Source organism: Clostridioides sp. ZZV14-6150, assembly GCF_020657875.1.
Lineage (GTDB): Bacteria > Bacillota > Clostridia > Peptostreptococcales > Peptostreptococcaceae > Clostridioides.
Genome location: NZ_JAGWDA010000001.1, coordinates 1 through 230,686 on the forward strand (window position 1 = coordinate 1; position 230,686 = coordinate 230,686).

Sequence of the window (230,686 nt, forward strand, 5' to 3'; positions counted from 1 at the left end):
CTGTAAACTGCCATATTTCTTCAACATCATCATGCATATCAGGTATTTGTTTTATATTACTAATATTACTTGCCATAGTTGGAAATGTATCACTACTATTAGTTGGAACTTTTTTGTCAGTAATAGCAGTAGCGATTAATTTCTTCCCATCACTGACAAATTGAAAAAGTTCTCCCAAAGCACCTTCCACAGTACTACTTTCAAAATTATTAGCTATATCATCTACAGTTATTTTATTAGCTGTTACAACGTTTATAGCAGAGTTTCCATTTACAACTACACATTCACAGTTAACATTAGATTCATTAAAAAGTTCTATTTTATTATCATCAATTATTTTATATGATGCTAATATAGATTCATTTGTAGCAGTATCTATTATATTTACAAGTATCTTTCTTGTTATAAGATTGTGCTCGACTAAAGTTTTATAATTATCTTCTTCCAAAGTCCAATCATCTTGAACTATAAGCTTAGATGTTGCTATATTAGTACCACCTTGAATTAGTTTATCTAAATCTTCCTTATTCACTTTATTACTAAGTTCTAAGTTAATGTTATCCTGCTCATTATTTAATTTATTAATATTTTTTACTACATCTTCATTTAACAATTAATCACCTTCTTTTTATTTAGATTCAAAAGTTATTATTAAAGTTTTCTCCAAAATGCCTGTAAGATAATATTACTCTTATCAATCATTATTCTATCTCCAAAATTTAGCATAGTTGACTCATCATCTTTTACAGTTGACCATCCCAGAAGTTCATAAGAACCTATATCTAAATTACCTGGATTGGATGGTACAATTACACTTGCACCTGTTAAATATGAATGCGGGTCATATGGTGCATGACCAGTTATACTAGAACCAGGTTTTCCATTTGAACCATATGCAATCCTATATTTTCCCCACATACCATATAATGTTATATCTTCTTTACCTATAACAATATTTTCTTCTACATCAGATTTTATTACAGGAATTTGAGCTTTTTCTATATTAGAAGCCCAACCTAAAAATTTGTCTTTATCTTCCTCTCCACCTAGTGGATTATTTTCACTATTTTTTAATACAGTAACTGTATCACCTTCAACATATCTATTTGTATCAACAGGCACTTCACCTGTTCTATTTAAAGGATATTCTTCTGGTGGAAAATTAGCATTATAAGTAACATATCTATATTTTTTCCAAACTGCATATAAATGTAAGCCATCTGATTGTACATGCTCGTTTTCTATAGTAGCGTTTTCAATTACATCTCCACTTTCAGTTAATGACCAGCCACAAAACTTATAATTATATTCTTTATTATTTTCATCATAATTACTTAATTGCAAAAGAGTAACTATATCTCCTAAAATATATTTATTTTCATCAGCAGGTAAATCTGGAATAGGAGTACCTTGAAAATCATTAGGAAGATTCAACTCATATGTAACATTAATACATTTATACCAGATAGCATACAAAGTGATGTCATCTGTAGCTATGCATCTTTCAATTACATCTCCACTTTCAGTTAATGACCAACCTTTAAATCGATATTCAATTAAATCTGTAATATTTGGAGAACATAGTTTGACTTCTATATTACCTAATACTGTTATGGGATTTGGCAATACAACATTTTCGTTTAAATATCCTTCTGGTAAATTAATATTATAAGTTACTGTATATTTTTTACTATTTTCTAATAGTTGTAATATCATATCCAAACTTTCTTTACTTGCTTTTTTGTTAAGTTCTAAATAAATATTGTTTTTACTATCATCAATTTTTGCATCAATTTTAACACTAGAGTAAGTACTATCTAGTGTTGTTATATTATCATTTATTGTAGCGTTTATAACTTCTTTATTTGTATTACCATTTACAACAGTTACTTTTACATCTATAGCTAATTCATTAAAAATATCTATCGTATTATTATCTACTACAGTATAAGAATTAGTCATACTTTTTTTAGTTGATTCATCGAGTATCGCAACGAATATATTTTCTGTAACAAGATTATGATTAACTGTAAGTTTAAAATATTCTCCATCAGCAATCCAATCAGATTCAACATAAGATTTACTGAAAGCTATATTAGTTGCGGCAGAAGTCATCTCGGCTATTTTTTCATTAACCTTTTCAAAATCATAAGTTAATCTATCCTTTAAAGTGTCCTTTACAGTTCCATCAATAGTTTCTCTAGCTTGCATTAACTCGCCTCTAGCATCAAGGCTTTCAAGTTCTTCAAATCTATTTTCAAATTCAGTAATCTTATTACTTACAGTAGTTGTCATATCTGTCTTAGCAGTATTTACTTCAACTATTTTATTATCAACCTCAACTACCTTATCATCTACTTTCTTCTGCATATTAGTTATAGATGTCTGTCTAGTTGACTCATTTAGTTCTCTAGTTTCCTCATTGCTTTCTCTAAGCTCTTCATTCTCTTCTCTTTTAATCTCTGAATTTTGTCTTATTATTTCAGTTGCTTTTCTTGTTTCTTCATTAGTTTCCCTCGTTATTTCACTAGCTTTTCTTGTTTCTTCATTGGTATTTCTAGTTATTTCACTGGTTTTTCTTATTTCTTCACTTGCTTTTCTAGCTTCCTCATTAGTATTTCTAGTTTCTTCACTAGTCTTTCTTACTTCTTCACTTGCTTTTCTAGTATTTTCATTACTTTTTCTTAATTCTTCATTTTCTTCCCTTGTTTCTTCATTAGTTTTTCTAAAGTCTTCACTTTCTTCTCTTTTAGTTTCTGATTCTTGCCTAGCTACTTCATTAGTGACTCTTGTTTCTTCACTGCCATTTCTAATTTCTTCACTTGCTTTTCTAGTATTTTCATTGCCTTCTCTTGTTTCTTCACTAGTTTTTCTTAGTTCCTCATTTGCTTTTCTAACAGTCTCATTGCCTTCTCTAGTTTCCTCATTAGTATTTCTAGTTTCTTCACTTGACTCTCTTACTATTTCATTTGCTTTTCTTATTTCTTCATTAGCTTCTCTTGTTATTTCACTTGTCTTTCTTATTTCTTCATTGGCTTCTCTTGTCGTTTCACTTGTCTTTCTTGTTTCTTCATTAGCTTCTCTAGTAAGTTCCTGTGTTTTTCTTACTTCCTCACTCTCACATCTTTCAACTTCACTATCTTTTCTCTGATTCTCACTTTCAATCCTTACATTCTCATTTCCAATTCTAACATTTTCAGAACTTATTCTAATTTCTTCATTAGATTTTCTTACATTTTCATTTTCTTGTCTTTCTTCTTCATAACTTAATACATTTAATATGTCTTTTATTATATCCCAGCTAGGCTCATCCTCTATAGCATTTCTATTTATACTTTTTTCAACTTTTATTATTGTAGAAAATGTAGTAACTACCTTATCATCTTTATATAAAGTTATCTCAGAAGTAACCTCTCCTTCTTCTGAAAGCTCTATATGACTTAATTCAGTATAAACAGTTGAACCTTCTATAGTACAATTTTTTTGAGTAATTCTTCCACTTGGTAAACTAAAAAATGCTAATGCTGTATATCCAGTTAGATCAACATCTATAGAATCTTGTACTATTCTCATGTTATAAGATACATTATTATCGTTTTGCTTATATCTTGCTATTTGATACATCTTTGTGTTGATGTCTACAATATAAACTCTATCTCTCAAGATTTATCACATCCTCTCTATGCATCTATTCCTTCCTTAAACTCTTCAACACTTTCTTTTAACCAATTGTAACAAGCTTGAACTTGATTTACTCCACTTATATCTAGTGTATTTGTATCTAAATATAAGGCAAAATCATCTTCCTTCATCATATAATTTTTAACAATTATTGGTTGCTTATTATCTAATCTTCTTTGTTCGTCTTTATATCCAGCAATAAATACATTACATTTTTTTGCACCATAACTACTATTTATTGTTGTTATCCTCCAATAGTTAGCAGTTTGCCCCATTGCATTTGTTATATCCTTAGAAATTGCCATGTTGTTCTTCTCCTCCCATTATTGAAAAATATTCATGTTCTTTATCAATTCTATTTCCCTTTACACTAAAATCTACTTTCCCAGTATATCCAGATACTTTAAAATATCCATCCTGCTTTTCTACAACTTCAACTTTTCCATTAGAAGGGAATACAGCATATCTTGAAATAGCTTTAGCATAAGTACTGTCTAATTTAACTATAGTTCCTGTTTCTTCCACTTCTACATCAAATAAAATATCTTCTATTAATGTTTGAGGACTGTCAACTGGTGACATACCAAAAATAGTTCCATCAATTTCAATAGAACCTCCTTTTTTAGTTCCATCATCATAAAAAGCATGTCTTTCTCTTCCATCACAATAAATGGCAGCAGTTCCATCATTCCATGCTACAAAACCAGTTTCTTCACTTTTAGTATACAACCTTAAAGCTCCAGACATATCAAAAACTGCATCATCCCACCTAATTTCATCCTGATAAAAATAAACACTTGAGCTAGCAAATCTATTATAAATAGTTGTACTACCTATATAAAAATTTATCGAAGAACCATCTACAGCTACATAATGACTTCTATCATACTGGAATCTAATTGATTTACCTATACCAACTCCATTTAATGCAGTAGCATCTATTGCACATTCAGCTCCATTACCTGAAAAAAGTAATATTCTTGGGTTTGATGAACTAGCACCTATTCTGTCACATAAAATAGTACCTGTATCTATATAATCAGCATTTATATATAATCTACTTCCACTCAAATATATTCCACAATTTCGATTCCCTGTTAATGCATCAAATACTGCTTGTTGGTCACTAGTTAAAACACTTTCATAGTTATTTTTATCACCTATAGATAACTCATTAGCTCTTATATTAACTTTTCCATTACTATCCACTTGTAAAGTTGTATATCCATCATTATCTCTTACAGTTAAATTTCTACCATTTATAAATTGACCTTCTAAAGTACCAGTTTTTATATAACTAGCATTTAGATATAACTCATTCCCAACCATATATAATCCCTTTGCAAGACCATTATTAGTTAACTTATTAAATATCTCAAGTTGAGTTATATTATCTATTTCTCCACCAATAATGGATTCCAATGACTTACCTTTTAATGTAAATGTAGTTGCTCCTACATGAACATTTCCAAAACTATCTATATTTAGAGTTGTTTGGCTATTTCCATCAACTACAACTAAATTCTTTGCCTCAATATACTGCCCTTTTACTTTTCCTACATTTATCTTATCTGCATCTAAATCTCTTATAACTGCATGACCTATAGCTGCTTCTTCAAAATATTCAGCTGCATCACTTAATTTTCTAGTTGTTGCACTAACTTCATTTGAAAATTCATTATAGTTATCATGTGTATTTCCTGCCCTTACTCTATAATACCAAGTCTGCATAGGCTTAACTTCATGGAGTAATGAACTTGCTTGACCCACATATATCCTATTTGTATATCCTATAGTATCTGGTTCAAATCCTTTTATTTGAGATGCATATACTTCATAGTTATAATATAGTTTATTATCAAAAGTCCAATCTAACTGAATCATACTCCATAACCCTAATGCTGTGACATTTGAAGGCTCTGGAAGTGTATCTGGAAAATTATCACTTTCAATTACAATATTATCTACATTGTTTTGAACCTTATCTATTTTTTCTTCTAAATCATCTATCCTTTCGTCTTTAAAATGATTTACTAAGTCACCAATTTCAACCGAATTGTATTTCTTTAATACTGGATTATATTCAGTTTTTACTACCCTTGCAGTAGCATTTATACCTAAGCTATAATCTCTAACTATTATTTCATCATCCATACTGACAGTCTCAAGCATCTTATAGTTTTTATAATCTTCTGTAGTTGATAAATCTACAAATTCAACTTTGTAAGTAACTTTAGGCAAATCAACATTATTTTCAGTAAAATAGTCTTTACATTTATTCCTTAAGCTTTCTTCATTCTTCACATCATCATCTGAAAAATCAACTGCAACAATTCTTTGAGTTGGATAATTATTTATATACTTGCTTTCTATATATTTTTCTGGTAGTGTAATTTTTTTATTTTTACCACTTTTTTTAGTTGCATATGGATATATCTTAGTTATAACTTCTTGTGTATCATAAGTAGCTGTTAGACCTATTATATTCTTTCTATATGCTAGTAATACATTGTTACTTTCTCCAATATTATTTAATAAACTTATATTGAAATTATCTCTTTTTAGTTTAGACTTATTATTAAATAATTCTTGTATGTCAGATATAGCATTATGTGGGCTTACACAAGATATTGAAAAGTCTTTATTTCCTGTTATATCTGAATATCCTACAAATCTATTTTCTTCAGTACATGACCTAAATATTTGATTAAGAGCTTCTTCACAAGTAACGTTTTTAAGTTCTAAGTTTTCTATAAAATTATTTAATAAGTCATAACTAATGTGTTCTGCTTTAACTAATATTTTTCCATCAAGTTCCTTAGAAATATAGTAAATCCTAAATAATTGATTTTTAAGTCTTGGAGAAGCATCAGCCATAACTATTTTATTATAATCAATTTCATCAAATAAAAAAGAGCCCACATAATATGTAAACTCTAACTCAAATAGTCCATTTAATTCTTCTGTAACTTTTGTTTCAACTGCATCTTTTAGAATCCCCAAACCATTATTTTTAAAATTTGTTTCATTTGCTGTATATAATCTAAGCAATCTATAACACCACCCATCTAGGTTCTATCTCTATTTTTTCTACATCTCCAGAGTATGTTATTATATTTTCACCATGTTTAAATGTTGGAAAATCTCCAAACATCCTACTATTTTCATTGACTACATCATTTGTATGAATATCTATTTTATATGCATTCATAAGTTCACAATCAATATATATATGCCCTTGAACTTCTGTAAGTTCTATCACCTCATTATTTATTTCTAATGTTATATCTCCATTTCCAAATACTTTTATAAGAGGATACGAAGCCATTCCAGTGTTTATTAGCTTAGAATTTGATTCATTTATTGTAATTAAATTATTAAATAATTGTTTCTTAAGTGGTTTACATTCAAATGTAATCTTAAAATATCCTAAATCTTTTATAACTTCCTCTAAATCTAGTTTATTAATACAAATCGCTTCTCTATAATAGTTTGGGTCTCTACTTATAATAAGATTTTTATATGAAAAGTCAGTTTGTAACCACATCTTTATTTCAGATGCTAGTATATTAATATCTTTACCATCTACATCTATATAGCATTCTATTTCAAGATTAAAATTGCTATAACAACCTTCATCTAAAATGAGACTGCCATTCCTTCCTGGTATCTCTATTCTTTCAAATCTACGTTCTGGCGATGCAAGTTCATTAATATCTGTAATTACAATACCAAAATCTCTACTATTTATTTCGCCATATTGAAAAGAAACTAGTTCATTTTCACTGACACAGTATTGTAAAGCCAAATTATCACCTCCTATATATAAAAAAAGAGATGATTCAAATTTTTATTTTGATACATCCCCTTCTATTTACTTTGCATATTTTTGCTAAGATGTGATATAATAAAAGCAAGAAGAACTACAATCTATTGTCAGTAGAGCGGAGTTCATAATTAAAAGCTAATTATTTTTTATGGAATTTGATTTTTAAATCAAACTCCCAGCCACTCTTTCGCACAGAGTGGCTTTTTACTTTTGCAAATATCTTACTTATTAAGCAAAATATTAAGCTAGCAATAACACCAGCTATTACATTAAGTAAAAAGTTGTTCATACTTACCACCTCCTTTCATTAGAAAGTAGGTTTTATCTCAGTATGAACTCCACTCTTAGATTATAGGTTACATCTTCTTGCTAAAAGTATTATACCACAATTTGGATATTGAAAAGATATTATCACATTAAAACTTTAGTTTTCTATTTGTAATAAATGCTATTTCAGAACCTATTTGCTCTATATCTTGTTTAGTATTATTTATAAACTTTTCTATATGTAAAGTCAACTCAACTTTCTTATCACTACTTTTTTCACTGTCAACTTTACTATTATTATTTATATTAACAGTTGCATCCTTCAGTAAATTATTTGATGCTATCCCTCTTGCCAGAGTATCTGAATATGCTATACTTTGTAAGTTTTCTATTTCATTTCTAAACCTTGCTGCTTCTTTTCTTCCTCCTGTAGGTATATTTACATCTTTAAATCCTATATTAGAAAGTTGTTTATTTATAGAATTAACTATGTCACTTAAAACCTTACCCAATGCTCCTTGCATAGATTTAATACCATCTATCATGCCTTGCATAGAATCTTTGCCGGTTTCCATAAACATAGCTGGTACTACTCCAAATTTATCCTTAAAACTTTCAATTTGTTCTTCTATACTTCTTTGCATTTCTTGACCTAGTTTTCTATATTCTGCATCATAAGTTTTTTTCAATTCTTCAATTTCTTTTTCTATTCTATATTTTTCATCTTCTGTATCTTCTTTGGCTCTTCTTTCAGCTATTTTCTTCTTTTCTTGATATAATCTTTCGTATTCTTCTAGTTGCTCTTTTGACATCTTGTTGATGGCTTCTATCTCATTATGAGCTTGTGGTCCTTTAGCTAATAATTCCTCATATAAATCTTTACCTACTTTTGTAGATAAATCTGCCATATCAGTGTCCCATTTTCTAAGTACATCGACTTGCTCTTCTAAGTTTTCCATTAACTCATCATTGTCAATTTCTTCAAATGTTACAGAAGAAAATAAGTCTGTATAATCCATTAAAGATTTTACTCTTGAGTCATATATCTTTTGATACTCTTCATTGAGTTTCTTTTGGTCCTCAATATATTTCTTATCTAAGTTTGCTACTTTTTCAGCATAATCTTCTTTAATATTATTATATTTTTTATTGAAATCTCTTTCAGCTTTTATTTTTTCTTCTCTAAGTTTTTGTAGTTCTTCTTGATGCTTTTCAGTATCCTCTTTTTCTTTTTTATTATACTTTTTATTAATTTTTTCCAACTTTTCTCTGTATTCTTCTTGGTCTTTTACAGATTCCTTATTATATTTATCTTTAATCTTCTTTAGTGCTGCTAGTTTTTCTTTTTTATTCTTATATTTTTTTGCTTCTGCTTCTTTTATTTCTTCATTTTCTTTTTCATTTCTTTCTTTTTGTTTCTTCTTATGTTCTTTATCTAGTTCTGCTATTTCTTCAGCTGTTTCTTCTTGTAGTTTTTGAACTTCCTTATTAAACTTTTTAATTTCTTGAGCTTCTTTTATGTTTCCATTACCTATTATTGCTTGGACTGTTCTAAGTGTATTTGTTAATCCTTGTTCTATGTTTGACAATCCATCTAAATAAGCTTTTGCTGACTTTTCTCCTGCTTTACCAAATTGCGAAATTATTCCTGATGGACTACCCATTCCTTTCATCATAGTATTAGAAAGTTTACCAATAGAATCTAATATACTTCCTCTACTTGATGTAAAACCTGCAGTTGATGTTTTAAACATCATTGGTGTTGGCAACATATCTTTTTGAATAAAACCATTACTATTTTGAGGAATCATAGGACCGTTTTTAAAGAAACCACTGACTACACTCTTTACTTTACTAGCAGCAGAAGAAATACCTCCAAGAATTCTATCTATCGCTGACTTTGCATCTGAAAATGGCTTAGTCATGAAATCTTTCATTTTATTAAATCCAGTTTGTATTGCAGATTTTATTAGTGTTATCTTTCTATCTATATCAGTCTTTATATTGACCCAAGCCGTTTGTATAAGACCTTTAATAACATCCCAAATGCTTGTTTTTCCTCTAATAACATCCCATGCTTTTGATATAAGACTACTTATTGTGTTAAAAATAGGCGATTTTGATTTAAGTTCATTCCACTTACCAGCCACAAAAGAAGTTATAGAACTCCAAATAGATTTTTTCCCACTTATAAAATCCCATGCTTTTGATATAATATCAGATATTGTTTTAAATATAGGAGATTTGTCTCTCAATTCATCCCATTTTTCTGATATGTAATTTTTTATATTATCCCATATTTCTCTTGCCTTATCTTTAATGAAATTCCATGATTCTTCAATTGAAGAAGTAATAAACCCCCAAACAGACGAAGTATCTATTCCTAGTTCTTCCATACTTGATAGCCAGTTATCTTTTAAATCTTGCCACCACGAATTAAAGTTATCACCTAAGTTCTGCCATCCAGTTGTCCAACCCTCACATATACTATCCCACCAATCGGATATACCTTGTTTGATATCTTCCCACCAAGTAGATGCATCATCTTTTAGTTTTTGCCAACCATTACTCCAATCCTCACATATACCATTCCACCAATCTAAAAAGCCTGTTTTTATGCTTTCCCACCATGTACTTAAGTTGTTAGATATGACTTCCATATCTCTATTCCAATCTTCGACAAATTTAGGTAAAAATGTAGAAAGTTCCTCTACTAAATCGTTCCACCAAGTCGAAAATTTAGAATCTATATCCTTGCACCATTTGTCTAGGTTTTTTTGAGCATTGTTAATATCTTCTTTTGTACCTTCTTGAAATAATGTCCAGTTACTCTTGACTGTTCCATCACCATTGTAGGCTTTTATGCCATCTCCAACCATTTTTTCTATTTCAGTTACAGTTTCTTTATGTTGACCTTCTAGCTCTTTTAATGAACCCTCTCTTTGATTTTTTGCTGAGGCTATAATATCATCTGCCATTTGGTTTGCTTCTTTTGTACCTTTTTTCCTTTGCATTGCTGCTAAAAGCAATTGCTCATTATAAGCTTTTTCAATATCATCCTTTTGAGCTTTATAGTTTTTATTTTCCTCTGCTCTTAGCTCTGCACCCTGCTTAACTGTCATTTTTTTATTGTTAGCATGTACTCTTTCTTTTATTATAAGTGCATCTGATGCGCTTTTAGATAAGACTGTGATAGCCATATCATCATTTTCTTTTTGAAGCTTTAAAATTTCTTTTTTTTCTTCGTTTGTGGCTTCTCTTCTTTCTTCTCTTGCTTTTTCTCCTATTGCTTTTATTCTTTCACAGTTTTCTTCATATTGTTTTCTTTGTTCATCTAAAGATTTGATAACTTCTCCAGTTATCTCCAACTCTCGTTTTGCACTAAGCTCACTTGATTGGTTCCATAATCCTCTAAGAGTTTCTAATGCACTTGCTTTATATTCTTCAAATTTTGGAAGCACCTTATCTTTTAATCCATCTAAATTTTTACTCATATCATCAACCATTTCTTTTGTAACAGTTCCTAACTGCATTTGCATGGCTGACTTAGTTATTTCTTCACTCATTTCAAGATATGAACCCACTATTTTCTTAGTACTTTTATCAACATCTTTTCCAAAATTATCTATCTCTACAGCTGGTTTACTCATTTCTTTTACTAAATTAGCTCCAATCGCTACTGCTAATGCTCCAAGTGCTAAAGTTAATGCTCCTACAGGTGTAGTCAAAAATGCTATCCCTTTAGCTAGTGTTGCCATACCAGCAGATGTAGGCATTGTTGCACCTCTTACCACAGCTAATGTTCTTGATAGAAATGTAAATGCGCCACCCAAATTTTTGATTGCATCTATTCCTCTTGGTATTGTAATTGCCATAGTTCCTAATATTACAAGAAGTGGTCCTATTGCTGTGACTATTGCTCCTATCGATACAATTACTCTAGCGAAACTAGGATTACTCTTTGCCATTTCACTGACACTTTTCATAAAAGCAGTTGTCATTTCAGCCACTTTCGCAACTACAGGCATCATAACTTCTCCCAAATCAGACAGCATATTCTTTGTTGAATTCAATGCATCTTCAAGTTTAGTCTTTGTAGTATTATCCAGTTGCTCAAACGCTTTATCACAAAGTCCAGTAGAATTTTTCATATCATTAAGCATTTGATTAAATGAATCAGCACTCTTTGTACCTTCAATTATTTCTCCTGTAGTTTCATTAACTGCATCACCTAGTAAAACATTAGCTGCCTTTGCTCCATTTGCTGAGCCAAATAAGTCGGCTAAAGATAAACTATTTTTCTTAGCATAATTATTTAATAATAATAAAACATCTGCTGTTGTTTTACCTTCTTTTTGTAAGTCAGCAAACCCTTTATTTGTCAATTTTTTAAGAATTTTATCAACTTTAGTTCCGCTTTTACCAAGTTCATTATACATTTCTCCCATATATGTTGTAGCCTCTGCTGCTCCAATTCCTCGTGCAGTTAATATAGCATATCCAGCTCCTAATTGTTCAACTGATACATTTAGAGATTTTGCTGTTGGAATTATTTTACCCATAGAACTTGCAAGTTCATCTACTGTCAATTTGCCTTTATTTTGAGTCTGTATAAGAACATCACTTACATGAGCCATATCCTTTTGTGACATACCATAGGCATTTTGAATTGTTGTCAACACATCTGTAGCTTTTGCTAAATCAGTTAATCCTGCTGTTGCTAATTTATCTGCTTGTGCTAAGAATTCAGTTACATCTGCTTGCTTTACACTTGCAGATATAGCATTATATGCAGAATTGGCATATTCATCATAAGCCATTCCTATTTCATTAGCACCTTCTTTTAGAGAGTTTGCATAATCATCCCACTCACTTTTTCCACTTTTAACTTTTTCTGTATTAAGTTGTAGTATAGAATTAACAACTGCCATAGCCTGTTCAGTACTTGTTGCTGCTGCGACTGCTGCTGTTCCCATTGCAACTAGTCCTGTTGTGACTGTAGAAGTTAGTATTTGACCAATATCTCTCATTTTGCCACCAATAGCATCAAATGGTATGTTTCTTAATGAATCACTAAGTCTATTAGCTTCAGCCTCTGCATTATTCATAGCTGTTCTCATATCAGTTAAAGAATCTTCTCCATTTTCGATTTCATTACCTAATTGAGTTTGAGAATTTTTAAGTCTTTCAATAGCTTCTCTATATCTTTGTGACTGCTCTGAACTTTCTCCATACATACTATTACAACGTTCTAATTGTTGCTCATATCTTTCTATTTTACTTCCTATTTCTGTATACTTTTGCTTCGACTTATCTATTTCACTTGTAAGTTTAGATATACCTTGAGCATATGCATCTATTGTGTTTCTAGCTGTTTTTAGTTCATTCTCAGTCTGTTTTATAGAGTTTTTTAGTGATGAAAATGGTCCACTTGAAGTTGATGCTATTTTATTTAATTCTGATGCTGCTAATGCTGATTGTCTACCTATTTGTGTCAAGGAATTTGCTGTATCAGAAATTTGTTTTCCCATTGCTGTCATAGCACTACCAGTGGACTTAGTGTATGAACTGAATTGACTAAGCTGTTTAGCCGCATCTGCAAGAGCTTTAAAAAACTTCCCTCCATCTAAGTCTAAATAACCAACTGCTGTTCCTAATTCTAAGGACATATTTTTCCCTCCCTTCACTTATTTTTTTGTATAAAAAAAACACTTACTCATGTTAAAGTAAGTGCTTCATTTATACTATTACTTTGGATTACATAGATTATCATATCTTTCAAGTGCTTCATTTAAAAGGTCCTTACTATTCTTTAGTTCTTCACTATCACCTAACATTCCTTTACAATACAAATGCGCTGAAAATGTTGCTGTTTTTAATTCCTCAAAAACTTTTGATTGGATATCAGTCAAATCATGACTTTCTTTATATTTTTGAGTTTCTTTGTATAAAGTCCCAAAACGTTTTTCGTATAAATCAGCCCCCGTTTTTAAGTTATCACTAGTTATTTCTCCTTCTTTTGCACTTTTCTCTATTCCCTGTAGCGTCTTCCAACTCTTTTTAAATTCATTCATCTGATAATCCAAAAATTCATCTGGATTTAATTTATCTTTATCTATGCTTTCTTCTGGTATCTCTTCCTCTTCTTTTGGTATTTCTTGACCAACTTCCTCCATTTTAGATGCTGGTGAACTAGTACATCCTGTCACAAACATCATTACAGAAAAACATGCTATTATGCTCAAAACTAATACTTTTTTTGTTAATTTCATAATATAATCTCCCTCATTAAATTATTTATTCAAATATAATTCTATCTAAAATTAATAATTTAGTCTATTGATTTAGTAAATTTATCCAATTACTTAAAAATATTTTAAACGAACTAAAAACACCTATATGTTTAAGTAGGTGTTTTGTGCGTTTATTCAATTTTTAGACCACATAGTTAATATAATATAATTGTTGTAAGCGTTGGAGCGGTAGTCGCAGCAATCTTTACATACCACTTAGTTAATATAATACAAGTGGTATACTTGGAGGAATTACAAGTAAAATAAACTTTACATACCACTTAGTTAATATAATACTGTTTAACACTTGTTACATTTTCCTTACCACTTACACCTTTACATACCACTTAGTTAATATAATACCCCAAAATAAATTGAGCATTTCCAATCCTTACACATGTAAAAGCATATTAAAATTACAATGAGTAACCAGTAGTGTTTTTGATATATCACAAAATATGCTTATATCATAGTAATTTCAATGATTACATCCAATGTATACAAGAAATTGAACACTGCAAAATATCCATATTATCATTATATCATAAATTAACATTAATTCACTCTATTCATTTAGAATATTTTACCTATTAACTTTTTTCTTTTTCTCTAATGCTATTTGGACAAAAGTTTTTCTCTCATTTTTATCTATAGTTTTCTTTTCATCATTTTCAAATTTAAGCTTTTTATCATTTTTTATAGCATCTACTAAAAACATACAGGCTTCATCAAAACAAAAAGAAGTATATTCATCTTTAATTCTTAATATCTCACTAGGCATCTTGTTGTACATTATCACTTGATTTAGAATCCTCAATATCTGTGGGCTCTTGATGAAAGTTTTCTAATGACTTTGTACCTCCTTGAATACGATTAAATAATGTTAATCTTTGTTCAATAGAAAGTTCTAATCCTATTTTTTTAATCTGAGCATAAGTAGGATTAACTAACACTTCTCTAGCAACTATATCCATCATCTCAAACATTTCTTTTGAGAAATTAGACTCTTCATTCATTTTCTTTAAGACTTTTTCTCCTGTGTCATTTGAATTTCCCTTATCCTCAACTAAACTCATAGATGTTGACATTAGCGAGTTTGGTATCTTCCCAGCCATTGCAAGAGCCATCAAGTCAGGTTGCTTAACTTCTGCAACTAGCATAGTTCCATCTGAAAACTTTCCAACTTCGATTATTTCAGTTAATTTTATATTTTTTAGTTCCTCTAAACTTGTTACTTTTAATTCTTCCATTTCCCTGTCTCCTTTTCAAATAAAAGCTCTAGCTAATTCACTAGAGCTTTTAACCTATCTATATACTTGACTCAACTTTTTCAACTTTATATGTCGTTCCATTTGTTAATCCTGTTATCTTTGTTCCTGTAAGCGCTGCCTTATCTGCTTCAACAGTAGTTAGTGTCCCATCTGCTAGAGTATATTTAATAGTTGCTGTTACACTTGGATCAACAGTTACTTTGTATATATCTCCTATAGTAAGCCCTGTTATTTCTTCATTCCCAGCTATAGCACCAGCTACAGAGCCACTGCTTAGTAATACCTTTGTAGCTTCATATCCACTTGGTAATTCATTTACTATTTCAACTTCATAAGGAGATTGTCCTGTATTAGGTCTACTATTTATAACATATTCATTTGAATAATATTCTCCATCTTTAAAGTTAAGTGGAACAGATTTTCCTTTGCAATTTGGGAAAATAGTTTTAGCAAATTGACCAGTATCTCCCCCTGGTCCAACAACTGCACTATATATAATAGTTCTAAAGGATTTCTTAGAAAAAGTTTTTCCAACTTCAGGAGCTAAGTATCTTTTAAAGCTACCATCATCCTCATTCTCTATTGTTCCACCTTGCATAATTTGAAGTATTTCTGGACAAAACACATTATCTTTTAGTGTTAAATCATATCCTAAGCTTGTATCTTCTGCTGCTCTATTTGCAATTATTTTTTTCTTTATTTTTAGGGTTAATTCTTCACCCTCACTTAATATTTCTTCTGTTCCTATCTCATCTGATGTATCAAATGTATATGTAACTGGATTTTGCTCAACTGTTTCAATCTGAACTAACACAACATCTGTCAGTGGGTATTGATTTAATATTTGTACTGCCATATTTAAAACCTCCTAATTTGTTTATTCTCAAAATAGCTTAATCTTGTAAAATAAGCTTGTTTATCATCATCTATAAGAATAGGCAAGGCTTCATATGCTTGCTTTATTCCTATTATTTCATTCATTGCACTTTCCACACTTGTCTTATACTCATTTACTTTAGAATATTGACCTATAGGATAAAATACATATATCTCAACTAAATCTTTTATTATGTTCTTTTCTGTTGTTTGTAATGGACCTTTTTCAAATATAACTAAAAAAGGTTCTATGCATAATCCTTGATGTTGACCAATAGAATACACATTAAAACCTTTTATTTTTAAGTATTTATATATTTTTTTAAACATATTTCACCTACTTTAAAATCACATCAAGACCCCTCATAATGGTTGGCCCACTCTTTTCTATAGTTGGCATTATAATTGGATATGGTCTACTTCCTGGATGATTAACTTTTTTAACAGGATGTGGTGCTCCATCCCAAAATAAATAACTACCAGGTCTTGCTTCTATGACATGTGGACCTGTGCCTTTTTCTAAGTACAATCCATAGTCAACTCCATGACTAAGTGCTATTCTTATAGTATCTCCTTGCCATTCCCAACTACCATGTAATCTATTTTTAGCCTCATGAGTATGGTCTTTCCATGGTCTATCATTTTTAGCATTACTTTCTAATAGTTGAGATGAAGTATCTGCATAAGCTCCTAGTGCAGCTTTAGTTTTCATTTCTCTACTTGCTAAAGCATCAAGTAATTTATTAGCATCAAATTTAAATCCACTGCTCATACTATCTCACCTTTCCTAACTTTAAATCAAAATAAATATTCATTCTGTTTTGATTTCCAAGGTCCTGTATAACAAATTTACTGCTATCTAAATATATAGAATCACCTTGTTTTATTTTATTTGTATCTTCATCATAAACAACCATCAAATATTGCTCTTTGTCTTTTATTACAGTACCTTTATCTTTTGTTATTTGGCTTATAGAGCTGTTTCCTTCATGATATAACCCTATTACTTCACAAACTACATCTTCTTCATTTGATGGCTCTCCAAATTCATTTATTCCAACTCTCTTAACTATACCCTTTGTTGGCATCTTATTTATGGCTTTAATTATCTTTGGTTTTACTTTTTGAGCTATCATAGACATCTACTTCCATTTTTCTTATACTTCTTAGCTAGGGTTAACCAGTATAGCTTATTTTCTGGCATGCTTAATCCTCCAGGCAAACTAATGCTATCATTTTCAGCCTTTAAAATACATAACTCATACATGGTATTGTTAAAATCCTCATTATTCTTAATGTAATAATGAGTAATCTCTTCATCAGAGAAAAATGGTGATTGTTCTTCTCTTAGTTCTATTTTTATATTTTTTAAAACTTCTAAGTCCATATTCTCACCTACTAAAAGCTATTTATTCTATAATTTATGTTTAAATTCAACTATTCTTATTTGTTTAGGTTCATAAACTCTTGTCCAGTTTTCTGCTTTTCCTAACTCTAATCTTGATGGCCCTTCTGTCTTAGCTACACTTGCATTAGTGAATTTTATTCCTCTAGGATGTAGTACATAAGTTTTTCTATTGATTAAATAGTCTATTCCAGAGCCTTTTTTCTTATCTCTATCTATCTCAGTTGCCACAAATCCTACTGGATTACCATTTCCTAATGCTATTGCCCCACTACCAAATAAATAAGAAGTATAAACTCCTTCCTTAGTTACTGGACAACCATCATCAACTATAACTAATTTATCTTGATAAACTTCAAAATCTGGACCTGCATCTGGTCTAATTGTTTCTATTAGATTTTGTTTTTTAAGTGCTGATTTTGTAGCTGAGTGCATTGCTATAGCCTTTAATTGTTCTTGCGCATCTCCTAATAATTGTTGTGCATCTATAAAAGCTGATGGTGACCATTTTGCTGCATTTCCTGTTCCTGCTGATATATCTAACTTATTTGTTGTCATGTTTGTAGCTAAAAATACGCCATTTAGAACTGCTATTAGTTCTTTTTGCATATCTCTTGCCCAGAAGCTTCCAACTAAGCTTGCTATTGCTGCCATTGGGTCTTTTCCTGCCATAGCTGCTGATAAATCAGTCGCTGCCCACATTTTTGCTCTTCTTAATATAGCTGCTGCATCTTGATTTGAAGTAATCTTATTAGGTGTTAAGTCAGCATCTTCTATTATTTGTTCTGATTCTCCACTTAAATCTTCAAAGAAAGGCATATTTACGACTGGTGCAGCTTGAGAAGCTAAAGCATTTAAGCTCGCATCATTCGTAATTATTCCACTTTGGTATAAAGCTGATAACTCCATGCTCTTGTTTATTACATATGGATTAAATAATTCTGGTACTATTACATCACTTAATTTTGTTACTGCCATTAAAATCACTCTCTTCCTTATAAATTTATTCCTGCTTGAGCTGCAAATTCTTTAGCTTTATCAGGGTTTTCTTTTAATAATTTTCCTTGCTCTGTTAAATTGAATGTTTCTTTTATAAAAGGATTATTGACTACATTTGATTTCCTTGGGAAATTACCTGGTGAACCTGTATTACTTGGAGTAGAACTTTCAAACCACTCTTTATATGTTTCTGATATGTTTTTAAATTGTTCATCTAAGCCTATAATTTCTCCAGTATCTTTTACTTCCAGTTTCTCAGTATCAAATTCTTTACATAAGAGCTTTCTATATTTTTCATTTACTCCAGATAATTTAGACTTTATAGCATAGTCTATAGTCATATTTTTTATTTTGACTTTACTTGTATTATCAAGCTCATTATATTTAGTTTCCCATTCTTTCACTTTTACTTCTATATCTTCACTATTTTTACTATTTTTCTTTAAATCTGATATAGTATCATTTGCACCTTTTATTTGCTCTTCTAAGGCTGATTTTTGTTCTTTCAACTTATTGTATCTCTCATCTATATTTTCTTCCTTAGAAGTGTAAATTTTCTCTTTTTTCATACCTTCAACTATGTTTTTTATATCTGTATCTTGATATCCTAAACTTTTTAATAATTCTTCCATTGTTCCCTCCTACACTACGCTTTTATACGAGTTTTGCTTCTCTAGTATAGTTTGCTATTTATTTCTTTTACGCCTACATATAGCTAAAAAAGGCAATAAAAAAACACCTACTCATTTTTAATTTAAGTAAGTGCTCTTAATATATTGATATATAATCTTCTTCTGGATAAACATTTTCTTCAGCATATTTTAGTAATCTATATTTTGTTCTCCCTCTAAAAGTTAAAGACTTTCCATTTTGAGCTTTTCTTTCAAATATAACTTCCTTTGTTTTCTTATTTAATGCTATTATACCAGATTCTTCCTTTATCCCATCATTTACATATTCGTATCTAACAAAATTTTCATCATTAAATATTCTAAATAATTCTACCATAATAATCCCCTTCCATATAATCTTCATTCTAATTATAATAAGTACATTTTATATTATAATCATAAACATTTCAACCTATAAGTATTTAATCCTCTATTACACCTATTTTCTTGAGATGTTCTCTAAACCTCTTTTTATTCTTAATCCTATCCTCTTCTGAGATTTCTTCATGCCCTATCACTTCAAATCCAATTGGCGAATATTGTGTTCTCCATAAAAACATATCATGAGGAGATAATTCTTTATAAGCATCTCCTTTTTCTTCATCAGGTAGCTTTATAAATTCTTCTATTGTTAGCATTTAATTCACTTCCTCTAATAAAATATGAATTGTTCCCTTAATTCTTTCAATTTCAATAACTTTAAACCTTGAACCTCGTTTATACAATACTTCTTGTTCTTTAGGGTTATATTTACTTACATCTTTTCCTTTTTGTGAATTTAATATATACATCTGCACTTGACCATCAGGATTATAAGTATTTCCTTTTGTTGTTGAAGTATAGTCATAATTAGTTACTATACCCCCCAATTTGTATATACTTATGAATTCATCTAAACTTTCTTTATTATAAAAATATAATGACCTTGTAACATCACCTTCATAATTTGGCATTTTATCTAAAACTCTATCTAAGTTATTTATAAACCATTCATCATCTTCTGTCAATTTAATATTTCTTCTTAATTTCTCATTAATTTTATAGGCATCTCCACCCATATATTTATATAAAGCTAACATCTCATCTTCAGTTGGTTCTTTACTCTTATTAACTTTTCCTTCTATTCCTGCAAACTCTAATCCATATTCATTAAACCATTCATCAAGTTTAGAATTTTCTTCTCCATCTATCCAACTTCTTAACTCTTTGCCTATATCCTCCATACTCAGTGGAATATCATATTCAAAGGTACACTTTCCTAAAGGATGCTCTAATGGTAACTCTTCTGGAATATATGTTTTTCCATTTCTATCTGCACAAACTTTACACATTCTAGGATGATGTGATGACATCCACTTAATCCCTTTAACAAATGGATTCTTCTTACAACTTTCTTTAGCTGTCTTTTGATATGCATGAGTTATATATGTAGATGCTAGTCTATAGGCATTAAAATCTATTTTTTTATTACTTTTCGGATACACCTTTGACCAATCATAATCTTTCTTCACCTTTGGATTAACATATTTTTCTAAATCTTTGGCTATATCATAACTGCCTTTTTTTTCTGCTAATCCTCTGCTTACAATATAATCTAAATCATTCTTAGTTTTATCTATATTACCCCAAATTCTATCACTTAATTTAAGCTTATCTTTATACATACTACCAGATATAACTTGTCTTAGTACATCTTCATGAACTTTACTAAACATATCAGTAAACTGTGGCTTTAAATTAACTGAATAGTTATCACATATATTATTAAAAAAGCTTAATTGTTCATCTGTGGTAGTTTTTATTACTTTTGATATTTCACTTTCAATATCTTTTTTTAGCTTCTTTCCTAACCTGTCATATTCTTTATTTAGGTAAACTATACTTTCTCTTAAGTATTGTTCAGATAATGTATTAGAGTTAACTTTATTTAATTTTTTTGCATATTCATTAGCTATATCTTTGTATAATTGTCTTATCTTTTTAGTAGTTTTATTTGATGATATATCTCTAGCTCTTTCAGCGTTCTTCATAGCCTCATTGAACTTATTAGTCATTATTCATCAACTACTTCTTTTGATTCTTTTTCATTGATTGTTTCATCTGATTCTTCTGTAGCTATAGCTTCTGATTTTTCTTCCAAATTAAAACTTTCTTCTAATATTTGTCTTTCGATTGACATTTGTTGTAATTCTTCATCTGCTATATCATCATTACTATTACTCCACTTCTTAATGAAAGTTTTCCTAGACATTGCTTGAGCATTTACTTGTTGAATATCAAGTAATTTCTCTGAGTCTTCATCTTCTTGCAATGGATATTGATTTTCAACTATTACTTCATAAGAATCCTTGTCCAATGTAGGTATTTTTACTATATTATAAACTTCTATCATTTCTATCATAGCTCGTATTAGCCATTCAAGAGCTGGACCCCATGATTTCATTTTTTCTTCACATCTAGTTATTAATTGCCAGTACAATGCTTTCATTGATTTACCTGATGTCATCATACCTTTAAGATCCTGATTATTTATAAGTGGTATATTTAATACATCATGCATATCTGATTTAATTCTATTAAGTGAGTTTTCTATCCTAGTATCATATCCAAAGTCAGTAGGAATTGTATTGATTTGTGCTTGTTTTTGGTCAGCAGTTTGAGAAGTTTCTACATCCCAATAAGCACCTGGTTTTATTTTAAAATGTTTGCTTGATTCTTCCTCAACATCAACACCGTATATAATGCGATTCATTCCTTTTTTAAGAGTATCTATATCCTCAGAAGCTAGCTTATTGTAAGCCATCTGATTATCAAATATCTCTTCTATATCGCTCTCACCTCTTAAATCACCAAGTAATCCATCATTAAGAATAACATAACAAGGTATCCCACTAAGCTTTAAATCTGTATCACTTATTATTTCTTCTATACATAATCCATAACCATTATAGATACCTTCACTTAAAATACATTTGCCATTAACCATTTCATACTTTTGTTTCCAAATTCTTTGTTTATCTTTTTCTACTTCTTGATTTGTTTGATGGAAAAATACAATTTTCTTAAGTTCATCAAATTGGTTATCAAATGGCTCATATATAAATTCTAAACTTGGTACAAACATTATCTTTAAGCTTTTACTTTCTTTATCTGCATGTAGCTTTATAGCTATTCTTTTACCAATAAAACAATCTCTAGCTGCTTTGATTAGCTTATCTGAAAACAAATTTTTCTTTAGAATCTTATTAATACATTGGTTTATTTCTTCTGCCTTATTTTTATCCAAATCATTCTCTGGTTTTATTGTAAATATTGGTGTCTTACCAAATAAAAACCTTGCTTCTTCTTTAATTAACTTTTTAATATAATTTGTTTTTTTTCTTGTTTGCTTATAATCGTGTTCCTCTTCTATCCAATGTTGTCCTGTACCTTCATACTTATCATACAGCCTTATAATTTCACCCATTTCTCTTATCACTTCTTGACCATACAAGCCTGTAAGTTCCATCTGAATCATATCTATTAAATCTAACATGTTACACCCCCTATCTACTGTTATATTTCCTTTCCCTACCATGCATTTTCATATCTAACTCTAGTGCATATCTTGTTGCATCAATTGAATGATTGTCTTTATCTTCTAATTTAGCTCTTACATTTCCATCTTTATCTGTTTGATAGTCTATGTTTTCAAACTCTCTGGCTATATTTGGAGTCCTATTTGGGTCTATTACTATTGCTTGTAAATCATCTAGCCAATTCTCTCCAAATTCAATTGAGCCAGGTCCTTTTTTAGCTTTTAATGCTCTTATTCCATACTCTCTAAGTTCTGCAATACTTCTTGGCTCTGCACTATCACAAATAATATTAAAATCATCATATCCTTTTGATTTAATCTTAGAAGCTAATTCTCTTATGGACATTTTCACTCCAAATATTTCATCTATAAAATATATAATTCTTTGCTTTTTGTCATAATGAAGTCTTACAAATGCCATAGGGTCTGTTGCATATCCAAAGTCATTACCTTGCCTTATGTTATCAAAATGAAATATTTCTTCATTTGTTATTGTTTTAAACTCTAAATTAGAAAATGGGACTACTCCAGAACCAATTGGCTCTCCTAAGTACTCCCATCTATATTTAAATTCATTTCTTATTCTAATCTCATTAGCTTCATCAACAAAAGCTTCTGATATGTGAGGATTATCTAAATAAGTACTATGATGTACATATGTATTTTTAGGAAGAGTATGAGTTTCAAATTTCTTATTAACCCATGATTGCTTCCTCTTTGGAGGATTATATGATAAGAATATTTTGTATCCTATACCCTTAGGTAGTTTACCTCTTAGAACTGAATTAATTACCATAGACAGTTCATCTTCTGTCTTTATTTCTGCAACTTCTTCAAACCATGCAAAGACAATAGGATACTTAGCTGATTTTATAGATTTAATCTTTTGTGGATCATCAAGACCTCTAAATATAAACTTATTCCCTCTAGGTATAAAAATAATCTCCATTGGTGATTTCTTAAACTGAAATAGATGTGTTAACCCAAGTATCTCTATAGTTTCTTTTAGTTGTTCATATACACTATCCATTATTGTGTTTCCAACTTTTCTAAAACATACAGTATTTACTGGATATTTAACCATAGCCATAGTTAGCCAAAAAGCTATATGAGTTGACTTAGCTGAAGCTCTTCCACCTTTTAATACATGATATAGATACTTATTACTGTTGCCTATCTTCCAAAATTCATAGAAGCTTTTATTTATTATTTCAGATATTTTTTTATTCATCTTGTAAATTTCCTACATCGTCAATTATAGTTACTCCAACATTTCCATCTAAATCAATTTTTTCAGTCCATAAAGCATATCTTTTTCCTAATAATTCAGCTGCCTTATTTCTATCTTTTATACTTACATCCTTCTTAATTGTTTCAGCACCATTTTCAGATACTACTACAACTTCTTCTTTTTCCTGATTTCTTAATATTTTTGTTAGATACTCCATAACTTCTTTTGCATCTGCAATCCTTTTTGAAGTAAGGATTTTCAATTCTTCATCAACATAATTTTTAATATTAGGTTTAGTTAAGTTTTCAGCACCTATTACTGCTGCTGTTTTTGGACTATATCCAGCCTTTATTGCTGATTGAGTAGCATTTCCAGTTTCAATATAATAGTCACAAAACCTTTTTTGTTTCTCAGTTAAATTTTCCATACCACCACCTCTTTATTTACTTTCTCTGTTTTATAATAAAAAAATAAGACTTTGAAATTAATCTAAGTCTTATTTTTAGGGGATACATATTATTTTTAAGGGAGCAAGTTCTAGGAATTGAACCTAAACACTGACACCAGTACTTGCATATTGAGTGAGGTTACCAATCCCCACTCTTTTAGACAATGAATTAAATTCTGTTTTAATCTCAATTATCTACATATAGTGTATTAATAAGTTTGAACATTGTAAGAATTGAACTTACAGCATCCTCATGCCCTGCCTAGTCTGTTCATATAAGCTAGGTGAATCCCTTAACCTAGCTCGCATATATATTTAGTTTTGAGAGGGAAATATTCATTTCCACAATACTATTATCTCATATTTTAAATCATAAAATCGGCAGAAAAACGGCAATAAAAAACCTAGAAATTAATCTAGGTCTTTCATTATATTATCTAATTTTCCATATTCTCTTTCCATTGCTTCAATAGTTACTACCCAATCACGACCAAATTTTTTACAATCAATATTTTCAACTAATTTACCTGTCGCAACTGCTTTTCTAAGTGTAGAATCTTTCAAATTCCATAATTTTGTTGCTTCTGCAAAGCTATAAATGCCTTCAAATCGATTCATAAAATCCCCCCTAATCATTGCTAGAAAATTGAGTTAATAACATAATATAACAAGATTAATGCTCCAATTAATTTAATAGTGTCATACAGTAATTTCAATAATTCAAATGTTAACTCTCTATACTTATTCATTGTATTTTTAGTGACTATGTTTTATAATTTAGTTAAGAGGGAAGGTGCAACTTCCACTCTTAACGTTTTACTAATGTAGGCTATCTATTACCATTTTGATGACTGCTAATAGTGTGCCAACTTCGAGTACGAGTTCAGTTAATTCTTTTATGAGTTTTCTGAACTCTTTTATTTTCTTAGCCACTTTCTTTTCACCTCCTTTCTATACTTTAATTATATCACGCATACGTGATATTGTCAATAATTTCCATATATCTTTTTTACAAAAAAATAGACAGCTATTAACTGTCTATAAATCCAACATTTTAAATAATGGTTCTTGTTCTATTAATGCCTTTTTACCAAATAAAGCTATTGATATTGAACTAATAGCTTGGTTAGCTCTCTCTCTTAATTGTCTTTCTTCTAAATATACCTTATCAACTATTAAACTCCATTCTAAGCCTTCAATATACCTATACATTATAATTTGTTTATGTATAGGTTTTAAATTGCTTATGGATACATCTATTGTATATTTTAATACTTCCATCTCGTATAGTTCTATCTGTTTTTCTATTATCTTTTCTTCAATATTAATTAACTCATTTTCAACTTGATTGCTCATTGAATTAGTTTTACTTATAGGAATGCTGTCATAGCTTAAGCCTTTCATAAAATCGCCTAAATGGCACTCTTTAAGATTTTTTATTTGAAGTTTTAGACTTTCAATATTGATATTTAATTGTTTATAGTTCTCAAGGTGCTTCTTAGTTGCTATAAAAAACTCCTTTCTAACTTTACTTGCCATAACATCACCCCTACTTATCTAAGCTACTTTCTTCTTATTTTCTTTTCTTTTTTTCTTAAGCTCATCATATTCTATCCAACCATCTACACCAAATTTTTTACTCTTAGCAATCCATATAAGTATTTTATCTTGATACTTATAGTCAAAAAGCTTTTTTCTAAGCTCACCTTGTTGTGTGCTATATCCTTTCACATCTATATAAACAACTTCTCCATTCCATTTATAGATAGCAAAGTCAACTGTATATGTAATAGCTCTATAGTTTTTACCATCCTTTTTAAATTTAGGTTGTAGCTCAAATTTCTGTTGCAATCCAAAGTCTTTAATTTCTCCCTTTTCCTTTTTAGACTTTAGATATAAATAATACTCAGATTCATCCTTACTATCAAATTTAATTCCATCTATCACAATTTTTTTATTGTTATACTTACTCAATCAAATACCCCTTTGTCTCTTAAAATCACTAGTTTTTATCCATATCATTTATGAATTTATAAACTTCATGTACACTATATCCAAATCTTTTAAATCCTTTTACATACCTCCTTATTGAACTTGATACACTTCTACCTACTCTACAATTTTCATATCCTTGCCATAAATTTTCTCTTTCATCTTGTTTTACCATTTTAAAAACTGCTTTTTGAAATTTATTCATTTTCTCTACCCCTAGCCTTATTAGCCTTCTTTTCACATCTCTTGCAACAGTAAAGTTTTTTAGATTCTTTTTGAGTGTAAAATAATTTACCACACCAGTTACAAATTATTCTCTTATTCATAGAATCACTTCTTTCCTAATTCATTATGATATTTGTTATTACAATTTTCACACTCTTTTAGATTTATTCTGTATTCATAAACTCTACCAACTATGAAACTACTTATTATAAGTGTAATACTAGTTAAAATATTCATTTCTCAACATCTCCTCATACTCATCTCTGGCTTTATCTATTGCAGAAAATATATTTTCTCCATTATCATAAAGCTCTTTTGCTCTTTTGATTGTGTATTCTGTTCTTGAAACTTCCATTATTCCTCCTCAATATATTCAGCTCTCCAACCACTTCTGGTTTTAGTTTGTTTCTTTATAGTTTGATAAACTGCTTGATGTTTTAATCTTAAGAAACATGCTGCACTATCTAATGATTCAAATTCTTTGATTTCTCCTGTGTCAACATTACTCAGTCTTACTGATAGTGATTTTTTTCTTTTTCTTTCTTTTTTTACACCAAATTCTGACAGCATCTTTTCTGGTCTTGGATATACCTTTTTTCCATTTCTCATAATTCCTAATAAACAGCAATATAGAGCTAAATAGTTCCTACATGTAAGGTCATCCTCTATAAGATTGTCCACTACTGAGCCACTAAAATACCTTTCTACTTTATACATCTATTTCACCTCATACTTAATTTTTTAGATTAAAATGGTAACTCATCATCATCTATAATTTCAAATCCTTGAGGGTCTAGTCCTATTGTTTCATCTTGTACACTCTCTTTATATGAATTACTTGATTTACTCTTACTTTCTAAGGATTGCACTGCTCTTGTACTTACTTTAGTAAAAGTTCTTTTTTCGCCAGATTGAGTTTGATAATTATCAACTCTTATATTCCCTTCTAATTCCACTAATTTCCCTTTAGTTATATAATTTGCACAGTATTCAGCAGATTTACCTATTACTTCAATTGGTATAAAATCAGTTTCTCTTTTTCCATCTTTATTTACATAGTTTCTATCTATAGCTATTGTAAACGATGCTATTGCCGTACCTGTTCCTGGTATATATTTAAGTTCTGGGTCTTTAGTTAATCTCCCAACTAATACAACTTGATTCATTTTATTACCTCCATTAATATTATTTAAATTTTGCTTTTTGACTCTTTTTGATAATTTCATCTAGTTCCTTATTACTATACTGAGTGAATGTTTGTTCAAAATTAGCAAACTTATTTTTACTTACTTGATTATTAACTATTACTGTCTTATTATTTTCATGTTGTAACCTATATGATTCTAGTTGATCATATGTAGCTATATTTGCATCCTTCCATTTTTTAAGTATTCCTTTTAAATATGCTAAATTCATATTCATTTTCTCAGCACATATTTCTATTGCTCTTTTAAATACTCTTATTTCTATTTCACTAGAAACTTCTATTAGCCACTGAGCTGTAATTGGATATACTACTCCTATATTTTCTTCATAGAGCTTTTTAAACTCCTTTAAAGAGTTATCCACAGGTTTCTCTATATACAAACTACTTTTAATACTGTTATTTATAATACTGTTACTTATAGTGTCCGACTTTTCCATGTCCGGCTGAGCCATGTCCGGTAAATTCGGATATGGTTCCATGTCTGCTTTTTTCGGACGTGGTTTTTTCTTATTTTTATTTTCTTTTTCACATCTAACTGATATATAGCTTTCTATATAGCTCCTATCAAATACTACTTCATATATATTATTTTGCATTTTTCCTTCTCTAGTTTTATTTTTATATACTTTTATATAGCCACTAACTTTTAATTCATTCAAATATCTGCTAAATGTATCTTTATTTATTCCAAGTTCATGAGTCATAATATCTCTTGATGGATAACACGTTCCACTTGCTCCTGCAAAGCTAGTTAGATAAAAATATAAGGCTCTTGCTCCTGTTGTTAACCATGAATCTCTAGCCACTAATTGTGGAGAAAGCCCATACCCATCACTTAGTATATTTCCTTTTTCAATAGTTGTTCTGTCCCTATCACTCAAGAGATTCACCTACTTAATTATCCCTTTTTCTCTTTGTAATTTCTCATATCCAACACATATCTGGTCATATTCTTGTTTACTTAAATCCTTAACTTCCTTATTAAATTTATAATATACCTCACTTTTTACTCTGTCTGAATCTTTACCTACAGTATTTCCTATTGAAAATAACCTTTTTATTTGATTCTGATTTATCTTATTTTGATTACTTTCATTACATTTGTTATTTGAATTAATTAAATCACTTTTCTTATAATCTTCTTTTCCACTAGTTGCATCAAAAGTATCATTTTCTGTTATATTTAGTAATTGTATGTACAGATACCTAGTCTGATAAGTTTCAATTCCTCCTAGAGCTTGTAATTCATTAGAACCTTTTAGTTGTAAATCTCTCATTGGAGAAGTGAATATTATCTCCTCTGTTGGATTTTCTCCATTAATCAATGTTAGTGTCGCATAATCATTTGTAAAGGTCACTATGGGGCATAATTTGGCTTTTTCTAATAAGTCAGTTGCTTGTGGTAGAAAGTCTGCTAACTCAAAATACTTAAAGTTAGCAAACTTGTTTTGACCACTCTTTTTAATATCTAATTTATTAAACTTAATTCTTACATCCATCAACTTAATGTAAATATTATTCACTTCCAACAGTCTCACTCTCCATTTCTCTTATGTTACGTTCTAATACTGACATAAAGCCATCTATGTAGTCACCATATAGCCCTTCTGATTTATGTTTTTCCAAATGCTGTTTAAACTGTTCTACAGTCCAACCTTTTTTATGTTTTTCTATACAAGATTCTAATGCTGCTATACATCCTAAGCTCTCCTCTAACTCTGGGCCTTCAAATCTAGTAAATTTTAATAAAAGTAATCTATCTTCTAAAGTTTTTATTTGCATAATACCCCCACTTTACTATATACTTAAAGTAACTTTGGATTACTTTAAAGTAGTTATTTTTGAATTGAGCCTCTGCAAAGGCTCTTTTCTATATCTGAATATCTATTGGTCTATCCCTCTCAAGCTCTTCTTGATACATCATAGCTTCTCTAAACTCTGTTGAAGCTTCTAATTTGATATCATGCTCTAATCCTTCTAATATATTTTTACTAGCAAACTTTACTGCTTCCCACCAGTTTAAATTACTGATTTCAAATTCTCCTATATCTTTCAATTTATTTATTTCTTTTTCTGCTTGTTTAATTTGACCTATTGCAATTAATCTAGCTGTTTCCATACTGTTTGCCCCCTTTTTAATTTAGAAATTTAATTTCATAATCACTATGTTTTACATCTTCTATTGTTAGAGCTTGATACTCCATACTTCCCCTTTCTTTGTCATAGTATGCTAGATTTAATTCATGCGTAGATGCTTGTACAATTAAGCAACTTCCCTCAAAGCTAAGTTTTTTGGAACTTATTTTTACTACATTACCTACCTTGAATTTATCTAAATCAAATTTTATTACTAGTCCTTCCATTTGACTTTCCTCCTTAAAATATTTTTTAAATTATTTCCTCTTCTGCTTCCTTCAAAAGCTCGTCTAAGTTTCGTCCTTGGTTTCTATCAATAAAATCATCTAATTCATATCTTGATATTTTTCTACCATTTCCCCAACTCAATGTTTTTATTAGCCCCTTTTTTACTAATTGGCGAGTTAGTTTGGAATCCATTTTTAGTACTTTTCTAGCTTCATCTATTGATATTAAGTAGTTTGGATAACCTCTTTTAATTAATACAACTACGTCTTTTGGCTCTAATACTTGAAGATTTTTTTCCTTAGCTTTGACTTTTTCATTTTCTAAGTTATGTTTACTTAACTCCACTTCTATTAAGCTTTTTAAACTATCACTAAATTGCTTTGTTATATTTTCAGAAACACTCATATAAAGCTTTTCTCCCCTCTTTTAAATTATTTATCTTCCAACCAATTCATCTAATGTAATATCTAAATAATTAGCTAATTTTATTAGAGTATCTATAGTTGGGTTAGTTCTTTTATTTTTCAACAGTTTATATAGACCACTTACATCTACATTCAATTCTTTTGCTAATTTATAAGGTTTTATACCTCTTTTTCTTAGTATTTGACTTATATTGTCGCCTATTAATATTAGAATCCCCTCCATTCTACATGGTATAATATAAATATGGAATATATTCCAAATCACTCAGAAAGGATACAAAATAATGAGTAAAAATGGATTTAAAGATTTAGAAAAATCCTTGAAAAACTTAGAAAAAAACATTAAAGAATCAACTGGACAAGTTCCTATTGATAAAGTCTGTAATTCTAAATTCATGACCAAATATACAAACTTCACATCTTTTGATGAACTATTGAAATCTGGAAATTACAATGTTAATTCTTCAAGAGACTTTGAAGCTATTCCAAAAGATGAATTTGATATTTACATTTCTAAAAATACTAAGTTTTCTACATGGAATAAAATGCTTAGCACTGCTACAGAAGAATATTTAAAATCTACTCTAAAGTTTTAAATGTGATTTAAATTCAGATGGTATTGTACTAATCTCTTCGTTTAATTCATCTATCAAAGATTTAATCTTATTTATTTTGATATTTAAACTATCTTCGTTTTTAGGTACAATCATCACAGTTAAATTTGATGGCTCCTTAGGTACTGCCTTTGGAGTTTTTCTATTTTTCATTTTTATCTAATCACCTCTTTTTGAATATTCTATATTTTACCAAATTACTAACCTAACATTGATGTTTGATAACTATATTCCTTTTCTACATCAGGTAATATGTTATTTGTTTTCAATAAATCATATAAAAACAATCTTCCCTTTTGAGTCCACTTTGTTGTCATTTTTACATCAGACATTCCATCACTTCTCGTTATGTCTATTGTTTCTGAATGAGTGTATCCCTTCCCTTGATATTGTTTATATAAAAGCCATTGTCCACTTTGTTTGTATTGCACTCCTCGTTCATGTAACTTTTTATTCATTTCTTTTCCACTCATTCCATAGTCTTTTGCTATTTGAGTTATAGTAACAAGACCTTTGTTTTTAAGTATCATATCTGTATAATCTGCTTTTGGTTTAAGTTCATTTATAACTTGGTCTTTCATTTTACCTTCTAATTGTAACTGCTCTTTCTCCTTTTGTTCCTCTATCCAACGTTTAGCACGCTCTATAGGATTATCTATCATATAACTATCTTTTGATTGTTGATTTACCATATTATATGTGCCAGTTTTACGAATGCTTGGTAAAACTTCATCTGTAACCCAATCTTGAAATCTTTCAGCTTCTTCTTTTCTTGATTTGAAAATTAGTTTGTACACACCACTTTCAGTAAGAAAAATCTCTCCTGTATTATGTAATTTTCTAAACTGCATATTATGCATTTTAGAATTATTCAACTTAACTACCTGATTATCATTAAATTTTCTAATACTGCTGTTAACATCTGAAATCTCTAAACATTCTGCTACATGCTTAGGATTAAATAAAACTTTACCTTCAAATTCAAATACTTCAACTTCTTTTCCTTCAAATATCATTAGGTTGTTCATATTTATTCCTCACTTTCTATAAAGAAATCTTGACTCTTCAAATTTGATGAGTCCTCTATAATCCTCTTATATCTCTTAATAAGTTATCATGTTTCTTTTCTATTAATTCTGCTATCTCTCTACTCTCAACCAATAGCTTATTCCCCTGTTCAATTATTGTTAGACCACTCATGCTAACACCTCCATTTATATTTTATAACCATTTTGGTTTCTATTTAGTTAAAAAAAATTTCACTTGGTTTTTTATTTAATACTATAGCTATCTCACTAGCTTCTTTTATTGTAAACTGTGTATACCCCTGTTCCTTTTTTTGATATGTAGAAAAAGGCATCTTTATTAATTCAGCTAATTGTCTTTGTGTTAAACCAATTTCAACTCTTGCTGCTTTTAATTTTCTATTCACATTAATCATTCCTTTCTGTAACCACTTTGGATACTTATATCTTATTACCTTTTCGGTTACTTGTCAATAGTTTTTTAATAAAAAAAGTTTATTTTTGGTTACTTTTATATCTTTTTTGGTTACTTAGTATTATAATCTACTTATCAAGTAACCAAATGGATATTTCAAAATATCGATTAGGAGGATTTTAAATGAGTAATTTAAGTAAAAGATTAAAGGAGTTAAGACTAAAAAGAGGTTTAACTCAGGAGCAAGTCGCAAATGATTTGGGTACAACAAAAGTCTCTATTGGAAGATATGAAAATGGAACTAGAGAACCTAAAAGTGAAATGTTAGAATCAATGTCAAATTATTATGATGTTTCAATTGATTACCTTTTTGGTAAAACTGATATAGAAAATTATAATGAGATAAAACAACCCAATAATTCTTTGATTGGCAAAAGAATAAAACTTCTAAGAACTGAAAAAAACATATTACAAAAAGAACTTGCTGATAAACTGCAAATAAACATAGACACTTTATCAAAATATGAAAATAATCTTGCTTCACCTAAAAGTGATGATATTGTAAAACTTGCTAATTATTTTGATGTCACAACAGATTACCTTCTAGGCACAACACTTGTTAGAAATCATATAGACACTATAGCCGCACACAAAGCAAATCCACATGAGGATCTACCTGAGGAAGCAAAAGAGCAACTTAATGACTATATAGAATTTTTAATAAATAAATACAAGAAGTAAGATTTAAAACTAATTAATACTTAATAGATAAATTCAGATTATTATTAAATTAACCAAACAATAGAAGATAAATTAATAATAATCTAGTTTCAAGGGGTGAGTACATGAGTATTTTATCAGATAGATTGAAGTTTCTTAGAAAAGAAAAAGGTGTAATGCAAAAAGAAATTGCCAACTATCTTAACATAACAACTAGTGCATATGGATTTTATGAGCAGGGTAAAAGAACTCCTGCTCCAGAAATACTATCTAGTTTAGCTGAATATTTTGGTACTACTGTTGATTATTTAATAGGCAGATATGATAATAAAACAAAAAATTCTTCTAATAAAAATTCTTGCAATAATATATTATTTCAAAAAAGATTAAAAGAGCTTAGAGCTGAGAAAAACATGACTCAAGAAGATGTTGCAAACAAATTAACCTTAAGTAAAAGTGCTTATGGTTATTATGAACAAGGAAAAACAGTTCCTGATGCTTATATGTTATCTAGTATTGCTAAAATATTTAATGTGTCTACTGATTACTTATTAGGTATATCCTCTGTTAAAAATCAAATAAATACATTTGTAACACACAAATCAAGACCTTATGGAAGTTTATCTAAAGATGAATTGCTTATGTCAAATTTTGGAGAACGCTTCAAACAATTACGAGAAGAAAAAAAGCTTACTCAAGATGAACTAGTTTCAAAATTTAATAAAGTTTACTTTACAAATTTTAATAAATCAACAATATCGCAATATGAAAATCATAAAAGAAGACCTGAAACAAGCATGTTAGAAAATTGGGCAGATTTCTTTAATGTTTCTACAGATTATCTTCTTGCCAGAATGCCAGTTGAAAACCATACAACTACTAGTGAAACACAAAAAATAATTAACTCTTATGAAAGCCTACCCAGAGAGGCTCAAGAGCATATTAATAGCTATATAGAATTTTTGATGAGTAAATATAAAAAATAAACATTTAGAGCAGTTTTTTATCTGCTCTTTATATAATCAAAAAACAAACATACATTCTTTTTATAGGGGGATTTCAATGAAAAAACTAGATATACTTTTAGACTTAGCAAATAAAGAAGAAATAGAAATTTACTTTACTGACACCATAGTAAACGACATAAAAGGATTGTACATAAACAGACAAGGGCTAAGAATTATATCATTACTTAATTCATTAAAACAAAATCATACTAAACTAATAGAAGTATTAGCAGAAGAACTAGGACATCATTTTACTAGTGTTGGAAATCACATATCTTCAAACAATAACTATAGAAGCAAACTTATGATAGATAAATGTGAAAATAAAGCACTAAAATGGGCATGTGAATTTCTTATAACAGAAAAAGAACTTATACATATTATTAATTCTAATATAACATGTGTATATGAAATAGCTGATAATTTACATGTCAGTGTTGAATTTTTATTAAAAAGACTAGAGTTTCTATCACGAAAGAAAAATATGCTGGACTTAGGAAATAATAAATTTTTAGTATTAACTAATTTACCAAATTTCTATATATATGAAGATATTTTTTAGGTTCAATTATTCTACTTTCATAGACTCATTATTCTACATACAGACATTAAAATTAATTATTTCAAATATATATTGTAATATAATTTATTTTTTTAATTATACCAAAAAAAATAGTATAACATGTATATAAAGAGCAGTAATTCTGCTCTTTTATATAAACAAAAAACAAACATACATTCTTAAAAGAAAGGAGTTATTAATATGAAAGGTGGGGTAAGAAAAAGAAGCAACAAATGGTATTACTACTTTGACTTAGGTATAGTAGCAGGAAAAAGAAAAAAAGTAGAAAGAATTGGTGGTAATACAAAAAAAGAAGCTGAAAAAGCCTTAAGAGAAGCACTAAATGAATATGAGAACTCTGGTATAGTATTTGATGAAAGCAATATCAGCTTATCAGATTATCTCGACTTTTGGTTCAAAGAATATGTTTTACTTAACTGTAAATACAACACTCAAGAAAGCTACCGAATAAACATAGAAAAACATATAAAACCAAAATTAGGTGCTTACAAAGTAAAAGCTCTAACACCAGCAATACTACAAAATTTCATAAACAAAAAGTACAAAGAGGACTATTCTCAAAGTACATTGCAAGTGTTAAAAGCTATCTTACATAGGTCATTAAAATCAGCAGTATACCCTTACAAACACATACGAGAAAATCCCATGCAATATGTAAGCATCCCAAAGTCAAAATCTAAACCAGAAACTAAAAAAGTTAAAACTATTACACTAGATGAATTTAATCAAATACTAAATATATTTCCTCAAAATTCATTTCAACATATAGTTTTACTCATAAGCTTCCATACTGGTATGCGAAGGGGCGAAGTTTCTGCACTAACATGGGATGATATAGACCTTGATAATAAAACTATCACAGTAAAACATACTCTGATTAAAAGGAAGAATGGAATGTTTGAATTAAGCCAACCAAAAACAGAAAGCTCTTGCAGAACTATATTTACAGGCGATACTTTAATAAAAGAATTAAAAGACTATAAACTATACCAAAAGAAGATGAAACTAAAATATGGTGAATTTTATTTTGATAGTGATTGGGTTTGTACTAAAGAAAATGGTCAGCATGTAACTATCCATACTATGGATACCATTGTAAGACAAATTAGAGAAGCCTTAAACAACGACTTCCATTTCCATTGTCTAAGACATACACATGCTACCCTACTATTAGAAAATGGGGCTAACATTAAAGATATTCAAAACCGTTTAGGTCATAGCCAATTATCAACTACAATGGATACATATTCACACGTAACTGATAAGATGAAAAATGAAACTGTAGATATATTTGAAAGAATTACAAATTAGTTTGCCACCAAAAAATATAGTACGGTGGCAAATGGGTGGCAAACTCTCATTTATCTATTTTAAAAACTAAATTCATGAATTTCATATAGTCGTCTATAACGTTGCAATTTCAACGCTTTAAGTTTTATACTAATCTCAATTTACATACATTACTAGTCAGAGATTCATCCAATAAAACTTAATTATACCTTAATTGGATATATTTATCTATTTTGTTTGTCTTATATTAGTATTTCATTATAATTGTCTAATATTCAAAAATAAATAACTTACTCATCTTAATTATAATAAGATACTAATACAAAACTTTATTTAATATTAACTAATAAATATCACCTATTATAAATTTAGATTGTTACATATATCATATTTTGCTATAATTAAATTGTAAACAAAGTATTCCGAGTATCTAAGAAAAGAAAAGGAATACTTATTTTTATGTTTTATTTTTAATGGAGGCTTATATGAACTTAGAAAAATTCAAAAAATTCTTTGGATTCCCTCTAGATAAAAAACACAAAGAAAATGTTGAACGAGAACTTTGCAATTATCTTTATCATACAGGCAAAATTATTTGTATCATAATAATAATATCTCAACTAATTATGATGATATCAATATCAGCTAGAGATGGTGGCCCTTTTGCCACCCCAAGACGTCAATGGTATTTTTGTATGTATATAATACTACTTTGTATCTCTTTAATTTTTATGTTTGTTTTTTCTTATCTTTGGAATAAAAAAAAGGAACATTGCACTTGTTATATAAACTTATGGGTGATTTATGTAACTTTTTTCTGCTTATGGGGTTGTGTAATTACTTTGCTTGACCAGTTAGGTGGAAATGATTTGAGTGTATTCAGTTATATAATGTTAACAGCTGCTGCTTTTTCAGTATTAAAATTAGGTCAATCAATAGTAGTTTTTGGAGGATGTTTTTTATTTCTTAATCTACTCTTACCAGGAATTCAAACTGTATCAGGTAATGAGTTCAGTAATATTGTAAACACATTTTTTATAACATCACTTGCTATTTTTGTTTCTACAATGTTATATAGAAGTCGTGTATTTACTTATTATGATAAAATGATAATCCATCAACAATACGAAGAAATCTATCATATGAATAATTTATTAAATCTTAAGGTTATGACTGATGACCTAACTAAAATGAATAATCGTAGATATCTAGAAGATGTTCTTCAAAAAAAATTAAGTACCCATTCAAATCAAGAGCCTATAACAGGGATGATGATAGATATAGATTATTTTAAACAATTTAATGACACTTACGGACATCAAAAAGGTGACTACTGTTTACAAAATATTGCTAAAGTAATTTTAGATTTTACAAATTCTGAAAATGAACATGCTATCCGTTATGGTGGTGAAGAATTTTTTATATGTATTTTCAATTGTGATGAGGAGAATGCTAAACTTAAATCCGAATGTTTACGTAAGATTATAGAGTATTGTAATTTTGAACGTGATGATGTTCCTTCAAAATGTGTGACTGTTAGCATCGGAGTTCATACAAAGAAAGTCGAAGAATTAATAACTTTAAATGAATTTATAAGTTATTGTGATAAAGCTTTATATATTGCAAAGGAACAAGGTCGTAATTGTGTTGCATTTTATTAAAAGTATAGAAATGAAAGTATCAATCCTTATATTTATATTTTCTTAATAAGAAATTTATTTTGTTCAAAACATTTAGATAATATTATGCAAATCTATAAATTAGCTTTTTAGATTCATACATGAATTATTAAATCTATAAGTTATGCTTAAGTCTAACTTATAGATTTAATAATTTTATATATGATTAATTTATGTTTAAAATTAATTCACATTTCAATTTTAATGTTTATAGACTATCTTATACTACATTTAGACATGTATTTTAAAATTTCTTATTACTTAGTTTTCCATTTCCTTAATCAATGATACATTTTGTTTCTCTACAGAATTTAAAATATCTGTATCCGCTCCTATACTATAATCTGGCTGATACCATGACTTATTACTAAAATAACTCTTATATGGTTCTTCTTTAAATACATATCCATATCTTGCAAATATTTCATTTCTTATATAGGCTAACTCCTCTTTACTATAAAGCCCAAGTTCATCTTTAGTTAATACTCTAGAATCACTATCATATATAATATAATCATCATCATAACTTACTTCCTTATTTTTCGTATTAGAACTTGAACCTGAATCACTTTTATTGCTCTTTTTATCAGTATTTTCACTATTTTCCTTGTTATTTATACTCTTAATAAATTTTTCAGCTTCTTCTTTGGAAATCTTATTAAGTGTGCCACTCACGTTATTAGCTTGCAATGAAATTTCATTACTATTAAATTTAGTTATAGTAAATTTTTCCTTTGATAAAGTATCTTTTCCTTTTAATACTATGCTGTTACTATCTGAACTTTCTTCTTCATATTTAACTGTATAATTACTTTCTTCTTCACTTTTACTATAAAGTTTTATCTTATTTGGCTCTTCAAATTCAAATATATTATATTCATCAGCTTTCCAAAAACCATTTAAATCTTTTGGCTCCAAATTTTTAGAGTAAATCAACTTATTCCCTAAATAAACTTCTGAATATTTACCTACATTGTTTATTTCTATATTGTCTTTCTTAGTTTTTAAATTATAAAAATGTATTTCCTTATTTTTAGTAGAATATGCTATATTCTCTGAATTAAATGAATAGCCAATAACATCACTTGCTATCTTGTCTTTATCTAAAAATAACTCCCCACTTGATTTAATATAAAGTAATTCCTCATCATTAATAATAGATACATTAGAATTTTCTTTCATATCATTGCCTATTTTTTCGTCTTCTTTATTATTTTTCTTAATATATATATCTCCATCAGAATTTGTAAATACAATTCCATCTTTAATAAAACTTACATAATTAATGTCTGATTTTATTTTATTAGACTCCTCTTTACCTATTTCTTTCTCATACAATTCATCATCACTATTTATAAAATAAAATTTATTATCTCTATATTTATAAGACCTAATATCTGATGCTATTTTTTCACTAACATTATTTTTGTACAAATATAACTCACCTTTCAAATCCTTATAATTATACTCACTTATATACATAATTTCTTCATCATTAGATTTTACCCCCCATAAATTTGATACATCTGAACTAATTTTGACCTTATCATTTTTATCTGTGCTTTTTAAATATAAATTGTCATCATTATTTATAAATATTACATCCCCTTTATTATTTACAATATCAAAGCTCTGTATATCAGTAGATATTTTTTCTTTATTTCCATCTTCTTTATATAGATATAACTCTTCATCTGTATTCATATAATATATGAATTTTCCATCTGTAGACATCCTATACAATACAACATCATTAGCTATTTTTTCTTTATCTTTTCCATCGTATTTTACATACAAAGATTTTTCTGATGATATATATGCTATAGTGTTTGAAGAAGGCATAAATTCATATGAATTAATTTCATCAGAAGATAAATCTGATGCTATTTTTTCCTTTTCTTTTTTTAGGTTATACTTATATAAATTATTTTCTTTATCTTGAATTAATATTGATTGTTCCCCATTTATATAATCTTTTTTAGTATATGTAGGTACATCTGATGCTATTTTTTCTTCATCCTTACCTTCTGTCTTTATGTATACATCTGTCATATCGTCTGAATTATTCTCATCATTTTTTAATAGTATAAGAGAATTATCTCTGTCTGCTTGCTTACCTTTAGAACCATTTTTTGAACTGCAACCTGTACATATAAGTGCCAAACTTAAAACTATAAACAACCCTTTCTTAAACATTATTACTTCCCCCTCATGATAATGATAAAACTTTTTGTGTAATAAATATACTATTCAATAATTTTTTAGATTTAAATCACCTTATATATTTTTATACTATTTACATAAAGATAATGCTTAAATATAATTTATATTTAAACTTCCAAAAAATTACTCTACTAGTTATAGTATATCATAATAAACGTTATCCAATCACACTCACTATTGTCACTCCAAAAGCTTTTAGTGCCTCTTGAAGAACTTTGTTTCCACCATAAGGATACCCAATAGGATTAAAATAAAGTTTAGCAGTTTGTTCACCAATTATTTCACAATCTTCTATTGTATAATCGCCAAGTCCAATTATTTATCCTCCTAGTATAAGTAACTTATAATTACATTGTATAATAAAATATGAATAAGCAAACTACATATATTTGTAAACACAATAAAAATAACTTGTATGTATCTAAATCAGATAGCACACAAGCTATTTATTATATCGAAAAATTATATAATTATATTATAGGTTATAATTATTAGAATTCAGCATTTTTAGGAGTTCTTGGGAAAGGTATAACGTCTCTTATGTTAGACATACCTGTCATATACATAATTATTCTTTCAAATCCAAGACCAAATCCAGAGTGAGTAGCAGTACCAAATTTTCTAAGTTCTAAATACCACCAGTAATCTTCTTCATTTAATCCCATTTCATGAATTCTATCTAATAGTACGTCTTCTCTTTCTTCTCTTTGAGAACCTCCAACTATCTCTCCAACACCAGGAACTAATAAATCCATTGCTCTAACAGTTTTACCATCTTCATTCATTCTCATATAGAACGCTTTTATATCTTTTGGATAATCCGTAACAAATACTGGAGAATTGTATATTTGTTCTGTTATATATCTTTCATGTTCAGTTTGAAGATCACATCCCCATTCTACTGGATACTCAAACTCATGTCCTGATTCAAGTAATAACTCTACTGCTTTAGTGTATGTTATTCTAACAAATTCAGAATTTACTATTTTATTTAGTCTTTCTAGCAATCCTTTATCTATAAAACTATTAAAGAATTCCATTTCTTCTGGAGCGTTTTCTAAAACATAGTTTATAACGTATTTTATCATATCTTCTGCAAGTTCCATATTATCTTCAAGGTCTGCAAAAACTATTTCTGGCTCTATCATCCAAAATTCTGAAGCATGTCTTCCTGTATAAGAGTTTTCAGCTCTAAATGTAGGTCCAAAAGTATAAACATTTCTAAAAGAAAGTGCCATTATTTCAGCATTTAATTGCCCACTAACTGTCAAATTAGCTTCTTTCCCAAAGAAATCTTGTGTATAGTCTATTTTTCCATCTTCTGTTTTTGGAATATCATTTAAATCCATAGTTGTTATTCTAAACATTTCTCCTGCACCTTCACAGTCACTACCTGTTATGATTGGAGAATGTGCATATACAAAGTTTCTTTCTTGAAAGAATTTGTGTATTGCATATGCAGCTATTGATCTTACTCTAAATACAGCTGAAAAAGTATTACTTCTTGGTCTTAAATGTGCTATTGTTCTTAAATACTCAAGTGTATGTCTTTTCTTTTGTAGTGGGTATGAACTATCTGATTCACCTTCTACAACTATATTTTTTGCATGTATTTCTACTGGTTGTTTAGCTCCTTCTGTAGATACCAACTCACCTTCTACAAGTATAGATGAGCTTATTGCCAATTTACCTATCTCTTTAAAATTTTCAACTTTTTCATCAAATACTATTTGCATATTTTTAAAGAAACTTCCATCATTTAATTCTATAAAGCCAAAGTTTTTAGATACTCTAGATGTTCTTATCCACCCAGCTACTTTGACAGTTTTTCCTATGTACTGTTCTTTATCTCTGTACAATTCTTTTACTGTTATAAATTCCTTTTGCATTTTAAAGCCTCCTAGTTTAATTTTTAGTAATTTCTTCTAAATATAATTCCATAAAAAAAGCCCTTCATCCCTGTATAAAGGGACGAAAGACTATTACTTTCGCGGTACCACCCTAGTTGTCATAAATGACCTCTTAGTTAAGCAATGCTTAAAGCCTATAACGGTGCCTTCCGTCTAAGTCTACTTGCTAAATAAGCTTTCGATTAGAAACTCCAAGATGTTCTTCAATATAAAACTTGTATTGAGCTTTCACCATCCTCAACTCGCTAAAACTACATTTTATATCTACTCTTCTCTTCACAGTATTTATCTTCTATTATTTCCGCTAATTAACAAAATTATACCAATTTATAAATTTTTAGTCAATAAGTTTATACAATTGATATTTACTAGTCTTATATAATCTATAATATAAACATTTATATTCAAAAATTTATATTTCCCTTTCAAATGTTTATAAATTACATTTTGCCTTCTGACATTTATAAAAAAAGTAAAGTAGTATACTGTTTATTAGCCTAAGTTTAACTTTAAGCTTTTTAAACTAATACTACTTTACTTAAATACAATAAATTATTTATTTTTGTTATCAAGTATAGAAGTCTTTACAGTTTACTTCCATTGTCAACCCAATCTTTTGCTTCTTCAACACTATTAAGTGAAGGTATTGAAACTTTACTATGAGGTTTTAATTTTTCAACATCTGCCCAAGCTGCTGTTGATTCATTTCCAACTAGAAGTGGACTTCTAAGTCTTTTGTTATCTTTACCTTTTAATGCTCTTGCTTTTTTACTTTCCAAAACTATCACCTCTATATATTTATTTTGTAATAGTTTTAGCAATTTTTCAAATTAAATTCATAAGTAAAATTTATAACAGATAAAATGCCATTATTTACATATTTTTTATTTATAAAGTATTTGCTATCTGTTGAATTGTATTTTTTAAATTTAAAATCCCATATCCCTGTGAAACATTTGGATATGTATATATATCGAGCTTCGTAGCTCCCAATATTAAATATGTTTTTAAAACTTGTGTAAACAATGATAACCTTGGGATATTATCTTGTTTTTCCAAGTATTCCATTAATAAGGCCAAGACTCCAGAAACTATAGAACTACTAACGCCTGTACCTGTTGCTGTATTGTATGTTCCATTTTTATATGTAGATATTATATCTACTCCTGGGGCTACTATATCTGGCTTAATTCCTCTTCCTCTAATTGGCCCTTTTGATGAACCAATCCACATACTATCAGTCTTATTATTAAATGTACCAACTGTAATTACATCATCACCAGCAGCATACATAGTTATTGTAGCCACTGAGTCTGGGTCTAAAAATCTTGTATCTGGTGCTATCAAGTTTTTATTTGGTAAATATATGTCATACTCTCCTCCTATTAGGAGTTCTGGAGTTAGCCTCAACGTCCACACACCAGGTTTTATATCTCTCAGTCTTATCTCTAGACTTTCATTTCCAGAAGTGATATATGGATAGATGAATCTCATTGAATAAGTAGTATTTTCCAGATTAAACTTTCCTCTATATACATAAAAGTCTGGGGAATATCTTATATCATGACTAACTTCACCTGAAGGAGATATTATTTGTGCCCCTATCTTATCTGGGCCATTTGTATTGAGTGTTATATCAAGTGCGTAATCGTCACCATCTTGTATTATTACATCTTGGACTTCATTTAAACTACTAAATCTTCCAGCATAATGAATATCTGTATTACCTTGATTACCTGCGCCACTTACTAATACAACACCAGCACTACTTAATATATTAAATGTGTCTAATATGGAAGTAGTTGCTACAGCACCTGACTTAACTCCGATAGTAAGATTTATTATTATAGGCTTATTTTCTGTTTTTGCTATATTAGTAACATATGTTATAGCTGCTAAAAAATCTGAAACACTATAATTTATCCTTCCAGCATAATAGGTATCTGTATATGATTTTAATTTAACCACTATCAAATCTGACTCTGTAGTTATACCTCTATATTGTGAATTTACTCTTCCATTTCCTACTAATATACCAGAAGCCAAAGTTCCAGTACCTATATTATCTTGACTTAAACTTCCATCATTTCTACTTATAGCTAAACTTAATTCACTTCTTGTAAATTCACTCCCAAAAATAAATCCTTCTGGTGGTGGATTTGTATTTTCTTCCTGATCCCATAATCGTAAAACCTTACTTGTTCCATCTGCGTTCACAAAATCAGGATGTAAATAATCTATACCAGAATCTATAACTGCTAATAAAATTCCTCTTCCTGTTATATCATTATATGGATTCTCATAAATATACTCTGATTCAGTAGCTGTTGTAATAGTTTCTCCATTATTCATATTATTAGTTATTTCAATTAAACTACTCATTGGAGCAGATTCTTCCCACCAAGCAACTTGTAGTATATTATTTAAAATAGTTTCATCAAAGTCCATAGGTACATATATTACTGCAAGCTGACTATTTAAAACCATATATCTATTTATTCCATTTTGTTGAAGTGCAGTTTCTATATCACCCTGATAAATTATACAATAAGATTTTTCCATAAATCCCTCCTATCTTAACACATCAAACATACCTCTAACGTCCAAAGTTCCATATCCAACACTTGTATTTGGATACTCTGTAGTTTGATTTTTTCTAGCTCCAGCCTGCATAAAAGTTTTTATTTTTTGGACGTATGCTTGATTTGGATATCTTCTATCAACAAAAGTATATTGAAAATACATCGCAGCAGCTCCTGCAGCATGTGCACTAGCTGCTGCTGTACCAGTTATAGTCGCGTATGTATTTCCAGGATATGCAGCTATTATATTAACTCCTGGTGCTACTAAGTCTGGCTTTAATCTATCTTCAATAGTTGGCCCTCTTGATGAACTTTGCCACAAACTATTATTAATAGTATTGTAAGCTCCTATAGTTATTAAATCGTCCTGAACAGCAGGATAATTTATAGTATAAAAAGGGTCAACCTCTCTAAATCTAGTTCCACTTTTTAAAAGAGCTCTATTTGGAAGATACAAGTTATATATTCCATTTACAATGTAAACCCCTACTAATCTAATCTTCCACACTCCTCTTTTAGCATTTCTCAGGGTAACATTGGTAAACTGCTGACCTGAAAAAGTAGTTGGATATACATATGTTATAGAATACTCGGTTCCTTCTAAATCAAATAAACCTGTTACCCTATTATAACTTGATATTCCAACACTTTTACTTTCTTCACCAGTGGGAGACACTATTATTACATCTGCTTTATCTGGTTTATTCAACCAAAGCTCAACTGATAATTCTTCTTCTTCTTCATTTAATTCCAACTCGACTTCAACAGCACTTCCTACATTTGGTATTCTTCCAGATGTGTGTGTCTGAGTGTTCCCTTCATTTCCAGCTCCTGCTGTTATACACAATCCTCTAGTAAAAAATGCTTTTTCACTATTACTTCTATTGGTCAATCCAACTAAACTATTGCTACCCAAAGATATATTTATTACTAATGGTCTCCCAAGTTCAAAAGATTTTTTATATGCATACTGAGACGCAGCAAATAACATTGCACTATTATAAAATCCTTCTATCTTAGCAGTTTTTATTATTATTAATTCAGCATCCTCAGCTATTCCTGCATATTCCTTATTTACATTACCAAGACCTGCACATATACCACTTATCATAGTACCTTGCCCAACTTCATCTTGAGATAGACTAGCATCATTTTCTGCAATTGCTCTATTAATATCTTCTCGTGTATATTCTGTACCAATATAAAAACCTTCAGGTGGAGTTCCATCCTTTGTTTGGTCCCATAAAAAAGCTATTTTTGAAGTTCCATCTGCATATATAAAGTCTTTATGTAGATAGTCTATTCCTGTATCAGCAATTGCTATAAGAGTACCTCTTCCTGTTATTGTTATATTTGGATTATTTTTAAAAAAATTTACACCTATTTCTTCGGTTGCAACTACACCACCAAAAGTACCTTGATTAATCTCTCCAAGCAGTGTCATCTTTATAGTTGATTCTGTCCTTATAACTGATGGAAGTTCCAAAACTCGTTGTATACTATTATAGTCTGTAGTGTTTATAGATAATACACCAAATGAGTCACTTAACTTAAGAAATTCTTGACTCATACCCAATGATGCTAACTCGTCTTCAAATTCAGGAGTATGAATTACATTTATTCCTGCCAATGTTCCTGATTGTCTATCCATATTTTCACTTAGAAAATCCTCCAAATTTAAGTCATTATTTCTTTGAGCATTATAACTTTCTATAATTTTATAATTATTTTCTTCATCTTTAAATGACTTATTAATGCTTCTATATCCAATGTTTTCTGTTTCTAAATCTTGATTTATACTAGATAAAGTATACAAATCTATGTCTGATAAATTTAAAAATCCAAATCCTGATGAATTATTCGGATATTGCTGATTACTTAGTCTTCTTGCTCCCCTAAGAAGTAATGCTCTTAACTTTTGTGAATATAAAAATAAATCATTTCCATTTACAATTCCCCACTCCATAAACAACGAACAAACTCCTGTGACATGAGGAGTAGCCATGCTAGTTCCAGTTAATGCTCCACTTGTACCTCCTGGTAAAAAAGATATTATATCTTCGCCTGGAGCTAATAAGTCTGGTTTAAACACTCCTAATTGTGTATCTCCTTCGCCAGAAAATATGGATACTATATCTGTTCTTGAATTGAAACTACCTACAGTTATAACTCTACTTGCTGTTCCAGGAACTGTAACAGTAAGTTCTTGAGTTGGAATCAAAAATCTCGTGTTTCTATTTAATCCCTCAGAAGTTGGTAGATATATATTTATATTACCAGTTACAATATCTATAGGCTCAAATACAATTCTCCATAAACCAGGATTTATCTGTGTATTTGAACTTAACTGCAAAGTAACTCTTCTAGTAAGAGAATATGGTGCTATAGGATAAAAATAACCAGTAATTCTTGTCTCTCCTAAAGTATTTCTTATTTCACCTGAAGTTAGAGAAATTGATTGTGTCTGACTATTTGATGGACTTACTAAATGTACACTAAAATCATCAATAAAATCTGGCCATATGTTTATATTTAATATACGTTCTCCTTCTCCAATTACAAACTCAACTTCTTCTGTAGTATTATTTTGAAGTCTAATCCTTTTATGACCACCCTTATCTGCATTATTACCAGCCGCTACCACTATATTATTTTTCCAAAATAAACACATATCATCTATATACTGCTCAAATAAAGAAGTTCCTCTATGCGAACCTTCATTACTTCCATAACTTATATTTAATGTAACAGGCATTCTTAATTCTAATGCCCTATCTAAAATAAATTTAATCGCCCTCATAAACTCTGTACTTCTTGAAAAAACATCTGTCTGTATATTTCCAACTCTTACTACTATTATCCTAGCATCACTTGCAATAGTTGAACAAATACCTGCAACATGTGTACCATGTAGACTAGTCGTTGAAATAGGTATATATGTATTACCAGCTATTGCATTATTTATATCTTCATTAGTATATAATGTTCCTTCTTTAAAACCTGCTGGAGGATTTCCTTGTATAGACTGGTCCCAATAGTATAATATTTTAGACCTTCCATCACTATCTCTAAATACAGGCAAAGTATAATCTATACCCGAATCAATTATACCAATTATAGTCCCTTTTCCAGTTAATCCTGTTCTATTTTTAAAACCTGTTATCCCTGTGCTTGAAAAACTTTGGATGTCTTGGGTTTGTAATATAAAAGGTTTTTCTATAAACTCTATTTCTGGATAAGTCAGTAATCTATTTATATCTTCTTCATTACTTGATGTTATTATTGCATATGAAGAATTAAGTATTTCTACTGAAACACCTAATTCTTGCTCTAATCTTAATATATCTCCATTGTATTTTACGATTAATTCATAATTTATTATAATCACCTCAATTTCTAAAATTATTATTAATGTATATGTTTTTTGTAAGTCTAAAATGTATTAGGCTACATAATTTTTAAATTTCAATTATACAATTTATAATATAAAAAATGATGGTACATCTTTTAGATAATTTGTACCATCATTTTTTATATTATTTCGCAACCATTAAATTTTTCAATGATTTTTCCAATCCTTTTACAGTTAATGGATACATATTAAACTCACTTTGTATTAACCTTTGAGTCTGATACCAATAACTGATTGAATCCCATCCATCTCTCAGTTCTGGATTTAGCCACACAATTTTACTATACTTTCTTTTGAATCTTTTAAGCCACTCTATCCCAGGTGTATCATTATATGGACCTCTATAATTACCACCAATATGAAGTAACTCAGAAGGTGCCATAGAGGCATCACCAACGATTATAACTTTATAGTTTTTATCTATGTTTTGTAATATCCATTCAGTATCAATAGACTTACTTAGCCAGCATTCTGGTGTCGTAAATAATCTATCATAAAAACAGTTATGAAAATAGTATACTTTTACATCTTTAAAGTGATTTGATTTACTTACAGACTGAAATAATGTATTACATAAAGTACTATATCCTCTCATTGAACCCCCTGAATCTATAAGTAGCAAAAGCTTCACTGTATTTTTTCTTGGTTTTTCAAAGAATAATTTTAAATACCCTGCATTATTACAAGTCTCTTCAATAGTTTTATCTAAGTCAAGTTCTGTCTTTGGAGCATCTATTCTAGTAGAAAATTGACGAAGTCTTTTTAATGCAACTTGAAATTGACGCATATTTAAAACTTCATCATCTCTAAAATCTCTATACTTTCTTTCTCCTGCAACTTCAAGAACAGCCCTTCCATAGGTTGAAGTTCCACCTATACGTATACCAGTTTGACCTTTGCCTGAATGACCTAATTCAGAAGTACCTCCTGTTCCTATCCAGTAATTTCCTCCATTATGTGGAGAGTCTTGTTCTTTTATACGTTCCTCTAATTTAGCTCTCAATTCATCAAGGTTTATATTTGGATTTTGTTCTAATCTTTCAAATCCTTCTAAATCAACATTTGGCTTTTTAAGCCAGTTCATAATCTCTTCTGGAATTTCTTCTTTGTGTTCTATACCTTTAAAATACTCCAAAAATACTGCATCAAATTTGTCAAAATTACTTTCACTTTTTATTAAAATCATCCTACAAAGATAGTAAAAATTAGAAAAATTTGAATAACAAAGCCCTTTGTCCAGTGCTTCAATTAAAGTCATCCATTCATTTAAAGATATATCTAGACCTCTTGCTCTCAATAAATAAAAAAATTTAATAAACATAATTATTCAGCTCCTATTGACTACAAACGTTTTTGCATAGATTCAATATCCTCATTATTTTTAAGCAGTATCCCTGCAAAAGGAACCTCTTTTTCTATTTTTTCAATTGGAATTCCACTTAAAGTCAATGCTTGTATCCAGTCTATTAATTCTGATGTGCTAGGTTTCTTTTGTATCTCTCTTAAACTTCTAATCCAATAAAAAGTAGTCATTACTTGTTCCAATAAATGTTCTTCAACTTTATCAAAATGTACTTTGACTATCTCCTCCATCATATCTCTATCAGGAAATTCTATATAGTGAAATATACATCTTCTTAAAAAAGCATCTGGAAGCTCTTTTTCTGCATTCGAAGTTATAATCACTATAGGTCTTTGTTTTGCTGTTACAGTTTCTTTTGTTTCATTTATATAAAACTCCATTTTATCTAATTCCCAAAGTAGGTCGTTTGGAAACTCTAAGTCGGCCTTGTCTATTTCATCTATCAAAAGAATTACTTGTTGCTGTGAACTAAATGCTTCTCCTAATTTACCATATTTTATGTACTTACCAATATCATCTACTCCTTCACCTCCAAATTGACTATCATAAAGTCTTTGAACAGTATCATATACATAGAGTCCATCCTGTGCTTTTGTAGTTGATTTTATGTTCCAAATTACTAAATCTTTTTGTAGTTGATTTGAAATTGCTTGTGCAAGCATAGTTTTTCCTGTTCCAGGTTCTCCTTTAATTAAAAGTGGTTTTTCAAGTGCTATAGCAACATTAACTGATGCCATTAGTTCTGGTGATACTACATAATCACTACTTCCTTTAAAATTACCCATTTCTTTTTTTATCATAAGTTCTACTCCTTTTAAACAATAAATTTTCTAAATGTATATGACTATTATATTACTATTTTTGATATAAAATAGTAATATAATACATTTGTATATCATTACTCTAAAATTCTATATATAAATAAAATTACCTCTAAAATATTTAAATTTTATCTTTATTTGTCATAATTAAATGAAATATATATTTTTTAATAAGTACAAGATACATTATCTTATAAAAATATCAGTCATAAAAAGCGATGATTTAATTAAAACCATCGCTTTTCATAAATTTGAGTTATAGCTAAATATAAAGCAATTAACTTTTAGATTTGGGTTATCAATATAAAATTCTGTATATATTTACTATTTCTTCTTTATTAAGTTTAACATAACTTTGATTTAATAACCTTTGTTGACTATCCAAGACACTGTCTGCAAAACTATTTATCTCATAATCTTTCATTCCATATTCTCTTAAACTTTTTCTTGTAATAATTTTATTAAGTAGCTCTTCCATTTTTTCATATACCTCTGATACTTTACAATTCATTATTTCACTCAAAAGCATATTTATTTTTGCTAATTTACCATCTGGTGATAATCTATTATATGTTTTAAACACTTCTATAAAAAACTGATAATTAGCTTCCCCATGAGTAACATGATAAACTCCACTTAATGGGTATGAAAGTGCATGTACTGCTCCTGTCCCAGCATTTCCAAAAGCAATACCAGCTAAATCACTTGCAACCAAAAAATCTTCTATAATATCAAATCTATAATCTTTTCCATTTAACACAATTTGCTGAAATCCATTTAAAATCATCTCTATAGCTTTGGTACTAAAAATTTCTGTATAAATACTTGCCTTTGGAGATACAAAAGATTCTATAGCATGTATTAAAGCATCAATTGCACTTGTAGCAAAAAATGAATATGGAAGCTCTAGTAATAACTCTGGAATTAAAACTGCATAATCTGGAAATAATTCATCTACAGCTAATCCAAATTTCGTATTCATCTCTGTTATTTCTGCAATTGAAATATTTGACACCTCTGAACCTGCTCCACAAGTTGTAGGAACAGCTATTAATTCTCTTATTTTTTCTAAAGGAACCTTTTTTTGAAATAAATCACTTGATTTCTTTCCATCTTTCAGTACTAACAACTTTGCCATATCAATAACTGCTCCCCCACCAATAGCAATAATTCTTGTACAATTAGTTTTTGAAAAATCATCCAATAATTTATCCATCATTATATCATCAGGTTCACCAGTTCCATACTTACTTTTATATTCTACATGTGCATCCAAACCAAAGCTTTTAAAATATGTATCATATGCATTTTTACTTGTTAATATAAAATCTGATTTACAAATCTTGAATTCTTCTATAAATTCTTTTGAATTTTCAAATTTATGAACTTGTGTTTTTTGCTGAAATAACTTCATGACATCCTCTTTTCTTCAACTTATAACTTGATGTTTTATTTTAAATAATCTGTAATATAATTATAAAATTTTTATTTTTTATATGCAAGTTTTACCATAGGTAATTTATATTTTAAAATATCTTAATATAGGTCCAATATTCTATAAAATAAAATTAATTCACTATAAAAGTAATCTAACTTTAAAATAATTGAACAAAATTAAAATCTAAAGTATAATAAAATAAAAATTTCACTAATCTTACTGAAAAATACTGTACATTTAACCTGTATTTCCTCAATAAGAAAAATGTTTGGAGGTAATTTTATTAATTATATAATTATGTCAAATAATCATATTTCTTCGTTTACAAATTCTATTCAATCAAAGAAGCATAAACATTGGATGTTACAATTGTTTATAGGAATTGAAGATAATTTAAATATAACTATAGATGGCAATGATATAGAAGGTAAATGCATTATTGTAGATAGTAATATAGAACATTGTTTTTCAACAGGAGAAAAAGTATGTTTTACTATGTTAATTGAACCAACATCATCACTTGCATTAAGTCTTAAATCAAAATATATTGACAAAATTAAGGGTTATGGAATTATAGATATTCATAATACTAAACATATACAAGAAAAATATTTTAAATTTTTAAAAAATCATGATAAAGAAGGTTATTTAAATTTTACAAATTCTGTGTTCAAATATCTTAATGTTGCTCAAGACAATTACACAATAGTTGATAAAAGAATTCATAAAATAATGCAAAGACTTAATGAGTGTGACTGTCATAATCATTCTATAAAAAATATTTCTGATATGGTCTTTCTTTCGCCAAGCAGACTGTCCCATATATTCAAAGAACAAACAGGAATGCCATTAAAAAGTTACATTCTCCTACATAAAATTCAAAAAGCATATTTTTTACTTTTATCTGGTAAATACTCTATAACTGATGCTGCTATGATGGCAGGTTTTGACAGTGCTTCACATCTAGCATACACCAACAAATGTATGACTGGTATGAATATTTCTGGCATATTAAAAAACAGCAAGTTTTTGAAAGTTTCAAATTACTCTAAGGTATAAAATATAGTTACACTAGATAAAGGAGAATTCTATTTTATGAAAAGATATTTATCAGAAAGTACATTATTAGACTTTAGAGCAAGAAATATTCAAGAACTTATTAGCAAACATAATTGGAATCAATTAGATAATTTTAATAAAATCAAACAAATTTATAACTTTATTAGAGATGACATCAACTTTGGTTTCAATGCAAGTGACAATATATCTGCAAGTAAAATACTAAAAGATGGATATGGACAATGTAATACAAAAACTATACTTGCTATGGCACTTTTAAGAGGAGTTGGCATTCCATGTAGGATTCATGGTTTTACTCTAGACAAAAGAGTTCAATTAGAACTCTTAGGAATTATTTACAAAATTGCACCTACAGAAATCATTCACACATGGACAGAAGTATACTATGAAAAGCAATGGTATAAATTAGAAGGTCTTATTTTAGACAAAAATTATCTTACAAGTATTCAGCAGAAATACAATAACTGTCAAGGCTCATTTTATGGATGGGGTATTGCCACTAAAGATTTTCAAAATCCTCAAATATCTTGGAATGTAAATCATACATTTATTCAAAAAGAAGGAATAATTGATGATTTGGGAATCTTTGATACTCCAGATAATTTTTTTAATAAATATAGTCAAAAGATAGGATGGTATAAAAATTTTTTATATAAACATGTTGGAAGGCACTATATAAATAGAAATGTACAGAGAATTAGAAACGAATTGTAATTATTTATATTTGTAATATGTAAATTTAAGAAAATAAAAATAATATTTAGATAAAACTTTCAATATATTGTACACTTATCAAATTTCATATTAATCATACTATATTAATACTACTTTTTATTGTATAATAAGCTATAAATATTAACTTGATTTTAAATTTAAGTAAATCTAAACTTAATAAATATAAGAAAGGTTGTGTTGTTTTGCAGGATAAAAAAATTTATTTAAATATTGTACTTACTGTAGTTATTTCATATATTTTGATTAAAGTTGTTGATAATTACAAATATTTTTTTGGAGTAATAAGTTTACTGATGTCATTACTAACTCCATTTATAATAGCATTTGTATTAGCATATGTATTTAATCCACTAGTAAAATTTTTGGAAAATAAGCTTAATTTTAAAAGGATATATTCTTTACTTCTTACTTATGGTGTGCTAATAGTTATACTAGTATCTTTTATACTATTTACAGTTCCATCAATAGTAAACAGTTTAGCTGACTTAGTAACTCAAGTTCCTATATATATAGATAAAACGGAACAATTCTTATTTGATTTAGGTAAAAGTTTGCAATCAGTAGACCCTAATACATTAAAAGAATATGGTGACAAAATTATGAGTGTAATGCCTAAGTTTAGTAACTTACTTATTGGTTCACTTGGAGGAATATTTAGTACTACCTTCTCTGTTGGAAAATTTATAGTACAATTCCTTTTAGGCTTTATAATTTGTTTCTATCTATTATTAGAAAAAGAAAAGTTCTTATCATTTACAAAAAAAGTTATTTATATTTCTTTAGGTAAAAAATATGGAGACTTTATAATAGAATTGTGTCAAAGTTTGAACTTAAATATTGGTAAATACTTTACAGGTAAGATTTTAGATTCTTTTATAGTTGGACTGCTTTCTGGAATTGGTCTATACTTTTTAAAGTCTGAATATGCACTATTGTTTGGTACACTAATGGGTATTATGAATATGGTTCCATACTTTGGTCCAGTAATAGGTATGACACCAGTTGTAGTAATTAACTTATTCTACAATCCTACAACTGCGTTAACTTGCTTGATTTACTTAATAATAATTCAACAAGTTGAAGTTACATTTATAGAACCAAAAATCGTAGGTGGACAACTAGGTCTTAGTCCATTTTTTACAATACTAGCAGTTACTGTTGGTGGAGGATTTTTTGGAATACCTGGTATGATTTTATCAGCTCCTGTTATGGGCGTTATAAAAATATATTTTTGTGAATTTGTTAATCGTAGACATGATAAAATACAAATGGAATAAAAATACAATTTAATTACGATTTTGTAATCAAAGGTTACAGCTGTGTAACTGTAATATTATCCTCTTTAATGGTAATATTTAATTATAGAAAGCATATAATATTATTAAGTAATAAATATCTTATATAATTAATTACGAAAGAGGGTTTTAGTATGAAAAAAGCACTTATATCTTTATTAGTTTTATCTTGTTTGTTATTAACTGCACCAGTAAATGAATCTTCTTATGCTGATTCTCAAAAGAATATTCCTGTAAGTCAAGATACTAAATTGACTCAAGAACAAGCTAAAGAACTTTTAGTAAAATACAACAATAAAGTTGATTACATATATCAAGGAAATGCTAGCGATTTTGAAGCATTAAAAGCTAAAAATCTTAATGGATATGTATTTTTACCAGATGCAGATGGTGACATTGGTTACTTTGTAAATGAAAATACTTCTGAGATATATTACTTCCATCCAAGTGGATACCTTGAATTGGTTAATCAACAACAAAATAATAAATAAAATAAATAACTAATATAAAAATGGATGCAAATTGATATAAATTTAGCATCCATTTTATTTTTATTTTAAAGTTGTTTCTTTTTGTATATTTAAATATTTTATTAATCCTGCGCTTGCTCTTTTATAAGTTTCTTTATATCTACAGCTGGTTCATCTTCCATTTTTATAACTTTTCCTTCCCATGTTCTAAGCATCACATAATCTGTTCCTTTTGATACAAGATATTGTGGAAGTAATGGAGTCTTACCACCTCCTTTTGGAGCATTAACTATATATGTTGGTATTGCCATTCCAGATGTATATCCTCTTAGATATTCCATTATTTCAAGACCATCATCTACTGATGTATTGAAATGTTTTGTTCCTTTTACATGTTTGCTTTGGAATATATAGTAAGGTTTCACTCTTATTTTAAGCAATTCTTGATTTAAACATCTCATTACAAATTTATCATTATTTATACCATTTAATAACACTGCTTGATTTCCTAATGGTACACCTGCATTTGCTAATTTTTCACATGCCTCTTTAGATTCTTTAGTTATTTCCATTGGATGATTAAAATGTGTATTTATATATATAGGATGATATTTTTTTAGCATATTACAAAAATCATCTGTAACTCTTTGTGGCATTGTAACAAGAGTTCTAGTTCCTAATCTAACATAATCAACATGTGGTATTTCTTTAAGTTGGCTAAGAATCCATTCTAAATAATCATCTTTTAATGTAAGAGTATCTCCACCAGTTACTAATACATCTCTTATTTCTTCATTTTCTCTAATATAATCTATAGATTCTTGTATAACAGCTTTTGACTTATGAGAATCTTGTTGACCAATATTTCTTCTTCTTTGGCAATGTCTACAATACATAGCACATTCATTTGTTACATTTATTATTAATCTATCTGGATATCTTCTAGTTATACATCCTGCTGGATTTGTATACTCTTCTCCCATTGGGTCTAAATCATCTTGTTCATCTTCCAATTCTATATGTGTTGGTATAGAAAGTAATTTTATAGGGTCACATATATCATCTGGGTCTATCAAACTCAGATAATATGGAGATATTGCCCATCTAAATTGAGTACCAACTTCTTCTATATATTCTTTTTCTTTTTTAGTTAGATTAATAATCTTTGATAAAGTATCTACATCTGTGATTCTATTTGATAATTGCCATTTGTAATTATTCCAGTCTTCTTCTGTTCCATTTAATATGCTTAATATCTTTTGTTTTCGTTTATTTATCTCTTCTTCTTTTTCAAGACCTCTGTTAATTGTTTTCCTAGCCTGAATATAATCATCAATTTTTGATTTTAGTTCAGCAGCTCTCTCTAAGGATATTCTAGTTTGTTCATTCATAATTTTTAGCTACCAAAATTAATTAATTTCCATTATTGATAGCATCCTCCTTTCTGGTGTGTTTATATCATTCTGATAGGCAAATTTAATTTTGCCATATAGATTTTATAACATATGAAATTGATTTTATTTTTGCATTTTTTCTGTTATTTTATACATTTATGAATATTTTCCCACTATCGTCAATAAATTACAATTTATTATGCATTTTTTTTAACAAATGATTAATTATTTCTATTTTTAAGAATTATTTTACCATAAAATGATTATATTTTCAAGATGATTAAAGTTAAAATTTTAATAGAAAGTAAAGTATTTCATCAAATAATAAAAGCGGAGGTTTATTATAATAAATTTCTCCGCATTTTTATTTATTTAATTAAATTATAGGAAAATCTCTCTGATTTTTAAGAAGTGACTTTATTGTATTCAACCCTTTCTCTAATTCTTCTACATCTTTTGGAGCTGTTACACAAATACGAACAGCTTTTGGCACAATAGAATTACCAACTGAAAAACGTTCAGCACAATATACCTGAACACCTAAATTTTTTGCATATATCTCAAATGATTTTCCATCCCATTCATCTGGAAGAATCAACCAACGAAAACTACAATTTTTATCACCAATTAAATTATAATCAGATAAAATCTTATTAGTAGCTTCATTTCTTTTTATAATTTCATCTTTTCTTTCTTCAATAATCTTATTTATAATAGGAGAATGCAGTAAACGATGTACTATTTCTGCATTAAATGGGGAAACCATCAAATTCATATTATATAATGCATTTTCTAGACTTCCTATATAACGTTTTGGAGCAACTACAAACGCTACTCTAAGCCCAGCACAGATAAATTTAGATGTACTAAGAATATATATAGTATTATTACTAGCTAAAGAAAATACTGGATCTTGTAAATCCGGTTTAAAAATACTATTTATAGCATCTTCAATAATTATGATATTATACTTTTTTGCTATCTCTGCTATTTTCTTACGTGATAAGTTAGACATAGAATGTGTTGTTGGATTATGATAATCTGGAATGATATATATACCTTTTATGTTTTCATTTTTACAATAATTTTCAAGAGACTCGATTGACATTTCATTATTCTCTTGGGGAATTGGAACTAATTGAATGCCTATCATTTTAGCTATTGACTTGATTCCAGAAAAACTCAATGAATCTGTTGCAATTCTATCTCCAGCCTTAAATAATCCTAATAAAGTAGCGCATATAGCATTTTGTCCACCTGTAGATAAAAGTACATTTTCTTCTTTAGTATATATATTATTTCTTTCTAACCATTTTGCAATTGATTTTTTTTGCATGTGTGTACCTGATGGAGACATATATTGAAGAAATTTTTCCATTTCTGGTTGTTTTAATACATTTTTAATAAAATTGATAATATATGTATTTTGTTCATAAGGAGGATGTACTGTACCAAGTTCAATTATACCTTTTGATTCTGTTTGATAAAGCAATGTATTGCTTACATTTACATCAGAAGAAATAAAGGTCCCTTTTCCTACTTTTGCACATATTAATCCTTTTTCTTCACAAAGTTTAAATGCCCGTGTTATTGTACTTAAATTTAAATCGAGAAAATCTGCTAATTCTCGTTGTGGAGGTAATTTATCTCCAGGATTTAAATTTCCTTTTTCAATGTCTTCTTCTAACAACATTGCTAAAGTTTTATATATTGGTGGTTTTCGATTGTTTAATTGTGGTTTCCATGTCATTGGATAATTTTCAAATGAATTTATTGGCATATAATTACTCCTTTTAAAGATAATTGTCCTCCATACAATTTTATCATTGTATGCTTATATTTTAGATGCTATACTTGTATTTGTAAATAGCTATTACAAAATAAATAGAATGAAAAGGTGATGAATATGAAGACTATAGGCTTAATCGGGGGAATGAGTTGGGAGAGCACCATTACATATTATCAAGTTATAAATACAGTAATCAAGGAAAAATTAGGAGGATTACATTCTTCTAAATGTATACTTTATAGTGTAGATTTTCAAGAAATTGAAGAATGTCAATCTAGCGGAAATTGGGAAAAAAGTGCCAAAATCTTATCTGATGCTGCAATTAATTTACAAGACGCAGGAGCAAACTTTATTGTTATATGTACTAATACTATGCATAAAGTTGCACATAAAATTCAACAAAATATATCTATTCCACTTTTACACATCGCAAATGTGACTGCTGATGAGTTAAAAGAAAAGAAAATCAAAAAGGTAGCTTTATTGGGTACTAAGTATACAATGGAGCAAGATTTTTATAAAAATATAATTATAAATAGTGGAATTGAGGTTTTAATACCAAATGAAGAAGAACGTTCAATAGTAAATAACATTATATTCAATGAGCTTTGCTTAGGAATTGTATCTAAATCCTCTAAAAAATCTTTTTTATCTATTATAGATAAATTTGTTAACCAAGGAGCAGAAGGCGTTATCTTAGGATGTACAGAAATAGGTCTTCTAATTCAGCAAAATGATACTTCTGTTCCACTATTTGATACAACTCTAATACATGCAACACAGGCAGCATTAGATTCAATTGTAGATGATATTAACTAGCAATAAATATTTTTACACTAAAAATTTAATACCAGTATATTTCAATAAAATAAAAAGGATAGTATGATTACCCCCATACTATCCTCTTCTTATAATGATTTAATTTCTCAATAAATCATAAATTTATCTTACATTTATAACATCACTATTTTTAGAATTTTGTCCATTGTAATTTGCAACTACATAGATATCTAAATTTAAATCTCCTTCAGGAATACTTATAGTATGTTCATTCCCTTGTATGTCACTTTGATACAAAGTAAACTCACCATCTCCATTAGTATTATTTTTTACATATATACTATAGGTACATTCTTTATGAGATACACTACTCCAGTTAACTCTAATAACATTGTTATCTCTGTCAACATTAGCTGATATATTTTCAACCTTCATGTTTTGTATGCTATCATTATTATCTGAGTTGCCATTACCATTCACATTAGTAATGTTTATTACATTACTTGGCTTAGTTGTATCTGAGTCTTTCTTACCTAGAACATAAATATCATAATCTATACTCTGACTATCTTTTACATCAATTTCTATAGTAGCATATATCTTTTGGGATTTACCTAAATCACGCTCATTTATAGTTATAGATTTAATTTTCTTAAATGATTCTCCTGATAATTTGTCTTTAAGATATATATCATAGTCAAAAACATCTTTCATATAATCCCATTCAAGTTTAATAATAACTTTGTTATTTACTATTTTATGTGAACCTACTAAATTTTGTATATAGTCATTAGTTATAGTTTCTTTGACTACTGTTACAGTTATTATCTTAGACTTATCTCCACAAGTTATCCTTACTCTTTCTTTACCTTCTCTAAGACCTACTACACTTCCATCACTACTTAGACTTATAGCTCTTTCTACAGGTAATTTTGAATCAGCCAACTCATAGTGTATTTTTGGTGGTTCTAAGCCTGGTGGAGAAGTTATTATATCTGGTTTTAGTTTCTCATTTTGGTCAACTTCTATTTTTATATTATTCATATTTATCTCAGCAACTTTAGCTTGGATTCTAAAAGTTCTCTCAACTTCTTTGTTTCCACACTTAGCATATATTACAGCTTTTCCAACTCCAACTGCACTTACTTTGTTTCCTTTAATTTTTAAAACATCTTCGTTGCTACTTTTGTAAATTGGTTTATATGATTTTTTAAACTTCTCATAGTCAACCTCTATTGTACTCTCTATAGTGGCACTATCACCAACATGTTTTAACTCTCCATTAATTTCCATATCTAAAGATTCTACTTCTGGGTCTACTACTTTTATAGTAGCTTTTTTTAGTACTCTCGAATTTTTCATAATACCAACAGAAGAATACCCAACCTTTAATGCTGTCATCTTATTTCCTTCTATTTTTAGAGTCCCTGAATTATCTAAAACATTAAACCAAATATTTGGATCTTTAGCATATGAAGGAACTTTAATATATTCACCAGTAGACAAGGTAACTGTTTCGTTTAATTTTACTACATATTTATCTATATCTTTAACATATTCCCCATCTACAATTTCAATTTCTACTCCTTTTACCATTGGTCTAAATATTCCAAATTTAAAAAGGTAGTACTGCGCAACAAGCAATATAGGAATAGATATAATTATGGCAATTTTTCTGTATTTCTTATTTTCTACAAATCTCATCTATCCACTTCCTTTTAGCCTAGTATATGATCATTTGTTTTATAAGCAATCTACCTAAGTTAAATATTGGGATAAACTGGAAAATTATTATATTTCAGAATATCCCTATACTAATTATAAACCATAAATTTAAAATTTAAAACTAAATTTACTGTTATTTTATTGCTATTAAAATACTTTTAAATTAGTGAAATAACATTTGTCTTGTCAGCTGAAAAGTTATATAATTAATTAAAAAGAAATTATATTTGTATTATATGAGGAGGATTTTAAATTGGAAATCAATTGCAAAAAAAGAAATTTTAAATCATTTGCTAAAAGTAAAAATATTGAAATTTCTGTTCAAAGGTATCTTATTGACGCATTAAGTTATATGGCACTCGGCCTTTTTTCTTCCCTTTTAATTGGAACAATTTTTAACACATTAGGAGATAACTTTAACATATCTCTTTTTACTGAAGTTATAAGCCCACTTGCTAAGCAAGTTACAGGTCCAGCTATTGCAGTAGCTATTGCATATGGACTTCAAGCTCCTCCCCTTGTACTATTTTCTTGTGCACTTGTTGGTGCTTGTGGTAATGAATTAGGAGGACCTGTTGGTGCATTTGTCGCTACACTTTTTGCAGTAGAAATTGGAAAATTAGTTTCAAAAGAAACAAAGGTAGACATATTAGTTACACCTGCTGTAACAATACTAATAGGAGTACTTGTGGCAGAACTTATTGGACCAGCAGTTTCTGCATTTATGACTTCATTTGGAAACATAATAATGCAAGCAACAACTATGCAACCTATAATAATGGGAGCTATTGTCTCTGCACTTGTCGGAATAGCTCTTACACTACCCATAAGTAGTGCAGCTATTTGTATGATGTTAAGTTTGGGAGGGCTTGCTGGTGGAGCAGCAACTGTCGGTTGTTGTTGCCAAATGATAGGTTTTGCTGTTATGAGTTTTAGAGAAAATGGAGTAGGAGGTCTTGTAGCTCAAGGACTTGGTACATCCATGCTCCAAGTACCCAATATAATAAAAAACTGGAAAATTTGGATACCACCTACAATAGCTTCAATAATACTTGGCCCATTATCTACAACAATATTTAAAATGGAAAATATACCTATTGGCTCTGGTATGGGAACTTGTGGATTAGTTGGACAATTTGGAACAGTAACTGCCATGCAAAGTGCTGGAAAAGGTGGCATAACGATGTGGGTTGGTATACTTTTACTTAACTTTGTACTTCCTGCTATTATAACTCTAATAATATCAGAATTTATGAGAAAAAAAGGTATGATAAAACCAGGCGATTTAAAATTAGATGTATAAATAAAAAAACTACTCCTTATTTTTTTATCAGTAATAAGGAGTAGTTCTTTTTATGAAAATTCCAACATTTTTTTCAATAACCAATCCATAGAACCTTTAACTTCATTCCACAGTACTATATTTTCATCATAGTAATAGACAGCTTCTCCCTTTTCTTCTGCTGTAACAAACTCTCTACCAAAGGCATTTCGCCAATCTATTAAATATAATCCAATATATTTGTTTTTATTTTTAGCACTTTTAATAGCATCACTTGCTAAAAACATATTTTTATTTTTAAAATAATAAAGAGCTTTGCTATACATCCATGTAGCAGACTTTTCTTCTTTATACATTTCAAATAAATTATTTATTGCTGTTCTATCATTTAACCTAATTAATACATTGAACAATTTATACCTTATTCCTTGTTCATCATCAGGATTGATTTCTATTAAATACTCTAATACCTTTCTAGCTTCTTTTAAATTATCAATACTCTCTAACTTCCTAGCAAGAGACTCAAGTGCTACCATATAAGCTCTAGTAGATATACCTTTCCAAAATCCAAGTTGTCTATCTTCTTTAGTAATCATGCTTTTCCCAATATTTACAGCTTCTTCCATATACCTAATTGACTCAATATGGTTTTTAGCTTCTTGTGATAGTTTAATATATCTTTTATAAAGTATTTTTTTCTTTTCTAACTCTAAATCTATGGCTTTGGATTTAGAATTACTCTCTCTTACCCAAAACTCAATATTAGAGATAGCAATAGTATCTTGATTTAAAAAGTCAATATTACAGACTTCCTTTATCAATGATGATTTATTGTTTATAGTGTTTAAAGAAACACCTATTTGTTTTGAAAATTCCTTTTTGGTTATATGTAATGGATGCTTCTTATTATATAAGAGATTTTGCTCCAAAACTATGTTTAATATAGCTGAAGACCATATATCAGCTCTAGAAGAATGAATTATCTCTTTATTATTATCTAAAAGGTCTTGCAAGATTTTAAAACTTATATCTTTATATTCTTGATTTAAATTGGAGTTGCAAAATCTATTTATCTTGTCTTTAATTTCTTCTATCTTGCTTGTCATAACTCCTCCTCCATATTTTACACATATAAAACTACTGCTACAAATTCAAGTTCTTCTTCCCCTATATTCTCTATAGAATGTTCTTCACCATCAGCAGTATATATTACATCACCTTCATTTACTTCTACAAATTCCCCATTATCAAAAACTTTACCTTTCCCCTTTAATATATAATATACCTCAAAATCAGTTGTATGGTCATGCACACCAATCGAACTTCCTACTGGTAAAGTTATCCTTTTAAATAATCTTCCTTTTCCTTTAAGCTCATCAATTTGTAATATGTTTTCAAGCTTAACTTTTCCAACACCACCAGTTAAATTTTCTTTTACTTCTACTTGTAATTCAGATTTCTTTCTTATCATAGCTCATCCCACCTGCCAAACAATCAATCTAACTACTAAATTGGCATATCCTTTCCATAATATGTTGTATTTTAATATAATAATAACATATATTCTTATAAAAAAATATTACTGAATCTATAAAATAATGCTATTTTTACATATTATTAAGGCTTTATTTTTTTATGCCATAAGTTGACGTCTTTATAAAAAAAACATATACTCATATAGTATGGAAAAATTTTGTTAAATTATTGGTCTGGAGGTTCTCGACATATGTCAGTTTTAAAAACTCAAGAAAAACTTAAACAGCCTAAGGATTTATATTTTTGTTGTTCAATATTTACATTTGTAGGACTTGCATACTATGGTATGAAATTAGTACTCTTATTATTTTTGGCTGAACAAGTATCTAAAGGTGGTTTAGGGTTAACACCAGCAGAATCTGCATCAATGCTTGCATCTTTCTTAGCATGGACTTATTTTTCTCCTGTTATTGGTGGATGGGTTAGTGATAGATTTTTAGGTCCAAAAAATTGTATTATGCTTGGAATGATAATGGTTTCAATTGGCTACTTTTTAGGATATCTGGCAAATAGCAAAATGGATGTAAACGTCATGATATTCTTGTCTGGATTAGGAATAGGTTTTTATAAGGGAAACTTACATACCTTAGTTGGAAACTTATATACTAATGATGACCCAAGAAAAGATGGGGCTTTTTCTATTACATATATGTCTACTAATCTGGGAACATTATTTGGCCCTTTAATCTGTGGTTTGGTCGCTAATGAATGGTTTGCTATGAAAAATGGTACTTCTATAAATATGTATGGTTACAGATATGTATTTTTATTTGCTTCAATTACTGTTTTAATAGGTTTGTTATTCTTTATATTTGGTCACAAAAAATTTTATAAATCTTCAAGTAATGAATTTAGTAGTCGAAAAGAAACTATAAAGAAATCATTAGAATATAAGAAATTACTTGCTTCAAAACCATTAACTTCAGTTGAGAAAAAAAGAATAATAGTAATATTAATATTAGCTTTTTTTACAGTATTCTTTTGGATAGCATATAACCAGGCTTCTATGTCTATAGCTTTGTATACAAAAGAACACATAAATCTGACTGTTGGTAATTTTCAAATACCAACCTCATGGATAGATTCATATAATGGTCTTCTATGCGTCATCCTTGGTCCTATATCTGCTTTAATCTGGGTAAAATTATCTCAGACTAAAAAAGGTGATTTAAGTGTACCTTCAAAAATGAGTCTAGGATTTATACTATTAGCTGTGGCATTTTTATTTATGATAGTCGCAGTTATACAAACAGGAACTGACCCTAATTCACTTCAGAAAGCAAGTGTATTTTGGGTAATTGGATTTTTAACATTCCAAAGTATAGGAGAGATTTGTTTTTCTCCAGTTGGATATGGCATGGTAAATAAACTTTCACCAGAAAAATATATTTCATTCCTAATGGGTGTTTGGTTCTTAGGTAAATTTGCAGCAAATAAATTGTCTGGTTATACACAGACTATTATAGACCACCTTGGTATGTTACAAGTATTTATAGTAATCCCTTCATTCTTATTGCTATTTGGAATTATATTACTTATAATGAATAAAAAACTTGTAGAATTATCAAAGTAAAAACTATGTTTAAGTTTAATAGATAAGATATCAAAAATCGAGGCATTAAAATGCCTCGATTTATTTATAGTATTCAATTACAAAACTATATAGCTCTAGTATAAACTTTTAACCATTCTCTTTCTTCACCAGTTAGGAAAGGAGATATTTTATCATAAACTAATTTATGATACCAGTTTAAATAATCTTTTTCATCTTGATTCATTAATTCTGGAACTATACCATCTAAATCAATAGGAGCTAATGTAACAACTTCAAACTCCATAAATTGACCATAAAAATTCTTTTCAGCTTTTCTAACTACTATTTCATTTTCTGTTCTTATACCATGAGAACCTTCTATATATATACCTGGTTCATTAGTAGTTACCATACCTTCTTCAAGAACTGCGCTATCAAATCTTTCAGGAACTACTCTCCATCTAAATCCATTTGGAGCTTCATGAACATTTAATACAAATCCTATACCATGTCCAGTTCCACATTGATAATCTATTCCCATATTCCACATACAGCTTCTAGATAATATATCTAGGTTGTACCCTCTACAACCATGTAAGAATTTAACCTTAGAAAGATTTATCATACCTCTTGCTACAGAAGTGAAATGTAATTTTAATTCATCACTTATAGGTCCTAATACTGTAGTTCTAGTTATATCAGTAGTTCCATCATAATATTGTCCACCTGAATCTACTAAGAATAGTCCTTCAGCTTCTAACTTATAGTTTGATTCTGGAGTTGCACTATAGTGCATCATAGCAGCATGCTCTTTATATGCAGCAATTGTATTGAAACTTGGTTCAAAGAATCCTTCTTGTTCTCTTCTTAGTCCCTCTAATTTTTCAGTAGCACTTATTTCAGTTATTTCCATCTTACCTACATTATTCTTTAACCAGTACATAAATTTAGTGAAAGCTACACCATCTTTAACATGTGAATTTCTTATATTCTCTAATTCTACCTCATTTTTTTGAGCCTTAAAGAACATTACTGGATTAAACTCATCAACTTTTTCAACTCCACAAGGTATATTATTGTAAATTGCATAGTTAATCTTAGTTCCATCAACTAAAACTTTTTCATCTTTATCTATATGTTTTACAAAATCATATACATCATTATATGGTCTTATTTGTACATTTTCTTTAGCCAATTCATTTAATATCTCTTCATTTAATTTACTTTCATCAACAAATAAATAAACTTCTTTTAAAGTTATCACTGCATAAGAAAGTACGACTGGATTGTATTTAACATCTCCACCTCTTATGTTAAATAACCATGCTATATCATCAAGAGTAGTTATTACATGAGTAGAAGTACCTTTTTCACTCATTTTTTCTCTCAATCTAGCTAACTTTGAACTAAAACTTTCTCCACAGTATTTAACATCTAATAAAAATGCTTTACTATCTGATAAAGCTGGTCTATCTGGCCATATGCTATCTATTAAATCATATTGGTATTCTACTTTTATACCTTTTTTAGATAATTTTTCAGCTAATGTAGCTCCTTCTTTAGCACATATAACTTTACCATCAAAACCTAAAGTTCCACCTTCTGGAATATTTGTATATAAATATTCATCAGTAGTTGGGCAACCTTCTTGTCCCATTTTAAATAATTTTATTGTACTTCCTTCTAATTGAGATTCTGCTTGTATAAAGTATCTTCCATCTGTCCATAATCCAGCTTCATCTTTAGTCACAATAACTGTTCCAGCTGAACCATTAAATCCTGATATAAACTCTCTTGATTTGAAGTAATCTCCTACATATTCACTTTGATGATTGTCAGAAGACGGAATCATATAAGCATCAATATTTTTTTCTTCCATAAGTCTTCTTAATTCATTTACTCTGTCTTTTATATTCACAACAAGACCTCCTCAAAATAATAGTTTGAATAACTAAATATATAAGTATGTAAAGTTCATTACATAAATTTTCCTTTTATATAATCTATATAAATCTTATACACTCTAATTATCACAATTATAATTTTAATTACAATATCTATCTGTGTAAAGCTTTTTTTTCATAATTAAAGAGGAAATTACGTTTGATTTTATATTCAAATGTAATTTCCTTTATTTTCACTAATTAAGTATGGATTATTTTGTTTCTGTTAACAAATCCATTGCCATTAATTTTGTCAACATATTTCTTAATCCAAGTAATATTAAACCAAAGATTATTAAGACTCCTGCTATTCCTCCAAAGATTTGTAAAAAACCTAATGTAGCTGTAAATCCAGCAATTTTTCCTGATAACAAACTAGCAAAAAAACTTGTCAGATACCATGCACCCATAGACAATGTAGCATATTTAGCTGGAGCTAACTTATTAAACATTGCAAGACCTATAGGAGACAAAAATAACTCCCCTACAGTTGTAAATATATAGGTTACTACTATAAAAAGTATGCTAGCCTTTATTGTTCCATCTGAACCATTGGCTAATGTGGCAAATACCATAACTATAAAACCAAGACCCATTATTATCATTCCTAATCCCATTTTAACTGGAATAGAAAAATCGCCTCTTTTAGTATTAGATAATTTAACCCACAAAGTAGCTAATACAGGGCATAACGCTACACATAATATAGCATTTAATGATGTAAGCCATGCCACTGGCATTTCAAATCCAAATAGAGTTCTATTTACATTATCTCTTACATAAATCATAAATGAACTTTGTGTTTGATAGTATGCTGTCCAAAATAAAACTACAAATAAGAATAACACAACCATTGCTACTATTCTATTTTTCTCTAATTTAGTAAGTGGCCCATACTCAATTTTTTCACCTTTATTTCCCTTAGTAACTGGATGTTTTCCAACTTCTTTTAGTAGCTTTGGCGCAAGAAGTGTAAATATAATCATACCAAGCATCATACCTATACCACAAACTAAGAATGCCATCTTATATCCATAAGACACTATATCTCCGTTTACTCCTCTTACTGCAAATACATTATCAGAAAGCAATCCACATATGATTGGAGCTATGAATGCACCTACATTTACTGCCATATAGAATAAACTATATGCTGCGTCTTTTCTTGATACCTCGGTTTTAGGATATATATCACCAACTATATTGGAACAACTTGATTTAAAAAAACCATTTCCTAAAATGATTATTGATAGGCCTACCCAAACCATACTAATAGATGTAGACGATGCAAACAAAACAAAGTCACCTATTGCTATTAAAAGTGCACCTATAGATATACATTTTTGTTGACCTAAAACTTTATCTGCCAACCAACCACCAATTAATGGTGTAAGATATATAAGACCTGTAAACAAACCAAACATTGAAGTTGCTTCTTGAGTAGAAAGTCCTAGACCACCTTGAGCTACACTCGCTGTAAAAAATAATACCAACAAAGCTGTTAATCCATAATAACTAAATCTTTCCCATAAAATTGTCATACAAACAAGCCAAAAACTCTTCGGATGACTAGCTTTTTTAGATACGCTTTCAGTATTTGACATAAAAAAACGCCCCCTTATTATTTTTATAGTTAAATTCAGTACATAAGATTAGCTTAATCATTTTAACACATACTTATAATAGCATCTTTTTTTATATTACTCAATAGATTATTGTTAATATTTTCATTTTTTTATTATTATTTTTAAAATTATGAAAAATATTATTTTTTAAGTATTTTTAAAGAATAACTTTAGTATATATATTTGAATAGTATTTTTTTAGCTTTTAAATTTTTTTATTTATTTTTTTTATATTTTATATAGATTTTCAATCAAATAATTTAAATTCAAAATACGTTTTCATCGTTAATTTATGCATGTTATTTTTTTATAATTTCATTTTTGAGCGATTTAATTTTATGGAAAAATAATAAAAGCTGTTTAAGTTCTCTATTTAAGAACAAAAACAGCTTTTAGATATATATATTAATATTTTCTTCTTTTTAATAAATTGACTTATTCTATTGCTTTGCTTTCATTTGATATTTATCTGTAAGTTTTACGTTGTATTTTTCCTTTAAATCATTTATAAGTAAGTTTTGCTTTTCTGATGTTAAAGTACTTACTAAATCTGATTTTACTTCTTCAAATGGTTGATATTTTTCATCTATTTTCTTAATTATATGGTATCCATAATCACTTTCTACAAGCTTACTAGATATTTCTCCTTTTTTCAAAGCAAATGCAGCTTTTTCAAAAGATTCTACCATTTGACCTTTCCCAAAGAATCCTAAATCTCCACCTGATTCTGCACTACTATCTTCAGAATACTTTTTAGCTAGAGTAGCAAAATCTTCTCCAGCTTCTGCTTTTTTAAGTATTTCTTCTGCTTGTTTTTTAAGTTCAGCTTTTTTACTATCACTGACCTGTTTACCTTTATCATCAACAGTTTTTATTAAAATATGTGAAGCTCTAACTTGTAAATAATTGCTCTTGTTTTTATCATAATAACTTTGTGCATCTTTATCTGTTACCTTTGATGCTTCATTTAAGTATTTGGATGCTATTAGTTCTTTTTTCATATCGTCTTTTATATATTTCTCAGTCAAGTCAAATTGCTTTAGAAATTCTTCTTTTGTCATTCCCATTGCAGATTCTATACTAGACATTAGATTATCATATTGAGCATTTAATTCGTCATCAGTTATGCTTATCTTTTCTTTTGCTGCTTCTGAGGATAATATATCTGATGTAATCATAGTCTCAATCATATTTGATTCATACGAACGTATTTCATCATCACTCATAGTATTTTTTGCATTTAAATAAAATAATGGCTCCATTCTTTTTCTTAACATTTCCCCTGTAATTTTTTTATCCCCAATAGTAGCTACTACTTCATTACTATTATAACGCTTTGAAGTAGCTGGTAATTTTCTTCCAGCTTCTTTTCCAGAGACATAGCCTCCACCCAAGCAAATTGCCCCTACTGCAACAATTGCTATAACTGCTTTAAGTTTTTTACTACTTAATTTTATTTCTCTTTTCTTGACTTTGTTGTCAGTATTTGTTTCACCTGACACATCATCTTGTTTAGAACTTACATTTTCTGAATTTTTAATTTCATTCAATGTATTCTCTTTTGAATTTTTTTCTTCAGACATTAATATCCTCCTTAATTTTAATTGTACAATACTTCACTTTTATTATTTTACATTAAAATAATATTAAATGTGTGAATCAGAAATGAAACTCTCATGAATTTAAAATGAAATTAAATATTTCTTAAACTATATCTTATGAAATTTCTTCCTATTTTTGTATCTCCATACTTTAACATTTGTATAACTTCATTTTTTTCTTTTTGCAAATAAATAGAACATTCTTCTAAAGACTTAAATATCTCTAATACTTCGCCTTTTTTATTTACTAATTCAATCTTTTTCTTTCCACCTCTTTTGATTATAGACTTATATTTTTTAAAGTATTCATCGTATTCTTCATCAATACATTCAAACTTATAATTCATTTTTATTGTTTCAATCTTATCATTAGTTAAAATTTCATTTCTCTTTTTATCAGAAAGTCTTGTACTAAATATTTTGTCATTAAGAATATTAAATATCTCAGATGGAGATTTACTATTTTCTAGATAGCTCCATTCATTTTTACAGTATTCTTCTACCTTTAACACTTTACTTAAATAATTTATAGCTTCTCCAAAGTAATCCATATATCCATATTTTAAATTTTCTCTTATGTAGCCAAGTGGTACCTTAAGATTTTTACTACATTGAATGTGAGTATCAAAAATCTTCTCTTCTTTAGTATATAGGTTTATTGCTTTTATACTTCTTCCTCGTCTTATTTTTATTTCTTTTATGTAATTTAAATCTTCTTTTGTCAAGTATTCATTTGTATCACTTACTTGTTTTTCTTCAACTTCAATAGTGTCTGTTACTAGAATATTATTTTCACTTTGGTCAATTTCTTCAAGTTCTTTAGAATCTGTTTTTTTACTTTCAAGCAGTATTTCTTTTTTATTTAATTTGATAAATTCCTCAGTAATAAACACTTCTTTTTTATCTAATTCTGTGGTATTTTTATTAATTAGTATTTCTTCGCTATTTATACTTTTCTCTGCTATTTCCGTATCATCAGTTTCTATTTCTACTTTATTTAAAGTTATATCATCATCATTAACTATTAATTCTTCTTTGTCATTATTTATTATTAATTCTTCTTTAGATAAGACTTTGTTTTTATTATCATATACTACTTCTTTGCTTAACACTTCATCTTCTTTATCAGACAAATGTTCTTCTTGGTTTAAAGACTCATTTTCTTTACTTATAACTTCCTCTTTACAGTATAATACTTTTTTTTCGTTATCAATTAAATTTTCTTCATATAAAATTTTTTCATTTTTTAATATTATTTCACCTTCTTCTTTTGCTTCCTCAACTTTTTGTCTCTTTTTCATAATACCAAACCACTTTTTTAACACTCAATGTTCCTCCTAATACTTTATCTACTCTTTATATTATCACATAAAATATTACTATTTTTAACAATTCCTTAATTTTTAATTACTTACAAATATAAAAATTATATTTATATAATTTATTTTTAATTACTTGTCAAAAATTCATCAACATCTGTAACCATAAAACTTTTATAAAACCCTTTTATCAGCCAAAAATATAGCCTTTATTTCATAGTAATTATATCATGTTTTTATAATATATTATCTTTTTTAAATTTTTTACTTCTTAATACTATTAAAGATACAATTTATAATATATTTTATCAAATAACAACAGTATACTAACACAAGTGTGACAATACTAGATGTTGTAAATTATGGATAGTAAAATAGGATAAAATACTTTCTATTTATGGAGTAAAATTTATAAAAAATGCGAAACGTAAACTTTACATACAATAAAGAATGGATTTAATTAGTCATATAATTTCTTAAACTTCATATGACTAATTAAATCCATTGTAATTAATTTTAAACTATGCATTTGATTTTTTTATTATAAAAGGAATAGTTATAATTGTACCTATTAAAGCATCTACCATATCAATCATAGTATCTTCTAGTCCCCCAGCTTGTGTAGTAGTCCCAATAAAAGTATCCATTAGAAATTCACCTATTTCCCACAAACTAGCCACTCCCATACTAAACATAAATACAAATATAACTAAAAATATTTTACTCATCTTACTTACATCTTTCTGTATATAAAAATATTTAATTGTAGAAAATGCTACAATACATGATATTATACCCGACCATAGATGTAAAAAATCATCATAATAATTTATGTCATAAAAATTAAAACAAGTCCCTAATAATGATGCAAACATTATAAATAATGCAAGTACAATATATAATTCATTGCTCAAAAGTCTTTTATTTTGCCTATTTAAAATACTCAGTATAAAAGTACCAATTAAGCTGATTGCTACTAAACCTACACTTCCAAAAGCTCTATTTGTAGCAAAAAATATGGCACATAAAACATATACTATATAAAGTAAAATGGTTATTGGCTTTAAAAGTTTATTCATAAATAATTTACCTTTCCAAAACATTCTATATTCTATAATAACTTAGGATTAACATCATTATCGCCATGACCATAAAGTTTTAATGGCTTAAGTGCTGGACCTTCAAGTATATTTCCCTTATAGTCAAATCTTGAACCATGACATGGACAATCCCATGTTTTTTCTTCACTATTAAAATTAAGTTCACATCCTAAATGAGTACATGTGGTATCTACAATATAAAAATCTCCTCTATCATCTTTGTAAACACCATATCTTTTTCCATCAATGTTAACAATCTTTCCTTCACCACTACTTTTAGGCATATCTCCACTACCTATTTTTAACTTTCCAGTGACATAATTCATTGCTACATTTGCATTTTCCTTTATAAAGTCCTTTGAAAAATAACTACCTAATCTTGAAGGATTGAAAGTATCTTTATAGTCAGAAGTTTTATTTATTATTAAATCCTTTATTATTATTCCTGCAGCAGTTCCATTAGTCATTCCCCATTTAGAAAATCCTGTAGCTACATAAATATTATTCTCTCTTTTATTGATATAACCTATATAAGGAACATTATCAAAACTCATATTGTCTTGAGCAGACCATTTATATTTAAAATCTTCCACCTTAAATACTTCTTTACCATAACGTTCTAAATCATCAAATATTTCTTCTTCAGTTCCACCTTGACCAACTTTGTGGTCTCCTCCTCCAAAGATTAATAAGCTGTTACTTTCATCATTACATTGTCTAAAAGTTATTGCTGGGTCATCTATACTTATAAATATACCCTCTGGCAATTCATTTTGTAGGACTGCAACCATTAAATAAGCACGTTCTGCATATTCCTTTGCAAAATAAAAATTCAATCCATCATACCATGGACTATGAGATGAAATTATAACATTTTCAGCTTCTATTATATTATTATCTCTAGTCTTAACTCTACATATAGCTCCTTTTTCTAGGTCTACTATTGGCGTATTTTCATATATTTTTAGACCTAAATTTACTGCTACTTCTGCCAGACCATCAACATATTGCTTTGGATTAAATTGACCTTGATTAGAAAAACGAATAGCTCCTTTTACATCTAATGGAATATCATTTATAGTTTCATGATATTCGCAATCTATATCTATTTTTTTACATGTACGATATTCATCTTTAATATCCTTTATAGCTTCTTCCTTCTCTGTAAAAACAAAAGATGGAATCCTTTGGAAATCACATTTTATATTATTTTCACTGATTATTTTCTCAATCAATTTTAAAGCTTCATTATTTGCATTATAATATGATTTAGCTTTATCTAATCCATATTTTTTCTCTATTTTAGAATATACTATATCATGTTGACAAGTTACTTTACCAGTATTTCTTCCTGAAGTTCCATATCCTATTTTATCAGCTTCAACAAGCGCTACTTTTTTACCTTCTTTTGCTAATAGATATGCAGTTGTTAATCCAGTTATTCCTCCTCCTACTACTAGACATTCTACTTTTATATTCTCACCTAATTTTTTATATTCTTTGGGACTTGAATTTAAAACCCAATACGATTCATTCATTTTAAATACTCCTTTACATGTTAAATAATAATAGTTTTTCCATCATAGAGTTTATTTATTATAAATAATATAAAAAAATAAACACAAGACTATAGATTATTTGTTTATCATGTTCTCAAAGATGCTATAGTTAACCAATCTTATTATATAATTTAAAATTCTTTTGAGATTACTTTTAATTGATTTTTCTTTAAGGAGGTTTATTTTTCTCTCTATCAATTTATATGTCTATGAAATATATAGTTGATTTTTATATAGTAATATATTACCATTGATATTGTAGGAGGATTATGTAGTTAATGACACTAAAACAAATATTCAAAAAAATAAAATGGAGGTTTTATGAAAAACAAAATAATTATAGGCATTACTTGTTTATTTATATTGCTAATGTCTGGGTGTACTTCAAAACATACAACAGAAATAAATGTATTAGCCACTACCGATTTACATGGTAACATCCCTTATGAATTAACTTCTTATGTAAGGAAACAAAGAGAAAAAGATAAAAATATAACTTTAGTAGATGCTGGAGACTTCTTTGACCGTGGAGTAGCTTTAGGTAGTAGTATGGATGATTATTCTAATGCTATGCTTAAAGATAACAACAACAAAACTGAAAGCTATATTGAAACTCCTATTTCAAAGGACATGAAAGAAGTCGGTTATGATGCTGTAGTTCTTGGTAATCATGAATTTATCTCCCTTAATAAATATCATTTAGATAATATGATATCTGATTTTGAAAAACAAAAAATAGATGTATTATCAGCTAATACTTATAAGAAAAATGGGGATAGCTATACAAAACCATACATAATAAAAAATATTGATACACCAGAAGGAAATGTAAAGCTAGGAATTCTTGGACTTACTATAAAAGAAGTTGGTGAAGGAAAACAGCTAAATGAAAATGGAGAACTTGTGGATTCTAAATCTTTAGAGCTAAAAGACCAAGAAGGTTATGATGGTGAACTATATATGAATGATTTAGTAGAAGATGCCAAAAAGTGGGTAAAAATCATGGAAAAAGAAAATCCAGATATAATAGTAGCTGTTGCACACACAGGTGAAAAGCCTAAAAAACCTAAAAATCCAGGTAATAGAATACAGGATTTAGCTCAACAAATTGATGGTATTGATGCGATAGTTGCAGGACATAATCATGTTCAAATTGAACAACACGATTATAAAAACACATCGGGAGAAAAGGTTATAGTTACTGAACCAGGAAAACATGGAGAATGTATTTCTAAAATTAACTTTAAGTTAGAAAAAAATAAAGATAAATGGAGTGTAGTTGACAAATCTAGTGAGTTAGTTAAATTTGAGAAAAATGAAGAAGATGAGAAATTCGGACAATTCGCTTCTTCACTTATGAAAGCTAGTGAAAACAACAATGAAATAAGACTAGCAAAGGTAATGCCTCCTGAATGGGATAAAATATTTATCTTTAAGTCTGGAACATCAGCAAACGATATATATAAAGCTGTAGGATATAAATGGAGAAATATATCTTCTCCAAAAGATAGAGATATGGTACAAATTGTTGTTATGAACAATAATAAGCCTGTTACTTATCTATATGGAGAATCAGAGCTTATGCCACTTAGTATAAAATGTGATGAATCAGAGTATAAAGACAATGTTGTGACTATTTATCCTAATAAAAATGATAAATTCAAAGTTATAAAAGGTGAAAGAAAATATGGTATTGATTTAGAGCATATAGAGTAGAACTAAATTAGCAAGACTCTAGTGACTAAGACTACTAAAATATATTATAAGTTATGTCAGCTAGCTGACATAACTTATAATATATTGTGAAAAATTAAAATGAGTGATTTGAAACAAATAAATGTAATTAAAAAATATAAATACACCAAATTATTTAAATTTACATATGAATAAAATTAAACAAAATATGTAATGTGTAGATAATTTAATAATAAAATTGAAACCATCAGAAAAATTTTAATCTTTGTTAATTATAATATTCTAAGTAATATATTTATTATAAAAAAAGTGAGTAAACTCTGTATATCAGACTTAACTCACTTTTTTATATAAACCCTTATCTTATGATAATTCAATAATATATTAAATTTTATAAAACATCATATTTTTATTTATTAAACAGATTTTAGTTATTATGCTCTTTGATTCAATGGTTTTTTAAGCAGTGCTAAAAGCATCATTCCAACTATAGCACCTACAATTATAGCTACTATATATCCAAGAGGATGAGTAACTACTGGTATAACAAATACTCCTCCATGAGGCGCACGAAGAGCTGCATTAAATAACATACTAAGTGCTCCTGCTACTGCTGAACCTCCAACACAAGCTGGTATAACATGAAGTGGGTCTCCAGCTGCAAAAGGTATTGCTCCCTCTGTTACAAATGATAACCCCATTACATAGTTAACTTTACCAGACTCTCTTTCTTCTTTTGTAAATCTATTTTTGAAAAATGTAGTTGCAAGAGCTATCGCAAGTGGTGGAACCATACCACCAGCCATTACTGCTGCCATTATTTCAAATTGCCCTGATTCAAGCGATGCTACACCAAATACATAAGCTGCTTTATTTACAGGTCCACCCATATCTACAGCCATCATTCCGCCTAACACTAATCCTAAAACTATTTTTGAAGTTCCACCTAAACTATTTAGGAATCCAACCATAGCATTATTAATTGCTGTAACTGGAGGTATTACTAGAAATGTCATTATAACACCCATCAAAAGAGTTCCAAATAAAGGATATAATAATACTGGTTTTATTCCTTCTAATGAAGTTGGTAATACGTTAAATATTTTCTTAAGTCCTTCTACTAAATATCCTGCTATAAAACCTGCAAGTAGTGCCCCTAGAAAACCTGAACCACCATCTCCTGCAAGAGCTCCTCCTACAAAACCTACAACAAATGCAGGTCTATCAGATATAGAATATGCTATATAACCTGCAAGTACAGGTAACATAAATCCAAATGCTTTATCCCCAATTCCCTTAAAAAATGCTGCTATTGGTGTATTTGAACCAAAATGTGAAGGGTCAATAGAGTAATCATCAAGTAAGAATGCTAAAGCTATAAGTATACCTCCACCAATAACAAATGGCAACATATTAGATACACCATTCATTAAATGTTTGTATACTTTTCTAAATCCACTTTCACTTTCTTCATCTGATTCGTTGTGACTTCCTTCTCCTCCTCCATGATAAATTGGAGCATCTCCATTTACAGCTTTATCTATAAGTTCTTCCGCTTTGTGTATACCATCAGCAACCTTAGTTTTTATAACTTTTTTGCCATCAAATCTAGCCATTTCAACATTTTTATCTGCTGCTACTATTATACATGTAGCATTTTCTATCTCTTCTTTTGTAAGTCTATTCTTAACTCCTGCTGAGCCATTAGTTTCTACTTTTATAAAGATACCTTTACTTTCAGCCATTTTATTTAAACTTTCAGCTGCCATAAATGTATGTGCTATTCCTGTTGGACACGCTGTTACTGCTAAAACTTGAGGATATTTACTAATATTTTTATCTTTCTTATTTACAGTATCTTCTTTACTAATTTCTTCATCCTGATATTCTTCACTGAATTTTTCTCTTTCTTTTTTATCTATTATTTCTTTGAATTCTCTTGCTGAATTTGAATTTATAAGTTTATTTCTAAAATCTTCATCCATAAGTATTGTAGATAATCTTGATAATACTTCAAGATGTGTATTATTAGCTCCATCTGGTGCAGCTATCATAAAAAATAAATTTGACAAGCTTCCATCAAAAGATTCATAATCTATACCTTCCTTTGATACCGCAGCTGCTATACAAGCTTTGTCAACTGATGTAGTCTTAGCATGAGGAATAGCTACACCTTCTCCAATGCCTGTTGTACTCATCTCTTCACGGGCTAAAATTGCTTTCTTATAGTTTTCTTTATCATTTAAATTACCACTATTTGCAACTAAATCAACTAGTTCTTCTATTACTTCTGGTTTGTTTTTTGACTTTAAATTTAATTTAATTGATTTTTCATCTAATAAATCTATAATTTTCATAAGTTCTCATTTCCTCTCTATATATTTTTTATGTTATTTTTAAAATCTTTTAACAGATATTTCGTTTACTAATTTATCAATACATTTTCTTTCAGCTAAATCATATGAAAAAGCAGTTGCACTCCCTGAGGCTGCACCTAATTTAAGAGCATAATCATATTCACCAGTACTTAGATATCCAGATATAAATCCTGCTACCATAGAGTCTCCTGCTCCTGCAGAATTTTTTACAGCTCCTTTAGGTACATCACTTATAAATACTTCATTATCTTCTGTAATCAGTAATGCTCCATCTTTACCCATGGATACTAAGACATTTTCAGCTCCCATTTCTTTTAACTTTTTAGCATACTTTACTATATCTTCATTTGAATTTAATTTGACATCAAACATTTCCTCTAGTTCATCATTATTAGGTTTAATTAGGAAAGGCTTATATTTTAAGACATTAAGAAGAAGATTTTTTGTTGCATCTACAACAATTTTTATATTCTTTTCTTCTAGCCTAGACATTATATTTTCATATAATTTTTCATCCAAAGTAGACGGTATACTACCTGCCAATATTAAAATATCATCTTGATTTAATTTATCAAGTTTTTTATATAATAGATTGATATATTCATCACTTATATTGGGTCCTTGTCCATTAATTTCGGTTTCCTCTGACACTTTTATTTTTACATTTATTCTTGAAAAACCGTTTTTCAATTTTATAAAGTCTGTCTTTAATTTTTTTTCCTCCAACGTCTTTACTATATATTCACCAGTAAAACCACTTATAAAACCTAATGATGTATTGTCATGTCCAAGTTCTTTAAGTATACAAGATACATTTATACCTTTTCCTCCTGGATAAACGTATTCTTCATTTACACGATTTGTGCTTCCTCTATTTAATTCATCTAATTTAACTATATAATCTATTGATGGATTTAATGTTACTGTATAAATCATTTTGCCACCTCTTTTTATTTATTTATCTTATGTTTAATATCTTAACTCCATATTAATATTCCTGAAAGTCAAAAAATTTCTCTTAATTAAAAGAGAAATTTATCGTTTTCATCTTATTTAGTTTTATATTATCCAAATTTACATGTGTATATACAGCACCATGCTGTATATATCTCTATTTAAACATGTTTACAAATTTTTCGAAATTGCTATTTTCACATATGCTTATAACTTTTGCTATAGAATCCACTCTTTTGTATATGTTTGAAAATATAACTTCATAATCTAATATTTTATCTTTATCAAGTGCCAACATTATTATTAAGCGCACATCTGATATTTCCCAAGCAATTGGTTTTTTTAGTATTCCAATTGCTATTTTATTATCAAAAACCTTTCCAATAGCTCCATGTGGTATAGATACCATGTTGCCTATTTCTGTTGTTGCTATTTTTTCTCTCTCAAAGTAAGAGTTTTTCATATCATCATCTATATAACCTTTTTGTACAAGTTCACTTGCCATAAAATCTATAACTTCTTCTTTATATTTAAAATCTAAATCAGTAAAAAACAACTCACTATCAAATAAGTTTTTTATATCTAAATCCAAATATATATTGCCTGTTTCTATATATTTTTCAATTAATTTAATTTCCTTTTCACTCAACATTGGAGATATGTTTATTACTGGTATATCACCTATTTCAATAGGTACAGTAGATATTACAAAATCAACATCTATAACCTTTACATATTCAACTAGATATGAAGGAATAATTTTTAATATTTCTAGCTTTTCTCTAAATATATTATCTAATTTAGCTTTTATTAACATTGAGGTGCCTATACCTGATGTACAAACTATTATCGCTTTGAAAACCTTATCTTTATTATTATAGGATGCTCTCTCAATAGCACCTCCTATATGTAGAGCTATATTTGCAACTTCATCTTCGTTGATTTCTATTTTTAAATCTTGTTCTATTGTTTTTTTAGCTATATTAGCTAATTCAAACGCAAATGGATACTTTATTTTAATATCTTGTGCTATTATAGGTGATTGATTCATGCCTAACTTTATTTTCTTACACAAGCTACTGATATGCTTATATAGATATTCTTCAAATATATCATCATGACTTATATCTATTGATGTAGCTAGCTTTAAATTTTTACAAAACGTTCTTATTGAATTTATTATGATTTCTTTGTTCTGTTCATTTTCTAATATTAAACTTCTCTTGTAGCTATAGGTTTCTACATATTCCTTTATAAATTCTTTTTCATCATACTTATGCCTGCTCAAAATAACTAATATATTATTTAATACATTCTTAAATTCTATATCAGTTAGTACTAATCCATTTTCATTTAATACATCTAATAGTATTTTTTTTATTATTAACTTTTTTTCTTTTATATCATCATTTAAAAAATCATTTAGACTGAGTTGATTGTCTCTCTTATTACTTAAATCAATTATACAATTTAATATCTTATCTTCATTTTCAGAAATACATATACCTTGTTTATGCTTAGATTTAACGGAAATTGAATACTTATCCAATATCCTCTTTACTTCTTTTAAATCATTTTTTACTGTTGAAACACTTACATACATAGAATCTGCTAAATCTTCAAGCCTTATAGTATTTTTTTCTTCATTGCTTAAAGTTAGTATTTTTCTGATTATATATTCTACCCTATCTACATCATCATAAAGGTTACTATTTAAATTCACTTCATCAAAGCTTCCCTCTAACTTATAACCAACACCTCTGATTGATAAAATTTTACCATTTTTAAGCTGTTTGTTAATATCCTTTATTTCATTTTGTATAGTCTTTGAAGAGCACCCTATTTCTTGGCTTAAGGCAAGTCCACTCATTGTATCTTTTGAATTTAACAGTATCTTTATTATATTTATCTGTCTAGCGGTTATATTTAAACTCATAAAATCACCTTTTACTCTAGATATTGATTTCTCAAATTTTTTATCTCTTCTTTATTTAAATTAAATTCTCCATACAGATACTCTTCTACACTATTGTATTCCTCATCAATTCTTCTAAAAGCTGTCTTCATATATTCTTCATTTACACCAAATATATAATTTAATCTTACTTTTGGAATATCTTTAAATTTAGGTTTATATTCTATAAACCTTTCTATTTCCTTGTCTGCAAACTCATTGCTTTTTAGATAATCTTTCATTATATTTTCTCTTGATACACCCAAAATCATAAGAATTATAGCACTTCCTACACCAGTTCTATCCTTACCAGCTGTACAATGATTTAGTATTGGCAAATTAGAGTAATCTTTTATAAGTTCTACTAGTTTTTTATATGAAGGATTATTTACAGGTAGATTATAATAGCTATTATTTAGCATATTAAACGCACCATCTTTTTCAAATAACCCATCAATCATATCTTCTATAGAACCAAAACGACCTCCTGATTCTTCTAATTCTCTCATTGCGGGAATTCTTATATTTTTTATATTTGATATTATTGTTGATGGATGTTTACGAGCCTCTTCATCACTTCTATAATCAAATACGTATTTGATATTTAATTCTTTTAAAACCTTTATATCGTTCTTACTCAAATTTGATAATTTTGCAGACCTATAAAATAAACCATACTTTACAGTTCTACCATCCTCTGTTTTATTTCCACCTAAATCTCTAAAGTTTTTCATCTTACCACCTCTTAAAAATTATCTATCATATGATAAGTTATCTACTATATTTAGCTCAAACATTATAAATTAATTTTATCACAATTTTATGCTATTTATTTAAAATATTTTTTCCTATCTGCTTATTAATTGTAAAATACAAAAGTATATCTTTATACAAAATTAACCTAAATTTTACATAATTTATTTACTACATAGAAGCTTTATAGTTTATAATCAATATACAGTAGTATTTTATATAAATAAGACATATTTTAGAGTACTATTAAATACATTGGAGGTTTTATATTATGGACATTCAAAAACAAAAGAGCTTTATAATTAAATTTACATATGTAGTTTTAATAGCAAGTATTATATATGTTGTGTTAAAATTCTTATTTCCATTATTGATGCCTTTTGTGATTAGTTTTATCATTGCCTTTATTTTAAGACCTATTATAAAACTTATTACAGATAATACAAACTTAAATCGTACATTTATTTCTGCGGTAGTACTTTTAGCCTTTTACGGATTAGGAATCTTTTTATTAATTAGTTTTGGTGCAAAAATATTTGCAAGTATAAGCGACATATTTTTTAGACTTCCTGACATATATAAATCAGGTATACAGCCAACACTAAATACTTTATTTTCTAAGATAGATGCTAGTACACCTAATGTTAATCTAGCATTGATACTTGGTTGGGATAATATCAGTCAATCTATGATGTCTTTAGTTGCCTCTATTTCAACAAATGCACTTAATGCTATTGCAAGTGTTGCAAGTAAAACCCCTGCATTTATGTTGAAACTTATTATAACTTTAATTGCTTCTTTTTTCTTTACATTTGACTATCAAAAAATAGTAAACTTTATTTTAAGACAGTTTCCAGAAAAGAGTCAGTCGATGATAATCAATATAAAAAATAGTAGTATCAATGCTATTTTAAAATTGCTAAAAGCATATGCCATACTACTATCAGTAACATTTGTAGAACTTCTTATTGGTCTTAATATCCTACAAGTTGAAAATGCATTTACTATATCTGTCATCGTTGCGCTTGTTGATATTTTACCAGTATTAGGTACAGGAAGTATCTTAACTCCTTGGATGATTATTTCATTAATCAATGGTAATATACATTTGGCAATAGGACTTTTAATACTATACATAATCATAACTGTTGTTAGACAAATATTGGAGCCAAAAGTAGTAGGACAACAAATTGGTCTGTATCCTTTAATAACCCTAATGTGTATGTTTGTTGGTGCTCAACTATTCGGAATAGCTGGATTATTTGGATTTCCTATCGCAGCTACAATCATTAAAAACCTACATGATAATGAGATTATTACTGCATTTAAATAACTTAAAATCAATATTTTTATTTAAACTTAAAATAGTGAGATATGTATTACACATCTCACTATTTTTCTACTTTGCACATATAGTATCAATCATTTCTTTATATTCATTTTCATTATTTAAAAAATCAATATTTTTAAATTTTTTTCGCATCTTCTCTTTAATTTCCAATGAATAAGATATCGTATATGGAAGAAATCTCTCTATTTTTTTTATATATTCTATAGAAAAAAATTCAGCATTATAAGCTATAGAAAACAAAATCAACATTAAACAATCATTTTTTATCATATCTGTTATAGCTTCATTTCTACTGTTAATTTTAAAGTTATCTATTAATTCAATAGTAAAGTTTATTAACTTATTTGCAATTTCATCCAATAACCCCTCTTTTGACATCTCTGTCATAATAGTTTTATGATTATACTTTAAGTCTTCTTTTATATCCTGTAAATCATCAGATATTTGTAATAAAAATCCATAACCAATACAAAACTTTATCTCTTCCTTTGTCATAAGCCCATTTATTAAATATCCATCTACTAAAACAGATGAACCTCCCTTTTCAGCAGAAATGGATAATATTTCATCTTTATGCAAATAAGTCTCTTTATCCTGCTGTTTTAAACTCTTTACTTGGCTTCTAAATATTAATAACAGTGACTCATATATTTCTTTGAAATCCTCTCTAGGATAAACCTCTTCAATATAATCTATCATCTGAGATACTTTACTTTCATGACAGTTATTAGGTTTAATTTGTTCTCCTAAGAGTCTTTTTTCTAACCAACTATTGAATAAAGTTTTATCTATTTCATTTGTCTTTGTATTATCTAAATAATTGTCTGTATATGGATATAACATACTATATGCAAAACTTGCTTTTGAATAATAAACATCTTTTCCAAATAATAATTGTAGCGCATTTGAAATCCATACATTCCTCATGGCCTGCATAATATCCTCTATAGGTAAATCATCATCAAATCCTCTAGCATCTCTGATAAATTGTTTTGTTATTTCTAAGAATTTTTTTCTATCTTCTACATTCATTTTCTCTAATTTAAAAATATTCTCTTTTTCTAGTGTTTTTTGCAAAAAAGCTTCACCTTTTTTTATCCACATTTTTCTTAAAACAACATCACTTGGATACTTTTCTAAATGAACTGATACTTTATCTATCAATTTATCTAATTCGTTTTCACACTTTTTTTGTGACTCTTCACTATATGTTTCTATTTCTTTACATAATTCAATACTTGAATTATTCCATATATCTTTACATTCGTCACAATAGTATTTAAACATATAATTTAATCTCATTTGACATCCCTACTTTCATGTCTAAACTATACCCTATATTATATCAGTACATATAACTAATATATAGTTAAAGTTGTGATTGTGTATAATATTACCATGAAAACTATTTATTTTTTCAACTTAGCTAAGGCTTCTGCAAATGGATTATTAAATACTTCTTGATTTTTATTTTGATTTTTTATATATTGATTAACATCTTTCTTTGATGCTTTCTTTTTTTCTTCTTGTTTTCTTTTATTAAAAGAGGATAATTTTTCTCTATACCCACAGCTACAAGTAAAAATTCTTCCTTCACCTTCACCACGAAGCTCTAATTTTTTATGGCAATTAGGACATCTTGAATTAGTTGTTTGTGATATAGTTTTTCTAGTATTACACTCTCTATCTTCACAAATTAACATTTTACCTTTCTTACCATTTACCTCTAGCATAAATTTTCCACATTCTGGACATCTATTTTTAGTTAAATTATCATGTTTAAATTTGCTATCACTGCTTTTTACTTCTAATACAATAGCTTTTGAATAATCTTTCATATCATTTATAAATGTATTTTTATTAAGCTTACCTTTTGAAATATCTAATAATTTCTTTTCCCATGATGATGTAAGTTCTGGTGTCTTTAAGTCCACAGGAACTAAATCTAACAGTTGTTTTCCTTTTGATGTTATATATATATCTTTATTTTTCTTTTCCATCAAAAATGAATTGAATAATTTTTCTATTATATCTGCTCTAGTAGCAACTGTACCAAGTCCACTTTTCTCCATAGATGTTAAAAGTGTGGCCTCATTTAAGTATGGTGGTGGATTTGTCTTTCCTGAAGTCATCTTTAAACTTTTAACTTTAAGAATATCTTTTTCCAACACATTTGGAATGCTTTCATACTCATCTTCATCATCCATATCTTTATAGCTTTCTTTCCAGCCTAGATTTATTACTTTATTGCCCTTAGTTTTAAATGTCTCACCCTCTATAGTTGCATTTATAGTTGTCTGTTCATATTCAAAAGGAGGACCTAATACTGCCAAAAACCTTTTTACAACAAGATTATATATTTTTCTTTCTTTATCTGTAAAATCACTCATAAACACTTTTTGCTCTGTTGGTATTATAGCATGATGGTCTGTTACTTTTGAATTATCAACAAAAGACTTATTAGCTATAATATTACTTTTCAATAATTTATTACAAACCTTTGAGTAATCACTAACATTTACAGCTTTTATTCTATCTTTTAATGTTCCAACAATATCCGAAGTTAGATACCTAGAATCAGTTCTAGGATAAGTAAGTACCTTATGATGTTCATATAGTTTTTGCATTATAGATAATGTTTCTTTTGCTGAAAATCCAAACATTTTATTTGCATCTCTTTGTAATTCTGTTAAATCATAAAGTGCAGGTGAATATTTTTTCTTATATGATTTATTTACTTCAGATATTTTAATATCTAAATCTTTTACTTTTTTTGAGACACTTTCTATCTTTTCTTTACTAAAAGTTGAGGAACTATTGTTTTTATCATTCCAAATAAACTTTATATCTGAATTGCCCTTTGTTGCAATTATCTCCAATCCATAATACTCTTTAGGCTTAAAATTTCTTATTTCTTCTTCTCTTTTAAGTATCATAGCAAGAGTAGGAGTCTGCACTCTTCCACAAGAAAGTTGTGCGTTATACTTTGTTGTTAAAGCTCTAGTTGCATTTATTCCAATAATCCAATCGGCTTCTGCTCGTGCTATTGCTGAATAGTACAAATTTTCATATTCTTTGCCACTTTTTAATTTTGCAAAACCTTCTTTTATTGCTTTATCTGTACTTGAAGAAATCCAAAGACGTTTTAAAGGTTTTTTTACTTGAGACTTCTCTATTATCCATCTTGCTACAAGTTCTCCTTCTCTCCCTGCATCTGTTGCTATAACTATTTCATCTATATCATTTCTGTTCATTTGAGCCTTCACTGTATTAAACTGCTTTCCACTTTTTTTTATTACAACAGTCTTTAGATACTTAGGAAGTATTGGTAAGTCTTCTAAACTCCATGATTTGTATCTTTCTCCATAACTTTCAGGGTCAGCAAGTGTAACCAAATGACCTAGTGCCCAAGTAACAACATACTTTGGCCCCTCTATATATCCATTTTTTTCATTTTTCGAACCCAAAACTTTTGCTATATCTCTTCCCACAGAAGGTTTCTCTGCTAGTACTAATATTTTTCCCATTTTAAAATACTTCCTTTCTCTTCATTCAATCTTACATTATACTTAAAAGTTAAATAAATGGCTTTCTTAATATTGTAACTATAATATTACCATAATTAAAACACTTCTAATTAATTATTTAATATTTTCTTGTTTTTTTATTCTAAACTTATATTTCACTTAATTTATACAGCTTCTATTTTGTTTGTTTTCACGTATATTCTTTTCATTTATAAGTTTATAATTCGTAATTAGACTTATATTTTTATATTTTTTCCTTGTTTTTAAATTTTTTAGTTGACAAAACACAAAAACTTATATTACTATTATTAATACAATAAGCTATGACAAATCAATATCCGGTTAAGATTTTATAGAAGAGTTGCCATATGGCACACCGAAGGAGTAACACTCTCAGGTACTTTTTAAAGTAGGACTGTAAAATTTACGGAACTCTGGAGAGACCCATTATGGGCGCCGAAGGGGCAAGGCATTTGTGCTCAATCTCTCAGGCAAAAGGACAGGGATTATCTACCAAAACTAGTATTATTAATACTTTTATTTTGGTTGCTAATTAGTGTATATCCAGAGCTGAATCTATTTTAGATTTAGCTTTTTTTATTACACTAGAAATTATTAATAAATTATACTAATTTCCTGTCAATTACTTCATTAAAAATTCTATTGATTGTGTAAAGCAAAAAAATGAGGGAGTGTTTTTATGAATCTAATTGATATTTTAAACAAAGTTGATGCTTTTATTTGGGGACCGCCCCTATTGGTACTACTAGTTGGTACTGGTATATTACTTACTGTTAAACTTGGAGTTGTACAAATAACAAAACTTCCACGTGCCCTTAAGTTAATATTCGCTGCTGAAAATAAAGGTAGTGGTGATGTTTCAAGTTTTGCAGCTTTATGTACTGCATTGGCTGCTACAGTTGGTACTGGTAATATTGTTGGTGTTGCCACAGCTATTAAAGCTGGTGGACCTGGTGCACTTTTTTGGATGTGGATAGCTGCATTCTTTGGGATGGCTACTAAATACTCAGAAGGTGTCCTTGCAATAAAATACAGAACTAAAGATAAAAATGGTCAAGTATCTGGTGGACCTATGTACTACATAGTAAATGGTATGGGTGAAAAATGGAGACCTCTTGCAATATTCTTTGCTATAAGTGGTATATTAGTTGCACTTTTAGGTATAGGTACTTTTACTCAAGTAAATTCAATAACAGACGCTATCAATAGTAGCTTTGGAGTAGACCCTAGAATTACAGGTGTTGTACTAGCAGTATTTGTAGCTTTAGTTGTATTTGGAGGTCTTAAAAGTATATCTAATGTCGCTACTAAGATAGTACCTTTTATGGCAGTTATCTACATTGTAATCTGTGGAATCATTTTAATATCTTATTGGAATAAAATACCTGAAACTTTTGTATTAATAATTAAAAGTGCATTTACACCTACTGCTGCAACTGGTGGTTTTCTAGGTGCAACTATGTCACTAGCAATTAGAAATGGTATCGCTCGTGGTGTATTTTCAAATGAATCTGGTTTAGGTAGTGCTCCAATAGCAGCGGCTGCAGCTAAAACTGAGTGGCCAGCAGAGCAAGGGCTTATATCTATGACAGGAACTTTTATAGATACTATTATAATCTGTACACTTACTGGATTCTCTCTTGTAATATCAGGTGTTTGGTGTTCAGACTTAAATGGTGCTGTTATGACTCAAGCAGCTTTTGATGGCGCTATTCCTACATTTGGACCAATATTACTTACAGTTAGCTTAACATTATTTGCGTTCACTACAATTTTGGGCTGGAGTTATTATGGAGAAAGATGTTTTGAATTCCTATTTGGTGTAAAAGGTATGAATGGATATAGAACTGTATTTGTAGCTATGGTATTATTAGGTGCATTCTTAAAATTAGAAGTAGTTTGGGTAATTGCTGATATTGTAAATGGACTTATGGCGATACCTAACTTGATAGCTTTACTTGCACTATCACCTATAATAGTATCTGAGACTAAAAAATACTTTGAACATATAAATTCACCAGAAAATCAAATAAAAAGAAATGCATAAATAGAAATGTGTAAATAGAAAATATAGAGCCCCAAACCAATACAAGAATTGATTTAGGGTTCTATATTCTTTTTGTTTTAAATGAATATATCAAATTAAATATATTTCTTAAGAAATACTACACTATATAAAGAAGCCAATATCTATTTTAATTCATCTCTTTAATTCAAATCATCCTAATTAAAATTTTATTTCCTCTGGATATTTCCATTCTGCAAATTCATCAATATCTACTGCCTTAGGTTCTTTAAATTGATTTAATACTAAAGACCTATAGTATATTTCTGCTACTTCTTCTACATATCTCGATTTTAACAAAGCATCTTCAAGGTCATTACTTACAGTTGTCAATCCATGTCTTTCTAATAAACATGCATCCGTATCTAATAATAACTTTGAAACACTTTTGGCTAGTTCTAAAGTCCCTGGTCTTTCATATGGAGCAATGTCTACATAACCACCATAATTAACTGACTCATATACAATTGGTATAATTGGTTTATTTGCCACTGAAAATGCTGTTGCATATAGAGAATGTGTATGTGATACGGCATTTACATTTGCTCTCACTTTGTATATTTCAATATGCATTAGCACCTCACTACTGGGTTTAATACCTTTCTCAGCTTCTATTACATTCCCATCCAGGTCTAATACACAAATGTGTTCTGTTTTCAATTCTTCTCTTCCTATACCTGAAGGTGTTATAAGTATATATCCAGTATCCTTATCTCTAATGCTAAAATTACCAGCTTTTTCTTTACACAAACCATAATTCTCTGCTTTAATTGCTACTTCCACAATTTTAACTTTTAAAGATTCTAGCATAATTTACCTCCAGACAGTTATTTTTGGCCATAGTATGCATCTTTACCATGTTTTCTTGAAAAATGCTTGTTCATAAGTACTCTATCCATAGTATTCTCTGGACTCATTAATTCTGTATAATATGCCATCTTTGCAACTTCTTCTAAAACCACTGCATTATGAACAGCCTCTTTTGCATTTTTACCCCAAGTAAAAGGGCCATGGTCATTTACAATTACTCCTGGGCAGTGTATTGGATTTTTTCCCATAAATTCTTCAACAATTACATTACCAGTTTCTCTTTCATATTCACTGCTTATTTCTTCTCGAGTCATTTTTCTAGTACATGGTATACTTCCATAAAAATAGTCTGCATGAGTAGTCCCACATGCTGGTATAGATTTACCTATTTGAGCCCAAGTTGTAGCCCAACTTGAATGTGTATGTACTATCCCTCCTAATTCCTCAAACTCTTTATATAAAACTAGATGAGTTGGAGTATCAGAAGAAGGTCTTAATTTACCATCTACTATATTCCCATCTAAATCAACTACTACCATATCTTCTACAGTCATCTTATCATACTCAACACCACTTGGTTTTATTACTACTAGACCCTTTTCTCTATCTATTCCACTTACATTTCCCCATGTATAAGTAATTAATCCTCTTTCAGGTAATTCCAAATTTGCTTTTAATACTTCTTCTTTTAGAGTCTCTAACATTCTGATTCCTCCCATATTTTATTGATAAAATTTATGTTTAGTTTACTTTTATTATTGATTATATTTACTTAAAATGATTTTACAGTATTAACTATGTTTTCTACAGTCAATCCATAATAATTTAATAGAGATTCTGGATTTCCTGATTGACCAAATTCATCATTTACACCTATTCTCTTTACTACAACAGGATATTTTTCACTTAACACTTCTGTAACTGCAGAACCCAATCCACCTATTACACTATGTTCCTCTACAGTTACTACCTTTCCAGTATTTTTAGCTACTTCTACTATCAGTTCACTATCAATTGGTTTTATAGTTGATATATTAACTACTATAGCTTCAATTCCCTCTTCACTTAATAATTCAGCAGATTTAATAGCTTTTGAAACCATTATTCCAGTTGCAATTATAGCTACATCTGAACCTTGTCTAAGAATCTCACCCTTTCCAATTTTGAAATTATAATCATCATTATGTATATCTTCAGTAGTTGCTCTTCCAAGTCTTATATATACAGGTCCATTGTAATTTACAGCAGAAAATATTGCTTTTTTTGCTTCTATTCCATCAGCAGGATTTAGGATAACCATATTTGGTATACCTCTCATTAAAGATATATCTTCTATAGCTTGATGACTTCCTCCATCTTCTCCTACTGTTACTCCTGCATGAGTCGCTGCTATTTTAACATTTAAGTTTGGATATGCTACAGAGTTTCTTATTTGCTCATAGCCTCTTCCTGCTGCAAATATTGCAAAAGTACTTGCAAAAGGTATCTTTCCACAAGTAGCAAGACCTGCTGCTGTACCAATCATGTCACCTTCTGCTATCCCCATATCAAAAAATCTATCTGGGGCAACTTCTTTAAATGATATACTTTTTGTAGCTTTTCCTAAGTCTGCATCCAATACTACTATATCTTTATTTTCTGCAAGTTCTTTTAACACTTGTCCGTAAGCTTCTCTAGTTGCTATTCCCATTCCTATAGACCTCCTTCTAAATCTTTCAGTGCTTGTTCTGCTTGTTCTGCATTTGGAGCTGTTCCATGCCATGCAGCATTGTTTTCCATAAATGAAACACCTTTACCTTTTACAGTCTTAGCTATTATTACTGTTGGTTTTCCTGTAACTTTTTTAGCTTCATCTATTGCATTTCCTATTTCATCAAAACAATGTCCATTTATTACTATTACATTCCATCCAAAAGATTTAAATTTGTCATCTACTGGACTAACATTCATTACTTCTTCATTAGAGCCATCTATTTGCAATCCATTTAAGTCAACAAATGCAATTAAGTTATCTAATTTATAATGTGATGCTGTCATTGTAGCTTCCCATATTTGTCCTTCTTGAATCTCGCCATCTCCTAAAATAGTGTATACCGTATAGTCTTTATTATCTAATTTACCAGCTAGTGCCATACCATTTGCAGCAGATAAACCTTGTCCAAGAGAACCAGTAGACATATCTACTCCTGCTACTTTTTTCATGTCTGGATGCCCTTGCAACTTAGAACCAAATTTTCTTAAACTCATTAAATCATTTTTTTCAAAATAACCTCTTTCTGCCAAAGTTGCATATAATGCTGGTGCAGAATGACCTTTTGATAATACAAATCTATCTCTATTTTCATCATTAAATTTTATAGGGTCTATATTCAATTTTTCAAAATACAATACAGTTAAGATATCTACTATTGACAGTGAACCTCCTGGGTGTCCAGACTTCGCTTCTGCTATACTTTTTATAATACTTATTCTTATGTTTTTAGCTATTTGTTTTAATTTTTCATTCATCTTTTATACCTCTTAAATTTTTATATTTCTACTAGGATTTTATTGAAATTTATTTCTCTGTTTGCCATTTTACGCAAAAATTCTCCTACTTCATTAAGACCTATTTTATGTGAAATCATTGGTGTAAAAATAATATCTCCTTTTCCCATAAAATCTAATGTTGCTGTCCATGCTCTTCCAGGATAAGGGCTTGTATATGAATTCCAAGAACCTTTCAAAGTAAGCTCTCCACGTAATATACTCTCAGCAGCTTTTGCACTAAGTGGTAATTCTGTGTGCGAAATTCCTACAAATACTATAGTTCCTCTTTTTTTTGCTATAAGTAGAGATTGCTCTTGAGTAAACCTACTGCCAGCAGTCTCTATGACAACATCAGCGCCACCATTAGTTATTTTTTTTATTTCTTCAATTGCATTTACTTCTTTTGAATTTACTATATAGTTTGCTCCTAAACCTTTAGAAAGTTCTAGCTTTTCATTAAAAATATCAACAGCTATAATTTTAGATGCTCCAAAAACCTTTGCCCATTGTAAAGCAAACTGACCTATTGGACCACACCCTAGTACAACTACACTATCTCCTACCTTAATATCTGCTTTTGCAATCCCGTGATATGCTATAGTTGCTGGTTCAATCCCAGCAGCAGTTTCATAATCTAAGGTATTTGGTAATTTTAAAATATGCTCTTCAGGAACTTTCACATACTCCGCTAAAGCTCCATTTACTCTTGTCCCAATTATATTGTAGTCATTACATAATCCAAAATTCCCTTCTTTACAATAACCACATTCTCCACAAGGAACTAATGGAGCAACAGCTACTCTATCACCTACTTTAATGTTCTTTACTTTTGACCCTATTTTAGCAACTTCGCCAGAAAACTCATGACCTAAAATTAATGGATATGCTGTACCTCCACTCAATCCACTAACCATAGACCTAGGTAAATCCGAGCCACATATTCCAACATATTTAACATTTACAAGTACTTCTCCATCTGTTATTTCTGGTATATCAACCATTTCATATCTAACATCACCTATATCGTATAGTACTGATGCTCTCATCTTATTTGCCATATAAACCTCTCCCTTCATGCTATACACTTATATATAGCAATATTTATGCCATACAAAAAACAAATAATTCATCTCTGCAAATACCTTATATACAAAGCATTTTGACAATATATAATACATTTTATAAAATCAAATTACATTATTGTATAAATGTAAAAAAGTATGTTTTAAATAACAAAATAAAATCCATAAAATTGATAGTTGAGTGCAATAAAACAGAATCCTAATATTTATCAAAATAAAAAGAAATCTACATTTCATTTATAGCTTTTCAGATAATCTCTGACACTTCTATAAAATCAACTATAGATTTCTTAATTTATTGTATTATTATATTTTAATAAACTTAAACTATGCTACTACAGGTTCTTCTGCTACATTTTTAAGTGCTTGTTTTTCTAAATATTCAAGTATACTTGTTTTATTCTTTCTAAATAATGCCCATAGGATAAAGTAAATTACAACTGCTAATCCTATATAAAGTGGATTTGCACTTAAGAATGCAAAGAACACTAACCCCATTAAAGGTTTTCCTAGTATATTGAAACTTGTTATAAGCATAGCTCCAGCTGGTATAGCAACACCTACACTTGTAGCCATATCTGTAAATAATGGAGCTGTAGATGTACATATATATAATCCTAATCCAAACCATATTATACCTGAAACTATTACTTTTGGTATATTACCATTATGTACTGCAACTAAACCTTGTACCATATATGGAATTGCAAGTAAGTCTACAACTGGTAATACTTGATTACCTGGAAGTATCATAGCTACTACAAGCATTATTGGAATTAAGATAAGACCTGATATTAAAGTTGCAGGTTCACCATATCCCACAGCATCATTTACTGCTATATACCACTCGCGATTTCCAGCTTTTTGCATAATCTTTCTAGCTGCTTCTGTTATAGGTGCAAATGCTTGAGCAAACATACTTGCTACTTTTGGGAATATTGCCATAACAGCACTTGTAGATATACCAACTTTCATTATTTCTCCCCAAGCTTCCATAGTAGTTATTCTAGTCATATTACCTAGTATACCAATAAACATACCCAAGAAAAGACCTAGAGTAATCGGCTCACCTAAAAATCCTAGTTTCTTTTCTAATTCTTTAGGGTTTAACTTTATTTTATTTAGTCCAAGTTTGTTATATATAGGGTCTGCAAATACTGCAAAGACAGAAGCTTCAACATTGTGCATAGCTATTATTGTACAATTAGGATATCTATAATAACTAGACCATCTCTTTGCAACTAATTCTGATATTAATAAACTGTATAAGTTTAACAAGACCATACATCCTATACCTAAAGGGAAATTGCCTGTCACTCCTATTACCATTGCTCCCCAGACCATATAAGAATAATTATTCCATAAATCTGATGGTTGGAATACATCTGTCCACTTTACTAAAAATAAAATAGTTTGCAATAATATTCCAAGACCTAAGTATATCATACCTGCACTTGTTGAAAATGCAACTAATGATGTAGCTTGCCAACCAACATCAAACACAGGTAAATTTACTCCTGTACTATCTACCATTCTATTAATTACTGGTGTTATTATTGGTGTAAATGAATTTAATATTAATGTAAAACCTTGCAAAGCAACACCTGCATATACAGCTGAAAGAAACGATTTCTTAGTAGTTACTTTAAATATTTTTGCTATTATGAATATTATAATTGGAACTATAATTGCAGAACCAAATGTATCGATTATAGATTTCATAAATGTTAACATCTTTTATCCTCCTATTTCTAAACATTTATCAAATTAATTAAATACGTCTAAATAAATATCTTTTTGTTGTCATTTTTTATTCTAATAAATTCTTAAATGATGTCACTTTAATTAAATTTATTTTGATAGTAGTTATTTGAATAGTAGTCTATTATAGTATCTAAATTATTGATTTAAATACTATAATTTATACTCTAAACACTATTTATTTAAACTATCAATAACCTTTAAAACTTCTTCAAAGAATGCATCTTCTCCTATACCAGTAAGACAAGCAAATGCATTTATAGTTGGTATTCCATAATCACCTGATTGAAGTGGGCTTGTAAATGTTATAAAATCAAATCTTCCTGATTGTGCCAAATTTAATGCTTCTGTTGGTCTAGCCTCTGTAGTTGTAATAGATATTCCTTTATCTCCTAAGACTTCTTTTAATTTACCTGCCACCATTGATGATGTAACTGTTCCTGAACCACATACTGATAATACATTAAATTGTTTCATAATAATTTCCTCCTAATATTATATTTAAGTTTTTATTTTATATAAATTAAATTGCTCAGAAGTTAATACTGGTTTTAAGTTTTTAATGTTCTATTATTTACTTCTAAAACATCTTGTCATTATATTTCTATAAAATTTAACAATTCAGCTACTTCTTCTTTTGTTGATGCATTTTTTATGTCTCTTAATAGCTTTATATTCTGAAAAACTGACATTAAATCTTTTAATAATTTTACTTGAGAGTCTGGATTCTTTACTGCTAGTAAAAATACAAGCTCTACATCTAAATTATCTGTTGGGTCTATCATTGAATTAAATTTTACTGGATTTTTCAATATTCCTACAGCTACATTAGATTCATTTACGTGTTGTGAGTCTGTATGTGGAATCGCAACACACATTTCTCCAATATTAAGACCTGTAGGTAATGTTTTTTCTCTTTCCAAAACTGCATTTATATATGTATTTTTTACATATTTTTTTTGATACATTTTATTTCCTAATTCTCTGATAATACTTTCATAATCATTAGCTTCTAAGCCTAATGATATTAAATCTACATTCATTACTCTAACTCCTCTCAAATTGTTGCTATATCTATATATTTTTAAATTTATCAAATATAATCTTCTTAAAACCTTCTTTATCAAAACACTGTTTAGCACTATTCATAAACTTTTCATCTTTTAAAATTTCAAGAACATTCTTAACAATATCTTTATCATTAGTCTTAAAAACTGGCATAAATACAAAATTCACATTACCAACACCCCAGTCAATAGGGTTTTTTAATTTAATAAAAACAAATCTTGTACTATTTACCGTAGAAGAATCTCCATGAGGTACACCTGTAGCCCCTTTAGAATATGTTGGAAGCATTTCTTCTCTATGAAGAACTGAATCCAAATAATCTTTTTCCACATATCCCTTATTGATAAGAATTGAACATACATATTCTAGTAAATCCTTTTTAAAATATATATCAGGCTCAAATATTACTAAATCATCATCAAGCATTCTTCCATATCCTTTAATTTGACTATCATCTTGTTTTTTTGAAAGATATATATCTAGGTTTTTAAAAACATCTTTATTGTATGGAATAAAATTTATACCCGGTATTTTGGGATTTATTGTTCCAACAATGGCTAATATATTGTTTTTTTCTCTTAATTTTTCAATTTTATAGGAAATATTCTCATCCAAAGCACTCATTTGATAACATTTAGTATTGTTGTACTTTTCTTCTAATGTTTTACTTATGTACTTAGCGGTTCCCTCTCCAGTAAGACATAAAGTCACAATTGCATTGGATTTATCTATGTGTTTTTCCAGTTCATAGTTATATCCCATCCTATCTTTTACAAGAGAAAAAAACATTTCATCGAGTTCTTCATCTCCCATAGAAACTTTTCTAGTTGCTTCTAATGCCATTAAAAGATCTACTCTATCAATAGTTTTAGTATTTATGTTAGTTCTCTTATTTACTATTTGTCCTATATTTGTAAGTGACCCAATATCAACTAGAAATAATATTCCTTTTCCTTGGTCTATTATTTTTGACAACTCCACTGCCTTGTTATATATATTCATTGGTTTTTCATCTAAAGGCATATCTATAGCCACAGGAAATTTTACTCCCAAAAGCTCTTTAACAACATTTACAGTTTCTGTAGCTATACGACCATGAGAGATTATTATTAATCCAACTTTATCTTTTTTTACCTCATTCTTTAGGGCTGATTTTATATAAAGTGTTATAAATCCAATTTCATCTTCTGGAATCTTAATTTCATTTATATCTTCAATTTTAATTGCAAAATTTTTTGCTATTTCATATTCTTTTGAAAAATCTATTTTTATTTTTTCTAAGTTTACATTTATTATCTTTTGATTTAGTTTAATCCTTTTTATTGCTTCTTCTAAATGTATTGCTAGATATTTAAATGCATTTTTATTTACTTCTAAATTAGTATTTTTTTCAATTATATTATTCATTAGCTCTTTTACCAGTTTTACTAGACTATCACTTACAAAGCTATTTAAATCACTCATTGAGAAGATTTCTTCATCATTTTCTAGATTAAACTTTATGTCAGCAAATCTATTTAAAACAAAAGTCCATAAAATATTTTCTATGTCAATATCTTCAATATCTAAAGACTTTAAATCATAATATTTCTTTTCAATTGTTTTATATATATCCTCTGGTAATATGTACTCATCACTCACAGCATTTTCTTTTATTGAAGATTCCTCTAAATTAAATGGTATAAATATAGCATTTTTTAAATACTTTCTTATTTCTGTGTATTCAACCTCTTGAAAAGCAGCATCTTTGAAAGAATCCTTAAGTTTTAAAACTTCATTTATATCTACTACTACTATTGATTCACAATCTTCATCTTTAGAATTTATAAACTTCATAAAAGCTCTTGCACAAAGAACTTGAATCATATTTTGTAATTGTCCTATATTTCCACTAAACTTTTTTAATGCAAGTATTTCAATCACATTTTTATCTACAAATATTTTTGCATTTATTCTGTTACACTCTTGTTGAAAGATATTGTATATAAGGTCTATTTTTTCTTTTAACAGTCTATCATGTAATGATGGTAATGTTATTAGCATTGGTATTCTTCTTCTAAATGTCAATAATAAATTAGTCTCTACGTTTTCAGTAGTTGCTCCAATCAGTATCATGCTTACTTTTCTTTCAGCATTAGTTTCACCTAATCTTCTAAATTTGCCTCTATCTAAAATAGAAAATAGTATTTCTTGACCTTTTGGAGGTAATCTATGAATTTCATCTAAAAATAAAACTCCTCCATCAGCTTCTTCTACAAGACCTGGTGTATCATATTCAGCCCCTGTAAATGCGCCTTTTTTATATCCAAATAATAAAGATAACAATAATTGTGGATTATCACTGTAATCAGCACAGTTAAATACAACAAAATTAGAATTTTCTTTTATTACCTTCTTTTTCTTTGCAAACTCATACATATGTTTAGAAAATAAACTCTTACCAACTCCACTTTCTCCTACAATTAAAGTGGGAAGACCTTTTGGAGGATACAATATAGCAGACTTTGCTTGTTCTACAGCATTTCTAAGACTTCCCTTATTTCCAATCAAAGTTTCAAACGGGTCGCTTGATTTTTCTTCAATTACCTCTACTATTTCCATTTCTATACTTTCCTTAGGTAATATTTCCTCTACAACTCTTCTTGATATATTGAATCCTTCTGTCATCAACTCTCTGGTAATTTCTGAAATAGAAATATCCTTACTGTTTTGCAATATTGCTGAAATCGCTGACTTTAAATAGGGATATCTTCTTTGTCTCGAATTACTTATATTGAGTTCTTTCCTTAGATTAGTTATATTTTCTCTAGTTGTATTTAAAAACTTTGCTATTTGAACATCTGTTAGTGGGTCTTTTTTATTTTCTGTATTTATGATGTTTACAAGTTTATCTCTCAACTCCATGCTTGATAACTCCTTTCTTGATAAATATATAAGCAACTATCGTGCCATACTTATTTTAATACTTTTTTTCTTTGCAACACTTGTACATGACTACGTTTTCATAAACATTCATACATTTTGATAAACATTTACTTTTTGTACATTTAGTAATTTACTAAATGTATTAACTGTTTTTGATTGATAATATTATAATTCATAATATAGATTATCATATAAATTAGTTATAAAATTAGGATTGAAAAGTTTATTTAATTAGATATAATATTATATATCTACTCAACAAAAAAATTTATAATCCTTTATGCTTTTAACACTTTCTGTTTTTAAATTTTAATTCGATATAGTAGTATTTTATTAAACGCTCATATACACAGTAATTTAATCATATCTCTAACTTAGATATGACTTTATATGACATATTATACTATTTTATTTATAAAAATAATTTACAAGTATTAAAATTACACACAGAGAGGAAAATAATATGAAAACATTTAAATCTGAAGCTTTATTGAAATACTCTGCAAAAGATATATTTAATATATTTATAAAATCTGCAAGACTAAATTTCCCTAATTTTAATGAGAAAAGGGCAGTAGGTACATTTGTACAACAAAAAAATAATAAAAGATTTAAGGTTGAAATAACTAATTTTGAGAAGAATAGAATATATGAGATAAAAACAAGCAATAACAGAGAAAGTTTTGTTACTCGATATGAACTTATACACATTGATTTAGAAAATACAAAACTTATTTTCACTGAAAGTGAAAGTGATAGAAATATATTTGGAAAAATTAATTCAGTTATTGTAAGAATCTTATTTGGAAAAAGACAACCAGATGAGTTTAATAATTTTATAAAAAACTTAGAGCTAGAACTAGCAAATAAAAAGATTAATTCATAAATGTAAATTAGATACTAATATACTTAAAAACAATTAAATATATTTATTATAGAAATTAAATAATTTAATATTTTATACTATAAAATAAATAAGGAATGCTTTTAATTAATAAAAAAGAGGTTCTTACTTATCTTCATTCGATGTATTACCAAATAATAAAAGCTGTAGATTTTACCTACAGCTTTTAATCGATGCTACTTATTTATATAATTATTAAGACATTTTTGACCTTATTAAAATACTTTCTTCACCTTAATACTCATAGTGAATTACATCTTTATATTCATCAAAAATCTTCTTATTTAACTCATCTCCACCATCTATATTTGCACTATAAAAAATTGGTGGATTCTTTAACCCTATATTAACTAACTCTTGAGTAACTTGAGCTATAATAGAATTCATCACAGTAGTTGCAATTACAGTAGAAGTTGGACTAACTCTTTGATTTAGACCATCTATTTCTACACAGGCATCTCCTTTTTGACCATGATTATCTATTACTAAATCACACACCTCATAAAGATTTTTTCCTGAAGAATGTCTTGAAGATACACTCTTTGAGTAGCTTAAATTAGTTATACATATTAATGTTGCCATCTTTTCTTTAGCTTCCATAGCAAATTCTATACTTACTGGATTTCTACCAGATACTGAGTGAATTATAACTATATCTCCTTCTTTAATTGGAGTCTTATCAGCTAGAGCCACACCATATCCTTCTAGTCTTTCCATCTTGCTAGTGTGAGTTATAGGAGCTGTGTCTAACATTAGAGACTTTGCAAACACTGGATTTATAAGAACACAGCCACCTGCTCTATAAAATAATTCTTCTGTTAGTATTCCTGCATGTGAAGCCCCAAACGAAAATATAGCACTTTTATTTTTTATTGCCTCAACAAGTATTTGTACTGCTTTTTCCATATTGGATTTTTCTTCAGTTTCTATTATATTAATTAATCTTTTTATCTCATTTATGTATTTAAATTCCATGTTTATAATACTCCTCCAAATAATGAACCTATAAACTTACTGATTATACCAAATAGCGAAAGGTCGTTACCACCAAATATTAGTATCCAGTTTTGAATAGTTCCTGAGTAAATTACAGCAGATATTCCTACTAAAGCTACCATAAATATTGCAGCTACAGCTGTACCTATTATAGCTCCACGTATACCACCTTGTGATTCGCCTATTACTGATGCTGTTCCACACTCAAAGAAAGAAGTTATAACAAGCGGTATAAGTAACATGTTAAATACTTTAAAGTAGTTACATATTAAAATCATAGCTGTAGATGTTAACATGGCAACTAAGAATCCTATTAATACAGCATTTGGCTTATAGTTAAATAGTATTGGACAGTCAAAAGCTGGTAGTGCGTTTGGTACAACTTTTTCTGATATACCTTGGAATGCAGGCATTATTTGATTTATTAACATTCTTACCCCATGAAGCATTATTATAAGACCTGCTCCAAAAGAAAGACCTTGCTTTATTGCATATGTTCCAATAAACTCATTAGTATCTTTAAATGCATCTGGTATTACTATTCCAACCACTATAAACATTAAAAATACTGCCATTCCACCACTTATAGATATTTCTCTAAAGAATGACAGACTTTGAGGTATGTTTATATCTTCTGTAGATTTTTCTTTATTTCCTACTAACTTAGCAACAAATCCTGATATAAGTGCTAAACAACCTGATGGATGTCCTAGTGTAAATGAGTCATCTCCAATAACGTCAAATACATATTTTCTTAATAACCATGGCATTATTGACCAGTAAAGTGCTGATAATACTGCTGCAAAAGCTATTAATACTCCACCATCTAATCCAGTTTCAACTCCTGATGCTACAAATATAAATGGGAACCAGTAGAGCATGTGACCTGTTAAGAAGATTGTCTTAATAGGTGTAAATCTGGCTATCATTAAGTGAAGGCCTAGACCTATAAACATTGATAAACCTATAATTCCTCCATAACTTGCAGTAAAAGTAACATCACTCAAACCTTTTGTTACTGCACCACCACTTATACTTTGGAAAGCTCCATTAATCGGTGCTATTGAACTAACTAACATCCCTGTTCCAGTTTCCATAATTATTATGCCAAAAGCTGCAAGCAATGACCCCTTTATAACATCTGATGCTTTCTTTTTCTGTAGTATAAGGCCAAACGCTGCTATTAATCCAATTAGCATGGACGGATTACGTAAAATATTATTTGAAATAAAATCAAGCATTATTTTTTTAGTGATAGGTTAACTATTTAAGTTTTCTATCACTAAATTCCCCCTCTCTTTCTTACTATTTTTAATTTTAGTAAGTTTTTAGTTTATGTCGGTTAACTTAAATTTACTTTTTAAAATTTATACTATTTCTTATCATTTAAGAAAGTTTGAACAACTTCTGTAACTTCTGTTAAATCCATATACTTCTTAACTGGATATACTGGTACATTACAAGTTCCTTTTAATTCATTTAATAATTCTTGGCTTGTAAATATACAGTCACAATCAGCCCCTCTAGCTGAGTTTATATCTGTATTTTCTACTTCCCCTTCTATACTTAACTGCTTTAGAACCTTTTGTATCGTCATTTTTAATACCATTGATGAACCTACACCAAATCCACAGACTGCCAATATTTTCATTTTAAATTCCTCCTAATTTTGTTTATTTATAAGTTCTAGTATTGAGCTTTTGTCTCCATTAATTATTACTTTTATATTTTCTTCTTCATACATCATCTCCGACAGCGATGCTAATGCTCTGATGTGAGTAGTATTGTCTATAGCAGCTAGTACCATAAATATGTTCACTGGCTTTCCTAATAAATCAACCTCATCTTTTACTATAAGTAAGGACATGGCAAGTTTGTTTACCCCTTCTTTAGAGCTTGCATGTGGTAGAGCAAATCTATCAGCTAAAACAATATACGGTCCATACTTTTCAACTGACTTTATCATATTTTCTATATACAACTCTTCAATAGAGTTGTCTTCTAACAATGGTTTTGAGGCTATTTTTATTGCTTCTTTCCAGTCTTTAACACTTCTTATTATGTTGACCCTCTCTTCATTAATTAATTCCTTTAACATTGGTTGATACATCTCTCCTTCATCTATCTTATGTATTATGTTTAATAAGTCAGCTTTTAGTGATTCTTCGTTATTAATAACTCCATTTTTTCTTATAGCCTGTATTATCAGTTCAAGATTGAAATACTTCTCATTTTCTTTTACACTTATGAGTTTGTTCATAAGTAGTTGAATGTCTGATGTTGTTAAAAGAGGATTTACAACTATTACATTACTTACATTTTGTATGTCTATGGTTGTAATTATGTAATCATAGTATATATTTACTTCTTTTAGTTGCTTAATAGATACTATACCTACTATTTCTATAGTTGGTATGTATTTGTATAGCTGTATTTCCAAACTCTTTGATACCATAAGACCATTAGGACAAACTAGTAAGACTTTATTTTTTCTTAGACCATTATCTCTAGAACCTCTTAAGTATCCTCCAAAATATGCTGCTATAAATCCTATTTCTTCTTCTCTTATACCTTCAAATACAGGAAACTCTTCTTCATTTTCTATAATTGACTTTATAATCTTATAAAGTGACTTATGTTTATACTTAGTTTCGTCTAGCATAGGGTTGCTAATAGGAAACTTAAATCTTATTCTATTGTAAGAAGAATGCAGGTGCCTTAAAATATTTTTTTTAAACTCATGCTTACTTTCTAATTTTATTGCTGTATTTACTTCAAACTTGTCTATAAGTTTATCTACATATGCTTCGACAACATCTTCCTTAACTTCACTATTTAAACTAGGAAGTGAACTTACATAAGCACACACATAGGCTTGTTCATTTTCATTAGCTTCTTCACATAAAAGGTCTTTACAATTATTAAAGTAACTAATTTTTTTAGCTTCATTTAGATATTTATAAGAGTACAAGGTTTTCCCAACTCTTATTCTTTTATTTAGAAACTCTGTAAACTTAGTTAAATTTAATAAAGAGTAATCTGTAAGATTTATGCATCCCTTTGTATCAAAGTTAGTTACTTCATTACTTATAGAATTAATTTCTAATACATTTTCTTGTGTAAGTAGCAAGAAAAGTTCTCTAATAACATATTCATCACCTATTACTTTGTACTTTCCCTTGTATTCTAATTTTAGTCCCATTGTTTGAAGATACTTTTTTATATCGGTTATTGTTTGTACTACTGTGTTTTTTGAAAGTAACATTTCATTTGTTAGTTTTTCTATTGATATTTTTTCATCATGTAATATTTTGTTCAATATAAAAGTTTTTCTATATTCACTATCTAAAAATTTATCTTCTTCAGCCGAAATTATTTTTCTTACATTACCTAAGTTACCTTCAAATATAAATTTGTGTTTTATATTTTTTATATTACCTCTTTTCCCTAATTCTTCGTTTATAGCTAAGATATCATAGTAAACAGTTCTCTTTGATACATTGAACTTTTCTTGTAGTTCTTGTGATGTTACATTGTTATTTTTAATAATAAAATCTAATATTTTTTTAGCCCTTTCCTTCATACTGCCTCCTTAATTTTATTATCTATATTTTACATACATAGTGCCATACCAAATAATTGCACACGATTTTACCTTATTTTATAATTTTGCACAGTTTCACTCTAATCTAAAAGATATACGATACTAAAAAGTATTTTTAAAAAAATATGGCAGTGACACATATTATTTTTTCAAAAAACAAGCTAGACCGAATAAAAAATCCCCAAATTATGTCTACTTAAATAAATAGTACTGTACTGATTTTATACAATCAAATACAATTATTACCATACAAGTTGAAAGACTAGTAAAATACTTCCAGAATCTATTGTGTTGATTATCAAAAAAATTTTAAAAAGATGAGGAGAATTTACATGAAATTATTTAGCGAAAATAAAAAAGAAACAAAAGTCGAAAAATCAGAAATAAAACAGTATATTACTGGTGCAGGTGGCTGTATTGTCAGCAAATCGATTCTCAATGGAACATCAAAACTAAAGTGGCTTTTTAGAGAACATAGTGAATTTGGAAATGGATGGATTGCTTTTGGTGATAAGGATACACAGGAGTATGTAAATAATCCTGAGAACATGGAAGTTGTAGATTTCAATACACTTATTAATATTGAACCAACTGCTTTGAATATTTTTTATATGCCAATAGGAACTGATTTAGAGTTTCACTCTGATAAAAGCGGAAAATATTTTATTGATACAAATACAGGAAAAGAAATTAGAGAACAAGTTAAACATCCTGCACAAATAGCATTTGAAAAGAACCTAAAATTTTTAAATCAGGAAAACTATTCAATAGAATTCTTTCAAGGATTGTTTCAAAAAAGTGAGAAACTGGAACCATTCATAATAGGAAAAGCAGATTTCCCAAGTGGAGAAATTGTCCTTGCAGACCCTCTTGCGTATTTAGGTAGTGAATATATGACTTATTTAGAAAGAAAAATACCTGTTGGAAGTTATTCAGTAGAAATTTCTATCTGCCATTCTAAAATTGCAGGACTTAGAATTGTAGCAGCAAGATTAATTATCAATGACAAAAAACCTATCAAATATGAAATTGCCATGCCAAAGGGAAAGAAAACCGAAGATTTTGGAAAAGCAGGAGCATGGACTTTCTTTGGTGTAGATACAGGATTAGCCTGTTTTTCAGACGCAAAAGTTGCAAAAGAGTATAGTAATTTTATCACAAAATGGCAAAGTGAAAACCCAGACAAAAACAAATATAATGATTATTTTGCAACACTTTTTCAAAAAAGCTATGAAATGCACCCCAATGTACAGAATGAAGGTGGCAATTTCTTACTTTGGCAATTACCACAAACATTCTACAAATTAATTATGTTCACAAGCGGTATGGGCGATGGTATTTACAGCGGATATTGGGGTCTTGATGCAGATGGAGAGGTCACAGAACTTGTAATACCATTTATGAATCCAATATATTTTTAAGATATTAGATTGATTATCAGTTATTACATACAATATATGTTTGCCTCTATAAGAAAACATGTTGAAAAATACAATTTTCTTATAGAGTTTTTTTATAACTACTTTTTAATTACACTTTTTTCATTAGAAAGATATCATCCTGCCATTTTCTTACTTACATATTACCCTTTTTCATTTGTTTCTTTTATTGATTGCTCATTTTGAGAATTTCCCTCTTCTGAAATGATGAATATCCTTAAAAATTCCAACAAAAAGACTTCTAAAGACCAACAATATAAAAAAGAAAAAAGTTGCTACCATCAGCCACAAAACACTTCCTCCTAATACCCTTAGACTTTAATATTAGAATAACTTTCTTGCTTTTTATTTTTTGTTCTTGAAGCATGCCTAATAATCCATTTACATTCTTTTGTTATATTTTCTGTTTGCCAACTAGAAATAATTAATTCAAATTTGTCTTTATCTTCTTTGTATAAATCATTTAGATTATTTGCTACACTCTTTTGAATTGTTTTATCTGTATCATCTTTTAGATTAGACAATAATTCAAAATAAGTATCAAAATAGTCTAAGGCAACATACATTTTTTTTGCCCATGGCAATCGTATTCTGAGACATTCACTAGCTAATCGACGAACTCTTTTATTACTATCTTTACTCCATTCCAAAAGCAAAGCCATAGACTGTTCTGGAAAATTATTTATTATGGTACGCATACAATATTCACTAGTAAATCTTTTTGTTAACTCCTTACTGAAAGTTGTGCTTACTTCAAAATTTTCTCCACCAAACTTCTCTACATACTTTCCAATAGGCCATAACCAATAACCTTCTGTAAACATGCCTAAACTACCTTCTAACTCTGGACCTAGTATTTTCTCAAAAACATTAATAGTCTCCGAATAATTTAAATTGATAGACTCTTTTAAAGCATTTGCCAATAACTCTTGCCTTTCATTGAATTCTAATAATTCAATAGTTGGTTTTATCAGTGAAAAGAACTTATTAATAATAAATTCTGGATATACTGATTTTATTTTTTCAGCTAAGAAGTTTACATATTCAATGTCATAGTAGTCTTTCACTTTCTTAGCCATCTTTTCTAAACCCTTTCAGTAAATGAGAAATCGCTTTATAAACTTGATTTTTATCTAAAGTATTGGCTTCTGCAAGAAAAATAGATAAATCATTTAATGCACCAGAAATCATATGTGAAATCACATGAATATCAAACTCTATTAATTTTCCGTTTTTTTGTGCAATTAAGAGTTGTTCTTCCAAAAGTAAAACAGAATTGTCATTATCCATTTTTTTCCACTCTGTCCACTCTATAATATTAGGTGCTTCGATTAATAATATTCTTTTGTTAGAGTCTAAAGTAGCTGATTGTACAAATCCAACACAACCTAAAATTAACTGTTCCCATATATCTTCAGATGCCATAGCTTCTTTTTCTACATTTAGTCCAACTTCATACTGAACAAGACTTAAAACTGCTTTAAATAGGTTTTTTTTATTTTTGAAATGGTGATATACTGCACCTCTAGTCATATTAGCTTCTTCTGCGATAGCTTCTAATGAGGTCTTTTCATAGCCATACGTAGAAAAATGATTACGTGCAATAGCAATCAAATTTTTTGTAGTGTTTATAGATGCTAATTCTTTTTTATTTTTAGTCATTTTCTTTACCTGATTTCTTATAATTTTCGAGATAATCATTTGATGGCGGAATTATTTGAATAATATCAACCAAAATTTTACTTGGAGTTTCAATAATAAAATGTCTTTGACCAAATTCTTCATTTTTTATATCTAACAAAAGCGATGATTTTTTTCTACTAATTACTTCTGAATATACAGTATTCACATCGTTAACTTCAATATTAAGAATAAGGCCTTCACACTGTTTTCTATACAGTTTAGGTATTGTATCATGTGTACTATCAATCAATGCCAACTCAAAGTCATCATTGTCTTTTAGGCTAATATACCAATCACTATTAAATACTTCCCTGAAGTCAAATAATTCTATAAAAAAATCTGCTTCTTTTCTTATATCATTGCACATTAGTACAGGGTAAAAACTATTTTTCATAAAAATAATCTCCTTTATATTTGGTAACATCAACATAACATACGTACTGTATGTATGTCAAATAACTTTGAATAAAGGCGATTGAGAATTTGTTTTAAAAGAAAGATATAAATTATTTTATAAGCTTGCAGTTATTATCATTTTGGAACAACAAGAGCAGGTAGGAAACGTACCATTTCTGGGAATGCTTCTTATTGCCAGCCTTAGTTAAAATTAAAAAGATTTGATTGTGTGAGATGTTGAATAAATGTATAATATCTTTGTAAGGCAGAATTAATGTAGATTATTTATAAAACAGAAAGGATAATATAACATGAATGAAAAAATCCGATGTGCTTGGTCAGGAAATACCCAAATATATACAGATTATCATGACAACGAATGGGGACGCCCTGTACATGATGATGATAAGCTATTTGAAATGCTAATTTTAGAAAGCATGCAGGCAGGGCTTTCGTGGATAACCATACTTAAAAAAAGGGAGTCCTACAGGGAAGCATTTGATGGATTTAATCCAAATAAGATAGCCCTTTATGATGATAAAAAGATTGACGAACTCATGGCAAACGAGGGCATTATAAGAAATCGTTTGAAAATTAATTCAGCTATAAACAACGCTAAGGTATTTCTTGAAATTAAGGATAAACATGGCAGCTTTGATAAGATGATTTGGAGATATGTAAATAATACTTCTATTGTGGGACATTGGGAAAAAGTTGAAGATTTACCTGCAACAACTCCACTTTCTGATAAGATAAGCAAAGATTTGAAAAAGATGGGTTTTAAATTTCTCGGCTCAACCACAGTTTATGCATTCATGCAGGCTACAGGCATGGTCAACGACCATATTACAGAGTGTTTTGCTTATACAGAAATATTAAAAGAGTATTCTTATGATTAGAAAACTGAAAACGCACAATTATTTTAAAATACAATGGAAAATAGTTGATTTAAAGACTTATCTGAAATTTTTTCAACTTTCCTATCTCCTATAGCTAATTGTACAATACATTTCAACTAGTTTAATTTTTGTTTCAAAATCTATTTTAGATTTTCGTAACATAAAAATATACTCTCTTCATAGCATCAGTTGTTATTATTTCAACTGTCTACTATAAAGGGAGCATATCAAAATTTCCAGTAATATTGAATAAGAAAAAATATATTTACACAAATCTATCTACATTCTCATAAAATTAATTAAAAGTATTCCTTTCTTTAAAAGTATCTACATAATTGTTTTATAGGAAACCTTTCAATATCTTAATTTTTCTGTAAAAATTATATTATATCTTGAAATTTTATTTTAATCTATCTTTATTTCTTCTTCACATTTTTGAAATTCTAAATTTGCTTTAAACAAATCGCCATCTATTTCTATATAGAATTTTCCACCTTGTAAATTTACTAAATCCCTTGCAATAGCAAGCCCTAATCCACTACCTTCAGTATTTCTTGACTCATCAGCTCTTTTAAATCTTTCCATAATCTCACTTGGGTCAAAATTTAACTCATATGAAGATATGTTTTTCATAACCACCTTTACATTGTCACCATTTTCATAAACATCGATATAAACTCTAGTACTTTCTAAAGAATATTTAGCTATATTTGACAGTAGATTTTCAAAAACTCTATACATTCTTCTTCCATCTGCCCATATATACACTTTTTCATTTGGAACATTCAGTCTTATATTTAGATTATTTTTAGACAATTTTTCTTCAAGCTCACCTATACTTTGTCTTAATAGTTGTACCAAATCAATTTTACTAACTTGTAACTCTATATTACCACTACTTACTCTACTCGCTTCAAATAAATCTTCTATCAATAATTTTAACCTCTTTGACTTTGATTCTAGTACATTTATATAATCGTTTATATAGTCTGGTTGTATAGAATCTTCTTTTTTAATTAAATCTACATAATTTATTATAGAGGTAAGTGGAGTTTTTAAATCATGAGATACATTAGTTATAAGGTCAGATTTCATTCTTTCACTTTTTACCTGTTCTTCTATTGCTTTGTCTAGACCTTCTCCAATATTATTTATATTTTCTGCTAAAGATGTAAAATTATCATTTCCACTAATTTTTATCTTATAGTCTAATTCACCATCTTTTATTTTTTCGGTACCCTCTATAACATAACTCAAATAAGAAAGCCTTTTGGTTATATAAAGTGCAAAACCTAAAAATATACATATAGAAAATAACAATCCTAGGCTCACACTTTGAGCGCTGATTATAATTATTAAAACCAAAGATATTATTACTATACCAATAACTTTTCTTGCTAAAGATACTTTTTTTATAGCGTTAATGACCTCCCTTACAGTTTTTATTAACCATAAAATCATTCTAACTATAACACTTGATTTAAATATACACATTTTATTTTCCAAATAGCTTAACTGAACAGTTATAAAAAATATATTATTTGAAATTAGTAATGATGCTATAGAAATTAGTAATATAACATAAGTATCATAGGATGTATTAATAACATACATAAATAGAAGTATTATTGAGATAACTATTATTATTGCATTAAATTCCATAGGTATTTTATTGTATATTAATAAAAATACATTGTCTTTCTTTAATGCCTTACATTTAATTCGTTTACATAATATCATAGACAATAAACATATAATAGCTAAAACTAAACTAGCTACAAAAAATAATTTCACTTTTTCTGTAGCTTGCTTAAATGTTTCAAAGTTATTGTATACAACTCCATCATCTATACTTAGTTCTTTAGGAAAGGATACATAAGCTTTAAATGCCTCATCTATACTATTCAGTTTTAAATCGATATTATTTAATTTTAATTTTTTCCCATTTAGTTTTTTAGTATAAGAATCGTTTTCTACTCCTACTACTATTTCTACATCACAATAACCCTTTACTTTTTGCTTAAATTCATCTAAATCATCATATATTGTGTTAGTATAAAACTCTCCTGTATATGTATTTCTAATATACATTTTTATATTTTTCAAAGAGTTTAAATATTCTATAGATGATAGCTTATTATTTACAAGTTCATCATAATTATTAAAGTAACCATAATCGTTGTCTAAAGCAATATTTTTGCCCTTTCGTCCTGCGTTAAAATAAATATCATTTAATTTCAGTTTTTCTTCTTTGTTATTTTCACTACTTACAGATAGTTTCAAATTGTATAATATCTCTTGTATTGTACTTTCATCAAATATATTGCTGTCATAAAAATCATCAGATATTCGAACAATTCCACTACTTGTAGAAGTTTTTTGTATATTGTGTTTAGGCTCAGCAAATCCTATTGATGCAAATAGTATAGCTAATGGAAACGAAATAGATACTATTATTAATGCTACTAACTTTAATGCTCTATATTTTTCCAAGTTGTTCACCTCATCTACATCGTCAATATCTTATATAAAATAAAATTCAATACAAGCATAATTCCCATAGAGTACATTAAGCTACTTGAGAAGAAGTTAAAACATATAAGAATTCCTAATATTTGTGTAAAAGTAAAAACGACTAAAATCAAAATGCAATTGAATATTAAACTCTTTTCTTTCATAAGTTTTCCGCTAAAATTTTTCAATCTTATAACCAACTCCCCACACCACCTTTAAAAATCTTGGTTCTTTTGGATTTATTTCAATCTTTTCTCTTATTCGTCTAATGTGTACTGCTACTGTATTTTCTGAATTAAAACTTTCTTCATTCCATACTTTTTCGTATATCTCATCTATTGAGAAGACTCGTCCTTTATTTTCTAAAAGAAGTTCAATTATCTTATATTCAATTGGTGTCATTTTTATATTTTCGCCATCAATCTTAACTTCTTTTGTCAATGTATTTAGCTCTAGAGCTCCACTTTTTAAAATTTCTTTACATGTATCTTCATAATTACCTAAAGTTACATATCGCCTTAAGTTTGATTTTACTCTAGCTACAAGTTCTAATAAATTAAATGGTTTTGTTATATAATCGTCAGCTCCAATGTTTAATCCCATTATTTTATCTGTATCTTCACTTTTTGCTGAAATTAAAATTATTGGTATATTTCTTTCTTCACGTATTTTTACAGTTGCTTTGATTCCATCTAATTTAGGCATCATTATATCCATTAAGATTAGATGAATATCATTTTCTGTTATTACTTCTAATGCTTTCATTCCATCATATGCTTTATGTATTTTAAATCCTTCTGATTTAAGATATATCTCTATTGAATCAACAATTTCTTTATCGTCATCTACTACTAGTATATTGTACATATTTTCACTTCCTCTATTGTATAATAATCCTTATATTTATTATACAATATCTTTCACTCCCTTTCTCAATAATGACTAAATTGTTATATTGTATTATCTTACATTTTTATAATTTTTCTTTATATCTATATAATAGAATATAAATCTTAAGAAAATATTATCCTAAATCTTAAATATTTCTTAAGATTTAAGATAAATTGAGGCTTATTTGAATTAATTGATTTGAATTATGTTGTTTTCAGATTACTTTTATTTAAGTGTTTTGATTAGATTAAGCTGAATTGATGTATATTAATTCTTATTGAGTAGTTTTTTTCATAGGTGGAAGAATGGTGGAAGAAATATAGTTTCAAGTATTTATTTTACTATGATACTAGGCACTTATCCAAGTTTTGTTTTTCTCCCTATCAATCTATATTATATAAATATTCTACTAAAATTTATATAAATCAAAAGTGAGCCTATTCAATAATTTAAAATATGTTCAGAATAATAAATAAAATAAAGGTACAAAAAGTTATACTTTCATACCTTCATTGTTTTTATTATGTAATTACCTATAATTTTCATCTTTTAAACTATTAATTTATATATAGATAAAGTCTATATCAACACAATTTTTAAAACAAGAAAATTTGTATAAATAACATTTCCAATTTATACTAAATTATTCTTCTAAATTCCTATAATACTCTTCTAAATAATCTAGTTTTTCTTTACTCATGGGCTTATGTATCGTCGTAAGAGAATGTATAATTTTTCTGTTCTTAGTAGATTTTAATACTTTTTTCTTAAAAGTATCATACTCTTCACTAGTTATTATTATTTTATAATACAATTGAAATCTTATAATATCTCTAGCTAAAAAACCCTTAAAAATTAATCCTTTTAATACTATTTTTAGAGTACTCTTATGCTATCCATACATCTGCTTTATGTCTCTTATTATTTCTTTTTTAGATGTCAAGGAACCTTTTTCCCATAAATAGTTCATTACCATAAATTCTACTCTTACTAACCCTTCTATTAATATTTCTTCTTCCACGCTTTGTCACTCCCTCAAATTCTGTCTAGCTCAAATTAATAATAGAAGCTTCTAATCACAATTGATACAGGTAATTTTTACCATATAATTTATACGTTTAGTTTATTTTTTTTGAAGTAAAATAACGTTCATATTTATAAATTTATCCAATTTTCAAATAGTCATGTTGAATAATAACTAATTCTGTTATATTATTGTAGTTGTAGAATAAAACTAAATCGGCAAAACTAGAGAAATTTAGTGACGCAAAGCTATAGGGACTAAGACTTGTAAAATATCTTATAAGTTATGTCAGCCAGTTGCCAAAAAGATATTTTTCTTTTTGTTTTTATGAAAGTTTTTTAGGGGGATAATAATATATGTTTAGATATAAAATGGATAGATGTACACATATGTTAACTGCTTATATTGGCAGTTCATATGATTATTGTGATTTTATAGATACACAGTTAGATGATTTTATACTAGAGTACAGAAAAAATGTAGTAGAATCTTGTTTGCATCAAGTTATGATATTAGTAAGCAAGTATAATTAAATGAACCTTATTTTCTAGAACACCCTTTTTAGTTTTATCTACTTTTAAATAGCATTATGTTAAAAAATTAATTAAAATATATTTCTAGCATTCACAGTTTTATTTTTGTTAAAATACGATATAATGAAGATGTAAATCTGTGTTAAAAACAAAAAAGAAACTACAATCTATTAGTCTAGGGTGAAGTTTCAAATTCAAAATAATTTAAGTAATGATTTATTCATTAAAATCGTCTTGATTGCTATCAGGACGATTTTTTAGTTTATGTAAAGATTCTTTTAATCTACTTATAGAATTCAATACTCTTATTGTACCTTTATTAGGAAAAAGTTCTTTCATATGTTCATTCATATATTTACACAAAATATAAAAAAATTATATAATCCAAGTAAAAATAGTATTTATATATATATTAATGTAAAATTTTGTTTTTATTTGTATCATAAATGTACCCAAGTCATATATATATATTAGGATATTGAATTTATCCTAATAAATATATAGGAGTGGTAAAGAGTGGATAATACAAAGAGTTTAGAATATTATAAGAATAATTTAGAATCATATTCTAGCGATTTAATGAAATTAGTAATTGGATTGACAAAAGAAGAATATTTAAATACAAATACAAGAGCTTATTTAACACCTTGTCAAATATGGAGAATAATAAAATATTTTTTAGTTGGCGAAAGTTATGATTTATCTGATGCAAAAATTAAATTAGATTTTCAGAAAGATTTAAATTTCAATTTAGACAATGGCATATTAAATGAACTTTCCGAAGAATTAGAATCTCTAATAGATTCTAACTATGTAAAAAATTGCAAACTTAGAGAAGAATTAAAAAGAGCTTTTAGATTATCTGAGTGTTTAGCTGAAGCTATAAGACAAATAAACTGTAATGATAAATGTGAATTTTTAGTAGGAAAATTATTTTGCTTATTAGTACAAATTATACTTTTAATAATATCTATTATAGCTAAAATAATTATACTATTAATATTCTGTAGTGATTGTATTTCATGCAATGATGAAAAAGATGTAAAATCTTCTTTCTGTGATTGTCTAATTTGTGATTTAGAAAAAGAATTAGATCAAATAGAGGAGTTAATTGATGAACTAATTAAATTAGCCATTGCATTTATAAAATGTGGTTCAAAAAAATGTAATCATAATGAACATCATGGATGTGACTATTATAATGTTTATTATGAAAACTCACCTTATATAAACAACTATGAAGATAATATACAAGAATGTTTTGATAAGTACAAAAAACAATGCTATACAAAAAAATGTAATAGAAACTACTAAAAATCTTATTTTTATAAAAAACAAAAGCTTTCAAAAACTATGTTAAGTATAATAGAGTATATTATTTTAATCTAATATATTTTGATAGCTAAATATATTAAATAATACAAATAATATAATTTTTTGGCTATTTGAAATATTTTATAATAAGATGCAAACTATAATACAAACGAAGTTATCTCAATGGATTTAAAATCTAAAATAGATAACTTCTTTTGTATAAGTAAAAATCTATAATATTTTTACTTTTTTTGAAACCCATAAAAAGACCTTATTTTTACATGTAATTGAGGTCTTTTTTTATTATCTTAAATTTACTGATATATAATTTTTTCCAACATTTTAACTCAAATAGTAACAATTATAAAGTTTAATAATACGATATTATATTAATTTATTATATATCTATTTATAATGATTATTAAATTTTCTCTTATAGAAACTTACTTTCATTGAATAAAAAGACAATAAATATATGTAAATATACTTATTGTCTCTTATTTAAATATTTATTTGTATCTCATTTTGCTATTATATTTATCCCCAAGACTATATTTACATGGTGTAACATTATTACAACTATCTGAACAGGTATCATTATCGTAATAGCATAAATTTGGATTATGCATACAATAACTTCTACAGCATTTACAATTATTACAATTATGAAGTTGTGGACAAATTATAAATAATAGTGATAAATCAATCATTCTACAATCAAAGTGTTTTACACAAATATTCTCTATTCCAATAAAAATAGTTTCTATAATATTATCACACTTATCATATCTCAAATCTTTTAACAAAATAAATTGACAAAATGGTATACTCCAATGTGCAGAATGAAGAGACTGCTGACAATTATCTCCAGTATATATAATCTTAATATTTTTTAATCCTTTTATAACTAATTTTGGCCCTAGTATCGTGTTAATAATCTCCTTATCTTCTATGCATATCTTTACACTTACTTCATTAATACATTCTATATCTGGTTTTTGTGTTGGAACACATAGTATATCATCTTCTATAAATTCTTTATAGTATTTCATACATTTGTTATCTGGATAATCTTCTAAGGGGGTAATTCCAGTTTTTAAAATACTTTCATTCATATAAACATCTCCTTAATTTTATAATTATATAGAGATTAAAGTTTCTATATACATTTTATATATGATATAAAATCATATATTGTTATAAAAAGACTAAAAAAATAAAAATATTCGAAAACTTGTAACAAAAAGTCGAAATTTAAATAGATTATATTGAGAGCTAAAAACTTTCAATAAATTATATAAGGAGAGATAAATATGAATAGTAATGCATGTGCTTGTAATATGGATTTAATTGATATAAGTGGTTTATGTGACACAGACGATGTTACACAGGTTATAAGTCAATATCCTTATTGGTTTCAGATGTATATACCAGAAACCTTAAATATCCCAATACAAAAACCAGATATTGAACAAATAAACTCAGTTAATGTATCAGTAAATATATTGAGAACAAAAGTAGTGAAGACACCTGTATCACCTTTAGATGCTAATTGTGATTTTATACCAAACTTAGAAGGAAAAATCTCTACAGGAAGAAAAATTATTGTTGAGGGTGAATTGTGTCAAAAAATATCTTATACAGCTGATGAAAAATCTCAACCAGTTCATTCTGCACATTTTTATGTACCATTTTCAAGCTATATAGTTATACCACAGAAAATTACTTTTAATAATGCCACACAATTAATGAAATTAGACTCACTTGATGTAGATTATCAAGTAAATGCGTGTATAGAAGATTTGTCTGTAAGCCTATTAGATGCAAGAACTATATCGAAATATACAACACTATTATTATATGCAATACCAAGAAATACATTATAAAATTATAAAAATAAGGAGTAGAGGAAATGTTAAATTCTAATTATACAAATGGCACATCTTATCAATTCCATGATAAATGCGGTTGCGATGATAAGATATTAAATATTGTTGGTGTCTATCCAGAATCAAAAATAGAAAAAGTTTTACAATGCCCTTGTCCTGAAGATAAAAACAAATGGACAGAGTTTTTTGTATCAGAAACAGTAGATATACCATCACAAAAGCCAAATATAGAAGATATAGTAGAGGTACATTCTTGTGTAGATATAATATCTCAAAGAGTAATAAAAACACCTTTGGTAAACGGATACATCTCATGTAATGGAAACTCTATACCAGGAGAAACTATACCAAATGGAGAATGTACAAATTTGACAGGAAGAAAATTAATAATAGAAGGACTACTAAGACAAAAAATAATCTATACAGCAGCGCTAGATGAACAATCAGTTCATTCTGCACATTTTAATATACCATTTTCAGTATTTATAATAATAGACAAAAATACACCACTATACCAACAATTTAAGATAACAGCATATATAGAGGATATATATGCATGTGTATTATCAGAAAGAAGTGTCTTTAAAAATACAACTATTTTTATAAAGGCATCAAAAATATGTTAAGTAATTTAAATAAAATGAGGAGGAATAAAAATGGGATGTAATAAAAAAACTTGTGAATGTGACTTTAATATCAAAACTTTAGGTATATGTGATGTATCAAAATTAAATATGAATGGATGTAAAAAGGAAAACTTAAATTGGACAGAGATTTCAATTCCTGAGATACTTCCCATCCCAAGATTAAAACCTGATATAGAAAATATAGATCAAGTTTATGCAAGCGCAACAATTACTTCAGTAAAACTTATAGAAACTCCATTTGCATATAAATCATATAATTTATATATTAGCTTAGATATATTGAATAGAATAGAAATTATATTAGATGAGTTTCTAGAAACAAATATACAGACAACAATTAATACATTGATTGGTGGAATAAATGATTTAATATCAACAATTAAGGATGCAATATCTTTAATACCTGGATTAGGCGAGATTATAAATCCTTTATTAGCTAAACTGCAAAGATTACTAGATTTAGTTCAACCATCTGTAAATTCTCTTTTATTTGATATTGATGATTTGTTAAATACAATTCAAACTGATATAGCAAGAATAGTATGCGAATCTCTTAATTCTATAATATGTAGAGCAGACGATTTAATAAGATTACTAAAATCTATACAAATTGTTATCAATGATATATTTGAAACAGTTAGTACACTTGAAGGACCATTAATAGAAATATTAATAACAACTTTACAAACAATAATTAATAATATCATTACACCTTCATTTGATATATTAATTGGAGAAAATGGTGTATTAATTGTACTTGTTGAAAGTTTAAGTAGAATACCAATTGATTGTGAAAATACTAGTGCATTTACAATACTACAAAATGCTGAAGGAACATGCTTAAATGGAAGAAAACTAATAGTGAATGGCTTATTAAAACAGAAAATAGTATATACTGCTCTAGTAGATGAACAATCAGTTCATTCTGCACATTATGAAGTACCATTTTTAGCATATATAATTCCATATGCCAAATTTGAATGCTTGACATATGAAGAAGGAATAGTTATTTCACCACCTGGAAAACCAATAGTTACAATAAATGGTTACAGATATAATCCTAAATTAGACATAGAAGTGGATTTATGTGAGGAATTTATTGTAGATTCATGCATTGAAGATATATATGTAAATGACCTTGATAAAAGAACTATATTTAAAAATATAACATTATTCTTAAAAGCACAATTAAAATCGTTGTGTAATTAATGTTAATACTATTTTACTAGTATACTATATAAACGAGTATAAACAAACAAAATTATAACAGTATCTAAATTTTCAAAGGCGTTAATAATACTAAATCTACGCCTTTGAATTTAGTTTAAATACTTAACACCGCACTAAATTAAAGCAATGAAAAAAGGGTTAATCACTTGTCTAAAATGATGCAGATAGAAGATATAAAAAAAGATATACTAAAGATAGAAGCATTTTTATAGCGTCATTAAATGCTGTTATAAAATATCTCAATATGATAGATAAAACTATTCACTGTAAAAATAATTAACCAGAAATATGTGAAAAGAATTTTCCTAAGTTTATAAAAAATAAATTTGATAATCCAAAGGTGGCAATCATAGGATATCAACCATCTAAACCATCCCTTCTTTTTTCTTACTTATATATAAAATTTTTTTAATTTTACTTTAGCACAAAAAAAATTTATTCCATTAATCTACTCTATAATTTTTAGTTTTTAAGAAATAATTTTTAATACTTTGATTGATAATATAACTAAGACAGCTTTTCAGGAGATGATTAAATGACTCTTAAAAACAAGAAGTTTACTATAAATAAGTATGGAATTTTATCTATCATTTTAGTTTTATGCTTGATTTTAACAGGTTTTAATAGCTATATTAATTATAGTCATAGAAAATTTAAAGATTATGTTGTTTTCTATGTTCAACATCAAGATGATGAAGTATTGTGGGCTGGCAGTGCTATTGTAAACGCTGTAAAAGAAAGAGGAAAAAATCATGTATTTGTGGTTTTAGTATCTACTGGATGTGGTATATCTGTTTTCGATAGATATAAAAAATATGAAACTCTTACAGATAGCCAAAAATCAGAATATAGAAATAGAGAATTCTTAGCTTCTCTTAATAATCTAGGAGTAAAAAGAGAAAATATAATAATATTGCCAGAAAAAAATGTAAATGGTACTACTAATTTTAACTCTATGGAAGAAATTGCAATTACTTTTGAAAAAAAATTTAAAAGTGTAACCCATATAGCACATACTTATAAGTTAGATGACCATTTACAACATATAAAAAATGGCTCTGTCATTCAAGGTCTGTATAACTCTGGTCAAATCAAAGATGCCAAATACTTTGTAAAACCTAAGTTTGCTCATGAAATAAGTTTTAACAACAAAATAGTTTATAAAGCTCATTCTATTGAGGATTATGAAAAAGTAAAAAATGCGTGTGAACAATACAAACTTATTGATGAATCAGAATGCAGAGAAGGTATTGGTTATAAATCTGACCACAAGTCTTTTGATAAATTATTAAATGATAAAAATGTTCCTTCTATACTCCACACCCCTAATTTATAACAAATATTTATTTTAAAATAAATATTTGTTATAAATTCTTAATAATTATGAAACTCCTTTGTTATTTATATTTGTTAATATATTTTTAGAGCTAATCAGTTAATATACTTACTATTTTCTGAAACCAATTTTTAGTATAAAATAAAGATTGATTAAAAATAAAATTTCGAGGGGGAATAATAAAGTGAATCAAAATATATTGGTCGTAGATGACGATAAAGAAATAGTAGATGCTATAGAATTCTATTTAAGACCTGATAATCTTAATGTTTTAAAAGCATACGATGGCTTAGAAGCTTTGGATATATTAATTGAAAATGATATTAAATTAATAATAATGGATGTAATGATGCCTAATTTAGATGGTCTTAAAACTACACTCAAAATAAGAGAAAAAAAGAATATTCCTATAATCCTTCTATCTGCAAAATCACAAGATATGGATAAAATTATAGGTCTTAATATGGGCGCTGATGACTACATAACTAAACCATTTAATCCACTAGAACTTACTGCACGAGTAAAATCTCAACTTAGAAGATATATAAACTTAGGAGACTTTAGTAATGCAAATAACTCAAACGATACTAATTATATTTTAAAAAGTGGAGGTCTTGAGCTAAATACAGATACAAAAATAGTTTCTTTAGATGGTGAAGAAGTTAAAATGACACCTCTTGAGTATAAAATACTTGCTCTTCTCCTATCACGAAAAGGAAAAATATTCTCCTCTCATGAGATTTATGAAAAAGTTTGGAATGAAGATGCTTATAGCTGTGAAAGAACTGTTGCTGTTCATATTAGAAGAATTAGAGAAAAGATTGAAGTAAACTCAAAAGAACCAAAATATTTAAAGGTGGTGTGGGGAATTGGTTACAAAATTGAAAAACTTAATTATTAATGATTCAAGAGCAAAATTTATTTTATTATTACTATTATTTCTCTCCTTTTCTACATTATTTGAAACAATATATGATTTAAATAATAACTTTGCTAGCGTTAATGAATTTAAATATTTATACAATGAGGTAGCTATACCTTGTTTCTACTACTTTGGACCTCCTTTGTATTTAGAAAAAACAAATTTGAAATTTATTTGTGAAGGTAGTGCATTATTAAGTTGTATATTCACTATACTATTTCTTGTATTCTACAAAAAAAATAACCAAAATAAAGTTAAATTTTTAGAAAACATCATCACTTTCTTTTCTAAGGTAAAGATTGAATTTACACTTATATTAATTTTAATACTTCTAGTATTACGATTTTATATATTTACAAATACTAAAATGTTCTACAATGCCAATTTAATTATATTTAATTTTATTATTCTATCTGTAATTTATATAATATATGAAAATATAAAACATGGTGGCTATAATCCAAAAGATATGTCTATAACATATAGATTCTTTTCAGACCTTGTTAGCATATATAATAGAAAAACTATAAATAAGAAACTATCTATAACCTTTTTAATCTCTATAGTTATACAAGCAATTATTCAGTACATAGTTTTAGTATTATTTATGCGTGTATATTATGTTGAGGCAATAGTTATAGAGGTTTTATTCACACTTGTAAGTATAATTTCTTATTCTTCTATATACAACTTTTTATCTAGTAAGTTTAACTACATAAATAATATCTCGAAAAATATAAAAAATATTGAAAATGGAAATCTAAAATATAAGTTGGAAGTGATAGGAGACGATGAAATATCTGCTTTATCCAAAAGTATAAATAATATAACAGATGGTCTTGAGGCTGCTGTAGATGCTAATATAAAAAGTGAAAGAATGAAGACAGAACTTATAACAAATGTATCTCATGACTTAAAGACTCCACTTACATCTATATTAAGCTATGTTGATATGTTAAAAAATAATGACTTTGATAAAGAAACAATAAACGACTATATAAATATTTTAGATAAAAAATCACAAAGATTAAAATTATTAATAGAGGATATATTTGAAGCTTCTAAGCTTAGTAGTGGTGATATAGAATTTAATATAACAAAAACTGATATAAAAGAGCTCTTAATTCAAAGTATAGTAGAGCTTGAAGATAAAATTCAAAACAGCAATTTAGATTTTATAATAGAAACACCTGAAGAATCTGTATTTACTATGATAGATGGAAAAAAGACTTGGAGGGTATTTGAAAACCTGATTGGCAATATACTAAAATACTCTATGAAAAATACTAGAGTTTACATAGATATGTTTATAAAAGATGAAAATATAATAGTAACATTTAAAAATATTTCAAATGATAAACTAAATCTAAAACCAGAAGAATTAATAGAAAGATTTAGAAGAGGTGATATATCAAGAAATACAGATGGCTCCGGTCTGGGCTTATCAATTTCTCAAAATATAATTGAATTACAAAATGCAACTATGGAAATAATTATAGATGCTGATTTATTTAAAGTAGCCCTTTCTTTTAAAAAAATTAATTAATATTAAATACATAAGGTTGTAAATTTCAAAATAATTTTTATTTTAAATTACATGCTATAAATGATTAACTTGCAATTTACAACCTTATTAAAATCATAAAACTATTTTTAATATACTTATATACTTACTCTAATATATAGTCTTATTTTTTCCTGATTTTTTAGCTTTATATAGTTTTTTATCTGCCTCACTTAAAAATGCTTCAAAAGAATCAAAGTCTATCCATTCAGAAATTCCAATACTTACAGTTATTTTATAGTCGAGGTCTTTAAAATTATATTTAAGTAGACTATTATGAACTTTAGATTCAATATGAATTGCTTTTTCTATATTTTCTGTCAAAACAATAAATTCATCTCCACCATATCTACCAGCAAATAAATAGTAATCTCTAAATGATTGAATGATGTAGGCCATCACTCTTATAATCTCATCTCCCACTAAATGCCCATAATTATCATTTTCAGCTTCCATTAAACTTATCGGAAAATACTCACCTATTTTTTGTAAATCATTTGCAACAGAAGTATGAACACTACTTATTAATATTTCTCCCTCACATTCAACACATAAGTATGTTATTCTTATTTCTACTTGAAAATTATAACCTTTTTTAGTTTTCTTACCAACTAGATACTCTCCAAATACAGCATGTAAATTTTTTGAATATTCTTTACTATCTAGCCATAACTTTTCTAAAATAAAACTATCTGGTGATTGTTTTACATACTCTTCTAATAAATACTCTACTTTTTCAATACTATTCCCTACTTCAAACTTTCCAGTACCAATCCAACATATATTTTTGTGAAAAAAAGACATACATTTTTTCACATCTCTATCTACAAAATATGCATTTATAAACTGCTCAACACGTTCAACATATTTGTTCTTAAACATAATATTATTATCCCCTTATCGTTCTAATAAAGTTATTATATCATGACATTGTGTATTTGTTTAAAGAAAAAATTTTATATCTATACATAATTATTTTTTATGCTTTTTAGGAGTAAACAAGAAAAAAACCTCCTTGGAGGTCTCTTTCTAAATGTTGGGGTTTATATTTACATATTTATTTGATTATACCTTTTAGTGCGATATTAATACATTTTAAATTATATTTCTCTATAAATCATCATGTATTTCATCTCTCTGTATTTATAATATCACATAGAATTTCCATAATCAGTTACATATCTGTTACCTAAGATTACAATTTTGTAATATTTGTAATCTTAGGTATAAATTTACATCCATTCTTTAATATAAGTGTATGTTTTTTATTAATCCTAAAGACCTTTTAAGTCATATTTTTCTAGGAAAAGTTTTAATTCAGAGTAAATTTCTTCTGCTCCACCAACTTTATTTGATTCAATATTTAAAGCTAACAATGGCTCATGTAATGATATTCTAAGTAAAAACCAACCATCTCCATTTGCTTCATTACAATTAACTCTTATACCTTCAAAGTTATTTGGTGCAACAGACCATCCATCAACATCATTAACATGAGAATCTAATTCTTTTAATATATCTTCTGCATATGGTCTAAAATCTTCTTTATTGATGCCTATTCTAACTTCTTTTTCTTCCTTTGCTTCTTCAAGGTTTTCTATCAATTCTTCTATAGTCTTTCCTTCTAAAGAAAGTTTTGCAACTTTTATTAAAATTTTAGCTATTAAATATGCTCCATCATCTAAAAAATAATTTTCTTTTAAAGCAGCATGTCCAGATGTCTCTATAGCTAAATGGCACTCTTCACCTTCACTATTTAATCTTATAGCTTCATTTATTACATTTTTATATCCTCTTTTAAATCTATGATGTCTTCCTCCTAATTCGCTTATGAATTTAGCAAGACCTTCTGAAGTAATAGAATCAGTTACTATAGCTGTATTTGGATGTTCTTCTAATATTATTGATGATATAACAGCTATAAGAGCATTTTTATTTATTGGTTTACCATTTTTACCTACAATAGCAGCTCTATCTACATCTGTATCAAATATTATTCCTAAATCACTCTTATTATCTAATACGGCTTTACAAATGCTTTCCATTGCTTCTTTATTTTCAGGATTTGGTATATGATTTGGGAACATACCGTCTGGGTTCAAAAATTGACTACCTGTTGTATCTGCTCCCAGTATGTGTAAAACTTTTTCAGCAAAAAAACCTCCAGCTCCATTTCCTGCATCAACTAGTATTTTAAGTCCAGAAAAAGGCTTTTCATAGTTTTTACTTGAGTTTACACCTATTCTAATTTTATCTATCAATAAATTAGAATAATCTTCTACTAAATTTTTTACTACAACTGTACCTTTTTTGTCTACTCTTTCAGACTGTACACTATCATTTTTAACAGCTATATCCAACATTTCTTTTATATCTGTTTTTTCTAGACCACCATTTTCTGTAAAAAACTTTAATCCATTATAGTAATAAGGTAAATGGCTAGCTGTAATCATAATTGACCCATCAGAGTGGTATCCATCCATAATAGTTGTCATAAACATTGCTGGTGTTGTAGCAATCTCACAATCAATTACATTACAATTATCATTGATTAAAGTTTCAATAACAGTGTTTCTAAATTGACTCCCTGTTATTCTAGAATCAGTTCCTATTGCAACAGTTATTTTATCTTTTTTAGTTTTTTCTTTTAACCAAATATGAAATGCTTTAGCTATTTTTTTTACTTCTTCTACAGTTAAATTAACTTCCTTAGAATCATTTTTATATGCTATTCCTCTAATATCTGTCCCATTTTGCAGTTTGTATATGTCACCCATAAACATTCTCCTTACTCAATTAAAATTTTTATTAAATATTATAAAATTCCTAATTTATTTAAAATTTACATTATCTAAATATACAAATTTTATAATTTTATTATTAACTATTTTATACTTTCTTTTAGCTCTCTTATCTTCTCTTTATATGAAATTGGAGGCTTGTCATTAAATAAAGCTGATGTACCAACAACATATATATCGACTTTTTTGCCATTCATAAGTCTAATAGTATCTTTATTTATATTTCCATCAACTTCTATAAATGGAGGATTATCATAATCTTTTAATATCTCTGTAAGCTTATCTAACTTATCTAAAACAGAGAGATTAAACTTTTGACCTGCAAATCCTGGATTTACTGTCATTACTAAGATACCCTCAACTAAACCTATATATTCTTCTATTTTATCTACACTAGTTTGGGGACTTATTGCTAACACTGGCCCTATTCCATAATCTCTCAACTTTTGTATATCAGCTTTTACATCTGTGCTTGATTCCACATGAAAAGAAATATACTTTGGCTTTATATAAGACATCATATCAATATACTTATTTGGAGTTTCTGTAGCTAAATGAATATCTAAAGGTATAGTTGTATTTTCGCTTATTGACTTTAATAGTTCTGGTCCCATGGCTAAGTTTTTGACAAATATTCCATCCATAACATCACAGTGAAGCAATTTTACATCAGCCTCTTCAAGAGCTTCTAGTTCTTTTTTTAAGTTCATTTGGTCTGCACACATTATTGAAGCACAAATAATAGACATAACTTTCCTCCTTAGTCATAAATTTTCATTATTTATAAGTTTTCATTTTCTATATCATCAATCATTTGTAATCTTCTTGCATGTCTTTCTCCATTATAACTTGAATTTAACCATTCTTCAACAATTCTCATTGCTAATCCTTTTCCAATAACTCTTTCCCCTAAACAAAGTACATTTGTATTATTGTGTTCTCTCGTAGCTTGGGCTGAAAAACAATCTGACACAACTGCTGCTCTAATTCCTTTAAATTTATTTGCGGCAATAGACATACCTATTCCTGTACCACAACAAAGTATACCTAAATCTGATTTTTTACTTTGAACATTTTGACTTACTTTTTTTGCATATATTGGAAAATCTACACTTTCTTTTGAATTTGTTCCTACATCTTCAACTTCTATACCTTTATTAATTAAGTTTTCTTTTATAAATTCCTTTAACTCGTAACCACCATGGTCACACCCAATAGATATTTTCATTAAAAAGCACCCCTTTTTATATAATATTTTACAATTATCGTAAAAATAAAGCTGTCCCATTGTAGAAATTTCTTTCTATTTTTAAGACAGCTTTAATTGATTTATATCAAATCAATTTATTATTCAATGATATTTACATCTATAATAATTCTTTTATATTTTTTACTATATCTTCAGTAGTTAATCCGTAATGTTTTAATAAGTCTGCTGGTGTACCTGATTGACCAAATACATCCTTAACACCAATTCTTCTAACTACTACATCTTTAGTTTCTGCTAAAGCTTCACATACAGCTGAACCTAAACCACCAATTATACTGTGCTCTTCTGCTGTAACTACTTTTCCAGTTTTCTTAGCACTTTCTTTTATTAATGTTTCATCTAAAGGTTTTATTGTAGATATATTAACAACTTCTACATTTACACCTTCTTTAGCAAGTTCTTCTGCTGCTTCTAATGCTTTTGCTACCATTATTCCTGTAGCTATTACTGTTATATCAGAGCCTTCTCTTAAAACAGTTCCTTTTCCTATTTCAAATTTATAGTTTTCACTGTTTACATCTGGAGTTGCAGCTCTACCTAATCTTATATATACAGGTCCATTATAATCAATAGATGCAAATAGTGCTTGTCTTGCTTCTAAAGCATCTGCTGGATTTAATACAACCATATTTGGTATACCTCTCATTAAAGATATATCTTCTATAGCTTGATGACTTCCTCCATCTTCTCCTACTGTTACTCCTGCATGAGTAGCTGCTATTTTAACATTTAAGTTTGGATATGCTACAGAGTTTCTTATTTGCTCATAGCCTCTACCTGCTGCAAATATTGCAAAAGTACTTGCAAAAGGTATCTTTCCACAAGTAGCAAGACCTGCTGCTGTACCAATCATGTCACCTTCTGCTATCCCCATATCAAAAAATCTATCTGGGGCAACTTCTTTAAATGATATACTTTTTGTAGCTTTTCCTAAGTCTGCATCCAATACTACTATATCTTTATTTTCTGCAAGTTCTTTTAATACTTGTCCGTAAGCTTCTCTAGTTGCTATTCCCATTCCTATAGACCTCCTTCTAAATCTTTCAATGCTTGTTCTGCTTGTTCTGCATTTGGAGCTGTTCCATGCCATGCAGCATTGTTTTCCATAAATGAAACACCTTTACCTTTTACAGTCTTAGCTATTATTACTGTTGGTTTTCCTGTAACTTTTTTAGCTTCATCTATTGCATTTCCTATTTCATCAAAACAATGTCCATTTATTACTATTACATTCCATCCAAAAGATTTAAATTTGTCATCTACTGGACTAACATTCATTACTTCTTCATTAGAACCATCTATTTGTAATCCATTTAAGTCAACAAATGCAATTAAGTTATCTAATTTATAATGTGATGCTGTCATTGCAGCTTCCCATACTTGACCTTCTTGGATTTCTCCATCACCTAATATAGTATACACTGTGTAGTCTTTGTTGTCTAATTTACCAGCTAGCGCCATACCATTTGCAGCAGATAAACCTTGTCCAAGAGAACCAGTAGACATATCTATTCCTGCTACTTTTTTCATGTCTGGATGTCCTTGTAACTTAGAACCAAATTTTCTAAGTGTCAATAATTCTTCTTCTGGGAAAAATCCTTTTTCTGCTAATGTAGCATATAAAGCTGGTGCTGCATGACCTTTTGATAGAACAAATCTATCTCTATCATCCATTTTTGGATTTTCTACACATATGTTCATTTTATCAAAATATAACACTGTTAACATATCAGCTATTGATAATGAACCACCTGGATGCCCGCTTTTAGCTTCTGCAACCATTTTTATTATGTTTTTTCTAATATTATTAGAATGATCTCTAAGAGTGCTCATACTTTTTTCCTCCTGTTATTTTTTAAGACCTTACATTTTTTTATCCTACAGTAGATTTTACAATTTTTTTTAAAATAATACAAATGTTTTTTTAAGATTTTACTGCAACTTTTATTTCTTCTCCGTTCATTAAAGCTGTAATACCCTCTTTAAATTCGTCTAAACCAACAGTTCTTGTAACTAATGCTTCTGTATTTACTTTTCCACTAGCCATTAAATCTAATGCTATAATCCAAGAACTTGGTTTTTGTGATCTACTTCCAATATATTGTAACTCTCTTTGAATTATTGCTTCTTGATCCATTTCATTTAGTTTTTTAGCAAATATTCCAACTTGTACGAAAGTTCCTTTCTTTCTAAGTAATCTTAAAGCTTCATTAACTGCTGGCATAAATCCAGAACAATCAAATCCTTTATTTACTCCATTTCCATCAGTCATTTCATTTACTACATCTGCTAGACTTTCTTCCATTACGTTTACAGTTCTATCTACTCCAAGATTTTTAGCTATTTCTAATCTTTCTTTATCTTTTGTAACACCAGACATTATAACTGTAGCACCTTGAGATTTAACAACTTGAGCTAATAATAAACCTATTGGCCCTGGTCCTATTATTAATACTGTATCATCACTTTCTATAGTAGTTTTTTCAAGAGCTGCATGAACACAACAAGCTAGTGGCTCTGTAAGAGCTGCTGATAATAAAGATACATTTTCAGGAAGTACATGTATGCTTTCCTCTCTTGATAATACATACTCAGCAAAACTTCCATCTGCTTGAGTACCAATACCTTTTCTAGTTGGGCATAAATTGTAGTCTTTAGTTGCACAATATATACATTTTTCACAAGTTGCAAAAGTAGTTTCTGATGTAACTCTATCTCCTACTTTTATATTTTTAACATCTTCACCAATTTCTACGACAATTCCAGAAAATTCATGACCTAAAGTTACTGGAGCTTTTATATTTGCATATTCACCTTTAAATGAATGTATATCTGAACCACATATACCACTGTATTCTACTTTTATTTTAACTTTATCTCCTGTAGCTTTTGGCTCTTCTACCTCTAATACTTCTACATTATCATAACCTGGTTTAGTTTTAACTACTGCCTTCATTTATTTTTCAACCCCTTGTGGTAAAATTAATATCTTATTAAATTCTTCTTTTCTATCTCTTATCATTTCAAATGCTTTATAAGTATCTTCAAGTGAAAATCTATGAGATACCATTTCTTTTAATTTTATTTTTCCTTCATTAACTAAAGTGATTCCTTTAGTCCATTCTTGTCCTGGGAATGGTGCAGAATAAGAATTCCAGAAACCTTTTAACTCTAGTTCTTTTCTAAATATATTTTCAAATGCTTCCTCAGATAAAGTTATATCTGAATATGCTATTCCTAAAAATCCTATTTTACTTTTCTTTTTAGTTATAAGTAAACATTGTTCCTGAGTTATTTTAGAACCTGCACATTCAAGTGCTATATCAACACCTTTTCCACCAGTAAGTTCTTTTATTTTTTCTACTGGATTTACATCTTTAGCATTAATTATTATATCAGCACCTAATTCTTTTGATTCTCTTAATTTATTATCAGATATATCAACTGCTATAATTGTTCCAGCTCCTGCTATCTTAAGTCCTTGTATTACTAGTTGACCCATTGTTCCACTACCCATTACAGCTACAGTATCTCCAACTTGGATACCTATATTAAGTACTCCATGCATAGCAACTGCAAGTGGTTCTATCATAGCAGCATCTTCAAAATCCATGTCTCCTATTGGTAAAACATTTGTAGCTTTTATGTTTGCATATTCTGCAAAAGCTCCAAAAGTTTTAGCTCCTAACATACCATGGTCATCACATAATGAAAATAACCCTCTCTTACAATATTCACATTCATTGCAAGGTATAAAAGGAATTGCAACTACTCTATCTCCAACTTTTACATTTTTTACATCCTTACCAACTTCTGCAATTACTCCAGAAAATTCATGCCCTGGTATAGCTGGAACTGGATATTTCCAATGTTTTAATACTCTTGGAGGATCTGACCCACATATTCCTGCTGCCATAACTTTTATTTTTACCTCATCACTTTCACATGGTTTTATTTCTATATCTTCAAATCTCATATCATTTGTGCCATGTAATACTGCTGCTTTCACGATAAATCTCCTCCTTTTGTATTTTGTATTTTTTAAAAATTTATAAAAAATATTACTCTTTTCTAGTAGCTGCTAAATGTTAAATTTTCGCATACTTTACTAAAAAAGAGTAATCTCTATTAACTAAATATTAGAATATTCCAAGTGAAGAAACTAATTGAGATAATTTCAGTATTCCCCATTTTAGTAAGTTACCACCTGTATCTATACTTGTAACCATTGTTGTTCCTTCTGGCATCATATTTGCTTGTTGTAATAATTGCGTATGAACATCTGCAAAATTTGTAGCCATATAAAGTGATATAGCTATTACTATAGTTCCTGTTATAACTGATTGAACTATATTACCTTTTCTAAAACATACTATAAATGCCATATAGAATGGTATTGTTGCTAAGTCACCAAATGGTAAAACTTTATTTCCTGGTAATATAACTGCTAAGAATAAAGTTATAGGAACAAGTATAAGAGCTGTTGATATAACTGCTGGATGTCCAGTTGCTACTGCTGCATCTAGACCTATATAAAGTTCTCTATCTCCATATTTTGCTTGTAAGAAATCTCTTATTGATTCTGAAATTGGAATTAAACCTTCCATCAATATTCTAACCATTCTAGGCATAAGTAACATTACTGCACCCATTGATATACCTACATTGAATATTCCTGCTACATCGTATCCAGCAAGCGCTCCAAGTATTATCCCTAGTATAATCCCCATCATCATTGGTTCACCAAATATACCGAATTTTTTTTGTATAGAATCTGGGTCTGCTTGTATTTTATTTATTCCTGGTATTTTTTCAACAAATTTACCTACTAAATATCCAAGTGGAGCAAATGAAGCTGTTGAACCAGTTGGTAATGCTATACCTTCCAAATCATAAAACTCCTGAACATTCTTGGCTGTTTTTTCTGCAATAAATAGTACTAATAATTCCATTAATATCGCACAGAATATAGCCCAGATATAACTTCCTGTTACTATATATCCAACTGCACCTGCTACTATAAAGTGCCAATAATTCCATATATCAACGTTTAATATCTTTGTTTTATTGAAGTATAATAATAGTAAGTTTACTAATAAACAAACTGGTATTAATATTGGTGCAACTGGTGAAGCCCATGTTGCTGATGCTGTTGTTGGCCAACCAACATCTATTACTGTTAAATTAAGTCCAAATCTCTCAACCATTCCTTGAGCTGCTGGCCCTAGTGTTGAAGTTAATAGGTTTACAACTAAGTTTATACCCACAAACCCTATACCAATTGTAAGACCTGATTTTAAAGCTTTTGTAAACTTAATTCTAAATATCATTCCTAAGACTACAATTGTTATTGGTAGTATTACTGTTGGTCCCATGTTTAAAATATACTGTACTACTGCTAATAATTTATCCATTTATAAATCCTCCTTTTTCTGTTTTTTAAATATGATTTCAATTTATTTATGCTAGGATTATTTTAAAGCATCTAATATTTTCTTATCTAATGCTGCTGTATTTACTCCAGTTATATATGCTGTTGCTTTTATTGCTGGTATATTATAAGTTGTTGGTAATATAGTTGTTGATACTATTAAATCTGCTCCATCTTGCTTTGTTGCACATTCAGCTATTTTGCATTGTATAACTTCTGCTTGTATATTATTTTCTTTAACTAATCTTTCTACCTTGTCACAAACTACTGTTGATGTTGCTATTCCTGCTCCACATGCTACTAATATTTTTTTCATTTTTATTTCCTCCTAATAATTTTTATTGTCTTATTTTTATTGTTAGTACTTTTTATTATTTTATTTTTTATAAAGACTTTATTGTCTTTAAAACTTCTTCTTTGTCAGTAGAATCTATTAGCTTCTCAACTAATTCTTTATTTTGCATAATCCCCATCAATTCTGTTAATACAGATAATTGACTGTGTGGTTGATTAAGCCCCAAAACGAAAGCCAAATTTACAGATACTTTTTCATCTTGGTCTTCCATAGAACTAAATACTACTGGTTCATTAAAAGTACAGACTGCTATAAATTGTTCTTTAATATATTCTGCATCTGTATGTGGTATTGCTACTCCATAATCACCTAAGTTTAAGCCTGTTGGAAATACATTTTCTCTTCCTAGTATTTTTTCTCCAAATTCTTCTTTTACAAAGCCTAATTCAAAAACTTTATTATGTATTTCCTTAAAGAAATCTTCTTTTGTTTTACAATCCATTTTAAGGTTTATAACTTTATCACTTACAAAATTTATAAACTCCATATTTGCACCTCCTAATTGCTCTTATCTCATATCTTGTTTTTCTTGCCTTTATATAAAGCATATACCGTGCCAAAAAGTGGCTTTTTTTGTGAAATAAAAGAAAACATTTTCCTCGAAATAATGTTCAATTGTAGGATTTTAGCCGACTTTCATAGATAAATTTTTTTTAATTTTTATTTTAATTTTTACTTGTTAAGCACTTAACTATCCATATATTTTTATATTTTCGTGGTTTTTTTTGTTACAGAAATGGTTTTTTTATTTTTTATGGGTGGTTTTTTCTGTTTGTTAGTTATTTTATAAAATAATTCAATCTAAATAGCATTAATTTTCATATTTGTTGTTTAGTTATTTTAGTGTGAATAAATTTTCATGTAATTGTCTAGCAAAATTCACGTTACGCATAATTAAATTCATAGTATGTTTTTATTTATATAATAAAATCAATATGAAAATATAAAAAACTTAATATGAAAAGGGGATTAAGAATGAAAAGAAAAAATTTATTAAAGATAGTATTTTTATGTAGTATTCTATTTGTTTCTGGTATTTTCGTAAAACAAGTCTTTGCATCTCAAAGTAATTCGAAAAAAACACTTAATATAACTATAAATGGTTATGATGTAACACTATCTAAGGAAGGGATTTTTAATAGTCAAAACGTAAAACAACTTAATTCAACAAATCAAAATAGTATAACAATAAAAAATCCTAAAAATGTAAACAGTGTCAAAATAGATGATAAAGAAATTAATGTAAATAATAAATCTACTTTTAAGTTAAAAGAAATCAATAGCTCTTCTAAAATAAAAATATCTGTAATATATAATGGTGAAAACTCATATAGAAATTATTATATAAACTCTCTTTCAAAAGATTTTCCAAAGTATACTGTTACTGCAAATAGCCCTTATGATGGTGATTATTATCTTACTACACACAATGAAGAACATAATTTTGTATTTAAATTAAATAACCAAGGAAATATAATTTTTTACAAGGAAGTCGAATCAAATCCTTTTGATTTTAAAAAAATAACTACAGATGATGGTAAAATTAGATATGGATATTTACTTCAAGATAAAGACTCAACAAAGCGAATAAGTTCTGTTGGATACTCACCATCATATCTTGTAATATTAGATGAAAATTATAATGAAATAAATAAAATTACTATGGAGAAAAGTAAAAACATAGAATCTGGTACTGAGTTAGAAAACCATGACTTTATATACATAGATGATAATCACTATATTGTTTCTAGTTATCAAAAGACTAAGGCGACAAATATTCCTTCAAAATTGAGTAAAGGAAATTCTCCTTATGTAGTAAATAGTGTATTACAAGAAATAAAGGATGGGAAAGTTGTATGGCAGTGGGAAAGTATTGATTATGAAAAGCTATATGAAGAAAGTGCTGAACAAAATAATTTTAGCGAAAAAAGTGATACATCCTTAGACTATGTACATTTTAATTCTATGACTATCGACCCAAAAGACGGAAATCTAATCTGCTCATTTAGAAATTTAGATGAAGTTATTAAATTAGATAGAAAAACAGGAGAAATTATTTGGACTTTAGGAGGATTGGGTGATGAGTTTGATTTAACAGATAATCAAAAGTTCTCAAGACAACATAATGCTAGAATTACAGATGATGGATATATAACTTTATATGATAATGGTGTAAAAAATAAATCTACAAGAGTTATTAAAATAAAATTAGATGAAGAAAATAAAAAAGTTACTGAATATCACTCATATAACATAAATGACTACTACAAATATATGGGGTCAGTTCAAGAAATAGATAGTGAAAAAGATGTGTTTTTAGTTGGAACTGGTGGAAAGGCTGGAGAAGAACAAGACTTAGTGGCTATGGAAAAAGATTTTTCTAATGATAAAGTTTATTTTAAGTTTTCATTCAAAAGTGGTGAAAGCATGTATAGATGTTATAAAATCAAGTAGCACATATTTAGAAAATATAAATCTCTAAAATATACAATAAATCCTGCAATAACAATGAAAATGTCCATGTTTACCTGCAGGATTATTCATTTTTCATCAATCAGTATTTTTTATAAAACTCACACTTCCTTTAGTTTTCTTCCCTGTAGCAGTAATTTTATATGTTCCACTTTCATCAACCTTTACTTGAAATGTACTTGTCTTGAGATTCTTCCCTTAGAAAACAGGCTTTTTATCATCTTCTTGTATGAAATTATTTTCTAAATAATTATGATGACCACTCTGTAATTTTTTAACATAATAACTTATCCTTATTATATCTTCTATATTTTAGTTTTAAAATAGTTTATATATTCTATTTATCAATAAAGAAGGCTAATCCTATAAAATCATATAAATCAATTTCATAGAATTAGCCTTATATCAAGTAATTAACTACTTAGCAATTAAATAATTTTAAATTTTATACTAAAGCAAATTTTTTGTGTCTATCTTTTCTATACTTAGTTAACTTAATATCTTTTTTATTTCGTTTTTATCTTCAGTATTTAATAAAACTTCTAAAGTATGTTGGTCATTAATCTTTGAAAATAAGCTTCGTATTTCTTTCTTATTATTTTCTTTAAGTGCCAGTAGTACCACTAAATCTACCATAAATTTATTGTCCCATACTATGGGCTTATTTAATCTTGCTATAGCTATTGCTGGCTTTATAACATTTTCTGGAAGTCCATGTGGTACAGCAACTTTTGAAGCCATTACAACACTTCCCATAGCCTCTCTTTTATACACACTTAATATATATTTTGAGTCTACATACCCACCTTCTTCAAGCTTTGATACAAGAGTATCGATTATATACTCCTTTGAGATTCCTTCAAAATCATATAAAATCAAATCTTCATGTATTAAATTATTCAATTGATTATCGCTACTCAAAGATGGTTGTTTATTATTTAAATGTTCTAATACCTTGTTAATTCCATTTTTTCCAAGTACCTCATTATAAGAAATAAAAGGTACATTTTTATAATCTATATCAATTGTGCCACAAATAGCAATAATATTATATTCAGCTTCAATGTCATTTAACTCATCTTCTAAATTATTATTTAAAAAAGCAATTGGCTTTACTTCAATTGAAGCATCGTATTCCTCAATTTGCTTTTCTATATGTTCCTTTAAGTTTAAAGCTGTGCCTACCCCACTTAAACATAATGTAATAATTACATTTTTCTTTCCATATTCATTTTTTCTATAACTAAATTTATTTGTGTTTACCATAGCATAATTTTTATTTTTCTTTAAATCCGCTATTATACCATCTAAACTTTTTCCTTCAATTGTAGCCAATTTTCCTGCTTCCATTGCTAATAATGTATCCACCCTATTTACAGTCTTGCATCTAATACCAAGTCTTTTTTCAACCTCATCACCAAGGATTACTAAAGAACCCATATCAATTAGAACTAAAATTCCTTTTTGTGCTTCTATCTTTTTAAGTTCTTCTAATACATGTTCTATTCCTTCTGATGGTGAATCTGTAAGTGCTATTTCTATACCCAATGTACATTCTATACCAAGGATATGATTTACAACATTAGACATTTCAATTCCAACCTTACCATGTGTAACTATAACTACTTTTACTTTATCTTTTATACTTTCTTCATTGTAACAAAATTTATTTATATAATATGCTAAATATCCAAGTTCATCCTCTGGGAATGTAACTTGTGTTAAATCTTCCACTATTCCCATTACATATCTGGATAATTCATATTCCATTGGCATTGATGCTTTTATCTTATCCAAACTTGGATTTATTATAGTTTTTCCATCTTTTATTCTATCTATAGCATGCTCAATATGAATCGCTAAAGCTAAATACAACCCTTGATTTACATGTTTAAATTGCTCTTTAATAAATACAATTACTTTGTCCATTATCTCTAGTGTGTATTCTTTTAACTGTCCTCCCCAATCTATTCGACTTCTTCTATCAGACAAGTTTTTATTGTTTTTAATAGCATTAAATTTATTATCTAATTTTTCTATAAATGCATTTTTTAATTCTTCTTCTGAAAAACACTTACTTTCTAGAACCTTCAATTCTTTTTCTGCATAATTGTATATTTCACTTATCTCATTATCAGACAAAATTCTATTTTTTCCACTTACTAACTCACTAATATCTATATATATATCTTCAACTGAAAACTCAGAATACTTTTCATCTTCACAATTACAATCATAATATCCACTTTTTATATAATCTCTTAAGCTATCTAAATCTATAATTACCTTGTCACTAGAAAATATTGCCTTACTAAAAGCTCTAGCACAAGTTACTTGTATATCACTCTTTAACTGCCCTATATTCCCAGTACATTTATAATTCATAAGTGCACACATCACTTCTTTAGTTATTATAAAGTTTTTATTTACTCTTTTTGCTTCTCTTTCAAAGAATTTTATTATTATTTCATATCTTTCAGATTTCGGTCTTTCACTCATATTAGGTAAATTTATTACCATTGGTATACGTCTTCTAAATGTTTGAAGTAAATTAGAATCTGGATTTTCTGTTGTAGCACTTATTATGAGAACATTTGCCTTTCTATTAGAACTACTCTCTCCTAATCTCCTAAATTCACCTCTATCTATTAAAGAAAATAATATCTCTTGACCAGCAGCAGGTAATCTATGAATTTCATCCAAAAACAAAATTCCATTATTTGCTTGCTCTACAAGACCCTCTCTATTTGCATCTGCTCCTGTGTATGCACCTTTTACCACTCCAAACAGCTGAGCTATCAATAGGTTAGGATTTTCTGCATAATCTGCACAGTTAAATACTATGAATGGACTATTTTCTTCTTTGATATTATTTTTCACAGCATATTTGTACATACATGTGGCTAATTCACTCTTACCTACACCTGTTTCCCCATATATTATAGTATGAAGACCATTAGGAGGATACATGATTGCTGATTTAGCTAGGTTTACTTTCTCTTTCAAACTGCCTTTTATACCTATTAATTCTTCAAATCCATCCTCTTCTACAGCCTTACTAACTTTTACATGCTTTCCAGAGGATACTAGTTCTTTATCTTTTATTTCAGCTTTCGGTTGGCTTAAATTTTCTTCTTTTAGTAATTTTGATACTGCACTTCTTGATATATTATAGCCATTTTCGGTTAAAATTTCAGTTATTTTTCTTTCAGACATTTGTGGATTCTCATTTACAATCTTAGATATATCTTTTATTAAGATTTGTTTTCTTCTTTCTCTTGAATCTAAAATATTATTTTTTTTTCTAACTGCTATTACTTCAGACCTAGCTACATTTAATATTTCAGCAAGTTCTTGGTCAGTGTATGGATTTTTCTTGTCTTCTCTTTGTATCTCTCTTAATATTTTATCCATATTTCGCCTCCTTACTTTAAATTTTAGTTTATTTCAATATATTATACACCAAAATAAGACTAGGCAAAATAGCCTAGCCTTATTGCTTAGAATTTCCATAAGAACTTCTCTTATACTTATAATCATATTTCTATAATTATAATTTTAAAGAAGCACCTTCCCAATCCTTCATAAAGCTATCTATTCCTTTGTCTGTCAAAGGATGCTTAATCATTTGGTTTATAACTTTAAGAGGAACTGTTGCTATATCTGCTCCCATTCTAGCAGCTTGTAAAACATGTATTGGATTTCTAACACTAGCAACTATTATTTGAGCCTCAATACTATTTACACTAAATATATCAACAATTTCTTCAATTAAATCAAGACCATTTTGTGATATATCATCTAATCTTCCAACAAAAGGACTTACATATGTAGCTCCAGCTCTAGCAGCTAAAAGAGCTTGTCCAGCAGAGAATATAAGTGTAACATTAGTTTTTATACCTTTACTAGATAATACTTTTACTGCCTTTAAACCTTCTGCTGTCATAGGTATTTTTATAACTATATTTTTATGTATCTTAGATAATTTTTCTGCTTCTTCTATCATACCCTTGTGCTCTAAACTTATTACTTCTGCACTTATCGGCCCATCTACTATCTCACTAATTTCTTTAACTACTTCTATAAAATCTCTACCTTCTTTAGCTATTAGAGATGGATTTGTAGTCACTCCACATATTACACCTAAATCATTTGCTTCTTTTATTTCTTCAATATTAGCTGTGTCTATAAAAAATCTCATTTAAAAAATCCTCCATAATTAGAATATGTGCTAAACACAAGTATATAATATCATAAATTATCTAAATTTTACAGTTCCATTATCTATAGATTCAACTACTGCTAAAGATTCTAATCTTACATCATTGGCCTTTAAAAGTGCTCCTCCAGCTTGGAATCCTTTTTCAATAACAATCCCTACTCCAACTAAGTTTGCATTTGCTTGCTCAATTAAATCTTTAAGCCCAAGAGCTGCCCTTCCATTAGCTAAAAAATCATCTACTATCAATATGTTTTCACCTTCGTTTATGTACTTTTTAGAAACTTTTACTGCATATTCTTTTGCCTTAGTAAATGAATATACATTAGTTTCATACACATCTTTATCTAAATTTTTAGATTCTGATTTTTTTGCAAAAACTACAGGCGCATTATCAAAGTATTGTGAAACAATTGATGCTATAGCTATCCCCGAAGCCTCTATTGTAAATATTTTATCCACTTTTTCTCCACTAAATCTTTCTTTAAACTCTCTTCCTATTTCATTTAAAAAAGCTACATCAATTTGATGATTTAAAAAACTATCGACTTTTAGTATATCATTTCCTGAAACACTACCTTCTCTTAATATCTTTTCCTCTAAAGCCTTCATTGTACTCCCACCTAAACCTTTCTAAATTATATTAATCTTAATAAAAAAAATTATATTCTCTTTAATTTTACTATCTACATTGCTTGTATTTTATCTTAGAATACTAAAAAAGCTCCTGTCTATATCATAGACAGGAGCTTAAAATTCAAAGTAACCAACTTAATATATAATTTAAAATAAGTATAAACTATATCATCTTCACTCCTGTAGTTAAGCTATTATTGGTAGCTTAGTAGAAACATTTGAACCATATTATCAAAAGTATACAGGTAAACATATTAATTTATTCTTTTTAATTATATATTATAATTCTCTATTATTCAACAAATAATTCAAACTGTGTAGAATAAAACATTCATTAGTTACTTGACAAAATCCAACCTTTTTAAGTAAACTTATAGATTTTCCATAAAGATATAACTTTTTTCTATATTATCTAGAAGTACTTCATCATTGCTTATATTAGCTATTTTAGAAATAGCTTTTTTTACTCCATTAGACTTTATTAGTTCTTGCAATTCTACACTTTGAGCATCTTCACTATTATTATAATGAAGTGCTGCACCTATTCCAAGAATTAAATTATCAACTGTTAAACCATATGATTTTGCTGTCATTAGAGGCTTAATCAATCTGTCTTTATCGCTTAATTTTCTAAGCGGCTCTCTTCCAACTCTGACTACATCATCATTAAGATATGGATTTTTAAATCTGTTTAAAATCTTATCAATATATTTATAATGTGCTTCTGAATCAAAATTATATTTTTTGATTAATCCTTCTCCACTTTCTGTCATTGCATTTTTCACTATATTACAAATATATTCATCATTTATACTTTCTTCTATTGTTTTGTATCCTTTTAAGTACCCTATATAAGCAGTTATAGCATGGCCTGTATTTAGTGTAAACAACTTACGTTCTATATAAGCCATAAGGTTATCAGCTAAATTCATTCCAACTATATTAGGTATTTCTCCTTTAAATCCTTGCTTTTCAACATTCCACTCATAAAAATTTTCAACGGTTACATCAAGAGGATTCTCATTTTTACCAGGAGGAACTATTCTATCAACTGAACAGTTAGGGAAACCAATATATTTCTCTAAATAGTCTGCTTCTTCTTTATTTAGACACTTAAGTATTTCCTCTTTTAAAGAAGAACTTGCATATATCGCATTTTCACAAGCTATTATATTTAAATTATTTGTTAATCCTTTTTCTTTTCTAGTTTTTATACCTCTAGCAATTGTAGGTGCTATTTTAGTTAAAACTAAAGGACCAACTGCTGTGGTTATTATTTCAGCTTCTACAATCTCGTCTATTATTTCTTCTTTTATAGATGAAACTGCACTTATATTGTCAATTACTTCATCTACACATTCTACATCTCTTATGTGTATAGTATATTTTTTATCTTTATTTATTGAATTTAATATTTCTTCATTAACATCAGCAAATACAACATGATAACCTGACTTAACTAACAAACCTCCAATAAATCCTCTCCCAATATTTCCTGCTCCAAATTGGATTGCCTTTTTCATTTTAAGTTCCTCCTAAGATTAGTTGGCAAAAGCTTCCATAAAAGCTTGTTTGTCATTTGAATTTTTTAGTCTCTCTGTTAAATCATCATCTAAAACTATTGCTATATTAGATAGTATCTCTAAATGCTCATCTCCAACACCAGCTATTCCTATTAATAAATATGCCTTTTCTCCATCAAAGTCTATACCATTAGGGAATTGTAGTATCACTATTCCAGAAGATAATATTTCTTTTTTCGCTTCATTTACACCATGTGGAATAGCAACACCCATTCCCATATATGTAGTCATTACCTTTTCTCTCTCCAACATTGCTGGTATATATTCTTCTTTTACATATCCATTTTCAAATAATTTTCTTCCTGCTAAAGTTATAGCTTCTTCCTTTGAAACACTATCTAATCCTAAAAATATATTATTCTCATTTAATACTTTACTCATAATATCAACCTTCCTTTTTTAATGTAAATTTTATTTATCTATTAATGTTTTTAATTTATTTGTATAAAAATTAAAAACTATACCTTTTATTTCTAATATTATCTCTTGTATAGAAAATTTGTTTATTTTATTAGTAAAAACAAAATTATCTATTAATGAGCCACTTATTTCACTCATTATTTGTCTTTGATAACTTGGTGAATTTTTAGGAAGTAACATAAAAACCACATTTTCAATTTCTTCCTTGGAATTTAGTTTTATGTTATTTTCTAATCTTATTATTGCTAACTTCATAATATCTATTCTTTCACTCATACAATGTAATAATAAAATCCTTGATTCTTCTATATATGGAATTGATATTTTTAATCTTTCTTCTAAGGATTCTTTTATAGATATTACATCTTCACTAGATTCTACAAATATTTTTGATGAATCCATAATAAGTTCATCTAAGTTTTTACTTTTAAATTTTTTAAATTGAATTTCATCTAAAAACTTAAGAATATCTCTTCCTATGTTCATGCTTTCTGTTATCTGTTCATATACTTTATTTTTATTTTTAGTATCATCTTTTACTTTTAAATCCATTAATTTGTTTTGAGCTATAGACTTTATTTTTTCTTTGATTATCAACTCATCATCTGAACTCATAAATGGACCTACACATATATAATCTAAGTTTGTATTTAGTTCCACTGTAGATACAATTAAATCGACTTCTTTTTCTTTTAAATATTCTTCATCTATGTTTATAGCTGAAATAGTTTCAAGTATATTTAGATTGGGAAATTTATTTTCAATTTTAGTCGATAAAAACCTTGAAGTACCTATTCCAGTTGGACATGCTACAACAATATTCAGATTAGTATACATCATTAGATTTTTTTCTATGGCTGATGCAAAATGCATTGCAATATATCCTATTTCAGATTCAGGTATTAAATTTATATTTAGCTTATCTTTTATGATTTTAGAAATTTTTTCAACTCCATTATAAGCATATGAATACTTAGTTTTTATTTCATCTAAAAGAGGATTTCTTATTTCTAATCCCATATTCAATCTGTTTATAGAAGGTCCCAGGTGGTTTGCTAGGTCTTTAAATAATCTTTCATCATTTTTAAGACTTATCTTAAATTCATCTTCTGCTAAATCTATCATTTTATTTGTAATGTCCATCACTTCTATATCATCTAAGTTTAACTCTTTATGACTTGAAGATGACCTTTGCTTTGCACCTCTAATATGCATAGTTATATATCCAACTTCATCTAATGGTATATCCATACTAAAATCAACTGCTATACCTTTTACGATTTCTTGCGCTAATTTAAACTCTTCGGTTAAAGATAATTCCTTTAGAAAATTTTTCTCCATGGTTATATTCTCACCATTTTTTATCCTCTGTAAAGCTAGTGAAATATGAACTACAAGACCTATATATGCACTATCAGCTAAATTTACATCTAATTCAGAAAGCTTCTTTGTTAATGTACTTTCAACTTTTCTTATTATGCACTTGTCCATTAAATTTAAAAGTCTATTTTCACTTAAAATTTCTATTGCTTTATCAGTTTGTATATTCTCACTTATATTTCTAACCATGTCCAATATTTCTTTTTCATTAAATGAGTCATATATAAGGTTTACATATGCTTCTCTAAAGTTTTTTTCCTGACCTTTGAGATACACACCAAGCCCTGGTTTTCTAATAAGCTCAATATCAAATCTTTCTAACCATTCACTTGCTAATGTAAAATCATTGTTTAGTACCCCTTCAGATACCTTTAATATTTTTGCAAAGTAATAAGATTTTACTGGCTCATTAGAAACTAGTAGCTTTGATAATATAATTAAATTTCTTTCTTCTTTACTGTATTCTTTTTCTATTTTTTCTTCTTCTAACAACTCAATGATAAAATTTTGATTTTCTATATTTTCTTCTAAAATCAAACCTACACCTGGTTTTTTTACAAAATTAAAATCATTTTCATCAAACCATTTTTCAATTCCTGACATATCTCTAAGTACAGTTCTTGAGCTTAGCTCTAACTCTCCTGCAATCTCAGAAATGGTTATTGGAATATTCTTTTTAGAATTTTCTACTATCATGAGTATTATCTTTTTTTGTCTAGATGTAATCTTCTTTTTTTTCAAATTTATCCACTCCTAATCAGTGGTACTTTTTATTTTTTATTTAGATTCTAATCTTTTAAACAGTATATCTAAATTTGGGTCATTTAAAAAGTTATTTATTGAGACTATCTCAACATTTGAATTATTTTTGGCAACTCTTTCAACTAATGTATTGTGAGTTACTACTATTTGTGTATCATCTGGAAGATTATCAACAGATGAGTTTGTAATTTCTATATCTAAATTTAAGTTTTTTATTCTATTTTTAAATCTAGAAGCTCCCATTGCACTAGAACCCATTCCTGCATCACATGCAAATACAATCTTCTTAATTTCATTTAATTCAAGTTGCTTTTCTTCAACTTTTTTATCCGAACTTTTGCTTGCAGATTTCATATCACTCATCTTTGCTTTAGCTTCTTCTAAAGTACCATCTTCTTCACTTTGATTTGCTGAAGCTCTCTTAACAAATGGTGCTGCCACTAAGAATGATACAGCTGTCGCAACTGCAACCCCTGCTAATACTGGAAGTAATCCTCCTTTTGGTGCTAGTGCCATAAGTGCAAATATACTTCCTGGTGATGGTGCTGCTACAAGTCCAGCTCCTAATATTGAAAAAGTTAATATTCCTGCTGCTCCACCTGCCATTGTAGCTAATATTAAAACTGGATTCATTAATATATATGGGAAGTAAATTTCATGGATACCACCAAGGAAATGTATTATTACTGCTCCTGGGGCTGATTGTTTTACACTTCCTCTACTAAACATCCAATATGCTAATAGAACACCTAATCCTGGTCCAGGGTTACTTTCTAATAAGAACATTATAGATTTACCTGCTTCTTTTGCTTCAGCTATACCTATAGGACCTAATATACCATGGTTTATTGCATTGTTTAAGAACAGTACCTTTCCAGGTTCTATAAATACTGAGACTAAAGGTAATAAACTTTTACTAACTATAAATTGCACTCCTGATTCTATAAGAGCTGTACCTGCTACTATAGCTGGTCCAATTGCATAAAAACCTAATATTGCAAGAAGCATACCTATTATACCTATTGAAAAGTTATTTACTAACATTTCAAATCCTGTTGGTATTTTTCCATCTACAAGTTTATCAAACTTCTTGATTACCCATCCTGCAAATGGGCCCATTATCATTGCACCAATAAACATTGGTATATCAGCTCCAACGATTACTCCCATAGCTGCTGCTGCACCTATTACTCCCCCTCTTTGTCCTGCTATAGCTTTACCACCAGTATATGCTATCAACAGTGGTAAAAGATATTTTATCATTGGATCGCCTATAGTGCTTAATTTTTCATTTGGCATCCATCCTGTTGGTATAAATAATGCTGTTATAAGACCCCATGCTATAAAAGCTCCTATATTTGGCATTACCATACCACTTAAAAATTTACCTACTCGCTGTATAGATGTCTTTATTGTCGATTGATTAGAACTGCTCATAATTTTACCTCCATTTGAATTATATTCTATATCGATATGATTCCCTTTTGTTATACTTTTATTATAGAGTTTATATTTTATAGTAACAACTTTAAGAAATCGTTTCTATGTCACTTACGATAATGACATTTTTCATTTTAGTTTTTGTTTAATTTTATTTATGTAGTATTTTAGAATATCAATCTTTATAAATAATACTATATTTATAAAGTACTTGTGTATTTGATGAATATCATAAAACCTTATACAAAAGTGATTAAGAATTTTACGAAATAAATTTTTTAGGGATACTTTTGGACATACTAATATAGATTTAATTAATTTATACTTTCAATAAAAAATGCTCTATACCCAATATTAGTAACAGGAGTATATAAACATAATGCAAGAGATTATATACTAAGAATTAACTTCAAATTAGCTACTACATTAAATAAAACCTTATTTAATATACAGTTTGATTGTGTAAAGCAACATATATTAAACAAATTCAGTTAAAATAGTTTAAATTTTTCAAAAATCTCAATATCTGACAAAATACTTTAATAAAATTAAAGAATAAGTTATAATTAATACTATCAATTATAATAAAGTATAAAAATATTAAGGAGTGATTAAAAAATGGCGTTTTATTTTGATACACCATCGCATACTTTCAGTGAGTACCTACTTGTACCAGGTTTCTCTTCTATTGATTGTATACCTGCTAATGTAAGTTTAAAAACACCTGTTACTAAATTTAAAAAGGGCGAGGAAGCAGATATTCATATGAATATACCTTTAACTTCTGCTATTATGCAATCTGTTTCTGATGACAAGATGGCTATTGCGCTTGCTAAAGAAGGCGGTATCTCATTTATATATGGTTCTCAAACTATTGAAAGTGAAGCTGCTATGGTAGCACGTGTTAAATCTCATAAGGCTGGATTTGTTGTGAGTGATTCAAATATTAAACCTGACAATACATTAAAAGACATACTTGAACTAAAAGAAAAAACTGGACATTCTACGGTTGCTGTTACTGAAGATGGTACTTCAACTGGTAAATTATTAGGTATTGTTGCGAGTCGTGATTATCGTATAAGTCGTATGGATTTAGATACTAAAGTTAGTGAATTTATGACTCCTATGTCATCCATAGTTTATGCTAACAAAGATGTTACTTTAAAAGAAGCAAACAATATTATATGGGACCATAAGCTTAATTCTCTTCCTGTACTTGATGATAATGGTAATCTTGTATATATGGTGTTCCGTAAAGATTACTCTTCTCATAAAGAAAATCCACTTGAACTTTTAGATTCTTCTAAAAGATATGTAGTTGGAGCTGGTATCAATACTAGAGACTTTGCTGAGCGTGTTCCTGCTTTAGTTGAAGCTGGTGCTGATGTTTTATGTATAGACTCTTCAGAAGGTTTTTCTGAGTGGCAAAAGATAACTCTTGATTTTATTCGTGAAAAATACGGTGATACAGTTAAGGTTGGAGCTGGGAATGTAGTTGACCGTGAAGGATTCCTTTACCTTGCTGAAGCTGGTGCTGACTTTGTTAAAGTTGGTATTGGTGGTGGTTCTATATGTATCACTCGTGAGCAAAAAGGTATAGGACGCGGACAAGCTACTTCTATAATTGAAGTTGCTCAAGCTAGAGATGAATACTTTGAAAAAACAGGTATTTACATTCCAATTTGTTCTGATGGTGGTATTGTTTATGACCATCATATAACTTTAGCTTTAGCTATGGGTGCTGATTTTATAATGCTTGGTAGATATTTCTCTCGTTTTGATGAGAGTCCAACTAATAAGGTTAATATAAATGGTAGTTACATGAAAGAATATTGGGGAGAAGGTTCTGCACGTGCTAGAAACTGGCAAAGATATGACCTTGGTGGAGATAAGAAACTTTCTTTTGAAGAAGGTGTTGACTCTTATGTTCCTTATGCTGGTTCTTTAAAAGACAATGTGACACTTTCTCTAAGTAAAGTTCGTTCTACTATGTGCAACTGTGGTGCTCTTAGTATTCCTGAACTTCAAAAAAATGCTAAGCTAACACTTGTATCTTCTACTAGTATAGTTGAAGGTGGAGCTCATGATGTTATGCTAAAAGATAACAGAAACTTATAATATAAATAAAAGTGTAGTTAATTGTAAAACAATCAACTACACTTTTTATTTTAATATAAGTTATTATTTATAAGTTATTATTTAACTGTAAATTCAAGAAGCTTACTTTTTAGTTCACTTTCTATTTTTGATAATTCAACTTCTGCTTCTTGTCTCTTTATTCTACCATCATTTTGTATCTTAACTACTTCATCAATAGTTGATATTAAAGATTGATTAGTTTTCTTAATTGTATCTATATCTACAATGCCTCTTTCTGATTCTTTAGCTGTTTCTATTGTTCCCATTTTCAATGTTTCTGCATTCTTTAGTAGAAGTTCATTTGTCATGTTACTAACTTCACGTTGTGCTTTCATAGCTTGATTCAAATGAGATATTCCAAGAGCAAGTACTATTTGATTTTTCCATAATGGAATAGTATTTACTATAGTAGATTGAATTTTTTCTGCCATTAGATTATTGCTATTTTGAACCAATCTTATCTGTGGAGCCATTTGAAGTGACACCATTCTAGTTAATTCTAAGTCATGAATCTTCTTTTCAAATCTGTCACAAAGTGAAACCATATCATTTACAGATTGAGCATCTTCTGTTGAACCAGACAGACTTGCTTTTTCTCTTAATTTTGGCATCTCAAGTTCTTTCATATCTTTTAGCCTTTGTTTCCCTGCTATAATATACATTGTAAGCTCTTTTGAATAAGCTAAGTTTAATTCATACATTTTATCAAGCATTGCTATGTCTTTCAATATTTTAACTTGATGCTTTTGAAGTTCTTTACTTACTTTGTCTACATTTACTTCTGCACTATCATACTTAGTTTTTAAATTTGAAATTTTATTATTTGCCTTTTTAAAAATCCCTAAAAAACCACCTTGTTCTTTTTCATCAGCTGAAAATGATTTTAAATCAGTAACTAGATTTGTAAGCATATCACCAACTTCGCCTAAATCTCTAGTTTTAACACTCTTTAAAGCGGTTTCCGAAAATCCTGCTACCTTTTTTTGAGCCCCAGCTCCATATTGCAAAATCATATTTGTATTTGTAATATCTATTTTTTCTGCAAACTCTTTTACCATTTTACGTTCAGCTTCTGATAGTTTTTCTTCTTCTGGGTCTTTTTCATTCTTTTTCATTAATAGGTCAGAATTATTTATATCATTTGTTTTTGTTTCTTCACCAAATGGGTCAAGTGTCAGTGTTGGCATAACTGGTATATCATCTAAATTATTCATCCTATACTTCTCTCCTCTTCCTTCATAAAGTACTAATTATATACTTATATCTTGCACATTTTTATCCTTTATAACTAATTAACTGTTCAAAAATAACAGAATATTTTTTATATTACAGTTAAAACTTTCCACCTGTTAATCCCTCTTGAACTAACATATTTTCTAAGACAGTAATATCTGTAGATATGTCAATAGCTTCATCCTCAAATAGAGAATCCAGTTGGTTCTCAAAAGCCACTACAATTGTACTCATTGTACTTTCAATACTCTCCATAGTTGTTGTTATATTTTCTCTGTCTATGCCTTGTTCTTCCAATGTATGATATGAATTTAAAAGCTTCAAAGTAGTTGGAATATAATAATCCATAAATTTTTGTATCTGAGTAAGTTTTGATGGGTCATGTTTTACAACATCAAATATTTTACTCGTAACATCTTCTACTTGTACAATTTTGCTGCACATTGATTCTGATTTAATATTTTCATTAGCTTCTTTTATTTGTCTCAAATAGTCCATTCCCTTTTTAATAATCATATCAACTTCATTACTATTCTCAACTTCATCTTCTTCAACTTCACACACTACATCTTCATACACTGGTGGAATTCCATCTTCATTTGTCAAGACAATTTGATTGTTTCTTTTATCAATATAAGTATTTATAAAGTAATTTTTATCTATCATCTTTTGCACATCTTTTATTATAAATTTTAATGATTTAGATGTGCTTTCTGCAATAAGTTCTACTGGAATAATATTTTTATTACTTATGATTGTACAGTATTTTTTGTAACGAGAAATTTGGTCTCCTAATCTTTTACCTTTAAAAATGCAAACTCCACCTATTATTAAAAATAAAGCACATACTTGAATAGGAAGTATAACTGCCCACCCAATTATAATTGAAATAGTTGACAATACTAAAGCTGATAGTGTGAATAAACCTACTAAACCCCATCCAACTATCTTTAAAAATTTACTTAAAAACGAATTTATTAATACAGATTTTTTAGAAAAATTCTCTGGTTTATACATGATTTATATCCTTTCATTTTTACTAATATTATTATTATATTTCAGTTTGATTATACAATTACTTACTTATTACTGTCAAGGAATTTGAAATTCTACAAATTATTTCAAATAAGGTAATAGACTTAAATGTAAGTACATTTTCTAACTAAAAATGTACTTACATTTAATGCTATACAAAAATAAGAGAACTTAATTTTAAGTAAATTTAAGTCCTCTTACTTTTTATATTTATATAATTATCATTATTTATATCATCTATACTTAATATAAATAAAAAATTGTATCAATAAAGATTTGCAAATATCTCTCTTATTTCTTCTCTACTAAGTTCTACATAATTATTGGCAAGTAATCTCTGTTGATTTGCTATTGTGCTATCAGTAAATTCATCTATCTGACTTTCCACCATTCCATATTCTCTTAAAGATTTCTTAGCTATTAATTTGTTTAAGAATTTCTCTAATTCTCCATAAACATCACAATTAGGGTCACATTCAAGAGCATCTGCTAAAATTTTTGTACATTGTGTAATCTTTCCATTAGGATTTTTTCTAGAGTACATCTTAAATACTTCAGTAAAGAACTGATAATTTGCTTCACCATGTGCAACATGGAAAGCTGCACCTATCGAATAAGATAAAGCATGCACTGCTGCACAACCAGCATTTCCAAAAGCAATTCCTGCATAGTTTGATGCAAGTACAAAGTCCTTAAGATGATTGAATCTCTCTTCTTCTCCTTTAGCCACAATCTTTTTATATCCATCCATAATCATTTTTATAGCCTGTAAAGAATATATTTCTGTAAATGGACTTGCCTTTGGAGATAGATAAGACTCAATAGCATGTATAAGAGCGTCCACTGAGCTTGTTACAAAAAATTTATAAGGCAATCCTTTTACTGATTCTGGAATTAATACTGCATAATCTGCATAAGTTTCTTCTACTGCAAGACCCTTTTTAGTATGCTTAGATTTTAACTCTGCAATGGCTACATTTGTTACTTCACTTCCTGTACCACATGTTGTAGGAACTACCACCAATTCTTTTACTTTTTTAGGTGCTACTTCTCCTTCAAATAAATCAATAGACTTCTCTGGAACATCAAGTGCTAATATCTTGCATATATCAACTATTGTACCTCCTCCAAAGGCGATAATTCTATCGAAATTGTATTTCTTCATTTCTTTTGTCATAGAATCTATCATTTCATCAGATGGTTCACCTGTTCCAAATTTTTCTTGGAAAATTAGATTGGTATCTATTCCAAGAGGTTTCATATATGGTTCATATATAAATTCATTTGTAATTACTAAATCATTTTTTCCTATTTTAAATTCTTCGTTGAATTCTTTAAATGTATCAAAATAAAATATTTTTGGAACTACTCTAAGTGCTTCCATTCTTAACACCCCTCTACTATTAATATTTCTCCTTAAATCTTTTTTCAAACTCTAATGCTAGATTTTCTCTTACACTTGGATGAGCAATATTGATTAAATTTCTTGCCCTTTCTCTAAGAGATTTCCCTTTTAGTTCTGCTATACCATACTCTGTTACGACATAGTCAATATCATTTCTAGATGTTGTTATAGGAGCACCTTCATCAACAATTGAAACAATTTTTGAAATTACTGTACCATCTTTTTTTGTCGTTATTGAAGGCATGGCTATAATTGCCTTTCCATCTTCTCCCATAGATACTCCACGTATGAAGTCAACTTGACCTCCAACTCCACTAAATTGTCTAAGACCCATTGCCTCTGCAACTACCTGTCCCATCAAATCAACTTGTATAGCAGAATTTATAGAAACCATTTTATGTTGTTTCATTATAACTGCTGGATGATTTACATAATCTACAGGCTTTACTTCAACTACTGGGTTATTATTAGCAAAATCATATAATTTTTTAGTTCCCATTAAAAATGTAACTGTCATTTTTTCTTTATCAAAATTTTTATATTTACCATTTATAACACCTTTTTCATAGAGAGCTAAGGTTCCATCTGAAATCATTTCTGAATGAATTCCTAAATCTTTTTTATCTGTTAAAAATAGCATAACTGCATCTGGAATTCCACCAATTCCAAGTTGTAAAGTAGAACCATCTTCAATTAGAGAAGCACAATTTTTACCTATTGCTTCTTCTACTTCTCCTATCTTAGCAGGTTGCAGTTCATATAAAGGTTGTGACTTTTCAACTATATAATCAAACTCTGATATATGAACTACTTCACCATAAGTTCTAGGAAATTGGTCATTTACTTGAACAATTACTGTTTTAGCAGTTTTAATAGCTTCGTAGGTATAGTCAACTGATGTCCCTAGACTACAATACCCATGTTCATCTGGTGGAGTTACCTGTGCTAAAACAACATCACATTTTAATCTTTTTTCTCTAATTAATTTTGGTACTTCATGAAAGAATGCAGGAGTAAAATCTCCATCTCCATTTTCGATTGCCTTTCTTACATTTCCACTTACAAACATTGGATTTACTCTAAAGTGAGTTTCCATTCCCTCGCCAGTATATCCACCACTCCCTAGACTTACCATATGCTTAATCTCAACGTTTTTATACTGTTTTGCATTTTCAATCATAGCCTCTACTAGTACAGGAGGCTCACCTACACAATGTGCAAATACTACTGTATCCCCATCTTTAATATGCTTTACAGCGTCTGTAGCAGTACATAACTTACTTTGATACAATTCTCGCCAATTCAATGAAATCACCCCATCTAACTCTTATTTAAGCTTCACAAATTGCTGATTCTATTATATTTATAGCTCTTTCTATATGACTAAAATCCCAAATTTTAATATATGATTTTTTAACTTTATATTGTTGGTAGGATGCACATAAAGTTGTGCATCCTCCAATTATAAGTAATAAATCATATTCTACATCTTCTTCTGCTACACTAAAATCTACTCTACCATTGAAGTGCTCTTTGATTATTGCAAGAGCCTTCCCTCTTTCGTATCTAGGGTTACAGCCCCCACAAAATCTAACTCCACAGGTCATGTGTAAATTCTCCTTCTAAAAATCTCTTTTTATAACTCAAACTACTACTTCATAATTATTCTTATACGATATATTTTTTCATTAATTAGTATAAGTCGATATATCTTCCCATTTATATATCAACTTTTTATAAATTTAGAGCTTTCTCTTTTTTTATTCCTGCAATTGTCTTAGCTAACTCTTTCTTCTGATTTATATTTCCTTGTCTTGAAATCATTATTCTTTGTGCTTGTGGTGAACCTGCTCCATGCATTGACTCAGTTCTATAACCAACAGCAGCTGAACCAAGACATATATTTTCTAAGAATCTTAATATTCTCATTCTTTCTTCTGTTGAAGCTACTGAAGAAGCTTTAAAATATTTATTACATACTTCACCTATTGTCATTCCACTTGTTCCAACTTTAACATCTGATTTAAAGTCTTTTTCTGAAGGCATAGTAACCATAAGCCCACCAGCTATATCTTCTGCAAGTCTTACTATTTCATAAGGGAATCTAGTTACATTTTGTTTACATACATTTGCAAGAAGTAAATCTATTTGATAGTTTCCAGCCTCTGTCTTATGTCCTTCTGATGAACATGCTATACCACAACAATATAAGCTTTCATTAAGGTGAGTCATTTCTATTAATTTATCTTTTATATGAGAAGCTTTGTTTGCTCCATTGTAATCAGCTGCTAAAGCTGCTGCTCCTATTATTACATCACCTACTCCAACTTTACATCCACCATAACTTTGTCTATGATATCCAGCAAATCTTTCCACTAACATACCAGAGAAATCCCACTCTCCACATAAGAAAATTCTATCATTTGGAACGAATACATTATCAAATACTACTAGAGCTTCTTGTCCTCCAAACTCCTTATTTCCTAAATCAACATCTGCTCCCTCTTCTAATTTTCTAGTGTCACAAGATTGTCTTCCATAAATCATAAACACACCTTCAGCATCTGAAGGAACTGCAAATGATACAGCATAGTCTTTATCTGCTTCAGTCATACTTATAGTAGGCATTATAAGATGTTCATGTGAATTTATTGAGCCAGTTTGATGTGCTTTTGCTCCTCTTACCACTATTCCATCTTCTCTTCTTTCAACTATATGAAGAAACATATCTGGGTCAGGTTGAGCACTAGGTGATAATGCTCTATCTCCTTTAGGGTCAGTCATAGCTCCATCAACTACTAAATCGTTTTCTTGTATATAAGTTAAGTATTTTACAAAATTATCATGATAATTAGTTCCATGTGCTTTATCACACTCAAATGTTGTTGAATATACCGCATTAAAAGCATCCATACCTACACATCTTTGGAAACAAGAAGCTGTTTTTTGACCACATAGTCTTTGCATTTTAACTTTTTTTATCAAATCATCAGTACTTTGATGAAGATGACCAAATCTATTTATTTTTTCTCCTGTAATATTTGAAGTAACTGTCATTAAATCTGCATATTCTGGGTCATGTGCCAAATCATAAGTAGCTGCTACACAATTTATAGATGGTCTAATCATTGGATGGTCAACCCAATTTTTAACCTCTTCACCAAACATATAAACTTTAGTATTTAATTTTCTCAAACTTTCAATATATTGAGCTCCTGTCATTAATGCCATAATAAAACCACTCCTTCTTTTTTATAATAATTTTTATTTATGTTAATTTATAATACTTCCTTCTTTTGTTCATCTCTCAATTTTTTAAATTAAATTCATTTTTAGTTTAGATTCATTTTAGATTAAAATATATTTCTATTTTAATTTAGAATGAATACTTTTTTATACTTGAATTTTATCCCCAAAGCTCTTCATCTGTAGGTACTTCATTTTCTGGCATATAATAAGCAATTCTAGAAATATTAATTAAATGTTTGTAATCAAGATTTTCAGAAATACTATTATTTCCCCAAGAACCACAACCTAAAGTGTTTGTAGGTGCAAGACCATTAAAGAAGCTTCCTCCAGCACTTGTAGCACAACATTGATTGATTACAAATCTTGATACTTCTATATTTTCTCCTGCATATTCTATATTCTTAATTGTATTTGAATGTATAGATACACTATGTCCTTTTCCTTCTACATTTAGATTTGCTTTTGCAATAGCTACACCTTCTTCAAAGTCTTTATATTTATATGCAGATATAACTGGACACATTTTTTCTTTTGCAAGTATGTCTTCTTCACCTGGCCCATCTGCTTCTATCACTATTATTTTTGTATCTTTTGGTATTTCAACACCTGCAATGTTTGCAATTGCATGAACTGATTGCCCTACTGCATCTTTATTCATAGATTTATTGACAAACATGGCATTTCTAAAAGCTTCTTTTTGTGCCTTATCTCTAACTATAAAGCCTTTGTTACTTTCAAATTCATCCATTACTTTATCAAACATTTCTTCTGCTACTATCACTGATTGCTCACCTGAGCAAATTATACCATTATCAAATATTCTTCCAGCTATGATTTTAGGTACTGCTTCTTTAATATCTACATCTCTGTCTATGATACATTGGACATTTCCTGCTCCTACACCAAGAGCTGGCTTTCCACTTGAATATGCAGCTCTTACCATTCCCATTCCACCAGTAGCAATTACTACATCTGCTGATGAAATTAAATTTCTCGTATTTTCTCTTGATTGTTGGTCAAGTATTTGTATTAGATTTTCTGGTGCTCCGATTTTTTCTAATTCTTCATTAATCATATCAACAGTCTTAGTACTACATCCAATTGCTTTATGATGTGGTGTTATAATAATTGCATTTCTTCCCTTTAATGCAAACATAGCATTACTCATAGGTGTAACTATTGGATTTGTACAAGGAGTTATTGCTGCTACAACACCAATTGGTTTAGCAACCTTTGTTATTCCTGTTTCTCTATCTATGTCAATTATACCAACTGATTTCTTATCTTTTAAATTATTGTATATAACTTTCGCTTTGCTTTTATTTTTAGCTACTTTATCTTCATATACACCCATTCCAGTTTCTTCTACTGCAAGTTTAGCTAAATATTCAGCGTTATAGTATACTACCTTTCCAACTATCTTCACTATTTTATCCACTTGTTCTTGAGTATAGCATTCAAACTCTCTCTGAGCTTTTCTAGCTCTCTCAATGTATCCATTAATATATTCTTTGCTTAAATCTTCAAAGTTTTCTACTGCTTTTTCCATTTTTAATATTCCTCCAATTTATTAAATATTTTTATAATGCACTTTTAAAAGTTTCTGACTTCTTCATTGTACCTGTACTCATAAATTTACTATGCCATGATAAAGCTTCATCTAATATATGAGGAGTTTGTTTTGCTCCATTTTGACATGCTCTATTTAGATAATCCATAAGTTGCTCTTTATAATCTGGATGAGCACAATTTTCTATTATCTTAACAGCTCTTTCTCTAGGTGCAAGACCTCTTAAATCAGCATACCCTTGCTCTGTTACAATTACCATTACATCATGTTCAGTGTGGTCTACATGAGATACCATAGGTACTATTGACGATATATCACCGTTTTTTGCAATTGATTCAGTACTAAATATAGTTATTGCTCCATTTCTAGCAAAATCACCAGAACCACCGATTCCATTCATCATCTTCGACCCCATGATATGAGTTGAGTTTACATTTCCGTAAATATCAACCTCAATTGCAGTATTCATTGCAATTACACCAATTCTCCTAGCTATTTCTGGGTTATTACTAATTTCTTGAGGTCTCAATATAATCTTATCTTTAAAGAAATCTATATCATTCTCAAATTTTATTAATCCTTCAGGTGATGGACTTACGGATGTAGTTGATGCCATTGTGACTTTACCCATTCTTATTAAATCCAACATTGAATCCTGCACAACCTCTGTATAACAAGTTAAATTTTCAAACTCAGATTCACATAGTCCATATAAAACTGCATTTGCTACACTTCCTACACCAGATTGAAGAGGAAGTAAATTTTTTGACAATCTACCTGATTTTACTTCTTCTTTCAGAAAAGCAATAATATTATTTGATATCTTTTTTGAAGCTTCATCTACAATACCCAATGGACGTGTCTTATCCTGCATATTAGTGATTACTATACCTGCAATCTTATCTAATCCACAAGGTATATATGTTGTTCCAATTCTATCTTTAGGATGATTTATTGCTATAGGTTTCCTGTTTGGAGGATTTTCTGTGATATATATATCTGCCATTCCTTCCATTTCCATTGGTTTTGCAAGATTTATTTCAACTATCACTTTATCTGCACTTTTTATAAAAGATGGCGAATTTCCTATACCACTAGTAGGTATAATATCCCCATTTTTAGTTATTGCAAGTGCTTCTACTATAGCTACATCTATTTTAGGTATAGTCCCATAATTTAAAAATTGAGTAGAATGACTTAGATGCATATCTATATAATTGACATCACCTTTATTAATACTGTTTCTAAGTATTGAATTAGTCTGATAAGGAAGTCTTCTTTCAATTATACCTACTTCTGCCCATGCTCCGTCCACTTCTGGACCTAAAGATGCTCCTGAATACACAGTCAATTTTATCTTCTCTCCACTTTTAGCCCTTTCTGAAACCGCTAATGGTACTGCTTTTGGGTAACCTGAAGGTGTAAATCCACTAAGTCCAACAACCATCCCATCATTTATAATTTTGGCAGCCTCATCTGCATTCATAATTAAATCACATAATTTTTTATTTCTTAATCTTTCGCTTAATTCTTCAAATACTCCTTCATTATTCATAAATATCCCCCCATATAAAGTCTTATTTACATTGGAAGTTTGTGTAAAACTATAACCAATATAACTTTAGTTAACAGTGCAAATGGATATGTAGCACCATATCCTGCTGCTGGGTCATCGCTATCAAGAGCATCAACAGCAGCTCCAAGCCCTGGTGTTGATGTCATACCACCACAGACAGCTCCTGATAGTAAAATCCAATTTAGTTTGAATACATACTTACCAACTAAAAATCCAATCATCATAGCTGTAATTCCTACTACTATGGCTACTAAAGCTAGATGCATACCAGATGTCATAATTGAATCAACTACTTTACCACCATATCTTAATCCAACTATTGCTAAGAAAAATACTAGCCCTATTTGTTTTAGAATATTTAATACTTTTTCTTCCATTCTGAAATTTACTACACCTATCTTACCCACATATCCAAGTACTAGAGATACAATTAGAGAACCACCAGTTGCCCCTAATGTAAAGTATCCTAATGGCCCCATGAACACGTGTATTCCTCCAACCAAATATCCAGCAAGACATGTTAAGAAAAATGTTATTATATTAAATGGAACTTCTGGTATCGTTTTACCACCAACACTATCTCTAGCTTCTTTCATTTCTTTTTCATATTTTCTTCTTTCTTCTCTGAGGTCCATTCTAAATATTTTAGGAAGGAAATTTACTCCTAAAATTACTATTAATACTCCAAAAGGATATGCAACTGCATGCCCTATACCAACACCTGCTTCAGCATATGCGATATACTTATCTATTTGCTCTTGAGTTAGTGATGTAGTTGTAGCTACATCCAATTTTCCCTCTGGGTCAACTACTTTTAATATTTCTTTTTTATCTTCTATTGATGCTTTCTCAAACTCTTTTGATACATCTTCTGCATGTTTACCAGCTGTTTCTAAAGCAGCAGCTAGACCAGGTGAACTTGTTAATGCTCCTGTATAAACACCAGAAACCTCATACGCACTACTTCCTTTATTACTTGATAACAAAGTCATTGCATAAGTCATAGAGCCTCCTATAAAAGTTATAAGAACTCCTAAAACTACAAATCTAGCCCCATACTTCTTAAGTACGGCTTTCATATCCTTAGCAGCTAATAAACCAACTGCTGCAACAAATATAATTAGAAAAAAATCAAAGAAATCAGAAGAAATAATTCCATTACCCATCATGATAGTTGCTGCCTTATACCCTGCTGTTGTCTCTCCTTTTGCTATTACTGAATTTCCTAAGCTATACACAAACCATCCAATAAATAATCCTGTAAATAATGCTCCTGACACTCCAAAATTAAACTTCCCAAATTTAATTTTTCCAAATAATATTCCTGTAATTACAGCAGCAAACATAAGGACAAAAGGGTTCATTAAAAAATCCATTAACTCAAACTTCACCAAACCACTCCCTTTCATTTTTTGTTATTAAATTAACGATAATTATTAAAAAATATATCTCTCCCCTCTTTGCAAACTTTGCAAAATTATATTTTGTTATTAAATTAACATTTCTGATTAAAAAAATTTCATCTCTCTAATGTTAGTTTTTTATGTTACAATTTAGTTGACAATTAAATTACATAAATACTAATTATTTTTAGATAGTTAAATTTTTAATATTCATTGATATAACTACGTTTCAAATAGTTGTTACTTAAATTATGTCAGCTGTTATCTTTTGTTAATTTAATAATAGCACTATTCTTAATAGATTGAAAATATCAAAAACTTATGATATGATAGTTTAAAACTATTCTATTTTTTTACAATAATATACAAAACTTATATTGTTGTTAATTATATACTTGTCACTAATTACATAAATGAAAGGAACTATTAACCAATGAACATAAATTATCTATATTATTTCCAGACTGTTTGTAAATATAAAAACATGACTAAAGCAGCAGAAAGTATTCATATTTCTCAACCATCTATAACCTTAGCTATTAAAGAATTGGAAAAAGAACTCGGTTTTGAACTTTTTTTTAGAATAGGTAATAAAATAGATTTAACTCCTGAGGGGAAGCTCTTCTTAGATAAGGCAAAAAATTTCACGAGACAATTTGAAGATTTTCAAAGTGATGCACTAGATTTAGGAAAAAAAAGAAAAGCATCTCTTAAAATAGGAATTCCTACAGTTTTAGGTACTTTTTTACTTTCAAAGATACTACCTAGATTTAATGTAATTTATCCAGATATTGAGCTTAAAATTTTTGAAGTTCCAACCTTCGTTGGTGCCAAAATGATTGAAGAATCTACACTTGATTTTTGCATTGGTATAATTGATAGTGATATTTATGATGATATAGATTCAAAAACAATCTATAAAACAGAATTATATTTAGTTACAAATCCTAAAAATGAATTAGCAAAACAGTCCATTATTTCAAACTATATGTTGAAAAATATTCCTTTTGTCATACTATCTGAAGGTTCTTATCACTACAAAATTATTACAAAAAGACTTGAGAAGGTTAAACCAAATATAATTTTACACTCAAATCAGCTTTCTACTATTCGTTATTTATTAGAAAATGATTTAGCTTCAACGATACTATATAAAGAAATATTTCAAAATACCGAAAATCTCTGTTCAATTCCTTTAGAACGTGCAATTACTGCTAATATTGGTGTTCTTTGGAGAAAACATCAATATATATCTCATAGTATGAAACTTTTTATTGAATATATGGCTTCTATTCATATAAATTAATATTTCTACATATTATGTAAATACAGCATTATACATATTTTGATAAATATTATAAGTATTTTTGAGTATCAGTATAACAATAAAATATATTATCTTAAAAGAATTACAATGATATACATTCATAACTTAAATATTATTATACTGATACCTTTAATATTAATTTTATCTATTTTAATACTCATATTTTTAATTAGGTTTACTTGGACAACCTAACAAAAAACCCACACATCCAGATACAAAATCTCTCATCTGGGAAATAGTTCCTAGAGATGCGGTTGCTGGTGTTGTAAAATTTCTCACAATAAAAAGTACTATTAATGCTACTACACAAATCACAGTAGCTATAACAATTTGTAATTCACTAGTTTCTCCTTCTTCAATCTCTTCACCATTATTAACAGTCACTTTTTTATCATTATTTTGATAATTGTCACTTTCTAATTCAAATCCAATAGTATTTTTCACATTCATTATATTATTTTGACTTGGTACTTGACCTTTATTAGAAGAATTATCATCTATAAAAACATTTGAATATGCATCCGTATTTGTAACTTTTCTTGAAGCTCTACTTATAAAATTAGCACTTAAAAAGTATCCAAATATCGCTGCTGAAGTAGTTCTTACTACTACATCAATAGTGGTAGTATCTTGTGAATTAACTTCATTTACAAACAAATTGTATATAGATTCAAACATGAGTATTGCCATGACAATTATAAGACATCTATCTATTAATTTAATTTTATACCAGGCTTTTTTTATGTTTTTCATAAACTTATGTTTTTTATTCATAGATATTATCACCTCACATAATAAAATTAAGCCCTCTTTACTAAGATATGTAGAGAAGGCTTAATGGTGAGATTACAATATTATTTTGTGTAAAAAATTATATAAAAATTAAATTATTTGTCTAAAATTATCAAATCTTTAGGGAATTTAGTTAACCTTTCTGGTCCATTTTTTGTAATTAAAACAGTATCTTCTATTCTAACTCCTCCCCATCCTGGGAAGTAAATACCTGGTTCCATTGTTATTATACATCCTTCTTCTATTATTTTATCACCATAATTACCAATAAAAGGTTCTTCATGAACATCTCTTCCAACCCCATGTCCTATCCCTTGATAATAGTAATCTTCATATTTCTTAACAACTTTTCTTATTTCTGCATCTGGAATTGTAGCATGTACACCAGCCTTCATGTTTTCAACTCCAACATCTTGTGCTTCTCTAACTAAATTATAAATCTCTAATTGTTTTTCAGATGCTTCTCCCACTATAAAAGTTCTAGTTGTATCAGAAATATATCCATTGTACATGGCTCCATAATCTATAAGTACAAAGTCACCTTTTTCTATAACCTTGTCACTTGGTTTACCATGAAGTAATGAAGTTTTTGCTCCTGATATCAATATAGTTTCAAATCCTATATTTTGAGCTCCATTCATTTTCATAAAATATTCTAGTTTTGTAGCTAATTCTATTTCAGTAACTCCAGCTTTTATATGTGGAACCAATTCTTCTAACGCTTTATCAGCTATTTCACAAGCTTTCCTTGTATTTTTAATTTCTTCTTCGTCCTTTACATATCTAAGAGTCTCTACAATATTTTCTGTAGGTATCAATTCTCCTCCATCTTGTTCAACTAGATTTTTAAGTTCTTCATATTTATCAAATACGATATTTGTTCTTTCAAATCCAAGCTTTTTTATACCTACTTTATCACATACACTTTTTACAGCTTTTGCCACACTTCTATCAAAATTATGCCAGTTTACAATTTCAAAACCTTTACAAACATTTTCCGCAAGCTCCATATATCTACTATCAGTAACTAAAAAATTTCCATCTTTACAAATAACTGCATATGCTTCTTCATCAGGAAAGCCACTTATGTAATTTACATTCGTTTTTTTTGTTAAGTATAATGCATCAAGTCCCTTAGCTTCTAACAATTCTACTACTTTTTCTACTTTACTCATGATTTTGCCTCCAAAAAATATTTTTTATTTTAATTATATTATACCACTAATAATGTTATTTTTTATCTTATAGATACTTTACTTCTAAAAATTTTTCATATATTATTAATATTATTTATATATTTCCACTGATTTTTTACTTAGCATAAGTAACGACAAATAAAACAGAAATATTATTATGATACAAATTCATGATATTTCTGTTTTATAAGTTATAATTTATAAATATTTAATTATCTTTATATCCTTACTTTGGTAATAAAAATAATATAAGTTGAGTAACAAAAAGAACATATAGTTATAGCCTAAAAGACTATAACTATATGTTCTTCATTTACATGTATAATTTATATTTATTTTGCAGTGTATCCAGCCTTGATTAAAGTTTCAACAGCTAAATCACCTTTAGCATCATTTACAAGAACTATTGGCCCTGTACAACCCATACCACTTTCAGCATAGATTCCATTTTTCCATAGTTCAGATACTGCATCTTCTAAATCCATTATATCAACACCAGCTATTTGACGAGTAACAACCTCTTTATCTGGCATTTTAACTTCTACTTTTTCAGTTTTAACTTCTTTTTTAGTAAGAGAAGCTATAATATCATCAAATTTTGCACCTTTAACTTTTGCAAATTCACTTCTTGCAATATTATTTATTTCTCCCTTTACAACATCATAAGCATATTTTAATGCATTGGCTACTACTGGAGAACCTGATGCTCTCGATACTATAAGTACTCTTCTATCATAGTCTTCTCCAACTCCAGGGCCATACCCAAAGCCTTGAGCTTCATAGTCTCCACCTGTAGTATATGAAGAAAATACTTTCATAAATATATTTCCAGATAATGTATCAGTAACCATAACATCAGGTGCACCTACAAGTAAATCATTACCTCTCATAACACATCCACCATCTGCTCTAATTGAATCCGCAAATTCTATATCATATCCATTATCTTTTAACTCTTTTAAACTTTTTTCAACTTGTCTAGCTCCATCAACATTAAGTATTCCAACTTTTGGGCATTTATTTCCCATTGATTTGGCTGTAGCAATACCATAAATAGCATTTCTTACCATTGCTTCTATTCTATTAGTAGCACTTGTTCCTGTTGTTGTTGCAAGTATCATTTCTTTTCCTTTTGCTGGAGTTATTACTCTACCTACTGTAGATACTCCTATTGGAAAATTATAATGCATAGTAACACAAGCATCTATATATCCTGAGTCTAATAATTCTTCCATTTTTCCATGCATTTCTTTTTCATCATTAACTTCAACTACTTCAAGGTCAGTTTCCACTTTTGGTCCAATAAGTACTATATCAAATAAATTAGATTTTGCTAAGTGTGCACCATTAACCATGTTCTCTACACCATGTTCACTTCCAAGTGTAGTCACACCAATTCTTATTTTTTTGCCAAATTCTCCGCTTTCTATTGCATTAGCTACTTCTAAGAATACATCTGCGATTACTTTTTTTGACATATCCTCACCCCTATTCTTCTAACATATCTAATGCTAGTTTTTTCATAGATTCAGCTATTATCTTCTTAATTTCATCTTTAGATATTCCTGAAGTCTCTTCAGTAACACCTGTATTTCTTTCAGCTATAAAAGATACTCCATCAAATAAATTAGTCATTCTTCCTAAGAATAAACTACCTTTTCCAACTATCATAGCTCTATTTCTATCTCCTGTAGTTAAATCATCTATTAAAAATCCTATATAAGGAGCTCCTGATGGTATATGTCCTTGAGTTGGTGCCCATCCTGGTAATCCTTTATTAGCTACAAAATCTTTTAATTCTTTCTTCTCTAAGTCTCCACGTTTAACAGCAAGTGCACCTATCATTTTGTAGTTTGCTTCTGGAACATCTCCTGCTCCTGCTGGCTTAGTTATATCTGGATTTTGCATTTCAACTGAATATACATCAACATCTGTTATTTTTAAATTAGCTCTATCAAGACCTGAAGTTATAAGTGCTGTCATAACTGCTTGAGGTGAAGAACCAGTTCCCACTGTATGCTTACCTGTTAAGTCAGTTCTTATAACTGGGTTTACACCATCATTTTCAGATACAAGTACTGCAAATCCTCCAACAACATCTTCAAGTACAGGAAGACCTTTTTTAACGTGGTCTTTAGCATTCATTCCAAGTTTAGCACTTGCTCCACCTGCTACTACCATTACATTTTTGTGTATTCCAGATTTTACTAAAGCTGCAGCTTGAATTAATGCATGTGTTGGTGCTGCACAAAATCCTCTTGTATCAGAACCAGTTGCGTTTTGAAGTCCAGCTATTTCAGCTATTGATTTAGCAAAGTTTCCTCCACCTCTTTGGTTTATATCTCCACAAGCTTCTTCTGAACACTCAATAACATAATCTATTTCAGCAGGGTCTATTTTGCTATGTCTTAGCATTTGAATAGCAGATAAAACTCCAGATGCTTTTACTACTAAATTTTCAAACATTGTATGGGCATTTAAGTTAACATCTACATCATGTGCTCTTTTTACATAGCCAACGAATTTTCCATCATGGTATAATCCTTCTGCTATGTGTGTTGCTACTAATTCCTTACCTTCTTCTATATCATCACCCTTTAATTTCCCTACAAATGGTGCAATTTCAGGGTAGTTATTTTCGATTTTTGGTTTTACTTCATCAATAAATTCTTGTGACAACTTTACTAAGTCAAATGCATCACTTATTTGCATTAAAGCTATAAACTCATCTTGAGGCATTATTTCACCAAATTTACCATTTCTAGTTCCCTCAACTTTTTGTTCACACCATGGCATTGGTAAATCTCTTAATTCTTCTGGTCTTCTGTTTCCTATGTAAACTTGATTTGGCATGTAGTTAACTACATCCTCGTAACTTCTTATATGATTACCTACTTCTTGTAAAAATTCTGAATCTGGATTTGTTGCTCTTTCAACTGTACAAGTACTTCCATTTTGCACTATCATATCTGGAGTATGAATAAGTACATAGCCTGCCCCTTTTAAAACTGGATAAGTCATTTTGTGCACCTCCATAAATTTTATGAACACCTAATTTTAATTTCATTAAAGACTTCAATTATTACATTTTTATTTTATTGTATATTTAATTTTATTCTTTTTTTATGTATTTTGGTATTTTTTAAGATTTCATGAATGAATAACTCACATTTACCCATTCATGAAATCTATATTATTTTTTTTGTGTATAGTTATTTTTTATTTTTAGTGTGTGTTTATATTTTTATCTATATAATATATATGTGTGTTATTTTTATTTTTCAAATACTGTTTGACCATCTACTTCTGTAGTTAAAGCGTTTAATGCTTTTTCTACAAGGCCTCTTCTTAGGGCTTTTTCTTCTGTAGGGTCAAGTGCTGGATTTCCAAGTGGATGAGGTATTGCTATAGTTGGAACTATTCTGTTAGCCCCTACTGTTAACGAAATAGGTACTACTGTACACATGTGAACTACTGGAAGTCCAGTTTTTTCTATTTCTTTTACCATCGTTGCACCGCAACGAGTACAAGTACCTCATGTAGAAGTTAAGATTACTGCATCTACACCATCAGCTACCAATGCTGCTCCAATTTCAGAAGCATATTTTTTAGAGTTTGCAACAGATGTACCATTACCTACAGTTGTATAGAAAGTTTCATGTAATTTTCCTATTACACCTTCTTTTTCTAAATCTCTAAGAACATCAACAGGTAATACTCTATCTGCATCTAAGTTTGCATATACTGGGTCATATCCACCATGTGCAGTTTCATAAGTTTCTTCTGTTAAATCCATAACTCCTGCTATAGAATAAGTTCCATATTTAGAAGCTGAAGAAGATTCTATTCTATCTGGATTTCCTTTAGGAACTATACCACCAGAAGTAACTAAAGCTATTTTGCATTTTGATAGGTCTTTTACAGGATTACTTGGGTCAACTCTATCAAAGTTTGGCATTGGATATTCAGTTTCAAATGGCTCACCTTTTATTTTCTTAACTAACATGTCAACAGCTCTCTTAGAACCTCTGTCTTCATGGAAGTAGTTAACTCTTATTCCTCTAGCTATGTATCCTTCTTCTTTAGGAGTTCCAATTTCTTCTTCTTTAGCAAGTTTTATTGCAAGTTTAGCTATCTTAGGAAGTGCTTTTCTCATACCTGCTGCAGAATCAGAAGTTTCTACTACATAAACATCCTTTTTGAACATATCTGCACCTGGATTTTCAATGTACATACCTGTTAAAGCTGGTATATTTAAAGCCTCTTTTACAACTTTAGTTATTGTTCCAGCAGCAACTCCGTATCTACCAGCGTTAAATGCAGGCCCAGCTATGAAAAGTTGTGGTTCAAAACCTTTTATCATTGCTAAAACTTCTTCACTTGCACTATCTATATTTTCATTGAAATAACTGTCTCCGCACACTACTGTACCAACTATTTCAATATCTTCACCTAATAATTTATCAAGTTGTAAACTTATTGGAGGTAAAGTTTCTGCCACATGTGGCTTAGTATCAGCTTTTTCTTCTCCACCTATACCAGCAAAGAACTGATTAATATAATGTACTGCTCTTAGTTTTCCCATCTCTTAGTTTCACCCCTTTTGCTTTTAGGCATTAAAATTTGCAAAATTCTTCTCTTATACCAGACATTTCTTCTGCTATTTCTTCAACTTCTAAAACCATTTCCATCATACTTATTTGATCTTCATATACAGTGTCATCAAATAATTCTTTCATTTGCTCCTCTACAACATGGTAAACACTTAATCCTAAGGCAACTCCAGCAAGTGGTCCAGCGAAAGTTGGATCCCCCGCAGTTACTGTTTCGGCTGCAAGACCTGCAGCTTCGGCTTCAGCAGCACCTAGTAAAATCACAACATTTTCAGCTCCGAATTTATCAGCAGCTTCTTTAACTCTGTTTTGATTTTCTAAGTCCATAGCCCCAGCAGCTGTTCAGACAAAGCATTCTGTAGATGAGAAAACAACCTCTGCTCCTTCTACTGTTTTTACACATTCTTCTATTGCAGGTCCTGGTATACCATCACGGTCACCTATTATAAGAACCTTTTTATTACTAAGTAAACTCATAATAATCCTCCTTATTATATTTCTAATTATTTATATATCTATAACATTCATTATGTTTTGATAAATTTATTTACAATCTTTTTAATTGATATTACTCAATCATAATATTACTAAATCGTTTAATGAAATAACTCTTAATATCCTTTAGCAGTTAAATGACCAAATCCTGTTTCATTAGTTGCACCTGTTATAGCTTGTATTTCAACTTCAATAGTTCCATCAGCTTTTAAACTTCCATCAGAACCACCAGCTATTACATCTACTACTTCTAAATGGCCAATTACCTTATCTAACTTAGGAAGTACTACAACTTGGTTAGCATTTCCACCTGTTACAACAGCATCTGCTCTTACATCTGCATCTGCAAGTGATTGAGAACCTCCATCACGTCCAGCATATTCATCTGTAACTATAACTGTTTTCACACCTTGCATTTCTATTTTTTTGCAGTTCATTATAAGGTCAGTATCTGGATTTCCAAAACCTTCTTGTGAAACTATAACTGCATCTAATCCTAAGTATTTACATAGCTTAGAAGTCCAGTTTGAAGATCTTTCTTTATCTGCTAGGTAAACATTTTCATTAGTTATAATTACGCCTACAAAATTTATATCTTTACCATGTCTTGCATATAAGTCTTCAACAACTCCATTGTTTATATGAACATAACTTGGGTTTTTGTCACATGCAGAAACACAGTTACCACTTACAATTGCTCCGTCCATTAATTCTGTTGGATATAATAATGTTGGCACTATTTGTTTTGCATCTACACCATATACATAAGTGTCATGTAATAATCCTTGAGTTTGAAGCATGTAAACATATCCTACTTTTGGAAGTTCTGGATACTCTTTTATTGACTCAAGAAGAGGTTTAGTTTCATATACTGAAACTTCATCTGGAGTAAGATTTCTTGCTGCTTCTCCTAAATACATTGCTGCTTTGAATCCTATCATTCTAACAGCTTTCTCATGAGCATATTGTTTTAAACCATCAATAGGTTCAGCTACTACTACTACATTATTTAATTTAGAAAATGGAGTGTATTTAGCTCCTTCTCCAGTCATATCTACTATACCTTCTTGAAAACCTACTATCTTTCCAGTAGTTACAACAGCTACACCTTTTAAAGCATGAGTTTTTCCTTCTCCTACAGTGTCAACCTTTGATATGATACCTGGGAATATTCCCCCATTACCTTCAACTTTTACTCTTGGCTCAATAACATCTTTTACAGGTGTTATTCTTATGCTTTCACCCGGACGAGCTAATTCTATATCTATAGACTTAATATGCTCATCTCCACCAATTTCTTGTAGCATCTCTTGCTTATTGATGAATAATACTCCATCTTTCACTTCTGTTACATCACCAAATTGAATATCTTTTATAAAGATTTTTCCTAATTCAAGACGCATACTTGCACCTCCTGTTATTTAATTTTGTATATATGCATTTGAGTTTTTCTCAAAGTTATATCAATATTTTCTAACTTATTTTAAAGATGTTTCCATATTATGTTTTTATGTCTTGATATTTGTTTTATTACTAAAAATTCTTTATCGTAAAAAAAATATTTTATCTAAAATTATTTTTTTAACAAACTTAGACATAAAAACCTTTTTATTTTACTTCTAGACTCAAATAGATTTTTTCTTTGTTTTTGTTAATATTATATCAATATATTAAAGATATTTTTTAATCATGTCTTCTATATTAGTAATTGTAGCATCATCCTTAGTAACTTCGTCTACTTTTTCTCCATCTTTGTATATAGCCATAGTTGGAAGTCCTAATACTTTTTGTTTTATCGCTAATCTTCTAGCTTTTGTTGTATCCATTTTACAGAACTTTATTTTATCCCCATAAGTTTCAGCTAATTTATGAACATCTGGCATTAAAGCTTTACAAGGTTCACAACCTTCACTCCAGAAATCAACAAATACAAAACCTTCTGCATTTAAAACTTCTTCATCAAAAGTACTTTTATCTAAATCTAACATTTTCATGTTCCCCCTTGAAATTTTTATTTTATTTTAATATTTTAAATATTATTCATTGACTTTACCTTACAGCTTTTTAGTTTTCAAACTTTTCATCAATATATTTTTCAGCTACTATAGATGCAATTGCTCCATCGTTAGTTGCAGTTACAACCTGTCTTAGAGTCTTAGATCTACAATCACCTGCTGCAAATACACCTGGTATATTAGTTCTCATGTCTTCATCAGTTATTATATAACCTTTTTCATCCATATCAACTTTGCCTTTGAATAAATCAGTTTGAGCATCTAATCCAACGAAAACAAATACTCCCATTGTTCCATCTTCTTCATCTGCAAAGTACTCATGAGTTTCCCCAGTAACTTTGTTTTTAAATACAACTGATTCTAATATTCCATCACCTTTTATTTCTTCTATTACTGTATCTAGTAAAAACTCTATCTTTGGATTAGCCTTTGCTTTTTCTTCAACACTTTTAGCACATCTAAATCCTTGTCTTCTATGTACAATCGTTACTTTTCTAGCAAATTTAGTTAAATACATTGCTTCCTCTAATGCACTGTCTCCTCCACCTACAACAAATACTTCAAAGTCTTCAAAGAAGTCTGCATCACAAGTTGCACAATATGAAACCCCTTTACCAGTAAGTTCTTTTTCTCCTGGACAACCAATTTTTCTTGGTGTTGCTCCTGTTCCTATTATTACTGCTTTTGCTCTATATTCTGCCTTTTGTCCTTTTAAAACTTTTATATCTCCATCTAGTTCAGTATCTACAATATTGTCTCTTAACATTTCTGCTCCGAACTCTTTACATTGCTCAACCATTCTAGCTATTAGACTTGGTCCTGTTGCATTTGGAACTGACCCTGGATAATTTGCAATTTCATGTGTTATTACAATTTGCCCACCAGTCTTATCTTTTTCTAGGATTAGAGTTTTCAACTTTGCTCTTGCTCCATAAAGACCTGCTGCAAGCCCTGCTGGTCCTGAACCAATTATTACTAAGTCATACACATTTTCCATTTTGACTTATCCTCCCCAATTAAATTTCTTAATTTTTATTTAATATTAAATCAGATTTAATATTTAGGCTATTTTAACAACTTTTTAACAAATTCATTTATTCATACTGCATTCTTTGTATTGTATTATAAAATATGTCATAATCGATTACTCTAAAGTCATCTTGAACGCTTTCTGTCCATGCTGGAGTCTTTTTATTATTCTGAAATTTACTTGCAGTGATGATTGCTTCTTCAATTAAGGTTAAAGAGTTTATATCCAAACGATTTCCTTGTTTTAGTATAATTGTTCTATAAGGTGTTTCATTTGGTTTTACACTCCCATATAGTGGATGAGATAAAAGTTCATATCCTTCGTGTATCAAGTCTCTACTTGTTTCTAAGATTCCAATATAAGTTGTATCTTTAAATAAAACTTCTCTGTCTTGAACTTCTTCTTTTACTTTTGGATTATTTGTAATTATTATCATCTTTTTACTCTCTTTCAAACTTTTATTTATTACTCGATAAATAAAAAACAGGAAAAACAAATCTCCCAATTTGTCTTCCCTGTTAAAATCATTTTCAGAGACCCGTCCAAGCACAGTCATCTTTACCTGAGAATTTCATTTAATCTTCTGGGTATGTAAGATTAAATTTGTCCCTTCGGTCGCTTTTTTATAAAGCAGTCTCCCATACTCTTCGCCCGGATTATTATATTTTCAGAAAATTGAAAAGTTAGCAATTTATCTTTTATTTCTATAAATAGCTTTTTTCTATCTCTGTTGACTTAAGTATATAAACATTCTATAAAATTTGCAATAGTTTTTTTATATGTATTTTGTATACATTTTTACTTTTTTTTCCAAATGTTGATATTACATATTTCCTGTATTTTCTTTTTTTTTTAAGTACAAATCTTTTTTGGTTTATTATTTCATATTGATTAAAAATATAACCATTTTTGTAAGAAAGATATTTTTTTTAAATTTTTGCTCTTACAGAATAAATTTCTCATAATTTTTTACAAATTGATGTCATTTATTTCATCAAACCATGATTTTACATCGTCTATAACAGATTTTATACAGTCATTATTAAATGGAGAATATAGATTTCCTATACTTACAATATCTAAAAATGACTTTGTTCCACCTACTTTACAGATGTTTATATAATCATTCCATCCAGATTCTTTGTCTTTAATCATTTTTTTCCAGAATTGTAATGCACAAATTTGAGCTAATGCGTAGTCTATATAGTAAAAAGGATTTTTAAATATGTGACCTTGTTTAAACCACCAGCAACCTCGTTCTAAAAAAGAATTATCATCATACTTTCTATGTGGTAAGTATTTTTTTTCTAAAAATCTCCATATTTCTTTTCTTTTTGATTTGTCGATATTAGGATTTTTATAAATATAATGCTGAAATTCATCAACAACTACTCCATATGGTATAAACTTAATTGCAGATGATAAATGAGTAAACTTGTACTTATCTGTATCTTCCTTAAAAAATAACTCCATCCATGGCCATGTTATAAATTCCATACTCATTGAATGAATTTCGCAACTATCCAGTGTAGGAAAATTAATCTCTGGCATTTCAATCCATCTAGACATATACAATTGAAATGCATGACCTGCCTCATGCGTCAATACATCTATATCATCAGATGTTTGATTAAAGTTAGAAAAAATAAATGGTGACTTATAATCCGGTACATAAGTACAGTATCCACCAGCCCCTTTTCCTTTCTTTGTTTCTAAATCCATAAGTTCATTTTTCAACATAAAATCAAAAAATTCATCAGTTTCTTTAGATAATTCAGCATACATTCTTTTTCCATTTTCAATTATGTATTCTGAATTACCCTTTAAAGTTGCATTTCCTGTTAAAAATTCTAAGTCTTCATCTATGTAACTCAAAGATTCTAGACCTATTCTTTTAGCTTGCTTTTCATAAAGTTCATCAGCCAGTGGCACAATATATTTTAGTACTTGTTTTCTAAAATTTTCAATCCTATCTTCTCTGTAATTACTTCTCATCATTCTAATATATCCAAGCTCTACAAAGTTTTTAAAACCTAGTTTTTTTGCTATTTTATCTCTCAGTTTAACTAATTTATCAAATATATCATCAAATTTAGATTCATTTTCTTCAAAGAAATTATAATATACCTTATTTGCTAATTTTCTTGTTTTTCTAGACCTAGAACACATAAACATTCCCATTCCAGATAAGTTTCTTTCTTCTCCTTCAAACATTATCTGTGCAGATGCTAAAAGTTTAGTATACTCTGAACACAATTTATTTTCTTCTTGTAATTCCTTTATTATCTCTTTGGAAAAACTTTTTAAAGAGTAATCCACTATTGTAAAAAATTGTTCTCCAAATTCTTTTTTCAAATTAGATTTAAATTTTGAATTTGCTATAGCATTATAAAAATATGTATTTAATTCTTCATATAAAGGCATGTATTCATCCCAATAATTTTTTTCCTCTTGATAGAGTTTATCAAGAGTGTTTATACTGTATCTTATAGATGATATGTTTGACAACGTTTCTATTTTATTTCTCAACAAATTAATTTTATGTATATTTTCTTGTTGTTCATCATAACAACAAGAATTATCTATTTCTTCTACACACTTTAAAAACTCTTTTTTTATACTATTATAATTTGGTCTTTCATACTTAAACTCTGAAAACTTCATTTAAAACTCTCCTTTATAAATTTGTTCTTTATATTTATAAATATAGTTTTATATGTATTACATGCTATTATTTACATGTATTACATACTACTATGACTTTATAACTCATTATTTTGAATAACATTTACATTGTAATCATGTTGAATAATAACATATGATTATTGTAATTACAATATTTTATAGAATAAAACTAATTACTGTACAAACTTTAATAAAGTTTGTATATAAAACTATTAACCTTTATAATAGAAGCTTATATCTATATTAAAATGCAAACGATACCATTTTTTATAGATAACATTTATATACTCATAAAAGATACAATATTACATGAATATGTTATATAAATAATAAATTTATCAAAAAATTAATACTATTAAACTTTCTAAATTGCTTATCTCTTGGTATAATAATATACACATTAAATTTTCTACTGAAATTTTGTTCAACACTAGCTGTGTCAACGTTTTCATTAGGAAATTGAGGATATAATTTACTGGAGGTTGATATGTACAGATTAATCGCACTAGATATTGATGGAACAATATTAAATACAAAAAGAAAAGTTACTCCTGAAGTATTTGAATCTATTCAAGAAGCAAAGAAGGCTGGAGCTAAAGTAGTTATAACAACAGGTAGACCCCTTCCTGGTGTCAAAGGACTTTTAAATCAGTTAAATCTAACAGATGAAGGTGATTATGTTATATGCTTCAATGGAGCTATGATTCAAGAGGTTAAAAGTGAAAAAATAATACATGATGTAGAGATGACTTTAGACGACTTTGATTTTATATACAACAATGTTTGTAAAAAATATAATACCAAAATACACATAAATACAATGACAAATTTAGTTACGCCAAACGAAACTCCTGGTAAGTACACACTTCATGAAGCTAAATTGAATGATATAGAAGTTAAATATATACACAAAGATAAAATTGATAAATCTATTAAAATCTGTAAGGTTATGATAGTTGATGAACCAGAAAGATTAGAAGAAATTATAAAACAACTTCCTAAGAATTTATTCAATAGATATACTATAGTAAGGTCTGCCCCTTTTTATTTAGAATTTTTAGGTAAAACTACTAATAAGGGTACCGCACTTCAAACATTATGTAATAATCTAAATATACCTATAGAAAATGCTATTGCTGTTGGTGATGAAGAAAATGACCAACATATGATAAAATATGCAGGACTTGGTGTGGCTATGGGAAATGCACGTAGTAGCATAAAAGAAATTGCTGATTATGTTACTGATACCAACAATGAAAATGGAGTTGCAAAGGTTATAAACAAATATATACTTAATAAAGCTATCTAAATACCTAAAAAAACTAAAAATATCCCTTTAGATTTAAATCCATCTTGTATATATGTCAAATACTAATAATGTATATTACTGATATTATATAGTGTTTTTGTCTAAAGGATATTTTTAGTTTTTGATAGATGTATTCTTATACTAATACTTTTTGTTCAAGTTTAAATATTTTATATGACTCTACTATTGCTTCATTAATATCCAAACAATATATATTTTCATCATCTGATAATCCTGCTTCTTTTGTCCACGCATCAAAATCATTCTTCGTCCAGAAGAAATTCATTACATTTCAGCAACTTGCTGCCCAATTTGAATGCTTATCAAGGTTTATATGAAGCACTCTTAAATCTGGATTGTTTACATATTCAATTTTTTCATCTTTTATAAATATCTCTATTTCTTTACCTGTGGCACTACAAATAGAATTTATTCTCACATCTCGATTAAATGTACAAGAAGTTCCTATTGCATCTATAGCACACATTGCACTAAAGCTTCGATTATCACTTAATATAACTTTATGATTAGTAGGTAATGCTGATACTGGATATATAAAATTTATACTATCTCCATCAACAACCATTATATTTTTATCAATAAAATGTTTTAGTGTAGTTTCTAGATATTCTTTTTCTAAATTTAAATTTTCACTTATATGTTCAATTACTTCTTTAAGTGTAACACTAGAACATTTATCTATTATCATATCCATAATATATATTCTTATTTTTCGTTGTGTATCATCTAAACTATTGTATTTTTCTATTTGACTCATTTCTACTCCTCTTTAAACATCATAACATTTTGACAAAATGTCAGTTAATTTATTCTTATATTCTTCATATTCTTGACTCCCTCTAGCCCTAGGTCTTGGAATATCTATATTTATATCGTCAAGAATCCTTCCCTTATCCCTTGACATTACTATAACTCTATCACTCATATATACAGCTTCATCAACATCATGAGTTACCATTAATGCAGTTATTTTCTTTTTTGTCCATATTCTTTCAAGTTCTTCTTGTAAGTTTTGTCTCATTTGAAAATCAACTGCTCCTAGTGGTTCATCCATTAATAATACTTCAGGATTACATGCTAAAGCTCTTATCATAGCAACTCTTTGTTTCATTCCTCCAGACAATTGATGAGGAAACAGCTTTTCTTTCCCTTTTAAATCAGACATAACCAAAAGCTCTTCCAACATTTCTTCTCTCTTTTCTTTTGGTATTTTCTGTTGTTTCATAGGAAATAGAACATTGCCTCTTATAGTCTTCCACGGAAATAGAGCGTAGTTTTGAAATATAAAAGCTCTATCTATACCTGGTTTTTTAACTTTTTTATCATTTATAAAAACATCTCCACTCTCTGCCTTTTGAAATCCACCTATTATAGTAAGTAAAGTTGTTTTTCCACATCCTGATGGTCCTAAAAGACAAACAAATTGACCATTTTCTATATCTATACTTATATCTTCCAAAACCTTTGTATGTACTTTGCTATTTACAAATGTTTTATTTATATCTCTAACACTTAATTTCATTAATCTGCAAACCTCCATCTACAAAGGATTTTATTTATAAATTTTAGTACTCTATCTATTATAAATCCTATTAAAGCTGCAAATATCATAAGCCCAATTAATACATCTGTATGCATCAATGTCTGAGCTTGTACCATGGAGTAACCGAGACCGGCACTCGTAGCTATGAACTCAGCTCAGATAACAGACATCCATCCTGTACTTATAGCAATTCTTGAACCAGTCAATATATCTGGAAGAGATGCTGGTACTATTACATTTGCAAATATTACAATTGGTGATGCTCCCATACTTCTAGCTGCATTATAATAATCCTTTGATATTGCTCTTACACCTTGAATAGTATTTAAAATTATGGGAAAAACACCTGAAAAAGCTATTAAAAATATTGTTGGACCATCTCCTATACCAAACCATACTATTGTAAGAGGAACCCATGCCATTATAGGAACTTGTCTTACAGAATCTACTACTGGAGATAAAAGCTTTTCAAAAGTCTTAGAAAATCCCATAATAAATCCTATTGGAAGTCCAAACAATAATGCATACATAAATCCTTTAAGCACTCTTTGCAATGTTATAAACAGATTAGTCACTGTCTCTGCATCTGTCACACAGTAAAAGAAACCTTTTATTACATCTACTGGCATTGGGAGTAATAAAGAACTCCCTATATCTTTTGCTGCAAAATGCCAGGCTAAAAATATAATAACTAAGAGTATTATTTTATATAAAATGTCCATACTACTTTTAGATTTTTTCTTAGCTATTCTATCTCCTCTATCTTTAGAAATTTTAATTTCCAACTTCTTATTTCCTCCATATCTATATTTCTTATATTCTTATACTCTTTTAATGATTTCTTAAATATAGCTTCATGCTTTAAATCATCAACACTTTTATTGTATAGTTTTATAAAATCACTATACGACTTGCTTTTCTTAAACTCCTTATTCACAACTAATACATATGTATCATAGTCACCTAATTCAGCTGTAGATTTTTTTTCGCCTTCTAACCCAATTGCTTTTATGCAATCTATTACAACACCATCTACTAAATTACTTTCTAGTCCATATGCTAGTGCTGTCCCTAATAATGGAGAAACTTTTATATTTTCATAGTATTTTTTTACTAATTCAGATTGATAATTTCTATTTTGAATTATTCCTATTTTTTGAGGATTGTTCTTCTTTAATAAAAATATATCTGAATTTTGAACTACTGTACCAACAATTTCAAACTCACTCGTTGCATTTACATACTGCTTTGCTGCATCTTTACATATGATTGCTATATCTATTTCCTCTGAACTCAGAGCCCATTGCATTGTACTTGCTCAGCAATCATTAATTGTAAAAGTCTCCATTACATCGCTTACTTTTATGTTTTCAAAGTAATCTTTATTTATCATATAATTTATTACAAAACCAGAGGTATCATCAGATACCCCTATTCTTAATTTTCCTTTTATTTCTTCTTTATCTTCAAAATTAAAAAATATTATAAATATACTTCCTAAAATAATGATAAAAAGTATTATTATATTTTTTATTCTCTCCATTTACTTATAATACCTTTGCCTTCCAATCTTCATAACTCATGCCTTCTGGAAACTCTGGATTAACTTTTTCTTTTATAAACTTATCGAAATCGTCTGCCCCACAAGAATCTAATAAACTTGTATCAATTGTATCTTCATATTTAGGTATATCATCTAATGCCTTTAAATCTTTATACATTTGTAAATTGTTTTTATATTCTTCTCCTGTAACTTTCCAAGTAAGCGTTCTACCTTCTCCAACTGTCTTTTTATAAATAGTTCTAAGTGCAACTTCTTCTTCTACATTATAATATTTTGCAAATATTTTAGCTGCTTCTGCTGGATTTGTATATATATATTCTATTGCTTTAGTATGAGCTAAAACCAATTGTTTTGCTAAATCTGGATGCTCTTTTATAAAGTTTTTATTCAATGAGAATGAGCAACAGTTATATTCTTTATCATTAGCTTTTTCTTTATATTGAGTTGATGCTATTATTTTTCCTACTCCATCATTTTCAGCTACAGAACCCCAAGGGTCACAAGATGTAAATGCTTGTATCTTTCCAGTTTTAAGAGCTAAATATTTATCTTTATCTGAATCCATATTTACAACTTCATATTTTGATGAATCAGTTGGTAATCCTGTTTCTGGTCCATAATCACTTGTCCATAAGAAATCACTCATATCTGTTGCAATTTTTTTACCCACTAAATCCTTAGGCTCTTTTATATCATTTGAAACTATTAGATATTCAGACCCACCTGTGTGATTATTTGCTGCTATTGTTATTGGTGAACCTTTAGGTATGGCTCCTACTAGCCCCTTTGTTCCTATATAACCAGCATCCATCTTACCTGCTGCCATGGCTTCAGGAACTTTACCATTCCCAACAGTTTTTACATTAAGACCTAAATCTTTATATATTCCTGCTGCTTCTGCTACTGGTCCAGCTGTCATATGGTCACAATTATAATACCCTACTGTTATCGCATAATCATCATTTCCAGCTTTTTTCCCCTCTTCTTTCGGTTTACTGCTACATCCAGTTAGTATAGATGCTCCCATTACACTAACTAAGATTAATGCTTGAATCTTTTTAGATACTTTCATTTCAATTTCCCACCTTATTATGTATTATTTTTATTTTTAGCAACACTTGTCCATATCTTCTCCAAATAAATCAACAAGTTTTTTACCCTCTACTCTGTAAATAGCGTATCCTACATTGCCATTTTTAGAACCTGACACTATTACTTCTATTGGTGGCTTCTCATCAATATTTTTAAAAGTTATAGTTTGATTCTCTATAGGTGCTGGTATTGGTTTTGTTATATAATGACCATCTTTATCAGAAACTACCACTACCATTTCATTTGAATTATTACCTTTTTTATATATAACTACTAAATCTTTTTTTCCATCATTGTTTAAGTCTTCTTCAGCACAAGTTATTATATCTTCCTTATAATTTTTCTTGAAATATTTTAATGTTTCTTGATTTACATTTGGAATAGAGTCATTTTGTTTAAGGTTATCATCAACTACCCTTGATAAAACTATTAATGCAATCACTACACATGATATTATAAGTACCTTTTTAAGCATGATTTCCTATGACCTCTTTCATCTTTGGTATTACTGCTTTAAGTGCAAATAAAATAATTAAAATAGTACATATATATTCAAAACTATCTGGTATATTTAACATTAGTTTATTTGCTAATTGTATTGAAGAATTTGTTGTCTCTAAATTCACAGTATTGTTGTTTGCCAAAAGTAAATTTGTTATATAACCTATTATTATTGAACAGAGTGTTAGCGTAACTGAATATATAACAACAGTTCTTTTTCCAATAAGTTTACACATGCTTATAAGTTCTGGTAAGTTTGTCGCTGCCCCAGCTATCAAAAATGTTATGGCTATCCCAGGAGATGCTCCACTTGCAACAAGAGCTGCTATAAATGGAATATGTCCTACAGCACATACATACATAACACATGCAAGTATTGAGATACTTCCAAGAGATAGTAAACCTGGATTTCCTAAATATTTTTGAATTATACTATTTGGAAAAATTGTTGTTATAAATCCGGCAAAAAGCATCCCCATTATTACATATTTACTAATAGTAAGTGCTAACTCTCCAAAAGACCATTTAAGCCCATCAATCATATTTTCTATAAAACTTCTCTTTTCTTCTTCTAATTCTATAGCTTCTTCATCTGAGCCCTTTTGCAGAAATAATTCTTCTTTTCCAAAAGTATTCCCCAAAACTCCTACTAAAAATGGTACTAAAAATCCAGATATAAGATAAATGATTGTGATTTTAGGTCCCAAAAGGCCTAAGCAAAGAACTACAGCTATTGGATTTATTATTGGAGTTGATGTCATAAAGGCAAGTACTGGCCCTAAGTATGCTCCCGAATAATACATACTTATCCCCAATGGTATTACACCACAACTGCAAATTGGTAAAAACATCCCTGAAATAGTGCTTTTAATCAAAGAAGAAAAATTCTTATTTCCAAGTTGTTTTTGAAACCTTTTTGGCGTTAAAACATTGTGAAGAACTCCTGCCAATACAAAACTTATCACAAGCCATCCCGATGCTCCATTTAGTGTAACTATAGAAGCTACTATAGTGTTTTTCACTCCACTTAAAACAATTTCTAATATATTCATTTTTACTGCTCCTAATTTTTAAACTTTTAACTATTATTTATAGCTTCTACTATTGCTTTTTCGATGGTATCTTTATTTAATCTATCGTACTTCTTTTTTTGGTTTATTATCAATGTTCCTTTTGTTATGATTCCATACTTCTTGACATATGAGAAATCCTTACCTGCTTGGTAAAGTTTTACGTCTAATTTATCAGTATACTTCTCAGATATTTTTTTTATAAACACTCCATGCTCATCACAAGATGGTCAAGTATTTATGAATTCAACTAAAATTTTAGCCATTTGTCCATCCCCTACTCTAAACAATTTATCTTTTACTTAAAATAATCCACAGAAAATTTTTTCTATGGATTGTATACCTCAAGATTTTATAATGTTATAACTTGGTCCACACCTGCACCACCTAAACAAGCATATAAATTTGGGAAACATCCAATTGTAGCTCCATCAACCAAGTTATCCTCTATACCTCTTTCTATAGCACACTGGTCACAAGCCATTATTATCATATCTGTCTTTTCATGTAATTTACTTAATCTTTCTCCTACTGGATTATCTTTAGACAAAAATAAGGTGTTATCCATAAAGAAAAACATACCTAAGACATCTACTCCATGAGTTCCTTGTTCTAATTGTGGTATTATCATTTTGTCTAGAATTTTATGTGCGTTAGTACTACTAAAAATATAAGCTACTTTCATTTTTATTCCCCCTATACTTTTTCATCTAAATTTTATACAAAATTTTACATATGTAATTATATTATAAGTTTATTCGTATTTATCTGTAAAATTGATAATAACTATATTATGAAAGTTGTATATAGCGTTTATCTATATTTATTCAATTACTTTTTTATTATTTTGTCTTTTCAGTTAACTTTAATAAATAAAAAATAGATTACTTAAATTTATCTAACTTATTTAAGTAATCTATTTTAATTATTTATCATATTATTAAATTAAATCTATTTTAATACTTTTTTATATATTTCTTAAGTTTTTCATACTTATATCAAGAGCTTTTACTGAGTGTGTAAGCGCTCCCACAGAGACAACATCAACACCAATTTTTCCTATAGATTCTATTGTATCTAAATTTACATTTCCAGAAAACTCTACAACTGCTCTCCCATCTATCATTTCTACAGCCTTTTTTGCTGTCTCCAAATTCATATTATCTAACATTATTATATCTGCTTTAGCCTCTATAGCTTCTTTTACCATCTCTAGAGTTTCCACTTCTACCTCTATTTTTCTGACAAAAGAAGTGTTTTTTCTAGCTAATTCAACTGCATTTTTAACACTACCTGCAGCTCCAATATGATTATCTTTGAGTAATATTCCATCAGATAAATTAAATCTATGATTGCATCCTCCACCTACTTTTACAGAATATTTATCTAAAATTCTAAGATTAGGTATTGTTTTTCTACTATCCAATAGTTTAGTATTTGTACCTTCAAGTTTTTCCACATACATGCTTGTAGTAGTAGCTATTCCGCTCATTCTTTGTAAATAATTTAAAGCTACACGTTCTCCCACAAGTAAGTTTCTAGTATTTCCAGTTAATACAGCTATCTTTTCACCATTATTTACCCTATCGCCATCATTTTTATACAACTCTATCTCTACATCTCCAAGTATTTCAAAAACCCTTTTAAACACACCTAAACCTGCTATTATACCATCTTGTTTACAAATTAAATCTACAGTAGACTTAGAATTTTCATCTACAATAGAATTAGTTGTTATATCCTCACTTGGAACATCTTCTATTAAAGCATCTTGTATCATTTTATCAATAATCAAATAATTCATCACCAAAATCCTCACTTGTTCTTTCTATTTCTTTTATAACTAATATTTTATTCTCTTCCTTTACTTTTTCCACATCCACATCTATATTTGGTACATCTATAAACTTCACTTCTATACTACCTATAACTGAGTTTATATTTTTAGCTGCTCTTTTTGAAAATACAAGACCTTCAAGTAGTGAATTGCTTGCTAGTCGATTAGCTCCATGAACACCTGTACAACTAATTTCACCTACTGCATATAGGTTCTCCATAGATGTTTTTGAATCTAAATCAACATGTATTCCCCCCATAAAATAATGTTGTGCAGGAGATACCTTTATGTATTCTTTGGTTATATCTGTTCCTCTATTTAAACATTCATTGTATATAAAAGAAAATCTATTGATTAAATATTCACTATCTAAGTGTGTTGCATCTAAGTATACATAAGGTAAATCATCTTTTTCCATTTGTTCAAAAATAGCTTTTGAAACTACATCTCTTGGAAGAAGTTCATCTACAAATCTTTCTTTGTTTTTGTTTAAAAGTTTAGCTCCTTCTCCTCTTAAAGATTCAGATATAAGCATCCTTCTGCCTTCACTATTTTCTTCATAGAAAGCTGTTGGGTGTATTTGAATATATTCTAAATTTTCTATTTTAATATTATTTCTTAATGCTATGGCAATTCCATCACCTGTAAGGTGTCTTTGATTAGTAGAATTTTTAAAAAGTCCACCAATTCCACCTGTAGCTAAAACTACTACCTTTGAAAAGATATGAATTTCTTTTTGAGACTTAAAAATTCTAGCTCCTACACACTTATTACCATCTTTTAATATATCTAAAAGATAAGCATCTTCTATAAGAGTTATATTTTCTCTAGTTTTAGCTTCTTTTAATAGAGTCTTAAAAACAACCTCTCCTGTATTATCTTTGCTATGAACTATTCTATTTACGCTATGAGCTCCCTCTCTTGTATAATCTATCTCTCCATTTTCTTTGTCTAAAGGCATACCATAGTCTACTATTTGACCTACATTTTCTATAGATTCATCTGCAAGAACTTTGACTGCTTCGACCCTATTTTTATACTGACCAGCCTTCATTGTATCTTCTACAAAAGACTCTATATCATCAATATTTCTAGCAGTCGAAATTCCACCTTGTGCAAGATATGTATTATTGTTTTCAATTGTAGATTTTGATACTACTAACACATTTAAATTTTTATCCAAATTTAATGCACAATATAATCCCGAAACACCACTTCCAATTATTAAAACATCCTGTTCTAAATTCATAAGTCTATCCCTCTATCCTTCTGCTAATCTGTGCATATTAAGCAGTGAACTTAAAGCTTTTTCCATAATTTCATCTTCTACAATAACTTCGTTTTCCATATTTTTAAGAGTACTATACAAATTCTCTAATGTCGTTTTTTTCATATCTGTACATAGTATTCTTCCACCTGGAATATAAAAATTTTTATTAGGATTGTTTTTCTTTAATTCATGTAAGATACCCTCTTCAGTTGCTATTATAAAATCTGTATTTTTGCTGTTAGTAGCATATTTTATTATTCCTGATGTACTCCCTACATAATCTCCTAAGTCTCTTATTTCTTTTTTACATTCTGGATGTACCAATACTTCTGCATCTTTATACTTTTCTTTCAATTCAATTATTTCTTCAATTTTTATATTGTTGTGATATTTACAATATCCATCCCAAAATATAAATTCTTTATTAGGGAATTTTTCTGCAATATATCCTCCTAGGTTCTTGTCTGGAAGGAATATAATTTCTTTATTATCTATGTTTTCTAATATTTTAATTGCACTAGATGATGTAACTGAAACATCACAATGTGCTTTAACTTTAGCTGTAGAGTTTATATAACATACAACCAAAGCATTTGGATACTGTTGTTTTAGTTTTATCACGCCTTCTTCATCTACCATATCTGCCATAGCACATCCAGCGTTACTTACTGGCATCAATACAGTTTTTTCAGGTGATAATATCTTAGCACTTTCTCCCATAAATCTCACACCACAAAATACAACCACTTCTTCTTTACAATCTCTAGCAATTTCACTTAAGTAATACGAATCTCCAACTGCATCTGCTAATTCTTGTATTTCTGGTGGTTGATAAAAATGAGCAAGTATTATTGCATTTTTTTCTTTCTTTAGCTCTTTGATTTGATATGTTAAATCTTTATCCATAATTGCACCGCTTTCTATATGTACTAGTGTATATACACCTGTAAATTCATTATATCACTTGACTATTTTTTCTTCAAGAATTTTAGACCTCTTAATATTGTTAAGATATAGACACTTACACTATCAATTGATTTATCATTTTTTCATAGCTATTTAAATTATTTTTTTGTATTTTTTAATTTTTTGTAGAATATTATCAGAATATTTTTTATATTCTTTCTTGTTATAATATTGAAATTTTTTCCAAATACATGTATACTAAGTGCATGATTATGTATATGTATTTATTTCTGAAATTATATTAGTTTTAATACTTTATAGAATTTGTAAGCACTTTAAGTATAAAATCTTATAAAAACTTACACATTCAGACAATATGTATACAGAATCCAAAAAAAAATTTATAAATGGGGTGATGTTATGACAACATTCTTAATTGGTTTGGCTATTTTACTAATAGGAGGTGCTTTATACGGCGCTTATTGTGAAAAAGTATTTGGCCCAGATGACAGAAAAACACCTGCACTTGCTCAAAGTGATGGAGTAGACTATGTTCCAATGAAAAAATGGAAAAATAGTCTTATTGAGTTGCTTAATATAGCTGGTACAGGACCGATTTTAGGACCTATACAAGGTATTTTATTTGGTCCAATTGCATTTATACTAATTCCTATTGGTTGTGTATTGGGGGGAGCTTTACATGACTATATGAGTGGAATGATTAGTATAAGAGAAAAAGGAGCACAGATGCCTTCTCTTATCAGCAGATTTTTAGGTAATAAGGTCTTTCAAGTTTATAATATCTTCCTTTGCTTATTAATGCTTTTAGTTGGTGCAGTTTTTATTTATACACCTGGAGATTTGGTAGTTACTCAAATTTTAAATATGAAATCAACTATCAATAATCCAGTCGTTTGGATAGTTTATGGAATCATCTTTGTATATTATTTATGTGCAACACTATTTCCAATTGATAAAATAATAGGAAAAATATATCCAATATTTGGAGCCATTCTACTTTTATCTGCTGCTGGCGTTGGAATTGGAATATTTACACAAGGTTATGACTTGGCTAATTTAAGCCTAGCAAACTGGAAGGGCATCCATCCTAATGGAATTCCTCTTATCCCTACATTCTTTGTTACAGTTGCTTGTGGTATTGTTTCTGGATTCCACTCAACTCAAGCTACTCTTATAGCAAGATCAGTTTCAAGTGAAAAAGAAGGTAAGAGCACTTTTTATAATATGATGATTTTAGAAGGTTTAATTGCAATGATTTGGGCTGCAGCTGCTATGGGTATTTACAATAAAGGAATACCTAGTGAATTAATAGGTTCTCCTGATGTAATAGGTTTAGTTGCTAGAGACTTACTTGGTTCTGTTGGCGGTATTATAGCTATAATAGGTGTTATTGTTTTACCAATAACTTCTGGAGATACAGCTTTAAGATCTTTAAGATTAATGCTTGCAGATTACTTCCATTATGACCAAAAAGAAAAGAAGCATCGTGTTATATTATCAATCTGTATATTTATTCCTGTTATAGCCATCCTTATATTTGCAAAACTTAGCGCTTCTGGATTTAATATATTATGGAGATATTTTTCTTGGAGTAACCAAACTATTGCTATATTCGCATTTGCTATGATTACAGTTTATCTTATAATCAAAGAAAAAAATTATATCATAAGCTTAATCCCAGGTATGTTTTATTCTTTTGTAATTTCTAGTTATATATTCAATGCTCAAATTGGATTCAACCTAAGTATAAACATATCATATATTTTAGCTACCATTTTTACTGTCTTATATGCGGTTTTAACTGTATACTATGGTAGAAAACTAAAAAACAAAACGGATACAAATCTAGCTAGCTAAATATAAATATTATTAGATTTTTATTAAAACTTTTAATTTTAAATAACTCAATAAAAAGAGGCTGTCTCAAAATAGAGATTAGCCTCTTTTTTATTAGACACATTAATAAATAAACAGATACCTTTTATTGGAATATTTATCCTATATATCTAATATAAATAAATAAAAGATTTAAAATAATCTACTTGTTTATATACTCAAAATAATTTTTTGGAGGAATACTTATGAATAATAAATTACATGAACTAGAAAAAAATTTACCAGAAACATCTTGTTCTTTTTGTACACACCTTTCATTGAAGGGGCCTAGCCTAGATTACAGATATGATATTAAATGTGTTATTTCAGATACCAAACCTGATTTTAGAGGATGCTGTGAATATTTTGAACCAGAATATACAGACTTAAATACAGGAGACTTAGACAATCTATACATAAACTTTCTTGAAACATGCCTTAAGGTAAACTATAATGATTATATTAATTCTATGTATTGGAAGTTGTTTAGAGAAAGAGCTTTACTAGAAAATAACTTTAAATGTTCTATATGTGGTTCAACTGAAAATATTGATGTGTATCATGTTAATAAAAATTTAGGAAGAGAAACTTCTGAAGATGTAATTGTTAAATGTAAGAAATGTAATTGTAAATAAGTGTATAAAATTTAAATAACTTCACATAATAAGTTTAAATAAAAAACTTAGGAGGTTATTTATGAAAAATAATAATTTAAATTGTGACGCTACTAACTGTGCTTATAATACTAGTGGATATTGTTATGCTGGTAGCATAAAAGTAGATGGAATGCAAGCAACTACTACAGGAAATACTTATTGTGCTTCTTTTGAAGACAAATATACATCTGGTATAACTAGTCGTTCTAATGACACTAACCAAGTTGATACAGATAATATTCACTGTGAGGCTGTAAAATGTAAATACAACAAAAATGAACTTTGCAAAGCTGAAAAAGTTCATATAAACTCAGGAAATGCAAGCTGTGAAACTTTTGAAATGAAATAATTTCATTGATACTTAACTATATAGTGTTTATAAAAAATAAAATGGAACCTATAAAACAGACACCTTTTAAAAGATATCTATTATAGGTTCTTTTTTACAATTAAATCACTATGTATTAGTAAATTAACATCATATAAGTTATCATCTTGAGGTAAACTTCACACCAAATATATCCATAAGGAACATAAATATTGGAACTCCAATTAATAATCCCCATACACCTAAATAATGCTCTCCCACAAGTAAAATAATGAAAACAAAGCAAACTGGAAGTTTTGTTCTATTTGACATCAACTTAGGATTTAATATATATGTTTCCACTGCATGCACTATACAAATCATAGCCAAAACACCAAATACTTTTGCTACCCCTCCTATATTAAGTGCTATTACTGTTAATGGAATTAGAGACACTATAACTCCAGCTACTGGAATAAGACCCAAAACAAAAATCATAAGCCCTAAAGCCCATATTTGAGGAAAACCCATAAATCCTAAAAAAATCATAGAAACAATAGAATTTATAAATGCAATCATTACTTGTACTTTCATTACATCACCAAAATTTTTTACAAAACTTTTTACAAAAAATACAAGAGAATTATAGATGAAAGATATCTTACTTTCTGCAAGTTTATTTCCAAATTTTTTAATATCATTTTTTTCAAGTAAAAGCAGTAAACTCAGTAAAAAAGCTAGTAATATATTTACCCCAAAACTTCCAACTTTGGTTGCTGCCGATGCTATTAACAACCCTGCCTGTGAAATATACTTATTAAAATCCAACTTTGAAACAATAGGATAAATCTTTGGCCCTAAAGACTGAGCAAATTGATTTACATCAAAATTACTTAAAATCCTGCTTAACTCTGTAAGTTGAACTATAATTATTGGCACAACTGCATAACTAATCAATACTAATAATATAGCAAATAATGAATATAACACTATAATTATCAATGAATCAGGAATATAGAAAGAAAATAATTTCCTAATTCTTTTTCTTATGGAAACCAATAAATTATAAAAAACAAAAGTCATTATAAATGTTAAAAGCACCATATTTAACATATACCAAAATGTAATTAAAATAATCACTACCACAGATATAGAAACAATCTTATATTTTGAACTATCAGATGTCAATTCTTTGTTATTCTCCACATCATAATCCTCCCCAAATTTTTACTACTTAACAATCAAACTTATTACTCTAATTCTAAAATCTAATTAGGATAACATTAAAAATAATGTATTAATTCTCCCTAATAAAACATTAAATTTTAGAGAAGATAATTTTAGATAATACATACTTATATCTAATTCTTCCTACATTATATATTTAAATCACCATTATCTATATCAGATAGTAAGTCATATATCTCTGGATATTCAAAAAATAAGCCTTCTTTTAACAATTGTCTTATTTCACCTGTACTTACCCATTTTATATCACTTACTTCTTCTTTTTGCAAAATTGCATTTGATACATCATACTCTTTTTTAACTAAATATACATCCCAAAGAGTATCTCCATGAATCATACTTCTAAAAATCTTTATCTCATCTTTAGATATATCAATTCCTATTTCTTCCTTAGCCTCACGAATTGCACCATCTAAACTTTCTTCTCCAGAAACAATACATCCAGTTGTCATTCCCCATATATTTGGCAATGTCTTTTTGTTTTTAGACCTTTTCTGGATTAAAATCTGAGAATTACTATTTACAATCCACACTTCAACTGCTAAATGATAATATCCTTCTTCAATAGAATTATCTCGCTCTATAACATTTCCTGTTTTACTTCCATCATCATTATACAAATCCCATAATTCCACTTTCAAATCTCCTTACTTTCATTATAAATTTAAATAAAATATAAATATATTTTAGTATAATTAATTTTGTTCATTTTTTATTACAATGCTTGATTTGCACTCATGTGTATCACTTTTCTTTTCTTTCCACTCTTTTATGTCGTCTATAATGAATCTATGTTTAAGAGATTTTGTATCAAACTTAAATATCCTAAACACTATTTGTAATACATATCCTAACCCTAAAGCACTTACAAGTGTCCCAATTCCTACAGAACCTCCTAATAGCCAACCAGCCACAAGTGCTAATATTTCAAGAATTGTTCTAACAAGACGTACAGACCTATTAGTTTTTTTCTGAAGGGCAATCATAAGACCATCTCTTGGACCACTTCCAAGACAAACACCTAAATATAGAAAGCTTGCTATAGCAGCTAATATAATTCCTATAACAACCATAAATACTCCTATATACGTATTACTTGCATGAGGTATCACTCCTGAAAATATTACTAAATCAATAAAAATTCCTATAAAAGTCATATTTAACAAGGTACCCCATCCTATATTTTCGCCAAAAACTGCATCCAATATAACGATTATAACACCTACTATTATGGATGCCTGACCTATAGTTATACCTAATTTTATAGATAAACCTTGGTGGAGTACATCCCAAGGCATCAGACCAACATGTGCATTAATCATAAGCACCGAAGAAATTGCAAATATAAAAAAACCCGAAAACAACCTTATCATACTTTTCAAATTAATTTTTCCCATTAAAAATCACTCCCCATAATAATAATAACAATAAATACCAATAAAATATATATATAAGTACAAAATTTTACAGAATTTTTCATTATTTTAATATATAATTTCAACTATAAAAAAAGTGGCAATCCATATTTTACACATCCCCACCTATATTCTAAGCTTTAGTGTAAAAAACAGATATACCACTTTTCTAGTATTTAAACATTTTTAGTTACTTTAATTAATTTTCACTATAAATTCTAGCTTCTTCTTCTCCATTTAGCACTCTAAGAGTTCCAAAAGCAAGTGATTCTAACTCATTTTCTCCTGCCATAATTTCTACTGGTGCTATAAATTCAACTCTCTTTTTAACCATTGAAGTAAACATTTCAGAATATGCAATTCCACCTGTTATAATTATAGCATCAACTTTTCCATCTACTACAGTTGCTAGTTCCCCAATCCCTTTTGCTAATTGGTATGCCATTGCTTCATAAATAATTTTGGCTTCTTCATTTCCTTCTGCTATCATCTTTTCAACTTCTCTAGCATCTACAGTATTTAAATATGAAACTATACCACCTTTACCTCTTATCTTTTTAGTCATTTCTCTTTCTGAGCATTGACCTGAATAACAAGCAGCTACTAATTTTGTAGCAGGAACTCTTCCTGATCTTTCTGGTGAAAATGGTCCTTCATCATCAGATAACATATCAACCATTCTTCCTTTTTCATGAAGATAAATACTTACTCCTCCACCAATATGAGCTACTATTAAGTTTAAACTCTTGTAATCTTTACCTCTATCTTTAGCATATTTTAAAGCCATTGCTCTAGTATTTAGTGCATGCCCTGCGCTTGCTCTATCCATTCCACAAAGCCCAGATACTCTTGCTATATCTATAAGTTCATCTACTGCAACAGAATCATAGATATATGAGTTTATTCCAAGTGGTTCTGATATTGCATGTGCAACAACTGCTCCTAAATTTGAAGCATGCTCAAGTACTGGTCTATGTTTAAGTACATCAATCATTTCTTCATTTACTAAATATGCTCCTGATTTTACTGGTGGTAAAACTCCACCTCTTCCAACTATTGCACTAAGAGATTTTAAATCTATATTATTTTCTTCAAGAATACTTAAAACTGCCTCTTTACGCATTTCAAATTGGTCTTGAATTGTATTATATTTTGCAATCTCCTCAGCTGGATGGTCTATCGTCTTCACAAAAATTTGTTCTTCTCCATCATATACTCCTATTTTTGTAGAAGTAGAACCTGGATTTATGGCTAATATTCTATAAGTCATACTTTTCTTCCTTTCACATTAATTTCTATAGTTTATCCTATATATATTATAAACTATTTGCCAATCATTTCCATACCTTCATGGAAAGCTTTTATATTTAACTCGACAAATTTTGGTTTAACATTTTCACTTATAATTTTTTCCCAGTCAATAGATTCTAGTTCCATAGATTTAACTAGACATCCTAATAAAATAACATTCATTATCTTTGCATTTCCTAACTCTTCAGCTTTATCTGCTGCATTTATCACTTTTGTATTTAATCTATTTAATTCCGCATCTATATCTTTTTCTTGATATTCAGCTCCTCCGATTAAAACAGTCATAGAATCTATTCTATGATTATTTACTAAAGCTTTTCCTTCTGGTTTTAGATAATTAAACCATCTTAAAGCTTCCATCTTTTCAAAAGATACTAAGATATCTGCTCCTCCAATTTCTATAACTGGAGAATGAACACAATCTCCATATCTAACTTGTGAAGAAACTGAACCTCCTCTTTGGCTCATACCATGTATCTCACTCATTTTTACATCATATCCAGCTTCCATCAATCCCATAGTTAATAATTTACTAGCAAGTATAGTTCCTTGACCTCCTACACCTACCAAAAGTATACTCTTAGTCATATTATTTTTCCTCCTTAACTATTGCTTGTTTTGGACAAACTTGTGAACATACTCCACATCCTACACACTGATTTCTATCTATATTTGATAATTTATTTTCTTTATCAAATGATAGTGCTGGACATCCAGTTTTTAAGCATAATTTACATCCTATACACTTATCATGGTCAACCTTACACTTAGTTTTAAATGGATTATCAAACTCTTCTATATCTTCTTTAGAGAATTTCTTAAGTACACATGGCCATCTTGTGATTATTACAGATGGTTCATCTTCTATAGCCAAAGCCCAATCTAAAGCTTCATTTACTTCTTTTAGATTATTAGGGTCTATAACTCTTACATGTTCTATTCCACAAGCTTTAACTAATCCTTCTATGTCAACATCTTTAGTTTTATCACCTTGTAAAGTATATCCTGAACCTGGATTTTCTTGATGTCCTGTCATTCCAGTTATTCTATTGTCTAATATTACTGATATAGAGTTCCCTCTATTGTAAACTACATCTAAAAGACCATTTATTCCTGTATGGAAGAAAGTTGAATCTCCAAGTACACCTACTAATCTCTTTTCATTTCCTTCTTTCATATTAAGAACTTTTTGAGCACCATGTGCAGTTCCAAAAGCAGAACCCATACACACAACATAATCTATTCCATTATATGGAGGAGCAAATCCAAGAGTATAACATCCTATATCTCCACCAACTATTAAATTTTTTCTCTTTCCAAGTTCATAGAAGAATCCTCTATGTGGACATCCTGCACAGAAACTTGGTGGTCTTGGTGTTACTAATTCAGCTTTATATTCTATAGTATCATTTGTTTTTCCAAATATAGCTTTTCTTAAAACATCTGGTGTCATTTCTCCATATGGAGGTATTACATCTTTTCCAATACAATCTATCCCATATGCTTTTATTTGTTCTTCTATAAATGGGTCGTTTTCTTCTATTACATATATTTTATCTACTTTGTCTGCAAATTCTTTTATTTTTTCATAAGGTAATGGATTTGTAAATCCTAACTTCATATATGATGCATTTTTTTCAAATACTTCTTTAGCAAAATTACAACACATACCTGAAGCTATAACACCTATTTTTGTATCATTTATTTCATAGTAGTTTAAGTCAGTTTCATTTGAGAATTTTTTAAGAATTTCCATTCTCTCTTCAACAACGCCTCTTCTTATTTGAGCATTTGCTGGAACAGTAACCATTTTTTTAGCATTTTTCACATACTCTTTAATTTCAACTTCTTCTCTATCATAGCACTCTACTAAACCTTTTGAGTGACAGAGTCTTGTTGTAACTCTATATAAAACTGGTGTATCGTATTTTTCACTTACTTCAAAAGCTTCTTTTATCATATCTTTAGCTTCTTGGCTAGTTGATGGTTCAAATAAAGGTATCTTTGCAAACTTTGCATACATTCTATTGTCTTGTTCATTTTGAGATGAATGCATTCCCGGTTCATCTGCAGTAATAAGTACCATACCACCATTTACGCCTGTATATGCATAAGTAAATATTGGATCCGCTGCAACATTTACACCAACATGTTTCATAGAAGCCATAGTTCTTGCTCCTGCAATTGAACCCCCTATAGCAGCCTCAAGTGCTACCTTTTCGTTTGGAGCCCATTCTGCAACTATTGCATCTTTATATGTTGCTAAATTTTCTAGTATTTCTGTACTTGGAGTACCTGGATATGCAGATGCATATTTAACACCAGCCTCATAGGCTCCACGTGCAATTGCCTCATTACCTGTCATCAATTGTTTCATATAAAATTCCCTCCATCTACAATTATTAAATTCATAGTCCACCCAATTTGTTCAATGAAATTAATTATTTATTTTTACTTCTAAACTTTCAAGTGCTTCTTTTATAATACTTGGTGCTTTCTTACATTTTTCTTCTGAAACTGCACAAACTGCAAATCTTAATCCCATTTTCAATGGAATTGCGAATACATTGTGTTTAGTTAACTCTTCACATACTTCTCTTGGATTATCACATGGTATACTTACAAAGAAACCTGCTATATATGGAAGAATTTCTAATCCTACTCTTTCAGCTTCTTTTACAAATACATCTGCTCTTCTAGTCAGCATTTTTTTGTATACTTCTTTTTCATCCTCATATTCTTTGAATTTTTTAGGGTCATTCACAATATTAGATAGAACTGCCATAGCACTTCTATTACAATTCGACCAGTTTGCTCTACATGAATGAACACATGAATAATGGAACTCTTCAGCTACATCTTCACTTGAAGATATACAAATTATAGCTCCCATTCTCATTCCATAAGCTGTAAATCCTTTTGACATACTAAAACCAACTAATACAAGAACGTTTTCAGGCAAGTTAGAAAATTTCTTAAAGAATTTTCTACATACATCATCATCGCCTGCAAAGTCAATATATGCTGAATCTACGAAAAATATTATCTTTTTATCTTTATCTTTTGCAACTTCTTTTGATAAGTCTAATATTTTATCCCACTCATCATCTGCAACACTATATCCTGTTGGATTGTGAGCTGGTGTATTTATAATTGTAAAAACTCTTCCTTGTTTTTCTGCTATATTCACAAAATTTTCTTTGAATGAATCAAAATTAAACTTTCTATTTTCATCAAACAATTGGTAGTTTACTACTTTTCTATTAGCTTCTTCAGCTATACTAACATATGGACTCCAAAACCAATCAGATGTTAAAACTTCGTCACCTTCATTTGTATAATTCCATACAGCTAGTTTTATTGCACCACTTCCTCCCGGTGAAGCTAATACTCTTATATGTCCTTCTGGTAAGTAATCTCTGAAAAATACTTTTTTAACTGCTTCTAAGTAGTCTGGCTGACCTTCAAGAGCTGCATATGCACCTATGTCACAGTTATCTAATGCTTTATATTCATCATATACAGTTTTCATTGTTATTAATTTTCCTGAGTCATCCATTAGAGCGCCTATTGTTGCATTTATTACATTATCCATACCTAAAGCTTTTTCTGCTGCTTGAGCTCTTCCAGATAAGCTAAATATAACATCATTTTCTTTTGGCCACACTGCATGCTTACCAACCATACTTTGACTCATACCATCACCCCTAAAATTGTATTTACTCTCACATTTATATTAAGCAATTAGCATGCCAACAAATTTAACTTTATGTAAAACTACTTTTGTTTAGAATTCTGATTTTTTTCACTACTAAAATTAAGTATTTAAGTTATTTTTCTTATAAATCTATGTGCTTGTCTGAAAAAATAAAATTCCACAAAAAAATAATGTTAACTTTTTTTAACATTTGTTTTAAAAAATTAACATCACTTCAAAATAATCTATATGTAATTATGTCTAAATATTTTTATTATATTTTTTCCATAGGGATGTTCTACTTATTCCAAGAACTTGTGCAACTTCATTTTTGGAAAGCCCCTGAGCAAAAAGCATGCTTATTATTTTTTCTTCAACATATTTATTTACTTCTTTTATATCTATACTTATCTTACCATCATTCATCTTACTTATATCTATGACTTTATCTGTAGCTTCCATACTTGCTGTTGTTTCAACATTAAATTCTTCTATACTAGAACTAGGTACTGTTTCTTTAACCTTAAAGTTTTGCTCTTTTCTTAATTTAATTTTTCCTGTCACAACATACTTTTGAGCTATTGTTTTTAGCTCTCTCACATTTCCAGGCCAACTATAATTATACAGCGCATCTATCTCATCCTTAGTTAGAGCAAAATTTTCATCTATACTGTTTATTCCATTTAAACCATCATCCTTTAGCACTTCATTTACAAAATTATTGAACAATGGTATTATATCTTCTCTTCTATCTCTTAAAGGAGGGATGTTTATCTCTAAACTACTTAATCTATAAAATAAGTCAGCTCTAAATGTACCCATAACTATTTTTTCTGTTAAAAATTCATTGGTAGCTGCTATGATTCTAATATCCAAAGGTATTATATAGTCAGAACCAATTCTCATTATTTGTCGTTCCTCTATTACTCTTAATAGTTTTGTCTGAATATTAAATGAGAGACTGTTTATTTCATCAAGAAAAAGAGTTCCTCCATGAGCAAGTTCAAATAACCCTCTTTTTCCACCTTTCCTAGCGCCTGTAAATGCACCTTCTTCATATCCAAAAAGCTCACTTTCAAGTAAGTTTTCTGCTATAGTAGCACAGTTTATGGCCACAAAAGGTCTATCTTTTCTTTTGCTTATGTTATGTATACTATGGGCTATAATTTCTTTACCAGACCCACTTTCTCCATAAAGTAGCGTTGTATAATCACTTTTTCCGATTTTTTTAGCTTCTTCAATAAATTCCTTAGTTAATTTATCTTTAAATAAAAAATCATCAAAAGTATATCTAGCATATAGACCTTTTTGATTTAAATCAAATCTTATTTTTCTTTCTAAATTTTGCAGTTTAGTTATATCTTGTATTATTCCTAAAACTCCATAAGTGCTATCATCTACTTTTATTAATGTTGTTCTAGTATTAACAATCAAGTTGTTTATATTCCTTATCTTTCTATCTTCTGCATCATCTTTTTCATGTAGACAATCTAATAGCCATCCCATTTTTGGAAATACATCTAGAATATATTTATTAAGTGCGCATTTCCTTTCTACTTTAAGCATGTTTTTTGCACTTTCATTGTACAAAATTATACTTCCGCTACTATCTATAGCAATTACTCCATCTTTTATACCATCTAATATATTTCTCAATACTTCATTATTAAACTTTTCCTCGCCTAATGTATCTAATAATTTCTTACAATACTCAACAGCTTCTCTTATAGATTCGTCACTGGCAGTTGCAAATACACTATCAATACCATATTGTCTTGCAAAGGAGCATGCCAAACCTCCACCAACTATTACAACTTCATCTTTTTGGTCTCTATACTTTATAACCTTACTTCTTATTTCGTATTTTGATTCAAACCATTCTTCAGTTATTTCAGTACTTATGACATTTCTCCAACCAACATAATCAAAAGAAACTTCATTATCTCCAAGTATTAATACTACTTTTTTAGAATATCTCTTTGCCATTTCTATTGCTCTTAGAAGGTCAGTTGATTTCATATTCATGGGTATTACAGGTACACTTACTGTGTCTATTACTAAACTATAACCTCCACCTCTACCGATTATAGCTTGAGCACCTTTCTCAACAAGTATACGTCCTTGATTTTCCATTAAATCAAGATTAAGTATGTCGATTATTATAGTTCCATTTTCTACATCTTCTCTATATAATTCTTCTATTCTTTCTTTTAATTCAATATCAGAGGCTATAATTCCTATCTTCTTTTGCAATAAAATCACCTCAATTTTAAATTATAGTATATACTGATTTCTACCTGCTTTTTTGGATTTATATAGGTTTTTGTCTGCATCTTCAATTAATATTTCGACATCTTTTCTACTACAACATCTTTTTATACTTACTCCAGCACTTATAGTCACATAATTTTCTACTTTAGAGTATATATGTTCAATTCCTTCAAATTCAAGAAGTTTAAAAACTCTTTTAATATATATTTCTATCTTATCGATTTCTTCAACATTTATTGATTTTATAGAATCTACTAATATTAAGATTTCCTCTCCTCCATATCTAATTATGTGTTCAGTAATATCTATAAATACATTTTTTATAATATCAGTTACTTTAATTATAACTTTATCTCCTGCTGGATGACCATAGTTATCATTATAGCTTTTAAAACAATCTATATCAATCAATATTGCCATCATATTTTTATCTCTACCTTCATTGAATAAATTCAATTGCTGTTCTAAATATCTTCTATTATATAGTCTAGTTAGTCCATCAGTTAAAATATCATTTTCCAATTTCTTATTATCATCTACAAGTAATCTTAAACTTTCTTGTTTTTGTCTTAACTCATATTGTTTATGAATACCTTGTGATGTTTTATAAGAATTGTTTTTTTCCCACTTATCTGAATACCAATCCATACTTTTATAATATTCAATTGCTAGTTTGAACTCTTTTTTCAATTCATATCCTTTTGCTATTAGACCATAAAACATCGACATTTTTTTAGGATTTAATGAGCTTTTTTTAACTAAGTTTAAACCTTTTAGATAATATCTTATTCCTTCATCTACATTGTTAAATTTTATATATAAATCTCCATACAACTTATAAATATAATCTAATTTAGAATTATATATAAAAACATCTCCAAAACTTTTATATATGTTTTTTGATAAAATCAAATATGCATTTACTCTTTCAAAATTACAAGTATCTTTCTTTAACTCAATTTCGGCTGAATATAAAAATATGAATGAATACAAATAATCTTTATATACACCTTCAACAACATCCATCAGTTTTATAGTTTTTTCTAAAACAACTTCTGCTTCTTTATTCATATCTTCTCTTAAATATGCCCATATAAGGTCTATTTTTATTGCTACTCTTTCAGTTGAACATACTGAATTATTATTATGTGTAACATCTAGTGCATTTTTTATATACTTTATAGCTTCTCTGTTATTCCCACTTTCTAAATAACAGAGGCTTATTATACATTTGCAAAAAGCTTCTATAGAATATAGATTATTTTCCTGGGCTAGTCTTAGACATTCAATCAAGTACTCCATACTTTTTATAAAGTTATTAAATAAGTATAGATATACCCTACCAAATATGTAATTTGCTCTACTTACAAGAACTTTATTTTTTAATTTTTTAAAAAAAGATACTTCCTCTACTAAGAGTACTACTTCAGATTTAGTTTTATATAATGCACTTATTTCTACACATAAACTCATATTGAACAAGACCAATAATTCATTCAAACGTTGTTGTTTTATAATTTTCTTGGCTAAAAAATAAAAATGATTTGCTTTATCATATTTTTTTATAGAAATAGCAGATAGAGTAAGATAAATATAAATCTTAGATATTATATCTGCATCATCTTTTAGTGATAATTGTTTAATATCTTTTAGTGAATCCATCAAATAGTTATACGATGCTTCTCTATCTTTTTTTACATAGTTTATTAGACTAATTAAATATAAAATATATACTTTATCTTTAGCATCTATTTTTGTATTTAAAAGGTCTTTGTGATAATCCAAGATGTAGTTTAAATCGGTTAAATTCAGATAGAACTTAGTCAACATATCATATTCTATCTTTTTTATATTTCTCTTTAAATCTTCTATTAAACTCCCTTTCAAGTAAATCACCAATCCTATTTCAACAATTAAAAATTCTTAAAATCATAATAATGCAAACATCTATTTCTTCCATTTTGTTTTGCTTTGTATAAGGCTTTATCCGCATTTTCAATTATTTCACTTATATCTATACTACTATTTTTACATGTATCAATACCAATACTAATCGTCAAATTATCATTTAAGAATTTTTTTACAACCTTACATAACTTTTTTCCAAATACCTTGCTTTTTCTATAATCTTTGCATATAGACAATATTAAAAATTCCTCTCCTCCATACCTTATAACAGACATGTCCTCTTTTAAATATCTTTTTATTATCATAGTTATATTTTTAAGAGCAACATCGCCATTATAATGACCATGAGTGTCATTGTATTCCTTAAAATAATCTACATCTATCATAAATGCAGTACTGTATTCACTAATCTCTTGTTTTTCTAAAAAATTATTTAAATATACCCTATTATAAGCATTTGTCAAAGGGTCAATATATTTTTTCTTATCTAAATCGAGTTTTATTTTTTTCATATTATTTATTTCTTTTTCGATATGTTCATGTCTATAATTTAAAGAGTCTATATAATTTCTATTCCTAGCTTTCATATACATCTGTTTTAACTCATAGTACATTTTAAAGTATTTCATACTCATTTCATAATCTTGTATCTTCTCAAAACACATGTGTATAGTTTTATATGCTTCTTTTACATAATTATAATTTTTAGCCTCTTTAGCCTTTTCAAGAAGCTTTTTGCTTGTAATTAAAGCATTTTCATAATTTTCAAATATATAATATATATTAACCTGATGATAAATTAATTCTAAATCATATATTATATACTCCTCTACACTATTTATGTTATTTAATAAACTCTTAGCCCGATTTAAATAACAAGTTGATTGCTCAAATGATTTCTCATTACTTTCTGTATAGTACATAGCTAGATTTATATATAAGTCTAATTTTTCTACTTCTTTTAAATCTTGATTCTTAAATTTTTCCAAATATACTTCAGATTTTGCTAAATTATTTATAGCACCTGAATAGTCTTTAGTTTTTATTAATAATTTAGTTATATTATTTGATGCTCTATACTTTTGAATCATATTTACGTTTGTATATTTCTTATTCTTTATTACTTCATTAAAGTATTCTCTTGCTCCTTCATAATTTTCAAATGAACATTCACATTCCCCTAGCTTTATATTGCATAGTGAGCATACTTCTATATCTTTTGATAAGTCTGCATATTTTCTTGCTTTTAAGAAATTCATTTTAGCAATTAATGCATCATCTAAAAATAAAAAATATATCTTCCCAATTATAAAAAAATATATTTTTTTACAATTAAAATCATTAGTTTCTTTTACTTTTATATATAAGTCTTCTATTTCCTTAATTATTATAGAAGAATCAATACATTTACTTGCTTTAATATAAATCAATTGAGATTCAAAAATAATTTCTTCAACTAAAAAATTGCTATCCTTACAAATAAGATTAAATTTATCTATATATAGATTTGCTCTATTTACATCTTCATTCTTTAAACTTAAAATGGCTATTTGTGAATAAAATCGTGCTAAAAACACATAATCTTTAGGTAAGTATTGTTCAATATATTTACAGGAAATCAAAATATACTTTTTCATTCTTTCACTAAATCCTTGAATCCCATACAGTAAAGCTAGCAAAAAATTTAATTTTAATAACATTAAACTACTTTGTTCAGTTTTATAGTAATTAATTGAATTGTTAATTTCATCAATTCTTTTTTCAAAAAAGTCATTATTATTTAATAGTTTCTCATTCAAGGTCAGTTTAAACATTGAGTCTAAAATTATACTATCTATATCTTCCAAATATTTATTATATATTGTAACCCACCTCCGACTTTCATTATCTCATAAATTTAGTAATTTTCCATACTATTTTTTAAAAAAGTCGGTGTCTCAATTTAGAAATTTCTCCTAAATTAATACATAAGTTACCCTAAACTATACAATTTTCTATTTGAATTATATAATCTTGACAATTTTCGCAAATTATCACACTTACAATGTAACTATTATCAACTTTATTTGCTCTTGATAATTTATTAAAAGACATCCCTTTATAATCATTAGATATATTACTTATTACATATTTTCCATCTTTACTAAAAATATAAAAATGATATTCTAAAAATGGAAAGAATTTCTTCTTTTCTTTTACACCCTCTAAGCATAATGGGCATGCTTCTTGATAGTATTCTATATCAAAATCAACCTCTTCTGATTCATTAAGTATCTCAATTATTTTTGGAATACTTATTCCTTGAATTGGACTTTCTTCATCATTTATTAAAGCACTGCAATTATCCTCTTTTAATGAATATTCCTTATCTTCATATATAAACTTGTACGAACTCATATTATATCCTCCTAATAATTATTAATCTCCCAAGTTATTCTACCACTTAAACATTCTTAATAAAAGTAATTGTTATATAATTTTATAATATTTGTAATTAAGTAAGTTATATATATATATTGTATACATATAACTTGCTTAATTATCTTAAAACCCAATTTTACGTTTTGAACATCCAGTTTTTCAAAACCTATTGTCAAAATTCACTTTACCTATTAATATAAGGATATAAATATAGAGATTGAATATAAATGTAACACACTTAACTATTTTATAAGATACGATTTAGTATCAAATTTTATATATTGTATAGGGGGAGATACAGATGTATAAAGATAAAAGTGATGAATGTATACACTTAATGACTGCATATATTGATAGCATAAGTGGATATTATTCATTTATAGACACACAATTAGATGACTTTATGTTGAAGTATGGTGAAAACATTGTTGATTCAAATTTACATAGCATAATGATGTTGCTCTGTAAATGGGGATTAGCCTAACATTTTGAGCAACTTTTTTGTATATTGTATTCTATATTATTTATTCATTAATAAAAAAGAAATTGACATAAATTTAAAGGTTATATATAGATTAAAAAAATCTATATATAGCCTTTTTGAATTTTAATAAATATCTTATATATACACGATATCAATAAAAACAATTTAAGTTTATTTAAATTTTATTTATTTCATATGCTATAATTTACTTACCTACAATAATAAAAATATCTAATATGTATTATTCAGTTTAACTAATCACAATATCATCTCTTCATTTACAATTAAGATATTTTCAATATAGTAATACTCAATTTTAATATAACGAAAAGGAGAATTTGATATGAACTATAATGAATTATTAAAATCTGCTAGAGAAAACTTTAATGGAAAGTGTAAAGTCTGTAAGATTTGTAATGGAGTAGCTTGTGCTGGAAATGTTCCTGGCATGGGAGGAAAAGGAAGTGGCTCTTCTTTTATAGAAAATAGAAGAAGCTTGGAAAGAGTAAAGATAAATATGAGAGTAATACATAATGTTTCAAATCCAGATACTACTATCGAGTTATTTGGTAAAAAAATGAGTGCTCCTATATTTGCTGCACCTGTATCAGGGACTATGTTAAATATGGGAGGTAAGATTTCTGAAAAAGAATATATCGAACCTGTTGTTAGAGGTTGCTCTAATTCTGGAATCTATGCCATGGTTGGCGATACTAATGTAGATACTTTTTTATTGAATAATTTAGATGTTTTAAAAGATAATGCTGGAAATGGAATTGTATTTATAAAACCTTGGAAAAATTCAAAGATAATAGAAAAAATTAGATTGTCTGAAGAGGCTGGTGCTTTTGCAGTTGGTGTAGACCTTGACGCTTGTGGATTGATTAATAATCAGCTTCAAGAAAATCCTTTTTCACCTAAGACAGTTGAAGAGATTAGAGAGTTGGTTGAAGCGACTAGATTGCCTTTTATAATAAAAGGGATTATGACTGTTGATGATGCTTTGATGGCTGTAGAGTCTGGAGCTAGTGCTATTGTTGTTTCAAATCACGGTGGAAGGGTGCTTGATTATACTCCCGGTACTTGTGAGGTACTTCCAGATATAGCTAAGGCTGTAAAAGGAAAGATAACTATACTTGCTGATGGAGGTGTTAGAACTGGTGTTGATGTGGTCAAGATGCTAGGTTTGGGTGCTGATGCTGTTTTGATGGGAAGACCTTTTGTTACTGCTTCTTTTGGCGGTGGTCTTAATGGTGTTGAGTTTTTTATAGATAAGGTTAGAAATGAGTTATATGAGACTATGATTTTGACTGGATGTCAAGAGGTTAAGGATATTGATGGTAGGGTTATATGGAAATGCTTATAAAATATTTAAAATCTTATTTAAACCTTAGGTATAATAACAGTTATTAATATATTTTATAGAAAAATCTTCTTCCAAATAAAGCGTTTATTCTTCCAAAAAATGATGATAATTAAAATATCAAATATCACAACATATAAAAAAACAAACACTTTTTATGTTTAACACAAAACGAAATCTTAAAACAACTTATTAAAAAACATGATTTTGAAACAACTACGTATATTCAAAATATGTTAAGATATTTATTTGTAAATACAATTCATCAAATATTAGAAGCAAAGCCTAATAAGCATTTAAATTATGATATATTATAACAAAAATAAAAATACTAAAAATACTGGAAATATATATAGAAATAAAAATATTAAATCTTATTTTGTAGAAATAACTTTAAATATTTTAAGAAATAGAAATTGAAATTTTGAACTAAAAATAATCAAAAACTATTAAAATGATATTAGGAATATATAAATAAGTGATTAAAATGTACTCAAAATGTATATATCTACTTAGGATATATCAAGTTAATTTAAAAATATTTATATAATTGAGATATAGTACCTAAAATTACTTATGGAGTTATTTCTTTAGCTCATGAGTGTCAAAATAGAACACTTGATATGATTTACCTAATTATATTTTTAGATGCAATACATTATAAGGTTAGAAGTGAAAGTAGAATAGTAAATAAAATCAACATATATAGGTATTGATATTAGCTTAGAAGATATAAATAAAAGAAATCTTACTAATATGGATTGCAGAAAACTAAAGTTCAAAGTATTAGCTAAAAGTATTCATAGATATTAGAAACAATGTTGTTAGATATATATTAATAGCTTATGCATATGGACTAATTAGATTTTCTTATGTAATTAAAGCCATATTTTCTAATACTGAAATACAAAGATTTGTTGTACATTAAAGTAAAAATGCTTTAAATTATGTATCATATAAAAATATAAAGCAATTTGCAAAAGATTAAAAATTAGACTTAAATTTTAGCTTATTTAAGCATTTACTTTGAAAAAAGAAATTTTCTTTAAGAAGTAATAATTTTTATAAGAATGGAAAAATACTAAAATAAGGCTACGATTTTTGCAATCATAGCCTTAGTAATAAATATTTGATTATAACTTCAAAAACAAAACTTTATTGAAATAATGCACATAAATATTTCAAGAATCTCTTTTTAATCTATAAAAATTTAGTTATGATTTAAATATTATTAAAGACTTAAAACAACTACAAATTTATTCCATGTCCCTATACCAACCACACCATCAGCACTTAGACCATACTTGCTTTGAAAACTTTTTACCTTGTTATATGTATCAGGACCGAAAGAACTATCAGCATTTAAAGAATAACCACATCTTTTTAATAATAACTGTACTAAGTGAACTGCATTTCCACTTGTTTGATGACCATAACCAACATATGTAGTTATATATACCTTATAATTTTTATCACCAGTAACTTTGAAATATAAATCTTCCTCAGAATAATAAATATTAAAAATATCATATGTAGCTATAGAGTCATCAAAATTATAAGTTTGTTTATATTTTTGCATTTCATCTATTGGAACAAATATTTCTGAATTGGCATCTGGTGATATACCTAATTCTTTACAAGTTTTGTCATAATTGTCCTTCAATGGTTGTGGTGCATTTTCATATTTAAATGTATAACCTTCAATTTTGAATAAGAATGTAAGTTCTTCTGTAGATTCATTATTTTCTATATTATTTGTTGATGAATCAGCAAAGATAGTTGTACTACCTAACATAATTAAACATAATAGAACTACTAGTATTTTTTTTGATTTTTTTAGCATAAAAATCCTCCTTAATGTTTTAATATATTTAAATCCCTAAAATTAGGAATTATTTATTAATCTTCTGTATTAACTTGTCCTAAAAATTTGAGTTCAGATTCTTCATTTTTAATAGAATCACTTTTGTTTAGTTGTTGTATGAATGAGTTAGAATTAAACGATTCAAATTTTAAATATGTGATTGAAGATAATAAACATAAAATTAATGCTATTAAAACACCATTATGAGATTTTTTATGTATAATACTCTCAAGTCTCTTTTCTAAATTTGTCTTACTAAACTCTGTTGTCAAAATCCCACTCTGATAATTCTTACTCATCTTAATTGACTTTATAAGTGCTAATGCATATTCTTTCTTATCTTTTAAAGAACAATCATTCAAAACACCTTCATCACAACATAATTCACAATCGATATTTATTCTATTGCTCATTATATAAACAAGTGGATTAAACCAATATATTATTTTCACAAATAACACTGCAAACTTTATTAAAAGATCTTTGTTTTTAAAGTGCATCAATTCATGTCTTAAAATCCAATTTAACTCATCCTTGCTATAAGGATAATCTGGTAAAAATATGTACGATTTGAACAATCCCATACCTGCTGGACTTATCAGTTCATCAGAACCTCTTAATTCAATTTTCTTTTTTATATTTAACTCTTTCAGTAAATCTTTATAAAGACAGTTAACATCATCATCTTCTATATCATAAGATACATCGACAACAAGATTTTTAAATTTTGTATACTTTACAAACGTATACACTGCAATAACTATAGCTACAAATATCCATAAATAAGCTAAATACAACATAAAATTATTATCTGTAGGAACATTGATTTCTGTAATATTATTTCCTACTGCATTATTGCTTTTCGATTCTTTTACTTCATACACTATTGTATAATTAAACATAAAAAGCAACATCCTAAAGACTACTATTAACCAAATATAATAATTGAACCTTTTACTAAAATTCTTAAATAAATATCTTTTCAAAAATAATAATAGACAAATACCAAGACTACATATAATAGTTGTCTGTATAAGATTTTCAAAAACTTGTACCATATAACTATTCATCCTTTAAATTATCAAAGTAATTTTCTAGAAAATCTAGCTTATTTTTATCTATAGCTTCATCCTCATGTAAAGCTGACATTAAACTTACCAAAGAATCATTATGTATGTTGCTTAGGAAATCCTTTGTCTCAAAGTTTAAATAATCCTGATGCTTAACCACTATTGTGTAATGTGTATATCTGTCTATTTTTTGAGCATGTAGGAATTCTTTTTTTACTAGTCTTGATAAAAGTGTCAGTGTTGTGGTTTGTTTCCATCCATATTTTTGCTCCATTGCTTCAATAACATCTTTTGATGTTACTGTAGCATCTACTCTCCAAATAAATTTCATTACTTTTAGTTCTGCTTGTGGTATTTTTCTTATCATTATTTACACCTCCCCCAAAACTCTTTCTAACATAATTCTACAACAAGAGAATTTTTTAGTCAAATACTTTATGAAAAAATTGTGAATTTTTGCATTTTATGTTAATTTTCTAATCTTTTTTAAAATATTAAAAGTTAGATTTAATAATATAATTCATTAAAACTTTTATTATATTATTAATAACGACAATATATTAATATTTTTATCTTGAGTAGTATCTAATATGAATATTCCTTTTTTACACACAAAGAACATTATAATACTTTTGTGGGAAATAAACTAGACTAATCTTTAAATTACTTTTGATATTAAATTTTTATGTATATTTTTTAAAAATCTCTTGTTTCAAAGCTAAAATACTTTCTTTGTTTTACTACCACATTATAGTGTAAGTCAATTTATGCATAAATAAATTCTATCTCAATAGAGTCTTATATGCAAGAGAATTAAAGCAAACCTTTTCATCCAATTTTTACCATATAAGTTTTTTTAAATTCTTCTTTTTTCATACCCTATCATTTCCTAATATTTTCTCTAGCCTAAATTAATGATAGGTGCTTTTTAATACACAACTACATACAAGTATTTCCATATAATTTATGCATTCATTTTGTTTTTTGAAGCAAAATATTTTTCATAATTTAAAATTTTTTTTATTTTCTCATAATAATATTGAATAATTGATTATATTCTAGTATTATATAGGTGTAGAATAAAACTAAATCGGCAAAACTAGAGAAATTTAGTGACGCAAAGCTATAGGGACTAAGACTTATAAAGTATCTTATGAGTTATGTCAGCCAGTTGCCAAAAAGATATTTTCTTTTTGTTTTTATGAAAGTTTTTTAGGGGGATGTAAAATGTTTATGGAAAAAATAGATACGTGTACACATGTATTAACTGCTTATATTAGTAGTTCACATGATTATTGTAATTTTATAGATACACTGCTAGATGATTTTATGCTAGAGTACGGAGAAAATGTAGTAGAATCATATTTATATCAAGTGATGGTCTTGGTAAATAAGCATAATTAGATAGATTTTATTTTCTAGAAAATCCTTTTTAGTTTTATCTACTTTTAAATAATCTTATAATAAATGATACAAATTTAATTCAAGTATATTTATTTTTTATATTATAATCTTTATGGTTTTATTTTTTATAAAATTATATATAATGAAGATGTAAAATAATATCAAAAACAAAAAAAGAAACTACAATCTATTGCTCTAGAGTGAAGTTTCATAATCAACTGTAGTAAGCTATTTTTTATAACACTCAATTTTTATATCAAGCTCAAAATCACTCTTTCACTAAGAGTGACTTTTTACTTTTTGAGAAACAATATATATTTCTTAAGAAACAATACTAAGGTATATAAATCTAACTGTTAAACTAACACTCTAAATAAAAATTCACTCATTTCTCTAACTCATTTCTTATTAATAGATTGATTGTAGAATATAAAACTATAAATATTTTCAAGAATATATAAAATAATTTGCCACCAAATTATAACTTATAGTAGCAATATGGTGGCAAATCAAACTTTTATTATATTCTATATATTGACAACACTATATTTTTTACAAATTTAATCAATCTCTGACTTAAATGGAGTATCATCAGCCTTTGCTATTCTGTATTCTTTATCAGTTATATAACCAAGTTCATGCATTTTATACAATACAGTCAACTGTCTCTTTTTAGCCTCTCCATGGTCAATATACCTAGCAGGATTATTGGTCATACCTGCAAGCATAGCACATTCAGCTAGGTTTAACTCTCCAACTTTTTTACCAAAATACACTTCAGCTCCTTTTGCAGCTCCATATGCATTTTTTCCTAGGTACATATTATTTAAATAAGCTTCAAGGATTTCATCTTTACTCATAATCTTATTCATCTGCTTTGCATTATACATGTCCCTTATTTTTCTCTTCATAGTTTTATCGTCACTTGTAAGCAGATTTTTTGAAACTTGCATATCTATAGTACTTCCTCCTTGTGTTGTATCTGTAAACACATTATTAAGTACTGACCTAGCTAAAGAAATAACATCTACTCCTTTATGCTTATAAAATCTCTCATCTTCTATGGAAACTATAGCCTGTTTTAAGTCCTTTGGCATTTGTTTTATACTGACAACCTCACTACTTATATATTTAGACTTAATTAATTTCTTAGTAACTTCAGGTGAACCTTTTATAGCTGAAACTGTAAAAATTGCACCTGCAACTGAAAATATAATGAGTGCCACTAGCATAACAGATAATAATGCTCTAGCTATTTTAATTCTCTTTTGCTTTCTTCTTTTTTTACTTTTTAACTTTCTATCTCTTTGCTTGTACTCAACTCTTCGTCTATCTCTTTGACCATAATCTGTATTTAAAGGTCTTACATTATCTCTTGTAAAACTATCTCTTTTTATAATATTTTGTGAATCTACCTTTTCATTCATTCTTTTACTAGAGGCTGTCTGAGAATTTTTATTTTTTTTACTTGTTGAAGTATAAGAATGTTTAGATTTTTTATTACTATCTTTATTATTACTGACTTTTTTACGTCTTATTTTATTATTATCATCATCATTGTAATAACCCATTTTAGTCTCCCTTCTTTATATAAGGTACATTATACATTGTTCCACAAAATAAATCAAAGAACAAAATTGTAAGTTTAAGGGTCAATTTTATAAAGGATATTTTCACTAATTTTCTCTATATTTGCGATTAATATTCATCTTTTATTTTTAAAAATAGCTTTGCAGTTGCTAAAGTGTCACTATCAGCTCTATGAGCATTTATATTCTCTATATTGTAATAAGCACAAGCTGTTTCAAGCTTCTTATTTTTTCCTTTATAACTTTTACATTTTTTTAATAATTCTAGTGTACATATATAATTATTTATTGGCTCTAAGCCGAACTTTTTAAGATAGTAATTTAAAAACTTTAAATCAAATTTTGCATTATGTGCAATTATAGTTCTATCACCTATGTATTTTCTAAATCTAGGTAAAACTAACTCTAAAGACTCCTCTTTTTCTACCATTTCATTACTTATATGTGTCAATTCTGTTATAAATGAAGAAATTATACCCTTAGGTTTTATTAACCTCGAATAGTTTTTTACAATTTCGTCATTTTTTATTTCTGTTACTCCTATCTCTATTATTTCACAACCTTTATATGGATCTAATCCTGTAGTTTCTAAATCTACAACTACATATTCTTTCATATCTCTTCTCCTTATTATCAAATGGATATATTTATATTCTATATTTATACAATATACTAATCAATACTTAATTTTATATGATATATGAAATTTTTACAAATTTTACTAAAGATACAGTATATATTCCATTATAAATAAAGATTATTTTACTATAATAATTAAATTTTTATCTTATTATCACTTAATCTATTTTGATAAACATTATTATTTAATTCTTTATTGTTTAATTCTTTAAAATCTAAGCTTTTACATTGTTCATCATTTTCCCATATTCCTGCCTGCTTATTTCCATCACTTTTATATAATACACCTTTTCCATTTTTTTTATTATCTAAAAAATAGCCCTTATATATATCATTATTTGGATAAGTTAATTTTCCTAGACCATTTTTTAAACCATCTTTAAATTCCCCTGTATATATTGAACCATCTTTATAAGTATATTTACCTATTCCATGCATCTTATCATCTTTCCATAACCCTTCATATCTTTCCTTACTTGAAAAAATATATGTCCCAAATCCATTTTTCTTCCCATCAATAAACTCACCTTTATATAAATCTCCATTATCATATTTGAATACTTTTTCTCCCTTTAATTTCTTATCAATATTCTTATTTTTATCACTATTTCTATCTTGTGTATATGTTTTTTCTCTCCTTGTCTCAATTAAATCTCTATCATAACGAAAACCTTTTTTTGACTTATTTTTTATACTAGTTTTTTTCTTATTAATAAAAACTCTAGCTAATTGAATAAATATAAATGCAGACGATAAACATATAAATACACATACTATTGTTCTAAAATAACTAGTTATATTTTCCATAAAAAATCACCCTTTTATTTTCAAAATTTATTTAAAATACCGATTTAAAATACCTAATATAATATATATTTTTATTAGTTAGCATTTATACTCTTAAGACTATATATTAAGTAAATCTCATTTTAAAAGAATCTCTCTTAAAATAAACTAAGTACAATAAACACAGATAATTAATAGATACATATGAAATATCCTTGAATACTTCATATAAATATTTCTATATAAGGAAATAAAAAAGATGAACGCTAGAAAACAGAGTTCATCTTTTAATAAAAAAATATCTATTTAATAGTAATTAAAAGAAAATACCTATTTACTATTAAACATATTTTTTAAATTTATTTTATCTATTCTTTTATAAGAACCTTTACAACTTCTGATATATACATAGTATGATAATCTTTCTTTGGATACCACTTTTCATCATTTTCTTTAGCATCAAAGTTTTCTGGTGGCATAGTATCATGATATAATTTTTTACAAACCATAATCATATTAGCTTCTTCAAAAGCTACTGTATCGTCTACAAAATATGGTGTAAGTTCTGCTTTTTCTACTTTATTTATATCTCTACCAGAAATAGTACCACAAATATTTAAAGCTTCTCTGTATTTTTCATCAAAAAATGCAACTGTAAATGTGTCATTATTATCTACAAACTCTTTTGTATATCTCTGTGGTCTTATGTAAGTTGTTACAACATTTTTACTCCAATACACTCCAACACCACCCCAGCTTGCAGTCATTGTATTAAATTTGTCTGAGTTTCCTGCTGTTATAAGTAACCACTCTTTACCAATTTTAGTGAATGGATTAAATTGTAGCTCTTCAATTTTTACTTCTTTAAATCCCATAACTTCATCCTACCCTTCATCTTTTAATAAATAAGTTATTTGTTAAAAATTTAAATATATGCACTTTTATAATACAGCTTTTAAGATTATCTTCCATATTCATGTAAATTATAATACAACAAATCAATTACTTTCGCAAGAAGTAGTTTTTATATTTTTCAATCATAAAATGTCAATAAAATATATTAATTATAAAATATATAATACATTTTTTAAATTTAAAATACTATAATATTAAAAATGTAGAAAGCATATATACTTTCTACATTTATTACTATTTTATATATTTTTATAGAAGTTTAATTCCATTTAAATCTAGTTTTATTCAAAAACTATCATAATCATCAAATTTTGTTCTATTAGTTGTAACTTTCTATACTTTATTAATAGCATTTAAATTATTATTCTTATCAATATATATTTTCTCACTCTCTAAATCTTCATCAAACATCTTTATTATATTTTCTATTTCATTTTTGTATTCATCTTCATGTACTCTATAAAGCATTAAATCTTCTAATAAATCTTTTATATCAAAATACACATCTTCTAATAAATAAAAATAACCATCTTCTATATTCTTCAATTTATCTATAGTATCCAATTTTTTATCTATATCTTTTATAACTTCTATGTTTTGTATATTTATATTTATAATTGTCAATAAGTACATTCTCACAGTTTTTATTATCTCAATAGAAAAATCTACAATATCATAATTTCCTTCTTTTTTATAAAGTGATTCTTTAAATTTATCAAAACAATCATTTAAATCTGGATTTATGTTATTAAACGGAGGTCTTATTATATCTAGCATTATTAAAATATTTTGTATATCTACATTATTTGTAATTGCCTCATCTAAAATAAATAAATTATATGCATCATTTAATGGGTCATGTGCATCTCCACTAAACTCTAAATTAGCAAATTCAAGTAAATTTTTTAGTGATATATAGTTCATACATTTTATACCACACTCTATATATTTCTCTTTTATATCCACAAATAACTCTCGAATGTTGTTTACGAACCTTGGATGATTGTTTTTTTTAGAACTTCTCATATCAGTGTTATTGAAACATGTTAAATCTAAATTACCAAAAGTATATATTCCTTCAATCTCAGAAAATATGCCTAACCACTTTTTAAACTTTCTCATGACCTCTTCATAGCTTGGTGCATACTTTAATGCTTCTGAAGATATATGAGTCAACTCTTGTATATGAGGATACAACTGGGCATTACTTACTGGCTTTATTAAAGATTTAAACTTATCAATATTTTTTGTCTTTTCATCATACATAACTGCTCCAATTGCAATTATATCTGAATTTAATATATCTCTCTTTGATTTAGAATTTGGCATATTCATCTCAAAATCTATATATACTCTCTTCAATATAAACACCCTTTCCAATTGTTTATAGTGATTCCTTTAATTACTTTTATTCATAATTTTCTAAGAAAGAATGTTTCTCCCCATCTTTTTGCCACCCTAGTATTGAATCAAGATTTACATTTTCTGCTGCTTTAAATATGGATTTTTCTACATTTTTAAAATTTGGCTCTAAACTTTTTATTAAATCTTTTATCTCATATCTTTTATTTCCAGTTTTTTTAGCAGCAACCATACATGCACAATTTAAAGGCCATATACCACTATTTTGGATAAATCTTATGATATGTTCTTCTCTTATATAATAAAGTGGTCTTATGATTTTTATTCCTTCAAAATTAGTAGAATTAAGCTTAGGAAGCATAGTTTTAAAATTTCCTGCACATAACAAATTAAGCATAGTTGTTTCTATTACATCATCATAATGATGACCTAATGCAAGTTTATTACACCCTAATTCTTCTGCTTTTGAATATAATGCTCCCCTTCTCATTCTTGCACACATATAACATGGATAATCTTTTGCAATTTCATCAGCTATTTCAAATATTCTTGAATCGAATAAATGTATTGGTATATTTAAATACTCACAATTATCTACAAGTAATTGCCTTATATTCGCATGGTATCCAGGGTCCATAGCAATGAATTCAACATCAAAATTAACTTGTCCATGCCTTTTTAATTCTTGAAACATTTTAGCCATAAGAATACTATCTTTTCCTCCAGATATTGCTACAGCTATTTTATCCCCTTCTTCAACTAATTTATAATCTCTTATTGCCTTTATAAATTTAGACCATAAATGTTTTCTATATTTTTTTATAATACTTTTTTCTATATCCCTTAGTGAAAGTCTTTCCTCAAAAGGAACTATAATTTCACAGCCTTTTCCTGATAGCTCACTCATTTAATCACCTCGTATATTTATGTTAATAATATTTTACAAAAAAGTCTACCTACTTCTATAAAATACTATGATTTTTACTTTAATTTTAATAAATACTTTATAGTTTACAATAACACATAAACTTATAATAACATAAATAATGCCTTTCTTTTATTATCTTTTTTATTTTTCTCATTTAATATTTTATTATGAGTAACGATTTTTAAATGGATGAATATTATACACTAGATAGACTTACCTATCTATTTACAACAAGGAGGTTTTCATCTTGGAAAATAAAACTAGAGACATTAAAAAAAATTGTGGTTCATCTTTGGCTAGACCATATGTTAATAATCAAATTTTCACAGAAATGTACTGCCTTTCTGATGCATTAAAATTTGGAACTATATTTCCAGAACTAAATTTATTAGAATCTGAAATGTACAACAAAGAATTATATGCTAAGCCAAAAAAATTAAGAGGAGGTAGAAGATAATGAAAGATTCATCTAGAGCTGAACTTATGAGAAAAATTCAGGAAACATCTTTTGCATGTGTTGATATGAACTTATATTTAGACACTCATCCTGATGATAAAAATGCTATCAACACTTACAATTCATTGTGTAACCAATTTGCACAGGCTAGATATGCTTACGAAAATAAATATGGTCCTTTAACTAACTTTGGGTATGCTCCAAGTAGATGCCCTTGGCAATGGGCTGAGCAACCTTGGCCTTGGGACAGAGAATTTAATTATTAGACATCAAGTATTGGAGGATTGAAAATTCATGTGGATATATCAAAAAACTTTACAACACCCAGTTAATATAAAAACTTGTGACCCAAGAATGGCTAAGTTTCTTATAACTCAGTTTGGCGGACCAAATGGAGAACTTGCTGCATCTTTGAGATATTTAAGTCAAAGATATACAATGCCTACTGGTAATATGCGTGCACTTTTAACAGATATTGGTACAGAAGAACTAGCTCACGTTGAGCTTATATGTACTATGGTTTATCAGTTAACTTCTGATGTGACTCCAGAAGAATTAAAAGCTGCTGGCCTTGGCTCAAACTATGCACAAAATGGATATGGAATTTATCCAACAGATTCAAATGGAGTTCCATTTGATGTAAGACCTATCGCGGTTATGTCAAATCCTGTAACTGATTTACATGAAGATATGGCTGCTGAACAAAAAGCACTTGCAACATATTATCAACTTATAAACTTAACAGATGATGTTGATGTTATAAATGTACTAAAATTCTTAGGTCAAAGAGAAATAATTCACTATCAAAGATTTGGTGAAGCTTTAATGGATGCTTATGACTTAGAAGAATCTCAAAAAATATTCTAAAATTCTTCTTTATATATAAAACTACAACGATTTACTAACTTACTCTTTTAGCTTAAATCCGCTTAAAGATATAAAAAACTATAAAGAACTGTCCATTTTCTATACGCAGATAGAATAAATAAACAACAAAAAGCAGGTACTAAATCAACAGTAATATAGATAGTAATCTACAATACTATTGACATCATACCTGCTTTTATTTTATAAGCAATAAAGAAATATCTATTTGTAAAGTTTTATAATTAAATCTAAATGATTATAAAACTCTTCTTGCATTTACATATCTACTTGAATAGTAACTACTATTTATACTAGATATTGTTACCTTTTTTGATGAACCTGAAGATGCGTGTATCATCTCTCCATTTCCCATATATATTCCAACATGACTTACAGAACCATTATTTGAGCCTTCTGTATCAAAGAATATTAAATCTCCACTTCTAAGGTCTCCTCTATTTACATATGCTCCATACTTACTTTGGTCTCTAGATACTCTTGGTATACTAACTCCAGCAGATTTTTTCATAACATATTGTGTGAATCCAGAACAGTCAAAACTATTTGGACCTTCTGCTCCCCATACATATGGTTTTCCAAGTAGTGTCTTTGCAAAGCTTATTACACTATCAGCTCCCTGACTTGGAGAATTAGTTGAATCAGATGGACTTGAAGTATCAACAGAACCTTTTTCTGCAAGATATTGACTTGATACATATCCTGTTTGGTCATCATGATTTACTTTTGTCCATCCTCCATTTTCAGAAATACTTCCAACTTCAGTACCATAACTTAATGTAGCCACTTTAGAGTGTCCTGTTCCTGGTCCTGTTCTAAGGTTTAATGATTTTGCTGTTACAACTTTTGTATCCTTTACAAGATTACTTGAACTGTTTCCAGAATTTCCACTTGTAGAATCACTTAAGTTAGTTCCTAAATATTTACTTGAAACATAACCTACTCTACCATTAGAACTTATTTTTGACCATCCATTTGACTCAGATATGTATCCAACTTCAGTACCATATCCCAAAGTAGATATTTTAGAACTTCCTGTACTTGGACCTGTTCTAAAATTTAATCCCTTTGCTGTAACAACTTTTGTTGATTTTACTGAAGCATCATTACTTTCATTACTATTTCCTAGGCTATTTATTGATACATAGTTTTCATGTACATAACCTGTATTCCCATTATATTTAACTTTTACCCAAGAACCATCTTTTCCTATGTACTCAACTTTATCACCTTTGTAGAACTTTCCTATAGATGCATTATTTGTACCTGGTCCTTTTCTAAAATTTACTGCATTCCCTGTTATTGTTCTACTTTCTACAGTTGAACTTTCTATTTCAGACTCATTAGCATATGCTAAATTCCCCATTGTAGGCATTATTATCGCGGTAGCCATTATACTGGCTGCTACTCTCTTTTGATTAAAATTCATAACTTTCCACTCATCTCCTCTTTTCTAGTAGATTTATTTTTTATTTCTAACATAAAAGAAATAACTGACACTATTTTTGAATATCAATTATTTCTTTTATATTAATATTATTACAAACTTGTAACTATTTGTCTATAGTAATAATTCTATACCATAAATTACCATAAATATTTTTTAATCATAAAGAGCTTAAAACTCAGTTATATAGCCAATCTATATCTTATTAAATAATTTTATATTTTTTAACTTTTTTGTAACTTTTTAGAATCCTGTTGAACCAAATCCACCTTTTCCTCTTTCAGAATCACTTAATTCTTTAACTTCTTCTATATTAATCTCGTATATAGGTTTTACTACCATTTGAGCAATCTTCATATGTTTTTCAACTTTAAAATCATTTTTTCCATGATTTATTAATATGATTTTAAGCTCTCCTCTATATCCTTCATCAATAGTTCCTGGTGTATTTAACACAGTAATTGAATGTTTTAAAGCAAGTCCACTTCTAGGTCTCACTTGTGCTTCTGTCATAGCAGGAAGTTCTATACATATTCCAGTTTTAATAAGTTTAGTCTCTCCAGAAGGTATTACAACCTCCTCTATAGAATACAAATCCATACCCGCATCACCTTTGTGAGCAAAATTAGGTATTATAGCGTCGTCATTTAATTTTTTTACTTTTAAATTGTACATTTTATATCTCCTTTCAATTTCCTATAAATATTATAACTTAAATTTCAGCCTCTTGAAGTTTTTTATTTTTTTGTGGTAATATAATTATTAGTGTTTTAAAGGAGGATTTTTTATGAAACTTGTACTTGCTGAGAAGCCATCCGTTGCAAAAACTATAGCATCATTTTTAGGTGCAAAGACTAGACAAGATGGTTACTTTGAAGGAAATGATTATATAATTACTTATGCAGTTGGACACTTAGTATCATTATATGATATGAAAGATTATGATAAAGATAAGTATTCTGGCTCTTGGAAAATGAATAATTTTCCATTTGTGCCTGAAAATAAGTTTAAATTCAAAATTGATAGTTCTAAAACTAAACAATTCAATACTGTAAAAAAACTTTTAAACAGAAAAGATGTGGAATATGTAATAAATGCCACTGATAATGACAGAGAGGGAGAACTTATAGCATTTTTAATATTTTTACTTGCAAAAAATAAAAAACCAGTAAAAAGAATCTTGGTAAATGAATGGACTCCAGAAGACATTACAAGGGGTATAAAAAACTTAAAAGATGAAGATGAAATGAGAAATCTTCAAGCTGCTGGATATACAAGACTTATTACTGATTGGCTAATTGGAATAAACTTCACTTCTGTTGCTACATTAAAATATGGAAATGGAAAATTATTAAATATAGGTAGAGTAATTCTTCCAACAGTCAAATTAGTCTATGATAGGGATATGGAAATACTGAATTTTGTTCCCAAAACTTATTATGAGGTAGAGGGTCATTTTAAAGCTGAAAATGGTGAATATAAAGGTAAATATATTAAAGGTAAAGAAAGTAAATTTGATACACTTGAAGATGCAAATAAAATCATAGCTTCAATTACATCTCAAACTGGCAAAATACTAGATAAAAAAGTTACTATGTCAAAAGAGTATGCACCAAAACTTTTTAGTTTAACATCACTTCAAGGATATATAACTTCTAAGTACTCTAATTTTACCTCTGATAAAGTTTTAAATGTCTGTCAATCTCTTTATGAAGGTAATGGTAAGGGTGGGTATATAACTTATCCAAGAACCGATTCTATTTTTTTAGAAGAAAGTTTAGCTTCAAAGGCTTCTCAAACCTTAGAAAAATTAAAAGTTGGTCTTGAATATGAAAATAAAATTAAATTTTCTAAAACAAAAAGGGTCTTTGATTCATCTAAGGTAGATTCGCATAGTGCTATAATTCCTACTTATATAATACCCAAAAATTTATCTAAAGATGAGCAATTGGTTTATGATGCTATAAAAGATAGATTTATAGCAAATTTTATGCCTCCTGCTGAATATGAGAACACAGAAATTAAAACTAAAGTAGATGATTGCACTTTTTTAACAAAAGGAAAAGTACTTAAATCAAAGGGATACCTTGAGGTATATAATAAGGAAGAAAAAAACGATTTACTTCCATTTGTAAACAAAGATGATATTGTTGATGTCTTAGAGATAAAGCCATTAACTAAACAAACAACACCCCCTAAATCATATACTGAAGATACACTTTTAAAAGCTATGAAAAATTGTGGTAAAAATGTACCTGAAGAAGATACAACTGTACTTTCAGGATATTCAATAGGAACATCAGCCACACGTGCCGATGTACTAAAAAAAATAAGTCAGGTTGGCTATGTAAAGAAAAAAGGCAAATCTTACTTTATAACAGACCTTGGAAAAAATTTAGTTGAAATTTTTCCTGTTAAGGACTTATTTGATGTGGACTACACTGGTAAACTTGAAAAAAGTTTAAGTGATATTCAAAAAGGTAAATACACTAGAAAAGAATATCTTACTCATATTATTAGTTTTATATATCAAAATGTTAATATCATAAAACAGGATGCTTCAAAAAATATAAATACAGAGGCTTATACTTTTGATTCAAAAACTAAAAAATTTACTAAGGTAAAAGCAAAAGATTCAAAAAATAGCTCAAAAAAAAGTTTGACTGATTCTGAAAAGGAAATTGCTGTATCAAAGGATACAGATATTAAAAAAGAAAATAAAACTAATAATGAAAATACTTCTCTTGGTAAATGTCCTATTTGTCAAGGTGATGTCCTTGAGTTTGATAAAGGATTTGCTTGTAAAAATCATAAAGAGTGTAAGTTCGTTATTTGGAAAAATGACAAATACTTAAGTCTCTACAAAAAGAAAGTTAATAAAACTATGGTCAAAAATATTTTAAAAAAAGGTGAGACCAAAGTAAAATCTTTAACTTCTAAAAATGGAAATAAATTTGATGCTACATTAAAATACAATAAAAATCCAGATACTGGCTACTTCAACTGGAAAATAGAATTTGAGAATTAAATAATATTCATAAAAGCAGAAATAGCAGTAGTATAATATTAGATATATTATACTACTGCTATTTCTGCTTTGTGTAAAAATTCAACTTTATAATGATAGCTTCTCCTATGTACATTTAAACTAATTTTTTTACTATTTCTGATAGTTTAAGTGTATGTTCATCTAATAAAGTTAGCTCTTCATCAGAAAGATTTGATAGTTTTTTTACTATAGACTCTTTAAGAATAGATTGTACAATATCAAATAATTCAAATGCTTTATCTGTCAATTCAACTCTAAGAACTCTTCTGTCTTTTGGGTCAGGAAATTTATTTACTAAATCATGCTCTACCAATCTATCAATAATTGGTGTCATATTTGATTTTAATATTCCTAAATTAGAAGCTATTTGAGAAATTGATGATGAGTTTGATGTCATAAGATAAAGAATTACCTTTGCATGTGATGGAGCCATTGGACATTCTCCAAAATACTCTTTCATCATATCTGAGTTGTTTTGAAATTTTTTTAACAAATCGTTTTCTTTGAATATATTATTTTGAAGTACAAATAAAAAGTCTAAAAAAGAGTCCGCTATTTTAAGTATATTATCATTATCCATATTTGTAACATCCCTTCAATAAATACTGTAATAAAATATTCATTATCTATTATAGTATAAATTATAAACTATTAATAAATTTAAAACAAGAAAAAGTTATTGACTCATAATAATTATAAATTTATAATCAAATTAGAGAATTATAAAATGCCAAAAAAGGGAAGTTTTTTAATTAGCCTAAAACTAAACTTAAATTATAAGACACTTTAAATTCTACAACAAGCTAGTGTAAAATATAATAGGAGGATATATGAAAAGATATTTAGTAGTTTTTTTAATGTGTAGTTCACTATTCTTAGTTGGATGTGGAAAAACAGATGAACCTGAACCAGAAAAACCTATAGCAGTCTCTGTTCAAAAGGCAGTAGGTGGAGAAATAGAAAATACAAATGCTTTCTCAGGAACTACAAAAGTTAAAGATGAGACATCAGTTACTGCTCAAACTGCTGGCACAGTTCAAGAAGTTTATGTAAAACTTGGGCAAAATGTAAGAAAAGGTGATGATTTATTGAGTATAACCAGTGAAGATCTAGAAAACAGTGTAAAACAGTCTAAAGCATCACTGGATTTAGCAAAAGCAAGTTATGCAAGTGCCACTGGAGGTGCATTAGAAGCTCAAGTAAATCAAGCAAAAACAGCTCTTGATAGCGCAAAACTTCAATATGATGAATCCCAAAGAAATTATGACAATAATAAGGTTCTTTATGAGCAGGAAGTAATTAGTTTAGACCAATTCAAAAAAATAGAAGTTGCTTTAGAGCAATCAAAACAACAACTAGATTCTGCACAAAGGGCATACAATACAGCAACTTCAAAAAGTATACCTCAAGCTAAATCACTTGCTAAAAAACAACTTGACCAAGCTCAAGTATCATATAATTTAGCAATGAGTAACTTAGATAAGTTGACATTAAAAGCTCCAGTAGATGGAACAATCACAGCCAAAAACTTTGACTCAAAAGAGATGATAACACAATCACAACCAGCTTTTGTTATTTCTAATCCTAATATATTAGAAGTAGACTTAAATGTAGCAGAAGCAGATATAGCTAAATTTAAAAAAGATGGCAATGTAGATGTTGTCATTGAAGATCAAAGAGTTTTAGGAAAGATAGATTATGTTCCCTCAGTAGTTGACCCTCAGACATCTTTATATCCTGTTAAAATACTTGTTACTAATACTAACAACAAATTTAAGGCAGGAATGTCTGCACAAGTAAACTTAAGTGTTGAAAAAGAAAATGGAGCTGTTACAGTACCTAAAAAAGCAATATTTGAAGAAAATGGAAAAAAATATGTATACATAGCAACTAAGGATAACATAGCAAAGAAAACATTAGTTCAAACTGGAATTGTAACAGAGGATAAAATAGCAATCAAAAGTGGTGTAAGTGAAAAAGATACAGTGGTTATTGGAGGGATAAGTCTTATTTCTGATGGAACTAAGATATTTCCTGTAGAAAAGGAGAAATAGTATTATGAATTTAACACATACTTCCGTTAAGCGTCCTCTCACAATCATAATGGTCTTCTTAGTTTTAATAGTTTTTGGTGGTATTGGATATAAAAAAATGTCAATAAATCTAATGCCTGATATAGAAATACCTGTTGTAATGGTTATGACTACTTGGACAGGTGCAGGTCCTCAGGACGTTGATGAACAAGTTAGCCAAAAAGTTGATGAAAGTTTATCAGCTGTTTCAAATGTAAACTCTACTATATCAAGTTCACAAGAAAGTGTTTCTATGGTCGTAGCTCAATTTGAATTTGGAACCAACTTGGATGAAATAATGAACGATGTTAGGTCTAAAGTAGATGCATTACAAACTAGCTTGCCAGATGATGCAGCTAAGCCAACAGTACTAAAATTAGATATGAATGCACAAGCTATAGGTCAGCTTGTTATATCTGGTGGAAACAATAATGCACAAGCACTAAGAAAATACGCTGAAGATGTAATTCAGCCTAAAATAGAATCTATAGATGGTACTACATCAGCAGACATTAAAGGTGGAGAAAAAGCTCAAGTTAATGTAATAGCTGACCCATCAGTTCTTTCAAATTATGGAGTTAGTTTGTCAACTATAAAAGGTATTTTATCATCTAGTAATAAAACATTCCCTTATGGTTCAATTACTCAAGGTGAGGATAAGATAGTCTTAAGATCAATTGATAAATTAGAATCTTTAGATGATATAAAACAGATTCAAATTCCTGTAAAAGGAGGAAACACAGTTAACTTAGATACTCTTTGTAGTGTAGATTATGGATTTGCAGACAAAGATAGTATTTATAGATACAATGGAAAAAGCAGTTTAGTAATAGATATTTCTAAGCAACAAGATGCAAATACTGTAAAAGTTATGCAAGATGCATATAAATATGTAGATGAATTGAATAAAGAAAACCCACAATTTAAAATTAAAATTGCTAATGATACAAGTGCTTACATAAGCGAATCAATAAACAGTGTAATGAGCAATTTACTTATAAGTGCAGTTATTGCGTTTATAGTAATCTTTGCTTTCTTAAAAAGCGTAAGGGCTTCATTAGTTGTTGCAGTTGCAATACCAATTTCTATAATAGGAGCAATAGCTGTTCTCTATTTTACAGGTGAAAGTTTAAACCTTATCACTGCAAGTTCATTGGTAATTTCAGTTGGTATGGTTGTTGATAATGCTACAGTTGTAATTGAAAACATATTTAAATACAGGAAAAGTGGCCGTTTGAGTATTGATGATTGTGCTATTGAAGGTACAAGAACTGTTACCAATGCAATATTAGCATCAACATTGACCACTATAGCTATCTTCTTACCTATTATGTTTACAGAAGGTATAGCCAAAATAACATTTGGGGCTTTAGGTAAAACACTTATAGCTTCCCTAGCCTTCTCTTTTATAGGCGCAATTACTCTTGTTCCTAGTGTATTTGCAAAACTAAGTAGAGGTAAAAGTAGTGAAAAAATGAAGGAAAAAGATAGCCCTATATTTGATAAGGTAAGTGAAGGATATAAAAGATTACTAAGTGTATGTTTAAGACATCAGAAATTAGTAGTAATATCAAGTTTACTTATATTTGTAGCTTCTCTATTTGGAATGAGCTTTATAGGTATGGACTTTATGCCTGCAGCAGATAAAGGAGAATTGGCTATTTCTATAGAACTTCCAAAGGGTCTTAGCTTAGAGGCTAATGATTATTATGTGTCTATGACAGAGAAAAAAGTTTCAGATATTCCAGAAGTCAAGACATTAATAACAAGTTTGACATCAGACTCAAATAATAATGGTGCAAATATAGCAATTGAATTGGAATCTCAAAAAAATAGAAAGAGAACTACTGATGAAATAGAAAAAGAAATAATTGATAGAGTTGCTACTGTTCCAGATTGTAAAATAAATGTAAGTCAAAATAGTAGTGTTATGGGCGGAACTTCAGGAGCAGACTTCACATTAGAGATGAAGGGCCCTGATTTGGATGTATTAAAGATATTAGGAAAAGAAGTTGAAAAAGAATTCAGTTCTATAAAAGGATTTAGAAATGTAGAGACTTCTCTTGCCGATACAACACAAGAAGCTCAATTTACAATAGACAAACATAGGGCTCAAGAATACGGTGTAAATACAGCAGAAATTGCAGGATTATTACGTACTGCAATAAATGGTGATTCAGTCACTACTGCCACTATTGATGACTATAAAGTCGATGTAAATCTAAAGTTCAAAGCAGATAGTATTGACAATTTAGAAGATATAAAACAGTTAAAAGTAAATTCTGCAACTGGAAATGAAGTCCCTCTTGGAGCTTTCTCAGACATAAAAATGGTAGATGGTTTACAGTCTATATCAAGAACTGATGGTGATTTTTCTGTAAATATAACTGCAACACTTGATAATTTAGATGCTGGTACCGCTACAAAATTAGCATTAGAAAAAACTAACAAGATGCTAATCCCTAAAGACTACTCTATTGGTGTTGGTGGAGAAACAGAAATGATGAATGAATCTATGGCCAGTCTTGGATTCTCAATGGTTATAGCCATAGCACTTGTTTATATGGTAATGGTAGCCCAATTTGAATCATTTAGTAAACCATTTATAATAATGTTCTGTGTTCCATTTGCATTTGTTGGAGTTGTACTTTCTCTTTTGGTAACTGGTCAAAGTTTAAGTACTGTAGGTATGTTAGGTATAATCTTACTTATTGGTATCGTTGTTAACAATGGTATAGTTCTTATTGACTACATAGAGCAACTTAGAAAAGCAAATCGTAACAATGATTTAATTGGATTGGTTTCAATTGGTTGTGCTGCAAGACTAAGACCCGTTTTAATGACAACAGCAACGACAATCTTAGGTATGTTACCAACAGCATTATCTCTTGGTGAAGGTGGAGAAACAATGCAACCACTAGCCGTAGTTATAATGGGTGGTCTTACTGTATCTACACTAATAACCCTAGTACTTATCCCTACTATATATTTAATATTTGATAAGTGGGAAAATAAGTTTTCAGATAAGATGCCTAAAATATTTGGTAAAATAACAGATAAAATAGGAGATGTAAAAGGAAAGATATTCAAAAAACCAAAATTAAAAGCTAAAATTTAAATATAAATGGAGGGCGATTGTATTGAATAAAAAAGTTAGTAAAATAATTGCAATTGGATGTGGTGTTGGTATAATAACAGCTAATTTAATGCCAGCCTATGCAAATGATAATACTTCTTCTATAAATAAAGTTGATAATGCTACCTTAAGTGACTCGACTAAAAGAACAGCTGAAAAAGAACTTTTAACTGCTAGAGATGCTGTTAGTGCTGCACTTAAAAATAGCGAAAAATTAAAGATGAAATCAGAAGAAATAAAAATGTTAAAAGAAAAACTAGAAGTACAGGATGAATTTGATAGTTTTACTGGAAGCGATAACTCATTTCCATATGACCAAATTGGACTTCTTAAAAATCAAAGCGAACAGGCCAAATATTTTATGGAAGACCAAATAGCTAATGATATTACTAATAAGTACAATGACTTAGTCTCAAGAGAAAATGAGTTAGATAAAATAAAAAATAATCTTGAGATAAAAGCTAAAGAAATTAAAGATATGAAACTAAAAAAGGATTTAGGTCTAGTGACATCATTAGAAACTGAATCAGCTGAGCTTGAACTTCAGACATTGCAAAATAATCAAAAAGCTAAACTTCAAGAACTAAAAAACAATCAAGATTATTTTAAGTTGTTGACTAATATAAATTTAGACAACTATCAATTAGATAAAGAATACCGTTTTGAGTCTTTTAGAGTGGGTGGTTCAGTTGATTCATACATGGAAGGTAAGGTTAATGAATACTTAAAGTATGACCAATTGATTTTAGAACGTACAGAAGAAAGTTTTAATGATGATGATGAAAATAAGGCAGATTTACCAGATAGACCTAACCTTACAAGACCAGTTGCTCCTACAAAACCAGAACAAGGTAGTCTAACTGATGATGAATATAAGGTTCTTATGGAGAAATATGCAAAAGATTTAGAGCAATATAAAATAGATGTTGCTGAGTATAACAACGAAAGACAGACTTATGCTGCTGGACTTACTACATATGCAAATTATCTTCAACAAAAATATAATACTGAAAATGGCTTAGTTACACTAGAGGATAGTAAAAAAGCTCTAAAAAAAGGCTTGATTGATAGCTATGCACAATTACTTGCTTTAGAAGATACAATTGGAACAACTAAAAAACAGCTTGAATTATCGGAAAAACAATTAAAAAATACTAAGTTAAGATATGATTTAGGATTGATTACTCTAACTGACTATAAAAAACAAGTAGTAAGCAATGAAGATGCCAAAAATAGCTATGATACACTTATTGTAAACTACAATTCATTAAAAAATGGTATAGAAAAACCTTGGATACTTAGTGATGGAAGTAAAAAGTAATACTGTTGTATAGAAACATTTATTTACTAAAATAAATTTGCTCAATAAAATAGAAAAAGAGTTGGCTTATTATTAGTTCAACTCTTTTTCTATTTACTAAAATATCATTGATTCTAAGAACACATATATTCTTCACCACAAAATAAAGTCTAAAGCTGAATTTAATTACTTTTTATCAAATGTTTCATCTATTTTACATCTGACCATGTTAACAAATTCTGAAATATTATATCCTTTCAGCTTACATCCACATTTAGGACAATAGTCTAACTTCCTAGATACTAATGCTCTACAGCTAGGTTCTGGGCATCTCATTTTAAGACTCTCTTCTACTACTTTAAATCCACATCGTGGGCATATACTACCTGGACGTGATGATACTTCTTTTCCACATTTAGGACACTTTGTCAACTTTATCCCCTCCAGTAAACTCAATTTAATTATTAGTTGAAATTTCTCTCTTACAATAATATATGCAACATAATTAAATAACGTTTCACCTACTATAATATAAATTATATTTTTTATAATAATATAAAATAAAAATCCCCTATACTCAATTTACAAATACTCTATTTGATACATTGATGTATAGGGGATATAATATTTTAGTTTAATTATATATATTTATAATATATTATTATCTAGGATTTTTTATAGATGCTTGAGCTGCTGCAAGTCTAGCAATTGGCACTCTAAATGGTGAACAAGATACATAGTTAAGTCCTACACTATAACAGAACTCCACTGAAGATGGTTCTCCACCATGCTCTCCACATATTCCTAGTTTTAATTCTGGTTTAACTTCTCTACCTAATTTAGCTCCCATCTTAACTAACTTACCAACACCATTTTGGTCTAGTACTTGGAATGGGTCTTTTTCTAATATTTCTTCATCTACATATTGGCCTAAGAATTTACCAGCATCATCTCTTGAATATCCAAATGCCATTTGAGTTAAGTCGTTAGTACCAAAACTGAAGAAGTCTGCTTCTTGTGCTATTTCATCAGCTGTTAAACAAGCTCTAGGTATTTCTATCATAGTACCTACAGTATAAGGAACTTCTACTCCTTCTTCTTTTATTATAGCATCAACAGTTTCCACTATCATTTTTCTTATTATCTTTAACTCATTTACTTCTCCAACTAATGGAACCATTATTTCTGGAGATACTTTAACACCTGCTCTTATTGCTTCTATAGCACCTTGTATTATTGCCTTAGATTGCATTACACATATTTCAGGATAAGTTATTGCCAGTCTACATCCTCTGTGTCCAAGCATTGGGTTAAATTCATCTAAATCAACTATTCTCTTCTTAATATCACTTACTTTTATTCCCATAGATTTTGAAAGCTCTTCTATAGTTTCATCATCATGAGGTAAGAATTCATGTAGTGGTGGGTCTAGTAATCTTATATTAACTGGCTTTCCATCCATAACTTTGAATAACTCTACAAAATCTTCTCTTTGCATTGGTAATATTTTTTCAAGAGCTTTTTCTCTTTGCTCTACTGTATTAGATAATATCATTTCCCTAACTGCTGGTAATCTGTCTTCATCAAAGAACATATGCTCAGTTCTACATAAACCTATACCTTCAGCACCAAATTCTATAGCTGCACGAGCATCTCTAGGATTATCTGCGTTAGTTCTAACCATCATACATTTATGCTTATCTACCCATTGCATTAGTTTTTCAAAGTTTCCAGTTAAAGAAACTTCTGTTTTCTTAACATCTCCTAAGTAAACATTTCCTGTAGAACCATCTATAGAAATGTACTCTCCTTCTTTTATAACTATATCATCAAGAGCTCTTACTTCTTTGTTAAACTCATCAACTTTTATTTCTCCACATCCAGCAACACAACATTTACCCATACCTCTAGCAACAACTGCTGCATGTGATGTCATTCCACCTCTAGCTGTAAGAATTCCTTCAGCCTTAACCATACCTTCTATATCTTCTGGAGATGTTTCTAGTCTAACTAAAACTACTTTTTCTCCCTTTTCATTTGCTTTTACTACATCATCAGCATTGAAGTAAACTCTACCACTTGCTGCACCTGGTGATGCTGGTAAACCTTTTGCTATAACTTTAGCTTCTTTTAAAGCTTTATCTTCAAATTTTGGATGTAATAACTGGTCTAATTGATTAGGCTCAATTCTCATTATAGCTTCTTTTTCATCTATTATTCCAGCTTCAACTAAATCAACTACTACATTTATTGCTGCTGCTGCTGTTCTTTTACCATTTCTAGTTTGTAATATATATAATCTTTCATTTTCTATAGTAAACTCTATATCTTGCATATCTTTATAGTGACCTTCAAGTATATGAGTAATTTTTACGAATTCATCAAATACAGCTGGCATTACTTCAGCAAGAGTTGATATATTTTGAGGAGTTCTTATACCTGCAACAACATCTTCACCTTGAGCATTCATTAAGAATTCACCAAACAATTTATTTTCTCCTGTAGCTGGATTTCTAGTAAATGCAACACCTGTACCACTAGTTTCTCCCATATTACCAAATACCATTGATTGAATATTTACTGCTGTTCCTAAATTATGAGCTATATCATTCAATCTACGGTATACGATTGCACGAGGGTTATTCCATGATCTAAACACTGCCTCTATAGCAAGCATTAATTGCTCTTTTGGGTCTTGTGGAAAATCACTTTTTATTTCTTTTTTGTATATTGCCTTAAATTCTTTTACTATTTCTTTTAAGTCATCAGTTGTAAGTTCTGTATCAACTGTGTATCCTTTTGCCTCTTTTACTCTATCTAGTACATTTTCAAATTTGTATTTTGGCACTTCCATAGCAACATCAGAAAACATTTGTATGAATCTTCTGTAACTATCATATGCAAATCTTTCATTTTGTGTAGCTTCTGCTAGACCAATGACACTATTGTCATTAAGACCTAAGTTAAGTATTGTATCCATCATTCCTGGCATAGAGAATACTGCACCAGAACGAACTGATACTAATAGTGGGTTCTTATTACATCCTAATGTTTTGTTTAAATCTTTTTCTAAAGTAGCTAAATGTGCTTCTATTTCTTTTATTATTTCTGCTCTTATACTTTCATTATTAACATAGTAGTCATTACATGCCTCTGTTGTTATAGTGAACCCAGGAGGGACAGGTAAGCCTATCTTAGTCATTTCTGCTAAATTGGCACCTTTACCTCCTAGTAAAGATTTCATGTCTTTGCTTCCTTCACCAAAACTATAAACATACTTAGTTTCCATTGTTAAATCCCCCATTAATCTTTTTTATTTTAATTTATATCATTTTTATTATTAGACATTTTATTAAATTTCTATTTCTTTATATATTTTTAGACCATTTTCTTTCATTATGTCTAAAATTATACCTGCAGTTTCTTCAATTGCTTTATTTGAAACATTTATTACTGGGCATCCAATTTTCTTCATTATCTCTTCTGAATAGTCTAACTCTTGAAGTATTCTTTCTAAGTTAGCATAATTAGCTTTACTAGATAGCCCTAAAGCTTTTAATCTTTGAGTTCTTATTTCATTCAACTTTTCAGGTGAATTAGTAAGACCTATTATCTTCTTAGTTTCTATTTCAAATACTTCTTTAGGAATTGGTATTTCTGGAACTAATGGTACATTAGCTACTTTTATATTTTTATTAGCTAAATACATACTTAAAGGGGTTTTAGATGTTCTTGATATTCCCACTAAAATTATGTCTGCTTGAAGAACTCCTCTAGGGTCCTTTCCATCATCATATTTTACTGCAAATTCTATAGCCTCAACTCTCTTAAAGTAAGATTCATCTAATTTTCTGATTATACCAGCTTCTCTTTTAGGTTTTCTTCCAGTTCTT

The 230,686-nt window shown here is 28.4% G+C and carries 210 protein-coding genes, 5 riboswitches and 1 other annotated feature (1 of these 216 cut by a window edge); of the genes, 45 read left to right on the forward strand and 165 right to left on the reverse strand.

Features of this window, described 5'->3' with window-relative positions; genetic code table 11:
* From KGF41_RS00005 to KGF41_RS00180, 39 genes are all read right to left on the reverse strand, one after another.
* A partial coding sequence (locus tag KGF41_RS00005; protein ID WP_227856220.1) for a hypothetical protein occupies window positions 1–613 on the reverse strand: 613 nt, incomplete at its 3' end.
* A 38-nt stretch (window positions 614–651) separates the two neighbouring features.
* The gene (locus tag KGF41_RS00010; RefSeq protein ID WP_227856221.1) at window positions 652–3,663 is read right to left on the reverse strand and encodes a hypothetical protein; all 3,012 of its coding nucleotides are present in this window, start codon (window positions 3,661–3,663) and stop codon (window positions 652–654) included.
* Between the two features lie 17 nt (window positions 3,664–3,680).
* Window positions 3,681–3,986 (reverse strand): hypothetical protein, encoded by a 306-nt coding sequence (locus KGF41_RS00015; RefSeq protein ID WP_227856222.1) that lies wholly within the window; start codon window positions 3,984–3,986, stop codon window positions 3,681–3,683.
* Window positions 3,973–6,732: a phage tail spike protein gene (locus KGF41_RS00020; RefSeq protein WP_227856223.1), complete on the reverse strand. Its 2,760-nt coding sequence runs from the start codon at window positions 6,730–6,732 to the stop codon at window positions 3,973–3,975. Before KGF41_RS00020 ends, KGF41_RS00015 begins: the two co-directional genes overlap by 14 nt.
* Window position 6,733: 1 nt before the next feature.
* Window positions 6,734–7,489 (reverse strand): distal tail protein Dit, encoded by a 756-nt coding sequence (locus KGF41_RS00025; protein WP_227856224.1) that lies wholly within the window; start codon window positions 7,487–7,489, stop codon window positions 6,734–6,736.
* A gap of 160 nt (window positions 7,490–7,649) precedes the next feature.
* Entirely contained in the window at window positions 7,650–7,799 is a 150-nt protein-coding gene (locus KGF41_RS00030; protein ID WP_021365409.1) for a type I toxin-antitoxin system toxin, read from the reverse strand.
* Window positions 7,800–7,926: 127 nt separating this feature from the next.
* Window positions 7,927–13,446, reverse strand: coding sequence for a phage tail tape measure protein (locus tag KGF41_RS00035; protein ID WP_227856225.1), 5,520 nt, complete (start codon window positions 13,444–13,446; stop codon window positions 7,927–7,929).
* Window positions 13,447–13,524: 78 nt separating this feature from the next.
* Window positions 13,525–14,049, reverse strand: a complete 525-nt coding sequence (locus KGF41_RS00040) for a hypothetical protein (protein WP_227856226.1) — start codon at window positions 14,047–14,049, stop codon at window positions 13,525–13,527.
* A 604-nt stretch (window positions 14,050–14,653) separates the two neighbouring features.
* Window positions 14,654–14,863 carry a hypothetical protein gene (locus KGF41_RS00045; protein ID WP_107576397.1) on the reverse strand — a complete coding sequence of 70 codons (210 nt, stop codon included), beginning with the start codon at window positions 14,861–14,863 and terminating at the stop codon, window positions 14,654–14,656.
* Window positions 14,844–15,320: a hypothetical protein gene (locus tag KGF41_RS00050; RefSeq protein WP_227856227.1), complete on the reverse strand. Its 477-nt coding sequence runs from the start codon at window positions 15,318–15,320 to the stop codon at window positions 14,844–14,846. The genes KGF41_RS00045 and KGF41_RS00050 overlap by 20 nt, the downstream gene beginning before the upstream one ends.
* Before the next feature lie 58 nt (window positions 15,321–15,378).
* Window positions 15,379–16,197: a hypothetical protein gene (locus KGF41_RS00055; RefSeq protein WP_227856228.1), complete on the reverse strand. Its 819-nt coding sequence runs from the start codon at window positions 16,195–16,197 to the stop codon at window positions 15,379–15,381.
* A 2-nt stretch (window positions 16,198–16,199) separates the two neighbouring features.
* Window positions 16,200–16,547, reverse strand: coding sequence for a hypothetical protein (locus KGF41_RS00060; RefSeq protein WP_074179719.1), 348 nt, complete (start codon window positions 16,545–16,547; stop codon window positions 16,200–16,202).
* A 7-nt stretch (window positions 16,548–16,554) separates the two neighbouring features.
* The gene (locus tag KGF41_RS00065; protein WP_227856229.1) at window positions 16,555–16,989 is read right to left on the reverse strand and encodes a hypothetical protein; all 435 of its coding nucleotides are present in this window, start codon (window positions 16,987–16,989) and stop codon (window positions 16,555–16,557) included.
* A gap of 1 nt (window position 16,990) precedes the next feature.
* Window positions 16,991–17,353: a hypothetical protein gene (locus tag KGF41_RS00070; protein WP_074179718.1), complete on the reverse strand. Its 363-nt coding sequence runs from the start codon at window positions 17,351–17,353 to the stop codon at window positions 16,991–16,993.
* Window positions 17,350–17,604, reverse strand: a complete 255-nt coding sequence (locus KGF41_RS00075) for a hypothetical protein (RefSeq protein ID WP_227856230.1) — start codon at window positions 17,602–17,604, stop codon at window positions 17,350–17,352. Before KGF41_RS00075 ends, KGF41_RS00070 begins: the two co-directional genes overlap by 4 nt.
* A 27-nt stretch (window positions 17,605–17,631) precedes the next feature.
* Window positions 17,632–18,600 carry a major capsid protein gene (locus KGF41_RS00080; RefSeq protein WP_074179716.1) on the reverse strand — a complete coding sequence of 323 codons (969 nt, stop codon included), beginning with the start codon at window positions 18,598–18,600 and terminating at the stop codon, window positions 17,632–17,634.
* Between the two features lie 17 nt (window positions 18,601–18,617).
* Window positions 18,618–19,253: a phage scaffolding protein gene (locus KGF41_RS00085; RefSeq protein ID WP_227856231.1), complete on the reverse strand. Its 636-nt coding sequence runs from the start codon at window positions 19,251–19,253 to the stop codon at window positions 18,618–18,620.
* A 136-nt stretch (window positions 19,254–19,389) separates the two neighbouring features.
* A complete protein-coding gene (locus tag KGF41_RS00090) occupies window positions 19,390–19,629 on the reverse strand; it encodes a hypothetical protein (protein ID WP_227856232.1) in 240 nt (79 codons plus the stop codon).
* An 85-nt stretch (window positions 19,630–19,714) separates the two neighbouring features.
* A complete protein-coding gene (locus KGF41_RS00095; protein WP_227856233.1) occupies window positions 19,715–19,930 on the reverse strand; it encodes a hypothetical protein in 216 nt (71 codons plus the stop codon).
* Window positions 19,931–21,346 (reverse strand): ADP-ribosyltransferase, encoded by a 1,416-nt coding sequence (locus KGF41_RS00100; RefSeq protein ID WP_227856234.1) that lies wholly within the window; start codon window positions 21,344–21,346, stop codon window positions 19,931–19,933.
* Complete coding sequence (locus KGF41_RS00105) at window positions 21,346–22,827, reverse strand: phage portal protein (protein WP_227856235.1); 1,482 nt, start codon at window positions 22,825–22,827, stop codon at window positions 21,346–21,348. The genes KGF41_RS00100 and KGF41_RS00105 overlap by 1 nt, the downstream gene beginning before the upstream one ends.
* A gap of 10 nt (window positions 22,828–22,837) precedes the next feature.
* The gene (locus KGF41_RS00110; RefSeq protein WP_227856236.1) at window positions 22,838–24,100 is read right to left on the reverse strand and encodes a PBSX family phage terminase large subunit; all 1,263 of its coding nucleotides are present in this window, start codon (window positions 24,098–24,100) and stop codon (window positions 22,838–22,840) included.
* Entirely contained in the window at window positions 24,093–24,527 is a 435-nt protein-coding gene (locus tag KGF41_RS00115; protein ID WP_227856237.1) for a terminase small subunit, read from the reverse strand. Before KGF41_RS00115 ends, KGF41_RS00110 begins: the two co-directional genes overlap by 8 nt.
* Window positions 24,528–24,959: 432 nt before the next feature.
* Complete coding sequence (locus KGF41_RS00120) at window positions 24,960–25,166, reverse strand: helix-turn-helix domain-containing protein (protein WP_227856238.1); 207 nt, start codon at window positions 25,164–25,166, stop codon at window positions 24,960–24,962.
* Between the two features lie 420 nt (window positions 25,167–25,586).
* The gene (locus tag KGF41_RS00125) at window positions 25,587–26,087 is read right to left on the reverse strand and encodes a hypothetical protein (protein WP_227856239.1); all 501 of its coding nucleotides are present in this window, start codon (window positions 26,085–26,087) and stop codon (window positions 25,587–25,589) included.
* 18 nt (window positions 26,088–26,105) lie between these two features.
* Window positions 26,106–26,522, reverse strand: a complete 417-nt coding sequence (locus KGF41_RS00130; protein WP_074179709.1) for a DUF1064 domain-containing protein — start codon at window positions 26,520–26,522, stop codon at window positions 26,106–26,108.
* Window positions 26,523–26,550: 28 nt separating this feature from the next.
* Entirely contained in the window at window positions 26,551–26,745 is a 195-nt protein-coding gene (locus KGF41_RS00135) for a hypothetical protein (RefSeq protein ID WP_074179708.1), read from the reverse strand.
* A complete protein-coding gene (locus KGF41_RS20775) occupies window positions 26,738–26,866 on the reverse strand; it encodes a hypothetical protein (RefSeq protein ID WP_074179707.1) in 129 nt (42 codons plus the stop codon). Before KGF41_RS20775 ends, KGF41_RS00135 begins: the two co-directional genes overlap by 8 nt.
* Before the next feature lie 4 nt (window positions 26,867–26,870).
* Window positions 26,871–27,002, reverse strand: a complete 132-nt coding sequence (locus KGF41_RS20780) for a hypothetical protein (RefSeq protein ID WP_255611279.1) — start codon at window positions 27,000–27,002, stop codon at window positions 26,871–26,873.
* The gene (locus KGF41_RS20785) at window positions 26,986–27,120 is read right to left on the reverse strand and encodes a hypothetical protein (RefSeq protein ID WP_255611280.1); all 135 of its coding nucleotides are present in this window, start codon (window positions 27,118–27,120) and stop codon (window positions 26,986–26,988) included. The genes KGF41_RS20780 and KGF41_RS20785 overlap by 17 nt, the downstream gene beginning before the upstream one ends.
* Window positions 27,120–27,482 carry a hypothetical protein gene (locus KGF41_RS00140; RefSeq protein ID WP_074179705.1) on the reverse strand — a complete coding sequence of 121 codons (363 nt, stop codon included), beginning with the start codon at window positions 27,480–27,482 and terminating at the stop codon, window positions 27,120–27,122. The genes KGF41_RS20785 and KGF41_RS00140 overlap by 1 nt, the downstream gene beginning before the upstream one ends.
* A 29-nt stretch (window positions 27,483–27,511) precedes the next feature.
* Window positions 27,512–27,931 (reverse strand): single-stranded DNA-binding protein, encoded by a 420-nt coding sequence (locus KGF41_RS00145; protein WP_227856240.1) that lies wholly within the window; start codon window positions 27,929–27,931, stop codon window positions 27,512–27,514.
* 19 nt (window positions 27,932–27,950) lie between these two features.
* On the reverse strand, window positions 27,951–28,853 hold the full coding sequence (locus KGF41_RS00150; protein ID WP_227856241.1) for a helix-turn-helix domain-containing protein: 903 nt from the start codon (window positions 28,851–28,853) through the stop codon (window positions 27,951–27,953).
* Window positions 28,854–28,862: 9 nt separating this feature from the next.
* A complete protein-coding gene (locus tag KGF41_RS00155; protein ID WP_227856242.1) occupies window positions 28,863–29,495 on the reverse strand; it encodes an ERF family protein in 633 nt (210 codons plus the stop codon).
* Window positions 29,488–29,754, reverse strand: a complete 267-nt coding sequence (locus KGF41_RS00160; RefSeq protein WP_074179702.1) for a hypothetical protein — start codon at window positions 29,752–29,754, stop codon at window positions 29,488–29,490. Before KGF41_RS00160 ends, KGF41_RS00155 begins: the two co-directional genes overlap by 8 nt.
* 88 nt (window positions 29,755–29,842) lie before the next feature.
* Window positions 29,843–30,091, reverse strand: coding sequence for a hypothetical protein (locus KGF41_RS00165; RefSeq protein ID WP_074179701.1), 249 nt, complete (start codon window positions 30,089–30,091; stop codon window positions 29,843–29,845).
* 16 nt (window positions 30,092–30,107) lie between these two features.
* Complete coding sequence (locus KGF41_RS00170) at window positions 30,108–30,335, reverse strand: hypothetical protein (RefSeq protein WP_227856243.1); 228 nt, start codon at window positions 30,333–30,335, stop codon at window positions 30,108–30,110.
* Between the two features lie 25 nt (window positions 30,336–30,360).
* Window positions 30,361–30,741, reverse strand: a complete 381-nt coding sequence (locus KGF41_RS00175; RefSeq protein WP_074179699.1) for a helix-turn-helix domain-containing protein — start codon at window positions 30,739–30,741, stop codon at window positions 30,361–30,363.
* A 30-nt stretch (window positions 30,742–30,771) separates the two neighbouring features.
* Window positions 30,772–30,984, reverse strand: a complete 213-nt coding sequence (locus KGF41_RS00180; protein WP_227856244.1) for a helix-turn-helix domain-containing protein — start codon at window positions 30,982–30,984, stop codon at window positions 30,772–30,774.
* A gap of 61 nt (window positions 30,985–31,045) precedes the next feature.
* Here KGF41_RS00180 and KGF41_RS00185 point away from each other — a divergent pair, with 61 nt between their 5' ends.
* Window positions 31,046–31,357, forward strand: a complete 312-nt coding sequence (locus KGF41_RS00185; protein WP_074179698.1) for a hypothetical protein — start codon at window positions 31,046–31,048, stop codon at window positions 31,355–31,357.
* On the opposite strand, the gene KGF41_RS00190 is transcribed toward KGF41_RS00185, so the two are convergent.
* From KGF41_RS00190 to KGF41_RS00200, 3 genes are all read right to left on the reverse strand, one after another.
* Complete coding sequence (locus KGF41_RS00190; RefSeq protein ID WP_074179697.1) at window positions 31,346–31,528, reverse strand: hypothetical protein; 183 nt, start codon at window positions 31,526–31,528, stop codon at window positions 31,346–31,348. The two genes, KGF41_RS00185 and KGF41_RS00190, sit on opposite strands and share 12 nt — an antisense overlap.
* A 47-nt stretch (window positions 31,529–31,575) precedes the next feature.
* Window positions 31,576–32,403 carry a phage antirepressor KilAC domain-containing protein gene (locus tag KGF41_RS00195; protein WP_227856245.1) on the reverse strand — a complete coding sequence of 276 codons (828 nt, stop codon included), beginning with the start codon at window positions 32,401–32,403 and terminating at the stop codon, window positions 31,576–31,578.
* 215 nt (window positions 32,404–32,618) lie between these two features.
* Window positions 32,619–32,807: a helix-turn-helix transcriptional regulator gene (locus tag KGF41_RS00200; protein ID WP_176702531.1), complete on the reverse strand. Its 189-nt coding sequence runs from the start codon at window positions 32,805–32,807 to the stop codon at window positions 32,619–32,621.
* Window positions 32,808–32,998: 191 nt separating this feature from the next.
* Here KGF41_RS00200 and KGF41_RS00205 point away from each other — a divergent pair, with 191 nt between their 5' ends.
* From KGF41_RS00205 to KGF41_RS00225, 5 genes are all read left to right on the forward strand, one after another.
* A complete protein-coding gene (locus KGF41_RS00205; RefSeq protein WP_074179695.1) occupies window positions 32,999–33,556 on the forward strand; it encodes a helix-turn-helix domain-containing protein in 558 nt (185 codons plus the stop codon).
* Window positions 33,557–33,660: 104 nt separating this feature from the next.
* Window positions 33,661–34,521 (forward strand): helix-turn-helix domain-containing protein, encoded by an 861-nt coding sequence (locus KGF41_RS00210; protein WP_079770284.1) that lies wholly within the window; start codon window positions 33,661–33,663, stop codon window positions 34,519–34,521.
* A gap of 76 nt (window positions 34,522–34,597) precedes the next feature.
* Window positions 34,598–35,104: an ImmA/IrrE family metallo-endopeptidase gene (locus KGF41_RS00215; protein ID WP_227856246.1), complete on the forward strand. Its 507-nt coding sequence runs from the start codon at window positions 34,598–34,600 to the stop codon at window positions 35,102–35,104.
* A 201-nt stretch (window positions 35,105–35,305) separates the two neighbouring features.
* On the forward strand, window positions 35,306–36,436 hold the full coding sequence (locus tag KGF41_RS00220; protein ID WP_227856247.1) for a site-specific integrase: 1,131 nt from the start codon (window positions 35,306–35,308) through the stop codon (window positions 36,434–36,436).
* Between the two features lie 464 nt (window positions 36,437–36,900).
* On the forward strand, window positions 36,901–38,076 hold the full coding sequence (locus tag KGF41_RS00225) for a GGDEF domain-containing protein (RefSeq protein WP_227856248.1): 1,176 nt from the start codon (window positions 36,901–36,903) through the stop codon (window positions 38,074–38,076).
* 279 nt (window positions 38,077–38,355) lie between these two features.
* Here KGF41_RS00225 and KGF41_RS00230 read toward each other — a convergent pair whose 3' ends face one another.
* The 8 genes from KGF41_RS00230 to KGF41_RS00265 form a co-directional block, all read right to left on the reverse strand.
* Window positions 38,356–40,290, reverse strand: coding sequence for a YARHG domain-containing protein (locus tag KGF41_RS00230; RefSeq protein WP_227842247.1), 1,935 nt, complete (start codon window positions 40,288–40,290; stop codon window positions 38,356–38,358).
* 518 nt (window positions 40,291–40,808) lie between these two features.
* Window positions 40,809–42,206 (reverse strand): asparagine--tRNA ligase, encoded by a 1,398-nt coding sequence (gene asnS, locus KGF41_RS00235; protein ID WP_227437264.1) that lies wholly within the window; start codon window positions 42,204–42,206, stop codon window positions 40,809–40,811.
* Between the two features lie 75 nt (window positions 42,207–42,281).
* Window positions 42,282–42,516, reverse strand: a binding site (T-box leader).
* A gap of 295 nt (window positions 42,517–42,811) precedes the next feature.
* Window positions 42,812–43,006 (reverse strand): CDIF630_02480 family spore surface protein, encoded by a 195-nt coding sequence (locus KGF41_RS00240; protein WP_227842245.1) that lies wholly within the window; start codon window positions 43,004–43,006, stop codon window positions 42,812–42,814.
* A gap of 109 nt (window positions 43,007–43,115) precedes the next feature.
* Window positions 43,116–44,789, reverse strand: a complete 1,674-nt coding sequence (cspC, locus tag KGF41_RS00245; protein WP_227828863.1) for a bile acid germinant receptor pseudoprotease CspC — start codon at window positions 44,787–44,789, stop codon at window positions 43,116–43,118.
* A 9-nt stretch (window positions 44,790–44,798) separates the two neighbouring features.
* The gene (cspBA, locus tag KGF41_RS00250) at window positions 44,799–48,197 is read right to left on the reverse strand and encodes a bifunctional germination protease/germinant receptor pseudoprotease CspBA (RefSeq protein ID WP_227828864.1); all 3,399 of its coding nucleotides are present in this window, start codon (window positions 48,195–48,197) and stop codon (window positions 44,799–44,801) included.
* Window positions 48,198–48,345: 148 nt separating this feature from the next.
* Entirely contained in the window at window positions 48,346–49,542 is a 1,197-nt protein-coding gene (locus tag KGF41_RS00255) for a vWA domain-containing protein (RefSeq protein WP_227828865.1), read from the reverse strand.
* A gap of 20 nt (window positions 49,543–49,562) precedes the next feature.
* Complete coding sequence (locus KGF41_RS00260; RefSeq protein WP_227841159.1) at window positions 49,563–50,384, reverse strand: AAA family ATPase; 822 nt, start codon at window positions 50,382–50,384, stop codon at window positions 49,563–49,565.
* Window positions 50,385–50,703: 319 nt separating this feature from the next.
* Window positions 50,704–51,819 carry a 4-hydroxybutyrate dehydrogenase gene (locus KGF41_RS00265; protein ID WP_227828866.1) on the reverse strand — a complete coding sequence of 372 codons (1,116 nt, stop codon included), beginning with the start codon at window positions 51,817–51,819 and terminating at the stop codon, window positions 50,704–50,706.
* 321 nt (window positions 51,820–52,140) lie between these two features.
* Here KGF41_RS00265 and KGF41_RS00270 point away from each other — a divergent pair, with 321 nt between their 5' ends.
* The 4 genes from KGF41_RS00270 to KGF41_RS00285 all read left to right on the forward strand — a co-directional run bounded on the left by KGF41_RS00270 (window position 52,141) and on the right by KGF41_RS00285 (window position 55,444).
* The gene (locus KGF41_RS00270) at window positions 52,141–52,902 is read left to right on the forward strand and encodes a helix-turn-helix domain-containing protein (RefSeq protein ID WP_227842241.1); all 762 of its coding nucleotides are present in this window, start codon (window positions 52,141–52,143) and stop codon (window positions 52,900–52,902) included.
* A 36-nt stretch (window positions 52,903–52,938) separates the two neighbouring features.
* Complete coding sequence (locus KGF41_RS00275) at window positions 52,939–53,637, forward strand: transglutaminase-like domain-containing protein (protein WP_227828868.1); 699 nt, start codon at window positions 52,939–52,941, stop codon at window positions 53,635–53,637.
* 203 nt (window positions 53,638–53,840) lie between these two features.
* Complete coding sequence (locus KGF41_RS00280; RefSeq protein WP_227856249.1) at window positions 53,841–54,935, forward strand: AI-2E family transporter; 1,095 nt, start codon at window positions 53,841–53,843, stop codon at window positions 54,933–54,935.
* A gap of 152 nt (window positions 54,936–55,087) precedes the next feature.
* Window positions 55,088–55,444 carry a hypothetical protein gene (locus KGF41_RS00285; RefSeq protein WP_227828869.1) on the forward strand — a complete coding sequence of 119 codons (357 nt, stop codon included), beginning with the start codon at window positions 55,088–55,090 and terminating at the stop codon, window positions 55,442–55,444.
* Between the two features lie 101 nt (window positions 55,445–55,545).
* Here KGF41_RS00285 and eam read toward each other — a convergent pair whose 3' ends face one another.
* Together eam and KGF41_RS00295 are read right to left on the reverse strand one after the other, a co-directional pair.
* Entirely contained in the window at window positions 55,546–56,814 is a 1,269-nt protein-coding gene (eam, locus tag KGF41_RS00290; protein ID WP_227840801.1) for a glutamate 2,3-aminomutase, read from the reverse strand.
* Between the two features lie 379 nt (window positions 56,815–57,193).
* Window positions 57,194–58,597, reverse strand: coding sequence for a PLP-dependent aminotransferase family protein (locus KGF41_RS00295; protein WP_227856250.1), 1,404 nt, complete (start codon window positions 58,595–58,597; stop codon window positions 57,194–57,196).
* Between the two features lie 126 nt (window positions 58,598–58,723).
* On the opposite strand from KGF41_RS00295, the gene KGF41_RS00300 reads away from it, so the two are divergent.
* A complete protein-coding gene (locus tag KGF41_RS00300) occupies window positions 58,724–59,425 on the forward strand; it encodes an aspartate/glutamate racemase family protein (RefSeq protein ID WP_227828872.1) in 702 nt (233 codons plus the stop codon).
* Window positions 59,426–59,548: 123 nt separating this feature from the next.
* Here the strand turns inward: KGF41_RS00300 and KGF41_RS00305 are convergent, their stop codons facing one another.
* Window positions 59,549–61,090 (reverse strand): hypothetical protein, encoded by a 1,542-nt coding sequence (locus KGF41_RS00305; protein WP_227828873.1) that lies wholly within the window; start codon window positions 61,088–61,090, stop codon window positions 59,549–59,551.
* A gap of 274 nt (window positions 61,091–61,364) precedes the next feature.
* Here KGF41_RS00305 and KGF41_RS00310 point away from each other — a divergent pair, with 274 nt between their 5' ends.
* Window positions 61,365–62,414 (forward strand): PTS transporter subunit IIC, encoded by a 1,050-nt coding sequence (locus KGF41_RS00310; RefSeq protein ID WP_227828874.1) that lies wholly within the window; start codon window positions 61,365–61,367, stop codon window positions 62,412–62,414.
* A 50-nt stretch (window positions 62,415–62,464) separates the two neighbouring features.
* Here KGF41_RS00310 and KGF41_RS00315 read toward each other — a convergent pair whose 3' ends face one another.
* The gene (locus KGF41_RS00315; protein WP_227828875.1) at window positions 62,465–63,499 is read right to left on the reverse strand and encodes a DUF6398 domain-containing protein; all 1,035 of its coding nucleotides are present in this window, start codon (window positions 63,497–63,499) and stop codon (window positions 62,465–62,467) included.
* A 17-nt stretch (window positions 63,500–63,516) separates the two neighbouring features.
* Window positions 63,517–63,864, reverse strand: coding sequence for a cupin domain-containing protein (locus KGF41_RS00320; protein ID WP_227437292.1), 348 nt, complete (start codon window positions 63,862–63,864; stop codon window positions 63,517–63,519).
* 255 nt (window positions 63,865–64,119) lie between these two features.
* Between KGF41_RS00320 and KGF41_RS00325 the strand changes: the two genes are divergently transcribed.
* Window positions 64,120–65,502: a peptide MFS transporter gene (locus KGF41_RS00325; RefSeq protein WP_227828876.1), complete on the forward strand. Its 1,383-nt coding sequence runs from the start codon at window positions 64,120–64,122 to the stop codon at window positions 65,500–65,502.
* 85 nt (window positions 65,503–65,587) lie between these two features.
* Here KGF41_RS00325 and KGF41_RS00330 read toward each other — a convergent pair whose 3' ends face one another.
* The 6 genes from KGF41_RS00330 to KGF41_RS00355 form a co-directional block, all read right to left on the reverse strand.
* Window positions 65,588–67,381, reverse strand: a complete 1,794-nt coding sequence (locus tag KGF41_RS00330) for an aminopeptidase P family protein (RefSeq protein ID WP_227828877.1) — start codon at window positions 67,379–67,381, stop codon at window positions 65,588–65,590.
* 237 nt (window positions 67,382–67,618) lie between these two features.
* On the reverse strand, window positions 67,619–69,010 hold the full coding sequence (locus KGF41_RS00335; RefSeq protein ID WP_227828878.1) for a peptide MFS transporter: 1,392 nt from the start codon (window positions 69,008–69,010) through the stop codon (window positions 67,619–67,621).
* A gap of 461 nt (window positions 69,011–69,471) precedes the next feature.
* Window positions 69,472–70,614, reverse strand: a complete 1,143-nt coding sequence (locus tag KGF41_RS00340; RefSeq protein ID WP_227828879.1) for a peptidylprolyl isomerase — start codon at window positions 70,612–70,614, stop codon at window positions 69,472–69,474.
* Window positions 70,615–70,724: 110 nt separating this feature from the next.
* Window positions 70,725–71,957, reverse strand: coding sequence for a hypothetical protein (locus KGF41_RS00345; RefSeq protein WP_227828880.1), 1,233 nt, complete (start codon window positions 71,955–71,957; stop codon window positions 70,725–70,727).
* Between the two features lie 515 nt (window positions 71,958–72,472).
* Window positions 72,473–73,030 (reverse strand): hypothetical protein, encoded by a 558-nt coding sequence (locus KGF41_RS00350; RefSeq protein WP_227828881.1) that lies wholly within the window; start codon window positions 73,028–73,030, stop codon window positions 72,473–72,475.
* Window positions 73,031–73,062: 32 nt separating this feature from the next.
* Window positions 73,063–74,589, reverse strand: coding sequence for an FAD-dependent oxidoreductase (locus tag KGF41_RS00355; protein WP_227842228.1), 1,527 nt, complete (start codon window positions 74,587–74,589; stop codon window positions 73,063–73,065).
* 342 nt (window positions 74,590–74,931) lie between these two features.
* On the opposite strand from KGF41_RS00355, the gene KGF41_RS00360 reads away from it, so the two are divergent.
* Entirely contained in the window at window positions 74,932–76,326 is a 1,395-nt protein-coding gene (locus KGF41_RS00360; RefSeq protein ID WP_227828883.1) for a metallophosphoesterase, read from the forward strand.
* A gap of 413 nt (window positions 76,327–76,739) precedes the next feature.
* On the opposite strand, the gene KGF41_RS00365 is transcribed toward KGF41_RS00360, so the two are convergent.
* The 4 genes from KGF41_RS00365 to KGF41_RS00380 all read right to left on the reverse strand — a co-directional run bounded on the left by KGF41_RS00365 (window position 76,740) and on the right by KGF41_RS00380 (window position 82,325).
* Window positions 76,740–78,662, reverse strand: coding sequence for a PTS fructose transporter subunit IIABC (locus tag KGF41_RS00365; RefSeq protein WP_227856251.1), 1,923 nt, complete (start codon window positions 78,660–78,662; stop codon window positions 76,740–76,742).
* Window positions 78,663–78,701: 39 nt separating this feature from the next.
* Entirely contained in the window at window positions 78,702–79,619 is a 918-nt protein-coding gene (pfkB, locus tag KGF41_RS00370; RefSeq protein WP_227856252.1) for a 1-phosphofructokinase, read from the reverse strand.
* Window positions 79,620–79,794: 175 nt separating this feature from the next.
* The gene (locus tag KGF41_RS00375; protein WP_227856253.1) at window positions 79,795–81,573 is read right to left on the reverse strand and encodes a BglG family transcription antiterminator; all 1,779 of its coding nucleotides are present in this window, start codon (window positions 81,571–81,573) and stop codon (window positions 79,795–79,797) included.
* Between the two features lie 11 nt (window positions 81,574–81,584).
* A complete protein-coding gene (locus tag KGF41_RS00380) occupies window positions 81,585–82,325 on the reverse strand; it encodes a tyrosine-protein phosphatase (protein WP_227856254.1) in 741 nt (246 codons plus the stop codon).
* Between the two features lie 290 nt (window positions 82,326–82,615).
* Here KGF41_RS00380 and ytvI point away from each other — a divergent pair, with 290 nt between their 5' ends.
* Window positions 82,616–83,677, forward strand: coding sequence for a sporulation integral membrane protein YtvI (ytvI, locus tag KGF41_RS00385; protein WP_227828888.1), 1,062 nt, complete (start codon window positions 82,616–82,618; stop codon window positions 83,675–83,677).
* Between the two features lie 66 nt (window positions 83,678–83,743).
* On the opposite strand, the gene KGF41_RS00390 is transcribed toward ytvI, so the two are convergent.
* Complete coding sequence (locus KGF41_RS00390) at window positions 83,744–84,997, reverse strand: flagellar protein FliS (RefSeq protein WP_227828889.1); 1,254 nt, start codon at window positions 84,995–84,997, stop codon at window positions 83,744–83,746.
* A 107-nt stretch (window positions 84,998–85,104) separates the two neighbouring features.
* Window positions 85,105–87,222 carry a DNA topoisomerase III gene (locus KGF41_RS00395; protein ID WP_227828890.1) on the reverse strand — a complete coding sequence of 706 codons (2,118 nt, stop codon included), beginning with the start codon at window positions 87,220–87,222 and terminating at the stop codon, window positions 85,105–85,107.
* Between the two features lie 424 nt (window positions 87,223–87,646).
* Window positions 87,647–87,735, forward strand: a riboswitch (glycine riboswitch).
* A gap of 187 nt (window positions 87,736–87,922) precedes the next feature.
* Between KGF41_RS00395 and KGF41_RS00400 the strand changes: the two genes are divergently transcribed.
* The gene (locus KGF41_RS00400; RefSeq protein ID WP_227828891.1) at window positions 87,923–89,290 is read left to right on the forward strand and encodes an alanine/glycine:cation symporter family protein; all 1,368 of its coding nucleotides are present in this window, start codon (window positions 87,923–87,925) and stop codon (window positions 89,288–89,290) included.
* Window positions 89,291–89,470: 180 nt separating this feature from the next.
* Here KGF41_RS00400 and KGF41_RS00405 read toward each other — a convergent pair whose 3' ends face one another.
* From KGF41_RS00405 to KGF41_RS00445, 9 genes are all read right to left on the reverse strand, one after another.
* Window positions 89,471–90,118, reverse strand: coding sequence for a class II aldolase/adducin family protein (locus tag KGF41_RS00405; RefSeq protein ID WP_227828892.1), 648 nt, complete (start codon window positions 90,116–90,118; stop codon window positions 89,471–89,473).
* A gap of 17 nt (window positions 90,119–90,135) precedes the next feature.
* Window positions 90,136–90,822 (reverse strand): L-ribulose-5-phosphate 4-epimerase, encoded by a 687-nt coding sequence (araD, locus tag KGF41_RS00410; protein ID WP_227828893.1) that lies wholly within the window; start codon window positions 90,820–90,822, stop codon window positions 90,136–90,138.
* A gap of 68 nt (window positions 90,823–90,890) precedes the next feature.
* Window positions 90,891–91,808 carry a transketolase family protein gene (locus KGF41_RS00415; protein ID WP_227828894.1) on the reverse strand — a complete coding sequence of 306 codons (918 nt, stop codon included), beginning with the start codon at window positions 91,806–91,808 and terminating at the stop codon, window positions 90,891–90,893.
* Between the two features lie 2 nt (window positions 91,809–91,810).
* Window positions 91,811–92,626, reverse strand: coding sequence for a transketolase (locus tag KGF41_RS00420; protein WP_227856255.1), 816 nt, complete (start codon window positions 92,624–92,626; stop codon window positions 91,811–91,813).
* Window positions 92,627–92,646: 20 nt separating this feature from the next.
* On the reverse strand, window positions 92,647–93,705 hold the full coding sequence (locus KGF41_RS00425; RefSeq protein WP_227828896.1) for a galactitol-1-phosphate 5-dehydrogenase: 1,059 nt from the start codon (window positions 93,703–93,705) through the stop codon (window positions 92,647–92,649).
* A 351-nt stretch (window positions 93,706–94,056) separates the two neighbouring features.
* Entirely contained in the window at window positions 94,057–95,463 is a 1,407-nt protein-coding gene (locus KGF41_RS00430; protein ID WP_227828897.1) for a PTS galactitol transporter subunit IIC, read from the reverse strand.
* Window positions 95,464–95,664: 201 nt separating this feature from the next.
* Complete coding sequence (locus KGF41_RS00435) at window positions 95,665–95,967, reverse strand: PTS sugar transporter subunit IIB (protein WP_227432742.1); 303 nt, start codon at window positions 95,965–95,967, stop codon at window positions 95,665–95,667.
* 119 nt (window positions 95,968–96,086) lie between these two features.
* Window positions 96,087–96,533: a PTS sugar transporter subunit IIA gene (locus KGF41_RS00440; RefSeq protein ID WP_227828898.1), complete on the reverse strand. Its 447-nt coding sequence runs from the start codon at window positions 96,531–96,533 to the stop codon at window positions 96,087–96,089.
* Window positions 96,534–96,564: 31 nt separating this feature from the next.
* Complete coding sequence (locus KGF41_RS00445; protein ID WP_227842219.1) at window positions 96,565–99,462, reverse strand: sigma 54-interacting transcriptional regulator; 2,898 nt, start codon at window positions 99,460–99,462, stop codon at window positions 96,565–96,567.
* Window positions 99,463–99,946: 484 nt separating this feature from the next.
* On the opposite strand from KGF41_RS00445, the gene KGF41_RS00450 reads away from it, so the two are divergent.
* Window positions 99,947–100,369: a DUF3284 domain-containing protein gene (locus tag KGF41_RS00450; RefSeq protein WP_227828900.1), complete on the forward strand. Its 423-nt coding sequence runs from the start codon at window positions 99,947–99,949 to the stop codon at window positions 100,367–100,369.
* A 252-nt stretch (window positions 100,370–100,621) separates the two neighbouring features.
* Here the strand turns inward: KGF41_RS00450 and KGF41_RS00455 are convergent, their stop codons facing one another.
* The 4 genes from KGF41_RS00455 to KGF41_RS00470 all read right to left on the reverse strand — a co-directional run bounded on the left by KGF41_RS00455 (window position 100,622) and on the right by KGF41_RS00470 (window position 104,966).
* Window positions 100,622–101,362 (reverse strand): SIS domain-containing protein, encoded by a 741-nt coding sequence (locus tag KGF41_RS00455; RefSeq protein ID WP_227828901.1) that lies wholly within the window; start codon window positions 101,360–101,362, stop codon window positions 100,622–100,624.
* A gap of 2 nt (window positions 101,363–101,364) precedes the next feature.
* Window positions 101,365–102,624, reverse strand: coding sequence for a PTS ascorbate transporter subunit IIC (locus KGF41_RS00460; RefSeq protein ID WP_227828902.1), 1,260 nt, complete (start codon window positions 102,622–102,624; stop codon window positions 101,365–101,367).
* 131 nt (window positions 102,625–102,755) lie between these two features.
* Window positions 102,756–103,034 (reverse strand): PTS sugar transporter subunit IIB, encoded by a 279-nt coding sequence (locus KGF41_RS00465; protein WP_227828903.1) that lies wholly within the window; start codon window positions 103,032–103,034, stop codon window positions 102,756–102,758.
* A 12-nt stretch (window positions 103,035–103,046) separates the two neighbouring features.
* Entirely contained in the window at window positions 103,047–104,966 is a 1,920-nt protein-coding gene (locus tag KGF41_RS00470) for a BglG family transcription antiterminator (RefSeq protein ID WP_227842218.1), read from the reverse strand.
* Window positions 104,967–105,319: 353 nt separating this feature from the next.
* Here KGF41_RS00470 and KGF41_RS00475 point away from each other — a divergent pair, with 353 nt between their 5' ends.
* Window positions 105,320–106,408 carry a DUF2185 domain-containing protein gene (locus KGF41_RS00475; RefSeq protein ID WP_227828905.1) on the forward strand — a complete coding sequence of 363 codons (1,089 nt, stop codon included), beginning with the start codon at window positions 105,320–105,322 and terminating at the stop codon, window positions 106,406–106,408.
* A 329-nt stretch (window positions 106,409–106,737) separates the two neighbouring features.
* Here KGF41_RS00475 and KGF41_RS00480 read toward each other — a convergent pair whose 3' ends face one another.
* Genes KGF41_RS00480 through KGF41_RS00490 form a run of 3 tightly spaced genes read right to left on the reverse strand, consistent with a single transcriptional unit; the run spans window position 106,738 to window position 108,503 of the window.
* Window positions 106,738–107,505, reverse strand: coding sequence for a DNA alkylation repair protein (locus tag KGF41_RS00480; RefSeq protein WP_227828906.1), 768 nt, complete (start codon window positions 107,503–107,505; stop codon window positions 106,738–106,740).
* The gene (locus tag KGF41_RS00485) at window positions 107,498–108,127 is read right to left on the reverse strand and encodes a TetR/AcrR family transcriptional regulator (protein WP_227828907.1); all 630 of its coding nucleotides are present in this window, start codon (window positions 108,125–108,127) and stop codon (window positions 107,498–107,500) included. The genes KGF41_RS00480 and KGF41_RS00485 overlap by 8 nt, the downstream gene beginning before the upstream one ends.
* The gene (locus KGF41_RS00490; RefSeq protein ID WP_227828908.1) at window positions 108,081–108,503 is read right to left on the reverse strand and encodes a hypothetical protein; all 423 of its coding nucleotides are present in this window, start codon (window positions 108,501–108,503) and stop codon (window positions 108,081–108,083) included. The genes KGF41_RS00485 and KGF41_RS00490 overlap by 47 nt, the downstream gene beginning before the upstream one ends.
* Window positions 108,504–108,816: 313 nt before the next feature.
* Between KGF41_RS00490 and KGF41_RS00495 the strand changes: the two genes are divergently transcribed.
* Window positions 108,817–109,404: a DNA-3-methyladenine glycosylase I gene (locus KGF41_RS00495; protein WP_227828909.1), complete on the forward strand. Its 588-nt coding sequence runs from the start codon at window positions 108,817–108,819 to the stop codon at window positions 109,402–109,404.
* A 405-nt stretch (window positions 109,405–109,809) separates the two neighbouring features.
* Here KGF41_RS00495 and KGF41_RS00500 read toward each other — a convergent pair whose 3' ends face one another.
* From KGF41_RS00500 to KGF41_RS20790, 4 genes are all read right to left on the reverse strand, one after another.
* Window positions 109,810–111,897 (reverse strand): sensor histidine kinase, encoded by a 2,088-nt coding sequence (locus KGF41_RS00500; protein WP_255611282.1) that lies wholly within the window; start codon window positions 111,895–111,897, stop codon window positions 109,810–109,812.
* A gap of 195 nt (window positions 111,898–112,092) precedes the next feature.
* Window positions 112,093–112,785 carry a response regulator transcription factor gene (locus KGF41_RS00505; RefSeq protein WP_227828911.1) on the reverse strand — a complete coding sequence of 231 codons (693 nt, stop codon included), beginning with the start codon at window positions 112,783–112,785 and terminating at the stop codon, window positions 112,093–112,095.
* Window positions 112,786–113,452: 667 nt separating this feature from the next.
* A complete protein-coding gene (locus KGF41_RS00510) occupies window positions 113,453–113,623 on the reverse strand; it encodes a hypothetical protein (protein WP_227828912.1) in 171 nt (56 codons plus the stop codon).
* A gap of 78 nt (window positions 113,624–113,701) precedes the next feature.
* Window positions 113,702–113,830, reverse strand: a complete 129-nt coding sequence (locus KGF41_RS20790; RefSeq protein WP_255287723.1) for a hypothetical protein — start codon at window positions 113,828–113,830, stop codon at window positions 113,702–113,704.
* A 210-nt stretch (window positions 113,831–114,040) separates the two neighbouring features.
* A riboswitch (cyclic di-GMP riboswitch) is annotated at window positions 114,041–114,137 on the forward strand.
* Window positions 114,138–114,189: 52 nt separating this feature from the next.
* Here KGF41_RS20790 and KGF41_RS00515 point away from each other — a divergent pair.
* Window positions 114,190–114,366, forward strand: a complete 177-nt coding sequence (locus KGF41_RS00515) for a hypothetical protein (RefSeq protein ID WP_227828913.1) — start codon at window positions 114,190–114,192, stop codon at window positions 114,364–114,366.
* Between the two features lie 216 nt (window positions 114,367–114,582).
* Here KGF41_RS00515 and KGF41_RS20795 read toward each other — a convergent pair whose 3' ends face one another.
* Complete coding sequence (locus KGF41_RS20795) at window positions 114,583–114,717, reverse strand: hypothetical protein (protein WP_255287724.1); 135 nt, start codon at window positions 114,715–114,717, stop codon at window positions 114,583–114,585.
* Window positions 114,718–114,882: 165 nt separating this feature from the next.
* Between KGF41_RS20795 and KGF41_RS00520 the strand changes: the two genes are divergently transcribed.
* A complete protein-coding gene (locus KGF41_RS00520; RefSeq protein ID WP_227828914.1) occupies window positions 114,883–115,680 on the forward strand; it encodes a hypothetical protein in 798 nt (265 codons plus the stop codon).
* Window positions 115,681–116,189: 509 nt separating this feature from the next.
* On the opposite strand, the gene KGF41_RS00525 is transcribed toward KGF41_RS00520, so the two are convergent.
* Entirely contained in the window at window positions 116,190–116,795 is a 606-nt protein-coding gene (locus KGF41_RS00525) for a DUF3794 domain-containing protein (RefSeq protein ID WP_227830468.1), read from the reverse strand.
* A gap of 198 nt (window positions 116,796–116,993) precedes the next feature.
* On the opposite strand from KGF41_RS00525, the gene KGF41_RS00530 reads away from it, so the two are divergent.
* The 6 genes from KGF41_RS00530 to KGF41_RS00555 all read left to right on the forward strand — a co-directional run bounded on the left by KGF41_RS00530 (window position 116,994) and on the right by KGF41_RS00555 (window position 123,250).
* Window positions 116,994–117,566, forward strand: a complete 573-nt coding sequence (locus KGF41_RS00530; RefSeq protein WP_227830469.1) for a DUF3794 domain-containing protein — start codon at window positions 116,994–116,996, stop codon at window positions 117,564–117,566.
* A gap of 26 nt (window positions 117,567–117,592) precedes the next feature.
* On the forward strand, window positions 117,593–118,195 hold the full coding sequence (locus tag KGF41_RS00535; protein WP_227830470.1) for a DUF3794 domain-containing protein: 603 nt from the start codon (window positions 117,593–117,595) through the stop codon (window positions 118,193–118,195).
* Window positions 118,196–118,225: 30 nt separating this feature from the next.
* Entirely contained in the window at window positions 118,226–119,425 is a 1,200-nt protein-coding gene (locus KGF41_RS00540) for a hypothetical protein (RefSeq protein ID WP_227856257.1), read from the forward strand.
* Between the two features lie 556 nt (window positions 119,426–119,981).
* Window positions 119,982–120,782: a PIG-L family deacetylase gene (locus KGF41_RS00545; RefSeq protein ID WP_227830472.1), complete on the forward strand. Its 801-nt coding sequence runs from the start codon at window positions 119,982–119,984 to the stop codon at window positions 120,780–120,782.
* A 184-nt stretch (window positions 120,783–120,966) separates the two neighbouring features.
* Window positions 120,967–121,683, forward strand: a complete 717-nt coding sequence (locus KGF41_RS00550; protein WP_227841003.1) for a response regulator transcription factor — start codon at window positions 120,967–120,969, stop codon at window positions 121,681–121,683.
* Window positions 121,652–123,250, forward strand: a complete 1,599-nt coding sequence (locus KGF41_RS00555) for a sensor histidine kinase (protein ID WP_227856258.1) — start codon at window positions 121,652–121,654, stop codon at window positions 123,248–123,250. The genes KGF41_RS00550 and KGF41_RS00555 overlap by 32 nt, the downstream gene beginning before the upstream one ends.
* 129 nt (window positions 123,251–123,379) lie before the next feature.
* Here the strand turns inward: KGF41_RS00555 and KGF41_RS00560 are convergent, their stop codons facing one another.
* The 11 genes from KGF41_RS00560 to KGF41_RS00610 all read right to left on the reverse strand — a co-directional run bounded on the left by KGF41_RS00560 (window position 123,380) and on the right by KGF41_RS00610 (window position 133,612).
* Window positions 123,380–124,150 carry a GGDEF domain-containing protein gene (locus tag KGF41_RS00560; RefSeq protein WP_227856259.1) on the reverse strand — a complete coding sequence of 257 codons (771 nt, stop codon included), beginning with the start codon at window positions 124,148–124,150 and terminating at the stop codon, window positions 123,380–123,382.
* Between the two features lie 392 nt (window positions 124,151–124,542).
* Window positions 124,543–126,045 (reverse strand): phosphomannomutase/phosphoglucomutase, encoded by a 1,503-nt coding sequence (locus KGF41_RS00565; RefSeq protein ID WP_227856260.1) that lies wholly within the window; start codon window positions 126,043–126,045, stop codon window positions 124,543–124,545.
* Window positions 126,046–126,152: 107 nt separating this feature from the next.
* The gene (locus KGF41_RS00570) at window positions 126,153–126,818 is read right to left on the reverse strand and encodes a ribulose-phosphate 3-epimerase (RefSeq protein WP_227829230.1); all 666 of its coding nucleotides are present in this window, start codon (window positions 126,816–126,818) and stop codon (window positions 126,153–126,155) included.
* Between the two features lie 32 nt (window positions 126,819–126,850).
* Window positions 126,851–127,297 (reverse strand): ribose 5-phosphate isomerase B, encoded by a 447-nt coding sequence (gene rpiB / locus KGF41_RS00575; RefSeq protein ID WP_227829231.1) that lies wholly within the window; start codon window positions 127,295–127,297, stop codon window positions 126,851–126,853.
* Window positions 127,298–127,436: 139 nt separating this feature from the next.
* Complete coding sequence (locus tag KGF41_RS00580) at window positions 127,437–128,357, reverse strand: transketolase family protein (protein WP_227829232.1); 921 nt, start codon at window positions 128,355–128,357, stop codon at window positions 127,437–127,439.
* Window positions 128,358–128,359: 2 nt separating this feature from the next.
* Window positions 128,360–129,172 (reverse strand): transketolase, encoded by an 813-nt coding sequence (locus tag KGF41_RS00585; RefSeq protein WP_227829233.1) that lies wholly within the window; start codon window positions 129,170–129,172, stop codon window positions 128,360–128,362.
* 91 nt (window positions 129,173–129,263) lie between these two features.
* Window positions 129,264–130,295 (reverse strand): zinc-binding dehydrogenase, encoded by a 1,032-nt coding sequence (locus tag KGF41_RS00590; RefSeq protein WP_227432711.1) that lies wholly within the window; start codon window positions 130,293–130,295, stop codon window positions 129,264–129,266.
* Window positions 130,296–131,348 (reverse strand): galactitol-1-phosphate 5-dehydrogenase, encoded by a 1,053-nt coding sequence (locus KGF41_RS00595; protein ID WP_227432710.1) that lies wholly within the window; start codon window positions 131,346–131,348, stop codon window positions 130,296–130,298.
* 130 nt (window positions 131,349–131,478) lie between these two features.
* Window positions 131,479–132,753 carry a PTS galactitol transporter subunit IIC gene (locus KGF41_RS00600; RefSeq protein ID WP_227482790.1) on the reverse strand — a complete coding sequence of 425 codons (1,275 nt, stop codon included), beginning with the start codon at window positions 132,751–132,753 and terminating at the stop codon, window positions 131,479–131,481.
* 57 nt (window positions 132,754–132,810) lie between these two features.
* Entirely contained in the window at window positions 132,811–133,086 is a 276-nt protein-coding gene (locus tag KGF41_RS00605) for a PTS sugar transporter subunit IIB (protein ID WP_021385190.1), read from the reverse strand.
* A 67-nt stretch (window positions 133,087–133,153) separates the two neighbouring features.
* A complete protein-coding gene (locus tag KGF41_RS00610) occupies window positions 133,154–133,612 on the reverse strand; it encodes a PTS sugar transporter subunit IIA (protein WP_227829234.1) in 459 nt (152 codons plus the stop codon).
* A 488-nt stretch (window positions 133,613–134,100) separates the two neighbouring features.
* On the opposite strand from KGF41_RS00610, the gene KGF41_RS00615 reads away from it, so the two are divergent.
* Window positions 134,101–135,579, forward strand: a complete 1,479-nt coding sequence (locus KGF41_RS00615; protein WP_227856261.1) for an arylsulfotransferase family protein — start codon at window positions 134,101–134,103, stop codon at window positions 135,577–135,579.
* A gap of 507 nt (window positions 135,580–136,086) precedes the next feature.
* Here the strand turns inward: KGF41_RS00615 and KGF41_RS00620 are convergent.
* From KGF41_RS00620 to KGF41_RS00650, 7 genes are all read right to left on the reverse strand, one after another.
* On the reverse strand, window positions 136,087–139,011 hold the full coding sequence (locus KGF41_RS00620; RefSeq protein ID WP_227829236.1) for a sigma 54-interacting transcriptional regulator: 2,925 nt from the start codon (window positions 139,009–139,011) through the stop codon (window positions 136,087–136,089).
* Between the two features lie 136 nt (window positions 139,012–139,147).
* Window positions 139,148–139,798, reverse strand: a complete 651-nt coding sequence (gene fsa, locus KGF41_RS00625) for a fructose-6-phosphate aldolase (protein ID WP_003423115.1) — start codon at window positions 139,796–139,798, stop codon at window positions 139,148–139,150.
* A 57-nt stretch (window positions 139,799–139,855) separates the two neighbouring features.
* The gene (locus tag KGF41_RS00630) at window positions 139,856–140,428 is read right to left on the reverse strand and encodes a xanthine phosphoribosyltransferase (RefSeq protein ID WP_227829237.1); all 573 of its coding nucleotides are present in this window, start codon (window positions 140,426–140,428) and stop codon (window positions 139,856–139,858) included.
* A 187-nt stretch (window positions 140,429–140,615) separates the two neighbouring features.
* Window positions 140,616–140,717, reverse strand: a riboswitch (purine riboswitch).
* Window positions 140,718–140,823: 106 nt separating this feature from the next.
* The gene (locus tag KGF41_RS00635; protein WP_227829238.1) at window positions 140,824–141,975 is read right to left on the reverse strand and encodes a mannitol-1-phosphate 5-dehydrogenase; all 1,152 of its coding nucleotides are present in this window, start codon (window positions 141,973–141,975) and stop codon (window positions 140,824–140,826) included.
* Window positions 141,976–141,993: 18 nt separating this feature from the next.
* Window positions 141,994–142,416, reverse strand: coding sequence for a PTS sugar transporter subunit IIA (locus KGF41_RS00640; RefSeq protein ID WP_227432702.1), 423 nt, complete (start codon window positions 142,414–142,416; stop codon window positions 141,994–141,996).
* A 30-nt stretch (window positions 142,417–142,446) separates the two neighbouring features.
* Entirely contained in the window at window positions 142,447–144,576 is a 2,130-nt protein-coding gene (locus KGF41_RS00645; RefSeq protein WP_227850091.1) for a BglG family transcription antiterminator, read from the reverse strand.
* 36 nt (window positions 144,577–144,612) lie between these two features.
* A complete protein-coding gene (locus KGF41_RS00650; RefSeq protein WP_227829240.1) occupies window positions 144,613–146,034 on the reverse strand; it encodes a PTS mannitol transporter subunit IICBA in 1,422 nt (473 codons plus the stop codon).
* 621 nt (window positions 146,035–146,655) lie between these two features.
* On the opposite strand from KGF41_RS00650, the gene KGF41_RS00655 reads away from it, so the two are divergent.
* Complete coding sequence (locus KGF41_RS00655; protein WP_227829241.1) at window positions 146,656–148,155, forward strand: IMP dehydrogenase; 1,500 nt, start codon at window positions 146,656–146,658, stop codon at window positions 148,153–148,155.
* A 77-nt stretch (window positions 148,156–148,232) separates the two neighbouring features.
* On the opposite strand, the gene KGF41_RS00660 is transcribed toward KGF41_RS00655, so the two are convergent.
* The 9 genes from KGF41_RS00660 to KGF41_RS00700 all read right to left on the reverse strand — a co-directional run bounded on the left by KGF41_RS00660 (window position 148,233) and on the right by KGF41_RS00700 (window position 159,653).
* Window positions 148,233–149,390 carry a toxic anion resistance protein gene (locus KGF41_RS00660; RefSeq protein WP_227829242.1) on the reverse strand — a complete coding sequence of 386 codons (1,158 nt, stop codon included), beginning with the start codon at window positions 149,388–149,390 and terminating at the stop codon, window positions 148,233–148,235.
* Between the two features lie 118 nt (window positions 149,391–149,508).
* Window positions 149,509–150,426 (reverse strand): 5-bromo-4-chloroindolyl phosphate hydrolysis family protein, encoded by a 918-nt coding sequence (locus KGF41_RS00665; RefSeq protein WP_227829243.1) that lies wholly within the window; start codon window positions 150,424–150,426, stop codon window positions 149,509–149,511.
* Window positions 150,427–150,709: 283 nt separating this feature from the next.
* The gene (locus KGF41_RS00670; protein ID WP_227829244.1) at window positions 150,710–151,828 is read right to left on the reverse strand and encodes a 4-hydroxybutyrate dehydrogenase; all 1,119 of its coding nucleotides are present in this window, start codon (window positions 151,826–151,828) and stop codon (window positions 150,710–150,712) included.
* A gap of 19 nt (window positions 151,829–151,847) precedes the next feature.
* Window positions 151,848–153,155, reverse strand: coding sequence for an acetyl-CoA hydrolase/transferase C-terminal domain-containing protein (locus tag KGF41_RS00675; protein ID WP_227829245.1), 1,308 nt, complete (start codon window positions 153,153–153,155; stop codon window positions 151,848–151,850).
* A 25-nt stretch (window positions 153,156–153,180) separates the two neighbouring features.
* Window positions 153,181–153,456 (reverse strand): hypothetical protein, encoded by a 276-nt coding sequence (locus KGF41_RS00680; protein ID WP_227432694.1) that lies wholly within the window; start codon window positions 153,454–153,456, stop codon window positions 153,181–153,183.
* Between the two features lie 127 nt (window positions 153,457–153,583).
* The gene (abfD, locus tag KGF41_RS00685; protein WP_227829246.1) at window positions 153,584–155,080 is read right to left on the reverse strand and encodes a 4-hydroxyphenylacetate 3-hydroxylase family protein; all 1,497 of its coding nucleotides are present in this window, start codon (window positions 155,078–155,080) and stop codon (window positions 153,584–153,586) included.
* Window positions 155,081–155,255: 175 nt separating this feature from the next.
* Window positions 155,256–156,647 carry an aldehyde dehydrogenase family protein gene (locus tag KGF41_RS00690; RefSeq protein WP_227829247.1) on the reverse strand — a complete coding sequence of 464 codons (1,392 nt, stop codon included), beginning with the start codon at window positions 156,645–156,647 and terminating at the stop codon, window positions 155,256–155,258.
* 31 nt (window positions 156,648–156,678) lie between these two features.
* Window positions 156,679–158,223, reverse strand: a complete 1,545-nt coding sequence (locus KGF41_RS00695; RefSeq protein WP_227839259.1) for an acetyl-CoA hydrolase/transferase family protein — start codon at window positions 158,221–158,223, stop codon at window positions 156,679–156,681.
* Between the two features lie 26 nt (window positions 158,224–158,249).
* Complete coding sequence (locus tag KGF41_RS00700) at window positions 158,250–159,653, reverse strand: hypothetical protein (RefSeq protein ID WP_227829249.1); 1,404 nt, start codon at window positions 159,651–159,653, stop codon at window positions 158,250–158,252.
* A gap of 427 nt (window positions 159,654–160,080) precedes the next feature.
* Here KGF41_RS00700 and KGF41_RS00705 point away from each other — a divergent pair, with 427 nt between their 5' ends.
* Window positions 160,081–160,953 (forward strand): LysR family transcriptional regulator, encoded by an 873-nt coding sequence (locus KGF41_RS00705; protein ID WP_227829250.1) that lies wholly within the window; start codon window positions 160,081–160,083, stop codon window positions 160,951–160,953.
* A gap of 186 nt (window positions 160,954–161,139) precedes the next feature.
* Here the strand turns inward: KGF41_RS00705 and KGF41_RS00710 are convergent, their stop codons facing one another.
* The 11 genes from KGF41_RS00710 to KGF41_RS00760 form a co-directional block, all read right to left on the reverse strand.
* Window positions 161,140–161,748, reverse strand: coding sequence for a hypothetical protein (locus KGF41_RS00710; protein WP_227842190.1), 609 nt, complete (start codon window positions 161,746–161,748; stop codon window positions 161,140–161,142).
* A gap of 113 nt (window positions 161,749–161,861) precedes the next feature.
* Window positions 161,862–162,941 (reverse strand): M24 family metallopeptidase, encoded by a 1,080-nt coding sequence (locus KGF41_RS00715; RefSeq protein ID WP_227856262.1) that lies wholly within the window; start codon window positions 162,939–162,941, stop codon window positions 161,862–161,864.
* A 353-nt stretch (window positions 162,942–163,294) separates the two neighbouring features.
* Complete coding sequence (gene grdD / locus KGF41_RS00720; RefSeq protein WP_227829253.1) at window positions 163,295–164,440, reverse strand: glycine/sarcosine/betaine reductase complex component C subunit alpha; 1,146 nt, start codon at window positions 164,438–164,440, stop codon at window positions 163,295–163,297.
* Between the two features lie 10 nt (window positions 164,441–164,450).
* On the reverse strand, window positions 164,451–165,983 hold the full coding sequence (grdC, locus tag KGF41_RS00725; RefSeq protein WP_227847085.1) for a glycine/sarcosine/betaine reductase complex component C subunit beta: 1,533 nt from the start codon (window positions 165,981–165,983) through the stop codon (window positions 164,451–164,453).
* A gap of 253 nt (window positions 165,984–166,236) precedes the next feature.
* Entirely contained in the window at window positions 166,237–167,547 is a 1,311-nt protein-coding gene (gene grdB, locus KGF41_RS00730) for a glycine reductase complex selenoprotein B (protein ID WP_227829255.1), read from the reverse strand.
* Window positions 167,548–167,578: 31 nt separating this feature from the next.
* Window positions 167,579–168,052 carry a glycine/sarcosine/betaine reductase complex selenoprotein A gene (gene grdA / locus KGF41_RS00735; protein ID WP_227829256.1) on the reverse strand — a complete coding sequence of 158 codons (474 nt, stop codon included), beginning with the start codon at window positions 168,050–168,052 and terminating at the stop codon, window positions 167,579–167,581.
* A gap of 134 nt (window positions 168,053–168,186) precedes the next feature.
* Window positions 168,187–169,473, reverse strand: coding sequence for a glycine/sarcosine/betaine reductase component B subunit (locus KGF41_RS00740; protein WP_227829257.1), 1,287 nt, complete (start codon window positions 169,471–169,473; stop codon window positions 168,187–168,189).
* 267 nt (window positions 169,474–169,740) lie between these two features.
* Window positions 169,741–170,058 (reverse strand): thioredoxin TrxA, encoded by a 318-nt coding sequence (gene trxA, locus KGF41_RS00745; protein ID WP_227432681.1) that lies wholly within the window; start codon window positions 170,056–170,058, stop codon window positions 169,741–169,743.
* 76 nt (window positions 170,059–170,134) lie between these two features.
* A complete protein-coding gene (trxB, locus tag KGF41_RS00750; protein ID WP_227432680.1) occupies window positions 170,135–171,082 on the reverse strand; it encodes a thioredoxin-disulfide reductase in 948 nt (315 codons plus the stop codon).
* A gap of 97 nt (window positions 171,083–171,179) precedes the next feature.
* On the reverse strand, window positions 171,180–171,551 hold the full coding sequence (locus KGF41_RS00755) for a GrdX family protein (protein WP_227829258.1): 372 nt from the start codon (window positions 171,549–171,551) through the stop codon (window positions 171,180–171,182).
* 103 nt (window positions 171,552–171,654) lie between these two features.
* A riboswitch (glycine riboswitch) is annotated at window positions 171,655–171,766 on the reverse strand.
* Between the two features lie 318 nt (window positions 171,767–172,084).
* Window positions 172,085–173,779, reverse strand: a complete 1,695-nt coding sequence (locus KGF41_RS00760) for a M3 family oligoendopeptidase (protein WP_227842182.1) — start codon at window positions 173,777–173,779, stop codon at window positions 172,085–172,087.
* A gap of 508 nt (window positions 173,780–174,287) precedes the next feature.
* Here KGF41_RS00760 and yidA point away from each other — a divergent pair.
* The gene (yidA, locus tag KGF41_RS00765) at window positions 174,288–175,109 is read left to right on the forward strand and encodes a sugar-phosphatase (RefSeq protein WP_227829260.1); all 822 of its coding nucleotides are present in this window, start codon (window positions 174,288–174,290) and stop codon (window positions 175,107–175,109) included.
* A 136-nt stretch (window positions 175,110–175,245) separates the two neighbouring features.
* Here the strand turns inward: yidA and saoL are convergent, their stop codons facing one another.
* From saoL to nadA, 12 genes are all read right to left on the reverse strand, one after another.
* The gene (gene saoL, locus KGF41_RS00775; protein WP_255287726.1) at window positions 175,246–175,887 is read right to left on the reverse strand and encodes a MerB-like organometallic lyase SaoL; all 642 of its coding nucleotides are present in this window, start codon (window positions 175,885–175,887) and stop codon (window positions 175,246–175,248) included.
* Between the two features lie 12 nt (window positions 175,888–175,899).
* Window positions 175,900–176,652, reverse strand: coding sequence for an ABC transporter ATP-binding protein SaoA (gene saoA, locus KGF41_RS00780; RefSeq protein WP_227829263.1), 753 nt, complete (start codon window positions 176,650–176,652; stop codon window positions 175,900–175,902).
* Window positions 176,652–177,458, reverse strand: coding sequence for an ABC transporter permease subunit SaoP (saoP, locus tag KGF41_RS00790; protein ID WP_255611287.1), 807 nt, complete (start codon window positions 177,456–177,458; stop codon window positions 176,652–176,654). The genes saoA and saoP overlap by 1 nt, the downstream gene beginning before the upstream one ends.
* Entirely contained in the window at window positions 177,419–178,216 is a 798-nt protein-coding gene (gene saoB, locus KGF41_RS00795) for an ABC transporter substrate-binding (seleno)protein SaoB (RefSeq protein WP_255287728.1), read from the reverse strand. The genes saoP and saoB overlap by 40 nt, the downstream gene beginning before the upstream one ends.
* 4 nt (window positions 178,217–178,220) lie before the next feature.
* Window positions 178,221–179,309 carry an ABC transporter substrate-binding subunit SaoX gene (gene saoX, locus KGF41_RS00805; protein ID WP_227829267.1) on the reverse strand — a complete coding sequence of 363 codons (1,089 nt, stop codon included), beginning with the start codon at window positions 179,307–179,309 and terminating at the stop codon, window positions 178,221–178,223.
* Window positions 179,310–179,345: 36 nt separating this feature from the next.
* Window positions 179,346–179,804 carry a Cys-Cys-COOH (seleno)protein SaoC gene (saoC, locus tag KGF41_RS00810; protein WP_227829268.1) on the reverse strand — a complete coding sequence of 153 codons (459 nt, stop codon included), beginning with the start codon at window positions 179,802–179,804 and terminating at the stop codon, window positions 179,346–179,348.
* Window positions 179,797–180,882 (reverse strand): efflux transporter SaoE, encoded by a 1,086-nt coding sequence (saoE, locus tag KGF41_RS00815; RefSeq protein ID WP_227856263.1) that lies wholly within the window; start codon window positions 180,880–180,882, stop codon window positions 179,797–179,799. The genes saoC and saoE overlap by 8 nt, the downstream gene beginning before the upstream one ends.
* Before the next feature lie 26 nt (window positions 180,883–180,908).
* Complete coding sequence (saoT, locus tag KGF41_RS00820) at window positions 180,909–181,166, reverse strand: thioredoxin-like (seleno)protein SaoT (protein WP_255287729.1); 258 nt, start codon at window positions 181,164–181,166, stop codon at window positions 180,909–180,911.
* 86 nt (window positions 181,167–181,252) lie between these two features.
* The gene (gene saoD, locus KGF41_RS00825) at window positions 181,253–181,585 is read right to left on the reverse strand and encodes a DsrE-related protein SaoD (protein ID WP_227829271.1); all 333 of its coding nucleotides are present in this window, start codon (window positions 181,583–181,585) and stop codon (window positions 181,253–181,255) included.
* A 282-nt stretch (window positions 181,586–181,867) separates the two neighbouring features.
* Window positions 181,868–182,704, reverse strand: a complete 837-nt coding sequence (nadC, locus tag KGF41_RS00830) for a carboxylating nicotinate-nucleotide diphosphorylase (RefSeq protein ID WP_227829272.1) — start codon at window positions 182,702–182,704, stop codon at window positions 181,868–181,870.
* Window positions 182,685–183,986, reverse strand: a complete 1,302-nt coding sequence (locus tag KGF41_RS00835; protein WP_227829273.1) for an L-aspartate oxidase — start codon at window positions 183,984–183,986, stop codon at window positions 182,685–182,687. Before KGF41_RS00835 ends, nadC begins: the two co-directional genes overlap by 20 nt.
* Before the next feature lie 12 nt (window positions 183,987–183,998).
* Window positions 183,999–184,913 carry a quinolinate synthase NadA gene (gene nadA / locus KGF41_RS00840; RefSeq protein WP_227829274.1) on the reverse strand — a complete coding sequence of 305 codons (915 nt, stop codon included), beginning with the start codon at window positions 184,911–184,913 and terminating at the stop codon, window positions 183,999–184,001.
* A 420-nt stretch (window positions 184,914–185,333) separates the two neighbouring features.
* On the opposite strand from nadA, the gene KGF41_RS00845 reads away from it, so the two are divergent.
* From KGF41_RS00845 to KGF41_RS00855, 3 genes are all read left to right on the forward strand, one after another.
* The gene (locus tag KGF41_RS00845) at window positions 185,334–186,791 is read left to right on the forward strand and encodes a carbon starvation protein A (protein ID WP_227829275.1); all 1,458 of its coding nucleotides are present in this window, start codon (window positions 185,334–185,336) and stop codon (window positions 186,789–186,791) included.
* Window positions 186,792–187,015: 224 nt separating this feature from the next.
* On the forward strand, window positions 187,016–187,444 hold the full coding sequence (locus KGF41_RS00850; protein ID WP_227829276.1) for a hypothetical protein: 429 nt from the start codon (window positions 187,016–187,018) through the stop codon (window positions 187,442–187,444).
* 61 nt (window positions 187,445–187,505) lie between these two features.
* Window positions 187,506–187,814 carry a DUF1540 domain-containing protein gene (locus KGF41_RS00855; protein ID WP_021385244.1) on the forward strand — a complete coding sequence of 103 codons (309 nt, stop codon included), beginning with the start codon at window positions 187,506–187,508 and terminating at the stop codon, window positions 187,812–187,814.
* A gap of 141 nt (window positions 187,815–187,955) precedes the next feature.
* Here the strand turns inward: KGF41_RS00855 and KGF41_RS00860 are convergent, their stop codons facing one another.
* The 11 genes from KGF41_RS00860 to KGF41_RS00910 form a co-directional block, all read right to left on the reverse strand.
* Entirely contained in the window at window positions 187,956–188,978 is a 1,023-nt protein-coding gene (locus tag KGF41_RS00860; RefSeq protein ID WP_227829277.1) for an AI-2E family transporter, read from the reverse strand.
* A 170-nt stretch (window positions 188,979–189,148) separates the two neighbouring features.
* On the reverse strand, window positions 189,149–189,655 hold the full coding sequence (locus tag KGF41_RS00865; RefSeq protein ID WP_227829278.1) for an NUDIX hydrolase: 507 nt from the start codon (window positions 189,653–189,655) through the stop codon (window positions 189,149–189,151).
* Between the two features lie 60 nt (window positions 189,656–189,715).
* Window positions 189,716–190,417, reverse strand: a complete 702-nt coding sequence (locus tag KGF41_RS00870; RefSeq protein ID WP_227829279.1) for a YczE/YyaS/YitT family protein — start codon at window positions 190,415–190,417, stop codon at window positions 189,716–189,718.
* Between the two features lie 217 nt (window positions 190,418–190,634).
* On the reverse strand, window positions 190,635–191,705 hold the full coding sequence (gene buk / locus KGF41_RS00875; protein ID WP_227829280.1) for a butyrate kinase: 1,071 nt from the start codon (window positions 191,703–191,705) through the stop codon (window positions 190,635–190,637).
* A gap of 53 nt (window positions 191,706–191,758) precedes the next feature.
* Entirely contained in the window at window positions 191,759–192,334 is a 576-nt protein-coding gene (locus tag KGF41_RS00880) for an indolepyruvate oxidoreductase subunit beta (protein WP_227829281.1), read from the reverse strand.
* 1 nt (window position 192,335) lies between these two features.
* Window positions 192,336–194,123 (reverse strand): indolepyruvate ferredoxin oxidoreductase subunit alpha, encoded by a 1,788-nt coding sequence (iorA, locus tag KGF41_RS00885; RefSeq protein ID WP_227829282.1) that lies wholly within the window; start codon window positions 194,121–194,123, stop codon window positions 192,336–192,338.
* Between the two features lie 60 nt (window positions 194,124–194,183).
* Window positions 194,184–195,443: an aminotransferase class I/II-fold pyridoxal phosphate-dependent enzyme gene (locus KGF41_RS00890; protein ID WP_227856264.1), complete on the reverse strand. Its 1,260-nt coding sequence runs from the start codon at window positions 195,441–195,443 to the stop codon at window positions 194,184–194,186.
* A 261-nt stretch (window positions 195,444–195,704) separates the two neighbouring features.
* Entirely contained in the window at window positions 195,705–197,705 is a 2,001-nt protein-coding gene (locus KGF41_RS00895; RefSeq protein WP_227856265.1) for a sigma 54-interacting transcriptional regulator, read from the reverse strand.
* A gap of 12 nt (window positions 197,706–197,717) precedes the next feature.
* A complete protein-coding gene (locus tag KGF41_RS00900) occupies window positions 197,718–199,544 on the reverse strand; it encodes a diguanylate cyclase (RefSeq protein WP_255615417.1) in 1,827 nt (608 codons plus the stop codon).
* 83 nt (window positions 199,545–199,627) lie between these two features.
* Complete coding sequence (locus KGF41_RS00905; RefSeq protein WP_227856267.1) at window positions 199,628–201,436, reverse strand: GGDEF domain-containing protein; 1,809 nt, start codon at window positions 201,434–201,436, stop codon at window positions 199,628–199,630.
* Window positions 201,437–201,599: 163 nt separating this feature from the next.
* Window positions 201,600–202,019, reverse strand: a complete 420-nt coding sequence (locus tag KGF41_RS00910) for a DUF3785 domain-containing protein (protein WP_227842174.1) — start codon at window positions 202,017–202,019, stop codon at window positions 201,600–201,602.
* Between the two features lie 325 nt (window positions 202,020–202,344).
* Here KGF41_RS00910 and KGF41_RS00915 point away from each other — a divergent pair, with 325 nt between their 5' ends.
* The 3 genes from KGF41_RS00915 (at window position 202,345) to KGF41_RS20800 (ending at window position 204,606) form a co-directional block, all read left to right on the forward strand.
* Window positions 202,345–202,527 (forward strand): hypothetical protein, encoded by a 183-nt coding sequence (locus KGF41_RS00915; protein WP_227829288.1) that lies wholly within the window; start codon window positions 202,345–202,347, stop codon window positions 202,525–202,527.
* 343 nt (window positions 202,528–202,870) lie between these two features.
* Window positions 202,871–203,893 (forward strand): alpha-hydroxy-acid oxidizing protein, encoded by a 1,023-nt coding sequence (locus KGF41_RS00920; protein WP_227856268.1) that lies wholly within the window; start codon window positions 202,871–202,873, stop codon window positions 203,891–203,893.
* 581 nt (window positions 203,894–204,474) lie between these two features.
* Window positions 204,475–204,606 carry a transposase gene (locus KGF41_RS20800; protein WP_413906967.1) on the forward strand — a complete coding sequence of 44 codons (132 nt, stop codon included), beginning with the start codon at window positions 204,475–204,477 and terminating at the stop codon, window positions 204,604–204,606.
* A 515-nt stretch (window positions 204,607–205,121) separates the two neighbouring features.
* Here KGF41_RS20800 and KGF41_RS00930 read toward each other — a convergent pair.
* Genes KGF41_RS00930 through KGF41_RS00940 form a run of 3 tightly spaced genes read right to left on the reverse strand, consistent with a single transcriptional unit; the run spans window position 205,122 to window position 207,191 of the window.
* Window positions 205,122–205,733 carry a peptidoglycan-binding domain-containing protein gene (locus tag KGF41_RS00930; protein ID WP_227856269.1) on the reverse strand — a complete coding sequence of 204 codons (612 nt, stop codon included), beginning with the start codon at window positions 205,731–205,733 and terminating at the stop codon, window positions 205,122–205,124.
* Window positions 205,734–205,789: 56 nt separating this feature from the next.
* Window positions 205,790–206,824, reverse strand: a complete 1,035-nt coding sequence (locus KGF41_RS00935) for a M56 family metallopeptidase (RefSeq protein WP_227856270.1) — start codon at window positions 206,822–206,824, stop codon at window positions 205,790–205,792.
* Window positions 206,817–207,191 (reverse strand): BlaI/MecI/CopY family transcriptional regulator, encoded by a 375-nt coding sequence (locus KGF41_RS00940; RefSeq protein ID WP_255287733.1) that lies wholly within the window; start codon window positions 207,189–207,191, stop codon window positions 206,817–206,819. Before KGF41_RS00940 ends, KGF41_RS00935 begins: the two co-directional genes overlap by 8 nt.
* A gap of 715 nt (window positions 207,192–207,906) precedes the next feature.
* Window positions 207,907–208,003, forward strand: a riboswitch (cyclic di-GMP riboswitch).
* A 48-nt stretch (window positions 208,004–208,051) separates the two neighbouring features.
* On the opposite strand from KGF41_RS00940, the gene KGF41_RS00945 reads away from it, so the two are divergent.
* Window positions 208,052–208,228 carry a hypothetical protein gene (locus tag KGF41_RS00945; protein WP_227829293.1) on the forward strand — a complete coding sequence of 59 codons (177 nt, stop codon included), beginning with the start codon at window positions 208,052–208,054 and terminating at the stop codon, window positions 208,226–208,228.
* Window positions 208,229–208,788: 560 nt separating this feature from the next.
* Here KGF41_RS00945 and KGF41_RS00950 read toward each other — a convergent pair.
* The 6 genes from KGF41_RS00950 to KGF41_RS00975 form a co-directional block, all read right to left on the reverse strand.
* Entirely contained in the window at window positions 208,789–209,799 is a 1,011-nt protein-coding gene (locus KGF41_RS00950; RefSeq protein WP_227829294.1) for a biosynthetic peptidoglycan transglycosylase, read from the reverse strand.
* Between the two features lie 127 nt (window positions 209,800–209,926).
* On the reverse strand, window positions 209,927–210,433 hold the full coding sequence (locus KGF41_RS00955; protein WP_227829295.1) for a 3'-5' exonuclease: 507 nt from the start codon (window positions 210,431–210,433) through the stop codon (window positions 209,927–209,929).
* Between the two features lie 158 nt (window positions 210,434–210,591).
* Window positions 210,592–211,263, reverse strand: coding sequence for an MORN repeat-containing protein (locus KGF41_RS00960; RefSeq protein WP_227829296.1), 672 nt, complete (start codon window positions 211,261–211,263; stop codon window positions 210,592–210,594).
* A 347-nt stretch (window positions 211,264–211,610) separates the two neighbouring features.
* Complete coding sequence (locus tag KGF41_RS00965; RefSeq protein ID WP_227829297.1) at window positions 211,611–212,117, reverse strand: flavin reductase; 507 nt, start codon at window positions 212,115–212,117, stop codon at window positions 211,611–211,613.
* Window positions 212,118–212,490: 373 nt separating this feature from the next.
* Window positions 212,491–213,528, reverse strand: a complete 1,038-nt coding sequence (locus KGF41_RS00970; RefSeq protein WP_227850095.1) for a 3'-5' exonuclease — start codon at window positions 213,526–213,528, stop codon at window positions 212,491–212,493.
* Between the two features lie 37 nt (window positions 213,529–213,565).
* Window positions 213,566–214,426, reverse strand: coding sequence for a tRNA 2-thiocytidine biosynthesis TtcA family protein (locus KGF41_RS00975; protein ID WP_227828253.1), 861 nt, complete (start codon window positions 214,424–214,426; stop codon window positions 213,566–213,568).
* 268 nt (window positions 214,427–214,694) lie between these two features.
* Here KGF41_RS00975 and KGF41_RS00980 point away from each other — a divergent pair, with 268 nt between their 5' ends.
* The 3 genes from KGF41_RS00980 to KGF41_RS00990 are packed head-to-tail and all read left to right on the forward strand — an operon-like array spanning window position 214,695 to window position 215,771.
* Window positions 214,695–214,904 carry a spore coat associated protein CotJA gene (locus KGF41_RS00980; protein WP_227828252.1) on the forward strand — a complete coding sequence of 70 codons (210 nt, stop codon included), beginning with the start codon at window positions 214,695–214,697 and terminating at the stop codon, window positions 214,902–214,904.
* Window positions 214,904–215,170, forward strand: a complete 267-nt coding sequence (locus KGF41_RS00985) for a spore coat protein CotJB (RefSeq protein ID WP_021385274.1) — start codon at window positions 214,904–214,906, stop codon at window positions 215,168–215,170. Before KGF41_RS00980 ends, KGF41_RS00985 begins: the two co-directional genes overlap by 1 nt.
* Window positions 215,171–215,198: 28 nt before the next feature.
* Window positions 215,199–215,771 carry a manganese catalase family protein gene (locus KGF41_RS00990; RefSeq protein ID WP_227828251.1) on the forward strand — a complete coding sequence of 191 codons (573 nt, stop codon included), beginning with the start codon at window positions 215,199–215,201 and terminating at the stop codon, window positions 215,769–215,771.
* Between the two features lie 256 nt (window positions 215,772–216,027).
* Here KGF41_RS00990 and KGF41_RS00995 read toward each other — a convergent pair whose 3' ends face one another.
* Together KGF41_RS00995 and dut are read right to left on the reverse strand one after the other, a co-directional pair.
* Window positions 216,028–217,218, reverse strand: coding sequence for a C40 family peptidase (locus KGF41_RS00995; protein WP_227828250.1), 1,191 nt, complete (start codon window positions 217,216–217,218; stop codon window positions 216,028–216,030).
* A gap of 261 nt (window positions 217,219–217,479) precedes the next feature.
* Window positions 217,480–217,911, reverse strand: a complete 432-nt coding sequence (gene dut, locus KGF41_RS01000) for a dUTP diphosphatase (RefSeq protein WP_227828249.1) — start codon at window positions 217,909–217,911, stop codon at window positions 217,480–217,482.
* Window positions 217,912–218,023: 112 nt separating this feature from the next.
* Between dut and KGF41_RS01005 the strand changes: the two genes are divergently transcribed.
* A complete protein-coding gene (locus tag KGF41_RS01005) occupies window positions 218,024–220,264 on the forward strand; it encodes a type IA DNA topoisomerase (protein ID WP_227828248.1) in 2,241 nt (746 codons plus the stop codon).
* Between the two features lie 115 nt (window positions 220,265–220,379).
* Here the strand turns inward: KGF41_RS01005 and KGF41_RS01010 are convergent, their stop codons facing one another.
* Window positions 220,380–220,865 carry a MarR family winged helix-turn-helix transcriptional regulator gene (locus KGF41_RS01010; RefSeq protein WP_227828247.1) on the reverse strand — a complete coding sequence of 162 codons (486 nt, stop codon included), beginning with the start codon at window positions 220,863–220,865 and terminating at the stop codon, window positions 220,380–220,382.
* Between the two features lie 250 nt (window positions 220,866–221,115).
* Between KGF41_RS01010 and KGF41_RS01015 the strand changes: the two genes are divergently transcribed.
* The 3 genes from KGF41_RS01015 to KGF41_RS01025 are packed head-to-tail and all read left to right on the forward strand — an operon-like array spanning window position 221,116 to window position 226,814.
* Window positions 221,116–222,339, forward strand: a complete 1,224-nt coding sequence (locus KGF41_RS01015) for an efflux RND transporter periplasmic adaptor subunit (protein ID WP_227828246.1) — start codon at window positions 221,116–221,118, stop codon at window positions 222,337–222,339.
* A 4-nt stretch (window positions 222,340–222,343) separates the two neighbouring features.
* Window positions 222,344–225,475 carry an efflux RND transporter permease subunit gene (locus KGF41_RS01020; RefSeq protein WP_227856271.1) on the forward strand — a complete coding sequence of 1,044 codons (3,132 nt, stop codon included), beginning with the start codon at window positions 222,344–222,346 and terminating at the stop codon, window positions 225,473–225,475.
* A gap of 22 nt (window positions 225,476–225,497) precedes the next feature.
* The gene (locus KGF41_RS01025; RefSeq protein ID WP_227828244.1) at window positions 225,498–226,814 is read left to right on the forward strand and encodes a TolC family protein; all 1,317 of its coding nucleotides are present in this window, start codon (window positions 225,498–225,500) and stop codon (window positions 226,812–226,814) included.
* Window positions 226,815–226,979: 165 nt separating this feature from the next.
* On the opposite strand, the gene KGF41_RS01030 is transcribed toward KGF41_RS01025, so the two are convergent.
* The 3 genes from KGF41_RS01030 to KGF41_RS01040 form a co-directional block, all read right to left on the reverse strand.
* Window positions 226,980–227,225, reverse strand: coding sequence for a hypothetical protein (locus KGF41_RS01030; RefSeq protein WP_227432629.1), 246 nt, complete (start codon window positions 227,223–227,225; stop codon window positions 226,980–226,982).
* A gap of 229 nt (window positions 227,226–227,454) precedes the next feature.
* On the reverse strand, window positions 227,455–230,082 hold the full coding sequence (gene ppdK, locus KGF41_RS01035) for a pyruvate, phosphate dikinase (RefSeq protein WP_227828243.1): 2,628 nt from the start codon (window positions 230,080–230,082) through the stop codon (window positions 227,455–227,457).
* Between the two features lie 63 nt (window positions 230,083–230,145).
* Window positions 230,146–230,686, reverse strand: partial view of a pyruvate, water dikinase regulatory protein gene (locus KGF41_RS01040; RefSeq protein ID WP_227432627.1) — the 3' portion only. 302 nt of this gene lie beyond the right edge of the window; the window shows 541 of its 843 coding nt (coding positions 303–843); the start codon falls outside the window, past its right edge; it ends in the stop codon at window positions 230,146–230,148.

Excerpts from the sequence above, each read along its gene's own strand:
- KGF41_RS00640 (WP_227432702.1), bottom strand. The coding sequence starts at position 142,416 with ATGAGTAAAGTATTAAATGAGAATAATATATTTTTAGGATTAGATAGT.
- KGF41_RS00175 (WP_074179699.1), bottom strand. The coding sequence starts at position 30,741 with ATGAGTGTTTCTGAAAATATAACAAAGCAATTTAGTGATAGTTTAAAA.
- KGF41_RS00340 (WP_227828879.1), bottom strand. The coding sequence starts at position 70,614 with ATGTCTGAAGAAAAAAATTCAAAAGAGAATACATTGAATGAAATTAAA.
- KGF41_RS00135 (WP_074179708.1), bottom strand. The coding sequence starts at position 26,745 with ATGAATAAATTTCAAAAAGCAGTTTTTAAAATGGTAAAACAAGATGAA.
- KGF41_RS00210 (WP_079770284.1), top strand. The coding sequence starts at position 33,661 with ATGAGTATTTTATCAGATAGATTGAAGTTTCTTAGAAAAGAAAAAGGT.
- KGF41_RS00930 (WP_227856269.1), bottom strand. The coding sequence starts at position 205,733 with ATGCTAAAAAAATCAAAAAAAATACTAGTAGTTCTATTATGTTTAATT.
- KGF41_RS00160 (WP_074179702.1), bottom strand. The coding sequence starts at position 29,754 with ATGCAAATAAAAACTTTAGAAGATAGATTACTTTTATTAAAATTTACT.
- saoA (WP_227829263.1), bottom strand. The coding sequence starts at position 176,652 with ATGAAATTAAGTGTTAGAGATATAAATAAAACATTTGTAAATAGCAAA.
- KGF41_RS00275 (WP_227828868.1), top strand. The coding sequence starts at position 52,939 with ATGAAAAGATATTTATCAGAAAGTACATTATTAGACTTTAGAGCAAGA.
- KGF41_RS00260 (WP_227841159.1), bottom strand. The coding sequence starts at position 50,384 with ATGATAAAAAAAGAAATGGGTAATTTTAAAGGAAGTAGTGATTATGTA.
- KGF41_RS00070 (WP_074179718.1), bottom strand. The coding sequence starts at position 17,353 with ATGATAGCTCAAAAAGTAAAACCAAAGATAATTAAAGCCATAAATAAG.
- KGF41_RS00515 (WP_227828913.1), top strand. The coding sequence starts at position 114,190 with ATGTTTAGATATAAAATGGATAGATGTACACATATGTTAACTGCTTAT.
- KGF41_RS00740 (WP_227829257.1), bottom strand. The coding sequence starts at position 169,473 with ATGCGTCTTGAATTAGGAAAAATCTTTATAAAAGATATTCAATTTGGT.
- KGF41_RS00230 (WP_227842247.1), bottom strand. The coding sequence starts at position 40,290 with ATGTTTAAGAAAGGGTTGTTTATAGTTTTAAGTTTGGCACTTATATGT.
- saoE (WP_227856263.1), bottom strand. The coding sequence starts at position 180,882 with ATGAATATATTAGAAATTGTTTTAAGTGGAGTGAAAAACACTATAGTA.
- KGF41_RS00450 (WP_227828900.1), top strand. The coding sequence starts at position 99,947 with ATGAAAACATTTAAATCTGAAGCTTTATTGAAATACTCTGCAAAAGAT.
- KGF41_RS00300 (WP_227828872.1), top strand. The coding sequence starts at position 58,724 with ATGAAGACTATAGGCTTAATCGGGGGAATGAGTTGGGAGAGCACCATT.
- KGF41_RS00055 (WP_227856228.1), bottom strand. The coding sequence starts at position 16,197 with ATGGCAGTACAAATATTAAATCAATACCCACTGACAGATGTTGTGTTA.
- buk (WP_227829280.1), bottom strand. The coding sequence starts at position 191,705 with ATGACTTATAGAATATTAGCCATAAATCCAGGTTCTACTTCTACAAAA.
- KGF41_RS00430 (WP_227828897.1), bottom strand. The coding sequence starts at position 95,463 with ATGTTAACATTTATGAAATCTATAATCGATACATTTGGTTCTGCAATT.
- KGF41_RS00095 (WP_227856233.1), bottom strand. The coding sequence starts at position 19,930 with ATGCTAACAATAGAAGAATTTATAAAGCTACCTGATGAAGAAAAAGGA.
- KGF41_RS00415 (WP_227828894.1), bottom strand. The coding sequence starts at position 91,808 with ATGGGAATAGCAACTAGAGAAGCTTACGGACAAGTGTTAAAAGAACTT.
- KGF41_RS00845 (WP_227829275.1), top strand. The coding sequence starts at position 185,334 with ATGACAACATTCTTAATTGGTTTGGCTATTTTACTAATAGGAGGTGCT.
- KGF41_RS00890 (WP_227856264.1), bottom strand. The coding sequence starts at position 195,443 with ATGAGTCAAAGTATGGTTGGTAAGCATGCAGTGTGGCCAAAAGAAAAT.
- KGF41_RS00445 (WP_227842219.1), bottom strand. The coding sequence starts at position 99,462 with ATGGAGTTGAGAGATAAACTTGTAAACATCATAAATACAGAAAATAAA.
- saoD (WP_227829271.1), bottom strand. The coding sequence starts at position 181,585 with ATGAAAGTAGCTTATATTTTTAGTAGTACTAACGCACATAAAATTCTA.
- KGF41_RS00545 (WP_227830472.1), top strand. The coding sequence starts at position 119,982 with ATGACTCTTAAAAACAAGAAGTTTACTATAAATAAGTATGGAATTTTA.
- KGF41_RS00615 (WP_227856261.1), top strand. The coding sequence starts at position 134,101 with ATGAAAAGAAAAAATTTATTAAAGATAGTATTTTTATGTAGTATTCTA.
- KGF41_RS00590 (WP_227432711.1), bottom strand. The coding sequence starts at position 130,295 with ATGAAGGCAGTAGTTAAAACTAAACCAGGTTATGATAATGTAGAAGTA.
- KGF41_RS00305 (WP_227828873.1), bottom strand. The coding sequence starts at position 61,090 with ATGAGATTTGTAGAAAATAAGAAATACAGAAAAATTGCCATAATTATA.
- KGF41_RS00655 (WP_227829241.1), top strand. The coding sequence starts at position 146,656 with ATGGCGTTTTATTTTGATACACCATCGCATACTTTCAGTGAGTACCTA.
- KGF41_RS00075 (WP_227856230.1), bottom strand. The coding sequence starts at position 17,604 with ATGGACTTAGAAGTTTTAAAAAATATAAAAATAGAACTAAGAGAAGAA.
- KGF41_RS00365 (WP_227856251.1), bottom strand. The coding sequence starts at position 78,662 with ATGAAAATTATAGATTTATTAGATGAAAAATCAATTAAATTAAATTTA.
- cspC (WP_227828863.1), bottom strand. The coding sequence starts at position 44,789 with ATGGAAAAATCTTATTGTATAATTTATCAGGGTGATATAGAAACTGCA.
- KGF41_RS00975 (WP_227828253.1), bottom strand. The coding sequence starts at position 214,426 with ATGAGTGAGCTATCAGGAAAAGGCTGTGAAATTATAGTTCCTTTTGAG.
- KGF41_RS00215 (WP_227856246.1), top strand. The coding sequence starts at position 34,598 with ATGAAAAAACTAGATATACTTTTAGACTTAGCAAATAAAGAAGAAATA.
- abfD (WP_227829246.1), bottom strand. The coding sequence starts at position 155,080 with ATGGCATTAATGACAGGAGCTCAATATATTGAAAGTTTGAGAAAATTA.
- KGF41_RS00650 (WP_227829240.1), bottom strand. The coding sequence starts at position 146,034 with ATGAGCAGTTCTAATCAATCGACAATAAAGACATCTATACAGCGAGTA.
- KGF41_RS20795 (WP_255287724.1), bottom strand. The coding sequence starts at position 114,717 with ATGAATGAACATATGAAAGAACTTTTTCCTAATAAAGGTACAATAAGA.
- KGF41_RS00835 (WP_227829273.1), bottom strand. The coding sequence starts at position 183,986 with ATGAATTTAGAACAGGATGTTTTAATAATTGGAAGTGGTGTTTCGGGA.
- KGF41_RS00525 (WP_227830468.1), bottom strand. The coding sequence starts at position 116,795 with ATGAATGAAAGTATTTTAAAAACTGGAATTACCCCCTTAGAAGATTAT.
- KGF41_RS00535 (WP_227830470.1), top strand. The coding sequence starts at position 117,593 with ATGTTAAATTCTAATTATACAAATGGCACATCTTATCAATTCCATGAT.
- KGF41_RS00490 (WP_227828908.1), bottom strand. The coding sequence starts at position 108,503 with ATGAAAAATAGTTTTTACCCTGTACTAATGTGCAATGATATAAGAAAA.
- KGF41_RS00850 (WP_227829276.1), top strand. The coding sequence starts at position 187,016 with ATGAATAATAAATTACATGAACTAGAAAAAAATTTACCAGAAACATCT.
- KGF41_RS00325 (WP_227828876.1), top strand. The coding sequence starts at position 64,120 with ATGTCAGTTTTAAAAACTCAAGAAAAACTTAAACAGCCTAAGGATTTA.
- KGF41_RS01010 (WP_227828247.1), bottom strand. The coding sequence starts at position 220,865 with ATGGATAATGATAATATACTTAAAATAGCGGACTCTTTTTTAGACTTT.
- KGF41_RS00185 (WP_074179698.1), top strand. The coding sequence starts at position 31,046 with ATGAGTAAAAATGGATTTAAAGATTTAGAAAAATCCTTGAAAAACTTA.
- KGF41_RS00040 (WP_227856226.1), bottom strand. The coding sequence starts at position 14,049 with ATGAAATTAACAAAAAAAGTATTAGTTTTGAGCATAATAGCATGTTTT.
- KGF41_RS00660 (WP_227829242.1), bottom strand. The coding sequence starts at position 149,390 with ATGAATAATTTAGATGATATACCAGTTATGCCAACACTGACACTTGAC.
- KGF41_RS00065 (WP_227856229.1), bottom strand. The coding sequence starts at position 16,989 with ATGAGCAGTGGATTTAAATTTGATGCTAATAAATTACTTGATGCTTTA.
- KGF41_RS00090 (WP_227856232.1), bottom strand. The coding sequence starts at position 19,629 with ATGGTAGAATTATTTAGAATATTTAATGATGAAAATTTTGTTAGATAC.
- KGF41_RS00940 (WP_255287733.1), bottom strand. The coding sequence starts at position 207,191 with ATGATAAGAAAAATACCACAAGCAGAACTAAAAGTAATGAAATTTATT.
- KGF41_RS00205 (WP_074179695.1), top strand. The coding sequence starts at position 32,999 with ATGAGTAATTTAAGTAAAAGATTAAAGGAGTTAAGACTAAAAAGAGGT.
- KGF41_RS00030 (WP_021365409.1), bottom strand. The coding sequence starts at position 7,799 with ATGAACAACTTTTTACTTAATGTAATAGCTGGTGTTATTGCTAGCTTA.
- KGF41_RS00605 (WP_021385190.1), bottom strand. The coding sequence starts at position 133,086 with ATGAAAAAAATATTAGTAGCATGTGGAGCAGGAATAGCAACATCAACA.
- KGF41_RS00145 (WP_227856240.1), bottom strand. The coding sequence starts at position 27,931 with ATGAATCAAGTTGTATTAGTTGGGAGATTAACTAAAGACCCAGAACTT.
- KGF41_RS00760 (WP_227842182.1), bottom strand. The coding sequence starts at position 173,779 with ATGAAGTTTTCAGAGTTTAAGTATGAAAGACCAAATTATAATAGTATA.
- KGF41_RS00255 (WP_227828865.1), bottom strand. The coding sequence starts at position 49,542 with ATGTTTATTAAATTTTTTTATTTATTGAGAGCAAGAGGTCTAGATATA.
- yidA (WP_227829260.1), top strand. The coding sequence starts at position 174,288 with ATGTACAGATTAATCGCACTAGATATTGATGGAACAATATTAAATACA.
- KGF41_RS00085 (WP_227856231.1), bottom strand. The coding sequence starts at position 19,253 with ATGGAAGAATTATTAAAAAGTTTAGGATATCAAGATACAGATATAAAA.
- KGF41_RS00755 (WP_227829258.1), bottom strand. The coding sequence starts at position 171,551 with ATGATAATAATTACAAATAATCCAAAAGTAAAAGAAGAAGTTCAAGAC.
- grdC (WP_227847085.1), bottom strand. The coding sequence starts at position 165,983 with ATGACTTATCCAGTTTTAAAAGGGGCAGGCTATGTACTTATTCATACT.
- KGF41_RS00505 (WP_227828911.1), bottom strand. The coding sequence starts at position 112,785 with ATGTACAATATACTAGTAGTAGATGACGATAAAGAAATTGTTGATTCA.
- KGF41_RS00270 (WP_227842241.1), top strand. The coding sequence starts at position 52,141 with ATGTCAAATAATCATATTTCTTCGTTTACAAATTCTATTCAATCAAAG.
- KGF41_RS00080 (WP_074179716.1), bottom strand. The coding sequence starts at position 18,600 with ATGGCAGTAACAAAATTAAGTGATGTAATAGTACCAGAATTATTTAAT.
- KGF41_RS00630 (WP_227829237.1), bottom strand. The coding sequence starts at position 140,428 with ATGAAGGCTTTAGAGGAAAAGATATTAAGAGAAGGTAGTGTTTCAGGA.
- KGF41_RS00990 (WP_227828251.1), top strand. The coding sequence starts at position 215,199 with ATGTGGATATATCAAAAAACTTTACAACACCCAGTTAATATAAAAACT.
- KGF41_RS00470 (WP_227842218.1), bottom strand. The coding sequence starts at position 104,966 with ATGAAGGAAAGGGCTAAAAAAATATTAGATTTTATTATTAAAAATAAC.
- KGF41_RS00680 (WP_227432694.1), bottom strand. The coding sequence starts at position 153,456 with ATGACCTGTGGAGTTAGATTTTGTGGGGGCTGTAACCCTAGATACGAA.
- fsa (WP_003423115.1), bottom strand. The coding sequence starts at position 139,798 with ATGAGATTTTTTATAGACACAGCTAATATTGAAGAAATAAAAGAAGCA.
- KGF41_RS00600 (WP_227482790.1), bottom strand. The coding sequence starts at position 132,753 with ATGGATAAATTATTAGCAGTAGTACAGTATATTTTAAACATGGGACCA.
- KGF41_RS00480 (WP_227828906.1), bottom strand. The coding sequence starts at position 107,505 with ATGGCTAAGAAAGTGAAAGACTACTATGACATTGAATATGTAAACTTC.
- KGF41_RS00355 (WP_227842228.1), bottom strand. The coding sequence starts at position 74,589 with ATGAATGAATCGTATTGGGTTTTAAATTCAAGTCCCAAAGAATATAAA.
- rpiB (WP_227829231.1), bottom strand. The coding sequence starts at position 127,297 with ATGAAAATATCTATTGGGTGTGACCATGGTGGTTACGAGTTAAAGGAA.
- asnS (WP_227437264.1), bottom strand. The coding sequence starts at position 42,206 with ATGCAAAAGGAATTTATAACAGTAAAAGAATTGTACAGAGATAAAGAA.
- KGF41_RS00995 (WP_227828250.1), bottom strand. The coding sequence starts at position 217,218 with ATGAATTTTAATCAAAAGAGAGTAGCAGCCAGTATAATGGCTACCGCG.
- KGF41_RS00880 (WP_227829281.1), bottom strand. The coding sequence starts at position 192,334 with ATGACTAAGAGTATACTTTTGGTAGGTGTAGGAGGTCAAGGAACTATA.
- KGF41_RS00635 (WP_227829238.1), bottom strand. The coding sequence starts at position 141,975 with ATGAAAAAGGCAATCCAATTTGGAGCAGGAAATATTGGGAGAGGATTT.
- KGF41_RS00105 (WP_227856235.1), bottom strand. The coding sequence starts at position 22,827 with ATGTTAGATTTAATAGATATGATTCAGATGGAACTTACAGGCTTGTAT.
- KGF41_RS00435 (WP_227432742.1), bottom strand. The coding sequence starts at position 95,967 with ATGAAACAATTTAATGTATTATCAGTATGTGGTTCAGGAACAGTTACA.
- trxB (WP_227432680.1), bottom strand. The coding sequence starts at position 171,082 with ATGGAAAATGTGTATGACTTAGTAATAATTGGTTCAGGACCAGCAGGG.
- pfkB (WP_227856252.1), bottom strand. The coding sequence starts at position 79,619 with ATGATTTATACAGTAACATTAAATCCATCAATAGATTATATAGTTAAA.
- KGF41_RS00670 (WP_227829244.1), bottom strand. The coding sequence starts at position 151,828 with ATGGAAGCACTTAGAGTAGTTCCAAAAATATTTTATTTTGATACATTT.
- KGF41_RS00900 (WP_255615417.1), bottom strand. The coding sequence starts at position 199,544 with ATGTTGACTAAGTTCTATCTGAATTTAACCGATTTAAACTACATCTTG.
- KGF41_RS00190 (WP_074179697.1), bottom strand. The coding sequence starts at position 31,528 with ATGAAAAATAGAAAAACTCCAAAGGCAGTACCTAAGGAGCCATCAAAT.
- KGF41_RS00405 (WP_227828892.1), bottom strand. The coding sequence starts at position 90,118 with ATGCTAGAATCTTTAAAAGTTAAAATTGTGGAAGTAGCAATTAAAGCA.
- trxA (WP_227432681.1), bottom strand. The coding sequence starts at position 170,058 with ATGTTAGATTTAGATAAAAGTACTTTTGATGAAGAAGTTTTAAATGCA.
- KGF41_RS00180 (WP_227856244.1), bottom strand. The coding sequence starts at position 30,984 with ATGGAGGGGATTCTAATATTAATAGGCGACAATATAAGTCAAATACTA.
- KGF41_RS00390 (WP_227828889.1), bottom strand. The coding sequence starts at position 84,997 with ATGAGATTAAATTATATGTTTAAATACTATTGTGACGAATGTAAAGAT.
- KGF41_RS00100 (WP_227856234.1), bottom strand. The coding sequence starts at position 21,346 with ATGACTAATAAGTTCAATGAGGCTATGAAGAACGCTGAAAGAGCTAGA.
- KGF41_RS00965 (WP_227829297.1), bottom strand. The coding sequence starts at position 212,117 with ATGGGATTTAAAGAAGTAAAAATTGAAGAGCTACAATTTAATCCATTC.
- KGF41_RS00870 (WP_227829279.1), bottom strand. The coding sequence starts at position 190,417 with ATGGGAAAAATTAATTTGAAAAGTATGATAAGGTTGTTTTCGGGTTTT.
- KGF41_RS00425 (WP_227828896.1), bottom strand. The coding sequence starts at position 93,705 with ATGGCAAATAAGATGAGAGCATCAGTACTATACGATATAGGTGATGTT.
- KGF41_RS00960 (WP_227829296.1), bottom strand. The coding sequence starts at position 211,263 with ATGGAAAATATAACTAGTTATTTTAGAACAATAGTATGTGTATTTATA.
- KGF41_RS00225 (WP_227856248.1), top strand. The coding sequence starts at position 36,901 with ATGAACTTAGAAAAATTCAAAAAATTCTTTGGATTCCCTCTAGATAAA.
- KGF41_RS00950 (WP_227829294.1), bottom strand. The coding sequence starts at position 209,799 with ATGGGTTATTACAATGATGATGATAATAATAAAATAAGACGTAAAAAA.
- KGF41_RS00400 (WP_227828891.1), top strand. The coding sequence starts at position 87,923 with ATGAATCTAATTGATATTTTAAACAAAGTTGATGCTTTTATTTGGGGA.
- iorA (WP_227829282.1), bottom strand. The coding sequence starts at position 194,123 with ATGAAACAATTGATGACAGGTAATGAGGCAATTGCACGTGGAGCCTAT.
- KGF41_RS00695 (WP_227839259.1), bottom strand. The coding sequence starts at position 158,223 with ATGAATAATGAAGGAGTATTTGAAGAATTAAGCGAAAGATTAAGAAAT.
- saoC (WP_227829268.1), bottom strand. The coding sequence starts at position 179,804 with ATGCTTAAAAAGGTACTTATAATATCATGTGTAGTGATTGCATTAATA.
- nadC (WP_227829272.1), bottom strand. The coding sequence starts at position 182,704 with ATGAATTATTTGATTATTGATAAAATGATACAAGATGCTTTAATAGAA.
- KGF41_RS00475 (WP_227828905.1), top strand. The coding sequence starts at position 105,320 with ATGAAATTATTTAGCGAAAATAAAAAAGAAACAAAAGTCGAAAAATCA.
- KGF41_RS00015 (WP_227856222.1), bottom strand. The coding sequence starts at position 3,986 with ATGGCAATTTCTAAGGATATAACAAATGCAATGGGGCAAACTGCTAAC.
- KGF41_RS00125 (WP_227856239.1), bottom strand. The coding sequence starts at position 26,087 with ATGGCAAGTAAAGTTAGAAAGGAGTTTTTTATAGCAACTAAGAAGCAC.
- KGF41_RS00460 (WP_227828902.1), bottom strand. The coding sequence starts at position 102,624 with ATGCTTGATTTTATTTCAAATAATATTTTACGTAATCCGTCCATGCTA.
- ytvI (WP_227828888.1), top strand. The coding sequence starts at position 82,616 with ATGGACATTCAAAAACAAAAGAGCTTTATAATTAAATTTACATATGTA.
- KGF41_RS00580 (WP_227829232.1), bottom strand. The coding sequence starts at position 128,357 with ATGGGAATAGCAACTAGAGAAGCTTACGGACAAGTATTAAAAGAACTT.
- KGF41_RS00855 (WP_021385244.1), top strand. The coding sequence starts at position 187,506 with ATGAAAAATAATAATTTAAATTGTGACGCTACTAACTGTGCTTATAAT.
- KGF41_RS00905 (WP_227856267.1), bottom strand. The coding sequence starts at position 201,436 with ATGTTTAAACTGACCTTGAATGAGAAACTATTAAATAATAATGACTTT.
- KGF41_RS00540 (WP_227856257.1), top strand. The coding sequence starts at position 118,226 with ATGGGATGTAATAAAAAAACTTGTGAATGTGACTTTAATATCAAAACT.
- KGF41_RS00610 (WP_227829234.1), bottom strand. The coding sequence starts at position 133,612 with ATGGAGTTTATAAATTTTGTAAGTGATAAAGTTATAAACCTTAAAATG.
- KGF41_RS00530 (WP_227830469.1), top strand. The coding sequence starts at position 116,994 with ATGAATAGTAATGCATGTGCTTGTAATATGGATTTAATTGATATAAGT.
- KGF41_RS00035 (WP_227856225.1), bottom strand. The coding sequence starts at position 13,446 with ATGTCCTTAGAATTAGGAACAGCAGTTGGTTATTTAGACTTAGATGGA.
- KGF41_RS00360 (WP_227828883.1), top strand. The coding sequence starts at position 74,932 with ATGAAAAACAAAATAATTATAGGCATTACTTGTTTATTTATATTGCTA.
- KGF41_RS00985 (WP_021385274.1), top strand. The coding sequence starts at position 214,904 with ATGAAAGATTCATCTAGAGCTGAACTTATGAGAAAAATTCAGGAAACA.
- KGF41_RS00060 (WP_074179719.1), bottom strand. The coding sequence starts at position 16,547 with ATGTTTAAAAAAATATATAAATACTTAAAAATAAAAGGTTTTAATGTG.
- KGF41_RS00195 (WP_227856245.1), bottom strand. The coding sequence starts at position 32,403 with ATGAACAACCTAATGATATTTGAAGGAAAAGAAGTTGAAGTATTTGAA.
- KGF41_RS00285 (WP_227828869.1), top strand. The coding sequence starts at position 55,088 with ATGAAAAAAGCACTTATATCTTTATTAGTTTTATCTTGTTTGTTATTA.
- KGF41_RS00570 (WP_227829230.1), bottom strand. The coding sequence starts at position 126,818 with ATGTCTATTATTTGTGCTTCAATAATGTGTGCAGACCAAATGAACTTA.
- KGF41_RS00465 (WP_227828903.1), bottom strand. The coding sequence starts at position 103,034 with ATGAAAATATTGGCAGTCTGTGGATTTGGTGTAGGTTCATCAATGGTA.
- KGF41_RS00560 (WP_227856259.1), bottom strand. The coding sequence starts at position 124,150 with ATGTTTAAGAACAAATATGTTGAACGTGTTGAGCAGTTTATAAATGCA.
- KGF41_RS00375 (WP_227856253.1), bottom strand. The coding sequence starts at position 81,573 with ATGAGTTTAAATATAACCGCTAGACAGATAAATATAATAAAGATACTG.
- KGF41_RS20780 (WP_255611279.1), bottom strand. The coding sequence starts at position 27,002 with ATGAATATTTTAACTAGTATTACACTTATAATAAGTAGTTTCATAGTT.
- KGF41_RS00220 (WP_227856247.1), top strand. The coding sequence starts at position 35,306 with ATGAAAGGTGGGGTAAGAAAAAGAAGCAACAAATGGTATTACTACTTT.
- KGF41_RS00455 (WP_227828901.1), bottom strand. The coding sequence starts at position 101,362 with ATGGAATTTAAATACATAAATGAGATAAAAAGATTAATTAATATAATA.
- KGF41_RS00910 (WP_227842174.1), bottom strand. The coding sequence starts at position 202,019 with ATGAGTTCGTACAAGTTTATATATGAAGATAAGGAATATTCATTAAAA.
- KGF41_RS01005 (WP_227828248.1), top strand. The coding sequence starts at position 218,024 with ATGAAACTTGTACTTGCTGAGAAGCCATCCGTTGCAAAAACTATAGCA.
- KGF41_RS00665 (WP_227829243.1), bottom strand. The coding sequence starts at position 150,426 with ATGTATAAACCAGAGAATTTTTCTAAAAAATCTGTATTAATAAATTCG.
- KGF41_RS00585 (WP_227829233.1), bottom strand. The coding sequence starts at position 129,172 with ATGAGCACTCTTAGAGATCATTCTAATAATATTAGAAAAAACATAATA.
- grdD (WP_227829253.1), bottom strand. The coding sequence starts at position 164,440 with ATGTCAAAAAAAGTAATCGCAGATGTATTCTTAGAAGTAGCTAATGCA.
- KGF41_RS00690 (WP_227829247.1), bottom strand. The coding sequence starts at position 156,647 with ATGGAAAAAGCAGTAGAAAACTTTGAAGATTTAAGCAAAGAATATATT.
- KGF41_RS00915 (WP_227829288.1), top strand. The coding sequence starts at position 202,345 with ATGTATAAAGATAAAAGTGATGAATGTATACACTTAATGACTGCATAT.
- KGF41_RS00955 (WP_227829295.1), bottom strand. The coding sequence starts at position 210,433 with ATGAAAGAATATGTAGTTGTAGATTTAGAAACTACAGGATTAGATCCA.
- KGF41_RS00140 (WP_074179705.1), bottom strand. The coding sequence starts at position 27,482 with ATGTATAAAGTAGAAAGGTATTTTAGTGGCTCAGTAGTGGACAATCTT.
- ppdK (WP_227828243.1), bottom strand. The coding sequence starts at position 230,082 with ATGGAAACTAAGTATGTTTATAGTTTTGGTGAAGGAAGCAAAGACATG.
- KGF41_RS00920 (WP_227856268.1), top strand. The coding sequence starts at position 202,871 with ATGAACTATAATGAATTATTAAAATCTGCTAGAGAAAACTTTAATGGA.
- KGF41_RS00315 (WP_227828875.1), bottom strand. The coding sequence starts at position 63,499 with ATGACAAGCAAGATAGAAGAAATTAAAGACAAGATAAATAGATTTTGC.
- KGF41_RS00420 (WP_227856255.1), bottom strand. The coding sequence starts at position 92,626 with ATGAATGAAAAATTAAAACAAATAGCTAAAAACATAAGAATAAGTATT.
- KGF41_RS00050 (WP_227856227.1), bottom strand. The coding sequence starts at position 15,320 with ATGGAAGAATTAAAAGTAACAAGTTTAGAGGAACTAAAAAATATAAAA.
- araD (WP_227828893.1), bottom strand. The coding sequence starts at position 90,822 with ATGTTAGAGACTCTAAAAGAAGAAGTATTAAAAGCAAATTTGGAATTA.
- KGF41_RS00395 (WP_227828890.1), bottom strand. The coding sequence starts at position 87,222 with ATGGGAAAAATATTAGTACTAGCAGAGAAACCTTCTGTGGGAAGAGAT.
- KGF41_RS00115 (WP_227856237.1), bottom strand. The coding sequence starts at position 24,527 with ATGGAAAATTTAACTGAGAAACAAAAAAGGTTTTGTGACTATTATATT.
- nadA (WP_227829274.1), bottom strand. The coding sequence starts at position 184,913 with ATGGATAAAGATTTAACATATCAAATCAAAGAGCTAAAGAAAGAAAAA.
- KGF41_RS00335 (WP_227828878.1), bottom strand. The coding sequence starts at position 69,010 with ATGTCAAATACTGAAAGCGTATCTAAAAAAGCTAGTCATCCGAAGAGT.
- KGF41_RS00440 (WP_227828898.1), bottom strand. The coding sequence starts at position 96,533 with ATGAATGTAGATTTAATATCATTAGGCTTAGAAGCTAATGATTATGAA.
- KGF41_RS00170 (WP_227856243.1), bottom strand. The coding sequence starts at position 30,335 with ATGGAAGGACTAGTAATAAAATTTGATTTAGATAAATTCAAGGTAGGT.
- KGF41_RS00110 (WP_227856236.1), bottom strand. The coding sequence starts at position 24,100 with ATGAATAAAAAAATATCTGAAATAATAAATAAAAGCTTCTATGAATTT.
- KGF41_RS00935 (WP_227856270.1), bottom strand. The coding sequence starts at position 206,824 with ATGAATAGTTATATGGTACAAGTTTTTGAAAATCTTATACAGACAACT.
- KGF41_RS20785 (WP_255611280.1), bottom strand. The coding sequence starts at position 27,120 with ATGGAAGTTTCAAGAACAGAATACACAATCAAAAGAGCAAAAGAGCTT.
- KGF41_RS00295 (WP_227856250.1), bottom strand. The coding sequence starts at position 58,597 with ATGCCAATAAATTCATTTGAAAATTATCCAATGACATGGAAACCACAA.
- KGF41_RS00620 (WP_227829236.1), bottom strand. The coding sequence starts at position 139,011 with ATGGATAAAATATTAAGAGAGATACAAAGAGAAGACAAGAAAAATCCA.
- KGF41_RS00710 (WP_227842190.1), bottom strand. The coding sequence starts at position 161,748 with ATGAATAAAAAACATAAGTTTATGAAAAACATAAAAAAAGCCTGGTAT.
- saoX (WP_227829267.1), bottom strand. The coding sequence starts at position 179,309 with ATGAAAGTATCTAAAAAGATTCAAGCATTAATCTTAGTTAGTGTAATG.
- KGF41_RS00705 (WP_227829250.1), top strand. The coding sequence starts at position 160,081 with ATGAACATAAATTATCTATATTATTTCCAGACTGTTTGTAAATATAAA.
- KGF41_RS00495 (WP_227828909.1), top strand. The coding sequence starts at position 108,817 with ATGAATGAAAAAATCCGATGTGCTTGGTCAGGAAATACCCAAATATAT.
- KGF41_RS00165 (WP_074179701.1), bottom strand. The coding sequence starts at position 30,091 with ATGGAAACAGCTAGATTAATTGCAATAGGTCAAATTAAACAAGCAGAA.
- KGF41_RS00485 (WP_227828907.1), bottom strand. The coding sequence starts at position 108,127 with ATGATTATCTCGAAAATTATAAGAAATCAGGTAAAGAAAATGACTAAA.
- KGF41_RS01020 (WP_227856271.1), top strand. The coding sequence starts at position 222,344 with ATGAATTTAACACATACTTCCGTTAAGCGTCCTCTCACAATCATAATG.
- KGF41_RS00945 (WP_227829293.1), top strand. The coding sequence starts at position 208,052 with ATGTTTATGGAAAAAATAGATACGTGTACACATGTATTAACTGCTTAT.
- KGF41_RS00320 (WP_227437292.1), bottom strand. The coding sequence starts at position 63,864 with ATGATAAGAAAGAAATCTGAATTACAAGTAGAAGTAAAAGAAAATTTA.
- KGF41_RS20775 (WP_074179707.1), bottom strand. The coding sequence starts at position 26,866 with ATGAATAAGAGAATAATTTGTAACTGGTGTGGTAAATTATTTTACACT.
- KGF41_RS01015 (WP_227828246.1), top strand. The coding sequence starts at position 221,116 with ATGAAAAGATATTTAGTAGTTTTTTTAATGTGTAGTTCACTATTCTTA.
- KGF41_RS00700 (WP_227829249.1), bottom strand. The coding sequence starts at position 159,653 with ATGAAAGGGAGTGGTTTGGTGAAGTTTGAGTTAATGGATTTTTTAATG.
- KGF41_RS00265 (WP_227828866.1), bottom strand. The coding sequence starts at position 51,819 with ATGAAGTTATTTCAGCAAAAAACACAAGTTCATAAATTTGAAAATTCA.
- KGF41_RS00350 (WP_227828881.1), bottom strand. The coding sequence starts at position 73,030 with ATGAATAAACTTTTAAAGCCAATAACCATTTTACTTTATATAGTATAT.
- KGF41_RS00565 (WP_227856260.1), bottom strand. The coding sequence starts at position 126,045 with ATGGGTGACATATACAAACTGCAAAATGGGACAGATATTAGAGGAATA.
- eam (WP_227840801.1), bottom strand. The coding sequence starts at position 56,814 with ATGAATGAACAAACTAGAATATCCTTAGAGAGAGCTGCTGAACTAAAA.
- dut (WP_227828249.1), bottom strand. The coding sequence starts at position 217,911 with ATGTACAATTTAAAAGTAAAAAAATTAAATGACGACGCTATAATACCT.
- KGF41_RS00715 (WP_227856262.1), bottom strand. The coding sequence starts at position 162,941 with ATGAGTAAAGTAGAAAAAGTAGTAGAATTGTTAGAAGCTAAGGGACTT.
- KGF41_RS00380 (WP_227856254.1), bottom strand. The coding sequence starts at position 82,325 with ATGAAAAACTTTAGAGATTTAGGTGGAAATAAAACAGAGGATGGTAGA.
- KGF41_RS00045 (WP_107576397.1), bottom strand. The coding sequence starts at position 14,863 with ATGTACAACAAGATGCCTAGTGAGATATTAAGAATTAAAGATGAATAT.
- KGF41_RS00120 (WP_227856238.1), bottom strand. The coding sequence starts at position 25,166 with ATGAATCGATTTGAAGGCATTTATAGCTTTGCAGAAGCAACAAAATTA.